Below are 230,686 nucleotides of genomic sequence, written 5' to 3'. Positions count from 1 at the left end.
GTTCAAACTTCCCATGACGTTCGATCAGGTGAAGGAGGCTTTTGGTGCGGTACCTAAAATTGTGGAACGCCGGAATTTTGAAACGGGCGAAATGGAAAATGTCAAGGTGGATCGGGATATTAATCCGGAGGATATTAAGCAGATCATGGTGAAGGAAGTTTGGTATTTCGATAAGCAATCTTCAACGCTGCAGGTTCGTATTATCGGGTTATGTCCTATCCAGGAATTCTTCCGTGACGATGACGTGAATCATGATCGCCCACTTCGCCGTAAGGTGTTTTGGATATATTACCCGGAAGTTCGCCCGCTGTTTGCAAAATATGAGGTGCTGAATCCAAATAATGACTCCAGAAGCCTCAGTTTCGACGATATTTTCCTGCTACGAAAGTTTGACAGCTATATTACCAAAGAATCCAATATTTACAACAATCGGGCAATCAGTCAATATGCCACAGGCCAGTATGCGACAAACGAATCGCGACGAATTAAAAATGAGATTTTCAACTTTGAACAGGATCTTTGGGAATATTAATTCCTGTATAAGATTGGTTGAACCCGGAGTGAAATCGGATTTGGCAAAACCAGGACGAAGTGTTTGGCCGGTCGTCTCAGTTTCCAAAAACGGGAAATCCTTATGTTCTTTATTTTCACCCCGGGATATCAATCTTGTCAAACACAAATCAAAAACCGGACAACCAAAATAGAGATAAAACGAAAAATCGGCGAATGGCAGTTATTGGCCGGTAAATGTCAATCCGGCCCCTATCGGCGAAAGCTGTGGTATGTCGCTTTTTCATCCTCCCTGATTTTCCTACCTTTGTGCATCTGTTTTTTAATTCTTAACCCGAATGGACAAGCTCGTCGTTTACAATACGCTTACGCGGAAGAAAGAATTGTTTAAACCCATTCATCCCGGAGCTGTGGGAATGTACGTTTGCGGGCCTACAGTTTACGGTGAAGCACACCTGGGGCACGCCCGGCCGGCTATCACGTTCGATATGCTTTTCAGGTACCTGAAACACGTGGGCTATAAGGTACGCTACGTGCGGAACATTACCGATGTAGGACACCTGGTTGACGATGCTGACGAAGGAGAGGATAAGATTGAACGCAAAGCGAAGGTCGAGCAATTGGAGCCCATGGAGGTGGTGCAGATTTATACCAACAGCTACCGCGGAAATATGGCCCGGCTGAATAACCTTCCACCGAGTATCGAACCAATGGCATCGGGGCATATCATTGAGCAGGTTGAGGCAGTCAAGAAGATTTTGAAAGCCGGGTATGGTTATGAAAGCAACGGCTCGGTTTATTTTGATGTAGAGAGATTCTCGAAAGGCCATCACTACGGCAAACTTTCCGGAAGAAAAGTGGAAGACCTTTATTCCAATACCCGGGAGCTGGACGGACAATCGGAGAAAAAATCTTCGATGGATTTTGCGTTGTGGAAAAAAGCAACGCCCGAACATATCATGCGCTGGCCTTCGCCCTGGAGCGACGGTTATCCGGGATGGCACATGGAGTGTACAGCCATGAGCACCAAATACCTGGGCGAACGGTTCGACATCCACGGGGGCGGAATGGATTTGCTGTTTCCCCACCATGAAGCGGAAATAGCACAAAGTATAGCCTGTACCGGACATGAATCGGTGAATTACTGGATGCACAATAACCTGATTACCATCAACGGTCAGAAGATGGGCAAGTCGCTGGGGAATTTTATTAAGCTCAACGAGTTGTTCGAAGGTAAGCACAGTTTGCTGGAGAAGGCCTACAGCCCAATGACGGTCCGTTTCTTCATCCTTCAGGCGCATTACCGCAGTCCGCTCGATTTCTCAAACGAAGCGCTGCAGGCGGCTGGAAAAGGGATGGAGCGTTTGATGAAAGCGGTTGAAATGCTGGAAAATCTGCCAACATCCGCTGAATCAACCGTTGATGTAGCCGCTTTGAAGGAAAAGTGCTACGAAGCGATGAACGATGATTTGAACAGCCCCATTCTGATTGCGCATTTGTTTGATGGCGTGAAGATGATTAATTCCATCAACGATGGGAAGGAAAAGATATCTGCCGGGGATTTGACCGCGCTTCAACAACTTTATCGCACCTTTGCATTCGACATTCTGGGCTTGCAGGCCGAAGAACAGGCCGGCTGCGGTAGCAACGACACGATGAACTCCGTAGTTGATTTACTGTTGGACCTTCGGATGGAGGCCAAGAAAAACAAAGACTGGGGAACCGCTGATAAAATTCGAAATGAATTGAGTGCCCTTGGATTTGAAATAAAAGACACCAAGGATGGATTTTCCTGGGAGTTGAAGAAATAGGACAACGTAATAGTTGATAACGAATAGGAGCCTGCGTTATTAAACGGGAGCTGTCCTGAAAAAAAACAAATGTGCGTCCCTCGTCCAATCCACAGGGAAGCCATACACAAATGTGCGTCCCTCATCCAACTCTCAGGGAAGGCGTGCACAAATGTGCGTGCCCCGTCCAACTCTCAGGGAAGGCGTGCACAAATGTGCGTGCCCCGTCCAATCCATTAGGGAAGCCTTTCACAAATGTGCATGAGCCGTCCAACTTTCAGGGAAGCCTTTCACAAATGTGCATGAGCCGTCCAACTTTCAGGGAAGCCTTTCACAAATGTGCGTGCCTCATCCAACTCTCAGGGAAGGCGTGCATAAATGTGAATGGGCCGTCCAAGTCCCAGGGAAGCCGTGATCAAATGTGCATGGGCTGTTCACCTTCCGGGGAAGAATAGAGTTTCCGGTTTTTTCAATGCCTTCTTCAAACTGTAGCGATGGTTTCCAGCCTAATTCTTTCTTCAGCTTTGATGAATCGATAGTGTACCGTAAATCGTGTCCGGCACGGTCTTTCACGTAAGTGATGAGCTGTTCCGATGTTCCGGGGCTTCGTTCCAATTTTTTGTCCATCACCTTGCATAAGGTACGGATGAGATTGATGTTTGTCCACTCGTTATTCCCGCCGATGTTGTAGGTAGCGCCTTGTTTTCCTTCGTGGAAAATGAGATCGATGGCCCGGGCATGGTCTTCTGCATAGTCATATGTTTTAAGGGATGCTAAGGGAAATAAATCAATCTACTGAATGTTTCGTACCTTTTTCTCCCAATTCCAGGCCGAAAGCAAGGTTTCACCCAGCGATTTTTCGGCCCTCCAGCCCAGAACTTTGTTTGCCTTTGTGGTGTCGGCATACGTTTGCTCGATGTCACCGGCGCGGCGGTCTACAATCTGGTAATTTAGGCCTACTCCCGTAACTTCAATGAAGGTTTTCACCAGTTCCAGTACCGAAGCCCCTTTTCCGGTTCCGATATTGAAAAACTCATAGTGAGCTTGATTTTTCTTATCCAGAAGGCGTCCGATAGCTACCACATGGGCTTTCGCTAAATCGACTACGTTGATGTAGTCACGGACAGCGGTCCCGTCGGGAGTGTTGTAATTATCGCCAAAAATACTCAGCTTTTCGCGCAAACCGGCAGCTGTCTGGGTAATGAAGGGAACGAGATTATTCGGTACACCACGGGGCAGTTCCCCGATAAGTGCCGACGGATGCGCACCGATTGGATTGAAATAACGCAAAGCAATGGCGTTGATTCCTTCCATGGCTTTCACGCTGTCGCGGATAATGTCTTCCGAAATGGCTTTGGTATTCCCGTAGGGCGATTCGGCTTCCTTCCGCGGGGTGTCCTCGGTTACCGGTAGTACATCGGGCTGGCCGTAAACAGTACACGATGAGGAAAAAACAAGATTCGGAACCTTGTGCCGGGGCATCATCTCCAGCAAATTCATCAGCGAGACCAGGTTATTTCTGTAGTATAGCAGTGGCTTTTCCACTGATTCACCTACGGCTTTACTGGCGGCAAAATGGATGATGGCCCCGATCTTGGGATACCTGGCAAAGAATGGTTCCAGTTTCTTGTAATCCTGCAGGTTAAATTCCTCAAATGCCGGACGGATACCGGATATCTTTTCGATGTTATCTACGACATCGGCGCTCGAATTCGATAAATCATCGATGATGACTACGTCGTACCCGGCTGCCTGAAGCTCAACAACGGTATGCGATCCAATGTAACCCGTTCCACCGGTTACCAGAATTTGCTTTTTCATGAATAGGGCCCTTTCGTTTTTGTCGAATTCCAAAAATAGGAATAATAGGATAAAATTTTGCCTTTCAGGAGGATCAGTTCTTTAAGGATTTTGTTTGACGGCTTTATTGTAAAGTATGGTTTGTCTTCACCTATTTTTTCGCTACATTTGATTGCTAAGAAATGCTAAAAGGGAAAATGGATATCAGCATCTATCTTATTGAACTGATTCGAATTCACGATTGTGTTATCGTTCCGGAACTGGGTGGTTTTATCTCGAATTACCAACCGGCCGGGATCGATTATAACCGAAATACGTTTGCTCCCCCGCGAAAAGAAATTGTTTTTAACAGCAAGTTAACCGGGAACGATGGTTTGCTGGTAAATCATATCTCTGAAAGCGATGGAATCGGGTATTTGGAAGCCCGGCAGATGATTGCCGAATTTGTTGACGAAGCATGGTCGAAGCTCGAAAATGGTGAGAAACTGGAATTCAGTTATATCGGTTCGTTGCATTACGACAGGCATGAGAAGCTGATTTTTGGGCCGGAGTTGACAGAGAACCTCTTGATTGGTTCTTATGGAATGGGAGATTTTCATTTTCCGAAAATCGAGCGTACCGATATCGTTCGGGCCACTTCCCGTTTCGAAGACAAGGAAACTGTGCGGGTGGTCTTCAATTCGCGGACAGCGAAAAAATTGCTTATCGGCGTTCCGCTGATGTTGGCACTGACCTTGATACCGCTCTCCGAGCACATGCAACGTGGAGATGTTCAGACAGGCGATCAGGCATCAACTACTTCCTCTGTTTTATCAGTGATTGACAGCACGCCGGCTGATACGTTTGTGGGGGCTGATAAAATCCCGGACGAACCGGTACCGGCCGAATCCAAAGCTAAGCCGAATACAGTTGGAGCATTGGCAGACAATCAGGCGGTTAACAAACCTGTTGTTACGGTCGGCAAGCCCGCTTCAAATGCTAATGCCACCCGGTTTTACCTGGTTGGCGGAAGTTTTAAGAGCGAGATGAACGCAAAGAAATACCAGGATGAATTGGTCCGTCAGGGGTACGATTCCCGGATCCTTAATCTGGACAACGGTTTCTATCGTGTTACCATTCAGTCGTACAACGACCGGGATGAAGCACTGGCGGTACTGGACAATCTGACCAGGGGCAATCCGAAATCGGGAATCTGGTTATTGGAAGAATAGAAAAATAATGACTATCCATATCGGGCTGGCATGACTGCCGGCCTTTTTTATGTCTGATCCCGGCTCAAAAAAAGCCATCCCGGTTGAACGGGATGGCAGAATGGGGGGAGTATCCGGCTTTTGGTGCTTCTGCAAAAAAGAGGAGCCGGTTTCGGGGTATGGTTTTGGTTATTTCAAGATGATTGTTTTGTTCGTCGTTTCGTTTCCGATTGTTAATCGGGCAAAGTAAATGCCGGAAGGATAACGGCTCAGATTAATCTGTTCATTCTGTTGACAGCCGTGGACCGGAATCTGTTGCTCCCAGATTTTGTTCCCGGTAGCCGAATAAATTTCCAACAGGACCAATTCACCTTCCATATCGTTAATAGAAAGATTTAACCCGCCCTTTGTCGGATTTGGGAAAAGTGTCCATGATTCATTCAGTGAAATAACATCGTCTGAACGGGTTACCAGGGTTTCGGCATCATAGGTAGTGGAAGTTTCTTCTGTGTTGCCTACATTATCGGTAGCCACACTGTAAAACTTGTAGACAGAGCCCGTTTCGCCACCAAACTCCGCCGAAACTTCTTTGGTGTGGACCAGCCATAGTACCGGGCCTTCCCCGTTCGCTTTTACGTAGATATCGTAGTATTCAATTCCGGCGGCGTTGTCTGTGCCACTCCAGGCAACGGTGAAGTTCGTCGGCCCCGTTTGGGCTTCCAGTTGTTGCACCTGACTTTCAGGAGGAATAACATCTACTGTATTTTGCCAGATATTGGTCTTAATGGGCTCATTCGCATCGAATACAATGGTGGCCTGATTTTCATAAACCGTTCCATTCGCAGCCGGGTCATGCACTCCTGCCGTGAAGGAGACAAATCCCTCTCCTTCGGGCGATGTGACGTTGGGTGGCAGAAATCCTACTGCCGGATCTTCGTGAATATCCATGGTTAACGGATCGAGCGAAGCAAATTGCCAGCTAATCACGCCGGTCAGCGTGTCGATTTTTCCGGTTACCCGAAGAAGCAAGTTCGCGTTAAGTTCAACATCGGATGAAAAGCGATAAGTTTCTTGTGTTGCGGGCGTAATAATCGTATCACCAAACCCGAAAGAGCCGAAGATGAAATCGCTGGCGCGGAAGCGTGTTAAATCGAGGGTGTCGGTAACCGTTACAATATGTGCCGGCGCCGAGGCTGTCGCTTTGTTCTCGAAGTAAATGGAATAGGGGAAACGCTGTGTTTCGGCGATGTATTTTTCTGCACCGGGGCCGTCCGGTCCAACGATCTCATTGGGGTCGAACGAAGACACGGCTGTTATCCCCCGATCCTTCTTCGATTGTTTCGCCAGTTTGCGACATTCCTGATCTTTCTGATAATTATCGTAAATATCAGCTCCAAACTGGAAGACTCCGATGGCCAGCTCGTAGGCTTTGGCAGCCGGAACAAAATCGACGGCACAACCGGCCACGGTTTTGGCGTAATTCCAAATCAAGCTTCCCCACGAAGGTTTCTCGTCGGCTTTCGGTTTGGAGAAATCCAACGGGTTCCAAATGTAAGTGGTCACAACATCTTTTACGCATCCGGCACCGGGAAGTGCACTGGCAGCGAGGTTCACTAAACCGTTGGTAACGGCCCCGGCCTGAGCACGTAGCAGGCAATCCTGAATTTCTTCATCCATGGGCGAGCCGAAGAATGGCCCGGAAACCCAGGCCAGAACCCGGATATCGGATGGCGATTTTAGCCTGATATGTACTTCATTACTGGAATTGGCCGGAATAATCGGCACATAAAACGGATAAACTTTGGCATGGAATTCCTCTCCCATTACCTGGGTTGTTTCATAGTATGGTTGGAGCAATTCCGCTGGTATTTCTTCCCCGTTACTCTCAGCGTAACCGTTAAAACTGATGGTAAAATCAATCAATTCGACTTCCGTTTCCCATGGAACAATAACGAAAAGCGGAACGCCCAGGGCATCCACATTACTGTCGTTGCCGTAACGAATGGTATAGGTTTGCCACATGTTGAAGAGAATGCGGCCACGTCCCTGTATTTCCACCCAAGGCGAGGCTTCTTCCCCTTCCACTACCGTGAAACCTTCGGGAATGGTAACGGTCCCCGAACCAGTCTGTACCACGACATCCCATTTCCCAACGGCTTTTTCATGCAAATCGAGTGTCCCGATAAGTATTCCGGGTTGATACAGACTGATTCCTTCGGCAAGAACTTCTTCGCCACCCATCGTAATTTTGAAAGTAGAATTATCGTTTAACCCGCCGCCATAAATTTTCACCGTGGCATAACCGGTGTTTCCGGCTACGTTGTCTTCAATTTTGGCAATTCCCCCGATGGTTACGGTTTTGGTTGCCGAAAAGGATGTTCCGTTATTCGAAGCCGTCAGGGTAACTTCGTATTCGCCGGGACCGGGATACTCGTGCGTTGGATTCGCTAAGACAGAGGTTTCGCCGTCTCCAAAATCCCAGGTGTATTGGGTGGCATTTTCTGATTCCTGATTGAAACTAACAGTTTGGATATTCTGATACGCTTCAAAATTAACTATGGGCGGCTGAGGCGGATTGGCTGTGAATTCGCCTGACGCCAGATTGAAACCGTCGGCACCATGACCGGTCAGGTCTTTCAAACTCTCATTGCAGTTGATATAAACCAGTAAACTGTCTTCCATTCCGGTTAACGAATGCACGGCGTTTTCAAGGATTTCATCCGTCGTCAGGCCTTTTCCCCAGATCCGGATTTCATCGAGTCCGAGATTTAACGCATTGCTGAGATAATAAGGGCCAAAAACGAAAACGCCCGGATCGGGTTCAATCTTCCCGGTAACGGTTTGACGGGCTACCTCTTTTCCGTCAACAAATAGTTTGTAATTGTTCAGCCCGGCACGGGCGTCGTAGCTATAGCCAATGTGGTGCCATTTATTATCGTACAAATCGATATATGCATCATTCACAAACGTTCCTTTGTCGGTAATCAGTGTTCCTCTCAGCCTGGGGTTATTGGTTGTGCCATAATCGCGCATCACTTCGATTTCGAACTGTTTGTTGTTGGAACCGGCATGGCTGTCGAGCTTTTCGAAGAGGAGGAAGCTCGAACTTCCTTCAGTGGTAATGTCAATCCGGGCCCAAAACTCGACCGTGATAGCAGAGTCGATCGCTACTTCCGGAGTTTCCGGAATTTCCAGGTAGGATGGATTATCTGCGCCCCTGGTGATTGAATAGGCACTGTTGGTTTCCGAAGGTGTGACAGCAGGAAATAACCGACCAAGAATCACCTGATTTTCTTCATCAGAGGTAACTCTTCCGTTTCCGAGGAATAATACGTTCCCCTCTTCATCTGTAAAGAAGTCGCGCAAATTCATTGCATACAAGTATGTTGAATAGGGATAGAGCATCTGACCGCCGTCAAATGTTTCACCTTTATCGTTGGAATAACGCGCGACTCCCGGTCCCCAGGCCGCCGTCACTTTATCAGTTGTAAGCGATAGCAATGGCAGGTCGCCTTTCGGGTAACTGTAATTGGCGCTGAGTGTTTTAACTGCAGAAAAGCTGTTGCCATTATCATGTGAGGATAACAGATACATGGAAGAAGCCTTATTGATGATGTAATCGGGAAACATGATGTAGATGTCTTCGCCGAGGGTTTTCGTCGTCATTCGCTTCGCGTAAATGGTTCCAGATACGTCATCGTCGCTTGCCAGGGAGACCGGCGTGGAAAAGGTATCGCCGTTATCGGTAGAGCGGGCATACCGCAAATGATGTTTCTCATCGGAATCGACCAGCGACCAAACGACTGAAATCGTTGAGCCGGATTTCCCGATGCGGGGAGCATTCCGGTCGGAAGAGGCTAGCGCACGATGGCGGCCATCGGTATATCCCTCTGCGGGAATGGAAAGCCCTTTTTCACTGAATGTGCTTCCCCCGTCATGCGAAACGGCCATTTTCACGATGCCTGAGTTAAAACCGTAATAGTAATGGGAATAGGAATAAAGTATATAGAGATCATTTCCATCGGCCAGAAAATCATCGATTCCCCAACTGTCCGGCGCCAAAAACGGATTGATTGTTATATCGGCACCGTCACTGGCTGAACGCAAAAGGTGAAATTGTGTCGCACCGTTATTGTTGTTGTGTGTGATAAACACATTGTATAAAACTCCGTTGGTGTATTGCACATAGGAATCATCAACGGAAAAGTACACATCACCTTCGTATACTGATTTCGGTGTATTGAATGTAGCGCCACCATCGGATGAAGAAACCAAATAAAGCACTGCCTTATCATCCACATTTCCAGCTTGTATCATGACGAATACTTTATTGCCATCTACAGCTAGCCGTTTGAAATGGTTGCTGGTGGCCATACCTTGCCATGACCCGGCATCGCTGGTAAAGAGTGTCTTCACTGCTTCCCAGGTTATCCCGCTGTCAGTAGACCTGCGGTAGTTCATGGTGTACGTATTATCCGTATTTCTGGTTATCCATATGGTGTGAACCGTTTCTCCTGAAACAGCCATTTCCGGAGCGTAAACCGGATTCCCTGATTCGTTTAAGCCGGTAAGACTAAAAGGAAGGTTTTGGGCAGTCGATCCCAGACTGATGGTTGCCAGCATGAATAACAGTGTGAAATGTTTCATACATGCCAGACTTTTTCGAGGCGTAGAGAGGAAAGACATATTAATAAGGTTTAGGTTACTAATTTGATTTTTGGTTAGGTATTTTTTCTTCATGAGAATGATTATGCTGTGCAGAGGACGAAAAGTGGGATACGCACAGAATTCATATGATTAGAAAGAAGAAGTACCAAACGAAAGTTACGACTAAAGTCGTCTTCGATAGTTTTCAGATTGTACAATCAGGTATTCAAATCGTAAAAAGTTTTCCGATAAGACTGACAGCGGAAGAAGGCTTTGGAGAAAATAGAAAAATCCTGGTAAGAGCCTTTTAGCTGCTATACCAGGATTTATGAAACGGATTTTATTGTTTTATTAATCTACTATATTATGGATTTATTCGTTTGAAGGTTTTCCAATCTTTCGAAGGTTGTCTGCTAAAAATTCTTTGCGAATGCGTTCCATCCTTTTTGCACGACCGGGAGATAGGTTTTTTTGTCAGGAAGGCCATTGGCAATTCCCCAGGCCATCCCACAAATTTGCGGAATGGCCGTTTGAATTATTCTTAACCCAGATGATTATCTGATTTCGCTACCGTTCTTAATGGCCCTGTCCGGTGAAACGAATGCCAGGGTTCCGTCCGGATTTTCGGCCATCAGAATCATGCCTTGTGACTCAATGCCACGGAGTTTTTTAGGAGCCAGGTTCACCAATATAGAAACCTGTTTGCCGATAACTTCTTCGGGCGTATAATATTCGGCAATGCCCGAAACCACGGTCCGTTTGTCAATTCCGGTATCAATTTTCAGCTTCAGCAGCTTTTTGGTTTTAGCCACTTTCTCTGCTTCGATGATGGTTCCAACACGGATATCCAGCTTGGCAAAATCGTCGAATTCGATGTTCTCTTTGACCGGTTTGGCTTTAGCAGTTTCCAGTTCGTTGGCTTTCTTTGTAGCCAGTAACTTGTCAATCTGCGCCTGGATGGTAGCGTCTTCAATTTTCTCGAAGAGTAGCTCCGGTTTATTTACTTTGTGGCCGGCAGCAACCAAATCAGTGCGCCCAAGGTTCGACCAATCGAGTTTCTCCAGATTCATGAAACTACGGAGCTTGTCCATGCTGAAGGGCAGGAACGGTTCAAAAACAATGGTGAGGTTGGCTGTTATCTGGAGGCAGACATTCATGATGGTTTTCACCCGCTCCGGATCGGTTTTCACCACTTTCCACGGCTCCATATCGGCGAGGTACTTATTTCCCAAACGGGCCATATCCATTGCACCTTTCAAGGCTTCCCGGAAACGGTAATTATCGAGCGATTTTTCCACGGCCTCTTTCAGTTTGCTGATGCTGGCCAGGGCTTCGCGGTCATATTCTGCCAGTTCGCCTGCTGCCGGAATTACACCATCGTAATATTTGTTGGTCAGCACCAGTGCCCGGTTAACGAAGTTGCCGAGGATGGCGACCAGTTCACTGTTGTTTCGTGTCTGGAAATCCTTCCAGGTGAAATCATTGTCTTTGGTTTCCGGGGCATTGGCAGTGAGTACATATTTCAGCACATCTTCCTTGCCGGGAAAATCTTCGAGATATTCGTGCAACCAAACGGCCCAGTTCCTTGAAGTCGAAATTTTATCGCCTTCGAGATTCAGGAATTCGTTGGCGGGAACATTATCGGGCAGAATATAACTTCCTTCAGCTTTCAGTATTGACGGGAAAATAATGCAGTGGAAAACAATATTGTCCTTACCGATGAAGTGGACCAGCCTGGTTTCCGGATCTTTCCAGTATTTTTCCCAATCGGGTGTCCACTCCTTAGTCGCCGAAATGTACCCGATAGGTGCATCGAACCAAACATAGAGCACTTTGCCTTCAGCACCATCCACCGGAACCGGAACGCCCCAACTCAGGTCGCGGGTAACGGCGCGGGGATTTAATCCACCATCTAACCACGATTTGCACTGCCCGTACACATTCGGCTTCCATTCCTTGTGTTGCTCCAGGATCCATTCACGTAACCACGGCTCATAACGGTCGAGTGGCAGGAACCAGTGTTTGGTCTTTTTTAAGATAGGTTTGTTTCCGCTCAGTACCGATTTCGGGTCGATGAGGTCAGTCGCATTGAGTGATGAACCGCAACTTTCGCACTGATCGCCGTAAGCTTTTTCGTAGCCACATTTTGGGCAGGTCCCGGTAATATATCGGTCGGCCAGAAATTGTTTGGCCTCTTCGTCGTAAAATTGCTCGGAAGTCTGCTCGATAAATTTGCCTTTATCATAAAGGGTTTTGAAAATCTCGGATGCAGTTTCATAATGCACTTTAGCGCTGGTGCGGGAATAAACATCAAAGGAGATGCCGAATTTGGCAAACGATTCTTTGATGATGGTATGATATTTATCGACGATATCCTGTGGGGTTACGCCTTCTTTTTTTGCTTTCAGGGTAATGGGAACGCCATGTTCATCCGATCCGCCGATAAATGCCACTTCCTCTCCTTTGAGACGAAGGTAACGGGCATAAATGTCGGCCGGAACATATACGCCGGCCAGGTGACCGATGTGAACCGGACCATTGGCATAGGGTAACGCCGAGGTGATAAGCGTTCGTTTGTATTGACTCATGTTGTATGAAATATCGTTGATGAATGATTTTTTCTGTTGAAGCACAAAGATAATCAATGCCTACGGAATGCAACGGGGTTTGTCAGGTAAATTCCGGCAACGAAAATTGGGATCGGCTTTTGCACAATACCTGAACTTTATCCGCGACTCTTTCGCTTTTATTTTCCTGGTGTAAATTTTCCCGGGAAATACATCAGCAATGCTTATCGGCTACTCTATTATTGCAGTTCTCACCGGGATTATTGCCGTTGAGATAAATGATGCTGTGAAAAGCCCGCAACTGAAAAACAACTATGCCGATCATGTAATTAAAGGGAAACGGACCAGGAGGCAAAATTCTGCAAAAAACGCGGGAGGCGCCGGAATAAAAAAAGCCGGTGGGGTACCGGCATTACTCATCTCATTACGTGTTGACAACTGAATTTTCTTCGCCAAAGGCATTAGGGGCATAGCCATCAGCTTCCTCATCATTAATCCAGACCGATTTATTGACCAGGTAGCGAAATTGGAAGGATTGGTTTTGCGATAATTCCAATGTCACAGTAAAATCACCTGATTTTAGTTTTTGCATCGGGGTAACATTTTCTTTCCAGTTGTTGAAATCTCCAACTACAGTTGCTTCATTGGCTTCAGGAGCCATCTCTTTCGGAATCCGGAATGTTACTTTACATACCGGCTTTGACTTTAACGTCTGTTTTTTGATACTCATTTAAAACGAGGTTTTGGTGAAACTTATCTTCCTGTTAATGCAGGGATTACAAATCTAAAGATAGAAGCAATATAGTTATGCCGGGTGTCTAATTTCGTTGAAATGCAATTGTTTATGAAATATTCACACTATAGAAACAATTTGGAAACAAATACCGGGACAGAGGGTATTCGGGAACTGTTTTGTGTGGATGCTTTCTTTTCTTAATTTCATAGTCTGGATAAAATATGGGCCAGTTAATTTCGGATTGGCCTGAATTAACTGGTTCTGAATAACAACAATTCAAATACGTTTTTATGATATACCCACCGTACCTCAAAGCCGGCGACAAAATCGCCATTGTTTCTCCTGCCGGGAAAGTAAATCCGGAAATCGTTAAGCATGGTTCAAAACGTCTCCGGGAAGAAGGTTTTGAGGTTGAAATCGGAGAGAATGCTTTTGCTCAATCGGGCGTCTTTGCCGGAACCGATGCCGAAAGAGCAGCCGATATGCAAAAGGTATTGGATGACGAATCGGTAAAAGCCATCATTTTTGCCCGGGGAGGTTACGGAAGTCTTCGAACACATCAACTGCTCGATTGGAGCAAATTTTTGCAACATCCGAAATGGATTGTCGGCTTTAGCGACATAACGGTGTTTCACGCTTTTCTTTACCTGAACGGTGTTGCTTCCGTCCATGGCGTAATGCCTGCATTTTTTGATCAGGACGGCGTTCCCTCCGAAAGTTTCCGGCTAACGATTGAATTATTGAAGGGGAAAATACCGTGGTTTAAAGAAGTAAATCATCCGTTAAATCGTGGTGGTGAAGCATTGGGTAAGTTGATCGGAGGAAACCTGTCAATTGTTTACAGCTTGCGCGGGACCCCGTTTGATTTATCGCCGGAAGGCAATATTCTGTTTATTGAGGATTTGAGTGAGTACCTCTATCACCTCGACCGGATGATGATGAACCTGAAAATATCGGGTGTTCTTGAGCAACTTAGTGGTTTGGTAGTCGGTCATTTTGCCGATATGAAAGATGGTGATACAGCCTACGGGAAAGAGCCTGCAGAGGTTATCCGGGAGGCGGTTGACGAATATCGTTACCCGGTGATGTTCGGTTTCCCGGCCGGCCATGTGATGCCGAATTATCCATTAATCATGGGAGCTCAAACACAGCTAATTGTTGGTGAAAAGGAGTCTCGTCTAAATTTTCAGCTATGACCCGTAAATCAAAGGAACTGGGTGAAAAAGGTGAACAGATAGCTGCTGATTATCTGAGCAGAAAAGGTTATCGGATTATCGAACGAAACTGGATTTTCGATCATAAAGAACTGGATATTATTGCGTACCACGGTGATGATTTGGTTTTTGTAGAAGTGAAAACCCGGACAGGATATCAATATGAACATCCCCTGGAGGCCATTTCAACAGGGAAAATCAGAAATCTGGTGGTGGCTGCAGATGCTTTTTTGCGTATGCGAAACCTGGATGTGGAAAGCCGGTTTGATGTGGTTACAGTTGTATTTTACGGTGAAAAGTTCGAGCTGCAACATTATCCTGGTGCCTTTATCCCTCCCGTAAATTAGGATCTATTCAGGTGCAGTGGTGTGCGTGTATCTCGTGTACATTTCCTCAATGAGGCCTGACATTTCCGCCGGGCGGAAGGGTTTTGGAAAGAACCCGTTCATCCCGGCTTCGGTACATTCGTCGGTGACACTGGAAAACACATCGGCCGTAAGTGCCAGAATCACAGTCCGGGGGGTTCGATTCTCCAAAACTTCGATTTGACGTATTTCCCGGGTAGCTTCCACCCCCGTCATTTTGGGCATTTGGATATCCATCAGAATAACATCGTAGGCATTATTGCGAAACAATTCTACCGCTTCTTCCCCGTCTTTCGCAACATCAACATGATAATTTTTTAATCCCAGCAGCGCCAGTTTTTGACTCATCAAATTATCTTCTGCCAGAAGGATTCTTTTCGTCATTTTGTTACGATTCCAGATGAAGTAGCTAAAATATAAAATTATATGAGGAACAAAAACTGTGACTCTTCATTAAAAAGGTATTTTTAACAACTTGTTATTATATTACTCTTTTAGATTCTTTTATATGAAGAAATTATTCTTTGTCCTGTTGGCAGGACTTTTTTATGCGGGCCATATAGTTGCCCAGGATGTCGATTCGTTTAAAGTCGTTAAAGAAAACGCGTATAGCCCGGTTAAAAATCAGCAACGCACGGGAACTTGCTGGAGTTATGCGACCACTTCGTTTCTGGAATCGGAATTGCTCCGGATGGGTAAAGGAGAATATGATTTGGCTGAAATGTATTTTGTGCGGAACGCGTATCCTGCAAAGGCAAAATATTTTGTCGAATTACACGGGAATGCCAATTTCGATGAAGGTGGACAGGCGCATGACGTGTTGGATGTGATGGAAAAAGACGGAGTCGTGCCGCAAAGTGTATATCCCGGAAATCTTTATCATCCCGGTCATGCCAACCATACCGAACTAAAGGCGATGATGAAGGGAATGTTGGAAGGTCTGGTTTCCGATAAAATGAATTCTGTTTCGATGGTTTGGCTGAATGCTTTGAATGGTGTGTTGGATGCATATATGGGAAAAGACCCGAAAAGTTTCCAGTATAATGGAAAAACATTTACACCGGGATCATTTATGCAATCGCTTGGATTGGACCCGAACCAGTATGTTGAGATTACTTCCTATATGCATCATCCGTTTTATACGCAGTTCAGTCTCGAAGTACCTGATAACTGGTCGCACGATTTGTACTACAATGTGCCCGAAGACTATATTATCAAGACGATCGATCACGCCATTATGCAAGGTTACACGGTTATTTGGGATGGTGATGTAAGCGATAAAGGCTTCTCGCACCGGAAAGGTCTTGCTGCATTGCCCGACAGTGTTTCTGTGAACCAGGAAGCTCGTCAGAAAGCTTTCCTTACCTGGAAAACCACCGACGATCATTTGATGCACATTGTTGGCATCGCAAAAGATGCCGATGGTAACAAATATTACATTACCAAAAACTCGTGGTCGGCCAAAAGCAATACGTATGGTGGTTTGCTTTATATGTCGGAGCGCTATGTGCGGTTGAATACCATTGCCATTACGGTGAACCGGAATAGTATTCCGCAGGAGGTCAGTGCGAAAATCTTTAAAAACAAATAAAATGGAATATGCTCTGAAAGGGACAGAATTCATTGAGCTGATTAAACTGCTCAAGATTCTTCGGATTGCCGAATCGGGAGGTCAGGCAAAACGAATGGTCGACGACGGAGAAGTGAAACGAAATGGGGAAGTCGAACATCGCAAACGGGCTAAAATCAGGGCCGGTGAGGTGATTGAGATTTTTGGAGAGTAGATTAAAATTACACAATAAAAAAAGGGATGCGGGAGCATCCCTTTTTGGGGAGGCCGGCAGGGGAACCGGCCTGTCAACAATATATGTGCTTTGGGTGGGAAAAGAGAAAACATTAAAAAAAATTGTTGATTCTCATTTCTGAAAGCTGGAACTAAGGTAAAAGGTGGGGCTCGATAAAAAAAAATTTTTTGACGAACGGTCGTTTTTTTTTGATGAATGTATCGATCTGGTATGTGAATGGAAAATTTTAAATAAAAAGAGCTTCTATTTATCAATAAATAAATATTTTTCTTAGCTTACCAAGTTATCAGGCTTGCTTTTTCCATTCACTTTTTAATAAACTGAAAACTTCCAGGTCGAAATACAACTCATCGTGTTTCTCACCTTGTCTTTCGATGCCTTCGAATGTAAAGCGGAGCCGTTTGGGTACGGCGCTGCTTCGGTTATTTCCCACAGCACATCGAATGGTGATGCGGTTCATTTGCAGTCGTTTGAATGCTAGTTTGATTAATTGTGTAGTTGATTGGGTGATAATACCTTTCCCTTCTTTACTTTTCAGCAGCCAATAGCCGATCTCTGTTTTCCTGTTCACTCGGTCGGTATTCATGTAACCAATCAAACCGGCGAATTCTTCATCATACCAGATGGTAAAGACTTCCTCTTTTTCATTTGGTTTTTTATCGACAATCGACAAGATGAACTCCTCTGTATCGTCCGGGCTTTTGGTAAAACTGACGAATGGGAGCCATTTACTCAGGTGTTCCCGATTATTATCAATAGCCTCAAAAACAATGTCGGCATGCTCTATTCCCAGACTTTCGAGGTAAAATCCCGGACGGATATTGATTCGGCTCATAGGATTCTGGTTTTCACATGATTAAAATTGTTGCTTTTCTAATCGTATCATATGGAACTTGCATTCATCGGCATCATCGTTTGTTGCTCCAATTGCCATGCTCGTCTCATGCAAATTAAAAAACCCGGACAAAACTGCCCGGGTTTGAAGCATAATATTATGCAATTAATTTATTGACGTACGGCTGCAATTCCCGGAAGGTCTTTTCCTTCGAGGTATTCGAGAAGCGCACCTCCTGCAGTTGAAATGTAAGAAACGCCATCGGCAATGCCGAATTTATTAACAGCTGCTACCGAATCACCACCACCGACGAGTGAGAAGGCTCCTTTTTGGGTCGCTTCAACAATCGCAGCTCCAATTGCTTTGGTACCTTTGGCGAATTTGTCCATTTCGAATACACCAACAGGACCGTTCCAAAGAATGGTTTTTGAATCGCGTATGACTTTGTTGAATTTTTCAATGGTTTTAGGACCGATATCCAGTCCCTGCCATCCATCTTCAATATTGTCGGCCGGGACCACCCTGGTGTTGGCCGTTTCGGCGAAAGCGTCAGCTTCCAGTACATCAACGGCGAAGTGTAGTTGAACGCCTTTGGCTTCTGCTTTTTTTATCAAATCTTTTGCCAAATCGAGGTATTCGTCCTCGCAAATGGAACTACCGATTTTACCACCCTGCGATTTCAGGAAAGTGTAAGTCATACCGCCGCCGATGATGAGGTGATCGACACGCCCGAGCAAGTTCTCGATGATGGTAATTTTGGATGAAACTTTGGAACCTCCCATAATAGCGGTGAAAGGACGTTGCGGTTCTTTCATCACTTTTTCAAGGCTGGCAACTTCGCTGTCAACCAGGAATCCGAACATTTTGTCATTCGGGAAATACTGGGCAATCACAGCGGTTGAGGCGTGTGCACGGTGGGCAGTACCAAAAGCGTCATTCACCCAGCAGTCGCCCATTTCAGCGAGCTTACGGGCAAATTCAGCATCACCTTTGGTTTCTTCACCGTGGAAACGGAGATTTTCCAAAATGAGTACTTCGCCTGGCTGAAGTGAGTCAGCTATCTTTTTGGTTTCCCCGCCAATGCAATCGGGAGCAATTTTTACGGTACGTCCGCCTAACAACTCGGAAAGGTGAGGTACAAGATGCTTGAGGGAGAATTTGTCTTCCGGCCCGTTTTTCGGGCGGCCGAGGTGGGACATAATTACCGGTGAACCGCCTTTTTCAATCACTTTTTTAATGGTAGGTAACGCGGCGCGCATCCTTGTATCATCAGTAATTTCGAACTTTTCGTTCAACGGCACATTGAAGTCGACGCGAATCAACGCCTTTTTGCCGGAAAAATCGTAAGTCTCTATTGTCTGCATGTTTCGCTGTGTTAAAAATTTAGCTGTCTCAAAGATAGGAAAATCATGCTATATAACATACCTAAATCCCGTTTTTTGCCGGAGCTATTTCCCTCTTTCTGCGTTAGAAGGGTTGCACAGTTTTTTCTACCTTTGAGGGAAATTGGAAGGGACCATTTAACTGAAAATTGCATGCAGTTTAAAGATATTATCGGACAGAAAGAGGTGAAGAAGCAACTGATACAAGAAGTTGCTGAAGATCGGATTCCGCATGCACAATTGTTAACCGGACCGGGCGGGAACGGAAAACTGGCGTTGGCTTATGCCTTTGGGCAATATTTGAACTGTACCAACCGGAAGGATGGCGATTCATGTGGAGAGTGCAGTTCGTGCCGAAAGTCCTCGAAACTAATTCACCCCGATTTGCATATGATTTACCCGGTGGTGAAAAGCGAAAAATTCAAGGAGCCAACCAGTACGGATTATATCGATAAGTGGCGTCCGTTTTTCATGGGAAATACCTACCCGGCAATTGATAAGTGGATGAACCTGATTGCTGATGAAAATAAGCAGGGCTCCATTTATGTGTACGAAGCCCGGGAAATTATCAGGAAATTGAATCAGAAAGCGTTTGAGAGCGGTTATAAAGTGGCCATTATTTGGTTGCCCGAACAGATGAATGCCGAGTGTGCCAATAAGCTGCTGAAAATGATAGAGGAACCACCGGACCGCACGGTTTTCCTCCTGGCGGCCGAAGATGAAGAACAAATCATCAGTACCATTCGTTCGCGTTGCCAGGTGATTCGTATTCCGCGTATTGGCGATCGTGATTTGGAAGCCGGGTTGGCAACTCATCCTTCTATTGGAGCACAGAATCCGGCTACCGTTGCCCGTTTGGCGAGGGGCAACTTCATTTATGCATTAGAGTTACTGGAAAACGATGAACTGCGAGCATTCAATCACGAAAATTTTATGCGGCTCATGCGCCTGGCCTATTCCCGGAAGGGAAATTCAGAATTGTTAAAATGGACCGATGAGATTGCGAGGATTGGCCGGGTAAAACAGAAAAGCTTTTTGCACTACTGTAGTGAATACCTCCGTGAAAATTTTGTACTCAATTTAAAGGAGCCTGAGTTGGTTTACATGGATGATAAGGAATCGGAGTTTTCGGCCCGTTTTGCTCCGTTTATTAACGAACGGAACGTGATTCCGTTATTTCAGGAGTTTGAAAAGGCCTACCGGGATATCAGTATGAACGGTAATGCACGCATCATTTTTTTGGATTTGGCCCTGCAGGTTGCTATCTTCCTGCGTTCGTGAAAGCGTGAACACCCAAAATCCGGCTTTGGCGGAAGCCGATCGCGGTTTCGTGTAAATCATTATTTTTGTAGAAATTAGTACAATCAAGCCTTCCCGAAAAGGTTGAGGGCTACTAAATATATATACCCGTATGAATTATCAGGAAAAACTGGCACGAGGGTGCCCTTCTTCCGGTGTTGGCGGTTCGAGCGCAAAGCTGGATGTTTATAATTGGTTAAAAGACGTTCCCAATATTCTCAACCCGGATGATATCGTTGAAGTCCGGTTTAAAAATACCCGAAAAGATTACTACCGAAATGTGAATGGCCTGAAGTTGAAAGAGGGCGAAGTAGTTGCTGTTGAGGCTAGTCCGGGACATGATGTCGGAGTGGTCTCACTGGTGGGGGATTTAGTTTTGAAGCAGATGAACCGTCACAAAGTTACTTATGTTGATGGCGAACTGCGCAAAGTCTACCGAAAAGCCAAACCGGTGGATATCCAGAAATGGGAAGAGGCAATGGCGCTGGAGCATGACACGATGCTGAAAGCCCGTAAAATTGCCGAAGATCTCCGTCTTGACATGAAGATTGGAGACGTGGAATATCAGGGCGATAAGACCAAAGCGATTTTCTATTACATCGCCGACGAGCGTGTGGATTTCCGACAGTTAATTAAAGTGTATGCCGAAACGTTCCGTACCCGGATTGAAATGCGCCAGATTGGAGCACGGCAGGAAGCCGGAAGGATTGGCGGAATAGGTTCATGCGGACGCGAACTTTGCTGCAGCTCGTGGATTACGAACTTCGTTTCGGTGACCACTAACGCTGCCCGCTATCAGGAAATCTCGCTAAATCCGCAAAAGCTGGCAGGACAGTGCGGTAAATTGAAATGCTGCCTGAACTATGAGCTCGATTGCTATATCGATGCACAAAAAGATTTTCCGCCGAATAATATTCCGTTGGAAACAGAAAAAGGAATTTACAATTTCCTGAAAGCTGATATCTTCAAAAGGATGTATTGGTATGCACCAGCTGATAATCAACCGGGTGGACAGGTTGCCGTTTCGGTGGACAAAGTGAAGGAGATTATCCGGCTGAATAAAGCGGGGGAAAAAGTTCCGCAACTGATGGCGGAACCGGTAGCCGTTGATAAAAATGAAGTACTCGATTATCATAAGGTCGTTGGTCAGGATAGCCTTGACAGGTTCGATACCCCTTCATCTTCTTCACGAAATCGCCGGAAAAAGAAGAGAAGGAAGCCGTCACCCCGAAGCAATAATCCATCATCAACTAATCAGAAACCTTCCGGCAATAGTCAACAAAATTATGGGAAACCGGGAAAACCGAGGAAACGTTAAATGGGGCGCCGGACTGATGCTTCTGGTTTGGTCCGGTATCCTTTATTCGTGCGGCGGTGGTGCTGTATACGATGAATATCACCAACTGAAAGGTTCGAAATGGAATAAGGATTCGGTATTGAATTTTACGGTCAATATTCCTGACTCCACCACGTTGTACGATATCTATTTTAATGTTCGGAACGAAGGTTCCTATCCGTATCAGAACCTGTGGCTGTTTATCAAAGTTACCCCGCCAGAAGGTGGTAAACTGATGCAGGATACCGTGGAACTGATGCTGGCAAACAAAGCCGGAAAATGGTATGGTTCGGGAATCGGAGATTTGTATGATAAAAAATATCCGTACAAACACCAGGTTTATTTCCCAAACCCGGGCGATTATACTTTCTCGGTGCGGCAGGGAATGAGAAGTAAAAATGGGATATTGAAAGGCATACACGACTTCGGTTTTCGCGTAGAACAAGTGAATTGACCATACAAAACAGAGAAGGGGCTGAACAGGCCCTTTCCTGTGAATAATATTTAAACAACGTAATCGTGGGGAAAAATAAGTTGTCGAAGTTTGCCGAGATGGAAACTTTCGGACACGTGGTGCAGGTTCCTTTCAGGGTACTGAATGAAGAAGGTTTCGATATGAAAGGCCAGTGGAATGAGCGTTTCTTTAAGAATGAAAATCCTATCGTTTTGGAGCTGGGATGTGGAAAAGGCGAATATACCGTCGGTTTGGCCCGCCGGTTTCCCCAATTCAACTTCATCGGGATCGATATTAAAGGCTCACGGATGTGGAAAGGCGCGAAAGAATCGTGGGAAGGCCAAATGAAAAATGTGGGCTTTTTACGAACCAATATCGAATTGCTGAACGCTTTTTTTGCTCCGGAAGAGATTGCGGAAATCTGGATTACTTTCCCCGATCCGCAGATGAAAAAAGTGCGGAAGCGGTTAACATCAACGCGTTTTATGCAATCGTACCGAAGCTTCCTGAAACCCGGCGGCATTGTTCACCTGAAAACGGACAGCAATTTTATGTACCAGTACACCCGGTCGATGATTGAAGAGAACCACCTTCCGGTGGACGTGGATACCGACGATTTGTATCAGTCCGGTCTGGGGAACGAAATTTTGGAGATCAGAACGTTCTACGAACAGCAGTGGCTCGACCGCGGGAAAACCATCAAATACCTTCGTTTTCACCTGAAAGAGGGAGAACTGAAAGAACCTGATGTGGAACCGGAGCCAGACGATTACCGCAGCTTTGGAAGAAACAAATGACGTCAGGCCGACGATTAATCGAACAACGTCTGTCATCATGTCCCACTTTAATGAAAATGTATACGATGTGGTCCGCCAAATTCCGGTAGGAAGGGTAACCAGTTATGGCGCCATTGCCCGGTTCCTGGGTTCTCCGCAATCGTCACGCATGGTTGGTTGGGCGATGAATAATGCGCACAATCAGCTGCCGTATGTTCCGGCGCACCGGGTGGTGAACCGTCAGGGATTGTTAACCGGTAAAGTGCATTTCGGTGGACCGGATGTGATGCAGGAATTGCTGGAAAGCGAAGGAATCAAAGTGGTTGACGACCAGATTATCGATTTTAAGAAGCACTTCTGGGACCCCATGAAAGAACTTCCGTTTGACGAAACTTTTCCCACGCCTTAAACGGACGATGTTCTCCTTATTTATAACTTTGTTTTTCAATTTTAAGAAAATACTTACGATATGGCTATTGTTCCCAAGCAGATTACCGATATTCTCCGGTCAGTAAAGTTCCCGGGTTCGGAAGAGAATGTGGTGGAGCTGGATATGGTTCAGGAGATCCGTATTGCCGGTACCCGAATTAGTTTTACCCTTGTTTTTCAACGCGACAACGATCCCGATATTCAAACCGTGGCACAGGCTTGCGCCAAAGCAATTGAAGATGAGTTGGGCATGGAAGTGGAAATCAGCATTACGCCCAAGGCCATCCACCGGATGCAGGCGCCGGTTCTTCCGGGAGTAAAGAATACCATTGCCATTGCCTCGGGTAAAGGAGGTGTTGGAAAATCAACCGTGGCGGTTAACCTGGCGGTAGCACTGGCGAAAAAAGGAGCGAAAGTAGGATTAATTGACGCCGATATTTTTGGCCCCTCGATACCTAAAATGTTCGATGAGGAGAATGCCCGTCCGACGATGACAAAAGTGGATGGGCGTGATTTGATTGTCCCGGTAGAAAAGTACGGTGTGAAAATACTTTCCATCGGGTTCTTCGTGAATATGGAAGATGCGCTCGTATGGCGCGGTCCGATGGCTTCCAACGCGTTGAAGCAGCTGTTGATTGAAGCTGATTGGGGAGAACTGGATTATCTGCTCATCGACTTGCCTCCGGGCACGAGTGATATTCACCTGACATTGGTACAAACAATTCCGGTAACGGCGTCGTTAATTGTCACCACTCCGCAGGAGGTGGCTTTGGCAGATGTGGTGAAAGGTGTGGCGATGTTCAAGAGCAAGTCGATAGATGTGCCGGTTTTGGGAATTGTCGAAAACATGTCGTGGTTTACACCGGCTGAACTTCCCGATAATAAATATTACATCTTCGGAAAAGATGGCGGTAAAGAGTTGGCAGAGCAGTTGGAGCTTCCTTTGCTGGGACAAATTCCGTTGGTAATGAGCATTCGCGAAGGCGGTGACAATGGTGTTCCGGCTGCCTCGAAGGAAAATTCGGTAACCGGCCAGGCTTTCCTCGACGTAGCGAATCAGGTGATTCACCGGTTGGAGCTTCGGAACAAGTTCTTCAAACCTTCACGGAAGGTGAAAACCGAAAGAAAATAACTGCAACATCAGTCAGCCAGGAGGGGACGAAAATTCGTTGCCCTCTTTTTTTGTTCCTGGTTACGCAGATGGCTGGCTTAATTATCTTTATATCTTTGTGGCAGGGTGACGTCTTTTCGTTACTTTATCACTTGTTTCAAAACTTGGTTTTCCATTGCTAAAGGAAAAATTATTGAAGCTGAATATCCGATATATCTTTATTCTGTTTGCTGTTAGTGGATTCACTCCGGGATGTTCGACTAGTAAGAATACGGTTGTGTCAAGAGCATACAATAACCTAACCTCGCACTACAATATCTATTTCAACGCGAAAGAGAGCGTGAAATCGGGATTGGACCAGGTAGACCAGGCAGTACAGAATGAATATACACACATCCTTCCGTTGTATAAAACCAGTGAGAAGGATGCAGTCGGTGCTGCCCGTTCGACGATGGACGTAGCCATTATGAAGTGCTCGAAGTTGATTACACAGCACTCCATCACAAAGAAACCCCGCCGAAGAAGTAACCGTTCCGAACGATACAAGGAATTTGCTTCTAAGAAGGAATTCAATAAATGGGTCGATGATACTTACCTGTTGATGGGACGGGCGTATTTTTATAAACACGACTTCTATCGGGCCATCGAGAATTTCTCTTATGTCATCCGTAATTTCAGTAAAGAACCTACCCGGTACGAAGCTTACCTTTGGTTAGCCCGGGCTTATAATGAAAACGGACAGTTTAGCAATGCCCGTGATATTTTTGACTTGCTGCAAGGCGATCCTAACTTTCCGAAAAAGCTGTTGAAGGATTTTGAGCTGGTGCAGACTGATTATTTCATGAAGCAGGCCGAATACAAACAGGCTGTCCCGCATCTGGAACCGGCATTGAACAACCGGTTTCCCCGGAAGAAGAAACTACGCTATAATTATATTCTTGCTCAGTTGTATGCCGAGACCGATCAGCAGGCCAATGCCGTGGCGTACTACCGGAAAGTAATTAAAATGCATCCGCCTTACGAGATGGCGTTTAACGCGCGTATTAACCGGGCCGAAGAATATACCGGTGCCGGAAGCGCTGCCGATTTGAAGAAGCAATTGCGCCGGATGCTCCGCGACGAAAAGAATGAAGAGTTTCGCGACCGTATATATTACGCCATGGGAAAAGTGGCGATGAAGGAAGGCATGAAGGCAGAAGCAATCGATGACTACCGGACATCGGCGGTATACAGCAAAGAAAATAATGATCAGCGGGCAGAAACATGCCTGGCCTTGGCACGTATTTATTTCGAAGATGAAAACTATGTGTCGTCGCAAAGTTATTACGACAGTGCATTGGTCGTGATTGACAATACTTATCCCGGATACGACGAGATTTCATCGCGGGCAGCCAGTTTGGGCCGGTTGGTAACGAACCTGAATACCATTACCCGCGAAGATAGTTTGCAACGGCTCGCTCAAATGACGACATCCGACCGAAATGCATTGATTGATAGCTGGGTTTCAAAAATTAACGAAGAGGAATCTCGCAAACAGGAGGAAGCCAGAAACCAGCAGCTGACACAAAATTATTACCGGTATAATCAAAGGAGGAATACCATTCAGGGCAGCAATGACGGCTCGTGGTATTTTTATAATCCAACTACAGTAGGCATCGGGAAAGCAGAATTCCGCCGTATTTGGGGAAAACGGAAACTGGAAGACAACTGGCGGAGACTGAACAAAGCCCAGCTTTCGGTAAGTGAAACGGATCAATTAGCCGAAGAAACGCAAAGCGATTCGACACAGGTTACTGTAAAGCGGATATCCGATCCGCGGCAGCGGGATTATTACCTGCAGGATGTTCCGTTGACCGATTCGTTGATGGCGGCTTCCAACGGCCGCTTGATGCTGGCATACTACAATGCAGCACGCATTTATCGTTCGGAATTCAACGACTATCAGCGTTCGGCTGAGCTGCTGGAACAATTGGAGCGGAAATTTCCGGGAGGAAGTCTGGAACTCATGTCGTGGTTTGATTTATACCAGATTTATAAAACGCAGGAGCAAACGGCAGATGCTGCCAAATATGAGCAACTTATCGTTGCAAAATATCCTAACTCGAAATATGCGAGATTCCTGAAAGACCCAAACTATTTTGTCACTCTGGAGGCGCAACGCGACAGCATGAACCGGATGTACAGCAAGGCATTCAATTTGTACCAGGAGCGGGATTTCAAAGGAGCAACACAAAAGGCGCGGCAGTTACTGAACATGCATCCCGATACGAATTTGGTGGCAAAAACCCGCTTTTTGGAAATTGTTTCGGAAGGGACCCAACAGGCCCGCAAATTATTTGCCGATAGCCTGAAGGCTTATATTGCTGCTAATCCACATGCCGGGACGTTGCCACTTGCCAACAAAATTTACGGACTTCTTCAGGACAGCACGCTCGCCGATTACCAAAAAATGCTGGCGGAAGGATACGTTCATCAGAATATTCAAAATCCCGAAGTAATGGACGAGGAGAACCAAAAGAACGATGAGTTCGGTGGTAAATTCTCGTACAAAGAAGATGTGTTCCATTATTTCGTCATTGTCTTCCCGCGACAGGCGAAAGTGGATGTAAACCGCTTGATTTTCGATATTGCCAACTACGATATTGACTATTATACGCAGCAGGATTTCGATATTGAGAAGGTGAACCTTAATGCGCGTTCGGAGATGGTTGTGGTGCGCAGTCTTCCCGATAAGGAACAAGGGCTTATCTATTTCCGTTCGATCATCAGGAAACGAAAAATATTTGAAACGCTCAGGGAGGTTGAGTATGTCAACTTTATTGCTTCGTCGCCTAACTACCGGACGTTGCTGGCTGACCATGATTACCATGAATACCTGAAGTTCTTCATGAAGAATTACAGCCGGTACATCAGCTCCGACTTCCCGCAGGATGAATTGGCCAACCCCGAAGAGCTGCTGGCAAAAGCCCGCAAACAGGAAGAGCCGGAAGAAAAAGGCCAGTTCGTAATGGTGAAACCAACGGTCGATCCGAATAGTTACCACCGCTCGGCTGATGAAGCGCACCGGTTTGTATTGATTCCCGAAAATGCACAGCAGAATTTGAAGCCTTTACAGAAATTGTTTGCAGCATTTGATTCGACCAACTATGCCGATTTAAATCCGACGGTCGTAAAAGGAACCGTTTCCGGGAAACCGGCATTGGAGGTCACCGGACTGACGGGTGAAGCTGTTGCCCGTGATTATTTCGGCGCCGTAGTGAAAACCCGCGGTTTGTTTGCTCCGTTGGATGGAGGTGATTACCGTAACTTCTACATTTCGGATACGAATTTGGCGTTGCTGGAAAAGAAAAAAGATATTGATGGTTACATGAATTTCTTCTCGAGGGCTTACTTAGGAAAAATACCACACCCGAAAGGGCCGGAAACTAAGCCCATAACGCCAACGGAAACCACCACTCCGGTAGCAAAACCAGCGCCTTTGTATAACGGCGCTTACAATACTCAGTTGGGGACCGATCACCGTTTTGTGCTGGTTTTCCCGTCAGAAGGTGTTGATTTGGCTGCAATGCAATCTGGTTTTGAGAAATTTAACCACAACAACTTTGGTTCGGATAATATAAAAGTACAGACCGAACCGCTTGACAGCAATCGCATGATGCTTGTTGTGAGTGGCCTGGGAGGAAAGGAAAGCGCGATGGTTTATTTCCGGAAGGTGATTGCCAGCCGCCCATTATTTACTCCCTTGGATAATAAGCAGTACCGGAACTTTGTGATTAGCGCTGCTAATGAGGAAATTCTGAAGGAAAAGAAAAATCTCACTCCTTATCTTGAGTTCTTTGGTCAGTTCTACCTGAAGAACTAGATAGTTTTTTTAAATTGCTGCTGCGGTAAGACAAAGACTTAATCCTGGATGAAAATATGAAGACGATCCGAATTCTCTGGGCCGACGATGAAATTGATTTGCTTAAGCCTCACCTCTTGTTCCTGGAAGGCAAAGGTTACAGCGTAACCGCTGTTGCCAACGGCGATGATGCCATCGAACAGGTCAACCGAATGAACTTTGATATCATTTTTCTTGACGAGAATATGCCCGGCCTCAGTGGTTTGGAAACGCTGGCTTCTATTAAAAATACTGCCCCGGGCATTCCTGTGGTAATGATCACGAAAAGCGAGGAAGAAGACATCATGGAGGAGGCCATTGGTGCCAAAATTGCCGATTACCTCATCAAGCCTGTCAATCCCAATCAGATTTTACTTTCCATTAAGAAGAATATCGATAAAACCGAACTGGTGACCCGGAAAACAACCTCGGCTTACCAGAGCGAGTTTGCCAGGCTGGGTATGCAGATTAACGATTCGCTGACCCACGAAGACTGGATGGAAGTGTACCGGAAGCTGGTTTTTTGGGAGCTGGAGCTGGAACAGTCGGACGATCACACCATGGACGAAGTGCTGCTGATGCAGAAGAGTGAAGCCAACAATGCTTTTTCCCGTTTTGTGAAAAAGAACTATATGGACTGGCTTACACAGCCAGCCGGCGAGCGTCCGTTAATATCTCCCGACCTTTTCCGTCATCGTGTTTTCCCGTTACTCGATCAGGGTGAGAGAGTTTTTGTGTTGCTGATCGACAATCTTCGATACGACCAGTGGCGTATTCTGCAGCAGATTGTCCGCGAGTATTACACCACTGATGAAGAGGAGTTGTACTTCAGCATTTTGCCTACCGCGACGATGTATGCGCGAAATGCGATCTTTTCAGGATTAATGCCGTCGGAAATTGCTAAGACGTATCCGGAATTGTGGTTGAATGAAGAGGAGGAAGGGATCAAAAACCAACACGAAGAGGAACTTTTCACACGTCAGATGGCACGTTTCGGGCGGACTGAGAAATTCAGTTTCGAGAAAATGACCAACCTGAAATCCGGACGGCGTGTACTCGAAAACCTCAGCAACATCATCGAAAATCCCCTTTCGGTGATGGTCATTAACTTTGTGGATATCATGTCACATGCGCGGACCGAAATGGATATGATTCGCGAACTGGCTAACGATGAGGCGGCCTACCGATCACTTACCGAATCGTGGTTCCGCCATTCGCCGTTGCTCGAGCTGCTGAAAGAGCTGTCTTCGAAAGATATCAAACTGGTCATTACAACTGACCACGGTACCATTCGGGTACACAATCCGCTGAAGGTGATAGGTGAGCGTTCGACGAACACGAACCTTCGTTACAAGCAGGGGCGCAACCTGAAATACAACCGCAAAGAGGTGTTCGAAATGACGAATCCGGCAGCGGGATTTTTACCGGCTTCCCATGTGAGTTCAACCTTTATTTTCGCCAGCGTAACGGATTTCTTTGCCTATCCGAACAACTACAACTATTACGTCAACTATTTTAAGGATACTTTCCAGCACGGCGGAATTTCGCTCGAGGAAATGCTGGTGCCTTTTATAACTCTTTCGCCAAAATAGGCAAAGGTCCGAAAGATTAGTTGTTTTGGTTCAAGGTAAAGTGGATTTCCTGAAATTCCACTTGAGATTGTTCCGCTTTTGCGATGAGTTTAATAATCCGGCCCTTCTTCTTTTTTTACCAGCGCTTTGGTCGACAACAATCCGCAGGCAGCGTAAATATCCTGTCCGCGCGAAGCACGAATAGTCGTCAGAATACCTTTGCTGTTGAGCAAATCCTTGAATGACTGCAATGTCTTCTCGTTGCTGCTTTTTAATGGTGTATCCGGAATCGGGTGAAACCGGATGAGGTTGATGCGGCATTTGATACCGTTCAGGAGGCGGGCCAGCTCTTTGGCGTGTGCCGGTGTATCATTCAGTCCGCCAAACATGATATACTCAAACGATACGCGACGTTGGCGGCCAAATTCCCAGTTCTTAATTTCGTCCAATACTTTTTTAACCGGGTAAGTGGTTTGAACCGGCATCAACTGTTTACGCTCTTCATCAAAAGGAGAATGCAGACTAACCGCTAAATGGGCATTGCTGGTTTCGAGGAATTTTTTCATCCCCGGAATAATACCGATGGTCGAAACGGTGATCCGCTTGGGACTTATCGCATAACCCCAGTCGGCTGTGAGGATTTCGATACTTTTGAGCACATTGTCGAGGTTGTCGAAGGGTTCGCCCATGCCCATGTACACAATATTGGTCACCTCGCCGGCTTCCTCGATGCTGCGAATCTGATTGACAATTTCACCGGCTGTCAGGTGTTCCTGGAAGCCTTGCTTTCCGGTCATGCAGAAGAGACAGCCCATTTTACAACCTACCTGCGATGATACACACACGGTTTTGCGGTCATCATCGGGAATCATCGCCGTTTCGATGAATTTTGCATGATCGGTAGGGAAAAGATATTTTTTCGTCCCGTCGATGCTGGCCTGTACTTTGGTCGGTCCGGTCAGCCCAAATTCGTAGTATTCTTTCAGCGCTTCCCTTCCCTTCGCCGACAGGTTGGTCATCTGGTCGATGGAACGAATCTCTTTCTTGTACAGCCAATCGGCCATCTGCTTTGCCGCGAATTTGGGCAAGCCAACCTGTGCTGCTACTGTTTTCAGTTCGTCCAGGGTTTTCCCGAATAATCTTTCCTTCTCCATGCTGCTCCTCTGTTTAGCCCAACGTTTCTGTTTCTCCGTTAGCTGCTGCAAAGATAGTCATTGTGAATCGCTTCGCGAACGATGCTGGTAAATTGCTCATTAAAGATAGATTTCGGCCACAATATTCCCGTAAGGAATGCCTTTCCGGATGAGTAAATCACGGGTTTCAACTACCATTTCCGGGCTTCCGCAGAGGTAGAATTTCTCGTCTTTTGGTAAATTATCCCTGCCTTCCAGAAAATGCGTGAGCCGACCGTGGTACACATCACCTCCTTTTTCCTGCGAACAGCAACGAATGTACTGGTCCTTCAGCTCGGGCAGAAATTCATTTTCGAAATAGAAATTCTGCAGGTAGCGACTGCCATGGACAACCGTTTTGTTTTTGCCTAAGCCCGATTTGAACATGCTGTAGAATGGAGCAATTCCGGTTCCGGATGCTATCCACCAGGCGGGTTCATCATCGCCGGTGAATTCGCCCATTGGTTCCGAAATGAGCATGGGATCGCCCGGTTGTAACTTGGCCAGGCGTGGCGTGAGCCAGCCTCCGCCTTTTACGTTGAACAGGATTTTCAGTTCGTCTTCTTTTTCGCCACTACAAATGCTGTACATGCGGGGCGGCTCGCCTTCCGGCAGACCGATTTTCACTACTTGTCCCGCTTTGAAATCATGCAGTCGGGGCAATGAGAGGACATAAACACCCGGTGCAATTTCGTCATTTTTCAGAAGGGCTACCTGGAATAGCTCGTCGTCGTATTTTATGTAATCAGTTGATTTTCCCATAAGGCATATTACGTTTGGTTGAATAAACATCTTTTTATCCGGTTGGTTCAGCCATCAGAAAAATCATCAGCTTCCCGAAAATGGCCTGATGCACTATATTTTGGATATGGTTCTCCGAATTTCCCTGTAAAAATTTCGGCAGTCGTACTAAAAAAAGTAATTTTACAACTTGAATCTCATGGAAATAACCATCGCACGATGATCCTGTCGGGAAAGGAAATTGAAAAGCAGCTGAACCGGAAGATCTTTATCGATCCTTTCCGGCCCGGGCAGTTAAATCCGAATAGTTACAATCTTCGTTTGCATAACCAACTGCTGGTGTACGATGAGGATGTGCTCGACATGAAGAGCCCGAACAAGGTGAGCGAGATGGAAATTCCACCGGAAGGCCTGACCCTGGGACCGGATAAACTTTATCTGGGGCGTACCCTGGAATATACCCGCACCGAGGACTATGTCCCGATGCTGGAAGGACGTTCATCAGTCGGACGACTGGGATTGTTTATTCATGTAACGGCCGGCTTCGGCGATGTGGGATTTAGTGGTTACTGGACATTGGAAATATTTTGTGTCCAGCCGGTTCGTATTTACGCAGGGGTGGAAATCTGCCAGATTTATTACCACACCATCGACGGGGAATTCGAACGCTACCAACGTGGAAAATATCAATTGAATCAGGGGATACAACCAAGTTTACTGTACAGGGATTTTGAGTGATGGGAAAGTGGCTTCGTAAAATTTTCATCTGGATTTTGAAAATTCCGGTGTATTTCTACCGGTATTTCATTTCGCCAATGACGCCGGCTTCCTGCCGCCATATTCCAACGTGTTCGGAGTATGCGATAAAGGCGCTGGAAATTCACGGGCCTATTAAAGGTTTATATTTGGGATCCCGCCGCATTCTGCATTGCCATCCCTGGGGGACACATGGTTTCGACCCGGTCCCGCCAAAAAAAATTAAAGTGAAACCCCTTAAACTGAAGTAGCATTTCTGCATGAAGAAAATTTTGATTTTACTGACCATTGTGTCACTCTTATTCGGTTCCTGTTCCAACCGTTCACACAAATCATCTGCGGATGCTCAGTCGGATTCTTCCGCTGTTTTTGTTAGCATCCTGCCAATAAAGTATTTTGCCAAAAAAATTATCGGCGACCGGTTTCCCGTTGAGGTAATGGTACCACCGGGCGCCAGTCCGGCTACCTATGCGCCCAATCCCCGGCAAATGCAGAAATTATCAAATGCGGCGGCTTACTTTGCTGTTGGTCATCTTGGGTTTGAAAATGCGTGGTTAAAGCGTATTCGCGAATCGAATCCCAACATGGAAGTGTTTTTCACCGATACCGGTATTGACCTGATTAAAGGCGATACGCTGCAGCATGGAGATCACGCCCATCACGAAGGAGTCGATCCCCATATCTGGACTTCGCCAAAGCAGGCCAAACAAATTGCCATCAACATTTTTGAAGGAATGGTGGCCATCGATCCGGGTAACCAGGAGTATTACTACCAAAATTTGCAGAAACTATTTGACGAAATTGCGCGTGTCGATCGCGAGGTGAGTTTGAAACTGAATCTCCTCAAAGGAAAGCGGTTCCTGATTTTCCACCCCTCGCTGGGCTATTTGGCGCGCGATTACGGACTGATTCAGGAATCCATCGAATTCGAAGGGAAGTCGCCGTCGCCAAAGCACATGGAGGAAATTGTGGAACAGGCGCGCAAACAACACATCAAGCTAATCCTGATTCAGAAACAGTTTGATAAAGCGGATGCCGAAACGATTGCAAAGGAAATTCACGCCGATGTGGTGCAAATCGACCCGCTGGATGAAGACTGGCCGAAAGAAACACTCTCTATCGCGGCCAAATTGTTCGACAGTCTTTGGTGAACCACTCCTGGGCAGGGTTGTTACTTCACTGTTTAATTGCTAATTTCATTTCTTACTGACGGAACAATTCCTCAGCGGTTGAAACGGAAACAAATATACATGGAAAGTCTCTTCGAAATACGCAATATGTCGGCAGGTTACGACAAGCAAATCGTGCTTAGCGATGTGAACCTGACTGTTTATCCCGAAGATTTTATCGGGGTGATTGGACCCAATGGTGGCGGAAAAACTACCCTGCTGAAAACATTGCTGGGGTTGTTGCCACCCATCAAGGGCGAAATCGTTTTTAACGAGTCGATGCGGGAGGGCGACCATCATCAGATTGGTTACCTGCCACAGGTGAACCGGATCGATAAGAAATTCCCCATCACCGTATTTGATGTAGTTCGGAGCGGGCTGATGTCGCGCAAGCGGTTAACAGGACGTTATTCCCGCGAGGAAAACGAACAGGCGACATATTTGCTGGAAGAGATGGGGATTTTTGCTTTGCGAAAAAAAGCAGTGGGCGAATTGTCGGGCGGACAATTGCAGCGGGTGTTGTTGTGTCGTGCGCTGGTGAACCGGCCCCGGTTGCTGATTCTCGACGAACCCAATACGTACGTGGATAACCAGTTTGAGCGCGAACTGTACGAACGGTTGCGTATCCTGAATAAGGATATGGCCATTTTGCTGGTCTCGCACGATGTGGGCACGATTACTCAGTACGTAAAAACCATAGCCTGTGTGAACCGTACGCTGCATTATCACCCATCGAATAAAATATCAACCGAACAACTGGCGGCATACGAATGTCCGATTCAGATTATCTCGCACGGACCAATACCGCACACCGTTCTCATGCAACACGATCACTAATGGAAAACCTGATCTCAATTTTTCACTTTGGATTTTTCCAGAATGCCTTTTGGGCGGCGCTCCTGGCAAGCATTACCTGTGGCCTGGTGGGAACTTATATTGTTTCGCGACGCATTGTTTTCATTAGTGGCGGTATTACACATGCCTCATTTGGCGGCATTGGGCTGGGGTATTTCCTGGGCATCAACCCAATTCTGGGCGCGCTGGTGTTTGGCGTGCTTTCGGCGCTGGGCATCGAGTTCTTTACCCGCAAAGCAGATGTGCGCGAAGATTCGGCCATTGCCATGTTATGGGCGTTCGGGATGGCCATCGGAATTATTTTCGTGTACCTCACGCCGGGTTACGCACCCAACCTGATGAGTTACCTTTTCGGGAATATCCTGACGGTTTCGCACGCCAACCTTCTTTTTATGGGACTCATAGCGCTGGTCGTAATTGGCTTTTTCATCACCTTCTTCCGGATGATTTTGTTTGTATCGTTCGACGAAGAGTTTGCCCTGACCAATAATGCGCCGGTGCGGTTGTTCAACCTGGTGCTGATTAGTTTGGTGGCGCTAACTATCGTGATGAATATTCGCGTAGTGGGAATCATCCTGGTGATGTCGCTACTGACCATTCCACAGGCCATTTCCAATATCTTCACCCGGGACTTCGGTACCATGATGATTCTGTCGGTGATATTTGCCTTTATCGGCTCCATGGGCGGACTACTTTTTTCCTATTCCTTCAATATCCCTTCCGGTGCAGCCATCATCTTTGCGCTGGTCATCCTGTTTGGTATCCTGAAACTCATCTCGGTGGGCCTGAAGCGGGTTCGTGAATAGACGTTTTTGTCAAAAATACACACGTATTTCTATCACTGACCCCCCGGGGAACAAAATCCGTCCGCGTTTTTTTCATGCCCTGGAGACCGGGATAAGGGTGCATCATGGCTAAATCCCAAATCAGTGTAACCTTCCGGCGAAGGCCGGATGAATATTCCTCTCCCCCAATTAATTTGGGGGTTGGCGTACCACAATTTCCCCCAACCCCGCAGCGGGTTGAATAATTTACTGAAAATCTTCGTAACTTATTTACCCAAAGAATTTTTTACTCTCACTAACTTTAAAACTTTACCAAATGGCCAGTTACCACCAAATCCTCTATCATGTTACATTCCGGACCAAGAATAACCAGAAAGTGCTTCATTACTCCGGAAACGATAAGTTATTACGGTACATATGGGGTATTTTGAAGAACAAGAAATGCAAACTTTATCGAATTAATGCGGTTTCGGATCATGTACATCTGGTCTGTTATCTTCATCCATCAGTAGCATTGGCCGACTTAGTCCGGGAAATAAAGGTTTCTACTTCGCTTTGGATAAAAAGAGAGAAACTCTATCCTCAATTTAAGGGCTGGGCTGAGGGATACGGAGCCTTTACCATATCCTTGAGGGAAAAGGACGCCACCATAAAATATGTGATGAATCAACAAGAGCATCATAAAAAAACGGATTTTCGGGAGGAATACGTCAAGCTTTTGAATGAGAACGGGGTTACGTTCGACGAGAAGTATCTATTTTAAGAATATTCAACTCCTTTGGAGTTGCTTTTTAGTAAAGGTCGCTGCTCCTCCGGTTCCACCGGAGGTGAAGAATGATTTTACCCTAACGGGAAACCAACGTACTAGATGCTGAGTGTAACCTTCCGGCGAAGGCCGGATGAATATTCCTCTCCCCCAATTAATTTGGGGGTTGGCGTACTGCAATTTTCCCCCAACCCCTATAGGCTGAATTAAATTACAAAAAAGGCTGCCTTTAAAAAGACAGCCTCTTCGATTATATTTTCCCGGTAGGGTACCAATTACTCGTCATTACCCTTGCCAAACATCATCGGTTCATCGGTGGCGCGGGCTTTTTTCTCCCATGCTTGCGGAATCACTTTCCAGTTGTTCGGATTCTTGGGCGTGTAGGTCCCCTGTTTCTCCAGCCATTTCATCATGTAAAAGCGCAAGTCCTTTTCGGTGGTGCTGATGCGCCGCGCATTCAGCTCGTTATGCAGAATGCCGGCGCCTTCTTCGAGGTGGCCGCCGCCGCCGTTTCCCCGGTAGGAATTCACGGCCACTTTATAAACTTGGTTTTTCCGGAAGGGCGTTCCATCCGACATGGAGATGATGTGCACGCGGTGACCTGCAGGTTTGCGCACGTCGACGGTGTACCTGATGCCGCCTGCCGAATCGAAATTGAAATACGGCCTGGCCAGCGAATACGTGTTGTTTCCTCTGTTCTCCATCAAATTTCCATCTTTATCCTTGCGGAATTTGATGAGGTGGTCATCCGGACTTTTTATTGTATTGAACCAGCCGGCATACGAATATTCGAGAAATCCTTTGATTTCCTTTCCGGAAAGTTTCATCGTGTAGAGGAGGTTCTCGTATTTGTATAGCCGGAACATGTCGCGGACGTACAGCTCGCCTTTTTTCAACTGCGTGTTGTAAATGGTAGGTGCCGAAAGGGAAATGTCAGCGCCGCTTTGTACCAGTTGCACGTGGTGAATGAGTCCCATAAAACTGGAGCTGCCGAAGAAGGCATCGCGGGTATCGATGCCGGCGGTGAGTTTGGCTACCGGCTGGTTCACCCACTTTTTTACCTCGTTTACAAACGGCTTAAAGTGCGCCATGTATTCCGGATCGGGCTGGTAGTTTTTGGAGTGCTTCACTTCCGAAGTGATTTCCTTCTTCCATGATTTACTGGAGCGGTCGTAGATCAGCTTCATTTTGGCGACCGGAAACTCCCGTGCATGAGCCTGAGGCCCCATGATGAGTACTTTCTTGCCGTCGGTATTGGTGACCCATTTATTCCATTCGCGGTGATCGTGACCGGCAAACACGATGTCGAAACCGGGAACCTGTTCTGCCACCAGTGCTGATGCATTTTCGTTTTTGTACGTCTTTGCGGTGGTGCCGCCATAGGTATAATCGACGCCCGAATGGAACAGGCCTATCATTACGTCGGGATGCTCTTTTTCCTGTATAATCTTCACCCATTTGCGGGCGGTTTCAATTATGTCGTGGAACTCCATCCCTTTCCAGATTTTCTCCGGAAGCCAGTACGGAATGTGCGGCGTAATCATTCCCAGTACGGCAATCTTCACGCCCTCTTTCTCTATGATGGTATAAGGTTGGAAATACGGTTTCCCGTTGTCGGTGCAGACGGCGTTAGCCGCCAGCCATGGCATGTGCATTTCGCTGTGCACCTTGTCGTACACGGCATGTCCGGCTTCGATGTCGTGGTTGCCCGGGGTGGCCGCGTCGTACTTCATAAAATTGTAGACCCGTGCCACGATGTTCGTGCTGTCGGGCTGCAGGAAATTCGAGAAGTAAACGTCGGGATCTCCCTGCAGAATGTCACCGTTATCGAGCAACACCACGTCCTGATCGGGTTTCGCCCGTTCGGCTTTCACGTAGGAATAAACCGATGCCAGGGAATGATTGGCTGTCGTATCGGTGAGGAAATTCCACGGGAAGAGAGAGCCGTGTACATCGCTGGTTTCGATGAATTCGAGATTAACGGTTTTCTCCTGGCAGGACGAAAGGAGAAGAGTGAGCGAAAGAATGAGCAGCAGAAACCTTCCGCGCGCAAGATGTTTCCAGTTCATATCTGAATTTTCGATGAATTTGAAATGTAAATATAGTAAAGGGTTGGAAAAGGGGAAATGTTTAGAGAGGGAGATAAGATAATGAAATATACAAAATTATATGATCGGGATTCTCAGTAAAAGTGTTTTCTCTGCTCAAGTAAATTTGAAATAGTGTACGGATCAACATGAATAATGTAGAAAACCATAGTTGGACTTATGTACTCAAATGCGAAAACTCAATGGTTATTAGCTAGTCATGGAAAAATGTGTATGGTATGAGAAATAAATAAAATTACTACTTTAGTCATAAGAAAGTAATAATTTTGTACACTTCATTTGTTATTGATTTTGTACGTTTGTCGTACTAGGTTACAGAACAACAATTAATTGACATTATGAATCCTAATGGTGGTTTTACCGGAATATTGAATACTGAACATGGTACGCTTAAGATTAAGCTGTCGCTGATTCGGTTTGAAGAGGATGGCGTAAATATAATTTACTGTCCGGCGGTAGAAGTATATGGATACGGGAACAATAACGAAGAAGCAGAAGCATCGTTTAGAGTCTCACTTGCCGAATTTTTTAATTATACCTTACATAAGGGGACATTCGAAAGTGAATTAAAGCGTATGGGATGGTATATCCCTAGACACAAGCGCCAGAAAATGATACCGCCATCTATGAGTTATTTGCTGGAGAATAACGAGAATTTCAACAGAATATTCAATGAGCATAACTACTCTAAAACTGATGAAATTATAGATCTCCCGATGGCTGTATAATTTTTGATGACTAAATCAATACGAAATATTCCATTACGATTATTCCGCGATTATTTAACTTATAAGGGCCTAAGAGTTATTCGAACCAAAGGTGGGCACGAAGTGTGGTCACGCAAGAATCTTCCAAGACCAATTGTTTTACAAACACATATTGATCCCATACCTCCTTTTATAATCAAAAGTAATTTACGCACTCTTGGTGTTGATGTAAATGATTTTTATGATTTTGTCAAAAACCATTAAGATTATTTTTTTAACAAAAAACCCGAAGCCAATGACTTCGGGTTTCTCTTTTGTAGCGGGAACTGGACTCGAACCAGTGACCTCCGGGTTATGAGCCCGACGAGCTACCAACTGCTCTATCCCGCAATGTAGGCGTTGAGTATGTTTCTCAAACGCGGTTGCAAATATAGATGAGTTTTTGCCTCCTTCCAAATAATTTTGTGAAAAAACATAGCTGCTTGCCGTACTTCCCGGTGTTGTATATTGACGATGAAGCGGTAACCGCGAATAAAAAATTTCTCCTTTTTCTTATTAACTTTGGCAACCAGAGAAAACAGGACCGAATGATTACGGAAAACCAGAAGAAGCGCCTTCGCTATAAAATGAAGAATCCCTTGCGGATGGTGGTCTTTAACGACCAGAACCTGCATACACTTGGGCAGTTCCGGTTTACACCTCAGTCGTTGTTTATGTTAGTTGCCTCGGTGGTGATTGTACTGATTGTGGGTGTTATTTTACTTATTGCTTTTACGCCGTTGCGGGAATACATCCCCGGTTATCCTACCGGCGAAATGCGTCAAACCATTGTGGAAAACGCCCTGATGGTTGATTCGCTGGAAAGCGAACTGGCTGTGCGCGATCGCTATTTCCGCGATATCCGCATGTTGCTGGCCGGCGAAACACCCCCGGATGAAACCACTTCGCCCGATACCATTGTCCGGCTCGACCAGGTTCATTTCAAAAAATACAACCACGACAGCCTCTTCCAGGAACAACTGTCGCGCGAGCAATTTAACCTCTCTCTGAATAATAACGCTCCCGCCCATACACGGGGCATTTCGGAGCTACTGTTCTTCCCTCCTGTCAACAACGGGGTTATCACCAATCACTTCGATGCGGCCGGTGGCCACTTCGGTGTCGATGTGGTGGCGAAAAAGAATACCCGTATTTCATCGGTGCTCGACGGAACAGTGGTATTTACCGGATGGACCATGCAAACCGGATATGTGCTTGAGGTTCAGCACGAGCATAATCTGGTGACATTCTACAAGCACAATTCGGAGTTGCTGAAAAAGGCCGGCGATAAGGTGAGAGCCGGCGAAGCCATTGCCATTATGGGAAATACCGGAATGGAAACAACCGGGCCTCATCTTCATTTTGAAATGTGGCAATCGGGTGTACCTTTGAACCCCGAAGATTACATCAATTTTTAGGCTAGACATCATGAAAAATATTGCCATACTGGGTTCAACGGGTTCCATCGGAACACAGGCGCTGGAGGTGATTGAGAAAAATCCCGGCCGGTTTACTGTGGAGGTACTGACGGCCAACAACAACACACAGTTGTTGATTGCGCAGGCACGTCTGTTCAGGCCCAATGTTGTGGTTATTGCCAACGAAGATAAATACGACGAAGTCCGCGATGCGCTGGCTTCGGAACCGATTAAAGTTTATGCCGGTGCCAGTGCCGTAGCGCAGGTGGTGTCGATGGGTTCTGTTGATGTGGTGCTGACGGCGATGGTGGGATACTCGGGCTTGTTACCGACCATCAACGCCATTAATGCCGGTAAAACCATTGCGCTGGCGAACAAGGAAACGATGGTGGTTGCCGGTGAGTTGATTATGCGGCTGGCCAACGAAAAGAAGGTGGATATCCTTCCGGTGGATTCGGAACACTCGGCCATTTTTCAATGCCTGGCCGGCGAGTTCATGAACCCCATCGAGAAAGTCATTCTCACCTGTTCGGGCGGTCCGTTCCACGGAAGGACAGCGAAAGAACTTCGGGTGGTTACACCGGAAGACGCGCTGAAGCACCCGAGCTGGGACATGGGCGCGAAAATTACCATCGATTCAGCCTCGTTGATGAACAAAGGCTTCGAAGTGATTGAAGCGAAATGGCTGTTTGGTTTAAAGCCGGAACAAATCGACGTGGTGGTGCATCCGCAGAGTATTGTTCATTCACTGGTCCAGTTTCAGGACGGTGCATTGAAAGCGCAGCTCGGCATGCCCGATATGCGGGTACCCATTCAGTATGCATTGGCGTATCCCGAAAGGTTAGCCAGCGATTTCCCGCGCTTCCGGTTCTCCGATTACCCTACGCTGACATTCGATTCACCCGAAACCGAAAATTTTCGTAATCTTGCACTTTCGTATGAGGCTTTGCATCAGGGTGGAAATATTGCCTGTTCGCTCAATGCATCCAATGAAATAGCCGTAAAAGCCTTCCTGGAAAGAAAAATCGCTTTTACCGAGATGGCTTGTATCAATGAGGCTGTTATGATGAAAACTCCGTTGGTTAATGAACCTTCGTACGAAGATTATGTTGAAACCGATCGGGAAGCTCGCGAAAGGGCCATCTTATTGGTTAATGAAAATAGTTAAAAACGATTCGATAAAGATACTATGGTTGTTTTGGTCAAGGCGGCTCAGCTTATCCTGAGCCTTTCAATTCTGGTTGTCCTTCACGAGTTTGGACACTTTGTTTTCGCCAAGCTCTTCAAGTGCCGGGTTGAAAAATTCTATCTCTTCTTCGATCCGTGGTTTTCGCTCTTTAAATTTAAGAAAGGCGAAACCGAGTACGGCGTCGGCTGGCTGCCGCTGGGCGGTTACGTGAAAATCTCGGGCATGATCGATGAGTCGATGGACAAAGAGCAGATGAAACAACCACCGCAGCCCTGGGAATTCCGGGCGAAACCGGCATGGCAGCGTCTCTTAATCATGATTGGCGGTGTGTTGTTTAATCTCATTTTTGCACTTTTCCTGTATGCAATGGTGCTCTTCACCTGGGGTGACCAATACCTGCCTACTGCCAGTGTGAAGTATGGAATAGTGACCAATGAAGCGGGCCGTGATATTGGCTTCCAAAACGGCGATAAAATTCTGAATGTAGATGGCAAAGAGGTCGCTGATTTCTCGAAAATCGTTCCAACCATTGTGCTCGAAAAGGCCAGTTATGTGAATGTGGAGCGAGACGGAAAAGATGTAAAAATTCCGATCACCCAGGAAGATATCGCCCGATTGCTGAAAACGAAAAATGTACTGGGGATTCGTATTCCTTTTTCTCTTGATGTGACCGGCTTTCAAAAAAACTCACCGGCACGCGATGCCGGTATGAATATCGGTGATAAGGTTTTGGCCATCAATGGTCAGCACTTTACTTTCAATGACCAGTTTGTTAAGGCACTTAAAGGTGCAAAGGGTAAAACGGTGGATGTGACCATCGAGCGAAACGGCGAAACCAAAACATTGCCGGTTGCAGTTGGCGACGACGGAATGATGGGGGTACAGTACAATATGGGCGGACTTCGGAATGAGTTCAAGTTCAAAACGCTTACCTATGGATTCTGGCAATCCATCCCGGCCGGTGTAACGAAAGGTTTCAACACCGTTGATAATTATCTAAAACAATTTAAACTGTTGTTTCAGCCCGAAACGAAAGCTTATGAATCGTTGGGCGGATTTATCGCTATTGGAAATATTTTCCCCAGCATTTGGGACTGGCAGTCCTTCTGGAACCTGACAGCTTTCTTGTCAATCATTCTGGCGGTAATGAATATTTTGCCCATTCCGGCGCTTGACGGGGGCCACGTGTTGTTCCTGCTTTATGAAATTATCTCGGGCCGGAAACCCAGCGATAAATTCCTGGAATATGCGCAGATTGCCGGGATGGTGATTCTTTTCGCGCTGCTGATTTTCGCGAATGGAAACGACATTATCAAATTATTTAAAGGGTAGCGTGTCATTTCCTGAGTGCGAAGAACATCCTGTGAAAAAAATTCTAAATTTGTAACCAAACCTTTAAAACATGACATTATGAACTTATTCGTGATAGCAGGGTTCATTGGCCCGCAGGAAATCATAATCATACTGGTCATTGTTCTGCTTCTGTTCGGAGGTAAGAAGATACCGGAATTGATGCGCGGCCTTGGGAAGGGCATGAAAGAGTTTAAAAACGCCACCAGTGATGAGGGCGAGACAGATGAAAAGTCGAAGAAAGAAGACAAATCAAAAGAAGACAAATCAAAAGAGACACTCAAAGAGTAGTCTGAAGAATATTCAGGCGGATACGATACAGAACCCTGGTTCAATTGAGCCGGGGTTTGTTCGTTGATATTCTTTAACTTTTTTTACTAGTGTAATTTTGTTAATTTCGAAATAACCAACGTATCATCTAGTAAGACAATTTTCGGTAACCAATGCAATTTAAACCTGGTTCATTATACACCGTCCCGGGAACGGGCGCCGAATTACAGTTTTGTTGAAAGGTTTTTTTATTTTTTATCGAAACGACAATAAATCTAAAATAGCGTATCATGAAGAAGATACTATTTCAACTGACGGTCGTCTTTGCCTTGGGAGCGATAGTTTCCTCCTGCTCGGGAGACAGTAATCCAGTAATGAAAAATGCTACCGGGAAACCGGGTGAAACAGTCGTAGTGATTCCCAAGAACTATTGGGAAGGAGCTGTTGGCGATACCATATTTCACTTCCTGGCCCAGCCTGTGGCTGGTTTGCCCAGGGATGAGCCAATGTTGAATGTGGTGCATATTCCGCCGGAAGCTTTTAATGAGATTTTCAAAACCAGCCGGAATATTCTGCTGACCAGAATTAACACATCGGTTAAGGAACCTTCTATCAAGATACAGCGAAATGTTTGGTCGAAACCGCAATTGATTGTTACAGTGCAGGCACCCGATGAAAAGAGTTTTGTTGACTTCTTTGCCAAAAGAGGAAATGATGTTGTTGGCATCTTTGTGAAAGGCGAGCGGGATCGGTTGATGAAAATGTATGCCGACCGGAAATTTAGAAATGAAGCGGTTGCCAGCCGGATGGAAAAAGAACATCATTTCACCATTAATGTGCCAAAAGGATTTGCGGTTTCGGTTGACACCACCAATTTTGTCTGGATCCGCTATGAAACCCCGAATATTAGTCAGGACGTAATTGCATACTGGTACCCGTATACATCTGATAGTACGTTTACCAAAAAGTATTTACTGGATAAGCGGGATTCGGTGTCGAAGAAAAATGTACCGGGCCCCGCTCCGGGTACTTATATGACTACTGAGCGGATGATACCAACCCTCTCCCGTGCCTTTAAATTGAATGGTAATTATACAGTCATGATAAGAGGTTTGTGGAAAGTTCATGGTGATTTTATGGGGGGGCCTTTTGTCAGCATCACAACACTCGACCCGATCCGTGGTCGTGTACTCACACTGGAAGGGTTTGTTTATGCACCCAGGGACGATAAGAGGGAACTGATGAGGCAGGTGGAGGCGATGATCTATTCGGTACGTTTTCCCGACCAGAAAAAGAATGATAGGATCAACCGGATGGCCGAGATGGGCAATGGGATTGGGGCAACGCCGGCTGATTCAGTTTCGACGAAATAACTCCTTCGAAAGGATAAAACAAGAAGAGGCGGAAATATTGAATTTCCCGCCTCTTCTTGTTTATGGTATCTGTATTAACGTTTCATTGTTATGCTGGCTGCAGTTCCGGAACAATTTCCGGTAACTTGGCATGTTCGTATCCTTGCGTACGCAGTTGCGGACGGAAACCAGCGTCGATAATCGACTGCTGAATTCCTTTGGCATTCATCTGGTACGATGCTCCTGCTGCAGAAACCACGTTTTCTTCAATCATGATGGAACCCATGTCGTTGGCCCCGGCGTGCAGACATAACTGTGCCGTGTCTCTTCCAACCGTTAGCCACGATGCCTGGATGTTGGTCACATTGTTCAGCATGATGCGCGAAATGGCAATCATCCGCACATATTCCATCGGCTCAATCGGAGAAACATCAATATTTTCATAGAGCTCAGTATCATCGAGCATTACTGGCCACGGGATGAAAGCGGTAAAACCGTCGCTGCCTTCCGGACGTTCTTCCTGAACTTCGCGAAGCTGGACCAGGTGCTCAATGCGCTCCCGGTTGGTTTCGATGGTTCCGAACATCATGGTGGCCGAAGTGACCATCTTTAATTTGTGGGCTTCACGCATCACATCGAGCCATTCCTGCGTATTGCACTTTCCGGGTGATAAAATCCGGCGAACACGGTCGGAAAGAATCTCGGCACCTGCTCCGGGCAGACTGTCCAATCCTGAATCCCGCAATTGAACGAGGGTATCGCGGAAACTCAAACGTGAGCGTTTGGCGATGTGCGCCACTTCAGGCGGTCCCAGCGAGTGTAGTTTCACTTCCGGATAAAGGCGTTTCAACTCACTGAACAGGTCGGTATAAAACTTGATACCATACCGAGGGTGCATTCCGCCCTGAAGCAACAACTGATTACCACCCTGTTTGAGCATTTCTTCAATCTTTTCGGAATACTCTTTAATAGTGGTAGTATACGTATCCTTATCGCCTATATCGCGACGGAAATTACAGAAATTACAGTGGGCCACACACACGTTGGTGGTATTCACATTACGGTCGATAATCCAGGTTACCACGTTGCCGGGCACTTTCTTCTTCCGCAATTCATTTGCTATATGCATTAACTCCGGTGTGGGGGCGTGCTCATACAGCAGCAGTCCTTCATCAATGGTCAACGCCTCAAAGTTTAAGGCTTTTTGGTATATTGATTCGAAATTCATGTAGTAATAATTTGGCGTAAAGGTACTAATTTTCAAATAAGATAATCGCTGATGTTTACGGCTATCCTTTCCAAAAGGATTCAACCTTTTTCGGGCAATAATGTTGCATCAGTAAATTAAATTCTTCCAAATGGAACTAAAAAGACAAAACGAATACCGCGGTAATAATCTGGTATACATACTAAAAGAGGCAACGGAGCTGGCTTCGCTTCCGCTTAGCGAAAAGGAGAAAAAATATGCCCAAAAAAGGCTGAAGGACAAATCGGAATTGATTTCCATTAACCGGATGGATGGCTGGATTTTTCTGGTAGCACCTAAGCAGGATAAAGGGGATGATGTTTTTTACGAACAATGCCGGAAAAAAGGAAATGAAATAGCGACAGTGACTTCAGGGGAAAAACTGGAAGAACTCGGCATATCGGGTACCGGAGTGCAGGCTGTTATAGCTGTCGCCGAAGGAGTGGCATTGAGCAGTTATCGGTTCCTGGATCATTTTACTGATAAAAAAGGGAAAGATAGTTCGCTAAAAAACTTGTTTCTGGTTTCCGAAAAATTGACTGATGCAGATGTGACGGAATTGGCTAACCTGGTGAAAAGTGTTTACAAAACGCGCGACCTGGTGAACGAGCCGCTTTCGCATATGAATGCGGAGCGATTGGCGGCATCTTTCCAGGAAATAGGTAAGGAAGCCGGAATAAAGGTGGAGGTTCTGCACAAACAGAAAATCGAATCACTGAAAATGGGCGGTCTGTTGGCTGTGAACAAAGGGAGTATCGACCCGCCTACTTTTACCATCATGGAATGGAAACCTGAAAATCCGGTGAATGAGAAGCCGATTGTTTTGGTTGGGAAAGGCGTGGTTTACGATACGGGAGGCCTGAGCCTCAAGCCGACGCCCAATTCGATGGATTACATGAAATCGGATATGGCTGGTGGAGCAGCTGTTGGAGGTGCAATTTATGCAGCCGCGCTGAACCGGTTGCCGTTGCATATCATTGCTCTGGTACCGGCTACCGATAACCGTCCGGACGGGAATGCCTACGTTCCCGGAGATGTGATTACCATGTACAGCGGTAAAACAGTAGAAGTGCTCAATACCGATGCAGAAGGTCGTCTGTTGCTGGCCGATGCGTTGACTTATGCGAAAAAATTTGATCCTGGATTGGTGATTGATGCCGCTACTTTGACGGGGGCAGCTGCAGTGGCGCTTGGCCAATACGGAGTTGCCGGCATGGGAACCGCCAAACCGGAAGTATTCCAAAAACTTCAAAAAGCGGGATATGAGGTTTACGAGCGTGTGGTTGAGTTCCCGTTCTGGGACGAGTACGGCGAACTGTTGAAATCGGATATCGCCGACTTGAAGAACCTGGGACCGCGTGAGGCCGGAATGATTACCGCCGGGAAATTCCTCGAAAACTTTGTCGGCTATCCCTGGATTCATCTTGATATTGCCGGAGCCGCATTCCTGATGCAGCCCGACAGTTATCGTGGAAAGGGAGCCACTGGTACCGGGGTGCGCCTGCTTTACCGTTTTCTGAAAAGCATGGTTGATTGATATGCTTTGAAACCTCTATAAAAACGCGGGCTGTTCAGGGATATACCGAAGAAAAGTTTAAATTTGACCAACCTTTCCCCTCTGGGGGATTGTTGAAAATCTAACATTTAGGCAAGACTATGAAGCAACATATTGTCAAGGTCGGTATTACGCACGGCGACATCAACGGAATTGGTTATGAGGTTATAATGAAGGCATTACTCGATAACCGTATCATGGAAAACTGTACTCCCATTGTTTACGGTTCGCCCAAGGTTGCTGCTTATCACCGAAAGGCTTTAGATATTAATAGCTTTAGTTTCAACCATATTAATAGCGCTGATGAAGCAGTGCCCAGGCGGCCCAATATCATTAACTGCATTGATGAGAATATCCGGGTGGAGCTCGGAAAATCAACTAAAATGGCTGGCGAAGCCAGCTACATGGCACTCGAAGCTGCCGTTAAGGATATTAAGGAAGGCAAAATCGATGTGCTGATTACAGCTCCTATCAACAAGGAGAACATCCAGTCTAACGTTTTTCATTTTCCGGGCCACACGCAATACCTGGCCGAAGAGTTCAGGGTGGACGATCACCTCATGCTGATGGTGAGCAACGACTTGAAGGTAGGTATTGTCACTGAACATATTCCGTTGTCGAAAGTAGCATCGACGATTACTACCGATATGATTCTTAGTAAACTTCGGGTGCTAAACCGGACGTTGATGGAAGACTTTACCTTGCACAAGCCTCGTATCGCTGTTTTGGCATTGAATCCGCACGCCGGCGATCATGGTTTGATTGGTGACGAAGAGGAGCGGGAGATCATCCCGGCGGTTAAAGCAGCTAATGATGAGGGAATTATTGCCATGGGCCCTTATCCGGCTGATGGATTCTTCGGTTCATCTGATTATAAAAAATTTGATGCGATTTTGGCGATGTACCACGATCAGGGATTGACCCCCTTCAAGCTGGCTTCGTTTGAATCGGGTGTGAATTTTACGGCAGGCTTGCCGATTGTCCGGACTTCTCCGGGACACGGAACGGCTTATAGTCTGGCAGGCGAAGGCGTTGCTTCAGAAGATTCGTTCCGGAATGCCATATACCTGGCCATTGACCTGTTCATGAACCGTGAGCAGTATAAAGAGTTTTCGAAAGATCCGTTGCAGGGCCAGGAGGTCGATCGAAGCGGGGGAGAGTGATTCCACCACTCCCCAATTCCATGAATTAACTTGAATGAACGCAAAGGATGTACGAATACATCAAGGGAAATATCATTGAACTAACGCCTGCTTCGGTCATTGTTGAGGCCGGAGGTATTGGGTACTTTATCAACATTTCACTAACGACCTATACCCGTTTGAACGGACGGGAAAATGTAACGGTTTTTCTTCAGCAGATTGTTCGCGAAGACGCCCATCTTCTTTATGGTTTTTCCGGCCGGGATGAGCGGGAACTCTTCAGGTTACTGATATCTGTAAACGGCATTGGTGCCAATACAGCTGTCATGATGCTTTCATCGTATCAACCGGAACAGCTGAGAGATGCCATTGCCACCGAAAATGTGAATGTTCTCAAAAGTATCAAAGGTATTGGAGCCAAAACGGCGCAACGGGTTATCATCGATTTGAAGGATAAAATCGGAAAATCATCAGAATCAGTGCATGTTTTCGATAAAGCAGACAATACCATCCGCGAAGAAGCGTTATCTGCTTTAGTGATGTTAGGTTTTAACAAGCGGGCCATCGAAAAAGCACTCGGCCGGATTTTTTCCGACAATCCGGGTATTTCTGTTGAAGAAACGATTAAAATTGCGCTGAAAAATCTTTGAGGGCTCCGTTTCCCTGTATTTTTGCGGATAAAATTTGTAGTAGCTGGTGTTGAGAAGGTACCGCAGATATGTGCTGGCTATTTCCATGCTGATTATCGTTGCTTCCATTATTGGTAACAGCGATGCCTCAGTTAGTGTGGGAAGAGCCGTAAGGTGGAATAATGCCGGTCCGGTTTACGAAGAAGGTGATACGCTTGCCGTAGATACCATTGGGAAATTACGCTATCCCTTTCGGGATAAAGGCCCCTTCGGAGATTCAGGACAACAGGATTCATCCGCCTTATATCTTCACGATCCGTCTAATATGAAAAAGGAGGTGAACTACGACCCTGAAACCGGCGACTACGTTTTTTACGACCGGATTGGTGACTTTAACTACCGTTTACCACGAACCATGTCGTTGGAAGAGTACCGTAGCTGGGATTTTCAGGAATCCATCAAGCGTTACTGGCGACAACGAATGGCGCAACAATCCTTCGAACAGCAATCGCAACTCATTCCTCAGCTCAAAGTCGGTGGCCAGTCTTTCAACAAAATATTTGGCTCCAATACGGTGAGTATCCGCCCGCAGGGTTATGTGGAGCTTAGCCTCGGTGTGCAAACCAACCGTATCGACAATCCTTCTATTCCCGAAAGGATGCGTAAAACCACAACATTCGACTTCAATGAGAAGGTGAACATGAATGTGGTGGGACAAATTGGAAGTAAACTGGACATGCGGGTAAACTACAATACCGAAGCGACTTTCGATTTCGAGAATAAAATGAAGCTTAATTATACCGGTGACGAGGATGAAATTGTGAAGAATGTGGAAGCCGGTAACGTATCCATGCCGTTGTCGGGCTCCCTGATTACCGGAGGAACCAACCTTTTTGGAATCAAAACTGATTTGCAGTTCGGCAAACTATCCGTTTCAACGATATTTTCACAACAGAAGGGAGAGACCAAAACCATCGAGACGGAAGGTGGAGCGCAGAAGACGAAGTTCCAGATTGATGTGACCGATTACGATGCTAACCGGCACTTTTTCCTGGGACAGTATTTTTACGATCACTACGATGCTGCACTGGCAAATTTGCCGGTCATCAATTCGGCCATCACCATCAACAAGGTGGAGGTGTGGGTGACTAATAAATCAAATGACTTCAAGGAATCCAGAAATATTTTGGCATTGACCGACCTTGGTGAGCGGGGGGCTAACCGTGAGAATCAATCCATCTCTGAATTTGGCGATACGCCAGGGCTTTCGTATCCGGAAAACGTGTATACGTTCAACGACGCCAACCAGATGTATAATTCCATGACTTCGACGTATTCCGGCTTCCGGGATATCGCCCAATTGACACAGGTGATAGCTCCATTGGCCGGTCGTGGATTTGTTGCCGGCCGCGATTATGAAAAGATTGAAAATGCTAGATTGCTTTCTCCTTCAGAATACACGGTCAACAAAAAGTTAGGATACATCTCGCTCAATTCGGCATTGAACGCAGATGAGGTGCTGGCTGTTGCATATCAGTATACCGCGAACGGAAAGACCTATCAGGTTGGTGAATTTTCGACCGATGGGATTGATGCTCCGCAAACGCTGGTGTTGAAACTATTAAAGGGGACCAATTTGAACCCCAAATTCAAGAATTGGGATTTGATGATGAAAAACGTCTATAATCTGGGCGCTTATCAACTTTCGCCGGATGATTTCAAATTTGACGTAGAGTTCCAGAATGATTCCTCGGGTACCAGCCTCAATTACCTGCCAACAGGCCCACTGAAAGAAAAAATCCTGCTGAAAGTGATGAACCTGGATAACCTGAATAAACAAAATGATCCATACCCGGATGGTCTGTTCGACTTTCTGGATGGCGTGACCATCGATGCTGCTACCGGACGCGTGTTTTTCCCGGTTGTTCAGCCGTTTGGTTCGAACCTGAAAAAGCAGTTGGGAAGCGATCAGACGGCAATTGACCGTTACGTTTTCCAAAGCCTGTACGACGAGACAAAAACGGTGGCCGAACAGGACGCCGGGAAAAATAAATATCAGCTGGCGGGAAGTTACAAAGGGACTGCCAGTAACGAAATTTCGCTCAACACCATCAATGTGGCGCGGGGCTCGGTGAAAGTGACCGCCGGAGGAAGAGAATTAACGGAAAACATCGATTATGTGGTCGATTACGCCCAGGGAAAAGTGAAGATTATCAACCAGGGTTTGCTTGAATCGGGAACGCCTATCTCGGTTTCTACCGAAAGCAGTGACTTGTTCAGCATGCAACGGAAAACCCTGCTGGGCACCCATATGAATTACGAGTTCAATAAGAACTTTAATATTGGAGGTACGGTGATGTACCTTCACGAAAAGCCGTTGACACAAAAAGTGAATTATGGCGAAGATCCAATCTCAAATATCATGTTGGGAATGAATGCTTCGTACAAAACCTCGTCGCAACTCGTTACCAATTTGGTGGACGCGCTGCCATTTCTGGATACAAAAGCCGAATCGAAAGTGGCGGTGGATGCAGAATTTGCGCAGTTGCTGCCCGGACACTCCAAGGTGATTTCGAACGAAGGTGCAGTGTATATCGATGATTTTGAGGGAACGAAAACCACCATCGACATGAAGACGCAGCATGCCTGGAGCTTTGCCAGTACGCCACAGGGCCAGGACATGTTTCCGGAAGGTGAACTGATTGACAATCTGGCTAATGGTTACAACCGGGCGAAACTGGCCTGGTACGTCATCGATCCGCTTTTGCAGCGGAACACGGCCACAACACCGGAACACCTGATTCGAAATAAAGACCAGCGTTCGAGTAACTATGTACGGGAAGTGTACCAGAGTGAAATTTATCCCGATAGACAAACTCCCGTGGGGCAGCCTACCAATATCCCGACATTGGATTTGGCATATTATCCTTCGGAGAAAGGTCCCTACAACTTCGATACGCACCCTTCGACTTATTCTGCAGGTGTGGCTTCGGATGGTTCCCTGAATCAGCCGGCAACGCGTTGGGGAGGTATTATGCGGCAAATTCAAACCAGTGATTTCGAAGCGGCGAATATTGAATACATCGAATTCTGGATGATGGATCCGTTTGCAGAAGATACGCTACAACAAAATCCCGGTGGCGATTTATACTTCGATTTGGGAAATGTGTCAGAGGACATTCTGCGGGACGGAAGAAAATCGTTTGAAAACGGGCTGCCGGCCGATGGCAATTACGCTGCAACATGCGATACGACTGCATGGGGACGGGTTTCCAGGCGGCAATCACTTGTGAAAGCGTTTGATAATAATCTACAGGCTCGCCGTTACCAGGATATCGGTTTGGATGGCTTGGATTCGAAGGATGAGGAGACGTTCTACAAAACGTATCTCGACCAGTTGAAGGGATTGTTGCCTCAGGATGCATTTGCCAAATATTATGCCGACCCGGCGAATGATAATTTCCACTATTTTCGCGGAAGCGATTACGATAATGAGGAACTGGGAATTCTTCAACGATACAAGGATTATAACAACCCCGATGGAAACTCTCCCACTTCCGATATGTCGCCGGAACCGTATAGTACGGCTGCAACTTCGATTCCTGATGTAGAAGACATCAACGATGATAACACGTTAAGTGAGAATGAATCTTATTTCCAGTATCATTTGAAGTTGGATCGTCAGGAACTGCAGGTAGGAAAAAACTTTATCGCCGACTCAAAAACAGCACGGGTAAAGCTGAAAAACGGTACAACTACGGAGATTACCTGGTACCAGTTCAAGATTCCGGTGAAACAACCGACCTCGACTATTGGTACTATCTCCGATTTTCGCTCTGTCCGGTTCATGCGGATGTTCCTGCGCGGGTGGCAGAAACCGGTTGTCCTGCGTTTTGCTACACTCAATCTGGTGCGTTCCGACTGGCGGATATACGAGAAAGATCTATCAGAAAACAACAGTGTTCCTTCCCCTGATACCAAATTTGAAATTTCGGCTGTTAATATCGAAGAGAATGCCAACCGGGAACCGGTGAACTACGTGCTTCCTCCTGGAATTAGCCGTGTGATTGACCCGGCCAACCCGCAAATCAGGCAACTGAATGAGCAGTCGATGGTGTTGCGAACGCTGGATTTGCCGACCGGAGATGCCCGCGCAGCTTATAAAAGTACAACGGTGGATATGAGGCGCTACAAAATGCTTAAAATGGAGGTGCATGCCGAAGCCATTGAAAACCATCCGCTGAGCGATGATGATTTGTCGCTCTTCATCCGTTTGGGCTCTGACTATCGGTATAATTATTACGAATATGAAATTCCGCTAAAACTGACACAGCCGGGTTACTATAATAATGATTCGGAAAACGACCGGTACATCGTCTGGCCCGAAGCCAATCGGATGTATATTCCACTGGAGCTGTTGCCCCGGTTGAAATTGGAACGAAACGCCAAGATGCGTGAGGCGGGTTCCCAGCTTTCGCTGAATGATGTGTTTGAAGAGATTCAGAGTGATGTGAATAATAACCAGAACATTATCAAGGTAAAAGGTAGTCCGAACCTCGGTGAGGTTACTTCCATCATGATTGGTATCCGAAATAAGGACGGCAGTGCGCACCCGGGGAATAAGTCCGTGGAGGTGTGGGTGGACGAACTTCGGTTAACCGATTTCGATGAAAAAGGTGGCTGGGCTGCATTGACACGTATTTCGGGTAATCTGGCTGATTTGGGGACCTACTCGTTTGCCGGAAGAACCAGTACGGCTGGCTTTGGAAGCATCGACTCGAAGATGCAGCAACGCAGCATGGAGGATAGCCACGAGTATGATGTTTCCACGAACCTTCAACTGGGAAAATTCTTTGGTGAGAAATCGGGCGTCCAGATACCGATGTATCTTGGTTTTTCAAAGGCTGTACAAACACCTGAATATTCGCCGCTCGATCCGGATGTGAAGTTAAAAGACGCGCTGGACGCTGCCGCCAATAAATCGGAACGGGATTCGATCAAACGTATTTCACAGGATTTTACGATTCGCAGAAGTATCAATTTCACGAACGTGCACATCGATAATCCGAATAAGAAAGGGACCCCAAAAATTTACGATATATCAAATTTAGCAGTGACCTATTCTTTCAATCAGTATTATCACCGCGACATCAATACCGAAAAAAATGAATCGCGAAATACTCGCCTGTTGTTTTCATACAATTACAACACGCGTCCGAAAGCCGTGGAGCCCTTCAAAAATGTGAAGTTGTTCCGTTCGCCATGGTTCTCATTGATTCGTGATTTCAATTTTTATTATTCGCCGGAGCAGATCTCTTTCCGTTCGGATATGAACCGGCGGTACAGCGAACTGCAGTACCGTAATATTACCAACCCCGATTTTATCATTCCTTCATCCTATGACAAGGATTTCGTTTGGGATCGTTATTACGACTTGCGTTACAGCCTTACCCGCAGCCTTAAGCTGGACATTTCGGCTCAGAATACGTCAAGAGTTGAGGAGCCTTTGGGAGCCAGGTTGAACAAGAACCAGGACGACTATGAGGCACGTCGCGATACAATTATTCAAAGTATTCTCGACGGAGGCCGCAATACACATTATCACCATACGGTGAATGCATCCTATACGTTGCCGATCAATAAAATACCGTTACTGAACTGGACTTCGGCCTCTGCTCGTTATCAATCTACATTTGACTGGGATACGGGACCGATTACCAACGGTGATTACCAGCTGGGTAATATCATCCAGAATTCTCGTTCGATGCAGTTTAACGGACAAGCAAACCTGGTTAACCTATACAATAAGGTCCCTTTCCTGCGAAAAGTGAATCAGAAATATTCCGGACGACGAAGAACCGGCGGCAGAAGGCCTTCGCCAATGCGGCCTACCGGTGGAAATGGGAAAGAAGTCCGGTTTGCCGATAAAGGTCTTAACCTGAAAGCTGGGAAAGCCCGCTCCATTTTCCATAAACTGGGGACAAAGGAGGTGCGGGTTACTGTTACTGATGCCACCGGAAAACCTATAAACGGGGATGTTAAGGTGGTGAATGAAAACAGGGTGACCTTTACTGCAGCTAAAGATTATAACAATGCCAGTGTTTTGGCCATCGGGACCCAGAAACCCTCCTCAAATATTGCATTGAAAGTGGCGGAATACACGTCGCGTTTTCTGATGATGGTTCGCGACCTGAATATTTCCTATACGCAGACTGAAGGTACGGTTTTGCCGGGTTACTTGCCGGGTACCAGCTACTTTGGATTGAATAATTATACTCCGGAAGGCAGTACGGCTAAATCGCTGGCTCCGGGTTGGCCTTTCGTACTAGGAAATCAAGACCCGAATTTCGCCTGGAAAGCAATTGAGAATGGCTGGATGACGACGGACTCGGCTCAAAGCAGCCCCTACCAAATGACCAGCAACAACACGTTGAGCTTAAGGGCAAAGCTCGAACCGATCCCGGGATTGAAAATTGATTTGATGGCTAACCGGAGTTACTCCGAAAATTCATCAGAGTTCTACTTGTACGATGCTCAGGACGGCTGGGGGGCATTCAATAAAAGCTACTATGGAAACTTCTCTATGTCGGTAATCACGCTTGGTTCAGCGTTTGATAAGTTGGGAACCAGTGGCGTGCAAAAATCTTCAGCATGGGATAAATTCCGTAAATATCGGCGTACTATTGCCAATCGGTTAGCCGCGCAACGTGTCCCGAATATGGATCAGGAATACGATCCAACGAAAATCGATCCGGAAACCGGTTTCCCCGATGGTTACGGGCCGACTGCAGCACAGGTGTTGATACCGTCTTTCTTTGCTGCTTATACAGGAACTGATCCGAATAAGGTGGCGCTTGATCCCTTCCCTTCGGTTAAGCACATGATGCCCAACTGGCGGGTACAATACAATGGAGCCGTTAACAGCATTCCCGGCCTGAAGAACTTGATGAAAACGCTGAGCATTTCGCATGCCTACCGCTCTTCCTACAATGTGGGCTCGTTTATTAGTAATATGAATTATCACAATGCTGGCGATGGTTTTAGCTATGTGCGCGACTTTCAGAATAACTTCCTGCCCCAAAATGATATTAATGCCATTAGTATTAATGAGTCGTTCAGTCCGCTGTTTAACCTGGATGTGACCTGGCAAAATAACCTGACCACTCGCGTCGAGTACCGAAAGTCACGGAACCTAACGTTGAGTTTGACAAACAACCAGTTGACGGAAGTGTACAATAACGAAATGAGTATTGGCCTTGGGTACCGGTTTGAAGATTTGAAGTTGTTTATCAAAACCAAGAATTCGCAAAAAACATTGAATAACGATTTGCAAATCAGGGCTGACTTTGGCTTGCGTAAGAATAAAACGGTCTTGCGGAAACTGGTGGAATCAGATAATCAGCTTACCGCAGGCCAGCAGGCGATGACCATCAAATTATCGGCTGATTACAACTTGAGTGATGCCTTTATTATGCGGTTATACTACGATCGCATTGTCAATAATCCATTTATTTCGCTCTCTTATCCTACGGCCAATTCCAATATCGGTGTAAGCTTCCGGTTTACTTTGTCGCAGTAGGTTTTCCGCTGAACCGGGACAATTTATTGCTCTGTTAATATGGTTTTCAGCGTTTTTAAACGGATGAGCCCGGTTCCAAAAGCCAACAATATTCCGCCTGCCAGCATGGTTAGATATCCATGTAACCAATTTTGCCAGCCTGAGCAGAAAACGCCCAATATAAATATGGCTATAGTGTAAAATAGTATCCTGAAAATAAGTTTGAAATCCGGTGGAAACCGGAAAAGATAATACACTAAAATCACCTGCGATAAAGCCATCGCTGATTGCGTAACCAAAGCGGCCCATGCCGCACCTACGGCCATTATTTTCGGAATCAGGAACAAGTTGAGACTGAGGTTCAGCATAACGCCCCCCCCGGCCAGAATATTGAGCTGTGTCAAAGTCCCTTTTGCTGTTAACAACGTTCCGAAAATATAGGTAGTGGCTATCGAAATGAAGGTAAACATCAACAAGCCGAGGATGAGCGGTGATTGTGACGTGTGGTGGTGATATAACACATCCATGATTTCGCCGCGGAAGAACCAGGAAGAGAAAGCCAGCAATATGGCCGGTGCGATGATCAGTAGAAATGAAAAACGTAACATCGGGCGAATGTCTTCTCGTTTTTTTAACATCCTGGAAAAGATAGGCAGCAACAGTCCGGCGAAAAGCACTCCGAAATTCGAAACAGCCTCCAGCAGGCGGTACGCCCGCGCATAAATTCCGGCTTCGGCTTTTCCTTCTGATACGGGGAGTAATCGTTCAATGAGGACCGAATCTAATCGTGTATATAACGACATCAGCAGAATCAGTATCGCGTACGGATAAGACTTCCGTAGAAAAATGATGAAAAAGGAACGATGGAAACTAAGTTTGATGTGGCCGGAATAGTGTTTAACCACTCCGAAAATGATGATAGAAGCCAGCAGATAGGAAAAAGTCTGAACGTAAACAAACCACTCAATTTGCATAGTATGGCCGGTTATATTGGTAAAAAGAATAATGCCGCAAAATAAAATCATTAATGTACGGTCGAGTACCGATAAGATGCTATCAGTCCGGAACAGATGAAGGGCTGTTAAATTGGAACGGAAGTAGAGGCTGAAGGATATGAAGATCTGGTTCAGAATCAGGAATACCAACAATGAAATTTGCTTGGCTGAATAGCCGATGATGAAGGCTACTATCATGGAAATAAAGGCATAGACAAGAGCCAGTATAATTTTCAGGCCCGAAACATTGGCCAGGTGTTTATTCAAAAGCTGTGTGTGCCGGGCAATGTTCCGGTTATTGTAATTGGTAATTCCCAGGTCGGGAATCATGTTAAGTAACAAGGTGAAATTAAGCAGGGAAAAATAGAATCCGTATGATTCGGCTCCTACCATGTTTTGCACCGTACGGTCTATCCCGAATATCCAGAATGGCTTAATCAGCAAATTCAGTACAATCAGCAGAATCAGGTTGGTGACGAATTTCTTTTGCAAGGTTAATGGTTTTGCGTTAATTCAAAATTAAGAAATTTTCTGTGCGAGGTTAGCTTAGGATAAATACCTTTGGTATTTAAGCAATTCTATTGAACGGAATATGAATATTGTTGTGAATACAAGGTTGCTGCTTCCCGGAAAACTGGAAGGAATCGGTCGGTTTACGCATGAAACCCTGCGTAGAATCACGGTTAGCCATCCGGAACACCGGTTTTTCTTCCTTTTTGATCGACCTTGTTCACGCGAGTTTATTTATAGTTCCAATGTTACGCCGGTTGTTCTTGGCCCTCAGGCTCGTCATCCGTTGCTTTGGTATTTGTGGTTCGAAGGCGTTGTTCCGCGAGCATTGAAGGAACTGAACGCTCATTTATTTTTATCGACTGATGGATTTGGTTCGCTACGAGCAACCGTTCCCCAGACATTGGTGATACACGATTTGAGTTTTGAGCACCGCCCTCAGGATTTGCGGTTATCTCATCGCTGGTTTCAGCAATATTTTGTTCCACGTTATGCGCGAAACGCCGAACGCCTGGTCACTGTATCCTCTTTTTCCCGCGACGATCTGGTTCGAAAATATCATATTCCGGAGGGGAAAATCAATATCGTTCCCAATGGTGTTAGTGAACAGTTTCATCCGTTACCAGGACCGGCTATCCGGAAAGTCAGGGAAAAATATGCCGGGAGCCGCCCTTATTTCCTTTTCGTGGGAGCTCTCCAACCACGCAAAAATATAGTAAACCTTTTACTTGCTTACGAACAATTTTGCCGGCAAACCGATGAGGAGGTCGATCTGCTGATTGTTGGAGGGGACATGCATAAAACCCGTGAAATTATAAAAACGCATCGCTCAATGAAATGCGGAAGTAAGGTGCATTTCACCGGTCGTGTACCTGATGTGGAATTGGTACAATTGATGGGAGCTGCATTGGCTTTGACATTTGTCCCTTTTTTCGAAGGCTTTGGCATCCCGGTCATCGAAGCAATGGCTGCCGGTATTCCGGTTATTTGTTCCAATTCATCATCATTGCCCGAAGTGGGGGGAGGGTCGGTTTGTTATGTCGCTCCTGAGTCTGTTGATGAAATAGCCGATGCGATGATAAAGATTTATACGGATAAGGATTATGCAGGAGTCTTGATATCGAGCGGGAAAGAACGCTCGGAAAGTTATACCTGGGAACGTTCTGCTAAATTATTATGGGAATCCATGATGAAAACAGTATGAACTCCTTTCTAAAACGGGGATTCATTATTTTTGAAATATGCTTGCATCGTTTTTACATGAGGGAATGGTTGAAGCGGGTTGTGATGAAGCAGGACGGGGCTGCCTGGCCGGACCAGTGTTTGCGGCGGCTGTTATCCTGCCTGCCGATTTTCGGAATGAGCTGCTCAATGATTCGAAACAGCTGACCGGGAGAAACCGGTACATACTTAGGGAAGTTATCCAAAAGGAAGCCCTTTCCTGGGCTGTTGGTTCCTACGATAATAAGGAAATTGACGAGGTCAATATTCTCAATGCCTCTATATTTTCAATGCACAGGGCACTTCACCAGTTGAAAGTCAAACCAGATTATATTTTGGTTGACGGTAACCGCTTCAAGCCCTACCAGGATATTCCATATACCTGCGTGGTAAAAGGCGATGGAAAGTTTTTGTCTATCGCCGCTGCTTCCATTTTGGCGAAAACCTACCGGGACGATTTTATGCTTGCTCTTCATAAAGAATACCCTTTTTATAAGTGGGGGCAAAATAAAGGATATCCGACCAAAGCTCATCGCGAAGCGATCAAACAACATGGTATCACTCCTTACCATCGCAAGTCATTCCGGTTAATTGATAACCAGCTTTCTCTTAAATTTTAGCAGGGGCTTTAAGTTCGTCAAATCTAACTAATTTGAAATGCACCTCAAATGCACGTCGCGTCATGTACGTGGTATTTTGTTTTGCAATGATAGCACAAACGGCACGCCGGGCGGATATTGTTCCTGTTTTCCCGGATGTCGCAGAAATTACGAATGGGTCCGGAGCGCTTTCGGCAGGCAGCCAGTTTTACCAACGGTTATATTCCATGGCTGGGAGTTGTTTTTTAAAATGTCGGTCATTCCGGTTGTTATGGCGGGAATTTTGGTTCCTTAAGCCGTACGGGAGGCCGTCATTTCGGCGTGTCCGGGCGCAATGACCGGTGAAATAATAACACTTGGCTGGATTGATTATTGCACTTTTCCGGGGCCGTGAAGTGAGGAAAATTACCGCTTAATGGGATACTGTTTGAAAAACAGCATGGAAAAGCTCTAAATAAAATTAAATTTGCGGGACAGAAAAATCAAAAATAAAGAGATGAAGAAAGGTATTATCGTCCTTATTGCTTTTATCGCTGTGTTTTCGGGTAGCGTAAAAGCCGATGAGGGAATGTGGCTGCCTGCTCTTGTTCAGAAGCTGAATATCGACAAGATGCACGCTATGGGGTGTGAGTTAACGGCAGATCAAATATACAGTGTTAATCATTCCAGTCTGAAAGATGCTGTTGTGACGCTGGATCATGGCTCCTGCACAGGTGAGCTGATTTCACCCGACGGGCTGCTGTTAACCAACCATCATTGTGGGTTTGACGAGATTCAGGCACACAGTACGGTGGATCATGACTACCTGAAAGATGGATTTTGGGCGAAGTCAAGGGATCAGGAACTTCCGAATCCGGGGAAAACGGTTTCATTCCTGATAAATATTACCGATGTGACGGCTAAAATTAACAGTGCCCTGACTCCTGATATGGACGAAAATGCGAGGGAAACCAAAGTGGAAGAGATTGCTTCCAAACTGGAAAAAGCTGCTTCGGACAGTACCGATTACCAGGCTCGTGTCCGCAGCTTTTTCGAGTCGAATAAATATTATCTGTTTGTTTACGAAACGTTCCGTGATATTCGTTTGGTTGGCGCTCCGCCGCAATCCATCGGTAAATTCGGTGGCGATACCGACAACTGGCAGTGGCCACGTCAGACAGGCGATTTCAGCATGTTCCGTGTGTATTGCGGCCCGGATGGTAAACCTGCTGACTATTCACCTAAAAATGTACCTTTTCATCCCAAACATTTCCTGCCTATTTCGTTGGAAGGTGTTCATAAAGGCGATTTTGCCATGATTATGGGATATCCGGGAAGAACTGAACGGTATAAAACTTCTTACGGAGTTGAGTTTGCGATGAATGTGACTAACGAGGTGCGTATGAAGGTGCGGTCGCAAAAATTGGCGATCATAAAAAAATACATGGAGACCGGTACGAAAGCACGTATTCAGTATGCTTCGAAATATGCCCGAAGCGCCAATTATTACAAATATTCCATTGGTCAGAATAAAGGCTTGGAGGCGTTGAATGTGATTAGTGATAAAAAGGCGCTGGAGAAACGATTCACCAACTGGGTGGATGAGGATTCTTCACGTGAGTCAAAATACGGAAAGGCCTTAAGTCTCATTAAAGATGCTTACCAGGATACCGATGATGAAGTTGCCGGTGCTTATATGCGCGAAGCTTTTCTGCGTGGTCCTGAAATCTTTACGTTAGCCATGCGGGCAAATGGCCTGTATGAGGTGATGAAAAGCCAGCCGGAGAACAAGGATGTTATTCGGGCCATGTCTGCCCGTATTCAAGGTCCGCTTGATGAATTCTTCAAGGATTACAATGCGTCAACCGACGAGAAGCTGGTGGCTGCCTTGTCGAAAATTTATGCTGATAATGTTGATCCAAAGTATTATCCGGCTTATATAAATACAATTAGAGATAAATACAGAGGCGATTACAGTAAGTTTGCTGAGAAGATGTTCAAGAAAACCATTTTCAGTAATGAGGAATCGTTGAAAGCGTTCCTGAATGATCCTTCACTGAAGGTTCTGAAAAAAGATCCGGCCTTTCAGGCCACCGAACAGATAATTGACGTGATGCGTGTTATCAACAGTGATAATATGACCACGGTTCCTGAACTGGAAAAAGGGCGCCGATTGTTTGTTGCCGGATTAATGAATATGGACAAAGGGCAGAAACTATATCCGGATGCCAATTCAACGATGCGCCTATCCTACGGTACCGTTGGTGGGTACCGTCCGCGTGACGGGGTGTGGTATAAATATTACACGACATTGGCCGGATATATCCAGAAAGATATTCCCGGCGATGACGAGTTCGACACACCACAGCGATTGAAAGATCTGTATTATGCCAAAGATTATGGACAGTATGCTGACAAAGATGGAACGCTGCATACCTGCTTCCTGACCAATAACGATATTACCGGTGGTAATTCCGGTAGCCCGGTGATTAATGCCAAAGGTGAATTGATCGGGGCTGCTTTCGATGGCAACTGGGAAGCAATGAGTGGAGATATCGCTTTCGAGCCCAAAATTCAGCGGACCATTTGTGTTGATATCCGCTTTGTTCTTTGGGTAATCGATAAGTATGCCGGTGCAACCAATCTGATTGATGAGATGACGATTGTTCGTTAACCAACGAATGCCCTAAAATACAAGTATGCGAAAGGACCGGTTGTATGCCGGTCTTTTCTTTATGCATACATTTGCTTTTATGACTGATGTGAAGAAACCGAATATTATTGTTTATACTGATGGCGCTTCCCGCGGAAATCCAGGGCCTGGCGGTTATGGCGTTATTCTGCAGTCGGGACGTCACCAGAAAGAATTATCCGAAGGCTTCCGGTTGACGACCAATAACCGAATGGAGTTGCTGGCAGTGATTGTGGCCCTGGAGGCGCTAAAGGTGGAAGGAAGCAAGGTGACCATCTACACCGATTCGAAATATGTGGCCGATGCGGTGGAAAAGGGTTGGGTTTTTTCCTGGGCAAAGAAACGGTTTAAAGGAAAGAAGAATCCCGATCTGTGGATCCGATTTCTGAATATTTACCCGAAGCACCAGGTGCGTTTTGTCTGGGTAAAAGGCCATGCCAATAATCCGGGAAACGAACGTTGCGACGAACTGGCTGTTGAGGCTGCGTTACAGCCAAATCTGAAGGAAGATGCAGGTTATCAGCCTGAAACGTAATTTTTGGGAAAACCTTGCCTCCATTTCTCAAAAGTAATTTACCTTTGCCCGCTGAAAAGTTATGAGATTATTATACGACATAGGAGTTCGGGGGTACAAGCTACTCATCAGGCTGGCATCGTTGCGCAGCGAAAAGGCCCGTAAGTGGTTGGATGGCCGTCGTAATATTTTCAGTCGGCTGAAAGAAGAATTACCGTCGGATAAACCCATCTATTGGTTCCATGTAGCTTCGTTAGGAGAATTTGAACAAGGAAGACCCGTGATTGAAGCGATCCGGAAAAAAGAGCCGGATGTGAAAATTTTGCTCACTTTTTTCTCGCCATCCGGGTACGAGGTCCGTAAGAATTACGAGTTTGCTGATTACGTTTATTATCTCCCACTTGATACTCCTTACAATGTCAAGCGATTTCTGGATATCGTAAATCCGGAGATGGCGTTTTTTGTGAAGTACGAATTCTGGTATCACTACCTCACTGCATTAAAAAAACGCGAAATTCCCACGTATATCTTTTCAGCTATTTTTCGCCCTTCTCAAATTTTCTTCAAGCCCTGGGGCCGCTGGTACCGGAAAGCATTACAAGCTTACAATCATATTTTTGTACAGAACCAGGAGTCGCTTAACTTGCTCAATAAATTCGGTTTTACCAATGTTTCCCTTTCGGGAGATACCCGGTTCGATCGGGTTGGTCAGATTGCCGATGCAGCGCCCCGTCTTGCGGTACTCGATGAGTTTGCGAACGGAAAGAAACTGGTAATTGCGGGAAGTACATGGAAAGCTGATGAAACTTTGCTCCTTGAATATATCAACTCGTCGGAACACCCGGTTAAATATGTCATCGCACCGCACGAGGTTTCCGATAAATCAATACAACGAATTACTGAGGCCCTCGATAAAAAGTACGTCCGGTTTTCGACGGCCGGAAACGGCGATTTGGAAGGGGCAGATGTTTTAATTTTAGATGGTTACGGATACCTGACTTCGGTTTACCGTTATGGAAACCTGGCTTATATTGGCGGTGGTTTTGGCAGTGGCATTCATAATATCCTCGAAGCGGCAACCTTTGGTATGCCGGTCGTTTTTGGCCCCAATTATGAAAAGTTTCAGGAAGCATTGGACTTGCTCCAGAAAAAAGCAGCTTTTTGTATTCATGATTATGACGAACTGAAGTCGGTGATGGATGAGTACCTGGACGACGACAAAAAATTGCAGGTTACTTCCGGTCTGGCCCGTGATTATGTTTCACAGAGCCGGGGTGCTTCGGATCTAATCGTACGGTATATTTTCAACTGATATTTCATCATTGTTTCATTGTTTATCCGGCATACAGAACTATTCCGGGAGGAAAATTTTCGCCTGTATTTTTTGAATAAATTTCCGTTTTTGATCAACTTTTAGTAGTTATTAAAAATGTAAGTAGCACATTTATAGAAAACAAACAGGTGTAAGTTGATAACTTTTACAGAAAATGGAAAGTAAAGTGTTCCATTCTTGCCACATGAAAAGTAAATTGCATATCGGATTAACAGCCTCGATTCGGGGCACCAAAAAATCCGACAGACAACCGAATTATAAAACCCAAATTTAGTTCACCATGGATTTGAAAGAAGTATCTTCAGGACATTCGGCTACGCAGTCAAAAGTATACTCGGCAGAGGACGCTTTTCAGGCGTCGTTGAAGTATTTTAAGGGAGATGATTTGGCAGCCCGCGTATGGGTGAATAAGTATGCCTTAAAGGATTCCTATGGAAATATTTTTGAATTAACCCCGGACGATATGCATCGTCGCTTAGCTAAAGAAATTGCGCGTATAGAAAACCGTTACCCTAATCCCCTTTCAGAAGAAGAAATTTATAGCCTGCTAAAAGATTTCAAATACATCGTTCCTCAAGGTGGCCCGATGACGGGTATTGGAAATGAATATCAGGTAGGATCGCTGTCAAATTGTTTCGTGGTAGGTAATAATGCCGACTCGTATGGTGGAATCATGATGGTTGACCAGGAACAGGTTCAGCTGATGAAACGCCGTGGAGGAGTCGGTCACGATTTGTCTCATATCAGGCCGGCTGGTTCACCGGTGAAAAACTCGGCCCTGACCTCTACCGGTATTGTACCGTTCATGGAGCGTTTTTCCAACTCCACCCGCGAAGTGGCTCAGGATGGCCGCCGTGGTGCACTGATGCTTTCGGTGTCGATTAAACACCCCGATTCCGAAAATTTCATCGATGCCAAGATGACGGAAGGCAAAGTGACGGGAGCCAATGTATCGGTGAAAATCGATGATGAGTTCATGCAATCGGTTCGTGAAAACAAACCTTATACGCAGCAATATCCTGTCGAAAGTAAGAATCCGTCGTTTACCCGCGATATTAATGCCGGTGATTTGTGGAAAAAAATTGTTCACAATGCCTGGAAATCGGCTGAGCCGGGAATTCTTTTCTGGGATACCGTGATTCGTGAGTCAGTTCCGGATTCGTATGCTGATTTGGGCTACAAGACTGTTTCCACCAATCCTTGTGGTGAAATTCCACTTTGCCCCTATGATAGTTGTCGGTTGTTGGCAATTAATCTGTTTTCATACGTCGAGAAACCATTTACCAAGAAGGCCAAATTCAATTTTGAACTCTTCCGTAAGCACGTTCGATTCGCACAACGCATTATGGATGATATCATCGATTTGGAGCTCGAAAAAATTGAAGCCATCACCGGCAAAGTAGAATCGGATAAGGAGGATGGCGAAATCAAACGGGTAGAATCCAATCTCTGGAAAAAGATTCGTGAAATGGCCATTAATGGCCGTCGTACCGGAATTGGCATCACTGCCGAAGGTGATATGCTGGCAGCATTGGGACTGGTTTACGGGACCGACAATGCCATCGATTTCTCGGTAGAGGTACATAAACTGGTAGCGTTGGAAGCTTATCGTGGCTCTGTATTGCTGGCGAAAGATCGTGGTGCATTCCCGATTTACGATCCCAATCGTGAAAAGGAGAATCCGTATATCAAACGTCTGGCAGAAACCGATCCGGAGTTGTATAACGATATGGTGAAATTTGGTCGTCGTAACATCGCTCTTCTTACCATTGCTCCTACCGGAACAACTAGTTTGATGACTCAAACTACTTCGGGTATCGAGCCTGTATTTATGCCGGTTTATAAACGCCGCCGGAAAGTTAATCCGAGCGATAAAGGCATTCGGATTGATTTCGTTGATGAAGTAGGCGATAGCTGGGAAGAATACATCGTTTTCCATCATAAATTCAAAGATTGGATGGAATTGAATGGATATGATATAAACAAAAAATATTCAGACGAAGAGCTTGATAAGATGGTGGAAAAATCACCTTATTACAAAGCCACGTCTAACGATGTGGATTGGGTGGCCAAGGTGAAAATGCAGGGCCAGATCCAAAAATGGGTCGACCATTCCATCTCGGTTACAATTAACCTCCCTTCAGATGTTGATGAGGAACTGGTGGGTGAACTTTATTTCACGGCCTGGGAGAGTGGCTGTAAAGGTGTTACCGTATACCGCGATGGCTCCCGTTCAGGTGTACTGATTTCGGCAAAAGATAAGACCGGGGGAAAAGGTGCTTTCCCGACAAAACGTCCGGAAGCGCTCGAAGCTGATGTGGTTCGTTTCCAGAACAGCAAAGACAAATGGATCGCTTTTATCGGACTTATTGACGAGCGGCCTTACGAAATCTTCACCGGGTTGGCTGATGACGAAGACGGAATTCTGCTTCCCCGTTCGGTTACCCGCGGAAGAATCATTAAGAGCCGTGACGAAAACGGTGTGGCCCGGTATGATTTTCAGTATATTAATAAACGTGGGTATAAAACAACCATTGAAGGACTTTCATACAAATTCAATCCGATATTCTGGAATTATGCTAAGTTGATTTCCAGTGTGTTGCGCCACGGAATGCCCATCCAGAAAGTGGTGGATTTGGTCACCAGCCTTCAGTTCGATATTGATACGATTAATACCTGGAAGAATGGTGTAGCCAGGGCATTGAAAAAATATATCCCCAATGGAACATCTGTTGATGGCGCAACCTGTGCTGGTTGCGGCTCTGAAAATGTAGTCTACCAGGAAGGTTGCCTGATTTGTAAAGATTGTGGCTCTTCGAAATGCGGTTAAACGCAAATGTTCATAAATGTAAAAAGAGGTTCCCTTTCGGAGAACCTCTTTTTTTAAGGTTATTGTAGCCGTATTCTTTCGGCTGGCGCACTTCCTGAATGTTCGAGGAAAACAACTGTAAAAGGAAATGCTGCTTTGTTATCCGTTAGAACGGGCGAAAATTTTAAAACAGGTAAAGCTGATGGGAATGTTATCAGGCTGCAACGTCCGAAAAGGCATCGTCCAGAATATCCGGATAGATGGTTCCAAATTGATCATAACACCAATCTCTTAATTCTTCCAATTCCTTTCCATTGCCATTCGTCCAGCCAATGCATTTCAGCAACTCTTTCTCGAAAAGCTCGTGACTGAAACTTACCTTCGGTAAGATTACTTTTGCGTATTCCATCATAGTCTATCAATTTTAAAAGAACGTGCTCAGAATTTTCATTCTCTTCCTCAATATACCAAATCAGATCCGAAAATCAGGTATGCAATAACAGCTTTTAATTTATTTTAACAATCTCATTTTTCGACTCAAAGCTGTTTTCCCGGGCATCTAATTTTCTTCCGGAAGACGAATAAAATCAACGAACTTTTTCACGTTCTGCGAAATAGGACCTTCGTTCGAAAGTGCCTTGATGAAGGCACTGCCCACAATGGCGCCATTACTATAACGGCACGAATTAACAAAAGTTGTGTTGTCCGAAATACCAAATCCGACCAGGCGGGGATTCTTCAGGTTCATCTCCTTGATCCGTTTAAAGTAGGATTCCTGCTGTTTGGTTACGCTCGACTTTGCACCCGTAGTCGATGATGAGGAAACCATATAGATAAATCCGCTGGAAAGATCATCGATTTTCCGGATACGCGCGTCGCTGGTTCGGGGTGTAATGAGGAAAATGTTCCGAAGGTTATTTTGCTCAAAAAAGTTTCGGTATTCGTTTTCGTACACTTCCAGCGGCAGGTCGGGCAAAATGATACCATCAACTCCAATTTCATTTGCCTTCCGGCAGAAATCTTCTACGCCGTATTGCAGCACATTATTAAAATAGCCCATCAGTACCAGGGGCAGTTTTACCTTCTGGCGAATATCTTTCAGCTGCCCGAAAAGTAATTTCATCGACATGCCATTTTTCAATGCCTTGTCCGAGCTTTTCTGAATAGTTGGTCCGTCGGCTACCGGATCAGAAAATGGAATTCCTATTTCTATCAGATCTGCCCCACTTTTCTCCAGTTCAACAATTATTTCTTCCGTATCCTGAAGATTGGGATAACCGGCCGTGAAATAAACCGATAATATGTTGTTTCGCTTCTCTTTGAAAAGCTGATTGATGCGATTTTCCATCTTGTTAATCTTTCGTTTCGATGTTCATCTAATGCTTTGCGTGAAAATGCTTCAGGTAAGTTTCCATATCCTTGTCGCCACGGCCCGAGATGTTCACAACCACTACTTCGCCGGAAGCAAATTTTAGTTTCTCCAAAGCGGCCAGTGCATGCGCTGATTCCAACGCAGGAATGATCCCTTCTTTCTCCGTTAGGTTGTATGCGGCTTCCAGTGTTTCTTCATCGGTTGCGCTCATAAATTTTGCGCGGCGGGTTTCATACAGGTTGGCGTGCATTGGCCCGATGCCCGGATAATCGAGCCCGGCAGAGATAGAATACGGCTCAGTCACTTGTCCGTCTTCTGTTTGCATCAGTAAACTTTTACTGCCGTGAAGTACACCGGTCTTGCCGAGTGCGGTAGTCGCGGCTGATTCGCCAGTATCAACTCCTTTCCCGGCTGCTTCCACAGCAATCAGTTTCACTTCTCCGTCATTCAGAAAGTGATAGAAAGCACCGGCTGCATTACTTCCTCCGCCCATACATGCGATGACAGCATTGGGCAGTTCATTGCCGGTTTTCTCTTTTAGTTGTTGCCGCATTTCCTGGCTGATGATAGCCTGGAAACGGGCGACCATGTCGGGATAGGGATGTGGGCCGACTACGGAACCGATAATGTAGTGCGTGTCTTCCGGATGATTGATCCAATCGCGGATGGCCTCGTTGGTCGCATCTTTCAATGTTTGGTTGCCGCTGTAAACCGGACGGACTTCTGCGCCAAGCATTTTCATCTTCTCTACGTTGGGTGCTTGCCGCGATACATCGAGGGCCCCCATATAAACAATGCATTGCAACCCTTCGCGGGCGCAGACTGTCGCGGTAGCCACACCGTGCTGACCGGCTCCGGTTTCAGCAATGATGCGATGTTTTCCTAACCGTTTTGCCAGTAAAATTTGACCAACGGTATTATTGATTTTATGCGAACCGGTATGGTTCAAATCTTCCCGTTTGAGATAAATTTGTGTGCCATATTGCTCCGATAACCGGTTCGAATAGTAAAGCGGTGAAGGCCTTCCGACGTAATCGCGGAGCAAGTCGGTATACTCCTTCCGGAATTCTTCACTATCGATAATTTCCAGGTAACGTTTTCGGAGCTCATCTACATTCGGATACATCATTTCCGGGATGAATGCCCCGCCAAACTGTCCGTAATAGCCATTCTGATCGACATGATAATTCATGATATCTGTTTTATTTCCTGTATTCGTTATAGATAATCGGGATAAGATTTATTTGAAGCCGTACTGTTCTCGCGGATGGTGGCGATGAACCGTTTGAGCGCTTCAATGTTTTTTAACGCCGGTTCAGTTTCAAAACCACTGTTCACATCCACCCCGTAAAGTTTTGGGTGCTGAAGATTGCTGATGATTTCGGCATCAGCGGAACTAATACCACCACTCAGGAAAAACGGTGTTTCTCCCTTATATGCATCCAGTAACTGCCAGTTGAATTTCTGACCGGTGCCACCCGGTTTTTCGCCTTTGGTGTCGAGCAGGAAGAAATCGCAGTTTCCGGCATATGGTTCCGTCACCGCAAAATCAAAGTCGTTGCCTATGCTAAAAACTTTAATGACGGGAATCCCCAGTTGTTTCAGCCGGGCGCTATATTCGGGCAGTTCATTGCCGTGGAGTTGGACAAGTTCGAGCTTATTGTTCCGGAACTGTTCGAGCAGTGATTCGAATGGCTCATCCACAAAAACACCCACTTTTTGAATAAAGGCCGGGACTAATTCGACGGCCTCGGGAGCGATCTGTTCGCTTACATACCGTTTTGATTTCGGGTAAAAAATAAAACCAATATAGTCAGGGCCAAGCTCTACCAACTGACGGATATTTTCCGTCTCCCGCATCCCGCATACTTTAATTTTCATCGTTTTAGTTGATTTATGAATTCCCGGCAGGCTTCTGCCGGATGTTCCTGTTTCATGAAATTCTCGCCCATTAAGAAACCGTGAAAACCGCTTTCGCGGAGATAATCTACGGTAGCCGGCCCGCTGATGCCACTTTCGGCAACTTTTACTGCTTCCGCGGGAAGTTTTGCCAACATCCGGATGGAATGTTCCAGGTCGACCGTGAAATCTTTCAGGTTTCGGTTGTTGACGCCAATCAAATCGACGCGCGGATCGACCTTTTGCAGTTCTTCCTCGGCGTGTAACTCAAGTAGCACTTCCAGTCCCAGTTTGTGTGCCAGTGTGGTAAAGCGCTCGATTTCTTCCTTTTGCAATACGGCAGCAATCAGCAGAATGAGGTCGGCTTTTGTGACACATGCCTCGTAAATCTGGTATTCGTCTACCATGAAATCTTTGCGCAGCATCGGTGTGTCCGGATTGGCTTCTCTTGCTTTCGCGAAGTCGTCCAGGCTTCCGCCGAAATAGGTTTTGTCTGTTAGCACCGAAATACCACTGGCTCCGGCTGTAGTGTAGCCTTTAGTGACAAACTCGGGGGAAACTTTATTATTGATGGTGCCTTTGGAGGGTGACTTACGCTTAAATTCCGCAATTATTCCTGAAGATTCCGGATTCAGTAGCCGTTCCTTTAGTGAGTTTGCTTTTCGGTTGGAAGGGATCTGTTTTTTCAGGTCTTCCAGGGAAACGTGTTTTTTCACCTCGGCAACTTCCTTTTTCCGGTTGGCTACTATTTCGTCAAGGACTGTCATTTCTGGATCTCCATCAATTGGGTAAATACTTTCAACGCCTTTTTCCCGGCAAGGGACGAACGGGCTTCCTCAATGCATTGCTCAATGCTTTTCTTTGGTTCAACACAATGCAGTGCCATCGCTGAGTTGGCGATGACAGCCGAATTTTGTGCTTCAGTGCCATTGCCGTTCAACACACTGGTGAAAATTTTTGCCGTGCCCGGAATATCACCGCTGCTGGCCAGTTCTTCAGGTTTTACTTTCGGTAAACCGATGTCTGAAGGACTCAATAGTCGGTCGACGTAATTGGTTTGCATCTTGAATTCGCCCGTAAGGGAAATTTCGTCGTAACCGTCGAGGCTGTGCAGTATACAAAAGTTCTTGTCTGATTTTTGGTATAAATAACTGTACATGCGGCCTATCTCCAGACTGAAAACGCCGACCATTTGGTTCTTCGGTTGACTGGGGTTCACCATCGGGCCCAGCATGTTGAAAAAGGTTTTGAGCCGGAGCGCGCGACGTACCGGCGCCACGTTTTTCATTGCCGGGTTAAACAGCGGAGCATGCAGAAAAGTGATTCCACAGCCGTCGAGTTCATTTCGCAGCCGGTCGGCATCGTTGCTAAAGCGGTAGCCCAGGTGTTCCATTACATTGGAAGAGCCACAGCTTGATGACGCACCATAGTTACCGTGTTTGGCTACTTTGGCCCCGGCTCCTGCGACCACAAAGGCCGATAAGGTGGAAATGTTGAACGTGTCTTTTCCATCTCCACCGGTCCCGCACAAATCGATGGTTTCAAAATCGGAGAAGTCAACCGGTATGCGTGTTACCAACAGTGCATTGCGAAAACCGTCCAGCTCTTCGATGCTGATGGTCCGCATGTTGAAGACGGTGATGAAAGCCGCAATTTCAGCATCGGTATATTTCCCTTCCGTGATTTCCAGAAGAATGGCTTCGGCCTGTTCACTGGTGAGTTTTTTATATTCGAACAGGTAATTGAGTATCTCTTTCATGCTTGTGTTTTTTGTCAGTGAGTTAATGGTTAATCCAGTTTTCCAGAATTTTCATTCCCATAGGTGTTAAGACCGATTCGGGGTGAAACTGCACGCCAACCATATCGTAAGTCTTATGCTGAAAGGCCATGATGCGGCCTTGCTCATCCTCGCACGTAATTTCCAATTCTTCAGGAAGATTTTCTCTTTCCACTATCCATGAGTGGTATCTTCCGGCATTGAAGTTCTCCGGGACACCGTTGAAAAGATACGATTGATTAATCTGGATAATTGGGGTTGACACACCGTGTAACACTTTGTCCATGTTTTTCATCCCGGCGCCAAAGCCTTCGGCAATAGCCTGATGTCCAAGACATACCCCGAGAAACGGTTTCTTTCCGGTATAGGTTTTAATGATTTCCGGCATCTGTCCAGCTTCTTCCGGAATTCCCGGGCCGGGAGAGAGGACGATTTTATCGTATTCATTCAACTCCGGCAGGTCAATTTCATCATTCCGCTTCACAATAACCGTTACTCCCTCAAATTTTCGGAGTGCGTGCACCAGGTTGTAGGTGAATGAATCGTAATTATCGATAACTAATATCTTCATCTTCTGACTTTTTCGGGATTATTGGATTTTATGGGCCTGCTGGATGGCTTTCTTCAAGGCAGCCAGTTTGTTACCCACTTCCTGCAACTCATTTTCTTCGTTCGATTCGGAGACAATGCCTGCACCAGCCTGGTAAAATAGGGTAGTATTTTTACTCAAAAACGAGCGAATCATGATGGCGTGGTTAAAATGGTTGTCGAAACCGATGTAACCTATGCATCCGCCGTAATAACCACGGTTTTGGTTTTCGTACTGGTCAATCAGTTCCATGGCACGGTATTTTGGTGCGCCGGATAAGGTTCCGGCCGGAAAGGAGTCGCCGTTGACCCGGAACGCATTGCTGTTTTCGGGAAGATAGCCTGACACCTTTGAGACGAGATGAATGACATGCGAGTAGTATTGAACTTCACGGAATTGTTCCACTTCCACATTTTCCGCATTACGACTTAAATCGTTACGGGCGAGGTCGACCAACATCACGTGTTCGGCATTCTCTTTCGGGTCGGCTGCCAGTTTTTTGGCCAGTTTCCGATCCTGCTCATCATCGCCTGTGCGCCGGAATGTGCCGGCAATGGGATTAATGGAAACTTTCCGCTCCTTGATTTGCAACTGCGCTTCAGGCGAGGAGCCGAAGATTTTGTAATCGCCGTAATCGAAATAGAACAGGTAGGGTGACGGATTGATGTTCCGCAAGGCACGGTACACGTTGAATTCGTCACCGTGGAAAGGTTGGTTATATTGCCGTGAAAGAACAATCTGGAAAACGTCGCCGCGGTGGCAATGTTCTTTACCGCGAGTGACCATTTCCTTGTATTCTTCGTCGGTGATATTGGATGTTTCGTCACCGTGTGTCCCGAAAGTAAAGGTGGCATAATTCCGGTTTGCCAGCAATCCTTCCAGTTCATCCAGCGATCCTTTTTCACCTTCCGGAAGATTTTCAATCAGTTGGACGCGATTCATGTGATGATTGATGGCGATGATGTACCGGTAAAATGAATAACGAATTTCCGGGATAGCGTATTCCGGTTTAACCGGATTCTTGAATTTGATGGTTTCGAAATACTGAACGCCATCGTAGCTGACATACCCAAACAATCCGTTGGCCGGAATATTGGGAAGGCCGTTGGTAGGACGGCACGATTGGAAGAAAGCATCCAGCTCGTCGGCTACCTGACCATGTTTTTCCACTGGCCGGATTTCATCCTGGCAGCCGGGATATGTTACCCGGATAGTATTTTGCTCGACCATGAATGTTGCCTCCGGCTTGATACAGATAAATGAATAGCTGTTCTCATTGCCATGGTAATCGGAACTTTCGAGCAGTAGTGTGTTGGGGTAAATGTCCCGTAATTTCAGGTAAATACTGACCGGTGTTACCGTGTCGGCAAGAATTTCTTTTACGTGTGGACTGAATTGGATGGTCTTCATGATATCTTATGATTATGTTTTAATTTCTCGTATAAAAAGAAAACGGCTTACCGTGATTCGATAAGCCGCTTTCTTCTGCATTACTACATACCAAGCTCACTCTCTTCACGGTTGTAAAAAGTTGCGGTGCCACCACCAACGCCAGGTATTATTGTTTGTATGCAGATTCATCGTTTTGTTTTTTTGGTAATAAAAAGGCTCACCTGTTGAGAAGGTAAGCCGTCATATTTTTAAATTCAATATAGCTTAGCCTTTTAAAAGAGGAAAGTGCCCCACCAAAGCCATATCGTTTGATTCAAATTCATTTTCTTCACGTTTACGTCGTAAAGGAAAAATAAAAATTCCAGATTGGCAATATTTTTTGGTTAAAATAAATACAAAATTTTTGTTAAGACGATCTATATCGTTATTTAAGCTGATTTTAGCAGCCGGGACAGAAAGCGTTCCACCATAGGAACGGTGGTCAGTGTTGGAATCTTTTCGTCTTCTACCGTTACTCCAAACTCCTTCTCAAAATAGTACGTCAATAAACGGTTATCCAATTCGTCGAGGAATAATTCTTCCTTGTTGTTGGCTACCATAATCCGTTTTTTTTGCAGTCCTACCCGACGTAAAATCTTATACAGTTTTATTTTTGTTGTCATGTCTCTCTTCTTAATTCATCATTGGTGCTTGTTACATCAAGATTCGAGCCAAAATTATATTGAATTTCTAAAAAATAGAAATTATCGTTTAAAAAGTCCATGATGGGAGTGTTTTATTCGCTTTAAGGAATCTTTTGACAATCTGGCAGTCAGGTTATTTTTTCACTGCTGGCACCAAAAGTACTCCCAGAAATCCATATAGTCCGGTCAGGAGAATAATTACCAACTCGGCGATAACCAACCTCTTTCTTCTAATAGCGAAGAAGATTACCAGATAAAGCAATAGAAAGAACAGATTACCGATGATAAAGAGTATGTTTTCAGGAAATTGTATCATAATTCGATGAAAATCGGAAGATACCGGTCCGGACTCAATTCTGAATGGAAACAGGATGTGGTTGACAATTTGTGCCCCACGGGGAAAATTGGGCGCTAGTTTTTCGTGAAATTCATTTTGAAGCACGTATTGACGGTTGCTCGCGTACGCGTAGACATCGTTGGGTTTACCGATAATGGCCAGGCGGGAATCGAGGTTACCTCTCAGGCTCAGTTTATCGGTTCTGGCATTGTAGTGTTTTACCGGCCAGTTTACCAGCTTGTAGGTGTCGGTTTGCAGAACAAAAACACGGTTATCGCTGGTAATGATGTAGCCATAAAACTCCCGGTTTCTAAAATCGGTACAATCAATGTAGAGGATGTGAACGTTTTTCGGCAACGGAATCTCCAGACAGTACGGCAATCCTTTTCCCATTTTTAAATGAAAGAGATGTTCCTTTTTGTCGACAATGAAATAACCCTGATCGTACTTTTTCCGAATGTTCGGAATGCCAGCGATCATCCTTGCCGGGAAAGTCATTCCCTTTTCCTTTAAAACTTTTGTGAATAGCTCACTCTTCCCGGGTTTAACGCCATTGGAAGCCGGATCGATAAATTCGATTCCTTTGTTGGTTATCCGGAAATAGTCGTCGGGTTTTTCGAGTGCGACACGGCCCGATTCTGACTCAAACAGCAGGTACAAGCCAGCTTGCGGAGCATCGATATCGGAGGGAGTTATCCGTGAGAAGAAATTGGCATTATTGATTTCGAATACGTCAACCGGTTTCCCGAAAAGGGAATCGGGCATCAGGCCGTCGGCCATCAACTGGCGAAAATGAAACAATGGCAGTTGCTGTTCGTACTGGCTCCGGTTAAAGGACTTTCCCCCCGAATCGTAGTAAAGCGTTTTTCCGTCTTCGGCTTTGCGTATCACAAATTGATGTGAGAAAGAACTGTACATGACGAACGGAACAGGGACATGTCGTTCAAAAGTTGTCAGAAAGAAATCTGGCAGAAAAGTGGACAATGTAAAGATTACCAGGAGGATGAGTATGTAGCGACTTACCTTAATCATTGATTAATCCCTTTCCTGAAGCGGTATGCGGTGTATAAATGGGTGAAAAAAGTCAATATCGTCATAACGGTAAGTAGTGGTAGCGCCGGACGATAGGCGCCGGTTGTGGCCGTTTGATAGAACAATGCGATGAAAGCGGAAGCGATGAGGATGAGGAAAAGCTTGCGGAGCACTGTCGATTCGAATATGACCATGACCGTTAAATGATAGGCAGTTATGCCACCAAGAAACCAGGGTGCAAGAGTGAAAAGGGCATCTGTTACCAGTTTCTTAGGCAGCACAAGTGTAATCCCTGTGAGTGCGATTAATAATTCCGATAGGAAAATAATCAGCAAGAACAGGCTGCCTGTTAGGGTGATTTGTAGTAATACCCGGTTTTCGTTAACCGGAAGATGGAACGTTAGCTTGATGCGTTTTTGCTGAATTTCGGGAATGAACTGTGCTAAAGCGATGGCTATCCCCGTAACGAGCGGTAGATATTTCATCCAGCGGTAAGGATTAAAGTTATTGAAAAGCAAGATGTCCCATAAGTTCGCGGCTCCCATCAGCTCAACCTGGTGGTGGATATCCAGTATCAATTTGGCAGCTGAAAAAAGGGAACCCACAAAGAATCCAATCAGAATCCAGCGTATTTTTATCCATTCCTTTATAAACAATGCTTTAAGCATCCTGAAGTTTTATCAATTAATATTTTCCGGTTAGGCCAATGAAAGCATCCTCCAGATTCATGTTTCCCCGTGAAAAATTTTCCGTTAAAATTCCATTTTTGTCCAAAAAGGCTTTCACTTCAATTTCCTCAGACCAGGTATAAAGCTCTACATAATACTGGTTCAGTTGTTCCACATTCACTGCCGGGGCATTACTCCAGTCCTCCACTTTTGTATTTGTTGTAAACGTAAACTTGCGAAAACACTGCATAAAATCGTTGAGTGGTTGTTGTGCCACTACCTGTTTGGCATCCAGAATCAATACATCGTCGATCAATTGCTCCATATCCTGAATAATATGCGAAGTGGTGAAAACGGTTTTATTTCCGGTCCGGGCATATTCAAGCAGATAATCAATAAATAGTCTGCGATAGCCGGGATCGAGGCCCATGCTGAAATCGTCCAAAATCAATAATTCCGGATCTTGTGCCAGAATGAGCCCTAGTGCCACCTGCGAACGCTGTCCGGTTGACATGGCCGAAATCTTTTGATTGGGAGCCACATCCAATTTCGCCATAAGCTCGTAGTAAGGCTCTTTTTTCCATCCGGGATAATAAGCAGAATAGTATCGCTCGATTTCGGCGATGGTCATGAAGCCATATTGAATGTGCCCTTCCACCAGATAACCGATTCGAGCCTTTGTACCAGGAGAAAGATGTTGCGAATCTTCGCCAAAAATGTAACACTGGCCTCCGGTCGGTTGAAGAAAACCATTCAAAATATTGATGGTCGTGGTTTTGCCGGTTCCGTTCTTCCCCAACAAACCCAAAATACTTCCGGCAGGCACGTTGAAATTCAGGTTTTCGAAAACCGGTTTCGCTCCGTAATGATGCGTCAGGTTTTTACACACAATGATATTCTCCATGCCGGTTGTATTAAAAATAGCTGCCCAAACCTATCTCTGCAAAACTGTTAGTTTCCTCCATTGCTGTGAATCTGTTTGCTCCGCCTGCTAAGCGAATATAAGCATTTGGCGCGGGTTTCCATCCAGGATACCAGGTGATTTGAGAGAAAAGGTTCACATTCCCGGCGGAAAGATAGCGGAAATTATGCTGAACAACCGGGACTGTTATTTCAGATGATTCCGGAATAAATACTGACGCCGGAGCAATATTTTGTGTGCTTCCCAAATCGGCTTCCCATGAAACGGTCAACTCGGTTTCAATTCTTCCTTTTTGTCCTGTAAAGAAGGAATGGCTTACCGAACCGTGTGCTGTCAGTTTTTCAAGATTTTGGTATCCGTACAAAATATTATTGGTTTTCCCGGACAGGAGATTGACATTGGCGTTGAAAATCCACCGCACCTGCATTTCCTTTTTCAACAATGCTTTCCAGTCGATTTGAGCATTCAGGAATTGTGTCGTTAAATCTGTTTGCGCGGTTTGGGCCATGAAATTTCTCCCATCGTCGTACTCCGCGGCGACACTGAAATACTGATTCCATTTTTCTCCCGGAAGGGTAAGCGATACCCAACCGTCAAACCGTTCCAGGGAATATTGCGCATCGGTTGCCGGATTGGATTCAACTCTTCCGGTTTCCGGATTCAGGCTATTGGCATACGGTGTCTCAATGGCTGATTCTTCCCATAATTTGTAGTCCAGCTTCCCATTCCATTGCGCTCCGGACGAAGTTTTATTCTGAAAGAAAATGGCCACGCCTTTCCCATTTGCATTATACCGGTAACTGTAACTGATATGGTTCAGCGGATGTCCGTACAGACTCAAACCATTGATGAAAAAGTAGTCGTAGCCAACGTTATTCTGGTAGGTCAGAAAATCGATATCCTCACGAGACCTTTGATACCATCCTTCGATCCCTAAATGCCAGTTGGCTGTCCGGTAAATTATTGATGGTGTGACTGTTATTTCAAAGGCATTATTCCCTGCTCGTGGATTTTGATCCTTCCCGCCGCTCTCTACCTGGAAAGCAGCCCCCAGTCCGGCCATCAAATGATTGCTGATCGGAGTCAGTCCATTAACCTCTAAGTGGTATTTGTCTTTCTTCCAGTTTCCGCCAATGGAATCAACCAATTGAAATGGATTTAGCGGATGCCGGGACAAACGATCATGCCACTGGATATTTTCCTCACGGCTGCGTTGGTAGTCGACTTTGCCGAAGAATCGGAACTGCTTGACCTGTTTGTAGCCGTAAGTTGAAAAGTTGAGGCCTTTATACTTGTCCGGTGTTCCGGTTTCCCGGAAGGGTTGACTGCGCATAGTTCCGGATAATTCAAGTCGGTTAAAGTCCGGGAGGGAGTCATTCAACAGTAGTGCGAAGGGCAAGTCTGTTCCCGGTTTCCCGGAAAAGAAAAGTGCCTGCTCCTCCATTTCTGTTTGAACCGGATTTTGTGCCACCCCGGTTAAGGAGAGGAGCATGAAACTCAACATGCAGAGGATAATATTTATGTTCAGGAGTTTTTTCATGCTAATTAAACGTGCCGGGTGTTGGAAATAGAATCACATCAAAATCTTCACTGGAATTATTCGTATCCGTCAGAATGATGCGTCCGTCCTGCTCCTGTTCAATCTTCCGCCGGCAACTTTGCAGGTTGAAATTTCCGTTGCAGTAAGTAAATCCGGCATCGATGGAATAAGGTATGCGGTGGTACGCGCCGGCATCAGCCGAAGCTAATGCTTCCACTCCGTCCAAGACCCATTCGGATGGAATGGACATCAAGGTCCTGCCTTTGGTGTCATTGGGACGGGGAACGAAATGTACTTCATCCTGATGATAATTGCGGTAAATAACGATGCCGGCTCCGTAACTATTGAAAATCCAATCAAAGGTCGATTGCATGCTGGCGAAGATTTCAGTCAGGTTTGGAACTTCGGCGAAATCAATGTCTTTTTGATTTTCCGGACGATATAGGAACGTTTCCCAATCGGCATGCGACAGGTCGATGCTGGTTGGATTTCCGTTCGGGTCATCGCGGTGATTCATTCCATCCTGGGCAATTACAATGCTTTTGCCTGGCTTCAATGGATGATCTTTTCCGGTTCCGGGAATCATCCTGACAAAGTCGAGGAAAACACTGTCCTGCACGCCGGCATATGGTGAGGGGGCAGCGGCTGTCGAATTGCCGCTGGCGCCGTAAACACTGGCAATGTAAAGGCTGTCGAGGTAGATGGTTTCATCGCTGTTGTTAAAGATTTCGACAAACTGATCGGACCAGTATGCTTTTCCATTGGGGGTCCGGGAACCGGTGTAATACAATTCTTTGATCACCAGTAGGCCGGCCAGATTTTCTTTCAGCGTTTTACTACCTAAATCTGTATTCCCGGTTACGGTAATATCGGCCTGATTGTAATTGAGTGAAACATAGCGGTTTTGCAAAATATCCCGGTCGGTGACTAATGAAGAACCCAACGAGCGTGCTTCGGCAGCGGGGTACTTCTTCCCTGCCCACAAGCGGTATTTTCCGGCGGTGACTCTGTGAAACGTACATTGGCCGTTGGCACCGGTCACACCTTCGCTTTCCAGTTGGTTGTCGATGTTGATCAACCGTACGGTTGTGTTTTCGGGTGAAGCACCGGAGTAGCTATCGGGCAATGACAACTGAACAGAAACGTCGTACAACTGTGGCTCAACGTTGAACTTGTCGTCGCGGCATCCGGTCAGTAAAGTCACTGTCCAAATCAAGAGGAGCCCTATGGTCTTCAGTCTTCTCATCTAAAAATGAAATGCCAGCTCTCCTCCAAAATAGAGTGCGGGATTTCGTTTTTCAATTTGTCCGGTGCGATGGTTCGCGTAGGCCGGATTGTGCATAAACATATTGTTGGCGAAGAAGGAGAAACGATAATTCTTCCCGATTTCTTTTGCCAGTTTCAGGTTGAGGTTCCACAAGGCGGGCCGGCTAACTTTTTCATTCGTCACCGGGTCAACACTCCGGATGAGAAACGGAAAACCGGTTGTTGCCCGTGCAGAAGTTAAGGGAATTGTATTGCCGTTTTCATCAATATAACCTACCGGGACAGAACCACGGAAAATTGATCCATATTTGTCAATCCAGGTGTTTTGCAGTGCAGCCGTTGCCACAAACCGAAGTACCGGAATGTGCTGGACAATGCGAAAAGTCGTCAGAAACAGCTCACGATTGGTCTTGTTCGACTCATACATGCCCATGTATCCGTTGGGATTGTTTGGAAAATTCCGGCTAATTTCGAGTATGTCCGGGGCATCACTCCAGGAAGTGTTGGCCGACCAGGCACCGCTCAGATTAAAGGAGGTACCCGTTTGAGTAATTTCGGGTGATTGAATCGCGAATTCTATTCCTTTCCGGTCGATGTTCAGCGAATTATTCGGTTTTAGATAAGCGCTCCGATAGGTTAATGTATCGACATTCACCTCATCGAGTTGAGGCTTCTCCCCGTTTCCCGGAAGGTAAAAGGAGGTATCGTAAACCGGGTAGGGAAATGCAGCCGGCACATCGGTAAATGAATAGGCATTCCTCGTTTTCTCATTGTAAAAGGTGACGTGGGCGCTCCATTTCCCTGCATTTAAGTCAACTCCAATTTCCGCTTTCCGGTTGGTCATGAACTTCAGTTGATTATTCGTTGCATCGAAAATGTGGGTGGTCATCAATGCGAGGCGTTCATCCGGATAAGTGGCCGAATAAAACATGTAACTGACAGCATCAAAATAGGCCGCTTCGGGATAGAGATAAACCAGGGAAGGAGCTTTGGCCGTAATTCCGTAACCTCCGCGAAGGCGTAAATATGGAAATAGTTGGTACGTCAGATTCGTTCTGGGCTGCCATTTTGTATCGAAACTGCTTTTAAACAATCCATTGGGCAGCACATTGTCGTACCTGATGCCGGCCTGCCACTGCACTGTTTTTCCGGCTAACGGAAAAGTGAAAGAATTTTCGGCAAAAAGCGAAAACTGATTCAATGCCGGAACATCGTTATAGGCTCTTGGTCGGTACGATGATGGTGGCGGATAACCTGCGTCGAATGTTTTTCCATTTCCGTGATTAACATCAGTTCGCCATTCGGTTCCGACAAAAAAGCGGTCGTGCACTTTTTCTCCGCTTACCGCGAAACGTTGAATGAGCGAAGCATAGAAATTTACCGGTTTGCCTTCGATGCGCGTGGCCGTGTAGTATTCAGCGGGAGCAAAGGGAACTTCAAATGTCCCTCCAACGAGGTTGGTTGGCAACGGTTGAGCTTCTCCTGAACGGAGTTGTTTATTGTAAGCATCCTGATTTCGCATGGCCAGTGATACCTGGTAAGCCAGCCTCTTCAGTATTTTTTCTCCGGATTTAATCTCACCTTTTGTACTTACACGGAATCCTTTGTCGCTGGCATATCGATTTTCCTCCAACGCGGCATCTTTGTCGCCCTTATCCCGATCTTTCGCGTAAAGCAAGGAAAGATTTACCTGGTTCCGCCAGTTATGATTGTTGCTGTGTATGTTCCAGTTGGCACTGGCCGTAGCCCGGTTGTAGGCCGGAACCGGAATGTGCAAATCCTGCTGTGAATGTGTGAGATCGAATCCGATATTAAGTGTTTGGTTGCTTTTACCCAATGCCAACCCTTTTCCCAGACTTGCTTCCTGTGTGGTCGGATCGAGGCGAACTTTTGCGCGAAACGGTGCTTTTCCCTGCATGGTTTCCACCCGAATAACACCTGAAGTTAGATTCCCGTATCGCACTGAAGGTATTCCGCGAATGACTTCGATCCGGCTGATTTGGTCAGCGGGAATGTCGCGTAAATCAATTCCACCACCACTTACGGTTGAAAAAAGTCCGTTTGCTCCGATTGTGGATGTGTTGCTTACCTGCATATTCGCATCGTTGGAGAGTGGTATTCCATTAACGATAATGGCTGTTCCAAACGCGTCAATTTTATTATCGGTAGATGAACCGGTTCCTCGTAATTGTGCTTGCCCGGCCGAATTGAGGTCGGGATTTTGTACCGGTCTCCCGGGAAGTAATTGCATGATATCGCCCAGGTTAGTAGCCTGGACCAGCTCGATGGCTTGCTGCCCTATCGTGGTGGCTGAAGTCAGGCTTTGTTCGTTTTCACTGGCTAAAACCTTTATTTCCCTGAGGCCAAGAGATTGGACATGTAAGTTGATATCCCGTTGAATGGGCTGACCGGGAGAAATATCTATTGCGAATGATTCCGGATGGTATCCGAGGTGGCGGATGTTGATTTCTGATTTCCCGGTAGGAACTTTTAGATGATAATTCCCCAGACTGTCTGTTAAACTCCAGTTCTGTGTTTCACTGCTGATTATGGATACATCTGATATCCCTTTTCCATCGGGCCCAATAATTTCGCCATACAATTCGCCTTCGTTTGTCTGCGCAAAAAGTATAGGAACACTGAGTATCCAGAAATAGATAAGTAAGAAGTATTTTTTGAAGTGAACTGTCATTTATGGTTAAAAACAAGGATGGTAGCAAATAAAATAATATTTATCGAAACATCGTGTTTTTAACAGCATGAAACCTGAAATCCGATGGAAAATCAGCGTTTATGGGAATCTTTATTTCTCAGTTAGGAAACTGAATGTCCTTAGTTAATAATCATAAAATTACTTCGCCTATCTCCGGATCAGCTTAAATGTTTTCGGATGACCGGAATTATCGCTTACCCGCCACAGGTATATTCCTGCCGGCTTATTGCCCGGCGAAACAGCCAGGTTATTTTACCGGAATGTACTTCTCTTTTCAGGATAGTGGCGCCGGTCCGGAAAAATTTGCGTCACGGATGGAGCGATTTGATCCTCTTGAACATCAGGTTAATTGTTCGTTCGTCATACCATGATGCAGGGTTATTCCCCCAGCCATCCATGTTTTGCCAGATATTGGCGGGCTTCATCACGTGTTTGCCAGAAATCCCCCCGCTTTTCCCAGTAGGTTTGTCCGCTTTTAACTTCTGCCGGGCAGTTTTTAGCCGGCGCCACCATGACCGATTCCAGAAAACGGAGTTTCAGTTCCCGGTCTGTTTTGCTAATAACACGCGCTTTGATTGGCCGGCCATAATAATGACCGTTAATCGGAGCGGTTACGACAGCGTACCCTTCCGTTCCTTCCTTTACCCAGCCTAATTTTCGCTGAAAGTCTCCCGCTGAAATTACGGTCGTATCGGGTGGGCCCGCCTTTGCTTTTTCCAGTGCCATTAGGTACTCACCTTCTGTTTGTGCTGCGTTTTTGTCAACCCGGTGGCAGGCGGGAAAAATTCCTAAGCCTGATAGTAATATGATTAAAATTGAAACTCTCATATTGATACCTGAACATATTTCAAAGGAAATAAAAATTGGTGAATTAACATTATGTATCTGTTTTTAGAAAAAATAACATTTAGATGCAGATTTGGAGTACGAAAAGACAACTTAATTCGTTTATACGGAGAAGATTTTGATTTATTTCGGGCATGGATGCAATATTAACACAACAACTTCACATCTGGACGCCATTAATTTATGTGATCCTCTTTGTAGGATTACTGATTGAAGGGGAAAGTATTCTGTTTGCAGCATTCTTTTTGGTGAATCAACAGGAGTTGCAACTGTTTTATACTATCGTGGTGGCTATTGCCGGTGTCCTGACGGGTGACTTACTCTGGTATTACGGAGGAAAGTTGCTGATGCGCGTACCATTCGTACAACGTCTGTCGGAGCGTATGCCCAAAACCATTGATCACTTTATCCGGCGAAAGCCGATACTAAGTATTGTAGGTTCTAAATTTTTATACGGAATGCACCGGCCCACTTTGTTGCGTCTGCATGCGGCCCGCATTAATGTGAAAACCTTTTTGCGTGCGGACATTCCGGGAACCATTATCTGGATTGCTGTTATCGGGATTGCTGGTTACCTGTTTTCGCAATCGGCTGATTTGCTCGATGACAAAATGAAATACTGGCAATTAGGAATGGTAGGCGGTTTGGTCATATTTACGGTATTAACTCATTTCGTTTCCAAGCTGGTTGTTAAATACATCACCGTGAGAAAAAAATGATCAATCGGTTTGGAAATTTAAGACATACAGAAAAGGCTGTCCATAACGGGCAGCCTTTCGTGTTTATATGGAATGGTGTTTTATTTCAACACGTTCAGCTCTTTTCCAATTTTGGTAAAAGCAGTAATGGCTTTGTCGAGATGCGCCCGATCGTGAGCTGCTGACAACTGAACGCGAATACGCGCTTCGCCTTTCGGGACAACCGGATAATAGAACCCGATGACATAAATGCCTTCGTCCAGTAATTTGGCAGCAAACTCCTGCGACAATTTGGCATCGTACAGCATTACAGCACAGATGGCTGATTTGCTGGGCTTGATATCAAAACCTGCTGCCTGCATTTTACCCATGAAGTATTCGGTATTTTCATGCAGTTTATCCTGTAGTTCGGTGGTTTCAGCCATCATATCGAACATCCGGATTCCCGCATTAACAACTACCGGCGGCAGCGAATTGGAGAACAGATACGGACGCGAACGTTGGCGCAGCAGCTCAATGATTTCTTTTTTCCCGGTAGTAAAACCACCAATGGCTCCGCCAAAGGCTTTACCCAATGTCCCGGTAATGATATCCACTTTCCCGCGAAGGTTGAACAACTCGGTAACGCCGCGACCGGTTTTGCCCACTACACCGGCCGAGTGGCATTCGTCGACCATCACCATGGCATCATATTTTTCGGCCAGTTTGTTGATTTTATCCATTGGAGCTACGTTGCCATCCATCGAAAATACACCGTCAGTAACGATGACACGGAAACGGGCCTTCTGAGCTGCTTTTAGCTGCTCTTCCAGATCCGCCATGTCGGCATTTTGGTAACGGAAGCGCTGTGCCTTACATAAACGCACGCCGTCGATGATGGAGGCATGGTTCAACGAATCAGAGATAATGGCATCCTCATCAGTGAGAAGCGGCTCAAATACTCCACCGTTGGCATCGAATGCAGCGGCGTAGAGGATGGTGTCCCCGGTACCGAAAAATTCGGCAATCTTCCGCTCCAGCACTTTGTGCAAATCGGTGGTGCCGCAGATAAACCGAACGGATGACATCCCAAAACCGTGACTGTCGAGCGCCTCTTTGGCCGCTTCGATCAACTGTGGGTGGTTTGACAGGCCGAGGTAATTGTTGGCACAAAAGTTCAGAACTTCTTTGCCATCTTCAAGGTGGATAACCGCACTCTGTGGTGAAACAATAATGCGCTCGCTTTTGTACAAGCCTGCTTCCCGGATGTTATCCAGTTCCTGTTGCAAGTGATCTTTTATTTTGCCGTACATAATATTATTGTATAAAATGTTTGTCGAGATGTTTAGGGGGATTATACTCCCTGTTTTGCCGGCCTTTGTGGTCAGTTTCAAGTTAAATACAAAAATAACGGAATATTTATGGTTTGAGGGATGATATTTGACAGGGAAGCAGGAATCGTTCCGGACTTCTTTGGGAAGGCTAAAGTTTACGATTCACTTTTTTTAACAAAAAATTGAAGCTCGCAGGCCAACTTTTAGTGTTCTGTTCCGTAAGGATAAGTTGGAAACTCAACAAAGATAGATTTATGGACAGACGTAAAGCTTTACAACAACTGGTAACTGGCAGCGCCACACTTTTTATGGTACCCACTGCCCTGGCAGCGTGCGGAAACAGCCAAAAGAAAAATACGGATACTTCAACCCTGACTGTGAACCTGAACGATGCAGCCAATGCACCGCTTAAGCAACAGGGCGGATTTGTGGTAACCGACAATACCATTATTATCAATACCGCTGCTGACGATATTATCGCTTTGTCGAGCATTTGCACCCATAAGGGTTGCACGGTGGGGTACGATAAAGCCAATAAAGACATTTTGTGTCCGTGTCACCACTCGGAGTTTGCTTCCGACGGAAGCGTACTTCAGGGACCGGCTACCAAACCACTTCCGAAATACAAAGTGACCCGCAATGGCGACACGCTGACCATCGATCGTTCATAAATTGCATCATATCCATTTTTTCTCTTTTTTTGTGCCCGGAATGCCGTAGCCTGTATTTTATTGTACCATATTTTTAAGAAGGTTTTAATTTTTCGTCTTGGTCATTTTCAGCATATTGCTACTGTATTTAATAAGTCTAAATAATGATTCATGGAAAGACGTAAAGCCCTTCAGCAAATGTTTTTAGCAACCGGAACGCTGATGGTCGTTCCTGCCGCATTGGCATCATGTTCCAAATCTTCCAGTGCAGGGGCTCCGTTAACAGGGGACCTCGTTATTGATTTGACCAATTCAAAGTACAGTCAGCTTACGCAGGGCGGCGGCTCGGTGATTGTTGGTAGCACCATTGTGGTGAACACGGGAAGCGACAAATTCATTGCGCTTTCGGCTATTTGTACTCATGCCGGTTGTCTGGTGGAGTATCAATCTTCGCAGAAAGATTTCTATTGCCCATGCCACGGTTCGGTATTCTCTGCCTCGGGAAGTGTAATGCGTGGGCCTGCTGGCAGTCCGCTCGCTTCTTACACGACTACTTATGATGCAACCGCCAAAACCGTTACGGTAAAAGGTGCCTGAAAAAAATTGTATAGTCCTCTCTTTCCCGTTTTTCCATTTGTTGGGGGAGCGGTTTTTTTTGCCTTATAATTTCCTGCCGGGAAGAGCAGGTATCGATTTTATATCATAGTTCCACCTGTGTTATCCCGCCTGAGACAATAAATTTCATGGCTTCGGCCGGATTGATGTCAATGGGATGAACGCTGGAGGTGGGAACCATGTATAACTCGCCTGAGAAGTTGTAAGAGTGGGGAAAATAGATGGCCACGAGTTCATGCCGGCCAATCTGTTCGAGTGTTTCCTGGGTGATGAAGCCCATTTTCCACAGTTCGTTCTCGCGGTTGATAAGCACCATGGCCGGTTTGTTGAATTTTTTTTCCTTTCCCACAAAGGCTGAAAAGAGATCGCGCAGCGACGAATAGATGACCCGAACCAGTGGCGCCCGGTCGAGCAGCTTGTCGATAAAACGGGCTAACGGCCGGGCGATGATGGTTTTTCCAAACGTTCCCAGGAGGGTGATAAACGCAAATATGATTAGGATACCTAATCCCGGCAGGTGTATTCCGAACCAGTTAATGAGGCTGGCACGTAGTATTCCGTCGATGAAATTGAATACGATGAAGATGACATAGATGGTGATGGCTAACGGCGCTATCAATAGCAGCCCTTGCAGGAACCAGGTTGTAATGCGTTTCATATGTTTCTTTTTTATAGTTTATTCGAATCAGGTGTTTTGATAGTTGTTTTAAACGATTCCAGTACCCGGATTTGCTCGGTTACGATTGCCCGGGTGATTCGCGGTAGCCAAACCGGAGTGTGTCCCCGCGGATGATGACCGGCAAACTGTCCGGTGAATTGCAACAGTACCTGCAGGTCGTGCCAGGCGCCCAACTTCTCGTCGAGCAACTCAAGCTTTTTTGTGGTTTCTTCCTCCCAAACGGGAGAATTATCGGCCAGTAACCGGTTGAGGTATATCAGCTTCTTAAGTTGTTTGCGCTGCCAATGCAAATTTTCGGTTATTTCGTTTTCGAGGTGAGCAGCTTTCGTCTTTTCCATCAGTTGTTGCATTTGCTGCAAAATGATTTCCCGTTGCTCTTCGGGAGGTATTTCATTTTGGTGTTGCTGTTCAAATGTGTCAATGTCAGGAATGGGAAGGTGTTCCAGTTTTTTTTCTTCTTCACGGTAGTGGTGCCATAAATGGTTTCGAAAACCGTTGGAGGATAGCCTGTATTTCCGGCAAATTTTGCGAAAACGATGAAGAGCCACCGTTAGATCGCGCAATTGGCTGGTTTGCTGATAATATTCCCGGAAGGGAACGAACAGGGATTTGCCCTGATAGCGTTCGGGGAACGCGAATTCGAGGAGCAGGCACCGTACCCGGATATCTTTGAGACGGAGCCTCAGTTGGTGCAACTCCTTTTCTTTTTTCCGCCGGGGAATCAGGTTTCGGAAAGCGGTTGGTTCGGTTTTGTTCAGTGTCGTCATGGCAAAACAGATTAACAATTAAAGTCCGGAATCGGTTGCAACAATCTGTTTCCCTTCGGTCGTTACCGGTTTATTGCCGGGCTTTTTCCGCAGCAGCGTTATCATATTTCTTATCTTTACCCCAACTTTTGAAAGAACGTGAAACTGAAAAATATACCATCATGAGTGATAGAAAAGTGAGGGTTCGTTTCGCCCCAAGTCCGACCGGACCGCTGCACATGGGCGGGGTGCGTACCGCGCTCTTCAATTACCTGTTTGCGAAAGGGCGCGGTGGCGATTTCCTGCTCCGCATCGAAGATACTGACCAAAACCGGTACGTGCCGGGCGCCGAGGAATACATCATGGAAAGCCTTGCCTGGTGCGGAATGCAGATCGATGAAGGTCCGCTCGAGGGCGGTCCGCACGGTCCATATCGGCAGAGCGGGCGCAAGGAGCTGTACCATCAGTATGCTGAACAGCTGGTGGCCAGTGGTAACGCTTATTATGCGTTCGATACGCCGGAAGAATTGGAGACTGCCCGCAGTGAAGCGGAAGCAAAGGGTAAAACTTTCACTTACAATGCTGCTACCCGTGGCAACATGAAGAACTCACTTTCGCTTCCGGAAGCAAAATGGGAAAAACTGATAGCCGACGGCGTTCCTGCGGTGATCCGTTTCCGGATGCCCGACAATGAACCGGTCACAGAGGATGACCTGATCCGTGGCCGTGTGACGTTCGAAACCTCGTTGCTCGACGATAAGGTGCTGTACAAAGCCGATGGCATGCCAACCTATCACTTGGCCAATGTGGTGGATGATCACCTGATGGAGATTACGCACGTGATTCGAGGTGAAGAGTGGTTATCGTCGATGCCATTGCACGTGCTGCTGTACCGTGCACTGGGCTGGAGCGATACCATGCCACGCTTTGCTCACCTGCCGCTTATTTTGAAACCGGTGGGAAAAGGTAAACTCTCGAAACGTGACGGTGATAAAATGGGATTCCCCGTTTTCCCGCTGGAGTGGAAAGATCCAAAATCGGGTGAAGTTTCACGTGGCTACCGCGAAGACGGTTATTTCCCGGAGGCATTCATCAATGTGCTGGCATTGCTGGGATGGAATCCGGGTACAGAGCAGGAGCTTTTCTCGATGGAGGAATTGATGAATGCCTTTTCTCTGGAGCGTGTAGGTAAATCGGGTTCCCGTTTCGATCCGGAAAAAACCAAGTGGTTCAACCATCAGTATCTGGTAACGAAGAGCGATGAAGAGCTGGCCGAATTATTCCTTCCGCTTTTGCGGGAAAAAGGAATTGATGCGGACCCGGACACGGCAGCCCGAATTTGCGGCATGGTAAAAGAGCGCTGCAACTTTGTACCGGAATTCTGGGAACAGAGTTATTTCTTTTTCGAGGCTCCAAAAGTGTATGACGCGAAAGTGGTGAAAAAGCGTTGGAAAGAAGGTGCGCCGGAGATGATGACGGAAATTGCAGATTTCCTGGAAACACTGGGGAAATGGAAAGCACCGGAAATCAAAGAACTGTTCTCCGCTTTCGTAAACGGAAAAGAGTGGGGATTTGGTGCGGTGATGAATGCTTTCCGGCTTTGCCTGGTAGGCGGAGGTTTCGGCCCTGACCTGTTCGAGATTTGCGAACTGATCGGCAAAGAAGAAACCATTCGACGGATTCGAAACGGAGTAACCCATATTAGTCGATAACGATAGTTACAGAATATTTTAAGTGAAGGCCATCTGGGAAATCAGGTGGCTTTCTTTGAGAATAGAGAATACTCAATATAAGTTTTGATAAACTGAAATTTAGATTATGTTTTATTGAAAATCAAGACTTTTTTGCTATTTCTTTGGCAGCACGTTCCCGAAACTGTATTTTCGTGGTAACGAGACGTTCGCTAATCATCTGTTATGGTTTATACAACACATCAGAAAAAACCGGTTACTGCCCGACCCTTTCTTAAGTGGGCTGGTGGAAAGAGGCAGCTTTTACCGGTCATTACAGATGCCTTGCCGAGGAACCTGGACCAGGATTCATTCGTCTACGTCGAGCCTTTTGTGGGAAGTGGTGCTGTACTCTTTCGCATGCTCCATCATTTTCCGAATATCGAAAAGGCTGTTATCAACGATGTCAATGAAGATTTAATTGATGCTTACCGAACGGTTCAGGAGGAACCGGATGCATTGATTGAGGCTCTTCAGCAACTGGAAAAAGAGTATTACGGTAATCCGGAAGACGAATTCCGACAGATGCATTATCAGATGGTTCGCGAACTGTTTAATGGGCGAAGTGCTTCGCGGGCGAAGCATACGGCCTATTTGATTTTTCTGAACCGGACCTGTTACAACGGACTGTACAGGGTAAATAAAGATAACCAGTTTAACGTCCCTTTCGGGAAGCACAAGAATCCGAAGATCTGCAACGAGGCGAATATCCGTTTGGTACACGAAGCGTTGCAGAAAGTGGAGATTCGGTTGGGAGACTTTGATGCACTGAGAGATCTGGTTACTCCCAAAGCTTTTTTCTATTTCGATCCACCTTACAAGCCCATTAGCTCAACGGCTTCGTTCAATGCTTACTCGCAAAATGGTTTTGGCGATGGCGACCAGGAACGACTGAAGGCTTTATGCGATAAATTACACAAAAATGGATCCCGGTGGATGCTTAGTAATTCCGATCCAAAAAACGAAAATCCGGAAAATCATTTCTTCGACGAATTGTATGGCGGCTACCACATCGAACGTGTGAAGGCACGACGGGCCATTAATTCCCGCGGAAGTCACCGGGGTGAAATCAGTGAGTTGCTGATTCGGAATTACGACTAAAATCCCTTTTCCAGCATCAGCTTATCTAGTTCGTTTGCCGATTTGCCTTTGCTGAAAGTTGCAGCCTGTTCCGGTGATTTATCCTCCATTAATATTTGATGAGTGCCCAGCCGCTTGATACGTTTCTTCAGGATTGCATGCTCCTTGTTTTCTTCCGCTATCATGCCGTAATAAATGACGGTTAGCCATTGCCCCACCTCGTTTGTCATTTCTCCGTATTGCAACGATAGCCGTTTGATGCGCCACAAAATCATCGGATCAATCATCTTCCCGGTAGGCGCATAAACCGATACAAAATCGTTGTATAATTTTTCCCTGCCAAAACGATTTCCGATGGTTTTCAGAATTATTTTTCGTCGCCGTAAATAGCCACCTGCTTTTCTCCATCGGATTTTACGAAACCGCGGAACATGCCCGGTGTGTTCGTCATCATCACAACATTTCCGTCTTTATCTACGCCAATCAAGCCGCCATCGCCACCTGCTTTGACCAGTTTATTGTTGATGACGTCATCGGCGGCGTCATGAAACGAAAGATGTTTGTATTCCATCAGGGCGGAAATGGTCCGGGCAATGGTGTACCGGATGAAAAATTCGCCGTGGCCGGTACAGGAAATCGCACAACTCAGGTTGCTGGCATAGGTGCCTGCCCCGATAATGGGCGAGTCGCCAATGCGGTGAAATTTTTTGTTGGTCATCCCACCGGTGGAAGTTCCGGCCGCCAGGTTGCCATACTGGTCGAGGGCGGCACAACCAACGGTTCCGAACTTGTTTTTGCCTTCTTTTGCGAGGTAACGTTGCAGTGCATCCCATCGCCTTTGTGTGAAGAAGTAACTGCTGTCGACAATGGTCAGTCCCTGCTGCCGGGCAAACTCCGATGCCCCGGAACCGTAAAGCATTACATGCCCTGATTTTTCCATCACTGTCCGCGCCAGCGTGATGGGATTTTTTACATCGCCAACTCCGGCCACAGCTCCGGCATTCATCGTTTTGCCATCCATGATAGAGGCATCCATTTCGTTCGTGCCGTAGTGGGAAAAAACGGCGCCTTTCCCGGCATTAAACAACGGGGAATCTTCCATTACCCTGATGGTCTGCTCTACGGCATCAATGGAGGTGCCTCCACGAGACAAAACTGCCAGTCCGGTATCAAGGGCTTGGCTGAGTTTATAGCGAAATTGTTTCTCCAGTTCCGGACTAAGATTTTCGCGGCTGATAACACCGGCACCTCCGTGAATTACCAAAACATATTTTGGCGGTTGAGCTTGTGCCGGCCCGGATAGAAAGCTTACGAAGAGGAGTAAGAAAAGAAAACCCGGGAGAAAGGCTGTTCGGTTCATTTTGCAGTTATTGGATTCGTTCTGATGAAGATAGGAAAAACCGCTGCCAAATGAAAAGCCTTCAAACAGGGAAAAAGAAAAAGGTTGCAACAGACTTTATTCCATCGCAGCCTTTGATACTATATTATTAATCAGTAAAGCCTTGAAAAGGCTTATTGCATGTACATCGACTCGCGCAATTCCTTGATGCGATCGTCGGAAATATAATCGTCGTAATCTATCAGTTTGTCGATGGTTCCGTTCGGAGTCAATTCGATGACACGGTTACAAACGGACTGTATGAACTCGTGGTCATGCGATGACATTAACACGATGCCGGGAAAACTAATCAAACCGTTGTTGAATGCCTGGATAGATTCCAGATCAAGGTGGTTGGTCGGGTTATCCAGCATCACCACATTGGGATGGCGCATCATCAAGCGTGAAATCATACAGCGCATCTTTTCACCTCCGGAAAGCACTTTTGAGTTTTTGAAAATCTCTTCGCCCGAAAAGAGCATCTTTCCGAGGAACGAGCGAAGGAAGCTGGCGTCTGTATTGTTGGTATATTGCGCTAACCAGTCAACCAGCGGCAAATCGTTTTTAAAGAAACGGTTATTATCCATCGGAAGGTAGCCGGTGGTTACGGTTACTCCCCATTCAAACTCACCGGAATCGGGCTTGTCATCTCCGTTCAGAATGTTGAAAAGAGCCGTCATCGAACGCGTATCACGCGAAAGGAAGACTACCTTCTCATCCTTCTCTATTGTGAAGTTAACGTTGTTGAAGAGTACTTCGCCGTCGATGCTTTTGCTTAGGTTTTTCACCGAAAGGATATTGTTACCCACTTCCCGCCCGGGTTGGAAAATAATTCCGGGGTAACGGCGGGTTGATGGCTGAATCTCTTCCACATTCAGCTTTTCCAGCATCTTTTTGCGGCTCGTGGTCTGTTTCGATTTGGCTACGTTGGCGCTGAAGCGGGAAATAAACTCCTGCAACTCCTTCTTCTTCTCCTCCATCTTCTTGTTCTGCTGGGCCATCTGGCGGGCAGCCAACTGACTCGAGTGGTACCAGAAGGAGTAGTTTCCACCGAACATGCGTATTTTTCCGAAATCGATATCTACCGTGTGGGTCGAAACACTGTCGAGGAAGTGACGGTCGTGCGAAACCAGAATCACTGTATTGTTGAAATTGGCCAGAAAGTTCTCCAGCCACATCACGGTTTCCAGGTCAAGGTCGTTGGTGGGCTCATCGAGAAGCAGGTTGTCGGGGTTACCAAACAATGCCTGGGCCAGCAATACACGAACCTTTTCTTTCTGTTCCAGATCGCCCATACGACGGTAATGCAGGCTTTCACGAATACCCAAACCACTGAGCAGTGCGGCCGCACCGCTTTCGGCATTCCACCCGTCCATCTCCGCGAATTTATCTTCCAATTCGGCGGCTTTCATCCCGTCTGCTTCCGAAAAATCAGACTTGGCATAAATAGCATCCTTCTCCTGCATTATGATCCACAACTCCCGGTAACCCATCATCACGGCGTCGAGCACGTTGTATTCATCATACGCGTGGTGGTCCTGGCTGAGCACTGACAATCGTTCGCCAGGCCCCATGGAAATAGAACCTCTGGTCGAATCCTGCTCTCCTGAAATCATTTTCAAAAAAGTAGATTTTCCGGCTCCGTTGGCTCCAATCACTCCGTAGCAGTTCCCGGGCGTAAACTTCATGTTCACATCCTGAAAAAGTATTCTTTTACCAAACTGAATGGCTAAATCTGAAACTGTAATCATTTTTATAAAAGGCTTTTGAGGCGGCAAATGTAGAAAAAAAACGATGCAGAACTGGTAATTAGGCGTTAAGAAAACGAAACGATTATATAAACTGACAGTAATTAAACCGATTGCTGAATCTTTAATCTAATGTAACGTGTAAATGAAAGCCGGGAAAATCTTTTTCAAATTCCGGCGCAAGTTTCTTTACCTTGAAGTGTCCAAAAGAAAAATCCGGACAACGATTAAACCCATTAATGGACGAAAAACAACTGGTCATTGATTTGCAGGCAGGCGACGAAAAGGCATTTCGTCACCTGGTCGGGAAGTACCAAAAACAGGTATTCCGGACGGCTATGGGATTTGTCCACGATGGTTCGGAAGCCGATGACATTACTCAGGAAGTTTTTGTCGATGTTTTTCGTTCTGTCCATGGATTCCGGAGGGAGGCAAGTCTTTCGACCTGGATTTACCGGATGACGGTCAACCGTTCGCTGAACTGGTTGCGGAGCCGCAAACGCAAAGGCTTCTTCCAGCGAATCGAGGCGTTCTTTCAGGATGATGCAGATTGGACCGGAGAACCGGAAGCTGATTGTTCTATCCACCCCGAAACGGTGATGGGAAATCGGGAAACTGCAGAAGCGTTAAAGCAGGCGCTCGACAGTTTGCCGGAGAACCAACGGACCGCTTTTGTGCTGTATCATTATGAAGGTTTAACTTACAAAGAAATTGCTTTTGTAATGAAGGTGTCGCTGGCTTCGGTTGAGTCGCTGATTCACCGGGCACGGAAAAATCTGCAAAAGAAGTTGATGAATTTTTACAAAAAATGAAGATCCCGGCGCAAGTTTCTTCGGGCCGCGGTGTCAAAACAGTAAACGAGGTGAAGATGATGAACGAACAACATATCACAGAACAACTTTGGGAGTTCCATTTGGGAAATCTTTCGGAAGAGGAGAACCAGCGGATTCAGCAGCACCTCGAAGTTTGTGAAGCTTGCCTCCGCGAATCGGGGGTGGTGAAGCAATCCATTCAGGAGATAGCTGTTGAACGTTCGCAGGAGGTGCCGCCTTTCCTTTATACACGGATCCAGGGTCGGTTGGAGCCGGTTACCAAACCTGCACCGGTTTGGAAACGTGCCCTGGTAACATCGTTGGGAACCATGTTGTTGCTGGTTGGCATTTGGGGTGGAGTGAAGATTGGTACGATGGATGTAAAACAAACCTCAGTCACTTCGGGCGAGAATCCAATGGGAAATCTGGCTATCAACGAAATGGTAAATGAGCCGATTGAGGGCTACCTGTTCGACTTTAATTGATTCAGTGATGAAAAAAACACAATTCCTGATATGGGCGGTGATTATCCTGTTTGCCATGAATGTAGCAACCATCGTGACGATTGTGGTGGGCCGCAGCCGGACCGTTACACCGGAAACGGCCAATGTTCAGAACCCTCCGGCCGATCCGGACGCTGTTCGGTTTCACTTTTTTGCACAGGAATTGGGATTGAGGGCCGACCAGATGGACGCGTTCCGGAATGCGAACCGAAATTTTAACCCGCGGGTCAGGCAACTTTCGATGCAAATGGCTGACATGCGACAGGAGATGGTCGATGAACTGGGTAAAGAGAATCCCGACAGGAAAAAGCTCGATTCTCTGGCCGCTGCCTTCGGAAATTTACACCGGGGACTGAAGGAACAAACCATTAATTACTATATGGAATTACGCTCGGTATGTACTCCAGAGCAACAACATCAACTGCATGTGCTGTTTCGTACCATGCTGGATCCCAATAACGATCTTCCCTTGCATCGTTACGGAAGAGGATGGCGGCACGGCAATGGACGGCGCGGTATGGGACGGCGAGGAGGTGGCCCCGACAATTAGTTATCAGGATTGATCATTGAAAAATACCCTGGGTTTCGAAGAAAGCTTCGAAGGCTCGAATGGGCAAAGTATGTGTTATAAATCAAGAATGTATCAACTTAAAAATCAAAAAATCATGAAGAATCAAATGTTTAAAGTCGTGTTAACGATTATGTTTGCCGGGTTACTGGCATTGGGAGCCAACGCTCAACCCCGTGGTAACGGTTATGGAAAAGGTCAGGGAAATGGCTATGGTTACCGGAATGCAGGTATTTGCCAGAATATTCCCGGATTGACACAGGAGCAGCAGGATAAAATTGCTGACTTGCAGAAAACGCATTGGAAACAAATGGACGAACTGCGCCTGAAACGGATGCGCGCTGCGACACTGAAGGAACGCGACCAGGTTGGTATCCAGATGGCTGAAGCTCGTGCTGCTCATCATGCCGATTTGATGGCATTACTGGACAAGGATCAACAGCAATGGGCCAACGATCACTTAGCTATGGGGTTCGGACGTGGACAGGGACGTGGCGCCGGCTGTGGCATGGGCTATGGACGAGGTCAAGGTTACGGTCGCGGCGGATGGTAAAATCCGGATACTTTAATCAACTGTCATATTAATTTAAGTGAAGCCAGGCCCGGGGAAATTTCTCCGGGCTTTTGTTGTTTCGATTGGGTGGCAGAATTCTCTGGTTGCCCAAATTGCTGATAACAATAGCTCTCTGTTTCGTTGCGGCGAATTGAAAATTTCAAAGAAGTCAGGAAAGGTTGCATCAGAGCGAATTCCCCTATCTTTACCGGCATGGTGAATGTAGTATGTGCGATTATTCAGGACGAAGATAAATTTCGGGCTTGCCGGCGCAAACAAGGTAAGACCAGGGCGGAAAATGGGAATTTCCGGGCGGGAAGATAAAGACAGGTGAATCCCCGGGAGATGCAATAAAACGCGCATTGCTGGAAGAATTGTCGCTGAATGTTGTGGTCAATGGAGTGTTGGGGCCCCATGGGTCATCACTATCCGAACATTTTAGTGGAAAAATTCAACGAATGGGGTATTGACATTGTCGCCCGCGAAGTTGTACCTTGAATCTAATTATTATGGATAGTTAAATTCTATCTTTTTCCTTATTTTTTAGGCAGGAAGTGGTCTTTGTCAGGTTGCTTTTACCGCATAATTCCTATCTTTAAAATTCACCATAACATTATGGTCATAAATTTTATGGGTATTGAAGTTAGAAATAAAGAAATAAGCTGGCTATCATTCAACGAGCGCCTTTTACAGGAAGCATCGAAGAGAAATGTGCCGGTTATCGAACGTATCAAGTTTTTGGGCATTTACTCCAACAACCTGGATGAGTTTTTTCGCGTTCGGGTTGCTATTCTCCGGCGTTTGGCGATGATGGGACGGACCACCATGGTTGAAGGTGCCGATCCGAGGGAAGTGCTGGATGAGATAGAAAGGATTGTGGTCGACCAAGGGAAACGGTTTGAGCAGATCTATAAAGGCATCCTGAAGGAACTGGCCAAGGATTACATCTACCTGGTGAATGAGCAGGAGATGTCGGAGAGCCAGGGAAAGTTTGTGCGCGATTACTTTTTGAGGGTTGTTCGTCCACGGATTATGCCAATTATTCTGAAGAAGAGCCTGCCGCTGCCCATGCTGAGCGACGATGCTATATACATGGCGGTTGAACTGACCGGGAAGGATAAAACTACTTATGCCCTTATCGAGGTGCCGTCGGACGTGCTGCCACGTTTTGTTATCATTCCATCGGAAGTTCCGCGGGGCACATACATTATCCTGTTGGAAGATATTATCCGGTATGAGCTGAAGGATCTCTTTTACATGTTCGAGTTTGACGAAATTGGTTCATACATCGTTAAGCTAACACGCGATGCCGAGCTGGATATCAATGATGATGTGGCGGAGAGTTATGTGAAAACAGTAGAAAAGAGCCTCGAGAAACGCGGACAGAGTGAACCTACCCGTTTTGTTTACGATAAAAAACTTCCCCGGGACTTTCTGAGAATCCTGTTGAAGAAGCTGAACTTTACAAAGGACGATACCATTATTGGCGGAGGACGGATTCACAACTTTAAGGATTTCATGAATTTCCCAAAGGTGGGACCAAAAGAACTCCAGTATCAACCGATTTCACCAGTGAGGCACAAGCGCGTCCTTCCGGGAAAAACCTATCTGGAGAGTATTTCTGAAAAGGATCTCCTGTTTCATTTTCCTTACCAATCGTTTATCCATTTTATCGATCTTCTGCGGGAAGCTTCGATTGATCCGAAAGTTACCGAGATAAAACTCACGGTTTACCGGGTCGCACCCGATTCGAGTGTTATGAATGCGCTCATTAATGCCGCCCGGAATGGGAAACAGGTAACGGTTGTGCTGGAACTCCGGGCCCGGTTTAATGAACAGGACAACATTGAATGGGGAAACTTGCTGGACAAGGAGAATGTAAAAGTTATTTTTGGCGTACCGGGCCTGAAAGTGCACTCTAAAATATGTATTATCAACCGGAAGGAACATGGTGGGGATAAGCTATTTGCCTGTGTGGGAACCGGTAACTTTCATGAGGATACGGCCAGGGTGTTCAGCGATCATTTGTTGTGTACCGCCGACCCGCGAATTACCCGCGAAGTGAATTATGTGTTCGACTTTTTCGAGCGGAACTACAAATTGAATCGGTTTCGGCATCTCATGGTTTCGCCGTTTAATATGCGAAGCCGCATTATCCGCATGATTAATCAGGAAATACGCAATAAGCTCGAAGGTAAAGAGGCAAAGTTCTATTTTAAGTGTAACAACCTGGTCGACCCGGTGATTATTCGGAAAATTCACGACGCGGCGCGCGCCGGCGTTGAAGTTCGATTAAATGTGCGGGGCATGTTTTCCTTGTTGCCAACGCCGCCCGACCAGAAATATACCATTCCCTGCATCGGGCTTATCGACCGCTTCCTGGAACATTCCCGCGTATACTATTTTCACAATAATGGTCACGAGCGCCTGTTCATTTCTTCGTCCGATTTGATGTCGCGAAACCTCGACCGGCGCGTCGAAGTAGGAGCCCCAATTTATGACGAGGATTTGCGTGCCGAGATTAAAAAGATGCTGGAACTGCAGTGGCAGGATAATGAGGCTGCCCGGGTATTGGATAATGATCTGGCGAATCAACTCAGGAGAACCGATAAAGAAACTCCGTTCAAGTCACAAATGGAGTTTTACCGTTTTATCAGGCAGCAGCATGGAGATTACGAAGAAGGCATTTAGGAAGTTGACGCACGGGAAGAAAATTGAGACCTATAAATCGGAAACTTGTAAAAAAAGATGAACCATATGATGCCCCATAAAAAGATGGAGAAGATCATCAGTGGCAGAAATCTTCGTTTTCGTTCATAATTTTAAATCGTTCCATGCGGCGAATTTGTTTAGTGGGCATCGTTACAACAATTAATTTTATTCTCAATTTCGAAAAAGACAAACCAAATGTGGCAGTTGGATGTTGTCTTTGGGGATTGAAACTTTTACTTATGGATTTCTCTGAATATTATGAGGCTATTGGATTGGTGGCTTCGGTGTTGGTGGCGATTAGCCTGATGATGTCTTCGCTTGTTAAGCTGCGGTGGTTAAATCTCTTTGGTTCTATTATATTTTCGGTATACGGTATTTTAATTCATTCCATATCGGTAGCCGGAGTTAATATCTTTATTGTTGGTGTTAACCTGGTTCATCTTTACGGGATTTACCGGAAGAAGGAAGCGTTCCGTGTAGCTTTTGTCCACTCCGGGGAGAATGATTATCTGACCGATTTTCTGGAGTATTACCATGATGATATTAAGCAGTTTTTTCCGCGTTTTAACTTCGATATCAAAGAGGAATACCTAATTATGTTTGTCCACCGCGACCTGAATATGGCCGGGCTGATCCTTCTGGAAATTAAGGATGCCGATACGCTACATATTGTCCTCGATTATGTGGTGCCACGCTACCGCGATTACAAGGTGGCCGATTATATCTTCAGAAGAAACATGGGCCGTTTCCGGTATATGGGATACAATATGCTCTATTCCGAAGTTCAAAACACGGCGCATAATAACTACCTCGAAAAGATTGGCTTTATTCGCGAAGGTGACCAGTATGTATTTAGGATTAAATAATCAGGTTATTTTTTCGTAGAAATACGAACAGCGTTCATCCTTTAAATCAAAAGTGACAATTTCCTTGTCGGGATGATTTTGATAGAGACAGAGTAAGCCGTAATCTCCTGCACAAAAAAAACTGTGTATCGACATAATGCTTAGCCATAGAATAACAGCTGACAAATTTTGCCAGAGACTCCACAACGCTCCTGCGGCAGTAACCAGGTTGATCACAATGAAGGGAGCAAGTGCCACAAACCGGAATTGCTTTTCTTGAATCACTTCGCGGTCGGCCTGTACGTAAAAAATGAAACGCCAGAAGTTGGCCCCAAATGAAATATTTCTTACTCCGGTTATCAGAAAAGCCAACGCATGGAGCAGTTCATGCAATACCACCAAAACGGTAAACGAGATAAGTACCGCTAAAGAGAACCATTCGAGTTCCTTTTTTGAGCCTTTAAAGAAAGATACAATGCAGTAGGCCAGTAATCCGGCTAACACTGCACCCATTATTGTTTGGTATATCATATACCGTTTGGCCAATCCCGAGCCACCTGAGAACTGGTCCAGCAAAAAAGCTTTTATGTTGTCATGGGAAATTTTGGCTACTAATTTATAGCCCGGGCCGTGTTGAATCTGTTCAGGAGTTAGTCCCATTTATATTTGTCTTTTTGCTGGTAATTACCTTCAGACAAGATATAAAAAAACCCGCTGGAATGCAGCGGGGTAAAAACCAAAAATTGCCTCTTCCTCTTCGTGCGAGGCAACTTGAACTTTAATCAACCGATACAAAGATACACCTTTCGTAATATTTATTTTGCAAATAGTAAATTAGAATGAGCGAATGGGTATTATGAATGATTGAATCATGTGCTTGAAAGGATGAATCATGATTTGACAATAGTATTGATGTATCGATTAAAATATGGTAAATTTCTTATAATCAATTAACAGAAAATTTTTTTCACATGAAAAGAGATGTGTTATTGTTACTTGTCCGCCATCGGGAAGATACGGCTAAACGTGTCTGATTAAACCATTCTTTCAGGATAAATCTACCGTTTTCATTCTTTTCAAATGATTGATTACAAAGTGCAAATCGGCGTAAGTTACTTCTTCGCCGGCCAGGTGTTTTATTTCTGTAAGTGATCGTGTGTTGTTACGCTCAATGAGTGGGGCAATTGTATTTACCTTTTCTTCCGGGACCAATTCAGTGATTTCCAATTCGCCGTGTTGAATAAAATAGCCGAGGTGTCTTTCGATAGTCCCTTGCGTCAGGCCTCGTGTTTCGCTGATCGTGGGAATATCCATTCCTTGCCGGTACAAGTCGAATGTAATTTGTTTGGTATTCTCTTTTTGGTTGCCAACTGTTGGTTGTCCGTTGTCTTTCCTTTGCGGGATATTATTTCGGTGACAGTATCCCTTGACCACTTCGAGTATGTCTTCGCCGTGTTGGGTGAGTTTTTTCTTGCCGATACCATGAATGGAACCGAGCTGTTTTATGGTCGTTGGTAATTCGTTGGCAATTAAGCGTAATGATTTCTGTGATACGATTGAGTAGAGGGCAACGCCGGATTCATTGGACAGTTGATACCGCCAGGCTTTTAGCTGTTGGTAGAGTTTAGGATGAGTAACGTCCGTATCAGTCAAGGCTTTTTCTTTTGAACGGATCTTTTCCGGTTCCTCGAGGTGGACCAAAGCTCTCGACCGGAGATATTTTTCCAGTTCAAATCCTTTGGCAACCGAAGTGAGAAAGATCTTCTTATGAGTGATGAATTCAGTGATTTTATCGGATAATTCATCTAATGATTTTAGAACAGCGGTATTGTCCGATTCATAGTACAATGAACCGACGACGGGTTGCCAGTCATTTTCCAGGTAATTCTTAAAATATTTGCTGGCTTTAACTATCCGTTCATTGAAAAATACATCGGTTTCAGGGTACTTATTTTCCTGGAAAAGGCGCTCACATTGCTTCATGAATTTCACGGAAACGTCCTTTAGATGAAGCAAATGAGGCTTTAACAATTCCGGTAGTTTAGCTTTTAGGTTCCCTTGAACACTCCCTTCGTTTTCGTTGAGTAGTTTGAGAAGTTGGCTGATTAATTTTTCGATCGTCCTGAAATCAAAAAGCTCATTCAACAGCATTAGCTGATAAGCTCTTTTCGATCGCGTGAACTCTTGTCCATCGGGCTCATGTGCCGCTACGTTATTATTGAAATGTTGAACTGTGGGGTCGCAAATAACGGCATCAGTTGATAGCGGTGTGCTCAGCCTTAGTCCCTCCAGTGATTTGCAACGACTGAGTGCCACGTAGGTTTGCCCATGCGCGAATGCTGCATGCGCGTCGATAACAGCTTTTTCAAAGGTGAGTCCCTGGCTCTTGTGAATGGTAATGGCCCAGGCAAGTTTCAGCGGATACTGAATGAATTTCCCAATTTCCTTTTCTTCAATATTTTTCGTTTCCGGATGAATTGTATACTGGATGTTTCGCCACTCTTCCTTTTGTACATCAACCCGTTCATCTTCTTCCGGAAATAATACCTCGATGTGCTCTTTATTGAGTTCGGTTACTACTCCAATTTTGCCATTGTAATACTGTTTCCGAAACGAGCTGTCATTTTTCAGGAACATAACCTGTGCGCCTTCCTTTAGTTGTAGTTTGGCTGGCGCCGGGAAATTGTATGGTGCAAAATCTCCTTGTACTTCGGCGTCGTACGAGTAAAGCTTTGAATTAAGTTTTGCCAGCTTTTGGCGGTTGATGTTTTCGGCCCCGGCATTGTGTGTCGTGAGAATAATGTACCCGTCGTTGTCTCCGTTCAGATAGGAAGGATGATATTGCTTATTCAGCTTTTTCAACGATGCAGGCGTTAGTTTGTCATCTCTGATTTCGTTGAGTACACGGATAAAATCTTCGTCGCGCTGGCGGAAGATTGTTTTTAGTTCGATATTAACCGGTTTTGATTTGGCCAAAGCATAACTGCTGAAGAAATAGAATGTATCATAGTAGGGCTTCAACAATTCCCATTCTTCCTTTTTTACTACCGGCGGTAATTGCTGAAGGTCACCAATCAGTAATAGTTGTACTCCTCCAAACGGTAGTTCCGGGCGTCTGTACCTGCGAAGAACGTCATCGATTCCGTCCAGTATATCGGCTCTTACCATGCTGATTTCATCGATAACCAATAAATCGAGCGACCTGATAATATTGATTTTGGTTTTGCTGAAACGATAAAGTCGTTCATTTGAATTTGGTTGACTTGCGGCCCCGGTCACCCGTTTTGTCAGAATCGGTCCAAAAGGAAGTTGAAAAAATGAATGAATAGTTACCCCGCCGGCATTGATGGCTGCTACACCGGTTGGCGCGATAACAATCATGCGCTTTACCGGATTTGATTTTAGGTTTTGTAAAAACGTTGTTTTTCCGGTTCCCGCTTTACCCGTCAGGAAAACATTTCGGTTCGTAAACCAGACGAATTTTCGGGCCAGATCAATTTCAGGATTCTGAATCATTGGGGGTGTAATTTGACATTTGGATAGTTAAGTTACAAAAAAATGGCGAGGTTACCAGATGTTATTAAAAGTTGGAAAGCAGGTTTTTGTATGGTGTCAATCAGTTGTCTTTCGTGCTGAATATTTGTAACTTACTTAGGTTTGAAATGAATCGGTTATAAAAAATGGAGGACTCATTATGTCGGATAGTGTTTATAAAATTATTGAACTGGTTGGTACCAGCAAGGAATCATGGGAAAAAGCAGCCATGAATGCAGTTGAGCGTGCTTCAAAATCGTTGCGCGACTTGCGTATTGCAGAAGTTTCGCAATTGGATATGCAGATAAACGACGGCAAGGTAGAAGCCTACCGGGTGAAAGTAAAAGTATCCTTCAAATTTGAAAGTTGATAATAATGCAAAAAGATGTTTCGGTTTTTTCCCGGCAAGAGTAGCTGAGCCGGAAAAACAAAAGAGGGTGTCCGAAAACGGATTCCCTCTTTTTTCGTCAAAATTCCGATTATTTCAGTTTTTTGGCTACTTCCACTTCGGTAAATGCTTCAACAAAGTCACCTACTTTAATGTCGTCGTAACCATTAATGTTCAGTCCGCATTCATAACCACGGGCTACCTCCTTCACATCGTCCTTGAAGCGTTTCAGTGAACCAAGTTCGCCGGTGAAAACAACGATGCCGTCCCTGATGATGCGAATCTGTGCGTTGCGGGTAATCTTTCCGTCGCGAACGATACAACCGGCGATAGTACCCACTTTGGTAATCTTGAAAGTTTCCATGATTTCGGCTGTTCCCTGGATTTCCTCCTTGATTTCGGGAGCAAGCATTCCTTCCATTGCCGATTTGAGTTCGTTAATCGCATCGTAGATGATGGAGTAAAGGCGAATATCGATTTCCTCTTTCTCCGCAATTCGACGTGCGTTGAGCGATGGGCGTACCTGGAATCCAATAATAATGGCATTGGACGCGGTTGCCAGCATCACATCCGATTCGGTAATTTGTCCCACAGCTTTGTGGATAACATTCACCTGAATCTCTTGTGTCGACAATTTGATCAACGAGTCGGAGAGTGCTTCGATGGAACCGTCTACGTCACCTTTCACAATAACATTGAGTTCCTGGAAATTTCCGATAGCAATACGGCGGCCAATTTCGTCAAGTGTAATATGTTTTTGTGTCCGAAGTCCCTGTTCACGCTGCAACTGTTCACGTTTGTTGGCAATTTGATGGGCTTCTTTTTCACTTTCCATGATGTTGAACTTGTCGCCGGCCTGCGGAGCACCATTCAAACCAAGGATTAATGCCGGTTCTGATGGGCCGACCTCTTCAATTCGTTGGTTACGCTCGTTAAACATTGCTTTGACGTGTCCAAAATATTGCCCTGCCAGTATTACGTCTCCTACCCGAAGTGTACCGGCTTGAATTAAAAGCGTGGCTACATAACCCCGACCTTTATCCAGCGATGATTCGATCACGGATCCGACAGCACGTTTATTGGGATTGGCCTGAAGTTCAAGCATCTCAGCTTCCAGCAACACTTTTTCCATCAGTTCTGCTATTCCGTTGCCGTTCTTGGCAGAAATATCCTGAGACTGATATTTACCGCCCCATTCTTCGATGAGGTAGTTCATGTTGGCCAATTCTTCCTTAATCCGTTCCGGATTGGCCCCTGGCTTGTCAATCTTGTTGATGGCAAATATAATGGGCACACCGGCAGCTGCGGCGTGATTGATCGCTTCAACGGTTTGCGGCATTACGTTGTCATCAGCAGCGATGATAATGATGGCGATATCGGTAATCTGGGCACCACGGGCACGCATAGCCGTAAAGGCTTCGTGGCCTGGAGTATCCAGGAAGGTGATTTTTCGCTTATCTTCGAGAGTTACGTTATACGCACCAATGTGCTGTGTAATCCCTCCGGCCTCACCGGCAATTACATTGGTTTTGCGAATGTGGTCAAGCAAGGAGGTTTTACCATGGTCAACGTGTCCCATGACCGTAACAATCGGTGGACGGGCTTGCATTTCCTCCTCGATGTCCTCTTCTTCCATAATTGCTTCCTGCACCTCTACCGAAATGAATTCAACTTTGTAACCAAATTCATCGGCAACAAGCGCCATCGTTTCCGCATCAAGACGCTGGTTGATGGAAACAAACAGGCCAAGGTTCATACAGGTTTCAATGATCTTGGTCACGGGCACATCAATCATGCTGGAAAGTTCGTTTACCGAAACGAATTCCGTTACCTTGATTACATTCTTATCCTGTTCAGCTTTGGCCATTTCCTCAGCCATTTTCTCACTGACGGCATGGCGTTTTTCACGACGGTATTTCGAACCTTTCGATTTCTGCCCTTTGGAAGTCAGCCGGGCAAGCGTTTCCTTGATTTGCTTCTGAACATCTTCTTCGCTAACTTCTTTCTTCGGTGCCGGCTTTTTCCGGTTCGTTTTTTTCTTCCAATCACCCCGTTTGGCACCATCTTTTTGATGCTGTGGATGTTGTTGCCGGGGTTGATTATCCTTTTTATTGTTGTTTACCGAAACGCGTTCTTTTTGATCCTTCGGAATCCTTTTGCGTTTTTTCTTTCGGTTTTGCCGTTCTTCTTCTTTTTTATTCTTATTGTTCCCCGGCTTGCGTTTATCTGCTACAGGAAGATCAATTTTGCCGACTACGGTCGGGCCGGAAAGTTTCTTTCTTTCCAGTTTGAATATTTCGTCTCCGTTTTTGGTATTTTTTTCTTGAGTTTGCTTTTTCTCACCAACTTTACCCTTCGGTTTCTTCTGAGTTTGCTGCTCTCCGGAGGCCGGTTTTTGTTGCTTTTTCGGAGTTTCTTTTGTTTGTTTTGGGCCAGGCTTCATGGAATCGAGATCGACTTTACCAACGACTTTAACTTTGTCCTCTGCTTTTAGTGAAGCAGATTCCTTTTTTGCTGATTTTTCAGCTTCAGGGGGTGTCCCGGCCTCGGTTTTTTCTGGTTTCCCTGGCTCTTTTTTCTCCTGTTGGGGAGTTTTTGGGGACTTATCTTGTTCTTTTTTCTTTTCAGGAGAAGGCGCCGGCCCTTCTTTTTTCTCCGGAGCATTCGTTTTTGGGGTTTCCGGTATTTCTTCTTTCGAAGTCTTTTCCTCTTCTTTCGGGGCTTTTGGGCCCAGATTTTCCAAATTTACGTGTCCAACAACTTTAACTTTTGGCTTTTCTTCTTTTTTCTCGGGTGCAGGAGGTGTAGGTACTTGGGATTGTTTCGGTTTCGGAGTTTCTTTCGAAGGTTTCTTTTTCTCTTCGGTGCGGTGGGCTGAGCTACTGTGGTCGGCAATACGGATGGAGTCATCCTGAAAATCTTCGTCTTCCGTTTCATTTTTCTCCTCCTGATGCACGTCATCAAGTGAAACGGATTCTTTCTTCGATCTTGTTTGACGTAAGTTCACCTTGTCGGCTTCGATACGTGCCTCATGATCTTTACGGAACTGCTTTTCCAGCATTTCCTGGGTCTTGTCATCAATCTTGGTGTTCGGATTGGATGATATCTCGACCCCTTGCTTTTGCAAATAATCAACCAGGGTAAAAATACCTACGTTTAATTCGCGTGCAATTTTACTTAATCTAGTACCTTTATTTCCTACAACCATATTTAGCCAAAGAGTTAATAATCAAATTGTTTGTTCCGGTTACCCCGAATCTCTGTACGGCAGATTGCTTACTGCTGACATGATTTATTCAAATTCGGCCCTGAAGATACGGAGAACCTCGTCAATGGTTTCCTCTTCGAGATCGGTTCTTTTGATTAGCTCCTCACGCGAAAGGCCCAACACATTCCTGGCTGTGTCGCAACCAATGGCCTTCAGTTCGTCAAGGATCCAATCTTCAATTTCATCCGAGAATTCTTCGAGGTTAACATCCTCGTCATCTTCTTCCACCTGATCGCGGTAAACATCAATTTCATAGCCGGTCAACTGACTGGCCAGGCGTATATTTAATCCGCCTTTTCCAATTGCCAGCGATACTTCTTCGGGTTTCAGATATACCTCGGCACGTTTTCCCTCTTCATTAATTTTAATGGAGGAAATTTTTGCCGGGTTCAATGCCCGTTGAATGAATAGCTGCAAATTACCGGTATAATTAATTACATCAATATTCTCATTGCGTAACTCACGAACGATGCCATGTATGCGGGAACCTTTCATTCCAACACATGCACCTACCGGGTCAACGCGCTCGTCGTACGATTCTACAGCAACTTTCGCCCTTTCGCCCGGAACCCTGACAATCTTCTTGATGGTAATCAAACCATCGAATATCTCAGGAACTTCCAGTTCGAAAAGTCTTTCGAGGAATACCGGCGATGTTCGTGACAGAATAATCTGCGGATTGTTATTTTTCATTTCAACCCTTACGACTACTGCACGAATGGTATCTCCCTTCCGGAAAAAGTCTGAAGGGATCTGTTCGGCTTTCGGAAGCAACAACTCGTTGCCTTCGTCGTCGAGTACCAGGATTTCCCTTTTCCAAATTTGGTAAACTTCTCCGGTAACAATATCACCTACTTTTGATTTATAGATGGTGTAAATATTATCTTTTTCAAGCTCCAATATCCTCGCTGCCAGATTTTGACGAAGGTTAAGAATTGCCCGTCGGCCAAAATGAATCAACTTCACTTCATCAGACACTTCTTCCCCGACTTCATAGTCCGCGTCAATTTTTTTCGCTTCGGATAACGAAATCTGAAGATTGGGATCGGTTAAATCCGCATCTTCCACAACCTCGCGGTTCCGCCAGATTTCAAAGTCTCCTTTATCAGGATTGATGATTACGTCGAAATTTTCATCTGTGCCAAACTGTTTCTGCAGTACACTGCGAAAAACATCTTCCAGCACACTCATCATGGTGGCCTTGTCGATGTTTTTTAATTCCTTAAACTCCGAGAAGGTGTCAATCAAGTTCAGATTGTCCATTTCTTTATATCTTTTATTTAAAAGAAATAACGCTTTTTGCTGTTCTTATCTTATCGAACGAAAATTGAAGGGGCTCTGTTACAGTTACCTTCTTCTTTTTTCCTTCGACTCGCTCACGCCGGCTTTCTTCCAGTATTATGCCGTTTTCACCGGCTTCTTTTAATATGCCGGTGTGTTTATCACCGTCATGGGTTGCTATTTCAATTTCGCGTCCAACATTTTTCTGGTACTGACGAAGCACCTTGAAGGGTTGGGTTAAACCGGGTGATGACACTTCCAATTCAAAGTCTTCAGCGTCCCGGTCAAGGTTGTGCTCAACCTGACGACTAAATGCAATACACTGATCGATGCTCAGTCCGTTGTCACTGTCCAGCAGAACAGATATAGCGTTGCCGGATGAAACCTGTATGTCGACAATGAAGATGTCGTCAGTTAGCTTCTCCTCAATCAGGCCCTGAATTAGTTTTTTGTTAATCATCTTTTAACCCTAATAAAATAGGGGACACACTGTCCCCTAATCCTTCGATTATTCTTCGCGGCAAAAATAATATAATTGTATGATATATCAAAACAAACCTATTTTTGTTTCAGCTATTTTAGTTTTGGGTTTTAGGGCGTTGCCGGCTTTTTTCCTCCCCTTCCGAAAACATTTTGTATTTTGCAGAAGTTTAAAATATCCTAAAAGGAAGTCATTTGAAGCCGCTTAAACGAACAATTGTCAACGATCCGGTGTGGGGGTTTATCGAGTGGGATTCGCCCTTGTTGTTGGATTTGATAAGCCATCCCTATGTGCAGCGTCTTCGTCGTATTAAACAGCTGGGGCTCTCCAGTCTGGTTTATCCCGGCGCTAATCATACCCGTTTCGAACACGTCATAGGGGCAACGCATTTGGTGCGTTCTGCGCTGGATGTTTTAAAAACCAAAGGTCACCAAATTACCGATGAAGAAACAACCGGCGTGCTGGCTGCCATTTTGCTGCATGATGTCGGACATGGTCCCTTCTCTCATGCACTGGAAGAGAGTATGGTGAAGGGGATTTCGCATGAAGTTATTTCGAAGCTTTTTATGCACCAACTGAACCGGGAATTCGATGGTCGGCTTGATTTGGCTATTCAGATATTTGCCGGTGAATACCATAAGAAGTTTTTACACCAGTTGGTCAGTAGTCAGCTCGACATGGATCGACTTGACTATCTTAAACGGGACAGCTTTTATTCGGGCGTTTCAGAAGGAATTGTGTCATCCGACCGGATTATTAAAATGCTTAATATCCGGAATGATGAACTGGTGGTTGAGTCGAAGGGAATTTATTCCATCGAGAAATTTTTAATTGCCCGTAGGTTGATGTATTGGCAGGTGTACATGCATAAAACGGTCCTCTCCGCCGAACATATGATGATTAGTTTGCTTAGAAGGGCACATGAGTTAGCTTCAGGAGGTGACACTGTTTTTGCCCCGCCGGCACTGGAGGTATTTCTTAGCGGGGGTGTTAGCCGGGATCAATTTGAGTCGGGAGATCCGCAAACGGTGAAATCGGCACTTCAATTGTTTGCTGAACTGGATGATACCGACATTTTGAGCTCTATTAAAGAATGGGCCCGCCATCCGGATGTAATTCTTTCAACGCTTTCGAGAGATATAATTAACCGGAATCTTTTTAAAATAATACTAAGCAGTCATCCGGTTACCGAAAAAAGGAAAGAGGAATTGCGTAGCCGGGTTATGGAAACTTTTTTGGTCACTGCATCTGAAGCTGATTACTTTGTTATTTCGGGAATGGCGGCGAATAATGCCTACAAGCCAAGCGTAGAGCAGATTAATGTTTTATTTAAAAACGGAAAAATTAAAGATATTAAAGATGCTTCTGATATCAACTTGTCGGGATTGTCGGCAACAGTACGCAAATATTTTGTCTGTTATCCACGTGAAATAATTTCGAAGTAATATTAATTAACTATTTTTGCACGAAATTTAAAAAAACAGCACATGGAGTTTTCAGCCAACGACATTGCCGGTTTGTTGGGCGGAGAGGTAGAAGGAGATGGTAGTGTAAAAGTAAATAATGTTTCAAAAATTGACCAGGGAATTCCCGGGACACTTGCTTTTCTCTCTAATCCGGCTTACACAAAATATATATATACAACCAAAGCATCGGTAGTGCTGGTTAATCGCGATTTTAAACCGGAAAATGAACTTCCCTGTACTCTTATCCGTGTGGATGATGCGTACGCTTCCATTGCCAAATTGTTGAATTATTATGAGCAGTCGAAGCCTAAAAAAGTTGGCATCGAACAACCTTCCTATATAAGTGAATCGGCATCTATCGGCGAACAGGCGTATGTCGGTGCTTTTGCCTATGTGGGCGAAAACGCCATTGTTGGTAAAAATGTAAAAATTTACCCTAATGTGTATATTGGCGATGGAGCTACCATTGGCGATGATACCATTCTTTATGCAGGAGTGAAAATTTATGCCGGCTGTAACGTTGGTAAAAACTGTATCCTGCACGCAGGCGTAGTTATCGGTTCTGATGGATTTGGATTTGCGCCTGCGGCTGACGGCAGTTACGATAAAATTGCCCAGGTAGGGAATGTGGAGGTCAAGGATGGTGTGGAGATTGGAGCGAATACCACCATCGATTGTGCCACGATGGGTTCAACGGTCATCAACGAAGGTGTAAAAATAGACAACCTGGTGCAGATTGCCCATAACGTGGAGGTTGGTAAGAATACTGTAATCGTGGCCCAGGTAGGCGTTGCGGGCTCGGCCAAGATTGGAGAAAATTGCATGCTTGGAGGACAGGTAGGTATTGTCGGACATATTAGAATTGGTAATAATGTTAAAATTGGTGCCCAATCAGGAATTGGTAACAATGTTAAGGATAACTCAACGCTTTGGGGAACACCAGCCTTCGGGTATCGCGATTTTATGAAATCATATGCCGTATTTAAAAACCTTCCCCAATTGCGTTCTGATGTGGTTGAATTGCGACGGAAAATGAAAGATCAAGAAGGAACTGGTGAATGATTTTTATTGAAGTAATTGATTCAGACGGTTATTTATTTATTTTTGGGCGTTCTGAAAATTAATGGGAGGGGATAAATCTCCCGAATTTTGGCAATTGCCTAACCGGGTTGAACCAAATTTCTCGGAAAATGAGTGTGAAACAAAAGACCATTAAGAAGCCTGTTTCGGTTACAGGAAAAGGGCTCCATACAGGAGTGGAAGTTACGATGACTTTTAAACCTGCACCCGAAGATCATGGCTTCAGATTTCAACGGATAGATGTAGAGGGACAACCGGTTATTCATGCCGATGTATCGAAAGTAAAAGGTACTTCACGTGGAACCGTTCTTCAGGAAGGCGAAGTACGGATTCGTACCATTGAGCATACCATGGCTGCCTTACTGGGAATGGATATTGACAATGTATTGATAGAGGTAAATGGTCCGGAGGTTCCCATTTTGGATGGCAGTTCGGCTCTCATTGTGACTGCATTGAAAGAAGCCGGCCTGGTTGAACAGGAAGCCCGTCGTGATTATTTCGAAATCAAGCAAAAAATTGTTTATCGTAACGAAGAACAAGGAATCGAGTTAATTGCGCTTCCGGATGATGAGTTTGCTGTGGATGTGATGATTTCCTATGATTCAGTTGTTCTTGGAAATCAGTTTGCCACCCTCGGTTCGTTAAATGATTTTGAAAAGCATGTGGCTCCGTGTCGCACATTTGTTTTTGTGCGTGAGTTGGAAATGTTGTTGAAAAATAACCTGGTGAAAGGGGGCGACCTCGACAATGCGATTGTCATTATGGATCAGCAGATGCAGCAGAATGAGTTGGATCGTATTGCTGATTTGTTTCATCATGAGCATGTTCAGGTGGACAAGATTGGCGTATTAAATAATGTCGATCTTCATTTTGAGAATGAGTGTGCACGCCATAAGTTGCTCGACGTGATTGGTGATTTGGCACTGATAGGGAAACGGATTAAAGGCCGCATCATTGCACGTCGCCCCGGGCATATGGCCAATACGGAGTTTGCCCGTATTCTTCAGAAAGAATGTAAGCGTCAGACAGCACTGAATTCGGCCCCGGAATATGATCACAACGCGACCCCTCTATACGATATTAACAAGATCAAAACGATGTTGCCACACCGATCTCCATTTCTTTTGGTTGACAAAATTATGGATAAGGGAGACGATTTCATTATCGGAGTAAAGAACGTAACCATGGACGAACCGTTTTTTAGCGGGCATTTCCCAGATGAACCGGTTATGCCCGGCGTTCTGATGGTTGAAGCCATGGCACAGTGTGGTGGCGTTTTTGTTATCAGCTCGCTGCCTTCCGATGGAGATTATTCCACTTATTTTATGAAACTTGACAACATTAAGTTCAGAAAGAAAGTAGTGCCAGGTGATACGTTGATATTTAAGCTAAAGCTGGTTAGTCCTATTCGTCGTGGAATTGCCAATATGATTGGTTACGCTTTTGTGGGCGACACCATTGTTTGTGAAGGCGAATTTATGGCACAAATTGTTAAAAACTAAGATGATTATGAAACGACAACCGGCGGTGTTGTCTCAAATTTTATAGTAATGAAACAACCTTTAGCGTACGTTCATCCCGAAGCTCAGATTGCTGAAAATGTAGTTATCGAGCCCTTTACAACTGTTGATAAGGACGTGGTGATTGGCGAAGGTTCCCATATTGGACCTAATGTTACCATTTTTCCGGGTACCCGGATCGGTAAAAATTGTAAAATATCTCCCGGAGCGGTTATCGGTGGTGAACCACAGGACCTGAAGTTTCAGGGAGAATACACTACCGTGGAAATTGGTGATAACACAACCATTCGTGAGTATGTAACTATTAGTAAAGGTACTGCGGCTAAGGGTAAAACGGTGGTGGGAAGTAACTCCTTAATTATGGCTTATGTCCATATTGCCCACGATTGTGTAGTGGGTGATAACGTTATCCTGGTAAATTATACCGGTCTGGCAGGGGAAGTTTTTGTTGACGATTTTGCTATTCTTGGCGGCTACACCGCCGTGCATCAGTTCTGTCATATTGGTCCGCACGTTATGCTTTCCGGTGGTTCGCTGGTGCGGAAGGATGTTCCTCCATACATCAAGGCTGGCCGTGAGCCGCTTTCCTATGTCGGTGTAAATTCTATCGGACTTCGTCGCCGTGGATACACGAACGAAAAAATCCGTGAGATACAGGAAATTTACCGACTGATTTATCAAAAAGGATACAATAATACACAGGCACTGGAAGTAATCGAAGCTGAGCTTCCTGCTTCCCGTGAACGCGATGATATCCTGCTGTTTGTGAAAGATTCGAAAAGAGGAATTATCAAAGGGTACTTCCCCGATTGATGATATAATATTGAAAAAAGAAAACCGTCCCAGCAATGAGGCGGTTTTTTTATGACTTGAATTTTTAACTTATTCCTGATCCTTAAGCGGGTTCCAACCTTGCGCTATGAGTGGGATTTCCTGGCCACTGCCTGCTGTAACCAGGTGGGTCCCTTCCGATTTTTCCGTGATATGGCCAATAACGGTAATGTCCGGATGATTTCGGATTTTATCGTATTCGCCAACAGGAATGGTAAACAGCAATTCGTAATCTTCACCACCGTTCAAGGCCGCTACCAACGGGTTAATATTTAACTCTTCGGCCATTTGCTTGGTCTGGTCATCCATCGGGATGCGATCTTCGAACAATTTGCAGCCAGTTCCCGATTCTTCGCAAATGTGCATGATTTCGGATGATAATCCGTCCGAAATATCAATCATCGCCGTGGGGTGAATTTTTTGATCATTAAAAACTTTCAGCATGTCGCGACGGGCTTCCGGTTTCAATTGTCTTTCCAGAATATAGTCGTGTCCTTCCAGTTGTGGCTGCATTTTTGGGTTTACCTTGAAGACTTCATTCTCCCTTTCCAGTAGTTGTAGCCCCATGTAGGCACCGCCTAAATCACCACTGACGCAGAGGAGGTCGGCCGGTTTGGCACCGCTGCGGAAAACCACGTCTTCCTCTTCAACTTCACCAAGTGCCGTAATGGAAAGTACCAATCCTGTCATCGACGAGGTCGTATCGCCACCAACCAAATCCACTCCGTAATTGTCGCAGGCCAACCGGATACCACCATACAATTCATCAATTGCCTCGATTGAAAACTTTGAAGACAATGCTATGCTCACGGTAATTTGCTTCGGAATGGCATTCATGGCGTAAACATCACTCAGGTTTACCACGACCGCTTTGTAGCCCAGATGTTTTAAGGGCACGTACATCAGGTTGAAGTGAACTCCTTCCGTCAGCATGTCGGTGGTCACCACCGTTTTTTTGTTATTAAAATCTAAAACTGCACAATCGTCGCCAACCCCTTTAAGGGTACTTTTGTTGTGTATGGTAAGATGAGATGTAAGCCTGTTAATCAGGCCAAACTCTCCGAGTTCGGAAAGTTGGTGAATTGTTCCTTTTTTTTCTGTCATAGAATAAAAGACCTCAAGGTGTTTTTTAGTAGAAATCAGGCTTCAAAAATAGCTTACATTTTATATCTTTGCAACAATTTAAAAGCGGTCTATTTAAAATGGGTTAACGGTGCGAGGAGCGCATAATGAAGGGTCAGGCCGGCTTTAACCAAATATATGAAGTTATGGAGGATCAAAATAAATTACTTGATAAAGTAACGAAGAGCGAATATCAATTCGGTTTTGTGACTGATATTGATTCAGATACACTGGTAAAAGGGTTGAGTGAAGATGTCGTCCGTTGGATTTCGGCCAAGAAGAATGAGCCGCAATTTATGCTTGATTTCCGCCTGAAGGCATACCGCAAATGGCTGGAAATGGAAATGCCGGACTGGGCCTACCTGAAAATTCCGGAAATCGATTACCAGGACATTATCTATTATTCGGCCCCCAAAAAGAAAAAAGAACTTGAAAGTCTTGATGAGGTGGATCCCGAATTGCTGAGTACTTTCGAGAAGCTTGGTATTCCGCTGGAAGAGCAGAAATTGCTTGCTGGCGTTGCCGTGGATGCAGTAATGGATAGCGTGTCGGTAAAGACGACCTTTAAGGAAACACTAGCCGAAAAGGGGATCATTTTCAGTTCATTCAGCGAAGCCGTTCAGGAACATCCAGATTTGGTACAGAAATACCTCGGAATGGCGGTTCCGTCAACCGATAACTACTTTGCAGCACTGAATGCGGCTGTTTTCTCTGACGGTTCATTTGTATACATCCCGAAAGGTGTTCGCTGTCCAATGGAGCTTTCCACTTATTTCCGTATCAACGCTGCCAATACCGGTCAGTTCGAACGCACACTCATCGTGGCTGATGACGAGAGTTATGTTTCGTACCTCGAAGGTTGTACTGCTCCGATGCGTGACGAGAATCAGTTGCACGCAGCGGTTGTGGAAATCATTGCACTCGACCGTTCCGAGGTAAAATATTCTACCGTGCAAAACTGGTATCCGGGTGATAAAAACGGCAAAGGAGGAATTTACAACTTCGTGACCAAACGTGGTTTGTGTAAAGGTGAATCGTCCAAAATTTTCTGGAACCAGGTGGAAACCGGTTCGGCCATTACCTGGAAATATCCGAGTTGTATTTTGTTAGGTGACAATTCGGTTGCTGAATTTAATTCGGTTGCTGTAACCAACAATTATCAGCAGGCTGATACCGGAACCAAAATGGTGCACATTGGTAAAAACACCAAGAGTACCATTGTTTCGAAAGGTATTTCGGCCGGAAAGAGTGATAATTCATACCGTGGTTTGGTCCGGGTAGCGCCAAAAGCGGAAAATGCCCGTAACTTCTCGCAGTGTGATTCCTTGTTGCTTGGCGATACCTGTGGAGCTCATACCTTCCCGTACATCGAAGTTTCAAATAGCTCATCTGTGGTTGAGCACGAAGCTACCACATCCAAAATTGGTGAAGACCAGATTTTCTATTGTAACCAGCGCGGAATTACGACACAGGATGCGGTTGGAATGATTGTAAATGGTTATGCCCGTGAAGTAATCAATAAATTGCCCATGGAATTTGCAGTAGAAGCTCAAAAACTGCTGCAAATTAGCCTCGAAGGTAGTGTGGGATAAATAGGATAAATACGTAAGATAAGTTCAAAAAATATGTTAATAGTAAAAGACTTACACGCTAAAGTCGAAGGTAAAGAGATATTGAAGGGTATTAACCTGGAGGTAAATCCCGGAGAGGTTCATGCCATTATGGGACCTAATGGTTCAGGGAAAAGTACACTGGCGAATGTGTTGGCTGGTCACGATAATTATGAAGTAACCAAAGGCGGAGTTTCTTTCTTCGGAAAAAACCTGCTCGATATGGATGCAGATGTCCGCTCCAAAGAAGGTCTGTTCCTCAGCTTCCAGTATCCGGTAGAAATTCCGGGTGTTAGCATGGTGAATTTCCTGAAAACAGCTTTGAACGAGCATCGGAAGTACCAGGGGAAAGATGAGCTGAAAGCCGGCGATTTTCTCAAACTAATGAAAGAAAAGAAAGAGCTTGTCGAAATCGATTCACAGCTGACCAATCGTTCGGTAAACGAGGGCTTTTCGGGCGGTGAGAAAAAGAAGAATGAGATTTTCCAAATGGCCATGCTCGAACCGAAACTGGCCATCCTGGATGAAACGGATTCGGGATTGGATATCGATGCTCTTCGTATCGTTGCGCATGGTGTGAATGCACTGAAAAAGCCTGATAATGCAACCATTGTGGTAACGCACTACCAGCGTTTGCTCGATTATATTGTCCCCGATTTTGTTCATGTTTTGTATAACGGCCGTATTGTGAAGTCAGCCGGAAAAGAACTGGCTTTTGAACTGGAAGAGAAAGGTTACGAGTGGATCAAAAAAGAGGTGGGAGTGTAAGATGACGGAGGCGAAAAGAAATACAGAAATCAATCAGCGGCTCGCCAACCTTTTTGAATCGAATGCCCACCTCCTGGAAGATGGAGCAGCCGGTTTTATGAATGCTGCACGCAAGCCGGCAATCGAAGCATTCCGGAAACAGGGAATTCCCGATTTTAAGACGGAGAACTACAAGTATACCAATCTCGCGAAGATTTTTGCCGGCGAGAATCACAGGCGTGTTTTTACTTATCAGGACAACAACGTCAACCTGCGCGAGCTTTTTCAATGTGACGTTCCTGAGCTGGACACCAACCTGGTGATGTTGACGAATGGCTGGTACTATTCCGGAAATGAACAGCTGGTCGATCTACCGAAAGGTGTTATTGTTACCAGCCTTCGCAAGGCAGCTGTTGATTATCCCGAATTGGTTGAGAAATATTACGGCAAGATGGCGGATCCGGAAAAGGACCCGTTAACCGCATTAAATACGGCTTTTGCCCAGGATGGAGTTTTTATTTATGTGCCGCGAAGTGTTGTAGTGGAGAAGCCTATCCAAATCATTGAACTGATGAGAGGGGAAGAAGACACCTATGCGACACAGCGTAATCTGGTCATTGCCGAAGAGAACAGTCAGGTGAAAGTGATTTTCTGCGATCATACCCTTGACCCTCAGGATTACATGGTGAATAACCTGACGGAAGCGCACGTTGGTGAAAATGCGGTCGTCGATTTTTACAATCTGCAAAACCAGCATAACAAAGCGGTGAACCTGACCGGTTTGTATATCCGTCAGGAGCGTAATTCCAATGTGTTGACGAATACCTTGTCGCTGCATGGCGGAATTGTTCGTAACAACCTGAACGTTCTTATCGACGGTGAACATGCCGAGGCTAATCTTTACGGTTTGGCATTGACGGACAAAAGCCAGCATGTTGATAATTTCACTTTCGTGGAACACGCGCACCCTGATTGCCAGAGCAACCAGCTTTTCAAAAATGTATTGGATGATAAATCCACTGGCGGATTTACAGGCCGGATTCACGTAGGACGTGGAGCCCACGGAACACTGGCTTACCAGCGAAACAATAACGTGTTGTTGACCGGCACAGCGAAAATGAGCACCAAGCCACAGTTGGTTATCGATAACGACGATGTGAAATGTTCGCACGGAGCAACCGTTGGCCGGATTGATGAAGAAGCGTTATTCTATCTGAAATCACGTGGTATCGCTGAGCGGGAAGCCCGCCTGATGCTAATGTATGCTTTTGCACATGAAGTGCTTCAGGAAGTTCGGGTTGATAAACTGGGCGAACGGATTGACGAATTGGTAAACAAGCGTTTGCGCGGTGAAGTGTCGAAATGTCACTCCTGCGTCATGGATTGTGAGAGCTGATTCGGTTTAGCTTTAGCTGAAGAATTTTCTGGCTTTTCACGGTAGTGGAAAACCAACAGGCATAAGCCGGGAGTTACAGTTTTTTAACTTAATTCCCGGTTCTATATTTTATCTTTCGTACTATGAGTCTCGATTTCCGGAAAATAAGAAAGGATTTTCCCATCCTGGATCAACAGGTTCACGGAAAACCGCTGGTATATCTCGATAATGCTGCTACTACACAAAAGCCGCGGGTAGTCCTGGATAAGGTGGAAGAGTTTTACCTGAAAACCAATGCGAATATTCATCGCGGCGCGCACTTCATGGCGAACGAAACAACGGAAGCTTTTGAAGAAGCGCGTGAAACGGTGCGGCAGTATGTCAATGCCGGCGATCGGGGCGAAATTATTTTCACGCATGGTACCACGGAATCAATCAACCTGGTAGCTTTTTCTTTCGGAGAAGCATTTGTTTGGGAGGGTGACGAGATTGTGGTTTCCGAGCTGGAGCACCATGCGAACATTGTCCCCTGGCAATTGCTTTGCGAGCGGAAAAAAGCGACACTAAAGGTATTGCCATTCGATGAAAATGGCGTTCTGAAGATTGATGAGCTGGATGGATTGCTGAATGAACGCACCCGACTGGTGGCAATGAGCCATGTGTCGAACACGCTGGGAACCATCAATCCAATCGATAAGATTGTGGAAATCGCGCACAAACGTAATATTCCGGTTTTGCTCGATGGCGCGCAAGGAATTGCCCACTACCCGCCGGATCTACAAAAGCTTGATTGTGACTTTTATGTCTTTTCCGGGCATAAAATTTACGGCCCTACCGGGATTGGTGTTCTTTACGGCAAACGGAAGTGGCTGGATCAGATGCCTCCATTTATGGGCGGCGGTGAAATGATTTCGGAAGTGAAATTCTCCGGAACTACATTTAATGAGTTGCCCTATAAGTTCGAACCCGGAACGCCTAATTACATCGGGGCTATTGCACTCGGTACTGCTGTAGGGTACATGCAATCGCTCGGGGTTGACAATCTGGCGGCCCGCGAACAGGAATTACTGAACCTGGCAACAGAAAAACTGAAGTCAATAAAAGGGGTGCGGATTTTCGGAGAGGCTGAAAATAAGGTAGGTGTGATTTCATTTGAGATTGAAGGAATTCATCCGTTCGATTTGGGTACGCTCCTTGATCAGCTGGGCATAGCAGTCCGCACCGGGCGCATGTGTACCGATCCAATTATGGATCATTTTGGTGTACCCGGGATGACACGGGCTTCGTTTGCATTTTATAATTCGGAAAAAGAGGTTGAGGCTTTGTATAATGCCCTGATCCGTATCAAGGGAATGTTTTGATTTTTATCGTAAGTTTGCTCCCTTGATTTTGATTTAAAGCAATTTTTAGTTATGACTATTGAAGAGATACAGCAGGAAATCATTGAAGAGTTTTCGGTATTCGAAGATTGGATGGACAAGTACGCCTACCTGATTGAACTCGGGAATGACCTGAAACCCATTGATGCGAAATATAAGATTGATGATAACCTGATTAGGGGATGTCAGTCACGTGTGTGGCTTCATCCTGAGAAAGATGGTGATAAGATTCTGTTTGAGGCGGAAAGTGATGCGATTATTGTGAAAGGATTAGTTGCACTGTTGCTGCGCGTTCTCTCTAATCGCTCGCCGAAGGAGATTATCGATGCCGATTTGCACTTTATTGATGATATCGGATTGAAACATCATTTGTCTCCTACACGTTCAAACGGACTACTGGCCATGGTGAAGCAAATGAAACTTTATGCTTTGGCTTACGAAAAACTTTCACAACAGGAGGGTTAAGAAATGGATGAAAGAATTGACAAAATAATCGCTGGCCTGAAAGAGGTTTACGACCCGGAAATCCCGGTAAATGTATACGATTTGGGAATGGTTTACAGTGTGGATGTTGATGAACACAACACTGCGAATGTGCTGATGACGCTGACGGCTCCCAACTGCCCTGCTGCCGATATGATTGTTTCGGATGTGGAATACATGACGAAAAAAGTGGATGGCGTCGAAGATTGCAACGTGGAGATCACATTTGACCCTCCATGGGACAAGTCGATGATGTCGGAAGAGGCGCGACTCGAACTCGGCTTCATGTAAAATATTCAACCATCACATATCGTGGTGGTTTTTTGTAAGCAATAATACTTGTTCCCGGAATAAGATGAGTACCAAAGGGGCTACTTACAGCGAGCGCATAAAAGCAGAGGCGAAACGTCTCGGTTTTACCGATTGCGGCATTGCTGCGGTAAAGTATCTTGGAGAGGAAGAGCCTCGCTTGCTGAAATGGTTGGCGAAGGGTATGAACGGGCAGATGGGCTACATGGAACGGAATGTAGAGAAACGTCTCGATCCGGGAAAACTGGTGGAAGGCGCCCGTTCCGTTGTATCTGTTATCCTCAATTATTATCCTGCCGAAAAACAAAAGGCCAAAGATGCGCCGGTCATCTCGAAATATGCCTACGGAACGGACTACCATTTCGTCATTAAAGACAAATTGAAAAGTCTGCTTCGTTTCATTCAGGAAGAAATTGCTCCATGTTCCGGACGACCATTTATCGATTCGGCGCCAGTTCTTGATCGGGCCTGGGCCCGACATGCCGGACTGGGCTGGATCGGGAAAAATTCCCATCTCATATCGCCCAAACATGGTTCCTTCTTTTTTATCGGGGAGCTCATCATCGATTTGGAACTCGATTACGACCAACCAGCTGATACTGATTTTTGCGGTTCCTGCACACGCTGCATTGATGCCTGCCCAACCAAAGCAATTGTTGCCCCCCACACTATTGATGCCCGAAAATGCATCTCTTATTTGACGATCGAAAACCGGGAAGAAATTCCGGAACCATTCAAAGGTCAGTTGCAAAACCGGATGTATGGGTGCGACATCTGCCAGGATGTTTGCCCGTGGAATCGCAATCCTTCACCCCACAATGTTGAAGCCTTTACCCCGAAACCTGAATTGCTGGAAATGACCCGGGCAGACTGGAAAGATTTAGACAGAGGGGGTTTCAATCAACTTTTCAGAAAATCGGCAGTAAAAAGGGCCGGCTTTAAAGGTCTTCGCCGCAATATCGATTTTTTAGATTAATTAAGTTTTACTCCTGCGAAACTTTTTGCAAATTTAGTTAATCAAAGATGAACCCTTGTGCCAGTGAAGTTTTCGGAATACAAATGGGAATCGTTCGACGGATTAGAATACTATGCCGTCAGTTGGGCTCCAGATATTTACCCGAAGGCAGTGTTGGCATTGGTTCATGGACATGGCGAACATTGCCGGCGGTACGATCATTGGCTGAGCCGTTTTCCGGAGAAGGGCCTTGCCGCTGTGGCTTTTGATTATCGTGGTCATGGTCGCTCCGGGGGGAAACGCGGAGTCCTTCGTTATTATGCCGATTTTTTGCAGGATGTAGAGCTGTTGTTGAGAAAAACCCGGGAGTTATTTCCCGGTATTCCTGTTATCCTGTTCGGGCACAGCATGGGTGGAAATATGGTTTTGAGCTACTGTCTTCGCAGGGCCGCTATTCCACAACTTGCGATTATCACTTCGCCCTGGATAATGCTGCGCAAAAAGCCAAGGCCAGTAATGACTGCAGCTGCTTGTCTTGCTAATCGGCTGACGCCACGCCTTACTTTTAAGACCGGCTTAAAATCAAAGGATTTTTCGGAAGATAAGCCAGGCAGTGAGCCCAGGGGTAAAGATGATTTACTGCACAACCGTATTTCTGTTCGGCTTTTCTGCGAAGTGAAGCGAGAGGGTGAATGGTTACTCGAAAATGCTTACCGGTTAAATATTCCGGTTTTATTGATGCAGGGACTGGATGATCCTATCATGGACAGTAACGCGGGTTTGAAGCTATTCGATAATGCGGCTGAAAAGATAACCTACCGGGGATGGCATGGCGCCCGGCACCAGTTACACGAGTTTGATGATGAAGGGGAGGTGTTGAGATTTATTTTTAACTGGATAGAACAAAATATATGAGCCAATTCAGGATCAAAATAGCAATGCCGGAGTATGAGAAGAAACTCGATTACCGTGAACGGATTGTCCTGTTGGGGTCTTGTTTTGCTGAGAATATAGGTGAAAAGCTAACCAGCCGGTGTTTTCCTGTCGATGTAAATCCGTTTGGCATTTTGTACAATCCCATGTCTGTGGCGAACAGCCTGGATATGCTGATAGCGAATAAGCAATTCGGAGAAGAGGATATCTTTTTTGCTAATGGACGATGGAACAGCTATCATCATCACAGTCGTTTTTCACATCAAGACAAGAAAATCTGCCTCGGGCAAATTAACAAACGCGTAACAAATGGTGCTGAACAACTTCGTGAAGCCAGTTTTCTTTTCATCACTTTTGGCACGACCTGGGTATACGAAAGCATTGATAATAAGGAAGTTGTATCGAATTGTCACAAGCAGCCGGCAAAACAGTTTCGGAGATACCGGTTGAGTGCCGATGATGCCGTTGCCCGGTGGGAGGCCTTGTTGATAAGGGTATGGGACATGAACCCCGGTTTGCAGATTATATTTACAGTGAGTCCGGTTCGCCATTGGAAAGATGGGGCCCACGAAAACCAAATCAGTAAATCGGTGTTATTTCTAATAATTGAAGGTTTATTGGAGAGATTCGAAAAAGATCGGATTGCCTACTTCCCGTCATATGAAATTGTGATGGATGAGCTTCGCGGCTACCGGTTTTACGCCCCCGATATGATTCATCTGAACGAGACGGCTGTCGATTACATCTGGGAACAGTTTTCTCAAGTGCTGATTACAAAGGATAGCCGCGACATTATGAAAAATGTTGAAAAGTTACGGCTTGCAACCGAACATCGTCCCTTCAATGAACATGGTGAATCATACCGCTTATTCCTTGACAATCAGTTAACACAGGCTGAAAAATTGATGAAACAATACCCGTTCCTTAACATTCAGGATATTTTGGAGTATTTCCTTCGAAAACTAAAGGAATAACTTTTTTTAAAGGTGCCAATTGGTTAAATTTTCCTTGTATTTTAAATTCATTCTAATTGCAATTTTTAGGAAATTAATCGTCGAAGCGCATTAAAATTAATTCTGCACCTATGAGCTATCTAAAATTTGATAAACAGCAGTTAGTCAATCTGGAGTATTCGCTGCAGCGCGAATTCTTACGTACGAACCGGGCTGGTAGTTATTCGTCATCTACGCTTTCCGGATGTAATACCCGCAAGTATCATGGCTTGCTCATTACCCAGCTGAACGAGTTGGACGGAGGCAAACATGTCCTCCTGTCGTCCCTGGATGAGACGGTCATTCAACATGATGCAGAATTTAACCTGGGGATTCACAAGTTTCCAGGTGATCATTATGAGCCCCGTGGACATAAATATCTCAGAGATATTGAATTTGATAAAATATCCAAATTGACTTACCGGGTTGGAGGAGTGATTCTTTCACGCGAGCGCTTACTGGTTGAGAAGGAAGAACAGTTGTTGATTCGATATACACTGGAAGACGCGCACAGCCCGACAACGCTTCGGTTCAAACCTTTTCTGGCTTTTCGGAATATACACACACTAAGTAAATCCAACATGTTCGCCAACACACGTTTTGTTTCGATAGAAAACGGAATCAAGATGCGCTTATACGAGGGGTATCCTTTTCTGCATATGCAGTTCTCCAAGGAGGTTGATTTTGTCCCGTTTCCTGACTGGTACTACAACATCGAATACATGAAGGAACAAAAACGCGGTTACGAATTTCAGGAAGACCTATTTGTTCCCGGGTATTTTGAGCTCCCGATAAAAAAGGGAGAATCCATTGTCTTCTCGGCATCGACGTCGGAAGAAAAGCCAAGCGGATTTAAACGCCGTTTTACCAACGAAACAAAAAAGAGAACGCCTCGTGATTCGTTTTCGAACTCGTTGCTTAACTCGGCCCAGCAGTTTCTCTGCGTCCGAAATGATGGTGAGGATATTATTGCCGGGTATCCCTGGTACGAGTCGGTACCAAGGCAAACCTTCCTGGCCATCAACGGTGTTCTCTTGCGCCAGGGAAATATGAAGACGTATGAGTCGATCCTTAAGACACAGTTGAAGAGGCTGAAGGATGGTTTATTTCCTAAATATTTTGGGGCAAATGCCAGCGATTATGATGCGGCCGATGCGCCTTTGCTTTTTTTTACAAGTGTGCAGGAATTGGATGATTATGTAGAGAAAAAGGAGCTATGGGAAAAGTATGGCCCGGCAATGAAAAGTATTCTGGGTCATTACCGGAAAGGCACACGGTTCAACATTCACATGCAGGAGAATGGTTTGATTTATGCCAAAGCTGAAAATGTTGCTCTGACCTGGATGGATGCCTATGTGGATGGAAAACCTGTTACCCCGCGGGGAGGTTTAGCTGTTGAGATCAATGCGCTTTGGTTCAATGCCGTTTCGTATGCGCTTGAATTAGCCGATACTGCCGGGGACAAAGCCTTTGTTGAGGAATGGAAGAATCTGCCGGAAAAAATTGCTGAATCTTTTGTCAATACATTTTGGTGCGATGAGGAAGAGTATCTGGCAGACTATGTGGACGGCGATTATAGAGACTGGTCAGTCAGGCCAAATATGCTTTTTGCCGCTTATCTCCCTTATTCTCCGATGTCGCGTGAACAAAAGAAAGCAATTGTCAGTAGGGTGAGAAATGAATTACTTACGCCCATGGGGCTTCGTTCATTGTCGCCAAAAAACCAGGAATACCGGGGAATTTGTGACGGAGATCTGATGACCCGCTCCCTGTCCATGCATCAGGGGGCAGTCTATCCGTTTTTAATCGGCCCGTTTATCAAAGCATACATCGGAATTCATAAGCTGGGGGGAATGTCGTTTGTGAAAAATATTATGGAATCCTTTGAAGAAGAAATGACAGAACATTGCATTGGCACACTTTCCGAGATGTATGACGGAAATCCTCCGCATGGAGCCCGGGGAGCAATCTCCCAGGCATGGAACGTGGGCTCCATTTTGTCGGCCATTGCTTTTATCGAGAACTATGGAGAGTAAAGTCAGTTATGAAACCCCTTAAATCGCAGAGCTGAATGAAAGTATTAATGTTTGGATGGGAATTCCCTCCCCATATCAGTGGCGGACTCGGAACAGCTAGTTATGGACTCACCAAAGGATTGGCCCATTATGATGATGTGAATGTTCTTTTTGTTGTACCCAAAGCATATGGCGACGAGGATCGCTCGGCTGTGAATGGAATTATCGGTGCCGGAGATATACCTATTACCCGTAAGCAGGTTAGTTTTGAAAATCTGCAGAAAAAGGTTGAATATTTTGAAGTCGACTCTTCGTTAATTCCCTATGTCGGGGAGGAAGAATTTTACCGGCTTACACAACAGAAAGTCAATTCGGGCTCTCGTTTTATCCAAACCGATTCAGAAGGACGTTTGCCTTTTACAGGAAAATACGGCGCCGATTTATTACAGGAAATTGCCCGTTATGCTATCGTGGCCGATGTGATCGCGCGGGAGAACGAATTTGACTTGATTCATGCTCATGACTGGTTGGCCTATCCGGCCGGTATAGCAGCCAAGGAGGCCAGTGGTAAGCCTTTGGTAATACACGTACATGCTACCGATTTCGATCGCTCAGGAGGTAGTGTCAATCCTAATGTTTATGCCATTGAACGGAAAGGGATGGAAGCAGCTGACAAGGTAATTACCGTAAGTAACCTTACCCGGAATATCGTCATTGAAAAATATGGAATCGACCCAGCCAAAGTTGTGACCGTTTACAATGCAGTTGAACCGGTTGAGCACAAACCAAGGCTGGGCGTTAATAAGGGAGTTGATGAAAAAATTGTGACCTTTCTTGGGCGTATCACCATGCAGAAGGGACCTGAATACTTTATCGAGGCAGCTCACCAGGTATTGCGGCGAATGGACAATGTCCGGTTTGTGATGGCCGGTAGTGGTGATATGATGACCAAAATGGTGAAGCGTGCAGCACAACTTGGTATAACCGACCGGTTTCATTTTACCGGGTTCCTCAAGGGAGACGATGTATTTGATATGTTCCGCTTTAGCGATGTATATGTGATGCCATCAGTATCCGAGCCGTTTGGGATTTCACCGCTCGAAGCGATGATGTCCGATGTCCCGGTAATTATTTCCAAACAATCGGGAGTCGCCGAAATCCTTACACACGCTATCAAGGTCGATTTCTGGGACATCAATGCGATGGCCGATGCCATATATTCAATATTACAATATCCGGCTTTACCAAAAATGTTTAAAAAGTACGGTCGGATTGAAGTGGATCACCTGCAATGGCGCCATTCTGCGGCCCATGTTCGGCAGGTTTATTTATCCGCTTTAGGTCAGTCAAACAACAACAGTAACGCGTAAAAAGTTAGCCATATGAAATCCGTTTGCTTGTATTTTCAGATTCACCAGCCATTTCGTTACCGGAAATACCGCTTCTTCGACATTGGTAACGACCACTATTATTATGATGATTATGCCAATGAAACCATTCTGAGGAAGGTGGCAAACAATTGTTATTTGCCGGCTAACAAAGTGTTGCTTGAACAGTTGAAAAAGCATAAAGGTAAGTTCAAGGTGGCTTTGTCCATTTCCGGTATTGCCCTGGAGCAGTTCGAATTGTATGCGCCTGAGGTATTACTCTCCTTTCAGGAACTGGCCGAAACCGGTTATGTGGAGTTCTTATCCGAAACTTACTCCCACTCACTCGTGTCTCTGTTCGACGGCGAATTGTTTGAAAAACAGGTGAAGGATCATGACGATAAAATTGAGGCTTACTTCGGTCAGCGTCCGGCTGTTTTCCGGAATACCGAAATGATTTATTCCGATGAAATCGGTGATAAGGTGTACAAAATGGGTTTCAAAGCCATGTTGACGGAGGGAGCGAAACATGTGCTGGGATGGAAAAGTCCCAATTTCCTCTATTGTAATGCCATTAATCCCCGGCTGAAAGTATTGATGAGGAACTACAACCTCAGTGACGATATTTCTTTCCGTTTTTCCAATAAAGAATGGAACGAATATCCCCTGACCGCTGAGAAATTCCTCAATTGGATGACTGATCTTGATAAAAAAGAGGAGATGCTTAATCTTTTCATGGATTATGAAACGTTTGGAGAGCATCAAACTGCGGATTCCGGAATTTTAAAATTTCTGAAAAGCCTTCCGGAGGTTATATTGAAGAATGGCTCTTTCACGTTTGATACTCCATCGGAAATAATTGAAAAATACCAGCCAATTTCTGCCGTACATGTTCCGCATTCCATTTCCTGGGCTGATGAGGAACGCGATCTTTCGGCTTGGCTGGGAAACGAATTGCAGGAAGAAGCTTTCGGGAAATTATATGATTTGAAAGATCGAATGTTGCGTTGTACTGATCAGGTTATGATTAAGGATTGGAACTATCTGCAAATTAGCGACCATTTTTACTACATGTGCACGAAGTTCTTTTCTGACGGGGAGGTGCATAAGTATTTCAATCCTTACGCTACTCCTTACGAAGCATTCATCAACTATATGAATGTATTGAGTGATTTTAGAATCCGGCTCAATGCGCTTGTTCCCGAATCGGATATTGATCGCGAAATCTCCGCACTGAAGGAGGTGATTGATGAGAAGGATGATCGGTTAAGAAAAGCCGAAGAGGAAGTGAAAAATCTGAAAAACAAACTCAAAGAAGCCAAAGGGGCTACGCTCCCAAAAGTTGAAAAGAAGAAAAAAATAACGAAAACAACGGGCAAGACAAAGACTAAAAATAAATCGACAAAATAGAAACCTGCATCAGACCAGACTCTCTATTCAAACTGATGTTCTAGTAATTTAACGTGCAGGTAATTTGTAATGCCTAAATTGCGCGCAATTTATCGAGTGAACGTAGTTGACCCATTATTTAACCGAACTCTTGCAACTGGAGAGTTAAATGCATACCAATATCATGGAAAGACAAGGAGTAAGATTTATAAAACTACCTGAAAACACTGAACCAACCTGGAAAAGAATAATCGTTGAGTCGAATGTCCCGGAAATATTAAACCCGCTAAAGGAAATTTCAAGAAATCTTTGGTGGAGTTGGAACGATGACGCGCGGAAACTTTTCGAGGAGATTGACCCGGAAATCTGGGGACAAACAGCACATAACCCTATATTGCTCCTGGAGGAAACAAGCCTGGAGCGTTTCAGTGAACTGGAAGCCGACGAGGCATTTATTTTGCGCATGCACGAAGTAGAGGCCCAATTACATCAATACCTGAAAGAAAGGAAGAAATTACTGGGACCGAAAGTTGCCTACTTCAGTATGGAGTATGGCCTCCATGCCAGCCTGAAAATTTATTCCGGGGGTTTGGGAATTCTGGCAGGTGATTACCTGAAAGAAGCCAGTGACTCGAAGGTGGATATGACAGCCGTTGGCCTGCTTTATCGTTTCGGTTATTTTAAGCAAACCATTTCGGGCACCGGCGAGCAGGAGGCTCATTACGAGGCAGAACTTTTTTCGCACATTCCGGTGCAGCCGGTAATGGATGAAAACGGCAACTGGGTAACCGTTACCGTTGATATGCCTGGCCGTACCGTTTTGGTACAGGTGTGGGTTGTTCTGGTGGGTGCCGTGAAACTGTACCTTTTGGACACGGATTTGGAAGCCAATCAGGAACAGGATAGGTTCATTACCCATCACCTTTACGGAGGCGATAACGAGAATCGTTTAAAACAGGAGATGGTCCTTGGTTTAGGTGGTATCCGGGCACTGGAAAAAATGGGTATTTCCGCCGAAATCTATCACCTAAACGAAGGTCATGCTGCGTTTATCGGTCTGGAAAGAATGTGGAATATTCAGCAAAAGGCAAACCTGACCTTTGCCGAAGCCAAAGAGGTGGTTCGTTCGTCAAACCTGTTCACAACGCATACACCGGTTCCGGCAGGGCATGATTCTTTCCACGATGATTTGTTCCGTGCCTATATGGAGAAATTCACTACCCGTTTGGATATTTCGTGGGATGAATTTAAAATGTTGGGTAAGACCAATCTGCATGAAGATCATTTCAATATGAGTTTTTTGGCGGCAAACCTATCAGAGCGAATCAATGGTGTGAGCCGTTTGCACGGGAAAGTGAGCCAGGAACTGCTGGTAAAATTGTATAAAGGGTTTCTTCCGGAAGAATTGGAAAATATTGGTTATGTAACTAACGGGGTGCATTATCCATCCTGGGTCGCACCGGAATGGAGACAAATTCATGAGAAATTCCTGAAGGAGGAACTTCCCGAAGACATTCATGATTACGACGAGGCAATTGAAGTGCATGCCTGGAAGAATATATACAAGGTGGAAGATGGTGTTATTTGGAACACGAAGTCGAAATTGCGTGCCCGGTTAATCGATTATATCAAAGAAAGGTTTAGCGATATCCACATTCAGCGTAACGAAAACCCCAAATTTATTGCTGAAGCTTTGTCTAAGCTGAATCCGAACGCGCTGACTATCGGTTTTGCCCGGCGTTTTGCTACCTACAAACGGGCGCATCTTATCTTCCGGAACCTCGAGCGGCTCAATAAGATTGTGAATAACCCGGAAAGACCGGTCCAATTCATCTTTGCCGGTAAGGCTCACCCGGCCGATAAAGCCGGTCAGGATTTGATCAGGTATATCATGGAAATTTCCAAACGGCCGGAGTTTGTTGGGAAGATTTTATTTATCCCGAATTATAACATGAACCTCGCCAAGATTATGGTGCAGGGCTGTGATGTCTGGATGAACACTCCGACCCGAACGTTGGAAGCTTCGGGTACGTCGGGAGAGAAAGGTGTGATGAACGGAACGTTACATTTCTCTGTTCTTGATGGCTGGTGGGTCGAAGGTTATAAAAAGGATGCCGGATGGGCACTTACGGAAGAACGCTCGTTCGACATTCAGGACTTGCAGGATGAGTTGGATGCTGAAAGCATTTACAGTACGCTCGAAAACGAAATCGTCCCGGCTTATTATTATCGGAACGAAAAAGGTGTACCGGTTCTTTGGGTCGATTTCATCAAGAACACGTTTGCAGAAATAGCCCCCTATTTTACTACACGCCGGATGATGCGTGATTATTTCGACCGCTTTTATATCAAACAGGCTGAGCGCTCAAAGGGTATTGTTGCGGAAGATTATCGGCGTACACGTGATATGGCACAGTGGAAAGCAAAGGTGTCGGGTGTGTGGAACGATATCGAGGTGGTAAACGTGCAACTGGCCGACGGTATTTCGAATTCCTATAAAATGGGACAGAATTATCCGTTGAAGGTTGTCCTTGATTTAAAAGGGTTGACACCCGATGAAATTGGTGTAGAAATGATTGTCGTTTCATCTGATGAACCGGCAGAGTTGATGCAGAAGCAGGAATTTACGCCGGTGAAAACGGAAAATGGAATGACGCATTATCAGCTGGATCTCAATCTGAAACAGTCGGGAACTTTCAATTATGGTTTGCGCGTTTATCCGAAGAACGAGAACCTGGCGCACCGTCAGGATTTTTGCTACCTGAAATGGATTTAATTTCGATTTTGATGATAAAAAAGAAAGGCCTCCTCAATTTTGGGGGCCTTTCTTTCTTACCCGCGTTTATATTGGCTCAATGCCTTCTTTTTTCAGCAATTCAAGGCTTAGCTGACTGAGTTTATACTTTTGAATTTTTCCGCTGGCCGTCATCGGGTAATCATCGACAAAAAAGACATACCTGGGGATTTTGTACCGGGAAATTTGCCCGCGGCAATAGTCCCTGACATCCTCTGCCGTTAACGAGGCATCCTGCTTCAACTTAATGAAAGCGCCGATTTGTTCGCCATATTTCGGACTGGGAACTCCGGCCACTTCTACCGACTGAATTTCCGGCATTTCATACAGGAAATTTTCAATTTCGCGAGGATAAATATTTTCTCCGCCACGAATAACCACGTCCTTTATCCGGCCGGTTACCCGGAAATATCCTTCTTCGTCACGTACGCCCAAATCGCCCGAGTGCAGCCAGCCATCTTCATCGATAGCTTCGGCGGTGGCTTCCGGATTTTTGTAATATCCCTTCATCACGTTATAACCTTTACAGCAAAGTTCTCCCGGCTCTCCCGGTTTCAATTCTTCGCCGGTTTCGGGATTCACCACCTTCACTTCGACAAAAGGATACGCTTTACCAACCGTTGTCGATCGGATTTCCGGCGGGTCGGTTGTCCGGGTGGCCGTCATCCCCGGTGACGATTCCGTGAGGCCATAAACAATAACGATTTCCTTCATGTTCATCTTGTCCATTACCTGGTTCATCGTTTCGGTGGGGCACGGAGCTCCTGCCATAATACCGGTGCGAAGTGATGACAGATCGAACATATCAAACATCGGATGATGGAGTTCGGCGATGAACATGGTCGGTACACCGTCAAGGGCCGTACAACGCTCTTTGTGCACCGAAGCCAGTACCATCAGCGGGTCGAAGTCTTCTACCATCACCATGGTGGCCCCGTGCGAAACAACGGCGCACACGGCCAGTACGGAACCAAAGCAATGAAAGAGAGGTACACAGACACATAACCGGTCGTTCTGCGTGCAATTCATGCATTCGCCTGTGCTGTAGCCGTTGTTCAGGATATTGTGATGCGACAACATCACTCCTTTCGGGAAACCCGTTGTTCCTGATGTGTATTGCATGTTCACCACATCATGCGGCGTAACCAATTTTTGGGTTGAGCTCAGCAGGCCGTCATCAAGCTGGCTTCCCAGCAAAATTAACTCTGCTGTATTGTACATCCCACGGTGTTTCTCGGGACCGATGAATATAATGTTTTTGAGGAAAGGAAATTTCTCACTTTCCATATATCCCCGTTCGCACGACTTCAGTTCCGGCACCAGCTCATTCACCATTTTTACATAGTCGCTGTCTCGGAAGCCATTGATGATACAGAGTGTTTGTAAATCGGAGTTCTTCACGAGATACTCCAGTTCGTGCAACTTGTAATTGGTATTAATGGTCACCAGTATGACGCCTATTTTTGCTGTAGCAAACATGAAAGTCATCCAGTCGGGAACATTGTTCGCCCAGATCCCCAGCTTGTCGCCCGGTACCAATCCAATGTACAGAAGTCCTTTGGCCAGGTTGTTTACCCGTTCGTCAAATTCCCGGTAGGTGAAACGCAGGTTGCGATCGGGGTAAACCATGAATTCGTGATCGGGCGTTTTTATCGCCCAATGCTCCAATTGGTCGCCTAACGTAATATCAAGTAATTTCATGAGAAGCCCTTTTTAATAAGGTGCATAAACAACGGCAAGAATGGTAGCCGGCTTATCGGCGTTGGTATGTAGGTTATGCTCCACCACCGAATCGTAATAAATACTGTCGCCAACTGCCAGTGTGTGGCTTTCTTTCCCGTATGTAACTTCAATTTCTCCTTCGAGAACGTATATAAACTCCTCACCTTCGTGCGACGACAGAAGATAATCTTTTCGATCTGAAGGTTTAATTTGAACGATAAGGGGTTCCATATGACGATCCGATTTTTCGCTGGCCAGCGAATGAAAATCAAGATTCACCCGTGCGTCACTGTTTTTGTTCGAGAAACTGGCGCTGGGTTTGCTAACCCCCTTGCGGGATATAACCGGTCCCAGCTGTTCAGAGTCGTCGAGGAAAGTTCCCAATCGAACGCCTAATACCCGCGATATTTTGATGAGATGCCCAAGCGAGGGTATCACGGCATCCTCTTCAAGTTTTGTTAAAATCGGTACTGTAAACTGACAACGGTCGGCCAGTTCTTCCCTTGAAATTTCTTTCAACTGACGAATGTTGCTGATGCGTTCACCAACACTTTTCCCTTTGGTCATATGATATTGATTTTTGGTTCCGGAAGTAAGCCGAATTAACAGGTCGTGTTCTGTCTATTATTAGTTAAGACAGCTTAATTTAGCGTTGAAAGTTAAAGGAATTTTGTGGTAGATTGACGTTATTTTTATTGATAAAGGGCTTAAACCTGTTTATTTATATTGATTTTAATCAGGTTATGTTCAGCCTGTTGAAGTTGAATTGCCTGCTATTCCCAGTTTAAGAGGTGCTTATAAGGTACCGGTTGTTTCTGTTTTGGATGTTCTGAATTACCCGTGATTTTAGTATCTTAAGGTGTGATTTTCCTCTCCTATGAATGACGATCGACTATATCAAATTGGCATTTCCTTAATTCCCCTGGTGGGATGCATTACGGCTCGAAACCTGGTGGCTTATACCGGCGGCAGCCGGGAGGTTTTTCGTACGCCGGAAAAAGAGTTGCGCGAAATACCGGGGATCGGTACTGTTTTAGCGCGTAACATAGCAAACGCCGACGTGTTGAAACGGGCCGAGAAGGAATTGGAATTCATCGAAAAACATCAAATCCAACCACTCTTCTATCTTGATAAGGAGTATCCCGAACGATTAAAGGCTTGCGTCGATGCGCCGGTGATGTTGTATGTGAAAGGTAGGCCCGATTTGAACATGGCCAAAATAATTAGTGTGGTCGGTACCCGAAGCGCAACCGATTATGGTTACCAGATGGTTGACGAATTGCTGAGCGAATTGGGTAGCCACAGTTACCCGGTTATGGTGGTGAGCGGCTTGGCGTATGGCATCGATATCCGGGCACACCGGTCGGCACTGAAGAATGGATTGCCTACGGTTGGCGTATTGGCTCATGGTCTCGATAAGCTTTACCCACCGCTGCATTCGGGTACCGCGCGGGAAATGGTTGCCGGTAACGGTGGCCTGGTTACCGATTTTATCAGTGGATCGCCTATCGACCGGAAGCATTTTATTCGCCGTAACCGGATTATTGCCGGATTGGCCGATGCGACCATTGTGGTGGAGTCGGCGCACAAAGGAGGGGCCCTGGTTACCGCGGAAATTGCCAATTCGTATAACCGCGATGTTTTTGCTTTTCCCGGTAGGAAAGGCGATGCGTTTTCCGAAGGATGCAACTTCCTTATCAAATCGAACCGGGCAGCCCTGATCGAATCAGTAAAGGATTTGGAATACATCATGAACTGGGAGCGTGGGAAAAGCAAACCCGATGCGCTTCAGCCCCGTTTGTTTTCCGATTTCTCGGAAGATGAAAAAATCGTGATAACCATTTTGGAAGAAGAAGGCCCGCTGGCAATCGACTTGATTTGCATCAAAAGCGGATTGCCCATGAATAAAGTTTCTCCGCTATTGCTCAACCTGGAATTTACCGGCGTGGTAAAAGGACTTCCCGGAAAGGTTTTTAAGTTGATTTGAATCCATTTGCCGGTTTGTGCTGGCTACAAATTGTAGCAGCTTCCCGCGTTGTGTCGGGAACGAACCACGATATGCGACAACGTCTCTTGTTGTGACGGGAATAAATCGCGAAATGTGCCAGCGTCTTTCGTTGTGACGAGGAACCTTCGCAAAACGCAATCGTCGGGATTTACCCCGTATGGTAATGTCATCAAATCGTCACTTCTGATAATGCCCAAACAATCTAATGACGCAATTCGTTGGGAAAGTGTATTTTTGCACGCAAATGAATATCGGCAAAATGAAAACGTTTCAGGAATTAGGTATAGGAAAATCACTATTGAAGGCACTGGATGAGATTGGATTTGAGGTACCGACCCCAATTCAGGAAAAGGCTATTCCGGCCATTAAATCAGGGCAGGATGTGTTAGGCATTGCGCAAACCGGGACCGGGAAGACAGCGGCCTACCTGATTCCTTTATTCATGAAGCTGGTAAAGGCGGAGGGTGATGCTCCCCGTGCGGTTATTCTGGTTCCTACGCGCGAATTATCGGTGCAGGTGGGAGAGGATATCGAAGAGTTAACTACCTATTCCAATCTCAGGCATGCGGCTGTTTATGGCGGCGTAGGCTGGACCAAACATGCGGCTTTGGTGGAACCGGGAATCGATATCCTGGTGGCGACACCCGGACGGTTATGGGACTTGTACAGGAGGGGTGTACTCTCGTTAAAAAAGGTGAAAACGCTGGTGATTGATGAAGCCGACCGGATGCTGGACATGGGATTTATGAGGCAGATAAACCAATTATTCGAAGTCATTCCGCCTAAGCGGCAAAACCTGCTTTTCTCGGCAACTTTTTCAGGTAAAGTGGAGAAAATGAGTGATGAATTTCTCGATTTTCCGGTCCGTGTTGAGGTGGCCCCTTCGGCTACGCCTGCCGAAAAAGTGGAACAGTACTTTTATAATGTTCCCAATTACCGGAGTAAGCTGAACCTGATTCAATATCTATTAAAGAATGAAGAGCAGTTTGACCGGGTACTGATTTTCTGCCGGACGAAGGAGAATGCCGAAGGTGTTTACAAAGTCATCAAGCGGAAGGCGGAGGGCGAAGTCCGTATTCTGCATTCCAACAAGGGGCAGATGTCACGAATTAATGCGATTAATGCGTTCAAAAAAGGAGAAGTGCGTGTGCTTATTTCTACCGATGTGTCAGCCCGCGGGATTGACGTGTCGCGCATTAGTCATGTCATCAACTTCGATTTGCCACCCGCCGACGAAGATTACGTACACCGGATTGGACGGACCGCCCGGGCCAGTTATGAAGGTGTAGCTATTTCGTTGGTGAATCCGGCAGAAATATACCATCTCGAACGGATTGAGAAATTAATCCGTATGAAAATTCCGGGGAAAAGTGTGCCGGAGGAAGTGGAACTTGTCGAATCGACGAGACGTGAGGAACAGGAACAGGCCCGGGAAATTGACCGGATGAAGAAGCTGTCTGACCCGACTTATAACGGAGCTTTTCACGAGAAAAGGCAGCATTTTAAAAAGAACTCTTTTTCCTTCAATGCCAAGAGTAAGCACTTGCGTGAGAAGAAAAAATCGAGCCGGAAGTAAATTCCTTTTTCGGTAGAGTGTTAAGAAAAAAGATGTTCCAGCAGGATTTTGAAACCGATAGCCAGCAGAACAATCCCTCCGAGTAGTTCCATTCGTTTCCCAAAGCGGTTACCCACATCTTTTCCGATGCGGATTCCCAGCATAGAGAAAAAGAAGGTGACAGCCCCGATGATAACTGCTCCCCAAAGCAGATCGCCTGGTGAAGCTAATGCGTAAGAGAAGCCGACAATCATCGCATCGATACTGGTAGCGATGGAAAGCGTTAATATATTTTGCCACGAATAAACATTGGCCATTCCGTGGGTATTCTCCTTATCCAGACTTTCGAATATCATTCTTCCGCCCAGATAGGAAAGAAGTGCAAAGGCAATCCAGTGATCGAAATGCTCTACAAATACCTTTATCTTGGAACCCAGGAACCATCCGAGCAAGGGAAGTAATCCCTGAAAGAAAGCTAAGGACAAGGCTATTTTAACTGCATGCTGGAAAGAGATTTTTCGCTCGGCCAGCCCGCAGCTAATGGCGACAGTAAATGAGTCCATCGAAAGGCCCAGAGCGAGAATGGAAACAGTCAACAAATCCATTAAAATGATTTTGGACGAAGATAGAAAAAGAGCCGGAATCGGGCAAAAGCCACAAAAAAAAGAAAGCCGCCCGAAAAATCCGGACGGCCTGTTCAAAACCAATAAGAGGTTGTTAAATCTCGTTTGATGTATTGTTTACATCATTCCGGGCATACCGCCGCCCATTCCGCCTGCTGGCATTGGAGGATTTTCCTCTTTCTCGTCAACGAGAACACACTCGGTGGTGAGGAACATACCTGCAATTGATGCAGCATTTTCAAGTGCGATGCGGGTTACTTTGGCCGGGTCGATAACGCCTGATTCAAACAGGTTCTGGTATTCGCCGATACGGGCATTGTAACCGAAGTCATCATTGCCTTCCATTACCTTATTAACGATAACGGCACCTTCCAGTCCTGCATTAGCTACAATCTGGCGCATAGGCTCTTCGATGGCGCGTTTAACGATTTCGATACCAGTGGTTTCGTCTTCGTTGTCACCTTCGAGATTTTCCAGTACACTGATAGCTCGGATGTAGGCAACACCACCTCCGGGTACGATTCCTTCTTCAATCGCTGCACGGGTCGCACTCAGTGCATCGTCAACACGGTCTTTCTTTTCTTTCATTTCGATTTCGGAAGGGGCACCGACATACAATACCGCAACACCGCCGGATAGTTTAGCCAAACGTTCCTGCAGTTTTTCGCGGTCGTAATCGGAAGTAGTCGATTCGATTTGATTTTTAATCTGAGCTACGCGGGCAGCAATATTGGAACTTTCGCCTGAACCGTTAACAATAGTCGTGTTCTCTTTGTCGACGGTAATTTTTTCGGCCTGGCCCAACATTTCGAGGGTGGTGTCTTCCAGTTTCATACCTTTTTCTTCGGTAATCACGGTCCCACCGGTCAGGATGGCAATATCTTCCAACATTTCCTTACGGCGATCGCCAAATCCAGGCGCTTTTACGGCGCATACTTTCAATCCGGCACGCAGACGGTTCACGACCAGGGTAGCCAGTGCTTCACCATCGATGTCTTCCGAGATAATAATCAACGGACGGCCTGATTGGTGAGTTGCTTCCAGGATTGGGACCAGATCTTTCATGGTAGAGATCTTCTTGTCGTGGATCAGGATGAACGGATTTTCCAGCTCAGCTGACATCTTCTCGGTATCCGTTACAAAGTAGGGCGAAATGTATCCACGGTCGAACTGCATACCCTCCACTACTTCAACGTAGGTTTCAGTACCTTTGGCTTCTTCTACCGTGATAACGCCTTCCTTGTGTACTTTTTCCATTGCCTGGGCAATCAGTTTGCCAATTTCGAGATCGTTATTAGCCGAAATGCGGGCTACCTGCTCGATTTTGCTATAGTCGTCACCAACCGTTTTTGACTGCGCACCGATGCTTTCAACTACTTTGGTAACTGCTTTGTCGATACCGCGTTTCAAATCCATCGGATTGGCGCCGGCAGTCACGTTTTTCAAACCAACGGTGATGATGGATTGTGCCAGTACTGTAGCAGTGGTTGTTCCATCACCGGCATCGTCACCTGTTTTGGAAGCCACTTCTTTAAGGAGCTGTGCGCCTATGTTAGCGTATGGTTCCGACAATTCAATTTCTTTGGCAACGGTTACACCGTCTTTGGTTACCTGCGGTGCACCAAATTTTTTGTCAATAATAACGTTGCGTCCTTTGGGACCAAGCGTTACCTTCACGGCATCGGCAAGCTGATCGACGCCTTTTTTCAGCAACTCGCGTGCTTCAATTTCAAATTTGATCTCTTTAGCCATGTTACTTTTTCATTTTAATTTTGTACAATTGGTCTTTTCACTATGCGATGTAAAGAACATCTGACTGAGAAATCAACAGGTAGTTTTCGTTATCAATCTGAAGTTCCGTACCGGAGTATTTACCATAGAATACGGTATCCCCAACTTTTACCTCCATGGGTTCGTCTTTTTTAGCATTGCCCACCTTCACAACGGTTCCCGCTTGTGGTTTTTCTTTGGCTGAGTCGGGGATGATAATCCCTCCGGCGGTTTTCTCTATGGCTTCCAGCGGCTGTACCAAAACTTTGCCGGGAAGAATTCTACCTTTCAGTTCTGTCATCTTGCATTGTATTTTTTGTTAGACATTAGTTATTTCATTGACACCCGCTATCTATCACATTACGTGCCAAAGGTTGTGCTGACAAGGAAAGGCCGCTTTTCAGGACAAAAAATCATCCGGATACGAACGGCTGGAGGAAAGGAATTTGTTAATAGTTATATAATCAGGAAGATACAGTTTTTCCCTGATTGTCAGTTAAGGCTGACAAGCTGACATTTTTTTACGGGTGCCGACTGGCAATTGGCAGACATAAAAAAAAGAGGGTGTCCGAAAATGGATTCCCTCTTTTTTTTATTATAAATCAGACGATTAACCTTCTAATATTTTTGCCATATGATTGATATTTAGTATATTAAGGCATGAAAAGAATCAACTTCAAGCCTTATAATCAGGGACAGTCTGAACTCTTTCCTTCCCGTCTGGATGAGTTCATTCCGGAAAATGCCCCGGTTCGTGTCGTCAGTCAGCTAGTGGACGAACTAGACATTGATGATATTGTCAAGAGTTACAAAGTCAGAGGTTGCAGTGGTTATCATCCACGGATGCTTATTAAAGTATTGTTTTACAGTTATCTCACCAATGTGTTTTCCTGCCGAAAAATGGAGAGTGCTTTAACAGAAAGCATTGCTTATATGTGGCTTAGCGGGAAACAATTTCCCAAACATACTTGCATCAATGACTTCCGAAGCAAACGTTTAAAGAAGCATATTCATCAGCTGTTCACACAGGTTGTGGTCATGTTGGTTGAATTAGAGTATATCAGCCTGGAGGTACAGTATGTTGATGGTACCAAAATCGAAAGCGTGGCCAATCGCTATAGTTTTGTATGGCGGAAATCAGTGGTTCGGCATAAGACCAACCTGGAGAAGAAAATAGCTAACATACTGGAACAAATAGAACAAGGCATTGCAGATGATAATCAAAGCCAGGATGGTGAGCCCCGACCGTTTGATTCAGATGAACTAAAAAAGCGGATAGCCCGAATCAATCAATCGGATAAAGCACAGGACAAAACAACCAGGAAGCTGGTTAAGGAACTGGAAAAGAAGCATCTTCCCAAACTGGAGGAATATGAACAGAAGCTCTCGGATATAGGCCCAAACAGAAACTCATGTTCGAAAACCGATAAGCAAGCCACCTTCATGCGTATGAAAGAAGATCACATGAAAAACGGACAATTAAAACCGGCCTACAATGTTCAGATCAGTACCGAAAACCAGTTTATTACCCATTATGGCATCTATCAAAACCCTGGGGATACACGCACATTTATTGATTATCTGACAGGCTTTCGAAGTCGTTATAATAAACAGTCAAAAGAAGTTGTAGCCGACAGCGGATACGGTAGCGAAGAAAACTATGAATACCTGGAAAAGGAGCAAATTCAACACTACGTGAAGTTTAACTATTTTCATGCAGAACAAAAGAAAGTATTTAAATCCAATCCGTACAGGGTAGAGAATCTCCGCTACTGCGCAGATGGAGATTACTTTTTGTGTCCGATGGAACAGGAAATGAATTTTGTTGCTGAATATAAAAAAACCAATACGCAAGGCTACGTAAGTACGCTAAGGCAATACAGAGCCGGTAACTGTGATGGCTGTCCTGTCAGGAGCAGCTGTTTTAAAGGAGAAGGCAACCGCAGCATCGACGTTAACTTTAAACTAAGGGCTTATAAGCAAAAGGCCAGGGAAAACCTTACCAGTGAAAAAGGGCTGGAACACCGAAGCAGGCGTCCCGTTGAGCCGGAGGCAGTTTTCGGTCAAATCAAATTTAACAAGGGTTTTAACCGGTTTAAGCTAAAAGGAATTGAAGGAGTTGGATTGGAATTTGCCTTAATCGCGATTGCCCTGAACATTAGCAAGATGGCTAAGAAGCTTAAACAACAAGCCTTTGAAGCTCCGTTTTCGACTATAAATCGGCTGGAATCTCTTATAAAAGCCTTCAGAAGCAATTTGCATCCCAAGTACCTACTCTCTGTAAATCCATGCTGATAAAAAGAAAAACTCAGACTGAAATGCAAAAAAAGAGAGTGTCATTTTCGGACACCCTCTTTCAATGCTATCAGGGTAATATTATTTACCGTTGTTTTGTTGTGTTGCGTTGTTTGAATCCTGCTGCTGAGGCGCTGCTTGCGGGAATGTCGGCAATTCGGTCGGGTCTGCTGCATTTTCAATCTGCTTTTCAATGGCAGAACGTTGCTCTACTCCATGACGGGGAATAAACGCTGACGCAGAGATTGACAGAATAAAAAGAGCCCCAGCAAGGTACCAGGTTGCTTTCTCGAGGAAATCGGTGGTTTTACGAACACCCATTACCTGATTTGAGCCTGAGAATGTTGAGGTAAGACCTCCACCTTTTGAGTTCTGGACCAATACGATTAAAATCATAAGGATACAGACTATAAATATTAAAACGGTTATCAGTGTATACATATCTGGTTATCTATTTAGCAGTTTCCTGACTTCTTCAATTTGCCGACCAAAGTAAACACTTTTTTCGGGATATTTCAAACTTAATTTTTGAAATGCTTTGATGGCTTTTTCGTAGTATCCCTGCTTTACATATACATGTGCAAGGGTTTCTGTCATAAACTCATCTGTTTCTTCCGCACTCTGTTCCGAAATATCTTCATGCTGTACATCATCTTTCTTTACCGGGGCAAGTTTCGGTCCTGTTTCCAGGAATTTGTCAATCAGATTATCTTTTGACCTGCCTTTCTCGGGTTTTTCTTCTTGTGTTTGGTTTTTCTTCTTCGCGTTAAGATTGATGGATTTACTAAGCTCCGATAATCCCTCAATGCTTTTAACGTCGTCGTCAAGCTGATAAAAGGACGGTTCCATCACATCAAAGTCCAATAGGTCGAAAGACTTTTGCGGACGCTTCAGCGGGGTACCATCCTCTTCTCCTGTATCCGCTATATCTTCCACCGTTGAATCTTTTATTCGATGTGTATTTGTTGACTCATCTGCCAATTCGATGAAGCCCTCCTCTTCTGTGTATTTGTCGGTGATTTCCGCCTCAGGTGAAGTTGGCATATGAGGTATTTCCTCTGTAGCTTTTTCTCTCACCTCTGCTTGCTGACGGGCTTTCGGATGCAACAGGAAATATAACATCGACCGATCAGTTACACTGGCGGCCGCTACTTTTAACTGGTTGGTGAAGCGAAAGCTTTTTTCGTTGAGCAAATTGCGGGCATAGAGCATATGAGCCGTCTGGAAAAACGGGAATTCATCCAGTATTTCCTTCAGTTCGTCCAGCGACTTCTCATTTAACTGAGTCGGGTCGTCAAGGTATCGCATCATTTGCTCTCTGTTCATCGACATAGTTATTGTTTTACCAGTTTGCTACCGAGCGGTTGAAGATGTCATCAACGAGTTGTGCGGTAATGTCGCCCGCCGCCTGATCTTCCACATCGCTCAGATTTTTTGTGCTATCCCAGTCAAAGAAAGCCGAGAAAGTGGAATTGAAATCCTGGTCGTGATCTTTGTTGTTGATAAATTTCACTTTCACTGTCACGGTTAACCGGTTTTGGGATGCAACGTCACGGCCATCGTTGCTTTGTTGAATCGATAATGGCCGAATATCGTAGCCGGTAATTTCTCCGCTGAATTCCAAATCTCCCTGATCATTTCTCAGCGTTAGCCCGGTTTCGTTCACAAATTTATCCTTTAAGGCTTCCGTAAAGGTGTTACTCAAAGTTGGATTAACCACCCTGGCCCTGTTGGGGAAGTACTCAATATAAACGGTTTTCACATCCGGTGCAATAGAAGCCCCGGTGAATGAATAATTTATACGGCATCCTGTTACCAATAAAATGGAAACAAGTAGCGTTGTCAACAGGAATTTTCCTGAATGCTTTGGCATATTCGTCATTAGCTGATGTTGTATTCTTTAATTTTTCGGTAGAGGGTTCGTTCCGATATGCCCAGATCGGCAGCGGCCAGCTTCCTTTTTCCGTTATGTTTTTCCAATGCTTTTTGAATCAGTTCAATCTCTTTCTCTTCCAATGATAACGATTCTTCCACAAACTCTTCTGTATCCTCTATCTGGTGGTGTTCATTGTTTGACGGGGCGGATGGTACTGGCGGGCCATAATTATCCGGTTCCGATTTAATCAAATCACCATCGGCACTTTGGTAGAGCTTCCGGATAATTTGTGCATTGTCCTCGTGTATATGAGGATTATGACCATCTTCCAATAAATCGTGTACGAGTTTCTTCAAGTCGGTTACGTCCCGTTTCATTTCGAAAAGGATTTTGTACAAAATTTCTCGTTCCGAGTGAAAGGTTTTTTCATCGACTGACGAATAGATGGCAGGAAGCGAACCTCCATTATCATCGGGGATATAATTCCTTAAATTATTGGCGTCAATCTGGCGCTCCTTTTCGATGATAGAGATTTGTTCGGTGATATTTTTCAACTGCCTCACGTTTCCCGGCCACCGGTAACTGAGTAAAACACGTTGTGCATCTTCAGCCAGCCTTATCGGAGGCATGTGGTAACGTTCGGCAAAGTCGAGCGCAAATTTACGGAACAGTAACAGGGCATCTTCTCCCCTGTCGCGCAGGGAAAGTAGGTGAATAGGAACCGTATTCAACCGATAGTACAAGTCTTCTCTGAATTTTCCTTCCCGGATAGCTGTTGGGAGGTCAATATTGGTCGCTGCAACAACGCGAACATCTGTTTTGATCACCTTGGACGAACCAACCCGGATAAACTCGCCTGCCTCGAGTACCCTGAGCAAACGAACCTGTGTCGAGAGTGGCAGTTCGCCAATTTCGTCAAGAAAAATCGTCCCACCGTCGGCCACTTCAAAATATCCTTTTCTGTCGGACAAGGCTCCTGTAAATGCTCCTTTTTCGTGACCAAAAAGTTCCGAATCAATAGTGCCTTCCGGTATGGCGCCACAGTTTACTGCAATATATTTTCCGTGTTTACGATGCGAATAATTATGTATTATCTGCGGGAAGGCCTCTTTACCGACACCGCTCTCTCCGGATATCAGAACCGATAAGTCGGTGGGAGCCACCTGCACAGCAACTTCAATGGCACGGTTTAAGCCCGTCGCATTGCCAATTATCCCGAAACGTTGTTTTATTTCCTGAATATCCATTTTCCCGTTTTATATTGATTACAAATTTATAATTAATCCTCAAAATATCGGAACGATAGCGAAGGTTACTTGTTCTACCTGGAGGGAGGAAATTTACTTTACCTTAACTTGCGGAAAAATACAAGAGCTAATTTTTATCTTTAACTTTGATCAACTAACGAAATCATTTAGTGCAGGTCATAAAATGGACAATCTTAATCAGAAAAAAATAGTTGGAATTATTCCGTCTCGTTATGCATCAAGCCGGTTTCCAGGGAAGCCCCTGGCGGATATTGCAGGAAAATCGATGGTTCAACGAGTTTATGAAACAGCGGCTGCTGTTTTTGATAATGTGTGGGTGGCAACTGACGATCAGCGTATCTATGATGCAGTTAACGCATTTGGCGGAAATGCTGTGATGACTTCAGAAGAGCATTCCAGCGGAACTGACCGCTGTTCGGAAGCAGTAAGAAAGGTAAGCGAATCAACTGGCGAGAGGTTTGATGTTGTAGTCAATATTCAGGGCGATGAGCCGTTTATAAAACCTAGCCAGCTAAAGAAAATTGCAGCTTTATTTGATGATGAAGATACGCAGATTGGCACGTTGGTTCAGCCGATCACTAAAAGTGAAGATATTTTCAACCCGAATATTCCGAAAGTTGTGCTTGCCCAAAACGGCGATGCTATTTATTTCAGCCGTTCTCCGATTCCTTACGCCCAAAATGTTGAAAAGGAAAAGTGGATTAACCATCATACCTTTTTTGGACATATAGGACTGTATGCATACCGCACCGAAGTGCTTCATGCTTTGACCCGGCTAAATGAGGGGCGGTTGGAGAAAATGGAATCGCTGGAACAGCTTCGTTGGTTGGAGAATAGCTATCACATCCGGACCGATGAAACAAACTACGATAGTTTCGGTATCGATACACCGGAAGATTTGGAAAAAGTGATGGCTGAAGGAATTGAAAAATACTTAGTGTAGTTCTTTTCAGTAAAATGAATATAAAATTATCATGATGGGAAAAATCCCGATTGTACAAAACGATCCCTGGCTGGAGCCTTTTGAGGGCGCGTTTATCGAGTGGAAAAATCTTTCTGAAATAAAGGAGAAAGAATTAACCGGCGGCAAATCATTGACTGATTTTGCCGAGGGGCATCACTACTTCGGGTTATTTCTTGATGAGAAAGGTTGGGTACTGAGGGAATGGGCACCCAATGCTACCCGCATTTTTCTAACCGGCACATTTAATGATTGGAAAGAATTGCCCGAATTTGAGTTGCAATCAATCGGAAATGGAAACTGGGAGCTTAGAATGTCATCGGACGCGTTGCAGCATGGTGATTTATTTGCGCTATCGGTTTACTGGGAAGGGGGACAAGGAAAACGAATTCCGGCCTGGACCCGACGAGTTGTTCAGGATCCGGATTCATTGATATTCAATGCGCAAGTTTGGATGCCCGAGCATCCTTATGAATGGAAAAATAGATTTTCCGGATTAACTGAAGCTCCGTTGGTTTATGAATCGCACGTGGGAATGGCGGGTGAAGAGCCCAGGATACATACGTATGAAGAATTTCGAAAAACCATGCTTCCCCGCATAAAAAAAGCCGGATATAATACCATTCAGCTGATGGCTATACCGGAGCATCCGTATTATGGAAGCTTTGGTTACCATGTGTCCGGTTTTTTTTCGCCCTCTTCGCGCTTCGGAACCCCCGATGAACTGAAAGCCTTAATCGACGAGGCTCATGGAATGGGAATGGCGGTTGTTATGGATTTGGTTCATTCGCATGCGGTAAAAAACGAGGTGGAAGGTTTGGGGCGCTTTGATGGTACCCGATACCAGTTTTTCCACGAAGGCGGAAGGGGGGAGCATCCTGCCTGGGATTCGTACTGCTTTAACTACGGTAAGCCCGAGGTACTTCATTTTCTGTTCTCGAATATCAAATACTGGTTGGATGAATTCCAGTTCGATGGTTTCCGGTTCGATGGCGTAACCAGCATGCTTTACCTTGATCATGGGCTGGAGAAAGCCTTTTCTGGTTACAGTGATTACTTTACTCCGAATTTGGATTACGAGGCAATTGTTTATTTCAAGTTGGCTAATAAGCTTATTCATCAAATTAAACCCAATGCCATCAGTATTGCCGAAGAAGTGAGTGGAATGCCGGGCTTGGCTTCGCCTCAGGAGGACGGAGGCTTTGGCTTTGATTTCAGGATGGCGATGGGTGTTCCCGATTTTTGGATCAAAGTTATTAAGGAGCGGAAGGACGAAGATTGGGATGTCGGTCAGATTTTCTACGAACTAACAGCTCACCGCCAGGATGAGAAAGTAGTCAGCTACGCTGAAAGCCATGATCAGGCGTTGGTCGGAGATAAAACCATTATCTTCCGATTGATTGACAAGGAGATGTATTTCAGCATGCGAAAAGACCAGCCAAACTTGACGGTCGAACGTGGAATTGCGCTTCATAAAATGATTCGGTTGGCTACGGCTTCGTGTGCCGGAGGTGCATATCTTAATTTCATGGGAAATGAGTTTGGCCATCCTGAATGGATCGACTTTCCCCGTGAGGGAAACGGCTGGTCATATCAGCATGCCAGAAGAATCTGGAGCATAGCCGAGAATCCGGAATTACGTTATCACTGGTTGCTGGATTTCGACCGGGACATGATTAATATACTCAGGGAAGAACGGTTGCTCGAATTGCCCGAGGTGAGATGGATTACCGACAATAAGGCTGATCAGGTATTGGCCTACCAGCGAGGCGATCTGCTGTTTGTCTTTAACTTCAATCCCCATAAATCGTTTGAAGGCTACGGAATACAGATGGAACCATCAAAATTCAAGGTGATTCTCAGCACCGATGCCCACCCTTATGGAGGCCAGAACCGTATTGATCAGGATTTAATTTACTACACATTGCCGGTTTCGAAATTAAGTACGAATCATTATCTGCGGTTATATCTTCCGGCCCGGACAGCTGTTGTACTAAAAAAGGAATCTTACAAGCGGGTCAGATAGATTGCGTGCTGATTCAAACAATGTAAGGAGAACTCTGTTTTTCAAGTAGAATAAACATCAAAATAAGTTTTATGGCTTCAGAAATTAAAACCATTAAAGTTACGTTTACGAAAGATGGACCGATTATGATTGATGGACCTGTGATCATGGAAGGCCAGTACGGAAACAGAACGACGGAGACGAAAACGATATTTCTTTGCCGTTGCGGAGGTTCTTCCAATAAGCCATTCTGCGATGGCACACATAAAAAAATTGACTTCAAAGGTTAATACTTGCTTGATGTTTAGACTATCACCGACAGGATGACATTGTAAAAGGGGCCTTTGAGGTAATCGATATGTCCGATCCCTCTCATCCATCTATCTCTTCGCAGTTGACATATGGAAATGTTGAGTTTAATGCGCTTTGCGTTGATGATGAAACGTATTCCGATCCGGACGCTGGCACGGTAACCCGTTGTTGGCTGGCTTGCGATGATCATAAAGATGGTGCGGTTCTTCGGGAGCTTTATCTCGAAGCCAATGGAGATATATATGGGCCCAGGGGGAAAAACCATACCATCCAACGAGATAAGGTATTGGATGCCCCTTCTTCCAATGGAGTGTTCCGTCATGGCGATTATCTCTATTTTGCTACGGGCGGTGAAGAAAAAACCATCACGGATAGTAAAGGCGAAACAATTACTCTGAATACGGGAATTACCAAAATTGCCTTGAGTGATTTTTCAACTGCGGCAAGGATTCGGTTCTCTTATGCAAAATATGCTGAATATGCTGAAAATATTGATAAAGTAGTCGCTTTTGAAGGTGTGGCTGACGCTAAACTGCACTTGCTTTCTCCCGATCTTTTTTCAGATGATGTAGTGAATATTGGGGATTACTATTATCCGGGGAATTCCAATAATCCCGGTACCTCAGATAATCATACAGCTCCTGCATTCCAGGGAAAATCAACCATTACGGTAGATGGAAACCTCGTATATGTTTCGTTAGGAGCGGTAGGTTTAAAGGTTTTCGATTTAACGTTGGAACAAACCGACCCGGCTCCTGTTTACCAGTATTTACTGACCGATCAGAATTTGGGTAATGTGAATGCGGTAACGCTTTTCAATGGCAATATCATGATTGCCAACGGTGCTGATGGCTTGGTTGTTGCCAGTATTCCGGCACAGGGTACAGATTTGGAAATCTTAGGAAGTTACAATCCTGTAGGTTCTGTGAATTATGTTGCTGCAACGGATAGCTACATTATTCTTGCAGCAGGGACCGGCGGTCTGTATATCCTCAAGAAAATCTGATAGAAAGTTGGTCAAAAGAAGATTACATGTTAACAGATAGAAGCGATCATTTTGCGGTAGCTTTTTTTCATCATTCTTTTTTTCGTGGAATCAATTGATTGAGCTCTTCGATGATTTGTTTTCTCTCTTTTCGTTTAACACCGGAAAGGCTAACAGGCGGATATACCGCAACTCCCTGTCGGGTCCTGACAGTTAATACCAGATCGGTCTTAATTCCACCCAAATGCTTTTCAGCCTCGGCTTTCATCAAATTCGTTACCGGAAGTTCGATGGATTGAAACAAACGGCTAATGGCAAAGACCGAGAAATACCGGATGATAATTTTCTCTTTTTCATCGAAAATGCGGATATATTGGAGGTTCAGCGCGGCGATAAATAGAAAGGCTGCAACAAAAACCGTGGCGCCTATAGCGACCCAGTTAAAGAGTTGAAGCAGAAGTAAAGCGGCTAAACCTACCAGAATAATCACTCCACCAAGCAGGATTCTCTTCCTCAACTTGTCGGCATATTTCCGGTTACTGTATATCATCTTTGTGTGTATTTTAATGAAGAAGTACGCAATTTGAAAGTCAAAATAGCAAATAGTTTTAACTTTGTCCGGCAAACATCCGAAAAATGAACAATTCCCCATCATATCATGCAGCATTGACCGTGACCGATGATGTTGTAACTGCTCTTTCTCAATTGATTTCTGGTTATCCCGAAGATAAGGTTTTTCTGGTGAGTGAGTCAAATACTACCCGTTTTTGTCTTCCTGTTTTGCAGGATGTGAAAGGGTGGGAAAGGGTGAAGAAGACTGAAATTCCGGCTGGTGAAGAAAATAAGAAGTTGTCTTCGGTCGAAAAAATTTGGTTATTCCTTAGCCAGAATGGTGCCGATAGAAAATCACTTGTGATCAATGTCGGCGGTGGAATGTTGACCGACCTGGGAAGTTTTGCTGCATCGACGTATAAGCGGGGAATGGATTTCGTGAATGTTCCTACTACGCTGTTATCGCAGGTTGATGCATCGGTTGGTGGCAAAACTGGTTTCAATTTTAATGGTTTCAAGAACGAAATCGGGGTGATTAATCAACCCAGGAATGTCTTCATTGATACACGGTTTTTAAAAACGATTGACCGTCAGAATTTCGTATCCGGATTTGCCGAGATGGTCAAGCACGGATTAATTTATTCAGCCGACCATTTGAATGAAGTCCGGAATTATGACCTGGATTTGCTCAATTATGATGCTTTAGCCGGGTTAATTGCCCGTTCGGTAGCTATCAAAGATTATTTTGTAAATAAGGACCCAACGGAAAAAAATATTCGAAAAGCGCTGAATTTTGGCCATACCATCGGTCATGCTTTCGAGAGTTATGCCATGACTTCCGGGAAACCGATATTGCATGGCTATGCCGTTGCTTACGGGATGATGGCCGAGTTGTATTTGTCCTATAAAATTGCAGGGCTGTCAAAACAATCTCTTGAAGAACTTTCCTATTGGTTATTGAGCATTTATGGGAAATTTGAGATAACATCTGACGACTACGGTGCGCTAATCAGCCTGATGAGTCATGATAAAAAGAACGAAGGCAAACGGATTAATTTTACCCTGCTTTCCAAAGTTGGGAAAGTTGCGATAGATCAGGATTGCAGCCGTGAGCTGATTATTGAATCATTGGAGTTTTACCAAAAACTTTCCCTTTAATATTTTTACATCATGATATATCGGATAACCAGGCCCAGTGGCAGGTTGGAAGGGGAAATCTCGTTACCTGCTTCAAAAAGCATCAGTAACCGGGTGTTGATTATTAATGCGCTCAGTTACTCTCCATATACAATTGATAACCTGTCAGACAGCGATGATACCCGCGTAATGGAATCCGTTCTAAGCGCTTCCAGCAATGAGTTTGATATCGGTTATGCCGGCACAGCCATGCGTTTTCTGACTGCTTTCCTTTCGAAGATAATGGGACAATGGACCATAACCGGCTCAGAACGCATGAAGCAGCGGCCGATTGGTATTTTGGTTGATGCACTCCGGAAGTTGGGTGCTGTGATAGATTACGTTGAAGAAGAAGGTTATCCTCCTTTGCGAATCACCGGAACGGCGTTGAAAGGTGGCGTGCTGGAACTTGATGGCAGTGTGAGCAGTCAGTACATATCAGCATTGCTGATGATTGCTCCCTCTGTACAAAATGGCCTGACACTAAGGCTTAAAAATAGAATCACTTCCCGTCCATATATTGAATTGACCTTAAAACTGATGAAGAAGTTTGGTGTCCGTTCTGCCTGGAAGGGCAATGAGATTCGCATCGAAGAACAAGCATACAACCCTGTTCCATTTTCGGTTGAAGCTGATTGGTCCGGAGCGTCCTATTGGTACCAAATGGCTGCCATGGCCGAAGATTTCGATATTTTGCTGAAAGGGCTGCGGCTACAAAGTTTGCAGGGCGATGCAATTTTGGCCAAATGGTTCGACCAGTATTTCGGCGTGCAATCGAAACAGGAAGGCAATGATGTGCGGATAACCCGAAAAAAAACTCATGAACTGAAACGACTTGATTTAAATTTTGTGGAAAATCCGGATGTCGCTCAAACCTTTGCTGTGTTGTGTGTGGCAAAGCGGATCCCTTTTCACTTTACCGGTTTGCATACCCTGAAAATTAAAGAGACTGATAGGGTTGCAGCGTTGCAGAATGAGTGCGCTAAACTGGGTGCAAAATTGCCTGAACCACAGCACGGCGAATTTGCCTGGAGCGGGGCGTTGAACGAGCATATTGATGCAAGTCAGGCTATCATCGAAACATACCACGACCATCGTATGGCTTTGGCCTTTGCTCCAGCCGCTTTGGTTTATGGTACCATGAAAATTGCCGATCCGATGGTGGTGACCAAATCTTATCCAGCGTTTTATGAAGATCTGAAAAAAGTTGGTTTCACCGTTCAGGAACTGCCTGATTAATTCATTAGCCGAAAATTATTTTGCTCTTAGCGGATGGCCCGGAAGTAATACGGTTTCAGCAATCGCTCCTTTTCTAGCCTGATTATGTATTCTCATCGAATTAATGTTTAGTCGCGAATGAATTGGATTGGTTGGTAAAATAGTAAATTGTTTTCTCCATAAAATCTATTTGAAAATGGTGTTGGGAGCCTTTTTCTATCGTTTCGATAAAAAGAACTCCTTAACAAGCGTTGAACATTCGGTTTCCAGTATTCCGCCCAGTAAAGTTGTTTTGGGATGCATTGCTTTTTCTGCGTATCTCCGAAAACCTTTTTTTTCGTCTTCAGTACCATAAACAATGCGCCCGATTTGTGACCAGCCCAGCGCTCCGGCACACATAACGCAAGGCTCCAGGGTTACGTAGAGCGTGCAATCGTTTAAATATTTTCCTCCTAACATGTTTGCGGCAGCTGTAATGGCTTGCATTTCCGCATGAGCGGTAACATCGTTCAATGTTTCGGTCAGGTTATGTGCCTGTGCTACGATTCGGTTTTGGCAAACAACTACAGCGCCGACAGGAATCTCTCCCATGTCAAAAGCCTTATGTGCTTCGTTGAGCGCTTGTTTCATGAAATACTCATCGGAAAAAGGTTGCAGCATATTGTATGTTTTGGTTTTAAAGGTAATCCCGATTTGATATACGTGCCAACACAATTACGAAAATTAATTCTGCGGATGCACCTAAACCAGTGATTGATTGCTTCCTGTTTTCTTTATAACTTTTGTACTTTTGCATTCAAATTTATAAAAGAATAATTGATGTACAGAAGCCATAATTGCGGTGAATTACGTATCAACCATGCCGGAAGTGAAGTAACGTTGTCGGGATGGGTGCAGAGGGTCCGCAACCTCGGTGCAATGACTTTTGTTGACCTCCGTGACCGGTACGGTATTACGCAGCTGGTCGCCGATGAAACTGCTCCGTCTGAAATTAAGGATGCTGTCAACCACTTGGGCCGTGAATTTGTCATCCAGATTGTCGGTGTTGTCAGGGAACGGGCGAGCAAGAACAGTAAAATTCCTACCGGAGAGGTTGAGGTAGAGCTTAAGAAAGTCACCATTCTGAATCAATCGGTTGTTCCACCTTTTACCATCACTGAAAATACCGATGGTGGTGATGAAATCAGGATGAAACATCGCTACCTGGATTTGCGGCGCGAAAATGTCCGGAAGAATCTTGAGCTGCGTGCAAAGATGGCGCATTATGTACGTAATTATCTTAACGACCAGGATTTTATCGAAACGGAAACGCCTGTTTTAATTAAGTCGACCCCAGAAGGCGCTCGCGATTTCGTGGTCCCTTCACGGATGAACCCAGGTGAATTTTACGCGCTTCCGCAATCTCCTCAAACGTTTAAACAGTTGTTGATGGTTGCCGGGTTTGATCGCTACTACCAAATTGTAAAATGTTTTCGTGACGAAGATCTTCGGGCTGACCGGCAGCCGGAATTTACCCAAATTGACTGTGAGATGTCGTTCGTAGAACAGGAGGACGTTTTAAATATGTTCGAAGGCCTGACAAGGCATCTTTTTAGAGAACTGAAAGGCTTTGATCCGGGCGAATTTCCGCGTATGCCTTACGAAGAGGCGATGGACAAATACGGCTCTGATAAGCCGGATATTCGTTTTGATATGAAAATTCAGGACTTGACCGAAACGGTTAAGGGAAACGGGTTTAAGGTTTTTGATGGGGCTGAATATATTGGTGGGATCTGTGCGTCCGGGGCCGCTTCCTACTCGCGTAAGCAATTGGATGCGTTAACCGATTTCGTTAAACGTCCACAGGTTGGTGCAAAAGGGCTCGTTTATGTGAAATATAATGAAGACGGTTCATTTAAATCGTCGGTCGATAAGTTCTACAGTGCTGAAGATTTGAAGAAGTGGGCCGATGCTTTTGGTGCCGTTCCTGGTGATCTTTTACTTGTTTTATCGGGAAATAAAGGGGCGACACAAATAGCTACCGGAATTCTTCGGCTGGAAATGGGTAAGCAATTAGGGCTTGTTAAGGCAGCTGATTTCCGTCCTTTGTGGGTCGTCGATTTCCCGTTGTTGGAGTGGGATGAAGATTCACATCGGTTTTTTGCCATGCACCATCCGTTTACTGCTCCAAAACCTGATGAAATTGATTTGCTGGATACAGATCCGGGTAAGATTCACGCGAATGCTTACGATTTGGTTATTAACGGTGTGGAAATTGGTGGCGGTTCGGTACGAATTTTTAATAGTGAGCTTCAGGCGAAGATGTTTAGGACCCTCGGTTTTACAAAAGAAGAAGCTGAGAAGCAGTTTGGTTTCCTGATGAATGCATTTAAATATGGTGCACCACCACATGCTGGCATAGCGTTTGGGTTCGATCGGCTTGTTTCACTTTTCGCCGGCCTTGATAGTATTCGGGATGTAATTGCTTTCCCGAAAAACAACGCAGGAAGAGATGTAATGATTGACAGCCCGGCGACAATCGCTGACGCACAGCTTGACGAACTGTTTCTGAAAGTTATACCCACAGATAATAAATAAAGTAGTTATCGAATTCCATCATACGAAACGGTCGTTATGTTGCAGAGCGGCCGTTTTTTATGTTGCAAATCAAATTTTGATACATAAAAAAAGCGGTCTGAAACTCAGACCGCTTTTTTCTATTTAGTATACATCTTAATTTTTCTCAGTTCGTTTTCTGGCTGAGTAATTGATGTGAAGAGCATTGACTCTCCTCAATTCCTGCTTCACGTCTGAAACGATACCCATCTTGGTATATTGATCTACCTTAAGGGAAGTAATCATCAACGGAACTTCGTTCTCGTCGTGTGCTTCCCTTTCAGAGATAATAAAATCCTGGATGTCTCCAACATTGGAAAATGCATCGTTCAGCTGAATACGTGGCTCGCTACCTAAAGTTGCCTGGTATTGCTTTTGAGGAGGCCCGATGTAGATATAGCTCACCAACGATTTTTTTTCCAGTTTGCTCAACTCTGTTGCCTGTGGTAACTTTACTTGTACCTTCATGGTTACCTCACGCATCGTGGTCGATACCATGATGAAGAACAGAAGCATAAATACGATGTCAGGCAAAGCTGCTGTCGAAATCGGTGGAGTTTCTTTCTTGTCGTCTTTTCTGAATTTTGACATTCTGTATCCTCCTAATTATTTTTTACCAACTTTTTTGGGCTCAGCTTCTGAAATTCGTGAAGGGTAAATCTCCTGAATTGCTTTTTGCTGATCTCTATCAAGATCTTTATAGGATTTTCCCCATTTCTGTTGTGCCAGCTGTTCCCGTAAATCGTTGATAGCGCCTACCAATTCATTCTGGACCGCGATATAGGTACCGTAGGTGGTACCAATGTCGTTCTGCAGCGAGATGACACCCTTAGTCACTTCATACGGTCCAAAGAAGGGAACATCTTTCACTTCTTTTTCCGGTAGTGTTGGATCGTTATTCGGGTTTGCCATAAACTCTTCCGCTTTCTGACGAAGGTCGCGGATACGCATTGGCTTGCCTTGCACCAACAACTGATCATTCTTGTTCACCAACACAACAAAGACGTTACGTTCTTTAATTTGTGGTTGCTGGCTTAAGTCCTGATTCGGCGGTGGTGGCGGTGGCAACTTACGTTCGAGCCCAGAATCAACATCCATGGTAGTTGTTACCAGGAAGAAGAGAAGCAGCATGAAGGCAATGTCAGCCAAAGATGCAGCATTATATTCTGGTAATTTTCTAGGCATGTTTATTAAATTTCATGTTCAGTTATGATGAAAAAGTTTCCTCTTCATTCTGATTAATCTTATTTCCAGGATTTGGACAATCCCGAGTAAATTACAGACAGGATAGCTCCACCGAACAAAATGTAAGTGGCATAAAGCAGGGTGTCTGTAAATAGGGCTATTTCGGGAGTTAATGTTCCTTTGTTAACCATCGCCTGAGCTCCGTAGAATGTAGGAATTTCAGAAGATGAAAGTAAACGGGCAATAATAAATATTACCACAACTGCCCCGATAGCCATTAAACTTTTCTTCGCCCTTTCACCTGATTGGAACATTTCGTAGATGGCGAAACCAACTGCAACAACGGCAGCGATTCCAAAGAGCACGTAAGCCCAGCGAAGGTTAAGATTTATCAGTGAGTCCATTTGCGGCGTGTCAATCTTATCGAACAATAGCCCGATAAACAGAGCTGACAGCGCTAACATGACCCACAGAATAATAGTCAGTATTCTTGTTGCTTTTCTACTCATGGGTACGAATTAATTTTGTAATTACTTCTTCAGGTTGTGTTTTACCAGCATATCAAGCAGAGAGATGGAAGCATCTTCCATGCTGTTGATGATGCTATCAATTTTCGCAACACAGTAGTTGTAGAAAATCTGAAGGATGATAGCAACGATAAGACCTGTTACGGTCGTAATAAGTGCAACCTTAATACCACCAGCAACCAGAGAAGGAGAAATGTCACCAGCTACTTCGATAGCATCGAATGCTGAAATCATACCGATTACAGTTCCCATGAAACCAAGCATCGGGGCCAGTGCGATGAACAGTGCAATCCAGCTAAGTCCTTTTTCCAGCAGACCAGATTGTACACCACCGTATGATACGATTGATTTCTCAACTACGTCGATTCCTTCGTCGAAACGATCAAGGCCCTGATAGAAGATAGAAGCAACAGGTCCGCGGGTATTGCGGCACACCTCTTTCGCAGCTTCGATGCCTCCGCTATTCAAAGCGTCTTCTACATTTGCCAGCAGTTTTTTGGTGTTGGTAGTGGCGAGGTTCAGGTAAAGAATCCTTTCAATAGACAACGCAAGACCAAGAATCAGGGCGATAAGTACGAATGCCATGAAGCCCGGACCTCCCTGAATGAAATATTGCTTAAGCATGCTGTGAAGAGACCTGCCTGATTCTGCTTTGGCAGCCGCTTGTTCAATAGGATCAGCGGTCATTTCAGAGTCCTGAGCCTGCGATACGGAATCAGTAGCCGCTTGTTCAGTAGCTGCCTGCGCTGTGTCCTGCTCTTGTGCGAAAGCAACCACCGATGCGCCAAAACTAAGCATCCCGAAAACTGCAATTAACGCAAATAGTTTTTTCATAATTGGTTTTGAATTTTGATTAATAAATTGTTCTTACTATTAATTTCTATTTACGATTTATTGTTCTACAATAAATTTCCAACAAATAAAATCAAATACTTCTTTCGTTCTTCAATTCACCCAATGTTTTCTCTTTCCAAATGAAACTTTTTTGGCTGAAAAAGATTCCGGATTGGTTTAAAATTCAGGCACGCAAATTACAAAAAAAAGTTGAAAAAAAACAACTCACTCTGTAATTTCCCCACTCAGGCTCCGTTGTAAATGAGTCTTCACTTCTTCTGTCCTGAGGCCTTGACCTAGAAGGAACATCAACTTGGTGATAGCAGCCTCTACAGTGATGTCCTTTCCGCTGATGACGCCGGCATTTAAAAGCTCGTAACTGGTCATGTATTGCCCCATTTGGACACGGCCACCGGAGCACTGCGTCACATTCAGAAAAATGACGCCCTGCTTGATAGCTTTCCTGATTGCGTTTAAGAGCCAGCGGTGGGTAGGAACGTTGCCCGAACCGTACGATTCGAGTACAACTCCCTTTAATCCCGGAAGGTTGAGCGAATGTTCAAAATACTGTCTGTTCATCCCCGGGAACATTCTTAAAATGATGACGTTGTTGCTGATGTTGGTGTTGACTTTCAGTATTCCTTTGTTATTCGAATAGTTGATGCGATCGTAACTGTACACAATATCAACTCCGGCACGGGCCAGTATTGGGTAGTTGTGAGACATAAAAGCGCTAAATTTTTCCGAATCTTCTTTTGTTGTACGGTTTCCCCGGAATAACCTTGAATTAAAATAGATGCATACTTCCGGAACAATGGCGCGGCCGTTTCGGATGGCTGCGGCCAGTTCGACAGCGGTTACCAGGTTTTCTTTCCCATCAGTGCGCATGACGCCAATGGGCAACTGGGAGCCTGTTAGGATGACGGGCTTGTCCAGGTTTTCGAACATGAAGCTTAATGCTGAAGCAGTATAAGCCATGGTATCGGTACCATGAAGAATAACAAAACCGTTGTATTTTTGGTAATTCTGACGGATCGTCCGGGCAATTCTGCCCCAGATGGCGGGGTGCATATTGGAGGAGTCGATTGGAGGATTAAAAGCGGTGGCCGATACATTGATCCCCAGCTTGGACAACTCCGGAATCTCATTTTGAATGTGGGTAAATTTCATCGGTGCCAACGTATGGGTTTCGGGGTCTTCCCTCATCCCAATGGTACCACCGGTATAAATAATAAGAATTGAAGGCATTTCGCTGTTTTTCACACCTAAATGTTTTTATCATCAATCATTGAATTGATGAAAATTTGGTTTGAAGTACAATAATATTTATTGTGTAATCCTAATCCCGACACGGTAATTGTGCCCGGTTTCTCAGTTTACGTAGATGAAATTGCCCTCAAAATTAGAAATATTGGAACGAAGCGTGGTTAGATTCCAAACATTTCTTCAGCATTTTTTGTCGTAATTTCTGCGATTTCCTCGGGAGTAGTGTTGTGCAGTTCGGCAACCTTGGCAGCTACTTGTATGATGTGTGCACTTTCGTTGCGTTTTCCTCTGAATGGCACGGGTGCGAGGTAGGGCGAATCGGTTTCGAGGAGCAGGTGTTTGGGATCAATCTGGGCGATTACCTTGTCAACACCGGCATTTTTAAACGTGACGGTTCCATTCACTCCGAGTTTAAATCCCCAGTTAATGATTTGTTCCGCTTGTTTTAGTGTTCCGGTGAAACTGTGGAAGACGCCTCTCAGATTTTCGTCGGCAGCCTTTCCTACTTCTTCAAACACCTCTCCAAACGAATCTCTAACGTGGATAACCACCGGTAGTTTTCGCTCTTTTGCCCATTGAAGCTGTACACGAAATACTTCGGTTTGTTCTTCTACGAAAGTCTGATCCCAGAAGAGATCAAGCCCGATTTCACCAATGCCGAAAAACTGGTGCCTGTCGAGCCAGAAGCGAACAATTTCCAGTTCATTTCGGAAATCTTCCTTAACCGAAGTGGGATGCAATCCAATCAGCGGATAGCACACATTGGGGTACGACGCTGACAGATCCAGCATGGGTTTGATGGATGAACTGTCGATGTTGGGGAGAACTATTTTTTTAATTCCGGATGTTGTGGCACGGTTTACAACTTCCGTCCGATCGATATTAAACTCAGGCGAATAAATATGTGAATGGGTATCAACAAACATTTCTCGAAATTTGGTCAAAAATAGCAAAAGCTGACTCACCAACCCATTAACAGAATGTTATCTGAATCCTAAGAGCAATTTACATTGGGCCCAATTACGCTTGTTTTATGCGAAAAGAGCCACCTCCCCAAAGGAAAACGGCTCTTTCTGCTTTTTTGGATGAGTGCTTATACAAGCCCCTGTGCCAACATGGCGTCGGCTACTTTAACAAAGCCTCCGACGTTGGCGCCCTTGACATAATTTATCTTACTTTCGTTACGTCCGTGAATTTTACATGTTTCATGGATTTCCCGCATAATAAGGTGTAAGCGTTGATCTACTTCTTCGCGTGTCCAGTTGTAGCGCATGCTGTTCTGTGACATTTCCAGGCCGGAAACGGCAACGCCACCAGCGTTTACTGCTTTACCAGGAGCATAGGTTATCTCTTTGGTCAGCAACTCTGCAGCGTCAGCTGTACAACCCATGTTTGAAACTTCGCCTACGAGGAAACAACCGTTTTTGATTAACAATCTGGCATCTTCTTCGTCCAGTTCATTTTCAGTGGCGCATGGCATAGCAATATCAACAGGCTGTTCCCATGGTTTCTTGCCAGCGAAGAACTGAGCTCCAAATTCTTTTGCATACGGTTCAACAATGTCGTTGTTGGTAGCACGCAGTTCGAGCAGATAATCTACTTTTTCACCATCGATTCCGGTTGGATCGTAAATGTATCCGTCGGGACCGGAAATGGTCACCACTTTGCCGCCCAGTTCGTTGATTTTGCTGATGGCTCCCCAGGCGACGTTTCCAAAGCCAGATACAGAGAAGGTATGGCCTTTGATTTCTTTGCCCATTTCAGTCAGCATGTGCTGAACGAAATATACGGCGCCGTAACCGGTTGCTTCGGGACGAATGAGTGAACCTCCCCAACCTAAACCTTTGCCAGTCAATACCCCGGTGAACTCGTTCCGGATACGTTTGTATTGTCCGAAAAGATAACCGATTTCGCGGCCACCTACGCCGATATCACCTGCCGGTACATCGGTATGCGGGCCAATGTGACGGCTCAGCTCGGTCATGAACGACTGACAGAAACGCATGATTTCGTTGTCGCTGCGTCCTTTGGCGCTGAAGTCGGAACCTCCTTTACCGCCTCCCATGGGAAGGGTGGTCAGACTGTTTTTAAAGGTTTGTTCAAACCCTAAAAACTTCAGGATACTTAAATTAACACTGGGGTGGAAACGCAATCCACCTTTATATGGACCAAGTGCACTGTTGAACTCTACGCGGTAGCCGCGATTGATCTCAACTTCGCCCCGGTCATTCATCCAGGGAACCCTGAACATGACGACTCTCTCGGGCTCCACCATGCGTTCAAGAATGCGTGCTTGTTTGTAGCGGGGATTTGAATCGTAAACCTCCCAAACAGATTCAACAACTTCCTGAACGGCTTGATGGAATTCCTTCTCGCCAACGGTGCGGGCCTTTAAGGCCTCCATGAATTGTTCTATACCGGTATTCATGATAACATATTTTTGTAAAAACCCCATAAATTCCGTCTGTGTGTTGGTACAATGCCTACAGGCAGTTATATCCTGACGGTTTCAATTTGTTAGAGCCAAAGGTAGAGAAAACATTTTCTCATCTTCGCAATAATTATTCAAAAAAGAAGAATAAGGCGAACGGTGTAAGTGACAATAAATCAGTATGTAAAACGTTTTTTAGAGTATGTTTAATAGCACAAAGAACCGGAAGTTTGACTTATGTCAGAATTTTGAAAGTGGATATTTAGGATTAGGAATAAAAGCGGGTATTCTTCAAATCCATTACAAATCCCAGCGTTTCGGAATCGATACCGGCCGGATCATAGATATATCCGCTCCAGAATCTTCTCTTTCATGTACTGAGGATGAGCCATCAGGTTAGGGGCGAGCGCTTCAACGACCTCATGAACGGCTTGGTAAATTCTACCTCATGTGGATCTTTCCTGCTTAAATTGGACATGAATTCATCTACCAATTTAGTTGGCGACGTGAGTGTGGCGGTTTTTATTTAATATATCGTTGTAAATTAGACATTTTGAGATACAAACTGCCCATCGTCAGTCTTCGATTTATTTTAAATGCAACGAAAAGTTATTTGTATGATTTTTAGGAAGCGTTCCGGCAGTCAAAAAATAAAGTCTTAATTTCGCACTTTAGTTGAAAAAAGAATTTAATAGTCTCAATAAAGATGGATTACAACTTCAGGGAGATTGAACAAAGCTGGCAGAATTACTGGGCCGGGCATAAAACTTTCAAAACAGGGGAAGATTATTCGAAACCGAAATTTTATTGCCTCGATATGTTTCCTTATCCTTCGGGAGCTGGATTACATGTCGGCCATCCGGAAGGATATACGGCGACTGATATTATTTGCCGTTACAAAAGGGCAAACGGATTTAATGTGCTTCATCCGATGGGGTGGGATGCATTCGGGCTCCCTGCAGAACAATATGCTATTCAAACCGGGACTCATCCGGCAATTACGACAAAAAAGAATTGCAATAATTTCCGTCGTCAGATTCAGTCGCTGGGATTGAGTTACGACTGGGATCGGGAAATTAATACCACAGACCCGGCTTATTACAAGTGGACACAGTGGATCTTTACCCGTTTATATAATACCTGGTTCGACGAAAATGAGCAGAAGGGACGCCCGATTGATGAATTGCCGGTTCCTTCGGAGATAGAAGCGGAAGGAAAAGAAGCAGTTCGTGAATATGTCAAAAGCAAACGTTTGGCTTACTACGATAATGCCCAGGTTTGGTATTGTCGTCATTGCAAAACGGTTTGTGCGAACGAAGAAGTGTTGAATGACGGTTCGCACGAAAAGTGCGGTACAAAAGAGGTTGAACGTCGTTTTCTGAAACAGTGGATGCTTCGTATCCCGCATTATGCTGAACGTTTGTTGACGGGACTGGATAATCTGGATTGGCCCGAAGGTGTGAAGGATATGCAGCGGAACTGGATTGGAAGATCGACCGGTGCTGAAGTAGACTTTCTGCTCGATGGTGTTGATGAAATAATCCGGGTGTACACAACCCGCCCTGATACGTTGTTTGGGGCCACTTATATGGTAATTGCTCCGGAGCACGAATTGGTGGAAGTTATTACAACTCCGGAACATAAAGATTCAGTAAACGATTATGTGCGTTCGGCTACATTGAAAAGTGATTTGGACCGTACCGATTTGGCGAAAGACAAAACCGGCGTATTTACTGGCCGGTATGCCATTAACCCCCTTACGGGAGAAAAAATTCCGGTATGGGTAGCCGACTATGTATTGATGGGGTATGGAACTGGCGCTATTATGGCAGTTCCGGCGCACGATATGCGTGACTTTGAGTTTGCCAAAACATTCGGATTAAATATTGTATGCATCCTCGATCCGAAAGATGCTGGACCGGAATTGCGTGAAAAAGTATTGAAGGGTGATGCCTGCTGGACGGAAGACGGAGCTTATATCAACTCTGCCAACGAAAGCGTAGGGCTTGACATCAACGGCATGAGCAAAGAAGACGGCCTTAAAACCGTTATCGAATGGCTCGAGTCGGAAGGCCTCGGTAAAGCTACCGTGAATTATAAAATTCGTGATTGGTTGTTCAGTCGTCAGCGTTTCTGGGGTGAGCCATTCCCTGTCATTCATTGGGAAGATGGCGAAGTGTCCGTTTTACCCGATGACGATCTGCCCCTGATTCTTCCCGATGTGGAAAAATATCAACCGGTAGAAACGGGTGAGTCGCCATTGGCCAATGCCGGCGATTGGCTTTACGTAACGGATGAAAATGGCCGTAAGGGGCGTCGCGAAACGAATACGATGCCTCAATGGGCCGGTTCGTGCTGGTATTACCTGCGTTACATCGATCCGAAAAACGATGAAGCACCCTTTGACAAAGTGAAAGAGAATTACTGGATGCCGGTTGATTTGTATGTAGGAGGTGCTGAACATGCGGTACTTCACTTGCTGTACAGTCGTTTCTGGCACAAGGTACTGTTCGATTTGGGTGTGGTTTCCACCGATGAACCATATCTGAAGCTGTATAACCAGGGAATGATTCTGGCTTTTGCTTATGAAACAGTTTCCGGCTCTAAAGTGCCTTCCGATTTGGTCGAAGATCGTGATGGCAGGTATTTTCATACCGAAACCGGCGAAGAGTTGAAGCAGATTGTGGCCAAAATGTCCAAATCGCTTAAAAACGTCATCAACCCGGACGACGTGGTGGAACAGTATGGAGCCGATTCGTTACGCCTCTACGAAATGTTTATGGGACCGCTTGATGCAACCAAACCCTGGACCGACACCGGTGTGAAGGGAGTTTATAACTTCTTGCGGAGGGTATTTACTTTCTTCTCAAATCTGGATATTGTCAGTGAAAAAGAAGACTCGAAAGAGACCCTCAAACTTTTGCATCAGACCATCCGGAAGGTAGGCGACGATGTAGAGGATTTGAAGTTCAATACGGCCATTTCACAAATGATGGTGTTTACCAACCATTGCTATAAGGCTGGTAAAGTATCTCGTTCTACCGCCGAAACGTTTATGCAGGTGCTGGCTCCTTTTGCTCCGCACCTTGCCGAAGAGCTTTGGAGCCTTTATGGTCACAATGCAAGTATCACACTGGCAGAATGGCCCGAAGTCAGGGAAGAATTCCTGGTGGAAAATACCTTTGAGTACCCGGTATCCTTTAACGGAAAATTGCGTTTTAAACTGGAACTTCCGTTAGATATGCCAAAGGATGATGTTGAAAAAACGGTACTTGAACATGAGGGGGCACAGCGGTGGACCGACGGAAAAACCATCGTGAAATTGATTTACGTACCGGGTAGGATTATTAACGTGGTTGTTAAGTAATTGTAAAGGATAAAATCTTCGCCAAAAGCATGGAAAAATCATGATTTCCGTGCTTTTTTTTATTCTACTTTTGCGCAAATTTTTATCGGGATGAGTGGAAAAGTAATGAGTAAAGTTCAGGATTATGCAATTATCGTACCCGGATTATTTATTTATGCTTTTGGGGTGACTGCCTTTTTGATTCCTGCCAAGATTATTGGGGGTGGAATTACGGGGGTAGCTACGGTTGTATATTTAACGTCCGGAATTGAAACAGGGTATACGTACTTTGTTATTAATATTTTTTTGGTTCTGGCTGCCATTAAAATACTGGGAACAAGCTTTGGACTAAAGACTATCTTTAGTATGTCGGTTATGGCAGTGTTTTTGAATGTATTGCAATCAGTATTTACCAAACCATTGATTGACGATTTGTTTTTATCTGCCGTCCTTGGTGGTATTCTCGGCGGAGTTGGGCTTGGAATCGTCTTTAACCGCGGAGGGAGTACCGGTGGTACGGATATCATTGCCATGATTATTAATAAGTACCGGAATGTGAGCCCGGGACGTGTTATTATGTTTTGCGACGTGATTATCATTGCTTCCTCATTCTTCGTTTTGAAGTCGGTTGAAGGGATGGTGTATGGTTATGTTTCGATGTGGGTAGTGTCATATACTGTCGATTCAGTCCTGAACGGAGCCAAGCAGTCGGTCCAGATGTTTATCTTCTCCGAACGCTATGACGATATTGCTGATTATATTGTGCATCAGGCAAATCGAGGTTTAACTGTTTTCGATGGAACGGGTTGGTATACCCGGAAAAATGTAAAAGTAATTATGACGGTTGTGCGGAAAAGAGAAGCTTCGCCAATTTATAAACAAATAAAACAAATTGATCCTGATGCATTTATATCCCAAAACTCAGTAATGGGTGTATTTGGTAACGGATTTGATCAAATCAAATATTAATTTTGTCTGTGTTGTGATTATAATCATATATTAAATCAGGGAAGGTAGAGGCAAATGAAAAAATGGATTCCGGGGATTATTTTGGTCGTTTGGGTAATAGTAGTGGTAGGATTTTTCATCATCCGGAAGAATAGTAAGTCGTATCAGGACGATATCCCGAAAAGGCAAGCGGTCGACACGGTAGCCAGGGTTTTACAGCCACCTGTTTTACGATTTAGACTGCCGGTTGATTCTTTCGTTGTTGAAAATAAAAAAGTACGACGGAATCAGAATCTTTCTGATATCCTGGTTAAGTATGGTGTGTCTTATCAGGCTATTGATCAGCTTGCCAGGAATGCAAAACATGTTTTTGATGTGCGGAGAATAAAGGCGGGAAGTGCTTATTCCATGTTTTTAGCTCACGATTCCCTGCATACTCCCCGTTATTTTGTTTACGAAGATACGCCTGTTGATTATTATACATTTCAGCTCACCGACGATTCCTTGCATGTTACGGCACGCCAAAAACCTGTTATAACAAAACGTAAGGTGGCATTTGGCCAAATTAGTTCTTCATTGTGGAATGCGATGACGGATAACAATCTGAATCCGGTTTTAGCAATTGATCTTTCTGACATTTATGCCTGGTCCATTGATTTTTTCGGGGTTCAGAAGGGAGACTGGTTCCAAATTATATACGATGAGAACTATGTCGACGGAAATTCCATCGGCATTGGGACGATTTATGCTGCCCGTTTTAATACTATGGGCGAAGATTATTACGCTTTCAATTTCGACCAGGATGGCCGGACCGATTATTTTGATGAAGATGGAAAAAGTCTGCGTAAGGCGTTTTTGAAGGCTCCGCTAAAGTATTCGCACATCAGCTCCCGTTTTACCAATAGCCGGTATCACCCGATTCTTCGTATCAGAAGGCCACACCATGGTGTCGACTATGCAGCGCCTACCGGAACACCGGTTCATTCCATTGGTGACGGGGTGGTTACCCGCAGAGGCTACCAGGCACGTGGTGGAGGTAACTATTTATACATAAAGCACAATTCGGTTTACACTACTTCCTATATGCACCTTTCACGGTTTGCAAAAGGCATGCATCCCGGGGTGCGCGTAAAACAGGGTCAGTTAGTTGGTTATGTGGGAATGACAGGATTAGCTACCGGTCCACACCTCGATTTCAGGGTATATAAAAATGGGGCCGCGGTTGATCCGTTGAAGGTGAAGGCACCGCCGGTTGAACCGGTAAAAAAAGAGAACCTGGTGCGCTATGAGGAGCATCGTGATTCGCTAATGGATGAGTTAATGACCATCCCGATACCGGGGCCGGAACCGGAACAAATTCCTGTGGCCGATGTCATTCACAGCACTCCTGTGACGTTGCAATAGCAGCTTTCGAATTTTTGGTACGGATTTTCCAGTTACGCTGATTATTTCATTAAAAAATTTTCAATCACCTTCGGGAAGTGTTGATATTCCAATTGATGGATGCGTTCAGCCAGCGTGTTTGGCGTATCATCAGGTAGGACCGGACATTTCTCCTGATGTAAGATTTCTCCGTGATCGTAAACCTCATCGACCAGGTGGATGGTGATGCCACTCTCTTTCTCCCTATTCGTGATAACCGCTTCGTGTACTTTGTCACCGTACATTCCTTTACCGCCGTATGCTGGTAATAAGGCAGGATGAATATTAATAATCGGAAAGGCATGGATCAGGTTGGTTGGCACCAGCCAAAGAAAACCAGCCAATACAATTAAATCAATATTTCGGCTTTTGAGAAGATTTAGAAATTCTTCCGATTGATAAAACCCTTCCCTGGTGAATACGCCGTTGTCAATACCATATTTTGCTGCTCTTTCAAGCACATAGGCATCTGCACGGTTGCTCCAGACAGAGTCAACCCGGATCGTGGAATGATTCTGAAAATGCTGTATTATGTTTTGTGCATTTGTCCCTGAACCTGATGCAAGTATAGCTATGTTTTTCATAATTAGTGTTTTATGTCCTATCTGAAAGTTGACTATTCGACCAGCAAATTCGAAAATAACTTCCCAATGTTGTTTGTTACTGACGAAAAGCTATATTCTGGGACAAATATTTGGAAAATAATTGGGTTTCTTTATTACTTTGCATCCGTTGATTTGAAAAAAAATCAGCGATTAAATTTATTCATAAGTATTAACGTTAAAATTTAGAAATTATGTCTGACGTTTCGGCTAAAGTTAAATCGATCATTGTAGACAAACTTGGTGTTGATGAAAGCGAGGTAACTAACGAAGCTTCCTTCACCAATGACTTGGGTGCTGATTCGCTCGATACTGTAGAGCTGATTATGGAATTCGAGAAAGAATTCAATATTGCCATCCCTGATGATCAAGCTGAAAAAATCGGTACTGTAGGGGAGGCTGTTGCTTACATCGAAGAGAATGGAAAGTAATTATTATTTAATAAAGGGCTTAAAAACTTACCATGGAATTGAAACGAGTTGTTGTTACCGGCTTAGGTACGATCAACCCGCTCGGTAAGAACATCCAGGAATTCTGGGAAGGCCTGAGTAATGGGGTCAGCGGTGCCGGCCCCATTACTCATTTTGATGCCTCCAAATTCAAAACGCAGTTTGCCTGCGAATTAAAGGATTTCGACCCGAATGATTACCTCGAACGCAAAGAGGTACGCAAACATGACATGTATGCGCAGTTTGCTTATATTGCTGCGAATCAGGCTGTTCGTCATTCAGGGATCGACCTGGAAAAAACCGACAGGGATCGGGTAGGTGTAATTTGGGGTGCCGGTATTGGTGGTCTCGATACTTTCTATCAGGAAGTTACTGCCTTTAATGCGAATACGGAAAATCCGAGATTTACGCCCTTTTTTATTCCTAAAATGATTGCCAACATGGCCAGTGGTAATATTGCCATGAAATATGGATTTCGGGGACCCAGCATAACCACCGTTACTGCTTGTGCTTCGGCAACCCACGCATTAATTGATGCAGCAAGTTATATCAGGCTTGGTAAAGCCGATATGTTCGTAGCGGGTGGTTCCGAATCAGCAATCAACCCGGCTGGTGTTGGTGGTTTCAATGCCATGCGTGCCATTTCAACGCGTAATGATGATCCGAAAACGGCATCGCGGCCTTTTGATAAAGACCGCGATGGATTTGTGATGGGTGAAGGTGCGGGAGCACTTATCCTTGAAGAATACGAACATGCTGTTCGCCGCGGAGCAACCATTTATGCTGAATTGGTTGGAGCTGGCATGTCGACCGACGCATACCACATGACTGCACCCGATCCGGAAGGAGGCGGAGCCGCTTTGGTCATGGAACGTGCACTGGAAGATGCCGGTCTGAAACCTGAAGATATCGATTACATTAACGTACACGGTACTTCTACCGGACTGGGAGATGTTGCCGAGTCGAAAGCAATCCTGAAGGTATTTGGTGAGCATGCTTACAAGGTGAGTGTGAGTTCAACCAAATCGATGACAGGTCACTTGCTGGGAGCGGCTGGTGCAGTTGAAAGTATTGCCTCTATTATGGCGATGCAAAACAGTATTGTGCCTCCTACTATTAATCAATTTGAACTGGATCCCGAAGTGGATCCGAAAATTGATTTTACTTTTAATCATGCAAAAGAACGTCAAATTAATTTTGCGCTTAGCAATACATTTGGATTTGGCGGACATAATGCGACTGTAATCTTCAAAAAATTATCATAAACACGTGATAAAGGCTTTGAAGCAAAGGATAAAACTCTTTTCCTCTCCGGGGAAAGAGTTTTATTTGTTTTTGAAATCATTGCTGGGATTTTACCCGGGGACCCTGCATTTTTACGATATTGCATTTATTCACAAGTCCGCTTCAACAGTCGATTCTCATGGCTATCCGGTTAATAACGAACGCCTCGAATATCTCGGCGATGCCATACTCGGTGCAGTCGTCGCGGATTATCTTTATAATCGTTTCCCTCACAAAGACGAGGGATTTCTCACACAATTGCGTTCCCGGATGGTGAACCGGAGCTTTCTTACCAAACTAACATTTAAAACAGGGCTGAACCGTTTTGTACAGTCGAATACGAACTCAGCTAACGAAACCAGTCACATCTACGGTGACGCCTTTGAGGCGCTCATCGGAGCTGTCTATCTCGACAAAGGTTATGAGCAGACGAAGAAATTCATTGTTAAGCGCATCCTGACGGTTTATGTTGATATCCACAAACTGGAAAAGAAGGATACCAACTATAAGAGCCAGTTGATTGAGTGGGGACAGAAGAATAAAAAAGAGGTGAACTTTAAAACACAGGATAATCCGGGTACCACTGGAGATATACCTCCTTTCGTCTCCCAGGTGCTTGTTGAAGGTGAATTATTCGGAGAGGGCGATGGATATTCCAAAAAAGAATCGCAGCAACAGGCTGCGAAAGTGGCATTGATGAAGATTCAGGATTAAAAAAAATTCCCGGCAAAATACTGGAAAAGAAAAAGGCGGGGAAGTACCCGCCTTTTTAACCAAAACCTAAATTCACCTTGTGAAAAAACTCAGTTAACCCCAAAAATTAAAAACCTATTAACCACGTTTTATGTTACAAACATAGTTTTTTTATTTTAAAATGCAATCGGGAGTATGTTAAAACGAGTTAAAAATTGATAATGCATCATACCATTTTAACGATCTATTTTCCCTTTACCCATCTCGGTTCGAATGTTAAAGCAGGATGCATCTGATTGCTAATCAATCTAAGATATTGTTAAATATTGTTAAGGCCTGGTTAGCTGGTGCCCTAAGTAAGTTATCTTTGTGTCCATGAGCAGAAAGGTGATCTACTTCCTAAGCCTGACAATGGCAATTGCTGTTGTCGCATTAATCTGGCTTCAGACAATGGCTATTAAGCGTACATCACAGCTCAAGGAGGAACACTTTAACCTGTTGGTCAACCGTGCACTGGAAGATGTTGTAGAAAAATTGGAGAACGAGGAAATGAATCTCTTTCTCTTTGGCGAAGACGATGCTTCTACCCCGGGAGGTTCTGGTTTCTTCCCTAATTCGGGTGCGCTTAAGCCACTTAACGAAAAGGTTGCTAAGGGCGAATTGAGCCTTTCGTTTAATATATCTGGTTCTGCGGCGTATCGAAGCGGTGTAAAGACGGAAACGAAGATTTTTTTTGGTGACTCTAATCAGGTACATGTGCAACATCGCAGCATGGGTTCCATTCAATTTATGGATAACTCCGGGCAGAATAACAGCATGATGCAAAACAAATTCCAGCAAAGCTCTGCTCGTCAGGAACGTTTGATTCGATCGATGGAATTTAATTTAAACCGCTCAAGCATTCCTGTCAATAAACGTATCGATCCGGATTATCTAAAACATCTGCTCAATACCGAACTCCGCAACAGTGGAATTACACTCGATTATCAGTATGCTGTTGAGTCGCAGATAAGCGGTAAATCAACGGTGTTGATGGGAAGTGACGGATTCGATCCGGGTCAGCCGACCAAGTACCGGAAACTGCTGTTTCAAAACGATATTAATGTAAAGCCTAATTTTTTGACGGTTTATTTCCCTGAGCAAAACGGATTTCTAATACAATCGACAGGTTTCCTGGTTATTCCGTCTATCTTATTGACATTCATTATTATTGGAATTTTTGCCCTGACATTGCATATTATTCTGAGACAAAAGAAGGTTTCATCGATTAAGAATGACTTTATCAATAATATGACGCACGAACTGAAGACTCCGATTTCTACTATTTCGCTTGCGTCGCAAATGCTAAAAGATACTTCAGTAGCCCATACGCCAAAAACGATTGAACATGTCTCTGGTGTAATTTTTGACGAAAGTAAAAGACTGAGTTATCAGGTAGAAAAGGTTTTACAGATGGCCGTATTCAACGAAGGGCGACTGAAACTCAAAATGACGGAAATAAACCTGAATGATGTGGCTGGCAGTGTGGCCTCCAACTTTCAAATCAGGGTGACCTCGCAACAAGGTGTGTTGCATACAAAGTTTGCTGCCGAAAAACCAATCATAAAAGGTGATGAGGTGCATATTACCAATGTCCTCTTCAATTTGCTGGATAATGCCGTGAAATACAGCACGGAAAATCCGGAAATTGAATTCACCACCGAAAACAAAAATGGTTGGGTAGTGGTTGCAGTAAAAGATAAAGGAATAGGAATTCCACGTGAACATCAGAAACAAATTTTTGAGAGATTCTATCGTGTTCCTACAGGAAATGTTCATAATGTAAAAGGCTTTGGCCTTGGATTGTCGTATGTGAAGCGTATTATCGACGTCCATAATGGCCAGATCAAGGTGGACAGTGCTCTTGGCAAAGGAACCCGTTTCAGGATCTATCTGCCCGTTAAAGTACAATAGATTATGGAAAAAAAGACTAGAATTCTCTTGGCTGAGGATGACGAAAACCTGGGGCTGTTACTCAAGGAGTACCTCATTGCCAAAGGTTTCGACACAGAGCTTTATCCCGACGGCGAAGCAGCCTATCAGGGATTTATGAAAAGCCAGTTCAACCTCTGTATCCTCGATGTGATGATGCCCAAGAAAGACGGCTTTTCGCTGGCGAGAGATGTCCGTATGGTAAACACCGATATTCCGGTGATCTTCCTTACGGCGAAAAACATGAAAGAGGATGTGCTGGAAGGTTTTAAACTAGGTGCCGATGATTATCTCACCAAGCCTTTTAGCATGGAGGAATTGATTTTCCGCATCGAGGCGATCCTCCGTCGAACCGAAGGAGAAGGGCAGGAAGGAAACCAGGAGGTTTTCAAATTAGGAAAGTACACCTTCGATTCGCAGAAGCAAACCCTTACCGATGGTAAAGAAATGCAGAAGTTGACGACGAAGGAGAGTGAACTGTTGCGTTTGCTTTGTGTGAATGTCAACAAGGTGCTGGAGCGTAACTTTGCGTTGAAAACTATTTGGGTAGACGATAATTATTTCAATGCCCGTAGCATGGACGTATATATTACCAAACTACGTAAGCATTTGAAGAACGATCCGGATGTCGAAATTATTAATGTTCATGGTAAGGGGTACAAACTGATTGTGTAAAATAATAGTTTGTGCAAAAACTGTAATCAACCAAAAGCCCGGTTTCTGATGAAAGAAGCCGGGCTTTGTTGTAAATTAATCGAGTTTCAGAACGGCAAGGAAGGCTTTCTGTGGTACTTCCACATTACCGACCTGCTTCATCCGCTTCTTCCCTTTCTTTTGCTTTTCCAACAGTTTTCGCTTACGCGAAATATCGCCGCCATAACATTTGGCGGTTACATCCTTGCGTACGGCCTTAACTGTTTCCCTGGCGATAATTTTGGCGCCAATGGCGGCCTGGATGGCTACATCAAACTGTTGACGAGGAATTAGTTCTTTCAGCTTTTCGCAAATGCGCCGCCCAAAATTGTATGCATTGTCGAAGTGGATAAGCGTTGATAAAGCATCTACCGGTTCACCGTTGAGCAAAATATCCAGTTTCACCAGCCTGGCTGATTGGTAGCCGATAATGTGATAATCGAATGAAGCATATCCCTTCGAAATGCTTTTCAACTTATCGTAAAAGTCAAAAACGATTTCCCCCAAAGGCATATCGAAAGTCATTTCGGCCCGGTCGGCGGTCAGGTAATCCTGTTTTTTCAGAATCCCACGCTTTTCCAGACAGAGGGTCATGATCGGACCGATGAAATCGGACTTGCAAATAATTTGTGCCCGGATAAAAGGCTCTTCAATATCTTCAACCAAGGTTGCCTCAGGCATCCCGGATGGATTATAAACTTCCAATTCTTCCCCGCTTTTGGTGTAAATCCGGTACGATACATTGGGTACCGTGGTAATCACATTCATGTCGAATTCCCGGTCGAGGCGTTCCTGTACAATTTCCATATGAAGAAGGCCCAGGAATCCGCATCGGAAACCAAATCCCAACGCTGCTGACGATTCCGGTTGAAATGTGAGCGATGCATCGTTTAACTGCAGCTTTTCCATGGCAGCACGCAGATCCTCGTAGTCATCAGTATCAATCGGGTAAATGCCGGCAAAAACCATCGGTTTCACTTCCTCAAATCCCTCAATGGCTTTTTCACACGGATTCTTCACATGGGTAATGGTATCACCTACTTTTACTTCACGTGCTGTTTTTATTCCCGATATGATGTAGCCTACATCACCGGCACTTAGCTCTTTGCGCGGGTCCATCTTCAGCTTCAGTACCCCGATTTCATCAGCCTGATACTGTTTGCCGGTGGCCACAAACTTCACCAGATCATTGGTGTGAATGGTCCCATTGTTCACCTTGAAATAGGCAATAACCCCGCGGAAGGAGTTGAAAACCGAGTCGAAAATCAGGCACTGAAGTGGAGCATCCGGCTCGCCTACCGGCGCTGGAACATCTTTTACAATACGATTAAGGATTTCGGCAACGCCTTCTCCTGTTTTTCCTGAAGCGCGGATAATATCTTCCTGCTTGCATCCGAGCAAATCGACAATCTGATCTTCCACTACTTCCGGCATCGCATTCGGCAGGTCCATCTTGTTCATCACCGGAATGATTTCCAGATCGTGCTCCAATGCGAGGTACAGGTTCGAGATGGTTTGTGCCTGAATTCCCTGGGTAGAATCAATAATCAGCAAGGCTCCTTCGCAGGCGGCGATGGAACGTGAAACTTCGTAAGAGAAGTCAACGTGCCCGGGAGTATCAATCAGGTTGAGGATGTATTTTTGTCCGTCCTGCAGATAATTCATCTGGATGGCATGGCTCTTAATGGTAATTCCCCTTTCCTTCTCCAAATCCATGTCATCGAGCACTTGCTGTTTCATATCCCGATGGCTGACCGTTTCAGTCATTTCCAGGAGACGATCGGCTAATGTGCTTTTACCGTGGTCAATGTGGGCAATAATACAAAAGTTCCTGATGTTATTCATGGGCAAATTATATCTTATGTCCTGATTTTCTTATTGTAAAAGTACATTTCAACGTTTCGCAAAGATATTCAAATTTTGATAACGAGCGGGAAAAATTCAGCGCCATTACTGAATGGTTATTTGCCGGAGATATGCTATCTTTCAGGGCTTTCATCTGCTTGATCTTCTTCTGAAAAGAATGGGTTCAACAATGATCCTAAAACTCCGTGATGTTTTCGGGCCAGGCGTATCATCTAAATTTATTGATTATGCAGTCGTGCAATAATTGTGATGCCTGATAATATTTTAACTTTGAACCGCCAAATCCGGAACCGTTGAAATGGTTTTTGTGTTCCGGACGAATTATAGAGAAATGAAGCAAGACAATATTCTGACCGTCGTCGTCCCCGTTTATAACGAGGAAAGCAATATGGACCGGCTGGAAAAAGAACTTTCTGCATTTGTGGAAACTTCGTCCGTGCCGTCGTGCATATTATTTGTCAACGATGGTTCAACCGATGCCAGTCAGCAAAAGCTGGAAGCAATGTGTGGACGGCACGAGGCGTTCTCATTTATTCAGTTCCGTCAAAACTGCGGACTTAGCGCGGCAATCAAAGCCGGTATCAATCAGGCGGAAACACCGTTGGTCGGTTATATCGATGCCGATTTGCAAACCACACCGGAAGACTTTAACAAACTACTGCCATTTGCCAACGATTATGCCCTGGTAACCGGAATACGCGTTAACCGGAAAGACAGCTTTGTGAAGAAACTGTCGTCGAAGCTGGCTAATAGTATCCGCCGTTCCATTACGCACGACGGCGCTTCTGATACCGGCTGCCCGCTGAAAATTATGCAAACGCCGGTTGCCCGGAAGATTCCGTTTTTCGGTGGAATGCACCGTTTTCTGCCGGCATTGATTCAGCTGGAAGGGGGAAGCGTGAAAGAAGTACCGGTCCGTCATTTTCCGAGGGTTGCCGGCGAGTCGAAATTTCATTTGTGGAACCGCCTGGGAGGCCCCTTGAAAGATCTGTTTGCCTACCGCTGGATGAAAAACCGTTACATCCGTTACGAAATTAAGAAGCGCGGTTGATGGGAGATAATTTTTTGATATATGGCGTAGGTTTTCTCGCCCAGATACTTTTCTCCGGACGGATGATAATTCAATGGTTTCGCTCCGAAAAAGCGGGCAAACCGTTGTCTCCTACCATTTTCTGGCAGCTAAGCCTTTTTGCTTCCATGTTGCTGTTTGTCTACGGGGTGCTGCGAAAAGATTTTGCGATAGTGCTTGGTCAGTTGCTGGTCTATTTTATTTATATCCGGAATTTGCAATTGAAGAACCGGTGGAGAACTATCCCATTGATTCTGAGATGGATATTTTATATCTTGCCGGCATTCAGCCTGGGGTATCTTTTTTCCGGGGCACCGAATAACATCCATGAAATACTGGGAAACGAAAATGTGTCATTCGGACTCTTGATTTGGGGGAGCGCCGGACAACTGATTTTTACTTTCCGGTTTGTTTACCAGTGGATTGACTCAGAAAGGCAGAACGAGTCGGTATTATCCAATACTTTCTGGATTATCAGTCTGGCGGGTTCGTTGATGATATTCAGCTATGCCATTTTTCGCCTCGACCCGGTTTTGTTCCTGGGGCAGTTGACCGGAGCATTTGTCTATTCTCGTAATTTATTGCTGGGATTGAACCATCCCGGATTTTTAAGTCCTGTCATCAGGAAAATAGCCGCACGATTAAAGAAACGATCATGAGCAGAGAGAACCGTCAACTTTTAGCATTGCTGGTGATTACCTTTTTCGCCTTCATGATTCATAACGGCGTTCTGGATGCCAACATCATGGAGGCCCGGAATCTGGTAACAGCCCGCGAAATTTTGCAACACCATAACTGGCTGGCGCCAACTATGAATGGTGAATTGCGATTGGAAAAACCGCCTTTGCCAACCTGGATTGCCGCCATTATGATGCAGCTTTTCGGGCAGGACAGCCTGGCAATTTTGCGTATTCCCGCCGCCCTTTCGGCGATGTTGCTGGTGTTTTTCCTTTTCAAATTAACAAAAGAACTGACACGCGACGAGTACCTTCCTTTGCTGGCTGGTGGAACGGTTGCAACCAGTTTTTACATATTTTTCATGGCCCGGACGATAACCTGGGACATTTTCTGTCACAGTTTTATGCTGGGTGCCATTTGGATGCTTTACCGCGGCTGGAACCGGAAGGGACAGGCCTGGAAAGAGTTTACATGGGCCGGTGTGTTGATGGGGCTATCGTTCCTGAGTAAAGGTCCGGTTTCGTTCTTCGCTTTGCTGTTGCCGTTCCTCATCGCATTTTTTGTTAGTTATGGCTTCAGTGGGGTGAAGTTGCAATGGAAGCCATTAATGATAGCGTTGGGCATTTTGCTGGCTTTCAGCACGTGGTGGCCTTTGTATATCTATTTTCAGCATCCCGAATTTTCTGCCTACGTGGCAGAAAAAGAATCGGCTGCATGGATGAACCGCAGTGTGCATCCGTGGTACCATTACTGGAGTTTCCCGGTGCAATCAGGAATATGGGCATTACCGGCTGCGGCTGCCGTGATTATTCCGTATGCACGGAAAAAAATCGGGCAGTTTGGAAATTACAAGTTTCTGGCCCTGTGGGTTTGGGCAGCAGTGATCCTGCTCTCTTCATTTCCCGAAAAGAAAGAGCGCTACCTGATGCCTGTTCTGATTCCTTTGGCGCTGATAACAGCCTACTATTTCCGTTACCTGATACACGCTTTCAAGGAGAAGGAGTACACGAAGGCCGATAGTATATTGTATTCCATTCAGGGTTACCTTGTTGGAGTGGTGTGCTTCGTACTACCATTGGCCGTAATGTATCATAATTACCAGTTTCATGATGGCTTGTCAATTGGATTGCAGATAATCATATTGCTTGTTTTCTGGGCTATTGGTGGATATATTGTGAAGAGTACCTACCGGAAAAAAGCCTTCCGGCTGTGGAGTGGAACGGTTGTGATGACGCTCGCTTTTTGTTTGCTGGTGATTCCCTCGGCGCGCAATTTCTTTCAAAAGAACCCGGACTACCGGTCATATAACGATCTGCGCCACATGGAGAAAGTGCGGAACATGCCTTTTTATTTCAATGGTCCAGTGCCCGGAAAATTTATTCAGGTGGTCTGGAGTAGCGGGCATTTGATTCAATACTGGGATACTTCAAACGCGACAGGAACTCCGGTTGCTACGCCATTGGTGGTAATGACACACGAGCCTCCGCAGGAGGTTTTCAACGAAAGTTTCCGGGACAAGTACGATTTTGAGGAGTTGGGACACTACGATCTCGACATGAAGAAAAAAGATGGGATTAAAATATTTTCGAATTATGTAACCATCGTTCGGATGAAACAAAAAATGCCGTAATGCAAACTGTTTTAGTGACCGGATGTGCCGGATTTATCGGTTCACATCTCAGTGAAAGCCTTTTGAGTAAAGGATTTAGGGTTCTTGGAATTGATAATTTTGATCCCTTTTACAAACGTTCGATAAAAGGGCGGAACCTGGCCCATTTCCTGGGGCATCCCTCTTTTTCATTTGCTGAATTGGATCTTGCCGAAAAGGATAAGCTGGCTACTTTTTTATCCGGTAAGAAAATTGATCTGATTGTTCATCTGGCTGGGAAAGCTGGTGTACGTCCGTCGATTGATGATCCGGCGGGATACACTCGGGCCAATATTACGGCGACACAAAATATCCTGGATATCATGAAGGAGAAAGGTATCCGGAAAATGGCATTTGCCTCATCGTCGTCGGTTTACGGAAATTGTCCGGAGATTCCTTTCCGGGAAGATATGGACGTTTCTCATCCCGTTTCGCCGTATGCTTTTACCAAGAAGAGTTGTGAGCTAATCAATTATACCTACCATTATCTCTATCAGTTGGATATTCTGAATATGCGCTTCTTTACCGTATTTGGTCCGCGACAGCGCCCCGATTTGGCTATCTACAAGTTTACCCGCTTGCTCCGGAACAACGAGCCCATTCCTATGTTTGGTGATGGAGGGACAGCGCGCGATTACACGTTTGTGACCGATACGGTTGCCGGTATCGAGTCGGCAATTGATTATTTGCTGGAACATGAGAATGTTTACGATACGGTGAATCTGGGGAATAACCAGCCGGTGCTGTTGCGCGATATGATTCAGACGATCGCTGACGAAGCAGGTGTCGAACCCGTCGTCAACCAATTGCCAATGCAGGATGGAGACGTAAATATTACGTATGCCGATATCTCCAGGGCAAAACAGTTGTTGGGCTACCAGCCAAAAACGCCTTTCCGGGAAGGGATTAAACAATTCCTCGCCTGGTATGATGAGGTTCATCCTGACTAATTTAGAAAGTAACCAACTTTAGTTTTCTCGGATTTTTTTGGCCTGAATGGCTTAGCTTTGATGCTTTATATCAATTTTGGCTAAGGAGGGAGGGGGCCATCACACCGAATTGACCTGGCACATCAAACTGCCGCCGGAGATGACGCTCGATGAGGCGCATCACATTTGTTCTGTCATTGAAGAATCAATTGAAAAAGAACTGGGCATCATGACGACGATCCATCCGGAAGCCCTCCCCATGCCGAACGACGATTAATCGTGCCTATAATTCTGCTGTTTCCGGTTGAAATGAAGGTTGAAAACGACAACTTCCGGACTGTTCCCGATTCGAACAGGTGGTCCCCATGAACCAAATCCTGAAGATACATAGATGTTGGTTTTGTCTTTTTTCAGAAATCCCCAGCTGTCCTCGAATATGGCCTCAGTAATGTAATTGAGCGGCCACATTTGTCCGTCGTGAGTATGTCCCGACAGGTGTAAATCAACTCCGGCTTTCGCGACTTCTCCCAGATTGAACGGTTGGTGGTTCATCACAATCACCGGGCTATTCATATCAACATTCTCAAGTAATCCCGGCAATTCTTTTCGTCCGCCATCACGGTTGCGTGCTGATAAATCATCCCGGCCGACAATTTGAACACCATTTGGAAGGGTAACAATCTGGTCACGCAGTACATTAATGTTAATACTTTCCAGGTAGGGTAATGTTTCTGTTATTCCGCCAATGTATTCATGGTTTCCCGGAATAGCGTACATACCCATGGGTGGTTTTGTTTCCTGTAGGTGCCGCCCAAGTTTCTTCCGCAAAACAGGAGCGATATCACCATCTACCATATCGCCACAAAGCAACACTAAATCGGGTTGTTGCTGATTGATGATGTCAACCAGTTTTTGTTCGCGCCGCTCGCCAATCAATGCCCCCAGGTGAATGTCGGAAGCCATCAATATCTTCATGTCCGGGGCGCCGCTAACGTTTTTCGGTAGGCTAATCGAAATCTGTTTCACCCTTGTGTGCAACGCATTCAGGTGCCCGAAGAAAACCACGATGGCAACCAGCGAAAAAACAGTGATACCGGTCCAGAGTCCGAGGTTTTCCGGGTTGCTTTTCAATACAGATGGAACAATGTGAAAGAATTTGTCCAGCAGGCGAATAATGTCGATAAATAGTGTGGCGATAAAAAGGTAAAGCATGAATGAGAGCCAGAATGCACCAATGCGGTAAACCCATTCGCCGGCTAAACTTGAATGCGTGTGCTCCAGAATTTCGCCAACGATGAAAGTGGAGGCGATAACCCAGAAAAGTACCTTATATATGGATTTGAAATTTCCTGTCGACTGGAAGGCCATTAAGCCATGAACGTAGATATAATAGTTGACCAGAAAATAAACCAAAATGACGGTTCCGAAGAAAATGGCAAACTGCATGTTTCGCATATGTAATGTGGTATATCGTTCAATGAAAGATTTTCGGCAGAATGTTTTATGTTTTAATGCCGTAATGGAATTAACGAAATTAACCTTTTTTTGTTGATGATAAGCCGATTGTTTCCTGTTTACGCTTTTTCAATCTAGCTGCCGGCATCATGCTTGTTTCCTCTCATTTTGTTTATATTTGTCAGGCAAGCGGAAACCCGTGCCCGGATATGAAGAAATACATTTTACCCTTACTGGTGGCATTCATGGCAATAGTGGCTTCGTGCAGCGAGGCGGACAGGTGTTACGACTCTACCGACACCTATCTCATCGCACGATTCATCGCCAGCGATTCTACCACCATTGATTCGCTGTTGATTTGGGGCGTCGCCAAAAACGACACCGGTTGGGTGCGCGATACGCTGCCTTCCGTATCCAGGCGTTATCCATTACCACTTTCCCTTGAAAACGATTCCACTGCGTTTGTATTGTTCGTGAATGGAGGAGCTGACACGCTGTTTATTTATCATACGATGCAAATGAAAATGGTATCAGAGGCGTGCGGCTTTGCACCCTATTACGAACTGAAAGGTTTCTCATATACCTCCCGAATCGACTCGGTGAATATTTCGGACCCCGCGGTGGGCCCAACATCTATTGAAAAGCCCAATAATGAGCAAAATATTACTGTATATTTCAATTTGCCTGCTAGCACTCAGTAGCCCGCTGAATGCGCTGGCCCAGGAGAAACTGAATGCGGATGTGTGGCGTTACGAAGGTCCCCGCATTGGGGTTGATTTGTCGCGGTTTGTTTCCACTTATCTGCAATCAGCTGATCGTTGGGGCTGGGAGTTACAGGGCGATATTCCGGTTAAAGGTTATTGGTTTCCTACGGTCGAAGTAGGAATGATGGGACTGAACGACCGGCAGGATAATTTCCACTATCAGGCAAATGGCGTTTATGGCCGGTTGGGAACCGACTTCAATATTTTGCGTTATAGGAGCCTCGATGATGGTGATTTGGTTTTTATAGGTTTGCGCTATGGATACAGCCGTTTTACCCAACAGGCCGATAATATTGATTATTCCAATTTCTGGGGCAATTACACAACTTCTATCCCGAAAAGGAATATGAATGCGCATTGGGGAGAATTTGTATTCGGAATGAAAGGCGAGATTTTTAAAAACTTCTTTTTGGGCTGGTCATTGAGGGTTAAGTTCATGGCCAGCGAGACGAAAGATCCGAACATGTCGCCTTATATCGTGCCCGGATTTGGGAAAACCAATGTGGACATTCCCATGGACTTTTCGTATGGTATTTATTACCGGATCCCATTGCACCGGACGAAGAAAATGCCTAAAGCCCCTAAAATGGAAGGTGCCAAGCATATTGATGAGTCAACTACTCCTGACAGTCAGAATAATAACCAGCAAAATGGTAACGGGATTGGAAATCTTCGGGGTGGACAGCCTCAGGGATTTTAGTTCGACTTACCTTCCGGTTTGAATCCCGTAATAACCTGGCTACGCAATAGCTGGTGGTTAATGTTCCCCGTCAATATCCGGTATGGTATGCACTTTAATTTCGAGCCATTCGAACCAAAGCAATCCCAGGGGTGAACGGTGAGTTGTATTCTCCCTTTGAATGTGAGCTTTTCGTGCTGTTTCCGCGAAATTAGACCAGTGGCATCTTCATACGATAGCATCGTACGATTCATCAATTGGTTGGTGCGATTACAGATCCAAAAGGTCTTTAATTTTTTTCTGAATGTCGGTGTTCTCCATAATTCCGGTGAACCGCTCAGCTCCCGGTCCAAACGCATACACCGGCACCATAATTCCCGTGTGCTCTCCAGTAGTAAATTTGCCGGTCACTTGGCCACTTGCCATGTTGCCTTCGTTGATGGACATGCCGCCTGTTTCGTGATCGGCTGTCACGATAATCAGGGTTTCGCCGTCGCGGGCCGCATAATCAAGCGCTGCACCGATTGCCTGGTCGAAGTCGAGCATTTCCTCCACTACATAAGGTGTCTTGTTGGCATGACCGCCCCAGTCGATCTGGCTTCCTTCAACCATGATGAAATAGCCTTTCTTGTTTTTGGCCAGGATATTCAAGGCTGTTTTAGTCGATTGGACAAGCATGTCACCGCGTTCGGGTTCAGCCGGATTGTGAATGGGAGCAGTCAGCCCGGCCAGTTTTCCGGAAGTAACTTCGGTAATATCATCCATGTTGTAGAGGACCTGATAGCCTTCTTTTCTCAGCTCTTCACTCAGGTCCCGCCCATCTTTACGTTTTTCGAAATGGTCAACGCCACCGCCGATAAAGACATCGATGCCGCTGTTAATGAAATCGGCTGCAATGGCTTCGTACATGTTGCGCGATGGCTGGTGGGCAATAAACGATGCCGGAGTGGCGTGCGTAATGGCTGAGGTCGATACCAGCCCGGTTTCCAGTCCTTTCTTTTCAGCCAGTTCGAGGATGTTGACAATCGGCTGTTTTAGCGGATTTACGCCAATTGCCCCGTTGTATGTTTTTTCGCCACAAGCCAGCGCAGTTCCACCTGCTGCCGAATCGGTAATGTAATTATCGGAAGAGTAAGTTTTGGAAAAACCGATGTTTGTAAAATTCTCCAGATAGAGGTGCCCGCCGTTAGCTGTTAATCCGGCATATACCTGTGCGAGCCCCATGCCGTCGCCAATCATTAAAATTACATTCTTCGGACGTTTCTTCCGGGTGCTCTGCTGGTAATGTTTTACGGGATAAAAGTCACCGCCGGTATATGTCTGCTGCAATTTCCGGTTGGCCGGATCCATGTATTCGTCCTGCGCGTAACCGGCAAAAGCAAAACCGCCAATAATAATACCGATCAGGAAGGCATGACGGACATTTCTCATCAGAAAGTTTCTCATTACTTTATGTTTCAGTATGGTTTCAAATTGATTGGGATATCAGGGTACTAAATTAAAGTTTCTGTGGGAAGCTTGATAAGGCTTTTTCGTAAATAAAAAGCTAAATATTTATTGAGCATTCATGACAAAAAAAAGCACACCGAAGCGTGCTATCCTCATTGGGGCGGGTACGAAAAATTAGGGATTATCTCTCGTCAATATCTTGAGGCCTCCGGCTCCGTTGGCCACAAAAATGTAATCGTCAACGGCTCTCACAAAATTGGCTGAGCCATCGTAATTGTAATTTCCGTATACTTTGAATGTGTTTTTGTCGAGCACATAAACGCCCCCGGCGCCATTGGCCACATAAATCAATCCGTGATCAACATCCACGCCGTTTGTATCCCCGTCTTGCGGATTGAAACTTTTAATCGCCGTGCCCGATCCATCGCTCACATCATACACCATCAGTCCCGAAGATCCTTCGCAAACATAAGCGAAACCATCTTTGAGACGAACAACCGATTTACCGTTTTCCGGTTTAATTTCCCCAACCGGGATGGTTCGGACCGGATTTAAGCCGTCATTTTCGTTGAATACAGACAGCAATCCAACAGATCCTCCCTGCAAACCAACGATGGTGTTCCCGTCGCTGTCAAAATATTTGGCGGTAAGTGCATCCCGGGTGTTGATGATGGAACCGTTGTCGGCATTAGCCGTAATAAACTGTCCACCGGTATTTCCTGTTGCCAGGTAAAGATTTCCGTTACCGGCCAGGTGTACACAATCGCCCGAATAGCTTGGAAGGGTATAAAAGGTTGGCAAAGAATTGGGTAACTCACCATTTTTTAAATCGATAATGGTGAAGGTTGCGGCTGTTGCAACATGTGCCTTGTCCGGGTCTTGTCCACCGGTGGCATATAATTTATTGCCATCCACTTCCAGGTGATTGAAATCGACGTTTTCGGTCCAATACTGACTGACGATGGTCGGGGCCGATGGATCGGTAATATCATATACCTCGATGAGGCCACCAAATTCCGCTCCGTGCAGGTGGTAGGAAACGTAAGCGAAGTCTCCCTGTATATCCACGCTTGTCGCACTCAGGGTGTTTCCCCGGCTATCGATAGGAGCTTTTACGTTTGCAACCAGTGTAAAAGAATTTGCCGGATTGGTACCGTATTGCGGAACACATCCCGTAGCCGGGAAATAGACCGACTTGAAAGTAACCCGTGAACCCAACAAGTCCGGATCAGAACGGGTAATGTCCGTGTCGTAGCGAATATCGATTTTCCCGGTAATCCGGGCTCCCCGGTTCGATTGAAACGAATTCCGGATAACGATTCCGGCATAATTGCCACTGGTGCCGTCAATTTTTCCGTTAAGGGAAATAGTACCCGCATCGGTTACGGAATGTGACCCCAGCATCAAAATGCTGCCTCCGTTAACCGTTAATTGATCATCGATTTTTAGGAATCCGGTGGAATAGGTTAGTCCGTTAGACTGCATCCTGGCGGCTTCGAAATGACACGCGTTGTTGAGGTTAGCGCCACTATTCAGATTAAATGTTCCGGCCGTAATGAACGTTCCCATGTTATCGATCAAGCCATTGTTGTTTAAATCTCCGGATAACGAGATTTTTCCGGTGTTGACCACATGGGCGGAACTATTGTTATTCATCGTATCGAACGATATGATACCGTGATTTTCCAGGATACCATCCAGATTAATGTTCCTGTCGACATTCCACTCTCCGTAATTAACCAGTTTTAATCCGGGGTTGATGTTTACATATTTCCCCGTAAAAACACCCGTTGGATTGATAACAATGGTTCCTGCCCCGCTTACCGCCGTTCCGGCTAAATTACCGGCTACAACCAACCGTCCGCCATCATTTACCGTAATGTTTCCCGAATATGTCAGTCCCTTCGGTAAAAGGACTGTTTGCCCGGAATACACGGTATACGCCGCATTGCTGGCTTGAATGATAATTTTGTCGAAAACAGTATTATAGATATCGACTGCCGATGTATAGCTGTAGTTTTCCGGTGATTCTGCTGATTTCAGTAAACCACTTTCTGAGAGACTAATTCGCTCATTGATATAGGTAATCCTGTCAGTATTTTCTTTGGAAATTTGTTCTGCACTTGCCGTAAAATCGGTTTTTATCGAATTATCTTTCACACATCCGGCCAGTAGTAGCAATAAGCTGCTTACTAAAACCAAAATTCTGTTCCTTCCCATTTTCAACCCCTTTTATTAGTTTCTCCCTGATTCTCTTTTAGAAAAGGTGAACCAAGAGACTTTTTTTAAAACGAAAGAAGGCGTTATTTATTACTTTCTGACAGGACAAAAGTGTTGGCCAAATGGTAGTGTAATCCGTCCGCTGATTGTTCAACCTCAATAACTCCGATGGTTATGAGGTTTATTAAGATTCGTTCTGCCTTCCATCGGGAAACAGAAATTGCCCGGGCAACGCGTCCCGGATTTAATTTTTCGTGCACAGATAGATAGTGCAATAGTTTTTGTTCCTCTTCGGTGTACCGGATAAAAACGCCATGCGACTTTTGTTTTTTCTTCCATACTTCGAGCAAAATCCGGTTGGCCAGGATGTTCTGATCTTCAAATCTTACATAGGCCAGCCACCTGTGGTTTTCGTCTTTGGCGTAATGTGGCTTGTTTGGGCTTGGGGGTATATCGATTTGCAGAACCGTTTTTCCGTCAGTATGCCATTGGCAGGTTTCAAACGGAATTTCGGGTTTGCTGTATAATTTGGCAGCAGCCTCAATCATGTAGTACTCCTCATCGGTCTGTACGCCGGCGATGTTGCCGTTGTCCTTTACCCCAATCAGCAACCTGCCACCATCGGTATTGGCGAAAGCAACCAGCGAGCGGGCTATCTTTCGCGAAACGTTAATACAAAATTTGAAATCCTGCTGCTGGTGTTCCCCCTCCCGTATCATCCTGAATAATTTCGTGTTCACCATGGCCGAATTTTTTGGGTTGATGGCAAGTTATTATTTTTCTGTATAAACTCCACGGCCATTAAGGATTTTACAAACCTGCATGCCGTCCCCGGGGTGCATCCCGGATTCATGACATTGCCGCCGTCGCGGGGTCCCTAAACGCTTTATCACGCTGACAGGCCTGCCGACGCTGTCAGCTGAGGGAAAACAGGCTGAAGGCCTGGGATTCCGAAGCTGGGGGCAACGCCCCACGACGTTTGTCGGGACAGGCCCTAGAGAAAGGCCCCGAACAACGAGGGAAGCCTGAAGGGCTTCCACTATCCCGTTGGGGGGAGGATAACGTGCCCCAGCCCTACAGGCTGGAGGTTTACCTGTTGCGCCCGCTCCTTGGGGCGATGCCCCAAGCTATGGAATTAGGGCCTTACAGGCCCGGGTATTTGTTACACTTCTACTGTAAAAAGAAATATTACTTGATGGAAAACAAATAATATTTAATATATGACTAATAAAACCAGCTAAATAATAAATAACTACAAAATAAAATAAAATAAAACAATAACTATAATTATATTTGATTAAAAATAAGAAACTAAAATCATGTAAGTATAAAATGTATTGATATTTAAATAAATTAAATTGCGATAATAATATAATACTATTCGGTGGGTATCTAACGCTGTGTGATGATTAACTAACGCTGTGTTGTGGATAGCCAATGCTGTATGGAGGATATCTATGATTGTGTGATAATTAACCAACATTGTATGGTATATATCCTAATATTTATTAGAAAAATATAATAAATTTTTTTAACTTTAAGTAGCCGATGAACTTTGTGAAGCTTCGGAAAATATCACCATAAAATATTTGGTCATGAATAACGAATTGAAACTGCCTTTTCACATCGGGAATGCCATCCGGGAGCAGATAACCGAACGGCAACTCACGGTTCCGCAGTTTGCCCGCAGGCTGGGGGTTTCGGAACAGATGGCACATTACATCCTGAATTCGAAGGATGTTAAGATAGGCCGGTTATGGCAAGTATCGGAGGCGCTGGGCTTTAATTTCTTTACCCTGATTGCCAAGGCACGGGCCATCGAAAACCCGGAACGGGAGGAGACCACCCTTTTAAAGCAGGAAATAGAGGATTTGAACCAGCAAATCCACGACCTGGAAACCAGGATTGAGACGCTCCGCGAGAGTTTACGGCTTGTCGGAGGAAGAGCCTGAAGCCCAATTGGCTTCATCGCTTCTCCAAACCTTTTTAATACAACCTGATTTATGAAACGAGCATGTTTTAAGCTAAACAAAAACACGGAAGAACAAAATGCGAGTTCCATCCGATCTGTAAAAATCAATTTTGTTCGGATGAAAAATTTATTGACGATTCTGCTGCTGTGGCTGACGGCCTGCAGCGCCGGGCCGTCGGGCAATACGTACCCGGTCCGCCTCAATTCGGTCGGGTTTCTTCCGGCGAAAGCCAAAATGGCCACCATCATTCAGCGCTGTACAAATTTCGAAGTGAAACGGTTGGCCGACGACTCCACGGTTTTCAGGGGGAAAGTCACGGGCCCGTTCCATCAGAAGGATGTCAACCAAAATGCCTGGCTGGCCGATTTTTCGGCTTTCGCCGATACCGGAAGTTTCTATTTGGATGTGCCCGGCGTTGGACGTTCCGTAACCTTCCGCATCAGCGATGATGTATTCAGGCTTCCTTACGTAACAACCATGCGGGCCTTCTATCTGTGGCGTTGCGGCACTGCCGTGGAAGGCGATTTCAACGGACAACATTACGCCCACGCTGCTTGTCACCTCGATGATGGTTACAGCGATTATCTTGATAAGAAAGATGTCGTCCGGGACGGTACCGGCGGCTGGCACGATGCCGGCGACTATGGGAAATACACGGTGAACGCCGGTATCACATTAGGCAACTTGTTTTTGGCCTGGGAACAGTTCAGTCCGGCCTTTGAAAACGTGAAGCTTGATCTTCCCCAAACGGCACCGGGTTATCCCGGCTACCTGGAGGAATTGAAATGGGAAACCGACTGGCTGCTGAAGATGCCATACCCTGATGGTTCGGGCCGGGTGTCGCATAAACTGACGCGCACGAACTTTGCCGGTTTTATCATGCCCGACGATGATAAAGGGAAACGCTATTTTACCGAATGGAGTTCGGCAGCTACCGCCGGTTTTGCTGCCGTAATGGCCATGGCTGCCCGCAACTTTCAGCCGTATGATTCAGCGTATGCGGAAAAATGTTTGACGGCTGCGAAGAACAGCTATGCATTTCTGAAAGAACATCCGGAGATGAAACCATTTGAGCAGGGCGATTTCAAAACTGGCGCTTACAAAGTAGCGAGCGATAAAAGCGAACGGTTATGGGCCGCAGCCGAGTTGTGGGAAACAACGGGCGCCCCGGCTTACCTGGCAGACTTCGAATCGGCGGTGCCAGCCATTCATCCGCCACTCATCGACAGCGACTGGGATTGGGGCAACGTGAAAAACCTCGCCATGTTTACCTATGTGTTATCCCAAAGAGAAGGGCGAAACCCTCAGTTGCTGACAAGTATTCGGCAGGCTATTCTGGCGAATGCCGATTCGCTGGTAGAAAAAGGGAAACAGGATATTTACGGGCGGCCATTGGGCAGTCGTTATTATTGGGGCTGCAACGGTACAGTCGCTCGCCAGGCTGTCAACCTGCAGGTGGCTAATGCCATTTCACCGAAGCCGGCTTACACCAATACGGTCGTTGCTATTGTTGACCATTTGCTGGGGCGCAATGTGTATGACCGGTCTTATATTACCGGAATCGGTTTCCGGCCTCCCATGCATCCGCATGACCGGCGCAGTGCCGCTGACGATGTTGTACCACCCTGGCCGGGCTACCTGGTTGGTGGCGGACGAACAGCAACTGGTTGGCAGGACAAACAGTCGGACTATACCACCAACGAGATTGCCATCAACTGGCAGGCTGCGTTGGTATATGCTTTAGCCGGCCTGGTGGATTAGTAACGAAAAACAGTATTCGGAATGATGAAAAAACATATTGTGGTGGCCTCGCATAACCCGGTGAAGATTGAGGCCGTGAAGCGGGGCTTTGAAAGGCTTTTCCCGGGAACGGAAATAATGATTGAAGGCGTGAGTGTTGATTCGGGTGTACCCGGCCAACCCATGAGCGACGAAGAAACCCGGGCCGGGGCGCATAACCGTGCCGCCAATGCACGGGAGAAAGTTCCCAACGCCGATTTCTGGTTTGGCGTGGAAGGCGGCATCGGGCGGCACAACGACGGGATGCACTCCTTTGCCTGGATTGCTGCCTGCTCCGACGTCCGGTTTGGCGAGTCGCGCACCACTACCTTTCAGCTTCCGCCCGAAGTGGTGAAACTAGTGGAAGAAGGCCTGGAACTGGGCGATGCCGATGACCGCGTGTTTGGGCGGACCAACTCAAAGCAGGAGAACGGCGCGGTGGGATTATTGACCCATAATGCGATTACCCGCACGTTGCTTTATGAGCAGGCCGTTTGCCTGGCATTGATTCCGTTTGTCCGGCCGGAGCTTTTCCCCGGAGAATGAGATAAGATAAAAGGGGCTTCCGGAAAGTCTCACTACAAAATTTAAAACTTACAGATTGTAACTGGGTCTTCCGTTTTACCCCTCCAAGAGGGTGTCCGAAAAGTTGAATTGGAAAAGTGTTTACTTTCAAATTGAAAGCAATCTTGGATTTACCCCTCCTCCCGATGGACATCGGGACTCCCTAAAGGTGAGGCTTAAAGTCCCCTTTAAGGGGATTTAGGGGTGAAATTCTGAGGCTAATTTCAATCTGATAGTTTTATATATGTTTGATGCCCTTTTCGGACACCCTCTTTTTATTTTGTTCTGTCTGATGATTTATTCCTGATTCTGTAATTCTTCCCAGTACTCCACCGCACGGCGGGTGTGGGGAATCACGATGGTGCCGCCCACCAGGTTGGCTACCGAGAAAATTTCGAACAACTCATCGGTGGTAACACCTTGTTCGTGGCATTTCCCGAGGTGGTATTTCACGCAATCGTCGCAACGCAGCACCATCGAGCTCACCAGTCCGAGCATCTCCTTGGTTTTGGTCGACAGTGCACCTTCCATGTAGGTATTGGTGTCGAGGTTGTAGATGCGTTTCATCACCTTGTTGTCGGCCGAGAGAATTTTCTCGTTCATCCGGGCACGGTATTCCCGGAATTCGTCAATCAGTTCACTCATATTAGCTTATTCAGTTGGTTGTTCAACTTTTTCCACTACTTCGCCAATCAGCGTGGTTTGTGTGCTGCTGTTTACTTTCACGCGAACATAGTCGCCAAATTCCAAATCGCCTTTCGGGAATACCACCATCTTGTTTTGTGAGCTGCGGCCAAAATATTGCTCGTCGCTCTTCTTCGAAACACCTTCGACCAGCACTTCCACCACTTTGCCAATGTCCCGGCGGTTGTTCTCCTGCGAAATGCGGCTTTGCAAGGCAATCACCTCTTCCAAACGGCGCGATTTTACGTCATCCGGTACGTCGTCCTCGTAATGTTCGTGCGCATAAGTTCCCGGACGGACCGAGTATTTGAACATGAATGCCGAGTCGAACCGAACTTCTTCCATCAGCGAAATAGTTTCCTTATGATCCTCTTCCGTTTCGCTGCAGAAGCCGGTAATCACGTCAGTAGATAAACCACAGTTGGGGATAATCTCGTTGATGGCTTTGATGCGATCGAGGTACCATTCGCGGGTGTACTTCCGGTTCATTTTTTCGAGTACCTGGGAGCTTCCCGATTGGAACGGCAGGTGGATAAATTTGCAGATGTTCGGATATTTTGCAATCACCTCCAGCAGTTTGTTCGACATGTCTTTGGGATGCGAAGTGGTAAAGCGTACCCGGATTTTCGGATCGACTTTGGCCACCATTTCCATCAGGTCGGCAAACTTCACGGGGCGGGAGCCTTGTTCGCGCCAGCGATACGAATCCACATTCTGTCCCAGCAGCGTCACTTCTTTGTAGCCCTTGTTAACCAGGTCCTGTACTTCGTTGATGATATCCTTCGGGTCGCGGCTTCTTTCCCGGCCACGGGTATACGGTACGATACAGAAAGTACAGAAGTTGTTGCATCCCCGGGTGATGGATACAAAACCGGATATTTTATTGTTCCCGATACGTTTCGGGATAATGGAATCGTATGTTTCGTTTGTGGTCAAATCGACATTGATGGCTTCTTCGCCCCGGTTTACTTTATCGAACAGGTAGGGAAGATCGCGGTACGCATCGGGACCGGCCACCAAATCTATTTTTTTCTTTTCGAGCAATTGATCACCAATTCGTTCAGCCATACAGCCAATCAGCCCCACCACTTTTTCGGGCGATTTCTTTTTATGGCTCTGGAACAGATCCAAGCGTGCGTGTATGCGTTGCTCGGCATTGTCGCGAATCGAACAGGTATTAATTAATATGGCATCGGCGTCCTGATGATCTTCGGTCAAGTCATATCCCTTCTCTCCCAATACGGCTGCCACCACTTCGCTGTCTGCCACGTTCATCTGGCAACCGTACGTCTCAATATATAATTTCTTGTTTGCCATTACGGTAAAATCAAATGAGAAAATTAGTTCGGCAAATTTACCATCATATTTTGAATTTGGACAATAAGGGTTTGTCTAAATAAGACTTAATTGTCCTTTCCTAAATGTTTTTCTGTACAAAATGGGATTTTCTTATCTTTACGGCTCCGAGAATTTAATGTTGCAAATTCAAAAGTAAGGTATATGTCAGGACACAGTAAATGGTCGACAATTAAGCGGAAAAAGGGCGCACTTGATGCGAAGCGCGGAAAAATATTTACCCGCCTGATAAAGGAGATATCGGTAGCCGTGAAGGATGGTGGTCCCGACCCGGACGGTAATCCCCGTTTGCGTTTGGCCATTCAAAATGCCAAAGGGGAAAACATGCCCAAAGACAATATCGAAAGGGCGATTAAAAAAGCTGCCGGTGCCGATGCCGACAGTTATGCAGAGGTAACGTTTGAAGGGTATGGTTCGCATGGTATTGCTGTCTTTGTTGAATGTCTGACGGATAATAACAACCGGTCGGTTTCGAACGTACGCTCCATTTTTAATAAATATGGCGGAAGTCTGGGGACGAATGGTTCGCTGAGTTTCCTTTTCGACCGGAAGGGTATTTTCCGCATTCCCGCCGAAAATATAAAACTTGAGGAAGTAGAGCTTGATTTGATTGACTCAGGCGTAGAGGAAATTGAGCAGGAAGACGGCTTTGTTATTCTGACTTCGGCCATGGAAGATTTCGGTAACCTGAATAAAAAACTGGAGGATTTAAACATTGAGGCAGCCAGTGCCGATTTGCAGCGAATACCCAATGACACAAAGGAGTTGGATGTAGAGTCGGCCCAGAAGGTGCTGAAGTTAATTGAGGCGCTGGAAGACGATGATGACGTTCAGAACGTTTACCACAATCTGGAAATGACCGACGAACTGCAGGAAGCGCTTGAATCAGAATAATAATTAAAGATTTGACAATGGCCGGAACTTCCCGGCCATTTCTTTTTCCGTTATATTTGCATCCTTAAAGAAAAACAGTTCATGAGGAGGATACTTTCAACTTTCGTTGTCCTTTTGCTCTTTTGGGGTAATGTGTTGGCACAGAAGCCGGCGCCGGTCAACGGATACGGTCAGCTTCCGGCTGACGATACCACCGGAATCTGGACAGAGCTCAATGTTCACCAGAATCCGAAAACAGAAAAACTGCTTGAGCGTCAAATCCAGCTCGATAAGAACCGTCAAACCACGCCAGGGTATCGGGTACAGATTTATTTTGGTTCGGGAAGTTCGGCCAAAATTAAAGCCATGAAGGTGAAGACTGATTTTCTCTCGGCGTACCCGGAAGTAAAAGCCTACATCATATATCAGTCACCCGATTTTAAGGTTCGGGTTGGCGATTTTCGCACACGGAGCGAAGCGCTTCGGTTACAAAAAAAGATTGCCCGGGATTATCCCAATGCGTTTATTGTACCCGACGGAATTCAGTTCCCGGACCTTTTCAGCAATTCAAGTTCAGAAAATTAAAATGCAGATTAAGCTGAGATGAGCGAGCTAATAAAACATGAGTGTGGGATAGCGATGATAAGGCTTCGCAAACCGCTGGAATATTACAAGTTAAAATACGGAACCTGGCAGTACGGTTTGAATAAGCTTTACCTGTTGATGGAGAAGCAACACAACCGCGGACAAGACGGGGCAGGCGTTGTAGGCGTGAAAATTGACATGGCAGCGGGGCAGGATTATATTCATCGCCACCGTTCGGTGGATGCTAATCCGATTAAAGATGTGTTTGATAATATATTTGGCGAGTTTAACCATGCCAAAACAAATTTTCCAAACACATATCACGATCCCGCCTGGGCTAAAAACAACCTTCCGTTTGTCAGTGAGCTTTACCTGGGACACTTGCGGTACGGTACGTTTGGCCGCAACAGTGTAGAGTTTACCCATCCGGTGATGCGGCAAAATAACTGGCGTTCGCGAAACCTGGTGCTGGCCGGTAACTTCAACCTGACGAACGTCGATGAGTTATTTGACCTGCTGGTAGGTTTGGGGCAACATCCCAAAGCGTATACCGACACCGTGACCGTTCTGGAGAAAGTGGGGCATTTCCTGGATGAGGAGAATGAAATGCTTTTCCGCAGATATAAAAACGAAGGTTACTCCAATAAAGAGATTTCCCCGCTCATTGAGCGGAACCTGGATCTGAGACAAACATTGGAGCGCTCCAGCCGCGATTGGGACGGCGGCTATGCCATTGGCGGAATTATCGGTCACGGAGATGCTTTTGTGTTGCGTGATCCATGGGGAATCCGGCCGGCTTACTACTATGCCGACGATGAAATTGTGGTGGTTGCTTCCGAGCGTCCGGTTATTCAAACCGTGATGAACGTTTCCTGGAAAAGTGTTCAGGAAGTGAAACCCGGAGGAGCCCTGATCGTGAGGAGGGACGGAACCTTGTCGGAAGAGATGGTCCGTGTTCCGCAAGAGCGGAAATCATGTTCATTCGAGCGGATTTATTTTTCCCGTGGTTCGGATCGCGATATCTACCTCGAGCGAAAAAAGCTGGGGCATCTCCTTGCTCCGACCATTATGAAGGCTGTAGACAACGACCTGGAGAATACTGTTTTTTCGTACATCCCAAATACGGCAGAGACGGCATTTTCCGGAATGATGGAAGGTATCCGTGACCTACTGCTGGAGTGGAAGAAAGACAAAATTCATGCGTTGGGCGGGAATATGACGGAGGAAGCCATTTCAGAAATCATTTCCGTTGAGCCCCGTATCGAGAAGGTTGCCATCAAGGACGTGAAAATGCGCACGTTCATCACGGATGATTCCAGTCGTGATGATTTGGTTGGCCACGTGTATGATGTTACCTACGGTGTAGTCAGGAATGGAAAAGATACGCTGGTGGTTATCGACGATTCTATTGTTCGGGGTACTACGCTCAAGCGAAGTATTCTGCGCATTCTCGACCGGCTTCATCCCAAACGGATTATTATCATCTCATCGGCACCGCAGATTCGTTATCCCGATTGTTACGGAATTGATATGGCCGAGCTTGGAAAGTTCATTGCTTTTTCAGCAGCCATTGCTTTGTTGAAAGAAACGGGCAAGGGGCATGTGATTGATGAGGCATACAAGAATTGTAAAGAGCAGCAACATTTGCCGAAAGAGGAGATTGTGAACTACGTGAAGGAGATTTATCGGCCCTTTACCAATGAGGAGATTTCGGATAAAATCGCCCAGTTGCTGAAGCCGGTAGATTGCAATGCCGAGGTGGATATCGTTTACCAGACAGTAGACAACCTACACAAAGCGTGCCCGAACGATTTGGGTGATTGGTATTTCACGGGTGATTATCCCACTCCTGGTGGAAACAAGGTGGTGAATACCTCGTTTATTAATTATATCGAAGGAATTAAAGGCCGGGCTTATTGAGCTAACCCTGACTTTTTACAGAATATAAAAGAAGGATGTCGTTTCGGCATCCTTCTTTTTTTGTTCGCATGGGTGTTATTAAAATTCGATAGGTACGGCAAAGTTAACCGGAACAGCTTTTCCCCGTTGTTTGCCGGGACTCCATTTGTCCATCCCTTTTACGATTTCGATAGCTTTTTCATCAAGATATTTTGAACCACTGGCTTTGGTAATTTTTACCTGGCCCACCGAACCATCCGGTTGAACGACAAAATTAACATAAGCCTTGCCTTTTAGCGTTTTACCTTCAGCCTTCGCTTCTTGGATTATTTCTTTCTTTTGGTCATCGATATATCTCGCCAATGCTGGCTGTCCTCCCGGATATTGCGGCATATCTTCAACGATGACGAATACCTTTTTGTCCTTATTATCTGCTTGCTTTGACGATGCAGGTGGCGGTGGTGGAGCGGGCATTTCTTTTTTGGCCGGTGAAAGTTCCGTACTGATTCCCACAACGCCTTTCTTCATCTTCAATTTGATATTGTCTTCGTTCGGTGTTATCTTTTTGACGACTGTTTGGTAGCCTACAAAAGAAATAACCAACTCGCATCCCTGTTCGGGAACTTCAAGTGAAAAATTTCCATTCTCATCTACTACGGTACCTTTGGTAGTATGGCGGATTAGGACTGTTGCTCCTGTCATTGGTTCTCCTTTTTCATTGACAACGGTTCCATGAATCGTTTTAGTTGCCTCAGCTTTTACGGCTTGTTCTGATTCAGGTTGAACTTTATTCGTTACAGGTGCTGCTGCCTGGTATTTTGGTTCGGCGAATGCGACCAGCATGAAAGCTAAAACGGGGATTCCCCAAGCCATGCGGAACAGCTTCTTTCTCGATGTTTTTTGTCTTTTCATCATGTTTAAACGGGTTGGGCCAAGGGCAAAATTCAGATTGTTGGTTATTCCAATGACCTGCATGCCCATTAGCTGATTAACTAATAGTGCCTGGTACCTGACTGGTGAGTGGCCCCGGGATATCACACCTTGATCGGCCAGGTATTCGTGATTTTGTTTGATTGCCAGTTCAATGAACCAAATGAATGGATTGAACCAGAAAATGACTGTCAACAGTTCTATAATGAGCAGGTCGATCCAATGACGCTCGCGAATGTGCACTTGTTCGTGAGAAAGTATTTCATTGATTTCTTCCTGTTTAAGGTATTTCGGATTGATTAATATATGGTTGAAGAATGAAAATGGCAGGGCGTATTTGTCATTTTCATGAATGTAGTAGCCATCCTGCATTTTGGGTTCTGACGAATAGATGACCCGAAGTGGTTTCCATGTTTGAATCAGTAATCGCAAGGCAAAAAGTGCCGCTCCGGTCAGATAAGCAAACAGTAAAACCGTCGACCAGTTAGTGCCTGTTTGCCCCGCAGTTTGATTGCCTTCCGTGGCAACCTGATGGTTGAGAACTCCGGTTAACGTAGTCAGATTGAAATTGGTAATCGGTTGTAAGCTTACCGTATAGTGAAATGGAAAAGCAGCAACAATCAATGCCATCAATACTGAGGCTAACAGATAAACCCGGTTCGCCTTAAAATGGGTCGATTGCCTAAGTAACAGCCAGTATAATAGGAAAAAAAGGCTGAAGCCAATGGAGGCATGTAGCAGAAAGTCAAACCAGTTTTCCATTATGAATCTGTATTAGAGTGGTCTTTTTTCAATTCTTCTTCGGCCTGCTTCATAATCGATTCCAGATCTGCAATGTCCAATTGGTTTTCGCGGGCGAAAAAGGTGGCCATTTTCGGAAATGAACCACTGAAGTAGTTTTTCAGCAGCGATGTAAATTGAAGCTTCGTGTATTCTGCTTTGCTGATGGCAGGAATGAACAGATTGGTGTTTCCAATTTTCCGCTTCTTAACAAAGCCTTTTTTCTCCAAAACCGTCAGAACAGTAGCGACTGTTGTATAAGCTGGTTTGGGCTCATCAAATTGTTCAACAACATCTTTTACCACAGTTTCCTTCAGTTGCCATACAATTTGCATAACCTGTTCTTCGGCGTTTGTCAGTTGTTTTATTTCCATTTGAATACACTTTTACTTTATTGTCTACTACAAATATAGTAGGTAAATTTTGATTTCCTACTATTTGCATAGAAAAACTACTAGAAAAATAGTAGCAGGGGATATGGGAGTGTGTAAGTAGCTTTATAGTATGCAGATGTGAGGAAAAAATTAAGCCTCCCGAAAATTCCGGAAGGCTTTGTATATGATAATCTGAATTAATTTCTCTACTGAAATCTCACCTTGGGATCTTCACCTTTGTCAACCAGTTCTTCCAGGTAGGTCGAAACGTGGCGGTCTATTTTAGTATCATACATGTCGTTAATATTGATCATGATCCCCGTCTCCTCCACTTCACCGAAATGGTCATTGATGACTGTGCCAAAGGTCCGCATCGATGGCGAAATATTCATATAGGCATTGATGAGCGGTGGAATATTTTCACCGTAGTTACGCACTTCCTGCGATAAGATTTTGTATGCCTCCTGGTACTCTTTGCCCTCAAAAAGTGCATTTAGCTTTTCAATGTTCCGGTATGTTGGCATGGGATTCTTGGGGCGCACTAATTCGTCCGGATCGCTGAAATAGGTTTCGAAGAAATGAAGGATCAGGTTCCGCGCTTCGGTATTGAAGTGCGTGTACATCGTCACTTTCCCGAAGAAATAATTGATCTCCGGATGATCTACAGTTAATGCGCCGAGTCCGTCCCACAGGTTATCAAGGGCAAAGAGTCCTTTGGCCCCTGCTTTGCTCGACTGATATTCGGGTTGTACAAACGAACGGCCCAACTCGATGACATGCGGAAGGTACTCATCAATGAATTTCCCGGAGAAACGGAAAAGACGCGCTGTCGCCAGTTGTACTTCGCCGTTTTCGTCACGCGGCAGGCCGGCACAATGAATATACCGGTAACCGCCCAAAATTTCTTTTCTGATGGGATTCCATACAATCAATTGCTTGTAAGGATTATTTTCGCAGGTATCGTAATCGTCAATGTCAATTTCTTTACCGGTACCGCCACCCGCATTTCTGAAAGTCAGCTCTCTCAATCTACCTATCTCCTTCATCGTATTCGGAGCTTCGTGATAGGTAAAAATGTAAATCTCATTCCCGGCTTTGTTCGTCTTGCGTTGGAATTTATCCTCGGTAAGTTCCGATTCAATTAGCTCCCGTGGAACGGGAGGAATGATTTCCTTCATGTTTCGAACATTTGATTTAAGGTTTCAAAAATAAGAAATAAAAGACAGGTTATGTGTAAAGTATACTTATTTCTGAGCATTTGGTGCCATATCGTAAACCCTTCCTTTAACCCATGCCGCCCATGCATTCTGCGACTTTTCTTGTGTGAAGGCCTGCCATGGGATCGGTTTGCCGAATGTGATACTTATTTCTTTTCTCTTTTGTTTGAACGTTTCGTCAGGCAAAAAAAACATTTCAATATTGAATTTCAAACCGATAAACTTGCGGAAATTCGCCAATCGGTAAAAAAAACGGGAATTTCTTCCGGAAATATGGACCGGAATAACATCTCGCTGGTATTGTATCGATTTTTGTATGAAGTGTTTGTGCCAGTTTAAATCCACAATCTTTCTATTTATTCTTCTGGAAGCCAATCCGGATGGAAAAATGAGAATTTGGTTGTCGGATTCATAGGCTTCCTGTATGAGATTTGCCGCATTTCGCTGACTGCCATGTTTGTTAATCGGAACAAAGACCGGAGCCAGCGGCGGTATCTTTGTCAATTCGTCCCTTACCAGGAATTTTGATGGCCCCATTTGATGGGTAACCTGGCTGAGAAGCAGTATTCCATCGAACCCGCCCAGTGGATGGTTCGAAGCGAAGATGTATCGGCCTTTGTCCGGAAGGTTCTCAGTGCCATGAAAATTGAACTTAATCTCAAAATCGCGAATTACTGCATCGGCGAAAGCCACTCCGGTCAGATGTCCATAGTTCCGGATAAGCTGATTTACCTCATCAATATGCAGTTTGTTATTCAGGTAGCGGTATAAAAATCCCGGAATCCGTGATGCCAGTTTGGCACTTTTTTCCGCGATAAGCTCTTTTAGTACAATCGGTTTTAACTTTTGAACCGGATCTCTTTGCTCCATAGAAATTATGATTCAACTGTGGCGAAATTTACTAAAAAATTGATGGTGTGACGAAATGGAGAATAATTTAAAGCTACGGGCAGCCCGATTTGTACCACGAAGTGTATCTTTGAATTCCATAGACAGGGCAATTCCTTCCGAATTAAAGATTTCAACAAATCCCGGGTAGTTGTCAACGTAGTTATGAACACTTATACTAACAGTTTGTTGACAAAATTGCTAAGTGTCTCAATGTGTCACACTTTGTCAGATAGTGTAAAAAAGATACCTTTACGTGAATAATGTAGGTAAATTGAGCCATGATCTCTTTCACCAGCGTATATCCTGTTAATGTTGACGGTAAAGGCCGTGTCGTGCTTCCGGCTCCTTTCAAAAAGGAGATGGGGGATGCGCTGGAAGTGGTGTATGTAGTGGAGAAAGATATTTATGATAAATGCCTGAATGTTTACCCGCTCTCTGCATGGCACCGGAAAGTAGATAAACTTCGCCAGCGGGCGAACATGGACGATCCGCTCCACAGCAAAATGCTTTCCCGCTATTTCGAAGAGGTGGTGAAAGTGAATATGGCTGATAATGGGCGGCTCAATATTCCCAACGAACTGCTGGATTATGCCGGGATAGGTAAGGAGGCCATTTTTGCCGGTCAGGGCGAGCGTATGCGGTTGTGGAAACCTGCAAGGCATGAGGCATCAAGGATTTCCGACGAAGATTTTGTGCGGCTTTACAAAGAGTTGCTTGGTGGTCCGGCCGATAGTTTCTGATTCTTCAAATTGCTGAGTGATGAGTGAATATCATGTACCTGTGTTGTTAGATGCAAGTGTGGACGGTTTGGAACTGAAACCGGGAGGCATATACGTCGATGTAACTTTCGGTGGCGGGGGGCACTCACGCAAAATTCTGGAAAAACTGGAAGGTGGCAAATTGCTGGCTTTCGATCAGGATGAGGATGCCCGACGGAATCTTATAGACGATGAGCGCCTGATATTCGTTCAGCATAATTTCCGGTTCCTAAAAAATTTCCTTCGTTATCATGGGATTGAAAAAGTAGATGGGATATTAGCCGACTTAGGCGTTTCATCACACGAATTTGACGAAGCCGAACGAGGATTTTCTTTTCGCTTTGAAGGAAAGCTTGACATGCGGATGAATCAGACAGCTGAGAAGAATGCGTCATCAATTGTGAATGAATACGAAGAAAAAGGACTCATTCGGATTTTCAGAACGTACGGAGAGGTGAAAAATGCGCGGAGACTGGCTTCGTTGTTGGTTGATGCCCGCGGTCAGGAACCAATAAATACCATCGCCCAATTCCTTAAGGTGATAGAGCCTTGCGTCCCAACAAAAATCGAAAAGAAGTATCTGGCGCAGGTTTTTCAGGCCCTTCGAATTGAGGTAAACCGGGAGATGGACGTGTTGAAGGATTTTCTGGAAACTATTCCTGAAGTATTGGGCCCTGGCGGTCGATTCGTTGCCATCACCTATCATTCGCTGGAAGATAGGATGGTGAAAAATTTTGTGAAGAGTGGCAAGGTCGAGGGAACAATTGAGAAGGATTTGTATGGAAATTACGAAGTGCCGATGAAAGCAGTGAACCGGAAGCCAATTGTTCCGGACGAAAACGAAATTAACGAGAATCCGAGGGCGCGAAGTGCCAAGTTGCGGATTGCAGAACGAATATAAATATGCCGGAGAAAAACAACCGAAAGAGATACCGGATTTCGTTACGAACCATTTTAAATGGTCGGATTCTGGAGAGTGACTGGCTGCGGAGGAACCGGTTGTTGATTTTTATCGTGGTGGTCATGTTAATGGTCAACATTTCTATTCGGTATAAATCGGAAAAAACGATCAGGCACATTACGGCCCTGCAGGATTCACTCAAAGAGCTACGCTCCGAATCGGTGTCAGTGGCAGCCGAACTGATGAAGATGAGCCGGCCTTCTGAAGTGATGGATCGAATAGGGAAAAGTAACCTGGGGCTCGAGGTATCGAAGCAACCTCCCCGAAGATTATATGTAGATAAAGATTAATGGTTGATGGAAATCCGGAAGACCATACTAAACCGATTTAGCCTGTTTTACGTGGCGGCGATACTTTTTGCCCTCCTTTTGATGGGCAATATTTTTAGCATTCAGCAGGATAAGGGCTGGGATCAGAAAGGTCAACGGCTCAACGTAAAAGAGGTGACGATACCAGCCCGGCGTGGTGATATCTGTGCCGACGACGGAAGGCCTCTGGCTACATCGGTCCCTTATTATGAGTTGCGGATGGATTTAGGGGCGCCAGGGGTAAAGGAGATCTTTAACGCGAAAGTTGATTCATTGGCCTGGTGCCTGGCGCACTTTTTTAAGGATAAATCGGAAAGGGCTTACCGGGATGAGTTGCGTTCAGCCTATCGCCAGGGAGCACGCTACCATTTAATTAACCCACGCAAAGTGAATTACCTGGAGCTCAAAAAAATTGAGGGATTCCCGATTTTCCGGCGGGGGCGAAACCGGGGCGGTTTGATTGCCGACCGGGAAAATATGCGGGTATATCCTTTCGGGAATATGGCCACACGTACGTTAGGCCGGATGAGTAGCACGATCTATGGTGGCACACATGGGAGCGTGGGTTATTATGGCCTCGAAGAAGCGTATGAAAGCTACCTCAAAGGTGAAGATGGCCTGGCCCTGAAACGAAATATGTCAGGACGATGGTTGTATGCAAGTGAGGAAGAACCAAAGGATGGTTACAACCTGATTACGACTATTGATGTCAATTTTCAGGATATGCTGATGCATGCTTTGAAGAAAGAGATGGCGGAGAGCAAAGCTAAATACGGAACAGCGGTGTTAATGGACGTGAACACCGGCGATATTAAGGCGATTGCCAACTATGGCCGGAACGGAGATGGTGATTTGACTGAGGGTTACCAGAATTATGCCATCGGAAACTCCGGAAATGCTGAGCCAGGTTCAACCTTTAAGCTGGTGTCGTTGATGGCAGCACTGGAAGATGGAAAAGTGGATACGTCTACTATAGTTGACACCGGTAATGGTGTATGGAAGTACAAAGACCGTACGGTTTACGACAGCGACTGGCGACATGGCGGACACGGAAAGATTAACATGAAGCAGGTGTTCGAGTATTCGTCCAATGTTGGGGTTGCCAAAATAATTACCAAGGCTTATGCCGGACACGAAAAAGATTTTGTTGATAGGATATACAGCTTTGGTTTGAATCACCCGGTCGATTTGGGCATCAGAGGTGAAGCAAAACCGTTTATCAAGTATCCGGGAGGCGGGAATGGCTGGTCGGGCGTAACACTGGCCTGGATGTCGTTCGGATACGAGCTGAAATTGACGCCTTTACAGATGCTGGCCTTTTATAATGCGGTCGCTAATAACGGACGTATGGTGGAACCACGACTGGTGAAAGCGATTGAGCGAAATGGACGGGTTGTGAAGGAATTCAAAACGAAGGTGATGAACCCGAAAATTTGTTCTTCCGAAACGCTCAGTAAAGTTCATGACATGTTGAGGGGAGTGGTGAAATACGGAACAGCTAAATCGTTAAATACCCCCAACTACGAGATAGCCGGAAAAACCGGCACGGCCCAGGTCGCTAATCAAAGTGAAGGATATTACCATGCCTCGGGACGAATTTACCAGGCTTCTTTTGTCGGTTATTTCCCGGCCGATAAGCCGCGTTATTCGTGTATCGTCGTTATCAATGGTCCGAAGGGAGCTTATTATGGTGGTTCTGTCGCAGGCCCGGTTTTCCGGGCAATATCAGACAATGTGTATGCGAGCGATTTGCGGATGTACGATGATATGGGGGTTTCGGCTTTCGCCGGAAAACAGGATTATCCAGGAGAGGTCTCGGGTAAGCGGAAAGATTTGGAGGAAGTACTGGACGATGCCGATTTACTGAACGGTTGGTTTCACGGTAGTAGCGAATGGGCTGTAATGGATACCACCAACAATGATGTGGAACTGGATCCGCTTCAGGTCGTTCCGGGTGAAATGCCCAAGGTAACCGGAATGGGCGCATCGGATGCTGTTTACCTATTGGAAAACAGAGGCCTGCGTGTTTCTATAACCGGCAGGGGAAAAGTGGCCGCTCAATCGATAATGGCAGGCGCCAAATACCGCACCGGTCAATCAGTGGTTTTAAGATTAAGAGAGTAAATGAAGAATTTAAACGAAATATTATCGGGATTAAGCGGACTGGAAGTGAAGGGTTCTACGGATATCCCGGTCACAGGAATCGCTTTTGATTCACGTAAAGTGCAGCCGGGATTTTTGTTTGTTGCCGTTCCCGGAACGCAGGTCGACGGCCACCAGTTTATTAATAATGCCATAAACGACGGGGCAGTGGCCATTGTTTGTGAGCGGATGCCGGAGAATCCGAATCCGGGTGTGGCATGGGTTCAGTGCAGAAATTCGGCCCTGATACTGGGTGAAGTTGCTTCCCGGTTTTACGGGGAGCCTTCGGCACAAATGAAGGTGGTAGGCGTAACCGGCACGAACGGGAAAACTACCATTGCTACATTGCTCTATCAGCTGTTCAGGATGCTTGGTTATAAAACCGGTTTGCTTTCGACCATTTGCAACTATGTGGACGATAAAAAGCGGCCTTCCACACATACCACACCCGATCCGGTTCAGATTCATGAATTGATGGCGGAAATGGTAGAGGCTGGCTGCAATTATTGTTTTATGGAAGTCAGTTCGCATGCCATTCATCAGCAACGGATTGCCGGCATTCAGTTCGATGGTGGAATTTTTACGAACCTGACGCATGATCATCTCGATTATCATAAAACATTCATCGAATACCGCAACGCCAAGAAGTTGTTTTTCGATGGATTGGGCAGAGAGTCTTTTGCCCTGACGAATGTTGACGATAAAAACGGTAGGGTGATGCTTCAAAATACCGCAGCTCAAAAGTTGACATACTCCATGCGTTCGTTGGCTGATTTCCGGGTAAAAGTGCTGGAAAGTCACTTCGACGGTATGTTGTTGAATGTGAATGGAACGGAAGTGTGGTCGCATTTTATCGGAAACTTCAACGCCATGAATTTGCTGGCGGTTTACGGCACGGCTATTTCGCTTGGTGCGGAAAAAGTGGAAGTGTTGCGGCAAATGAGCCTGCTGAAACCGGTGGATGGCCGATTTGAAATTATTCGTTCTCCTCTGGGCGTTTTCGCCATTGTCGATTATGCACACACGCCCGATGCACTGAAGAATGTGCTTTCATCGATCAACGAAATTCGTACCCGAAACGAAACGCTTTTCACGGTAGTGGGAGCCGGTGGCGATCGTGATAAAACCAAGCGCCCGGAAATGGCCCACGAAGCCGCGTCGGCAAGCGATCGTGTCGTGTTAACGGCTGATAATCCGCGCTCGGAAGATCCGGAGGAAATTATTGCGGATATGATGAAGGGCCTGGAAGCGCACCAACGAAATAAAGTGCTGGCGATTTCGAACCGGGGAGAGGCAATTCGAGCGGCCGCCATGATGGCCCGGCCTGGCGATATTATTCTGGTGGCCGGGAAAGGTCACGAAACATACCAGGAAATTAAAGGTGTAAAACATCATTTCGATGATCGCGAAGTTATTCGGGAAATATTCGGTGTAACCGGACAAAACTAATTTGATATGCTCTATTACCTGTTTAAATATCTTGAATCGCTGAATGTTCCCGGTGCGGGGATGTTCGAATACCTTTCGTTCCGGTCGGCACTGGCAATCATCACAGCATTGCTGTTTTCCACTTTCGTGGGAAAGAAAATCATTCGCATTTTGCAACGCCAGCAAATTGGCGAGGAGATTCGTGATTTGGGTTTGGAAGGACAATTGCAGAAGCGGGGAACACCGACAATGGGCGGAATTATTATTCTGGCCTCGTTACTGGTTCCAACGCTCTTGTTCGCAAAACTCGACAACGTTTATATTCTTCTGATGATCATCACTACGGTGTGGCTGGGATTCATCGGATTTGTTGATGATTACATCAAGGTTTTCCTGAAAAATAAAAAGGGACTGGCGGGTAAGTTCAAAATTCTGGGACAGGTTTCTCTGGGATTAATTGTCGCAGCCACGCTTTATTTCAGCAAAGATGTCGTGATTCGTGAAAGGGTAACGAATCCTGATGGACAAGTAAAGACGGAAATATTGGTGAACATCATGACCGGGGAGCAGGAAGTTCGCCAGGTAACCCGCGATGTGAAATCGACTAAAACCACCATTCCGTTTGTGAAAAATCATGAATTCAATTATAAATGGCTGGTTTGGTTCATGGGCAAGAAAGCTTCCGAGTGGGGCTGGCTTGTTTACGCCATCGTTATCATTTTCATTATTACGGCGGTGTCGAACGGGGCTAACCTGACTGATGGATTGGATGGCCTGGCGACGGGAACTTCCGCCATCAGCGGGACAACGCTGGGTGTGTTCGCCTACCTCAGTGGTAACCTGATATACGCCGATTATCTGAATATTATGTATATCCCGCAGGTAGGTGAACTGACGGTCTTCATGGCAGCTTTTATCGGTGCAGCTGTCGGATTTCTTTGGTACAACTCTTTTCCCGCCCAGGTTTTCATGGGCGATACCGGAAGTTTGGCCATGGGAGGCATTTTGGCTGTATTTGCCATCATCGTCCGGAAGGAAATTCTTATTCCGCTTTTATGTGGTGTCTTTTTGGTCGAAAACCTGTCAGTGATGATCCAGGTGGCCTATTTCAAGTATACGAAACGAAAATACGGTGAAGGGCGCCGGGTATTCCTGATGTCGCCGCTTCATCATCATTACCAGAAAAAAGGTATTCCTGAAGCCAAAATCGTTACGCGGTTTTGGATTATCGGGATTTTACTGGCCGTATTAACGGTTGCAACATTGAAAATGCGTTAATCATGACCTGGGAAAAACTGGTCATATTGGGCGCAGGCGAGAGTGGAATCGGTTCTGCTATTCTCGGCCAGAAAAAGGGTTTTGACGTATTCGTTTCGGATAGCGGGACGATTAAAAATAAATACAAAAGCGTTCTTTACGAGAATGGAATCCGGTGGGAGGAAAAGCAGCATACCGAGGCTGAAATCCTGGCGGCTGATTTGGTGATGAAAAGTCCGGGTATTCCCGAAAAGGTCCCATTGGTGCAAGAACTGATGGAGAAGGGAGTCCCGGTTATTTCAGAAATCGAATTTGCCGGAAGGTACACGGATGCAAAAACCATTTGCATTACCGGAAGCAACGGAAAAACCACCACTACCCTGCTCATTTACGACATGATGAAACGGGCTGGACTGAATGTGGGCGTTGCCGGTAACATGGGAAAGAGTTTTGCCTGGCAAGTGGCGGAAGAGAATTTCGATCTTTTTGTGATTGAACTTTCCAGCTTCCAGCTTGACGGAATGTCTGAATTCAGGGCCGATGTGGCGATTTTACTGAACATCACCCCCGATCACCTGGATCGTTATGATTATGAAATGCAGAACTATGTCGATTCGAAGTTCCGCATTTTGCAGAATCAGCGGGCGGAAGATTATTTCATCTATTGTGCCGATGACGAGATCATCGCTTCCGAGATTGAAAAACGGGAGATCGATGCACAGATGATCCCGTTTTCCATAAAAAACAAACTGGCCTTTGGGGCCTGGATTGAAAATAACGAACTAAAAGTTAGCATTAATCATAATTCATTCGCAATGTCCATATTCGATTTGGCTTTACAAGGAAAACACAACACGTACAACTCCATGGCGGCAGGTTTGTCGGGAGTCGTTTTCCGGTTACGAAAAGAGAAGATTCGCCAGTGCCTCACCGACTTTCAGGGAGTGGAACACCGGCTCGAACGCTTCATCAGGGTGCACGGTATCGAATTCATCAACGATTCGAAGGCCACCAATATCAATTCTACCTGGTATGCGCTGGAAAGCATGAGCACACAGGTGGTATGGATTGTTGGTGGTGTAGATAAAGGCAACGACTATTCGATGTTGTACGATTTGGTCAAAGCCAAGGTGAAAGCCATTGTTTGCCTCGGGAAAGATAACCGGAAAATTATTGAGGCATTCGACGGCATTGTGAAAGATATCATCGACACCGATAATATGGAAGAAGCGGTTCGGAATGCATATTTCCTTGCCGGTGAGGGCGATAGTGTATTGCTGTCTCCGGCTTGTGCCAGCTTCGACTTGTTTCAGAATTATGAAGAACGCGGCCAGATGTTTAAGCAGGCCGTACGAAACCTTTAACCGGATTGTAAGATGGGATTTGGCGTTTACCGGAAATATTTCAAAGGCGATAACATCATCTGGTTGGTGCTGGTGGCACTTTCCATTGCTTCTATGCTGGTCATCTACAGCTCAACCGGAGCACTGGCTTTTCGTGTGGCAGGCGGTAATACCGCTCACTACCTGATTCGCCAAACCATGATGCATTTGTTGGGATTTGGAATCATCTTGATTATGGTAAATGTTATTCCCGTTAAATTTTATAACCGGACTGCGAATTTAGGTATGCTGACAGCGTTCTTTTTCATCATTATGGGTTTGGTTTTTGGGCGGGCCAGTGGTGGAACGGGACGTACACTGCCGCTTGGGTTTATTTCTTTTCAGCCGGCCGAATTAGCAAAAGTGGCGTTGGTTATTTGGGTTGCCCGCATATTGGCGAATAACCAAACGAGTAAGGACAGCTTGAAAAAAGCGTTTGGCAAAACATTGCTTGGGGCAGCCGCTATTTGTGCCCCAATTGCTATCGCAGATTTTTCGACTGCCGGTTTGCTTTTTACCACGGTGGTCATCATGATGTTTGTCGGACGGGTGCCGTTAAAGTACATGATGTTACTAGCCATGGCCGGAGTAGCGTTGGTAGCAATACTGTATTTCATAGCGCCGCATCTTCCCGATGGCGGTCGTCCCGGTCGTATCAAAACGGTGCGCGCCCGAATCGAACGCTATATACATGGCGATAAACGTTCCGAGAAAGGATTGACACAGGCCGACTTTGCGACGATTGCCATTCACCGGGGAGGATTTGGCGGGGTAGGTACCGGGAATAGTACCGTAAGTAACTTCATGAGTGCAGCGTACAACGACTTTGTTTATTCCATTATTATCGAGGAATATGGGATGGTTGGCGGAGGCATCATCTTGTTATTCTACATCATGTTGCTAACCCGGGGAGGAATCTTGCTGAAGAAGAGTAACCGGACATTCCCGGCTTTTTTGGCTACCGGAATAACGGTGTTGCTGTTTATGCAGGCTATGATCAATATGGGTGTATCGGTGGGGATTTTGCCCGTAACCGGACAACCGTTGCCATGGATAAGCTGGGGAGGAACATCCCAACTGTTTACGGCGATTGCTTTTGGACTATTGTTGAGCGTAAGCTCTCAAAATAATAAGGAACGCAGAGAAGAAATTGAACACAAATTCCGGTCGACGGAAGAATTGCCCGATGAAGATGTGCAGCTGAGAGAAGAGACGGCGTAAGTATTTCTTATCGGAAAGAAGTTTTAAGAAACGGAAGGAAATGAAAACATACAAATTCATTATTAGCGGAGGCGGAACCGGGGGACATATTTTTCCGGCTATTTCCATTGCGGACGGACTGAAAGAACGTTATCCTGATTGTCAGATTTTGTTTGTAGGGGCAGAACACAAGATGGAAATGGAGAAGGTTCCGGCAGTGGGGTATGCTATCGAAGGTTTGCCAGTGGCAGGTTTTCACCGGGGGGAAATCTGGCGTAACCTGTCGTTCCCATTCAAGCTGCTCCGTTCGATGATGAAGGCCCGTAAAATTGTCACTTCTTTTCGCCCCGATTGCGTGATTGGCGTGGGAGGTTATGCTAGTGGCCCGGTGCTGCGGGTGGCAACCAATAAGGGGCTGCCGACGGTTATCCAGGAGCAGAACTCTTTTGCGGGTGTAACGAATAAAATTCTGGCGCGCAAGGTCGATAAGATTTGCGTAGCTTACGATAAAATGGAGCGGTTCTTTCCTGCCGAAAAGATTGTTTTCACGGGAAACCCGATTCGAAGCAACCTGGTGGAAGGACAAAAGAATGTGAGGGAAGCGGCTGAATTTTTTCGGGTTGACGAAAGCAAACCAGTCCTGCTGATTGTCGGTGGAAGCCTGGGGGCCCGTTCCATCAACGATAGTTTGCTGGCCCGGTTTGATGCATTGAAAGATTCCGGTATCCAGGTCATCTGGCAGACCGGAAAATTCTATTATAAATCCATCAGCGAAAAAATGGAAGGGAAAATTCCCGGCCATATTCACCTGATGGAATTTATTCCGCGAATGGACCTTGCTTATGCAGTGGCTGATTTGGTCATCTCACGGGCTGGCGCGGGAACGATTTCTGAACTTTGTTTGGTGGGCAAGCCCTCTATTTTGGTCCCGTCGCCTAACGTGGCAGAGGATCATCAGACAAGAAACGCCATGGCGTTGGTAGAAAAAGACGCGGCTGTATTGGTAAATGACAGCGAAGCAAAGGAGACGCTGGTTCCGGAGGCATTGAAGTTAATTGCTGACAAGCCTGAACTGGAAAAACTTGCGGTAAATAGCACCAAAATGGCTTTGCCCAATGCAACCCGCGATATAGTAGGGGTTATTGCTGAATTGCTCGAAAAGAAGAAATCATGAACCTGGGAAAGGCACATAGGGTTTATCTGCTGGGTATTGGCGGTATCGGGATGAGCGCCATCGCCCGTTATTTCCGTTTTCACGGGATGCGTGTTGAAGGCTACGACCGCACCGAAACAGAGCTGACCCGTGAGTTGGAAGAGGAGGGAATTTACGTACACTACGAGGCCGACTTGAAATATGTACCGCCGTTTAACGATTTAGATAACACGCTGGCCATCTATACACCAGCCATCCCGGAATCGAACATCGAGTTGCAATTCTTCCGGAAGACCGGGACTGCGATGTACAAGCGTTCGCAGATACTGGGTATTATCGCTGCCGAAAGCCAGTGCGTAGCAGTAAGCGGAACGCATGGCAAAACTTCGGTGACGACGATGACTGCTCATCTGTTGCATCAATCGTCGGTTGGTTGTACGTCGTTTATGGGAGGAATTTCGAGGAATTACCATACCAACCTGATTCTTCCTGTAAAGGAAACCAATGTGGTGGTAGTTGAAGCAGATGAATTTGATCGTTCATTTTTACGGTTGTTCCCGCAAAGGGCAGTGATTACTTCAATTGATCCGGATCACCTCGACATTTACGGCGATTTTTCGCATTTGCTCGATGCATTCAAAAGTTTCGTCGGGCAGGTGAACAAAGGAGGTGAAGTATTGTACAAAAAAGGACTGCCTGTTGAAGCCAGCTGGAATGAAGAAGTGCGTTTTTATACTTATTCCATTAAAGGGAAAGCGGATTTTTATGGTACAAATATCCGGGTGGAAGAGGGAGCTTACCATTTTGATTTGACAACACCTTTCGGTGAATTTCCCGATTTGCGGCTGGCTTACCCGGGACTGATGAATGTGGAGAACGCGGTTGCGGCATGCGGATTGGCTTTGCTTTCCGGTGTTACCGGCGATGAGATTCGAAAAGCCCTGGCCGGCTATCAGGGGGTTGTCCGTCGTTTCGATATCCGGTTTCGCGGAAAAGAGACGGTTTACATTGATGATTATGCACACCACCCGAAAGAATTGGAGGCGACTATTCATTCAGCTCAGGATATGTTTGCCAATAGGAAGGTGACCGGAATTTTTCAGCCGCATCTTTATTCCCGGACGCGGGATTTGGCGGAAGAGTTTGCTGCGAGTTTAAGTCTGCTGGACGAATTGATTTTGTTGGATATTTATCCGGCACGGGAAGAACCAATTCCGGGTGTCGATTCCCGATTGATATTGGAGAAAGTAACGATAAAAGATAAACAGCTTTGCCACAAAGAGGATTTACCCCATGTTGTTGAAAACCTTAAAACAGGCGTATTGCTGACGCTGGGGGCCGGCGATATTGATCAATGGGTAGAACCGATTGTGGAAATACTGAGAAGAAAAGAAGATGTTTAAGACGTTTCTGCATATCATCCTTTGGGGCGCTGCCATTGCGCTCATCCTGTTTTCGCTGGGATTTTCAGCTCGGCAATACAGGCAGACGCGATGTGTCGGGCTGGTGGTCAATGTGAGTGACTCAGCACAATACCGATTCATCGATAATGATGATGTGGAGAGATGGATTGAAAAGAAATACAACGGCGTATTTGGTAAACGGCTCGACTCCATCAACACCAGGGCCATCGAAGCAGGTTTGGAGAAGTTACAAGCCATTGGCCACGCGCAGGTTTATACGACACTGGCAAGCCGTACCGGACGAGATAAAGGCGGTTCGCTGGTCGTACGTATTGAACAGCGGAAGCCCATTTTTAGAGTTTTTACCAGTGGGCTGGATTATTATATGGACAACGAAGGAAACGTAATGAATTGGACACCGAAGTATACGGCGCGGGTTATTCTGGTAGGCGGTTCGGTTTCCCGGAAGTTTGCCAGGGAAACGTTGGTTCCCCTGGTGTCTTACATCGGTTCGGATGATTTTCTAAAGGCACAGATCGACCAGATTTATGTAGATGATGATGGTGATCTGACCATGATTCCCCGGATTGGTGACCAGCGAATTGAATTTGGGAAAGCAGATGGTTACCAAATTAAGTTCCGGAATCTGAAAGCGCTATACACCGAAGGTTTTCGACATGGGGGATGGTCGAAATACAAATGCATTAACCTTAAATACAGAAATCAGATAGTTTGCACAAAAAAATAACTTCCTATGAGTTCAATGAAAGAAATGACCGCTGCAGTAGATATAGGTACTGTGAAAACGACTGCCATCATTGGTCGCTATACCATTGATCGGAAACTGGAGGTCGTTGGCTATGGAAGTACGGATACGCGCGGCGTCAGGAATGGTGTTGTCGTGAATATTGAAGAAGCCGGAAAATCAATACGGGAAGCAGTGGAAGTAGCATGCCGTGGATTGAAATTGAAAGTTCGCAGCATTTATGCCGGTTTGTCGGGACAGAAAATCCGTACCCGTTCGGCCAGCGGCTACCGGATGATTGATATGGATGGCGAGGTGACCCGTGAGTTGGTTGCTTCGTTGTACGAAGAAGTTGGCCGGTACTCTTTGCAACCCGGAGAGAAGATTTTTCATGTGGTCCCACAGGAATTCATCGTCGATGGAGAGATGGGCATCCAACAGCCTGTAGGCATGGCTGGAAATCGTATCGATGCCATGTTTAACCTGATTTTGGCGCCCGATTCGTACCGGGTTAATCTTCGGCGAAGTGCGGAAAAAGCCGGCTTTGAGTTGGCAGGTGTGTTTGTCAATCCTTTTGTGCAGGGAGAGGCATATCTCACCGAAGACGAGAAAGAAGCCGGGGTGGTATTGGTCGACTTTGGCGCCGGAACTACAGGTATTTCAGTCTACTATGAAAACCGGCTGCGATTGGCTGCTGAACTTCCCTTTGGTGGTTCGGTGGTTACCCGTGATATTAAAGAAGGGTGCAACATCATTGCAAGACATGCAGAGTTATTAAAGGTGCAGTTTGGTCGCGCATTGGCGGAATTGGCTCCTGATAATAAAGTGGTGCAGATTCCCGAATCGGACGGCTGGCCAGCCAAAGAGGTAAGTTTCAAAAATCTGTCTTACATCATTCAGGCCCGTATGGAAGAGATTCTGGAAGGTATCAGTTTTCAGATTGAATCGACCGGGTTGATGCATAAACTGGGCGCTGGCATTGTGATTACCGGCGGTGGTGCCGAAATGGCTGAACTGGAAAAGCTGATTAGTTATAAAACGGGCTTGGACGTTCGTTTCGGCCGTCCGGTTATCCCGATGAAGGAGTTGTTGTTTGCCGAACAGGTGAATGGCCCTGAAGCAGCCAATATTCTCGGATTGCTGGTAAAAGGACTGAAAAAGCGCGAAGGAATGCGCAATACGGATACTATGGTGGTCCGTGAAAATGAAGAAGGGGAAAGGCCTCAAGAGCCCCGTCAGAAGGATAGGCCGAATGGAAACGGATTTAAAGGCGTATTCAACAATCTGTTTGAGAAAGCCCGGGATGGTCTCGGAAACCTGATCTCGGATGAAGATATGGAAATGAATTAGACTACGATGTAAACCAACCAAAAGTTATACGGTATGTCATCAGAAGAAGATTTGCTCAATTTTGGTTTCAGGCATAACCAGGATTCCATTATCAAGGTCATTGGCGTTGGAGGCGGCGGTGGAAACGCATTGAACTACATGTACCGGAATGGGATTACCGGCGTCGATTTCATCATTTGTAACACCGATGCCCAGGCCCTGGAGAATAGCCCGGTCCCTGTTAAGGTACAGTTGGGCGTTTCACTAACCGAGGGTCGTGGCGCCGGCAATAAGCCGGAACAAGGCGAACAAGCTGCCATCGAAAACCTGGCGGACATCCGGAGGGTGCTGGCCAACAATACCCGGATGGTGTTCATCACGGCTGGAATGGGTGGAGGAACCGGCACTGGTGCTGCGCCTGTGATTGCTCAATTGGCCCGTGAAATGGATATTCTAACCATTGCTGTTGTGACGCTTCCTTCGGAAAAAGAAGGTAAGCGGCGTTTCGATCAGGCGATGGTCGGTGTGGGCAAGCTAAAGAAGTTCGTTGATAGCTTATTGGTTATCAGTAACGAAAATCTGCATAAGATTTATGGTGATTTACCGGCGTCAAAAGCATTTGCTCAGGCCGACAATATTTTGGCAACTGCTGTAAAAGGGTGTGCGGAAATTATTACGCTCCATGGTAATATTAATATTGACTTTGCCGATGTGAATACCGTAATGCAGTTGAGTGGCGTATTTATTATGGGATCGGGTATTGCCGATGGGGAAGATCGGGCCATGCGTGCCGTTAAGGAAGCATTGATTTCGCCGCTTTTGGATAGCAATGACATTTATGGAACGGAAAATATACTGCTGAATATTACGTCAGGGGAAGAGGAAATCAGGATGGGTGAAATTGGTCAGATTATCGATTACCTGCAGGATGCGGCTGGTGATGACGCTAATATTATATGGGGAAACGGACGTGACGAAAAGCTTGGGCCAAAAATTTGTGTGACGCTGATTGCTACCGGTTTTAAGACCAATCCCAACAGGATATTTAATCCCGAACCGGAAAAGACCAGGGTTTCGTTACAGGATGAAAAAACCGAATCGGTGAAGAGTGAGTTAAAACTTCCATTTTACGAGGAAAAGCGCGTTGAACGGGAGAGGGAGTTTTATAAGCCGGCAGGCAGGAAGAAGAATTATCTTGACGAAGATGACCTTCAGGTGGAACATGAATACCAGAATGAGGAGACGACTTCTTACCAAAATAAAAGCCGGCATAAAAAGAGTGAGGAGAAGAGACACCGAAGCAAAAAGGACAAGGAAGAAGTAACTTCTGAGCCCATTACCAACTGGTTTGTCAAACAGTTCAATACCTTCTTCAGTGATAACGACATGGAGATGGATGAATAACAAATACTAGGTAGAATTAAATTAAAGATCGAGATATGGCCGAACTGATGAATTTTGAATTACCGGAGAAGCAGAATTGCATCATTAAGGTAATCGGTGTTGGAGGAGGCGGTGGAAATGCGGTCAACCACATGTTCCGTCAGGGGATAAAAGATGTAGATTTTGCAGTTTGCAATACCGATGCGCAGGCGCTGATTAATAGTCCGGTGCCTACTCAGGTACAATTAGGGGCTTCGTTGACAGAGGGGCGCGGAGCCGGGAATAAACCGGATGTTGGGCGTGATGCAGCCCGTGAAAATATACAAGAGGTAGAAGAAATTCTTTCTCATGGAACGAAAATGGTTTTCATTACGGCCGGAATGGGAGGCGGTACCGGAACCGGGGCTGCTCCTGTTATTGCCGAAGCAGCCCGAAAACTGAATCTATTAACGGTGGGAATTGTGACGATTCCTTTCCGGAATGAGGGAAGAAGGCGTATTGAGCAAGCCATCAAAGGAATCCGTGAGATGGAAGGCAATGTGGATTCGTTGCTGATCATCAATAACGAACGTATCCGTGAGATGTACGGTGATTTTCCTATTTCCAAAGCCTTTTCGAAGGCCGATGATGTGCTGGCTATTGCAGCGAAAGGAATTGCCGAGATTATCACGTATCACGGGTTCATCAACGTGGACTTTGAAGATGTGAAAACGGTGATGAAAGAGTCTGGCGTAGCGGTGATGGGTTCTTACCGGGCAACTGGCGACGAAAGGGCTTTAAGAGCCGTAGAGGGCGCCTTAAACTCGCCGTTACTGAACAATAATGATATTCGTGGCGCCCGGAATATCCTGGTGAATATTACTTCCGGGGAAAAGCATGAAGTGACCATGGATGAAATGAATCTCATCAACGAATATGTGCAGGAAAAAGCTGGTAACTCCGCTGATTTGATTTACGGAGTAGCAATTGACCCATCGCTCGAAGATTCCATTTCGGTTACGGTTATTGCCACCGGTTTTAAAACGAGTTCGATTCCGGAGCTCCGAACGGATAAGAAAGAGCCTGCCGAGAAGGTTTCTTTGCGGGATGAAAAGGAAAAAATGCCCTACAATATTTCCGGGCAGGTGGGCATGTCCGACGATGATATGGGGGTAAGAAAATCGGGCGCTCCCGTTTTTGAAGGTGAGCCGGAAGATGAATTTGAACCATTGTATGGACCGGTACCGAAGGAGAAGCATTCAGGGGGCAACCCTACAGAAGAGCAGAGAAAACAGGTTATGCAGGTCGATTTTTCAACCCTTTCGGATGAAGAGGTTGAGAAAATCAGCAATGAGCCGGCTTATGTACGTCGCATGTTGCGCTTAGAAAACGGGAAGAAAAAGAAAGCTTCTGAAATATCCCGTTTTTCGCTTTCTGATGACAAAGATGAAGGGCCTAAACTTCGGCGGAATAACTCGTTTTTACACGACAAAGCCGATTAATTAACGTACCAATACCATAAAATCATGAGTTTGTTTGATCAAATCAATGCCGATATAAAGTCGGCTATGCTTGCCCGCGATAAGGCGAAGCTGGAAGCTTTACGGAATATTAAAAAAGTGCTGATAGAAGCGAAAACCGCTAAAGGCGGTCCGAAAGAACTTCCGGACGACGTTGCTTTGAAAGCCATTGCCAGGTTAGCGAAGCTGGGAAGGGATTCTGCAGACATTTATAAGGAGCAGGGCCGACAGGATTTGTATGATCAGGAAATGGGGCAAGTGAAAGTATTTGAAACGTATCTTCCATCAAAAATGAACGATGGGGAATTGACGGATGCGGTGAAAGCGGTTATTGCTGAAGTTGGCGCAGAATCGATGAAAGATATGGGAAAAGTAATGGGAGCTGCCAATGCGAAATTGGCCGGACGGGCTGATGGAAAGGACATTGCGGCGAAGGTGAAAAGTCTGCTTTCCTGATGATTATTGTCACCCGTTTTCTATTTTATTAGCTATACCTTTCTTTTTCTCTGGCAATCGTAGTTTCGCAGCTGTTTTATAGCCAGAGGTCATAAAAAAAAGAAGACCCCGCAAATTATTATTGAGGGGCTTTCTTTTGTGTCTATATTTTCCGCTAATACCGGGAAGTTTCATTAATAGAATTTCGAACGATTGTCAACAATGTCGGCCTCTTTCTTCAATGTCTCGAAGGCCTGTGTGTTGGCGCGATAACTCAGGCTCATCATCATCTGAACCTTGTCTCCGGCCACATCGGTATCAGCGCCTTCTTTAACATTGGTTACTTCAACCATATACACGCCATTGTTACCTTTTACCGGTGTCGAAACGTCGTGTAATCCAAGCGTTGTTGCAGTACCGATGACGGCAGGCTCAACACCGGCCCCCGGAATAGAGTATGAGTTGAAAGTAAGGTTCCGGGCTTGTTTTTCGTCCACATTCAGAGCGGCAGCCAATGCAACCAAATTGGATTTTCCTTCCATTTCCTTAGCCAGGTAATTACCTTTTTGCTCTTTTCTTACGGCCAATTCAACGCGGTCTTTCACAGCGGAGAATGGAGCAATTCCTTTTTCCTGGATACCGGTAAGAACGGCAATCACGAAGTTGTCACCCAGGTCAAAAATCGGAGTTCCTTCATAGCTTACAATCAGTTTCCCTACTTCGGAATTGCTAAAGGCTGAACGAACCAGAATACGAGCATCCTTAAGGCCCTTGATGTTTTGCTGATCTTCTTTGATGGTAGCATATCGCTTATCGAGCCCTTCCGAGGCAACGGCTTTGTTGAATGCTTCCTGTGTTTGATTCTCGCCTGCAAATTTCGAAGCTATCGAGTAAACACTCTGGTAAGTCTGGCTGCTCGGTTCAACTTTACGGCTGATGATAGCCAACTGTACATTTGGAGCAGTTTTTCCGCGTTTTGTTACCTGAAGCAGGTGGATGCCATACTGCGTTTTTACTTCGCTTATTTCATTCACTTTGCTGGAGAAAGCAGCATCGTTAAATGCCTTCACCATTGTTCCACGACGGAACCAGCCAAGGTCTCCACCATTGTTGGCAGACCCTGGATCCTGTGAATATTTTTCTGCCAGTGTAGCGAAATTGCCGCCTTTTTCGATAACAGTCTTCAAGCTGTCAGCCAATGATTGTGCCTTTTGTGCATCGGCCTGGCTGGTAACGCGAATCAGGATATGACGTGCTCTAACGGAATCGGGAAGGTTCTCGAACTTCTCAATTTTTGCTAGTTTCCAGCTATCGCCGTCTTTGTAAGGGCCATAGATATCACCCACTTTTTCGCTGAAAGCGAAATCACCCAGTTCGGGCGACAGCTCATCTTTCTTGTAGAAGGAATCATCGAATGGTACATCGGAGTTAACATTTACAAATGCCACATCATCGTTGGCATTGGCAAAATCCGATTTGATGTTCTCAATCCATTTGTGAGCGCTTTGCTTATCTGAAGCTGATGGTACTACCGGAAAAACAACATATTCGATCCGGCGTGTAGCATCCTGTTGATACAATTTCTGATGATTGTTGTAATATCTTTGCATTTCAGCATCCGAAACAGGTACAGCGCTATCGGGTACTGAAGCATATGTTTGGGCAACATAGTTAATGTCCACCTTATGGTTTTTGTGGGCTACGTCTTGTTTGGCTTCAGCGGTGGTTATATAAAGTCCTTTGGCGACCAAATCGTTGTATTTGGTGTATTTACGCTGAGACACGATTTGTTTTTCCATGAACAACCAGTATGCTTTCTGCTGACTGGTTCCGTTTGTTTCCAAGTGTTTCAGAAACTGAAGGATAGCCGACCGGTTAACCTGGCCCGTTTGTGGGTCGCGGAACAACTGTTGGATAATAGGACTAATGTTGTTTCCCTGAACCATATCGAAAAGTTCATCGGAACTCACGCCAATTCCCAGATCCTTGTAAATATCGCTCATGACGTAATTGCGAACCATGTTTTGCCAGGTTTGCTCTCTGAGCTGTTCCAGCATTTTCTGATCAACGGAATTAGTGCCCGAATTCATTTTATAAATCTCGGTCAGTTCGTCAAGTTTCTGCTGGAACTCTTTGTAATCAATACTTTTTCCGGCAATCTCAGCAATTTCCATTTGTTTTCCCCGCAAAAGCGAACTTCCGGAACGAAGCATATCGCCCAGAATGAACGCCAACAGGGCCAACCCAATAATTACTGCAACCAGAACACCAGCCTGGTTCCTAATTTTCTGTAATGTTGCCATTAATGTTCAGGTTATTTATTAAAATCTTTTGTTTAATTCTTTGGGCTACGAAGATAATAATTTTAGAGTACCCATCACTTTTGATGGAATCAAAATTACGTGTTATTCAATATTTTCAGTTCAATGAGTTCAATTCGCGTCTTTGATCCTCTCAGTACCTTAAATTGGAATTTTCCTATGTCGATAATGGTGTTCATCGTTGGGATACTGCCATACCGATGTAAAATGAATCCGGCAATGGTTTCGTAGTTGTCGTCAACAGGGAGCCCCAGGAAATACTTTTCGTTGATTTGGTCGATTTTCATCCGGCCCGAAAATATGTAATGTTTGTCATCAATTTTGCGTTCCACCAGTTCAACGGTGTCGTGCTCATCTTCAATTTCACCGAATATTTCTTCCAGAATATCTTCCGTGGTAACAATACCTGCCGTTCCTCCAAATTCGTCGACTACTACTGCCAGGCTCTTATGCTCGTGCAGAAACTTAGTCAACAACTTGCTGGCTTCCATTGTCTCCGGGACAAAAATCACTTTTCTCAGTAATGTCGTTATGTTGTTGGGATTATGGAAAAGATCGGATGAATGGACATAACCAATGATGTCATCAATGCTGTCTTTGAAAACGATGATTTTTGAGAAACCTGTCTCTATGAAACGTTGGCGAAGTTCATTCATTGGTGTATTCACGTCAATGGCTTCAATTTCGGGTCGTGGGACCAAGCACTCCCTTAATTTAACCTTCGAAAAATCGAGTGCATTTTTGAACAGCTTGATCTCATTTTCTACTGTTTCCGAGACTTCACCCGCTGGACGTTCGCTTTCGCCGATGAATTTATTCAGATCGATGCGGCCGAAAACCAGTTGTTCCTGTTCCTGTGCAATTTCTGTTTTGAATATCTTTCTTAATAAAAGCCTGGAAATTCCCATTGTCAGCCAGGTGATAGGATAGAAGAGGATATAAAATATTCCTACCGGTATGGCAAATATATTCAGCGCCAGGTTCGGTTTTAACCGGAACAGCGTTTTGGGTAGAAATTCGGCAACAAACAGGATGAGCAAGGTTGACAGAAGTGTCTGTGTAATTAGCGACAAGGTATCATTGGTGACGATCGGAGTTACAATCGGGTCAAGCAATTTGGCGAAGGCGATACCGTAAACAACTAATGCCAGGTTGTTTCCCAGTAACATAGTGGCAATGTAATGGCCCGGTTTTCTTGTGTATAGGGTGAGGAATTTGCTATTTAAAAAGTTCTTGTTCTTCTCTAATTCAAGTCGGAGTTTGTCGGAAGATACGAATGCCATTTCCATCCCGGAGAAAAAGGCGGAGGCAGCAAGTGTTCCCAATATGATTAGAAAGATATTCATGTTTAGCAGGTAGGGCGATTATTTTTCGTCGTTTACGTAAAGTGTTCCTTTCGGTTGAAGAATTTTCCAGTTTTTCAGATTTTCATCCGATTCCAGCCCAATCCCGGTAATAATCTGGTCGCTTCTGATGATTCGAACATATTTATCTGAGAAGATACGTTTTTCTTTTCTCAGCCAGGTCAGTTTTTCGGTTTTTAGTGTATCTCCATCGGCATTCACCGCTACCACGTTACCAATGGCCAGCCATTTTTTCTGGTTCGTGAACCGCTTGCCGTAATTGGCTGAAATACCGGATATAATCTTCTCGTTCTTGTCAAATTCAACAATGTGAAAACCGTCAGGAAATTCGGTATACGGGGCCTTTTTATTTTCATACTCAAGCAAACGGGGAGTTGTCAGCCGATAACGCACTATACCAGAGTCGGTAAAAGTCGTTTCGAAATCAGTGGCGTCAACTGTTGGTAATTCCTCCTGCTCGATGAGTTTGGAAGGTAGGTTTGCTTCGACTTCGACTTTAGACTGACAAGACAAAAGAAGCATTGCTGCTCCTAATGATAGGGCAGCAATGCTCGACTTAATCAGTATTTTAATTTTAAATGCCGTAGTATTAACGGAATTGTATTTTTGTTGTTTCATTAATCCAGCCTCCTACCCTGTAAGTATCTCCGGCATTGTATCCCTGGAAGAAAGCGTTTTCCTTATTGGGGAAATATTTTTTGTAAATGTTGATGTTCTTATTGGCTTCTTCTGCAACCGAAGGATCTACCGCCTTGGCTTTTTTGAAATAATCAACGGCTAAAACAAACACCATTGACTTATCGAAATCATTGTCGCCAAAGGTTTTAGCAGATGCGGCATAAATGCTACCTATCAGCAGGTAAAGTTTACCATTTTTGGGTTGCAGTTTAATTGCTTCGCGGGCGTCTCCGCGTGCTGACTGATAACGATTTTGGCTCAGTTCAACAGTTCCCAGTTCGTACAAGTCAAGTGCTTTTTGTGTGGGATCTTTTTCCAGCGAAATAGCCTCATTGTAATATTTAATGGCTTTGTCAAAATCTTTCAATTTGATGTACAGACGGGCCATTGAGAAGGCTGATTGTGCTGACGGCTCCAGTTGATACAATTTGTCGGCTGCATCAGCATAAAGCTTGCTGTCGGTACAGTTATCTCTGTTCAGTAGATACAGCATTTTGCGCAGCATTTCAACATCGTTTGGATTGTTTTTGAATTTCGGCGTGTACAGCTTAATTAAGCTTTCGCAATCGGCTGCACCTGAATTCTCAAAAATAGTGTTGATGGCATCAGCAGCCTGCTTGTAGGCTTTGTCATTCGAATCCTTAGCCAAATTAGCATTGGCGATGGCCAGTGTTTTATCGTAACTCTCCATTACTTTATCCGACTCGAATTCACCTGTCTTGAACAAAACACTGGTACCTTGCATCAACTGAACAAGAACAGCAGCTTCTGTTTTATTTCCCTGTAGTTCCATCGACTGCTCTAACCAACTGTAACCGGTCTTGTATATTTCTTTTAGTTGATCGTCGGTAAGCTGATCAGGATGTACCAATTTGTACTTCAGATATGTAGTGGCTTTGCGTCCTAACACGAATCCTTTGTTATCGAAGTATTTCATTCGTTTGTCGTAAATCGACATCAATTTGTCAAGCAATGCAGGTTTTTCTGCATCAGTTGCTTTATCAAGCATCGCTTCATACATCTTGATCCCTACAATATAGACATTGACAGATGATTTAGGATACTTATTATATATATGTTCCCATGGCTTAAGTGCCGATTTGTAATCGTTCATCTGGTAGAACTGGTCATACAATGAGTAGTAAGTCATGTAGTCTTTGTTCTGTGCCTTAATAAGCTCCGATTGTGAACGCAGATCCACTCCTGGCTCTTCGGCTTCTTTAGTCAAATCAGGCTTTTTGCCGATGTACATGTTGATAACATTCTTGTTGTTACCTTCAATGTCCAGTTTTTCTTCTCCGCCGGCATACGTGAATTTCAGGTATTTTGATCTATCACTGATCTCCAGTTTGTACTTACCGTCGAAGCTAGTGAAAAACTGATCGTGTGACCGGTTTGCTGTAACAGTAACACCTGCAGCAGGTTTTCCATCAATATATACAGTACCGGTAACCACTCGCTGTGCCATTGCGCCAGCGATTCCGACCGTGTAGGTCAGGATGAGTACTAAAGCTGTTCTGATAATCGTCTTCATATCCATACCAATATGTGTGTAATTGTTAATCGAATTTACGTTTTATGAACCACCGTTCGTTAAGCATGATATGCAAGGTGAGTTTTACATAATCTTCTTCCAGCAAGTTATTGCTCGTTGTCCCGATTCTTCCTAATTCAGCTGAAAGGTTCAGGGTAGAACGGGAACGGCTCAGTGGTAACCCTACACCAAAGGTCATGCCATAACCGCTAATCTCTGTTCCGTTGAGGTAAAGATAGGAATTCTCGTAAAACATACCCATGCGATAGAACGCTCGATTCCAGTAACTTCGGATGGAGTTCCGGTTCGGGTTAAATTCAATACCTGCGGCGTATCGATCTCTATTGGTCAAATACGTTGGTGTTTGTCCGAATAAAGTGGAATTTGACCACGATTGGTGAAAATAATCGGCACCCAATGTGATCCTATTTTTAATGACGTAGGAAACTCCGGCTCCGTATGATACCGGTAATTTAGTTTGTTGGGAACGGTCTTCAACATGGGTAAGCGTGTCGGTGATTTGATTCATCGTTCCACGGAAAAGTGCTTTTTCCTGATGAAGGGTATATTTTGAACTGTACTTTTGAGAAGGTTCAAAAGTACCCCCAACTACCCATGTATTATTATTTTTTGTTTTGAAGTAATATTGCAATCCCAGATTGAAACCGAAATCCTGAACCCTCAGGCTCTTGGTTTCGTAATAATCATACATATTGGGATCGGTGGGATAATCCAGGTAAATGTTATCGCTTAATGTACCAAACATGTACCATGCGTTAATTCCCACCGAAAAGTTCGGAACAATGTTGAAACCGTTTCCCCAGAATACACGGGTGAGTGTTCCTTTACCGTTAAAATTAGTGGCTATTGCATTCCCTTCCACTTCGGATGTTAAATTTACCTGGTAACCCTTATCGGCGTACGGTGTAACTCCCCATGCAGTTGCCCACCATCTTGTAATTGGAAATGAGATGGCCAGATTATTTAGGTTGGTATTGTTGTCACCGTTACTGCTGGTTGCCGATTTGAATTCGGTATGACGTGAACTGAGCCCAAAGTCCATCAGAAAAGTCATACTATCGACGGCAGTGTAAGAAGCAGGGTTGGCTGTATTAATCTGGTCGGGAAAACGTGTTCCAATTCCAATTCCACCCATAGCAGCAGAACGTCCCTGCCCGTAATCACGCAGTTTTCCCAATCCGTACCTTGAATACGGAGAGCTGGTGTTATTATTTTGTTGTGCCCAAGCGGCAGCAGAGGTTACAAATACAATAACAACCGTAGCTACTATTTTAATAGTTTTTGACATTATATTCGAGGATTCGGTTCAACCCCAGCAGGGTAATTTGAAATTTTACAAAGATGGAACTTTTTAACTTTTTATCAAAGAATTTAGCATCGCCCCCAGTGACAATAATTGTTAATTCCGGCCACTTTGATTTCATCCTGTCAATTACGCTCTCTACTTCTGACAAAATACCTGCTAATACTCCACTTTGAATGCCTTCTTCGGTGGTTGTGCCAATGTCGGGCCAATTATCGTCCGGAGTAAGTAATGGAAGTCGTCCGGTGAATTGATGAAGTGCACGGAACCGGGTCCTGAGGCCCGGTGAGATATTACCGCCCATAAAGCCTTTTTCCTTGTCAACAATATCGTAGGTGATAGCAGTTCCCGCATCAATAATAAGGAGATCCTTCCCGGGGAATAAGCAGGTTGCACCTACTGCTGCTGCTAAACGGTCGATACCGAGTGTCGCTTTCGAACGGTAATTGTTTTTAATGGGAACAGGGGTAGTTGTTGAAAGTTCCAAAAAATAAGAGAACCCCTTTCGCAGGAGTTGGAAGCGTGTTGAATCATGTTTGGTCACCGCCGAAAGAATAGCCTTATCCAATTCAGGGTACTGTTTTTTCAAACGCAGGATAATTTCCTGATCGAAATCCTCCAGTTGTACTGAATTTACCAGCCGGTTCTGATCGAAAACGGCCAGTTTCGTGAGACTATTTCCTATGTCGATTACCAGGTTCAACAGGATGTTTATTTTTGGGGTACGTCTATATTCATGCTAATGTCCAGGGCTTTCACGCTATGGGTTAAAGCTCCAATGGAAATAAAATCAACACCGGAGGCGGCCACGTCCTTCACCCGTTCAAGTGTCATGTTTCCTGATGCTTCAACTTTTGCCCGGCCCTTAATTAGCTCCACTCCACGCTTCATGGTTTCGTTATCCATATTGTCCAGCATGATGATGTCGGCGCCGGCTGCGATGGCTTCTTCCACTTCGTTGAGGTTGGTGGTCTCCACCTCAATTTTTACACCGGCTGCAGTGGTGGGCCTGATGGCTTTAACAGCTTCGGTAATTCCGCCGGCCACTTTAATATGGTTGTCTTTAATCATCACCATGTCGTACAAGCCTATCCGGTGATTGGTGCCACCGCCCATTTTCACGGCATATTTATCGAGTAACCTGAGGCCGGGTACTGTTTTCCGGGTGTCCAAAATTTCCGTTTTATATCCCCGGATGGCTTTCACATATCTGGATGTTTCGGTAGCGATTCCGCTCATGCGCTGTAGAAAGTTCAAAGCAAGTCGTTCTCCGGTTAATAAAGCACGAAATGAACCTTTTACCTGAACAAGTACATCGCCTTTGTTGACAAAACTGCCGTCCTCAATATATGTAGTCCACTCAATGTTGGTATTTAGTTTGCAAAATACCTTTTCGGCAACCGGAAGCCCGGCAACCACGCCATCTGCTTTGGCCGTCATCGTGGCGGTAGTTTGCATCTCTCCAGGTATCACTGCGTTCGTGGTAATATCACCGTCAGCGATATCCTCCTTTAGTGCATATTCGATGATGGGATCGATAACGTCAAAATTCAGTGTACTCATTTCACTTTGTTATTCTTACGGGTTCGTATTGAATTTCTTTTCCTAATTGCTGGATTATATGTTTTGTCTGTTCAGCGCTTTCTTCCGGGTGATCTTCACGAATGTGGCCGCCTCTGCTTTCTTTTCTGACCAGTGCCGACTGGATGATTAACCGGCAAATATCTATCAGGTTCTTAATTTTATGATGGTTGTAATCATTCGAAGGCGCGTTGTATTTCAACGATTTTTTATTGACCTCTTCAAATGCTGAGATTAAGCCTTCGTGATTACGTAAAATACCAACGTGCGAATTCATTAAATCCGCCAGCTCATTTTTCACCGAAAGGAACTCTTCATCCGTTTCCTTGTTCAGGAATATGGGAGCCGGTGTATTATCTGTTTTTTTGGGTTCCTGCAAATTTCTTCGTGCTTTCTCAATAGCTCTCTTTCCATAGACGAGACATTCGAGAAGAGAGTTGCTTGCCAACCGGTTTGCCCCCATTACTCCAGTCGAAGCTACCTCGCCACAGGCATATAAACCGGGCATGTTGGTTTGTCCCCACAAATCGGTACGGATACCGCCAACCATGTAATGTGCTGCCGGAGCCACCGGGATCAAATCCTCTGTCATATCGATTTCCAGCCGACTGAGGTGCGCATCGATGGATTGGAACCTGCCACGGATGTATTTTGCATCGAGGTGCTTAAGGCTCAGGTAAACATAGGATGCGTCTGTTTTTTTCATCTGCCGGAAAATGGCGGCTGCGACTACATCGCGGGGAGCCAGTTCTGCCAGCGGATGAATGCCTTCCATGAAGCGTTCGCCATTTACATCGAGTAACCGGGCACCTTCGCCACGAACAGCTTCACTGACTAAGAAGGCATCTTCTCCCGGAAGGGATAACGCCGAAGGATGGAACTGGATAAATTCCATATCGGCCATTTGTACGCCGGCGCGCCAGGCTAGTGCAACTCCGTCTCCGGTGGCAGTATGGGGATTGGTTGAACGGGTGTAGAGGCGGGATAATCCGCCGGTGGCCATAACTGTGGCTCTTCCCTTGAAGAGGATGTTTTCTCCACTCACAAATTGTAGGGCCTGAACGCCGTAACAATGGCCGTCGTCGACCAAAATGCGGACAGCTACCGTGTACTCAAATGTTGTGATATTCTTCTTCCCGAGTACTTTTTTTAGCATGAAGCTGGTCATCAGTTTACCGGTCGCATCGCCACCGGCATGCAGTATCCGGCGATGAGTGTGACCGCCCTCCAGCCCCAGAAACAACTCGCCGTTCTCATTCCTGTCGAACTCCATTCCACAGGAAATGATCTCCTGAATGCACTGTTGTCCTTCCCTGACCAAAATGTCAACGGCATCGTGGTCACAAAGTCCTCTTCCAGCGGTGAGGGTGTCTTGAAAGTGATTTTCCGGGCGGTCATCTTTATCAATGGCTACGGCAATTCCCCCCTGGGCATGGTATGAGTTGCTCACATCCAGCTCTGATTTAGAGATTAAAGCAACAGTTCCATGGTCGGCGGCATGATAAGCCGCAACTAATCCGGCCAGTCCACTGCCAATAATAATAAAATCAAAATCAAGGCTCTTCATGCAATTGCTTTAAGGTCATCCAAATCGATGCCCGACAAAAATAACATTTCTGAAACAGTTTTAAACCTCTGGCTGTCTTTTGTGTCCAATGTGGGTGTAAAAAACTAAACCACTTCTTTTATTGAACCGTTAAGACGGGCGTAGTGTTTGGTTTTCGAAAGCTTTTTTGTTATTGTCAGTAACTGAAAACGGCCAGACAATACTGATGTATGAGTGCCGAATTGGCTGCTTATTTTGCTGAATATTTATAAAGAAGAGGCAGCTTTCCGGGGACCGGTATACTGATGAGAAAACCAAGCAGGGAATTGGTAGTTTGGTTACTTTCGGTTTTCTGAAAAAGATGCAACAAATAAAATGGACGAGAAAAGCAAACCCGACTGACATTGGCCGGGTTTGTTTTTTTTACGTTTGATTTATCAGCCTGGCGTATACCACAGGTGGTTGCCGGCTTTCATCAATTCGGGTTTCAACTAATTCGGGGAACCGGGAAATGAACTTGGACAATTTGCCATACTTAATGCCTTTCTCCCTCAGCGCTCCTCCGATTTCTGCCAAATTTGCCCAACCATCTTCGTTTGTGCAGGCAGTTATGGCTTCTGTTAAAGCTTTTTCGTTTTCGGCGTTTTCCATGTTTTATGATATTAAATCCGACTAATTACACGTAGCGTGACGAATGATTAATATTGATAGAATAGCATAAAACGCTGTAGTAAAGGTAATGTATTTTTTAGAAAAAGAAATACCTATTCATCTGTTATTATAAAGCCACTTCCGTGAATGTTTTTGATCTGGATGGACGGTTCATCCTTTAGGTATTTTCTTAGTTTTGTGATGAGTACATCCATGCTTCGGGTAGTGGGATTCACTAAAACCCATTAATATGAAAAGGAAATTGATGTTTTTACCCACAGGATCAGCTGTGATTTTGATTCTTTCTGCGTTCACTTTTAGCGTGTCTGCCTCAGAAGAAAGAGGTTACCCGTCATGTAACCACATCGGTCACCCCTTTCCTTTTCATAACCTATAAATCGATCAATGCAGATTAAGCTGGCATATCCGGTAAAGTAAAACCTTCGCGGTAAGTGTGTTTAATCAATTCATTGGCAAATGCTTTTGCATTCATCGGATCCGTCCAGACTCTGTTAAATGTCGGGTCTCCATCTTTAATCGAGAAATTGTCTTCGATACAAATCCTGAGATTTTCTTCGTCCGTAATATTGGTGAACTGCATGTTGGCACCGTCCCATTCCAGTTCCTTGTTCAGTCCCTGTAAACGGACTGCCAAAACACCCATTACCACCATTTCGTTGAATGGTCCGGCTTCGCTGAACGGCGAGGCAGGTTGAACCCGGTTTTCCGGACTTTCTTTGCAGGCGCGTATCCAATCCTGTTCGTGGCCACCTAGCATGGCATTTTCAATCCTGCGAAGCGTTTTGGGAACATTTGGAGTCCTTCCTGAAAGCAACCACGGGTCTTTTCCGTAGCAACCACAAATCAGCTTGTCTTTGGTTCCATGAAAAATCACACCACCGCCGGCATCATTCATGTTTTTGCCAGCTGGCCAGCCTTCCGGTTTTTTGGGTTGAAGGCCACCGTCGTACCAGGTAACTTCCACTTCCGGAAGTTTCATTTTTACACCTTTTTGTTTTTCTCTTTTTGGGAAGGTCAGGTTGACCATCTGCGCATTCGGTGCACAATCAGTCAACAACAGTGTGGAACTTCCCTGTGCTTTTGTCGGATAACCAAGTTTGAGACCTACAAATACAGGGTGCAGGACATGACAGGCCATATCGCCTAATGCACCGGTTCCGAAATCCCACCATCCGCGCCAGTTCCATGGCGTGTAAATGGAATTATATCCGCGGAAGGCAGCCGGCCCGATAAAGAGATCCCAATCCAGTGTGTCCGGAACAGGCATTACTTCTTTCGGACGGTTCAGTCCCTGTGGCCAAATCGGACGGTCGGTGAAAGCCTCCACTTTCGTGACATCGCCAATTTCTCCGTTCCATAGCCATTCGCTGGCCTGCCGTACGCCTTCGCCTGACGAACCCTGGTTTCCCATTTGGGTCGCTACCCGGTATTTATCGGCCAGTTTGGTTAGCAGGCGGGACTCGTAAACTGAATGTGTCAATGGTTTTTGCACATAAACATGTTTGCCAAGTGTCATGGCGTGCGCTGCAGCGGCAGCATGTGAATGATCCGCAGTGGCAACCAGAACGGCATCGAACTGATCACTCATTTCATCGTACATCTTGCGCCAGTCCTTGTAGCGCTTGGCGTCAGGAAAATAATCAAAGACGCGTTTGCTGTATCCCCAATCCACATCACAGAGAGCTACAATGTTCTCTGTTTCCATGTTTTTCAGGTTGGCAAACCCCATTCCGCCAATTCCTACAGCAGCAATGTTCAGTTTATCGCTTGGTGCTTTGTGTCCAAGCCCTGCGATGGTGTTCGAGGGAAGGATGGTGATCCCTGCCGCAGCGGCAGCGGATGTTCCCAGGAATCTCCGACGGGAGACATTATTCTTTCGATCCATAAATCTGGTCAATTAATTGATTATAACTAGGATTTCTAAATTTATTTTTATTTACCCGTATCTACAAAAATTTTATATTGTATTTGATACAAAAAAGAGCGGTTACCTCATTTTAGAGGCAACCGCTTCTATAAAAATGGATCTATTGCTTATTTAAATTTGTTGCCATCCTTCGCGATAATGGTGACGAATCCACTCTTCTGCCGCTTTTTTTGCATTCATGGTGTCGTACTTGGTGTCAAATTTCGGATCACCATCAACTACTTCGAATTTATCAGAAGTCACTACTCTAATTTCATCGTTATCGCCAATGTTGGTGAACTGCATGTTAGCACCATCCCATAACAGACGACGTTTCAGGTCCTGCAAGCGGACCGCCAGTACTCCCATGACAACCATTTCGTTAAGCGGACCGGAATAATCGAAATTAGACGAAGCTTCCATGCGGTTGCTCTTGTCTTCCTTACAGGCACGGATCCAGTCTTGTTCATGACCACCTTCCATGGCTTCGGGGATACGACGAAGCGTTTCTGCCGGGCGTTTGAAGTCTTCCATCTTCCTGGTAGGAAGCAATTGCGGATTGCGCGCGTATGTACCACACATGATTTTTCCTTTCGAACCAACAAAGATGACGCCTCCACCCCAGTCGCCCATCATTTCACCGTCAACCAGCTCTTCCGGACGTTCGGGGAGTAAACCGCCGTCGTACCAGGTTACTTTCACTGCTGGCATGGCCACTTTGGGCAGGTTATCCCTTTCGGGGAACCAATAAGTTACTTTTTGTGCTTCGGGAGCCGATTCCGTGTTAATCTGAGTAGAACTACCTTCTACGGCAGTAGGATATTTTAACTTGAGTGCCTTGAACGCGGGATCGAGAATATGGCAGGCCATATCGCCTAATGCGCCGGTTCCGAAATCCCACCATCCGCGCCAGTTCCACGGTGTGTAAATAGGGTTATACGGACGGTAAGCTGCCGGGCCGAGGAAGAGATCCCAGTCTAGGGTTCTGGGTACGCGGACTTT

Annotated in this window: 195 protein-coding genes, 1 tRNA gene and 1 pseudogene (2 of these 197 running past the window's edge); 114 read left to right on the top strand and 83 right to left on the bottom strand. The window is 45.5% G+C overall.

Going from position 1 to position 230,686, the window contains the following annotated elements:
- Both gldN and cysS read left to right on the top strand, forming a co-directional pair.
- Positions 1–532 carry the 3' portion of a gliding motility protein GldN gene (gene gldN, locus GJU82_RS12885; RefSeq protein WP_153632515.1) on the top strand. The gene continues 320 nt to the left of window position 1, outside the view, so only the last 532 of its 852 coding nucleotides appear in the window; the start codon falls outside the window, past its left edge; its stop codon occupies positions 530–532.
- Between the two features lie 316 nt (positions 533–848).
- Complete coding sequence (gene cysS, locus GJU82_RS12880) at positions 849–2,321, top strand: cysteine--tRNA ligase (RefSeq protein ID WP_153632514.1); 1,473 nt, start codon at positions 849–851, stop codon at positions 2,319–2,321.
- A 327-nt stretch (positions 2,322–2,648) separates the two neighbouring features.
- Here cysS and GJU82_RS12875 read toward each other — a convergent pair whose 3' ends face one another.
- Positions 2,649–3,092, bottom strand: coding sequence for a GDP-mannose 4,6-dehydratase (locus tag GJU82_RS12875; RefSeq protein ID WP_153632513.1), 444 nt, complete (start codon positions 3,090–3,092; stop codon positions 2,649–2,651).
- On the bottom strand, positions 3,093–4,121 hold the full coding sequence (gene galE, locus GJU82_RS12870; protein WP_153632512.1) for a UDP-glucose 4-epimerase GalE: 1,029 nt from the start codon (positions 4,119–4,121) through the stop codon (positions 3,093–3,095). It lies immediately after the preceding gene.
- Between the two features lie 161 nt (positions 4,122–4,282).
- On the opposite strand from galE, the gene GJU82_RS12865 reads away from it, so the two are divergent.
- Positions 4,283–5,311, top strand: a complete 1,029-nt coding sequence (locus GJU82_RS12865; protein WP_153632511.1) for an SPOR domain-containing protein — start codon at positions 4,283–4,285, stop codon at positions 5,309–5,311.
- 168 nt (positions 5,312–5,479) lie between these two features.
- Here GJU82_RS12865 and GJU82_RS17780 read toward each other — a convergent pair whose 3' ends face one another.
- The gene (locus GJU82_RS17780; protein ID WP_194831052.1) at positions 5,480–9,937 is read right to left on the bottom strand and encodes a PKD domain-containing protein; all 4,458 of its coding nucleotides are present in this window, start codon (positions 9,935–9,937) and stop codon (positions 5,480–5,482) included.
- Positions 9,938–10,491: 554 nt separating this feature from the next.
- On the bottom strand, positions 10,492–12,525 hold the full coding sequence (metG, locus tag GJU82_RS12850; protein ID WP_153632508.1) for a methionine--tRNA ligase: 2,034 nt from the start codon (positions 12,523–12,525) through the stop codon (positions 10,492–10,494).
- Between the two features lie 199 nt (positions 12,526–12,724).
- Here metG and GJU82_RS12845 point away from each other — a divergent pair, with 199 nt between their 5' ends.
- On the top strand, positions 12,725–12,946 hold the full coding sequence (locus GJU82_RS12845; RefSeq protein WP_153632507.1) for a hypothetical protein: 222 nt from the start codon (positions 12,725–12,727) through the stop codon (positions 12,944–12,946).
- Here the strand turns inward: GJU82_RS12845 and GJU82_RS12840 are convergent.
- On the bottom strand, positions 12,929–13,234 hold the full coding sequence (locus GJU82_RS12840) for an isoamylase early set domain-containing protein (protein ID WP_153632506.1): 306 nt from the start codon (positions 13,232–13,234) through the stop codon (positions 12,929–12,931). The two genes, GJU82_RS12845 and GJU82_RS12840, sit on opposite strands and share 18 nt — an antisense overlap.
- Positions 13,235–13,530: 296 nt before the next feature.
- Between GJU82_RS12840 and GJU82_RS12835 the strand changes: the two genes are divergently transcribed.
- Both GJU82_RS12835 and GJU82_RS12830 read left to right on the top strand, forming a co-directional pair.
- Positions 13,531–14,436, top strand: coding sequence for an LD-carboxypeptidase (locus tag GJU82_RS12835; protein WP_153632505.1), 906 nt, complete (start codon positions 13,531–13,533; stop codon positions 14,434–14,436).
- Complete coding sequence (locus GJU82_RS12830; RefSeq protein WP_153632504.1) at positions 14,433–14,801, top strand: YraN family protein; 369 nt, start codon at positions 14,433–14,435, stop codon at positions 14,799–14,801. Before GJU82_RS12835 ends, GJU82_RS12830 begins: the two co-directional genes overlap by 4 nt.
- A 3-nt stretch (positions 14,802–14,804) precedes the next feature.
- Here the strand turns inward: GJU82_RS12830 and GJU82_RS12825 are convergent, their stop codons facing one another.
- Complete coding sequence (locus tag GJU82_RS12825) at positions 14,805–15,203, bottom strand: response regulator (protein ID WP_153632503.1); 399 nt, start codon at positions 15,201–15,203, stop codon at positions 14,805–14,807.
- A gap of 124 nt (positions 15,204–15,327) precedes the next feature.
- Between GJU82_RS12825 and GJU82_RS12820 the strand changes: the two genes are divergently transcribed.
- Together GJU82_RS12820 and GJU82_RS12815 are read left to right on the top strand one after the other, a co-directional pair.
- On the top strand, positions 15,328–16,410 hold the full coding sequence (locus GJU82_RS12820) for a C1 family peptidase (protein WP_153632502.1): 1,083 nt from the start codon (positions 15,328–15,330) through the stop codon (positions 16,408–16,410).
- A 1-nt stretch (position 16,411) separates the two neighbouring features.
- Complete coding sequence (locus GJU82_RS12815; protein WP_153632501.1) at positions 16,412–16,603, top strand: RNA-binding S4 domain-containing protein; 192 nt, start codon at positions 16,412–16,414, stop codon at positions 16,601–16,603.
- 307 nt (positions 16,604–16,910) lie between these two features.
- Here GJU82_RS12815 and GJU82_RS12810 read toward each other — a convergent pair whose 3' ends face one another.
- Together GJU82_RS12810 and pgk are read right to left on the bottom strand one after the other, a co-directional pair.
- Complete coding sequence (locus GJU82_RS12810) at positions 16,911–17,459, bottom strand: GNAT family N-acetyltransferase (protein WP_153632500.1); 549 nt, start codon at positions 17,457–17,459, stop codon at positions 16,911–16,913.
- Between the two features lie 170 nt (positions 17,460–17,629).
- Positions 17,630–18,823 carry a phosphoglycerate kinase gene (gene pgk, locus GJU82_RS12805; RefSeq protein ID WP_153632499.1) on the bottom strand — a complete coding sequence of 398 codons (1,194 nt, stop codon included), beginning with the start codon at positions 18,821–18,823 and terminating at the stop codon, positions 17,630–17,632.
- A 171-nt stretch (positions 18,824–18,994) separates the two neighbouring features.
- On the opposite strand from pgk, the gene GJU82_RS12800 reads away from it, so the two are divergent.
- From GJU82_RS12800 to GJU82_RS12765, 8 genes are all read left to right on the top strand, one after another.
- Positions 18,995–20,122, top strand: coding sequence for an ATP-binding protein (locus GJU82_RS12800; protein WP_194831051.1), 1,128 nt, complete (start codon positions 18,995–18,997; stop codon positions 20,120–20,122).
- A 130-nt stretch (positions 20,123–20,252) separates the two neighbouring features.
- Positions 20,253–21,458 (top strand): regulatory iron-sulfur-containing complex subunit RicT, encoded by a 1,206-nt coding sequence (locus GJU82_RS12795; protein WP_153632497.1) that lies wholly within the window; start codon positions 20,253–20,255, stop codon positions 21,456–21,458.
- Positions 21,427–21,930, top strand: coding sequence for a gliding motility lipoprotein GldH (locus GJU82_RS12790; RefSeq protein WP_153632496.1), 504 nt, complete (start codon positions 21,427–21,429; stop codon positions 21,928–21,930). The genes GJU82_RS12795 and GJU82_RS12790 overlap by 32 nt, the downstream gene beginning before the upstream one ends.
- Positions 21,931–21,995: 65 nt before the next feature.
- Entirely contained in the window at positions 21,996–22,727 is a 732-nt protein-coding gene (gene trmB / locus GJU82_RS12785; RefSeq protein ID WP_153632495.1) for a tRNA (guanosine(46)-N7)-methyltransferase TrmB, read from the top strand.
- Between the two features lie 37 nt (positions 22,728–22,764).
- A complete protein-coding gene (locus tag GJU82_RS12780) occupies positions 22,765–23,115 on the top strand; it encodes an MGMT family protein (protein ID WP_153632494.1) in 351 nt (116 codons plus the stop codon).
- A gap of 60 nt (positions 23,116–23,175) precedes the next feature.
- On the top strand, positions 23,176–24,267 hold the full coding sequence (locus GJU82_RS12775) for an Mrp/NBP35 family ATP-binding protein (protein WP_153632493.1): 1,092 nt from the start codon (positions 23,176–23,178) through the stop codon (positions 24,265–24,267).
- 172 nt (positions 24,268–24,439) lie between these two features.
- Positions 24,440–28,108, top strand: coding sequence for a tetratricopeptide repeat protein (locus tag GJU82_RS12770; protein ID WP_153632492.1), 3,669 nt, complete (start codon positions 24,440–24,442; stop codon positions 28,106–28,108).
- A 56-nt stretch (positions 28,109–28,164) separates the two neighbouring features.
- Positions 28,165–29,718 carry a PglZ domain-containing protein gene (locus tag GJU82_RS12765; RefSeq protein WP_153632491.1) on the top strand — a complete coding sequence of 518 codons (1,554 nt, stop codon included), beginning with the start codon at positions 28,165–28,167 and terminating at the stop codon, positions 29,716–29,718.
- A gap of 89 nt (positions 29,719–29,807) precedes the next feature.
- On the opposite strand, the gene rlmN is transcribed toward GJU82_RS12765, so the two are convergent.
- Both rlmN and GJU82_RS12755 read right to left on the bottom strand, forming a co-directional pair.
- Positions 29,808–30,851, bottom strand: coding sequence for a 23S rRNA (adenine(2503)-C(2))-methyltransferase RlmN (gene rlmN / locus GJU82_RS12760; RefSeq protein WP_153632490.1), 1,044 nt, complete (start codon positions 30,849–30,851; stop codon positions 29,808–29,810).
- Positions 30,852–30,950: 99 nt separating this feature from the next.
- Entirely contained in the window at positions 30,951–31,631 is a 681-nt protein-coding gene (locus tag GJU82_RS12755) for a ferredoxin--NADP reductase (protein WP_153632489.1), read from the bottom strand.
- Between the two features lie 18 nt (positions 31,632–31,649).
- On the opposite strand from GJU82_RS12755, the gene dcd reads away from it, so the two are divergent.
- From dcd to tnpA, 6 genes are all read left to right on the top strand, one after another.
- Positions 31,650–32,348 carry a dCTP deaminase gene (gene dcd, locus GJU82_RS12750; protein WP_228488696.1) on the top strand — a complete coding sequence of 233 codons (699 nt, stop codon included), beginning with the start codon at positions 31,650–31,652 and terminating at the stop codon, positions 32,346–32,348.
- Positions 32,348–32,617, top strand: coding sequence for a membrane protein insertion efficiency factor YidD (gene yidD / locus GJU82_RS12745; protein WP_153632487.1), 270 nt, complete (start codon positions 32,348–32,350; stop codon positions 32,615–32,617). Before dcd ends, yidD begins: the two co-directional genes overlap by 1 nt.
- A gap of 9 nt (positions 32,618–32,626) precedes the next feature.
- Positions 32,627–33,517: a metal ABC transporter solute-binding protein, Zn/Mn family gene (locus GJU82_RS12740; protein WP_153632486.1), complete on the top strand. Its 891-nt coding sequence runs from the start codon at positions 32,627–32,629 to the stop codon at positions 33,515–33,517.
- A 99-nt stretch (positions 33,518–33,616) separates the two neighbouring features.
- Positions 33,617–34,372: a metal ABC transporter ATP-binding protein gene (locus tag GJU82_RS12735; protein WP_153632485.1), complete on the top strand. Its 756-nt coding sequence runs from the start codon at positions 33,617–33,619 to the stop codon at positions 34,370–34,372.
- On the top strand, positions 34,372–35,196 hold the full coding sequence (locus tag GJU82_RS12730) for a metal ABC transporter permease (protein ID WP_228488695.1): 825 nt from the start codon (positions 34,372–34,374) through the stop codon (positions 35,194–35,196). Before GJU82_RS12735 ends, GJU82_RS12730 begins: the two co-directional genes overlap by 1 nt.
- 295 nt (positions 35,197–35,491) lie before the next feature.
- Entirely contained in the window at positions 35,492–35,938 is a 447-nt protein-coding gene (gene tnpA, locus GJU82_RS12725) for an IS200/IS605 family transposase (RefSeq protein WP_153632484.1), read from the top strand.
- Positions 35,939–36,216: 278 nt separating this feature from the next.
- Here tnpA and GJU82_RS12720 read toward each other — a convergent pair whose 3' ends face one another.
- Positions 36,217–38,010, bottom strand: coding sequence for a bifunctional UDP-sugar hydrolase/5'-nucleotidase (locus tag GJU82_RS12720; protein ID WP_153632483.1), 1,794 nt, complete (start codon positions 38,008–38,010; stop codon positions 36,217–36,219).
- 377 nt (positions 38,011–38,387) lie between these two features.
- Here GJU82_RS12720 and GJU82_RS12715 point away from each other — a divergent pair, with 377 nt between their 5' ends.
- Positions 38,388–38,777, top strand: coding sequence for a hypothetical protein (locus GJU82_RS12715; RefSeq protein ID WP_153632482.1), 390 nt, complete (start codon positions 38,388–38,390; stop codon positions 38,775–38,777).
- Between the two features lie 296 nt (positions 38,778–39,073).
- Here GJU82_RS12715 and GJU82_RS12710 read toward each other — a convergent pair.
- Positions 39,074–39,146: transfer RNA gene (locus GJU82_RS12710), tRNA-Met, on the bottom strand.
- A gap of 197 nt (positions 39,147–39,343) precedes the next feature.
- On the opposite strand from GJU82_RS12710, the gene GJU82_RS12705 reads away from it, so the two are divergent.
- From GJU82_RS12705 to GJU82_RS12685, 5 genes are all read left to right on the top strand, one after another.
- Positions 39,344–40,213, top strand: a complete 870-nt coding sequence (locus GJU82_RS12705) for a M23 family metallopeptidase (protein ID WP_194831050.1) — start codon at positions 39,344–39,346, stop codon at positions 40,211–40,213.
- A 10-nt stretch (positions 40,214–40,223) separates the two neighbouring features.
- Positions 40,224–41,381, top strand: a complete 1,158-nt coding sequence (locus GJU82_RS12700) for a 1-deoxy-D-xylulose-5-phosphate reductoisomerase (protein WP_153632480.1) — start codon at positions 40,224–40,226, stop codon at positions 41,379–41,381.
- A 21-nt stretch (positions 41,382–41,402) separates the two neighbouring features.
- The gene (gene rseP / locus GJU82_RS12695; protein WP_153632479.1) at positions 41,403–42,734 is read left to right on the top strand and encodes an RIP metalloprotease RseP; all 1,332 of its coding nucleotides are present in this window, start codon (positions 41,403–41,405) and stop codon (positions 42,732–42,734) included.
- A gap of 78 nt (positions 42,735–42,812) precedes the next feature.
- On the top strand, positions 42,813–43,043 hold the full coding sequence (gene tatA / locus GJU82_RS12690) for a twin-arginine translocase TatA/TatE family subunit (RefSeq protein WP_194831049.1): 231 nt from the start codon (positions 42,813–42,815) through the stop codon (positions 43,041–43,043).
- Positions 43,044–43,312: 269 nt separating this feature from the next.
- Positions 43,313–44,395, top strand: a complete 1,083-nt coding sequence (locus tag GJU82_RS12685) for a DUF4837 family protein (protein WP_153632478.1) — start codon at positions 43,313–43,315, stop codon at positions 44,393–44,395.
- Positions 44,396–44,483: 88 nt separating this feature from the next.
- Here the strand turns inward: GJU82_RS12685 and mqnC are convergent, their stop codons facing one another.
- A complete protein-coding gene (mqnC, locus tag GJU82_RS12680) occupies positions 44,484–45,602 on the bottom strand; it encodes a cyclic dehypoxanthinyl futalosine synthase (RefSeq protein ID WP_153632477.1) in 1,119 nt (372 codons plus the stop codon).
- A gap of 130 nt (positions 45,603–45,732) precedes the next feature.
- Between mqnC and GJU82_RS12675 the strand changes: the two genes are divergently transcribed.
- The 4 genes from GJU82_RS12675 (at position 45,733) to sprA (ending at position 56,525) form a co-directional block, all read left to right on the top strand.
- On the top strand, positions 45,733–47,157 hold the full coding sequence (locus GJU82_RS12675) for a M17 family metallopeptidase (RefSeq protein ID WP_153632476.1): 1,425 nt from the start codon (positions 45,733–45,735) through the stop codon (positions 47,155–47,157).
- Positions 47,158–47,276: 119 nt separating this feature from the next.
- Positions 47,277–48,338 (top strand): 4-hydroxythreonine-4-phosphate dehydrogenase PdxA, encoded by a 1,062-nt coding sequence (pdxA, locus tag GJU82_RS12670; RefSeq protein ID WP_153632475.1) that lies wholly within the window; start codon positions 47,277–47,279, stop codon positions 48,336–48,338.
- 47 nt (positions 48,339–48,385) lie between these two features.
- Positions 48,386–48,967 carry a Holliday junction branch migration protein RuvA gene (gene ruvA, locus GJU82_RS12665; protein WP_153632474.1) on the top strand — a complete coding sequence of 194 codons (582 nt, stop codon included), beginning with the start codon at positions 48,386–48,388 and terminating at the stop codon, positions 48,965–48,967.
- Between the two features lie 46 nt (positions 48,968–49,013).
- Positions 49,014–56,525 (top strand): cell surface protein SprA, encoded by a 7,512-nt coding sequence (sprA, locus tag GJU82_RS12660; protein WP_153632473.1) that lies wholly within the window; start codon positions 49,014–49,016, stop codon positions 56,523–56,525.
- A 23-nt stretch (positions 56,526–56,548) separates the two neighbouring features.
- On the opposite strand, the gene GJU82_RS12655 is transcribed toward sprA, so the two are convergent.
- Positions 56,549–57,991 carry an oligosaccharide flippase family protein gene (locus GJU82_RS12655; RefSeq protein ID WP_153632472.1) on the bottom strand — a complete coding sequence of 481 codons (1,443 nt, stop codon included), beginning with the start codon at positions 57,989–57,991 and terminating at the stop codon, positions 56,549–56,551.
- Between the two features lie 100 nt (positions 57,992–58,091).
- On the opposite strand from GJU82_RS12655, the gene GJU82_RS12650 reads away from it, so the two are divergent.
- The 6 genes from GJU82_RS12650 to GJU82_RS12625 all read left to right on the top strand — a co-directional run bounded on the left by GJU82_RS12650 (position 58,092) and on the right by GJU82_RS12625 (position 67,177).
- Positions 58,092–59,213, top strand: a complete 1,122-nt coding sequence (locus GJU82_RS12650) for a glycosyltransferase family 1 protein (protein ID WP_153632471.1) — start codon at positions 58,092–58,094, stop codon at positions 59,211–59,213.
- A 37-nt stretch (positions 59,214–59,250) separates the two neighbouring features.
- Entirely contained in the window at positions 59,251–59,850 is a 600-nt protein-coding gene (locus GJU82_RS12645) for a ribonuclease HII (protein ID WP_153632470.1), read from the top strand.
- A 475-nt stretch (positions 59,851–60,325) separates the two neighbouring features.
- Positions 60,326–62,482, top strand: coding sequence for a S46 family peptidase (locus GJU82_RS12640; protein WP_153632469.1), 2,157 nt, complete (start codon positions 60,326–60,328; stop codon positions 62,480–62,482).
- Between the two features lie 25 nt (positions 62,483–62,507).
- Positions 62,508–63,035, top strand: a complete 528-nt coding sequence (rnhA, locus tag GJU82_RS12635) for a ribonuclease HI (RefSeq protein WP_228488694.1) — start codon at positions 62,508–62,510, stop codon at positions 63,033–63,035.
- 61 nt (positions 63,036–63,096) lie between these two features.
- Positions 63,097–64,326: a 3-deoxy-D-manno-octulosonic acid transferase gene (locus GJU82_RS12630; protein ID WP_153632468.1), complete on the top strand. Its 1,230-nt coding sequence runs from the start codon at positions 63,097–63,099 to the stop codon at positions 64,324–64,326.
- Between the two features lie 301 nt (positions 64,327–64,627).
- Entirely contained in the window at positions 64,628–67,177 is a 2,550-nt protein-coding gene (locus GJU82_RS12625; RefSeq protein ID WP_153632467.1) for an adenosylcobalamin-dependent ribonucleoside-diphosphate reductase, read from the top strand.
- A 193-nt stretch (positions 67,178–67,370) separates the two neighbouring features.
- Here GJU82_RS12625 and GJU82_RS12620 read toward each other — a convergent pair whose 3' ends face one another.
- From GJU82_RS12620 to GJU82_RS12545, 16 genes are all read right to left on the bottom strand, one after another.
- Positions 67,371–67,568, bottom strand: coding sequence for a hypothetical protein (locus GJU82_RS12620; RefSeq protein WP_153632466.1), 198 nt, complete (start codon positions 67,566–67,568; stop codon positions 67,371–67,373).
- A 147-nt stretch (positions 67,569–67,715) separates the two neighbouring features.
- On the bottom strand, positions 67,716–68,504 hold the full coding sequence (gene trpA, locus GJU82_RS12615) for a tryptophan synthase subunit alpha (protein WP_153632465.1): 789 nt from the start codon (positions 68,502–68,504) through the stop codon (positions 67,716–67,718).
- Positions 68,505–68,532: 28 nt separating this feature from the next.
- Complete coding sequence (trpB, locus tag GJU82_RS12610) at positions 68,533–69,720, bottom strand: tryptophan synthase subunit beta (RefSeq protein ID WP_153632464.1); 1,188 nt, start codon at positions 69,718–69,720, stop codon at positions 68,533–68,535.
- 26 nt (positions 69,721–69,746) lie between these two features.
- Complete coding sequence (locus tag GJU82_RS12605) at positions 69,747–70,409, bottom strand: phosphoribosylanthranilate isomerase (RefSeq protein ID WP_153632463.1); 663 nt, start codon at positions 70,407–70,409, stop codon at positions 69,747–69,749.
- A complete protein-coding gene (gene trpC / locus GJU82_RS12600) occupies positions 70,406–71,194 on the bottom strand; it encodes an indole-3-glycerol phosphate synthase TrpC (protein WP_153632462.1) in 789 nt (262 codons plus the stop codon). Before trpC ends, GJU82_RS12605 begins: the two co-directional genes overlap by 4 nt.
- The gene (gene trpD / locus GJU82_RS12595; RefSeq protein WP_153632461.1) at positions 71,191–72,186 is read right to left on the bottom strand and encodes an anthranilate phosphoribosyltransferase; all 996 of its coding nucleotides are present in this window, start codon (positions 72,184–72,186) and stop codon (positions 71,191–71,193) included. The genes trpC and trpD overlap by 4 nt, the downstream gene beginning before the upstream one ends.
- A gap of 22 nt (positions 72,187–72,208) precedes the next feature.
- Positions 72,209–72,775, bottom strand: a complete 567-nt coding sequence (locus tag GJU82_RS12590; protein ID WP_153632460.1) for an aminodeoxychorismate/anthranilate synthase component II — start codon at positions 72,773–72,775, stop codon at positions 72,209–72,211.
- 18 nt (positions 72,776–72,793) lie between these two features.
- A complete protein-coding gene (locus tag GJU82_RS12585) occupies positions 72,794–74,203 on the bottom strand; it encodes an anthranilate synthase component I family protein (RefSeq protein ID WP_153632459.1) in 1,410 nt (469 codons plus the stop codon).
- Positions 74,204–74,613: 410 nt separating this feature from the next.
- Positions 74,614–74,847 (bottom strand): hypothetical protein, encoded by a 234-nt coding sequence (locus tag GJU82_RS12580; RefSeq protein ID WP_153632458.1) that lies wholly within the window; start codon positions 74,845–74,847, stop codon positions 74,614–74,616.
- 154 nt (positions 74,848–75,001) lie between these two features.
- On the bottom strand, positions 75,002–76,237 hold the full coding sequence (locus GJU82_RS12575; protein ID WP_153632457.1) for a DUF4857 domain-containing protein: 1,236 nt from the start codon (positions 76,235–76,237) through the stop codon (positions 75,002–75,004).
- Positions 76,234–76,905, bottom strand: coding sequence for a hypothetical protein (locus tag GJU82_RS12570; protein ID WP_153632456.1), 672 nt, complete (start codon positions 76,903–76,905; stop codon positions 76,234–76,236). Before GJU82_RS12570 ends, GJU82_RS12575 begins: the two co-directional genes overlap by 4 nt.
- Before the next feature lie 16 nt (positions 76,906–76,921).
- Positions 76,922–77,809: an ABC transporter ATP-binding protein gene (locus GJU82_RS12565; protein WP_153632455.1), complete on the bottom strand. Its 888-nt coding sequence runs from the start codon at positions 77,807–77,809 to the stop codon at positions 76,922–76,924.
- A 10-nt stretch (positions 77,810–77,819) separates the two neighbouring features.
- Positions 77,820–79,367: a DUF6850 family outer membrane beta-barrel protein gene (locus GJU82_RS12560; protein ID WP_153632454.1), complete on the bottom strand. Its 1,548-nt coding sequence runs from the start codon at positions 79,365–79,367 to the stop codon at positions 77,820–77,822.
- Position 79,368: 1 nt separating this feature from the next.
- Entirely contained in the window at positions 79,369–80,613 is a 1,245-nt protein-coding gene (locus GJU82_RS12555) for a DUF4876 domain-containing protein (protein WP_153632453.1), read from the bottom strand.
- Positions 80,614–83,325 carry a TonB-dependent receptor domain-containing protein gene (locus GJU82_RS12550; RefSeq protein ID WP_153632452.1) on the bottom strand — a complete coding sequence of 904 codons (2,712 nt, stop codon included), beginning with the start codon at positions 83,323–83,325 and terminating at the stop codon, positions 80,614–80,616.
- Between the two features lie 399 nt (positions 83,326–83,724).
- Positions 83,725–84,174 (bottom strand): hypothetical protein, encoded by a 450-nt coding sequence (locus tag GJU82_RS12545; RefSeq protein WP_153632451.1) that lies wholly within the window; start codon positions 84,172–84,174, stop codon positions 83,725–83,727.
- Positions 84,175–84,326: 152 nt separating this feature from the next.
- Here GJU82_RS12545 and GJU82_RS12540 point away from each other — a divergent pair, with 152 nt between their 5' ends.
- Positions 84,327–84,911, top strand: coding sequence for a DedA family protein (locus GJU82_RS12540; RefSeq protein WP_153632450.1), 585 nt, complete (start codon positions 84,327–84,329; stop codon positions 84,909–84,911).
- Between the two features lie 80 nt (positions 84,912–84,991).
- Here GJU82_RS12540 and kbl read toward each other — a convergent pair whose 3' ends face one another.
- Positions 84,992–86,182 carry a glycine C-acetyltransferase gene (kbl, locus tag GJU82_RS12535; protein ID WP_153632449.1) on the bottom strand — a complete coding sequence of 397 codons (1,191 nt, stop codon included), beginning with the start codon at positions 86,180–86,182 and terminating at the stop codon, positions 84,992–84,994.
- 275 nt (positions 86,183–86,457) lie between these two features.
- Here kbl and GJU82_RS12530 point away from each other — a divergent pair, with 275 nt between their 5' ends.
- Positions 86,458–86,874, top strand: coding sequence for a ubiquinol-cytochrome c reductase iron-sulfur subunit (locus tag GJU82_RS12530; RefSeq protein WP_153632448.1), 417 nt, complete (start codon positions 86,458–86,460; stop codon positions 86,872–86,874).
- A 150-nt stretch (positions 86,875–87,024) separates the two neighbouring features.
- Positions 87,025–87,450 carry a ubiquinol-cytochrome c reductase iron-sulfur subunit gene (locus tag GJU82_RS12525; protein WP_153632447.1) on the top strand — a complete coding sequence of 142 codons (426 nt, stop codon included), beginning with the start codon at positions 87,025–87,027 and terminating at the stop codon, positions 87,448–87,450.
- 103 nt (positions 87,451–87,553) lie between these two features.
- Here the strand turns inward: GJU82_RS12525 and GJU82_RS12520 are convergent, their stop codons facing one another.
- Complete coding sequence (locus GJU82_RS12520) at positions 87,554–88,126, bottom strand: DUF502 domain-containing protein (protein WP_153632446.1); 573 nt, start codon at positions 88,124–88,126, stop codon at positions 87,554–87,556.
- Between the two features lie 11 nt (positions 88,127–88,137).
- Entirely contained in the window at positions 88,138–88,914 is a 777-nt protein-coding gene (locus GJU82_RS12515; protein ID WP_153632445.1) for a CHAD domain-containing protein, read from the bottom strand.
- Positions 88,915–89,075: 161 nt separating this feature from the next.
- Here GJU82_RS12515 and gltX point away from each other — a divergent pair, with 161 nt between their 5' ends.
- On the top strand, positions 89,076–90,605 hold the full coding sequence (gene gltX, locus GJU82_RS12510) for a glutamate--tRNA ligase (protein WP_153632444.1): 1,530 nt from the start codon (positions 89,076–89,078) through the stop codon (positions 90,603–90,605).
- Positions 90,606–90,809: 204 nt separating this feature from the next.
- Positions 90,810–91,724, top strand: a complete 915-nt coding sequence (locus GJU82_RS12505) for a DNA adenine methylase (protein WP_153632443.1) — start codon at positions 90,810–90,812, stop codon at positions 91,722–91,724.
- Here GJU82_RS12505 and GJU82_RS12500 read toward each other — a convergent pair.
- The 3 genes from GJU82_RS12500 to GJU82_RS12490 all read right to left on the bottom strand — a co-directional run bounded on the left by GJU82_RS12500 (position 91,721) and on the right by GJU82_RS12490 (position 94,832).
- The gene (locus GJU82_RS12500) at positions 91,721–92,059 is read right to left on the bottom strand and encodes a hypothetical protein (protein WP_373921461.1); all 339 of its coding nucleotides are present in this window, start codon (positions 92,057–92,059) and stop codon (positions 91,721–91,723) included. The genes GJU82_RS12505 and GJU82_RS12500 overlap by 4 nt on opposite strands.
- A gap of 11 nt (positions 92,060–92,070) precedes the next feature.
- A complete protein-coding gene (locus GJU82_RS12495) occupies positions 92,071–93,063 on the bottom strand; it encodes an isoaspartyl peptidase/L-asparaginase family protein (protein ID WP_153632441.1) in 993 nt (330 codons plus the stop codon).
- A 152-nt stretch (positions 93,064–93,215) separates the two neighbouring features.
- Entirely contained in the window at positions 93,216–94,832 is a 1,617-nt protein-coding gene (locus GJU82_RS12490) for an ABC-F family ATP-binding cassette domain-containing protein (protein ID WP_153632440.1), read from the bottom strand.
- Between the two features lie 236 nt (positions 94,833–95,068).
- On the opposite strand from GJU82_RS12490, the gene GJU82_RS12485 reads away from it, so the two are divergent.
- The 7 genes and pseudogenes from GJU82_RS12485 (at position 95,069) to GJU82_RS12455 (ending at position 100,843) form a co-directional block, all read left to right on the top strand.
- Entirely contained in the window at positions 95,069–95,641 is a 573-nt protein-coding gene (locus tag GJU82_RS12485; protein ID WP_153632439.1) for an RNA polymerase sigma factor, read from the top strand.
- Positions 95,638–96,126: an anti-sigma factor gene (locus tag GJU82_RS12480; protein WP_153632438.1), complete on the top strand. Its 489-nt coding sequence runs from the start codon at positions 95,638–95,640 to the stop codon at positions 96,124–96,126. The genes GJU82_RS12485 and GJU82_RS12480 overlap by 4 nt, the downstream gene beginning before the upstream one ends.
- A 7-nt stretch (positions 96,127–96,133) precedes the next feature.
- The gene (locus tag GJU82_RS12475) at positions 96,134–96,694 is read left to right on the top strand and encodes a Spy/CpxP family protein refolding chaperone (protein WP_194831048.1); all 561 of its coding nucleotides are present in this window, start codon (positions 96,134–96,136) and stop codon (positions 96,692–96,694) included.
- Between the two features lie 115 nt (positions 96,695–96,809).
- Positions 96,810–97,265, top strand: coding sequence for a hypothetical protein (locus GJU82_RS17530; RefSeq protein WP_228488693.1), 456 nt, complete (start codon positions 96,810–96,812; stop codon positions 97,263–97,265).
- Positions 97,266–97,567: 302 nt separating this feature from the next.
- A pseudogene (locus GJU82_RS17980) lies at positions 97,568–97,735 on the top strand (NUDIX domain-containing protein); the annotation flags it as partial.
- 160 nt (positions 97,736–97,895) lie between these two features.
- Positions 97,896–99,956 carry a polyphosphate kinase 1 gene (gene ppk1 / locus GJU82_RS12460; protein ID WP_153632436.1) on the top strand — a complete coding sequence of 687 codons (2,061 nt, stop codon included), beginning with the start codon at positions 97,896–97,898 and terminating at the stop codon, positions 99,954–99,956.
- A 143-nt stretch (positions 99,957–100,099) separates the two neighbouring features.
- Complete coding sequence (locus tag GJU82_RS12455) at positions 100,100–100,843, top strand: YgjV family protein (protein WP_153632435.1); 744 nt, start codon at positions 100,100–100,102, stop codon at positions 100,841–100,843.
- Here the strand turns inward: GJU82_RS12455 and GJU82_RS12450 are convergent, their stop codons facing one another.
- Both GJU82_RS12450 and GJU82_RS17775 read right to left on the bottom strand, forming a co-directional pair.
- Positions 100,844–101,482: a DUF3267 domain-containing protein gene (locus GJU82_RS12450; RefSeq protein ID WP_153632434.1), complete on the bottom strand. Its 639-nt coding sequence runs from the start codon at positions 101,480–101,482 to the stop codon at positions 100,844–100,846.
- Between the two features lie 387 nt (positions 101,483–101,869).
- The gene (locus tag GJU82_RS17775) at positions 101,870–104,338 is read right to left on the bottom strand and encodes a helix-turn-helix domain-containing protein (RefSeq protein WP_153632433.1); all 2,469 of its coding nucleotides are present in this window, start codon (positions 104,336–104,338) and stop codon (positions 101,870–101,872) included.
- 178 nt (positions 104,339–104,516) lie between these two features.
- Here GJU82_RS17775 and GJU82_RS12440 point away from each other — a divergent pair, with 178 nt between their 5' ends.
- Positions 104,517–104,726: a dodecin family protein gene (locus GJU82_RS12440; RefSeq protein ID WP_153632432.1), complete on the top strand. Its 210-nt coding sequence runs from the start codon at positions 104,517–104,519 to the stop codon at positions 104,724–104,726.
- A 109-nt stretch (positions 104,727–104,835) separates the two neighbouring features.
- Here GJU82_RS12440 and infB read toward each other — a convergent pair whose 3' ends face one another.
- The 3 genes from infB to rimP all read right to left on the bottom strand — a co-directional run bounded on the left by infB (position 104,836) and on the right by rimP (position 109,753).
- Complete coding sequence (infB, locus tag GJU82_RS12435; protein WP_153632431.1) at positions 104,836–107,952, bottom strand: translation initiation factor IF-2; 3,117 nt, start codon at positions 107,950–107,952, stop codon at positions 104,836–104,838.
- An 84-nt stretch (positions 107,953–108,036) separates the two neighbouring features.
- Positions 108,037–109,275 (bottom strand): transcription termination factor NusA, encoded by a 1,239-nt coding sequence (gene nusA, locus GJU82_RS12430; protein WP_153632430.1) that lies wholly within the window; start codon positions 109,273–109,275, stop codon positions 108,037–108,039.
- Between the two features lie 13 nt (positions 109,276–109,288).
- Positions 109,289–109,753, bottom strand: a complete 465-nt coding sequence (gene rimP, locus GJU82_RS12425) for a ribosome assembly cofactor RimP (RefSeq protein WP_153632429.1) — start codon at positions 109,751–109,753, stop codon at positions 109,289–109,291.
- 215 nt (positions 109,754–109,968) lie between these two features.
- Here rimP and GJU82_RS12420 point away from each other — a divergent pair, with 215 nt between their 5' ends.
- The 4 genes from GJU82_RS12420 to lpxA all read left to right on the top strand — a co-directional run bounded on the left by GJU82_RS12420 (position 109,969) and on the right by lpxA (position 114,653).
- Positions 109,969–111,219 carry an HD domain-containing protein gene (locus GJU82_RS12420; RefSeq protein WP_153632428.1) on the top strand — a complete coding sequence of 417 codons (1,251 nt, stop codon included), beginning with the start codon at positions 109,969–109,971 and terminating at the stop codon, positions 111,217–111,219.
- 42 nt (positions 111,220–111,261) lie between these two features.
- Positions 111,262–112,302 carry a UDP-3-O-(3-hydroxymyristoyl)glucosamine N-acyltransferase gene (gene lpxD / locus GJU82_RS12415; RefSeq protein WP_153632427.1) on the top strand — a complete coding sequence of 347 codons (1,041 nt, stop codon included), beginning with the start codon at positions 111,262–111,264 and terminating at the stop codon, positions 112,300–112,302.
- Between the two features lie 128 nt (positions 112,303–112,430).
- A complete protein-coding gene (locus GJU82_RS12410; RefSeq protein ID WP_153632426.1) occupies positions 112,431–113,822 on the top strand; it encodes a bifunctional UDP-3-O-[3-hydroxymyristoyl] N-acetylglucosamine deacetylase/3-hydroxyacyl-ACP dehydratase in 1,392 nt (463 codons plus the stop codon).
- Positions 113,823–113,870: 48 nt separating this feature from the next.
- Positions 113,871–114,653 carry an acyl-ACP--UDP-N-acetylglucosamine O-acyltransferase gene (gene lpxA / locus GJU82_RS12405; protein WP_153632425.1) on the top strand — a complete coding sequence of 261 codons (783 nt, stop codon included), beginning with the start codon at positions 113,871–113,873 and terminating at the stop codon, positions 114,651–114,653.
- 69 nt (positions 114,654–114,722) lie between these two features.
- On the opposite strand, the gene thiL is transcribed toward lpxA, so the two are convergent.
- On the bottom strand, positions 114,723–115,775 hold the full coding sequence (gene thiL, locus GJU82_RS12400; RefSeq protein WP_153632424.1) for a thiamine-phosphate kinase: 1,053 nt from the start codon (positions 115,773–115,775) through the stop codon (positions 114,723–114,725).
- A 164-nt stretch (positions 115,776–115,939) separates the two neighbouring features.
- Between thiL and sufB the strand changes: the two genes are divergently transcribed.
- The 13 genes from sufB (at position 115,940) to glgP (ending at position 132,123) form a co-directional block, all read left to right on the top strand.
- Positions 115,940–117,385: a Fe-S cluster assembly protein SufB gene (gene sufB, locus GJU82_RS12395; RefSeq protein ID WP_153632423.1), complete on the top strand. Its 1,446-nt coding sequence runs from the start codon at positions 115,940–115,942 to the stop codon at positions 117,383–117,385.
- A 33-nt stretch (positions 117,386–117,418) separates the two neighbouring features.
- Positions 117,419–118,171, top strand: coding sequence for a Fe-S cluster assembly ATPase SufC (gene sufC, locus GJU82_RS12390; protein ID WP_153632422.1), 753 nt, complete (start codon positions 117,419–117,421; stop codon positions 118,169–118,171).
- A gap of 1 nt (position 118,172) precedes the next feature.
- Positions 118,173–119,546, top strand: coding sequence for a Fe-S cluster assembly protein SufD (sufD, locus tag GJU82_RS12385; protein ID WP_153632421.1), 1,374 nt, complete (start codon positions 118,173–118,175; stop codon positions 119,544–119,546).
- Between the two features lie 122 nt (positions 119,547–119,668).
- Entirely contained in the window at positions 119,669–120,886 is a 1,218-nt protein-coding gene (locus GJU82_RS12380; RefSeq protein ID WP_153632420.1) for an aminotransferase class V-fold PLP-dependent enzyme, read from the top strand.
- 51 nt (positions 120,887–120,937) lie between these two features.
- Positions 120,938–121,369 (top strand): SufE family protein, encoded by a 432-nt coding sequence (locus GJU82_RS12375; protein WP_153632419.1) that lies wholly within the window; start codon positions 120,938–120,940, stop codon positions 121,367–121,369.
- Between the two features lie 3 nt (positions 121,370–121,372).
- A complete protein-coding gene (locus tag GJU82_RS12370) occupies positions 121,373–121,678 on the top strand; it encodes an iron-sulfur cluster assembly protein (protein ID WP_153632418.1) in 306 nt (101 codons plus the stop codon).
- Positions 121,679–121,742: 64 nt separating this feature from the next.
- The gene (queG, locus tag GJU82_RS12365; protein WP_153632417.1) at positions 121,743–122,672 is read left to right on the top strand and encodes a tRNA epoxyqueuosine(34) reductase QueG; all 930 of its coding nucleotides are present in this window, start codon (positions 121,743–121,745) and stop codon (positions 122,670–122,672) included.
- 57 nt (positions 122,673–122,729) lie between these two features.
- A complete protein-coding gene (locus tag GJU82_RS12360) occupies positions 122,730–123,566 on the top strand; it encodes an alpha/beta hydrolase (RefSeq protein WP_153632416.1) in 837 nt (278 codons plus the stop codon).
- Entirely contained in the window at positions 123,563–124,558 is a 996-nt protein-coding gene (locus tag GJU82_RS12355) for a GSCFA domain-containing protein (RefSeq protein ID WP_153632415.1), read from the top strand. The genes GJU82_RS12360 and GJU82_RS12355 overlap by 4 nt, the downstream gene beginning before the upstream one ends.
- A gap of 110 nt (positions 124,559–124,668) precedes the next feature.
- On the top strand, positions 124,669–126,612 hold the full coding sequence (locus tag GJU82_RS12350; protein ID WP_153632414.1) for an amylo-alpha-1,6-glucosidase: 1,944 nt from the start codon (positions 124,669–124,671) through the stop codon (positions 126,610–126,612).
- 35 nt (positions 126,613–126,647) lie between these two features.
- Positions 126,648–127,961: a glycosyltransferase gene (locus tag GJU82_RS12345; RefSeq protein ID WP_153632413.1), complete on the top strand. Its 1,314-nt coding sequence runs from the start codon at positions 126,648–126,650 to the stop codon at positions 127,959–127,961.
- 12 nt (positions 127,962–127,973) lie between these two features.
- Positions 127,974–129,368 (top strand): glycoside hydrolase family 57 protein, encoded by a 1,395-nt coding sequence (locus GJU82_RS12340; protein ID WP_153632412.1) that lies wholly within the window; start codon positions 127,974–127,976, stop codon positions 129,366–129,368.
- Positions 129,369–129,531: 163 nt separating this feature from the next.
- Complete coding sequence (glgP, locus tag GJU82_RS12335) at positions 129,532–132,123, top strand: alpha-glucan family phosphorylase (RefSeq protein ID WP_194831047.1); 2,592 nt, start codon at positions 129,532–129,534, stop codon at positions 132,121–132,123.
- A 66-nt stretch (positions 132,124–132,189) separates the two neighbouring features.
- On the opposite strand, the gene GJU82_RS12330 is transcribed toward glgP, so the two are convergent.
- Complete coding sequence (locus GJU82_RS12330; RefSeq protein WP_153632410.1) at positions 132,190–133,842, bottom strand: AMP-binding protein; 1,653 nt, start codon at positions 133,840–133,842, stop codon at positions 132,190–132,192.
- Between the two features lie 12 nt (positions 133,843–133,854).
- Positions 133,855–134,430 (bottom strand): helix-turn-helix domain-containing protein, encoded by a 576-nt coding sequence (locus GJU82_RS12325; protein ID WP_153632409.1) that lies wholly within the window; start codon positions 134,428–134,430, stop codon positions 133,855–133,857.
- Between the two features lie 310 nt (positions 134,431–134,740).
- Here GJU82_RS12325 and dprA point away from each other — a divergent pair, with 310 nt between their 5' ends.
- The gene (dprA, locus tag GJU82_RS12320; RefSeq protein ID WP_153632408.1) at positions 134,741–135,850 is read left to right on the top strand and encodes a DNA-processing protein DprA; all 1,110 of its coding nucleotides are present in this window, start codon (positions 134,741–134,743) and stop codon (positions 135,848–135,850) included.
- Between the two features lie 280 nt (positions 135,851–136,130).
- Positions 136,131–137,447, top strand: a complete 1,317-nt coding sequence (locus GJU82_RS12315; protein WP_228488692.1) for a DEAD/DEAH box helicase — start codon at positions 136,131–136,133, stop codon at positions 137,445–137,447.
- 20 nt (positions 137,448–137,467) lie between these two features.
- Here GJU82_RS12315 and GJU82_RS12310 read toward each other — a convergent pair whose 3' ends face one another.
- From GJU82_RS12310 to groES, 3 genes are all read right to left on the bottom strand, one after another.
- Entirely contained in the window at positions 137,468–138,031 is a 564-nt protein-coding gene (locus GJU82_RS12310) for a manganese efflux pump MntP family protein (protein WP_153632407.1), read from the bottom strand.
- A gap of 135 nt (positions 138,032–138,166) precedes the next feature.
- Complete coding sequence (gene groL / locus GJU82_RS12305) at positions 138,167–139,801, bottom strand: chaperonin GroEL (RefSeq protein WP_153632406.1); 1,635 nt, start codon at positions 139,799–139,801, stop codon at positions 138,167–138,169.
- Between the two features lie 40 nt (positions 139,802–139,841).
- Complete coding sequence (gene groES / locus GJU82_RS12300; protein ID WP_153632405.1) at positions 139,842–140,120, bottom strand: co-chaperone GroES; 279 nt, start codon at positions 140,118–140,120, stop codon at positions 139,842–139,844.
- Between the two features lie 359 nt (positions 140,121–140,479).
- Between groES and GJU82_RS12295 the strand changes: the two genes are divergently transcribed.
- A complete protein-coding gene (locus tag GJU82_RS12295; protein ID WP_153632404.1) occupies positions 140,480–142,114 on the top strand; it encodes an IS1182 family transposase in 1,635 nt (544 codons plus the stop codon).
- Positions 142,115–142,195: 81 nt separating this feature from the next.
- Here the strand turns inward: GJU82_RS12295 and secG are convergent, their stop codons facing one another.
- From secG to GJU82_RS12275, 4 genes are read right to left on the bottom strand one after another with little or no spacing between them, the layout of a single operon-like run.
- Entirely contained in the window at positions 142,196–142,555 is a 360-nt protein-coding gene (secG, locus tag GJU82_RS12290; protein WP_153632403.1) for a preprotein translocase subunit SecG, read from the bottom strand.
- Between the two features lie 6 nt (positions 142,556–142,561).
- A complete protein-coding gene (locus GJU82_RS12285; RefSeq protein ID WP_153632402.1) occupies positions 142,562–143,446 on the bottom strand; it encodes a hypothetical protein in 885 nt (294 codons plus the stop codon).
- Positions 143,447–143,456: 10 nt separating this feature from the next.
- Positions 143,457–143,996: an LptE family protein gene (locus tag GJU82_RS12280; RefSeq protein ID WP_153632401.1), complete on the bottom strand. Its 540-nt coding sequence runs from the start codon at positions 143,994–143,996 to the stop codon at positions 143,457–143,459.
- Complete coding sequence (locus GJU82_RS12275; RefSeq protein ID WP_153632400.1) at positions 143,996–145,237, bottom strand: sigma-54-dependent Fis family transcriptional regulator; 1,242 nt, start codon at positions 145,235–145,237, stop codon at positions 143,996–143,998. Before GJU82_RS12275 ends, GJU82_RS12280 begins: the two co-directional genes overlap by 1 nt.
- Before the next feature lie 184 nt (positions 145,238–145,421).
- On the opposite strand from GJU82_RS12275, the gene kdsB reads away from it, so the two are divergent.
- The 4 genes from kdsB to GJU82_RS12255 all read left to right on the top strand — a co-directional run bounded on the left by kdsB (position 145,422) and on the right by GJU82_RS12255 (position 149,542).
- Positions 145,422–146,201 carry a 3-deoxy-manno-octulosonate cytidylyltransferase gene (gene kdsB / locus GJU82_RS12270; protein ID WP_153632399.1) on the top strand — a complete coding sequence of 260 codons (780 nt, stop codon included), beginning with the start codon at positions 145,422–145,424 and terminating at the stop codon, positions 146,199–146,201.
- Positions 146,202–146,232: 31 nt separating this feature from the next.
- Positions 146,233–148,245, top strand: a complete 2,013-nt coding sequence (locus GJU82_RS12265) for an alpha amylase C-terminal domain-containing protein (RefSeq protein WP_153632398.1) — start codon at positions 146,233–146,235, stop codon at positions 148,243–148,245.
- Between the two features lie 71 nt (positions 148,246–148,316).
- Positions 148,317–148,514 carry a CDGSH iron-sulfur domain-containing protein gene (locus tag GJU82_RS12260; RefSeq protein ID WP_153632397.1) on the top strand — a complete coding sequence of 66 codons (198 nt, stop codon included), beginning with the start codon at positions 148,317–148,319 and terminating at the stop codon, positions 148,512–148,514.
- 68 nt (positions 148,515–148,582) lie between these two features.
- Complete coding sequence (locus GJU82_RS12255) at positions 148,583–149,542, top strand: hypothetical protein (protein WP_153632396.1); 960 nt, start codon at positions 148,583–148,585, stop codon at positions 149,540–149,542.
- 70 nt (positions 149,543–149,612) lie between these two features.
- On the opposite strand, the gene GJU82_RS12250 is transcribed toward GJU82_RS12255, so the two are convergent.
- Entirely contained in the window at positions 149,613–150,071 is a 459-nt protein-coding gene (locus tag GJU82_RS12250; RefSeq protein ID WP_153632395.1) for a hypothetical protein, read from the bottom strand.
- An 86-nt stretch (positions 150,072–150,157) separates the two neighbouring features.
- On the opposite strand from GJU82_RS12250, the gene aroB reads away from it, so the two are divergent.
- Both aroB and GJU82_RS12240 read left to right on the top strand, forming a co-directional pair.
- Entirely contained in the window at positions 150,158–151,231 is a 1,074-nt protein-coding gene (aroB, locus tag GJU82_RS12245) for a 3-dehydroquinate synthase (RefSeq protein WP_153632394.1), read from the top strand.
- Between the two features lie 12 nt (positions 151,232–151,243).
- Positions 151,244–152,488, top strand: coding sequence for a 3-phosphoshikimate 1-carboxyvinyltransferase (locus GJU82_RS12240; RefSeq protein WP_153632393.1), 1,245 nt, complete (start codon positions 151,244–151,246; stop codon positions 152,486–152,488).
- Positions 152,489–152,683: 195 nt separating this feature from the next.
- Here the strand turns inward: GJU82_RS12240 and GJU82_RS12230 are convergent, their stop codons facing one another.
- Entirely contained in the window at positions 152,684–153,127 is a 444-nt protein-coding gene (locus tag GJU82_RS12230) for a nucleoside deaminase (RefSeq protein ID WP_153632392.1), read from the bottom strand.
- 159 nt (positions 153,128–153,286) lie between these two features.
- Here GJU82_RS12230 and aspS point away from each other — a divergent pair, with 159 nt between their 5' ends.
- The gene (gene aspS / locus GJU82_RS12225; RefSeq protein WP_153632391.1) at positions 153,287–155,044 is read left to right on the top strand and encodes an aspartate--tRNA ligase; all 1,758 of its coding nucleotides are present in this window, start codon (positions 153,287–153,289) and stop codon (positions 155,042–155,044) included.
- Positions 155,045–155,179: 135 nt separating this feature from the next.
- On the opposite strand, the gene GJU82_RS12220 is transcribed toward aspS, so the two are convergent.
- The 7 genes from GJU82_RS12220 to gdhA form a co-directional block, all read right to left on the bottom strand.
- Positions 155,180–155,653 (bottom strand): biopolymer transporter ExbD, encoded by a 474-nt coding sequence (locus GJU82_RS12220; RefSeq protein ID WP_153632390.1) that lies wholly within the window; start codon positions 155,651–155,653, stop codon positions 155,180–155,182.
- Between the two features lie 15 nt (positions 155,654–155,668).
- Positions 155,669–156,247 (bottom strand): biopolymer transporter ExbD, encoded by a 579-nt coding sequence (locus tag GJU82_RS12215; protein WP_153632389.1) that lies wholly within the window; start codon positions 156,245–156,247, stop codon positions 155,669–155,671.
- A gap of 59 nt (positions 156,248–156,306) precedes the next feature.
- Positions 156,307–156,756, bottom strand: a complete 450-nt coding sequence (locus tag GJU82_RS12210) for a hypothetical protein (RefSeq protein ID WP_153632388.1) — start codon at positions 156,754–156,756, stop codon at positions 156,307–156,309.
- A 21-nt stretch (positions 156,757–156,777) separates the two neighbouring features.
- Positions 156,778–157,608: a MotA/TolQ/ExbB proton channel family protein gene (locus tag GJU82_RS12205; RefSeq protein WP_153632387.1), complete on the bottom strand. Its 831-nt coding sequence runs from the start codon at positions 157,606–157,608 to the stop codon at positions 156,778–156,780.
- A gap of 225 nt (positions 157,609–157,833) precedes the next feature.
- On the bottom strand, positions 157,834–158,856 hold the full coding sequence (locus GJU82_RS12200; RefSeq protein WP_194831046.1) for an asparaginase: 1,023 nt from the start codon (positions 158,854–158,856) through the stop codon (positions 157,834–157,836).
- Positions 158,857–159,035: 179 nt separating this feature from the next.
- Positions 159,036–159,800, bottom strand: a complete 765-nt coding sequence (locus tag GJU82_RS12195) for a TatD family hydrolase (protein ID WP_153632385.1) — start codon at positions 159,798–159,800, stop codon at positions 159,036–159,038.
- A 167-nt stretch (positions 159,801–159,967) separates the two neighbouring features.
- A complete protein-coding gene (gene gdhA, locus GJU82_RS12190) occupies positions 159,968–161,302 on the bottom strand; it encodes an NADP-specific glutamate dehydrogenase (RefSeq protein WP_153632384.1) in 1,335 nt (444 codons plus the stop codon).
- Positions 161,303–162,011: 709 nt separating this feature from the next.
- On the opposite strand from gdhA, the gene leuS reads away from it, so the two are divergent.
- The 3 genes from leuS to GJU82_RS12175 all read left to right on the top strand — a co-directional run bounded on the left by leuS (position 162,012) and on the right by GJU82_RS12175 (position 167,003).
- Positions 162,012–164,672: a leucine--tRNA ligase gene (leuS, locus tag GJU82_RS12185; protein ID WP_153632383.1), complete on the top strand. Its 2,661-nt coding sequence runs from the start codon at positions 162,012–162,014 to the stop codon at positions 164,670–164,672.
- Between the two features lie 90 nt (positions 164,673–164,762).
- Complete coding sequence (locus GJU82_RS12180; RefSeq protein ID WP_153632382.1) at positions 164,763–165,620, top strand: YitT family protein; 858 nt, start codon at positions 164,763–164,765, stop codon at positions 165,618–165,620.
- Between the two features lie 54 nt (positions 165,621–165,674).
- Entirely contained in the window at positions 165,675–167,003 is a 1,329-nt protein-coding gene (locus GJU82_RS12175) for a peptidoglycan DD-metalloendopeptidase family protein (protein WP_153632381.1), read from the top strand.
- Between the two features lie 41 nt (positions 167,004–167,044).
- On the opposite strand, the gene purN is transcribed toward GJU82_RS12175, so the two are convergent.
- Complete coding sequence (purN, locus tag GJU82_RS12170; RefSeq protein WP_153632380.1) at positions 167,045–167,605, bottom strand: phosphoribosylglycinamide formyltransferase; 561 nt, start codon at positions 167,603–167,605, stop codon at positions 167,045–167,047.
- A 212-nt stretch (positions 167,606–167,817) separates the two neighbouring features.
- Here purN and GJU82_RS12165 point away from each other — a divergent pair, with 212 nt between their 5' ends.
- The 5 genes from GJU82_RS12165 to GJU82_RS12145 all read left to right on the top strand — a co-directional run bounded on the left by GJU82_RS12165 (position 167,818) and on the right by GJU82_RS12145 (position 172,695).
- Complete coding sequence (locus tag GJU82_RS12165) at positions 167,818–168,054, top strand: acyl carrier protein (RefSeq protein ID WP_025862964.1); 237 nt, start codon at positions 167,818–167,820, stop codon at positions 168,052–168,054.
- A gap of 32 nt (positions 168,055–168,086) precedes the next feature.
- Positions 168,087–169,337: a beta-ketoacyl-ACP synthase II gene (fabF, locus tag GJU82_RS12160; RefSeq protein ID WP_153632379.1), complete on the top strand. Its 1,251-nt coding sequence runs from the start codon at positions 168,087–168,089 to the stop codon at positions 169,335–169,337.
- A gap of 16 nt (positions 169,338–169,353) precedes the next feature.
- The gene (gene rnc, locus GJU82_RS12155; protein WP_194831045.1) at positions 169,354–170,070 is read left to right on the top strand and encodes a ribonuclease III; all 717 of its coding nucleotides are present in this window, start codon (positions 169,354–169,356) and stop codon (positions 170,068–170,070) included.
- Between the two features lie 354 nt (positions 170,071–170,424).
- Positions 170,425–172,002, top strand: coding sequence for a sensor histidine kinase KdpD (locus GJU82_RS12150; protein WP_153632377.1), 1,578 nt, complete (start codon positions 170,425–170,427; stop codon positions 172,000–172,002).
- Positions 172,003–172,005: 3 nt separating this feature from the next.
- A complete protein-coding gene (locus tag GJU82_RS12145) occupies positions 172,006–172,695 on the top strand; it encodes a response regulator transcription factor (RefSeq protein WP_153632376.1) in 690 nt (229 codons plus the stop codon).
- A 75-nt stretch (positions 172,696–172,770) separates the two neighbouring features.
- On the opposite strand, the gene lepA is transcribed toward GJU82_RS12145, so the two are convergent.
- A complete protein-coding gene (gene lepA / locus GJU82_RS12140; protein WP_153632375.1) occupies positions 172,771–174,558 on the bottom strand; it encodes a translation elongation factor 4 in 1,788 nt (595 codons plus the stop codon).
- A gap of 352 nt (positions 174,559–174,910) precedes the next feature.
- Here lepA and GJU82_RS12135 point away from each other — a divergent pair, with 352 nt between their 5' ends.
- The 5 genes from GJU82_RS12135 (at position 174,911) to GJU82_RS12115 (ending at position 179,180) form a co-directional block, all read left to right on the top strand.
- Positions 174,911–175,630, top strand: coding sequence for a glycosyltransferase (locus GJU82_RS12135; protein ID WP_153632374.1), 720 nt, complete (start codon positions 174,911–174,913; stop codon positions 175,628–175,630).
- A complete protein-coding gene (locus GJU82_RS12130) occupies positions 175,630–176,307 on the top strand; it encodes a lipid-A-disaccharide synthase N-terminal domain-containing protein (protein ID WP_153632373.1) in 678 nt (225 codons plus the stop codon). The genes GJU82_RS12135 and GJU82_RS12130 overlap by 1 nt, the downstream gene beginning before the upstream one ends.
- Positions 176,304–177,956, top strand: a complete 1,653-nt coding sequence (locus GJU82_RS12125) for a glycosyltransferase family 39 protein (protein WP_153632372.1) — start codon at positions 176,304–176,306, stop codon at positions 177,954–177,956. The genes GJU82_RS12130 and GJU82_RS12125 overlap by 4 nt, the downstream gene beginning before the upstream one ends.
- Positions 177,956–178,924, top strand: a complete 969-nt coding sequence (locus GJU82_RS12120) for a GDP-mannose 4,6-dehydratase (protein ID WP_153632371.1) — start codon at positions 177,956–177,958, stop codon at positions 178,922–178,924. The genes GJU82_RS12125 and GJU82_RS12120 overlap by 1 nt, the downstream gene beginning before the upstream one ends.
- 76 nt (positions 178,925–179,000) lie before the next feature.
- Positions 179,001–179,180: a cation transporter dimerization domain-containing protein gene (locus tag GJU82_RS12115; RefSeq protein ID WP_194831044.1), complete on the top strand. Its 180-nt coding sequence runs from the start codon at positions 179,001–179,003 to the stop codon at positions 179,178–179,180.
- Here GJU82_RS12115 and GJU82_RS12110 read toward each other — a convergent pair.
- Entirely contained in the window at positions 179,177–180,358 is a 1,182-nt protein-coding gene (locus tag GJU82_RS12110; RefSeq protein ID WP_153632369.1) for a metallophosphoesterase, read from the bottom strand. The genes GJU82_RS12115 and GJU82_RS12110 overlap by 4 nt on opposite strands.
- Positions 180,359–180,507: 149 nt before the next feature.
- On the opposite strand from GJU82_RS12110, the gene GJU82_RS12105 reads away from it, so the two are divergent.
- Both GJU82_RS12105 and GJU82_RS12100 read left to right on the top strand, forming a co-directional pair.
- A complete protein-coding gene (locus GJU82_RS12105) occupies positions 180,508–181,059 on the top strand; it encodes a DUF6452 family protein (RefSeq protein ID WP_153632368.1) in 552 nt (183 codons plus the stop codon).
- Positions 181,010–181,822: a DUF6048 family protein gene (locus GJU82_RS12100; protein WP_153632367.1), complete on the top strand. Its 813-nt coding sequence runs from the start codon at positions 181,010–181,012 to the stop codon at positions 181,820–181,822. Before GJU82_RS12105 ends, GJU82_RS12100 begins: the two co-directional genes overlap by 50 nt.
- Before the next feature lie 249 nt (positions 181,823–182,071).
- On the opposite strand, the gene GJU82_RS12095 is transcribed toward GJU82_RS12100, so the two are convergent.
- The 3 genes from GJU82_RS12095 to GJU82_RS12085 all read right to left on the bottom strand — a co-directional run bounded on the left by GJU82_RS12095 (position 182,072) and on the right by GJU82_RS12085 (position 186,213).
- Positions 182,072–183,247, bottom strand: coding sequence for an alkaline phosphatase (locus tag GJU82_RS12095; protein WP_228488691.1), 1,176 nt, complete (start codon positions 183,245–183,247; stop codon positions 182,072–182,074).
- Between the two features lie 177 nt (positions 183,248–183,424).
- Positions 183,425–185,470, bottom strand: coding sequence for a hypothetical protein (locus GJU82_RS12090; protein ID WP_153632366.1), 2,046 nt, complete (start codon positions 185,468–185,470; stop codon positions 183,425–183,427).
- 83 nt (positions 185,471–185,553) lie between these two features.
- On the bottom strand, positions 185,554–186,213 hold the full coding sequence (locus GJU82_RS12085) for a helix-turn-helix domain-containing protein (protein ID WP_153632365.1): 660 nt from the start codon (positions 186,211–186,213) through the stop codon (positions 185,554–185,556).
- Between the two features lie 852 nt (positions 186,214–187,065).
- Between GJU82_RS12085 and GJU82_RS12080 the strand changes: the two genes are divergently transcribed.
- The 3 genes from GJU82_RS12080 to yjjX all read left to right on the top strand — a co-directional run bounded on the left by GJU82_RS12080 (position 187,066) and on the right by yjjX (position 189,768).
- Positions 187,066–187,422, top strand: a complete 357-nt coding sequence (locus GJU82_RS12080) for a hypothetical protein (RefSeq protein ID WP_153632364.1) — start codon at positions 187,066–187,068, stop codon at positions 187,420–187,422.
- Between the two features lie 138 nt (positions 187,423–187,560).
- Complete coding sequence (locus tag GJU82_RS12075; protein WP_153632363.1) at positions 187,561–189,204, top strand: glycoside hydrolase family 9 protein; 1,644 nt, start codon at positions 187,561–187,563, stop codon at positions 189,202–189,204.
- 21 nt (positions 189,205–189,225) lie between these two features.
- Positions 189,226–189,768, top strand: coding sequence for an inosine/xanthosine triphosphatase (gene yjjX, locus GJU82_RS12070; protein WP_228488690.1), 543 nt, complete (start codon positions 189,226–189,228; stop codon positions 189,766–189,768).
- A gap of 315 nt (positions 189,769–190,083) precedes the next feature.
- Here yjjX and GJU82_RS12065 read toward each other — a convergent pair whose 3' ends face one another.
- Positions 190,084–190,431, bottom strand: a complete 348-nt coding sequence (locus tag GJU82_RS12065; protein ID WP_153632362.1) for a carboxymuconolactone decarboxylase family protein — start codon at positions 190,429–190,431, stop codon at positions 190,084–190,086.
- A gap of 6 nt (positions 190,432–190,437) precedes the next feature.
- Positions 190,438–191,787, bottom strand: a complete 1,350-nt coding sequence (gene miaB / locus GJU82_RS12060; RefSeq protein WP_153632361.1) for a tRNA (N6-isopentenyl adenosine(37)-C2)-methylthiotransferase MiaB — start codon at positions 191,785–191,787, stop codon at positions 190,438–190,440.
- Between the two features lie 183 nt (positions 191,788–191,970).
- Between miaB and GJU82_RS12055 the strand changes: the two genes are divergently transcribed.
- From GJU82_RS12055 to GJU82_RS12045, 3 genes are all read left to right on the top strand, one after another.
- Positions 191,971–192,720: a YebC/PmpR family DNA-binding transcriptional regulator gene (locus tag GJU82_RS12055; protein ID WP_153632360.1), complete on the top strand. Its 750-nt coding sequence runs from the start codon at positions 191,971–191,973 to the stop codon at positions 192,718–192,720.
- Positions 192,721–192,801: 81 nt separating this feature from the next.
- Positions 192,802–193,284 carry an SPOR domain-containing protein gene (locus tag GJU82_RS12050; protein WP_153632359.1) on the top strand — a complete coding sequence of 161 codons (483 nt, stop codon included), beginning with the start codon at positions 192,802–192,804 and terminating at the stop codon, positions 193,282–193,284.
- 18 nt (positions 193,285–193,302) lie between these two features.
- The gene (locus tag GJU82_RS12045; RefSeq protein ID WP_153632358.1) at positions 193,303–195,204 is read left to right on the top strand and encodes an amidophosphoribosyltransferase; all 1,902 of its coding nucleotides are present in this window, start codon (positions 193,303–193,305) and stop codon (positions 195,202–195,204) included.
- 78 nt (positions 195,205–195,282) lie between these two features.
- On the opposite strand, the gene GJU82_RS12040 is transcribed toward GJU82_RS12045, so the two are convergent.
- From GJU82_RS12040 to GJU82_RS12025, 4 genes are all read right to left on the bottom strand, one after another.
- Positions 195,283–196,875 carry a M56 family metallopeptidase gene (locus GJU82_RS12040; RefSeq protein ID WP_153632357.1) on the bottom strand — a complete coding sequence of 531 codons (1,593 nt, stop codon included), beginning with the start codon at positions 196,873–196,875 and terminating at the stop codon, positions 195,283–195,285.
- Positions 196,875–197,267 (bottom strand): BlaI/MecI/CopY family transcriptional regulator, encoded by a 393-nt coding sequence (locus tag GJU82_RS12035; protein WP_153632356.1) that lies wholly within the window; start codon positions 197,265–197,267, stop codon positions 196,875–196,877. The genes GJU82_RS12040 and GJU82_RS12035 overlap by 1 nt, the downstream gene beginning before the upstream one ends.
- Before the next feature lie 206 nt (positions 197,268–197,473).
- The gene (locus GJU82_RS12030; RefSeq protein WP_153632355.1) at positions 197,474–198,445 is read right to left on the bottom strand and encodes a GNAT family N-acetyltransferase; all 972 of its coding nucleotides are present in this window, start codon (positions 198,443–198,445) and stop codon (positions 197,474–197,476) included.
- A gap of 66 nt (positions 198,446–198,511) precedes the next feature.
- Positions 198,512–199,354 carry a 1-acyl-sn-glycerol-3-phosphate acyltransferase gene (locus tag GJU82_RS12025; protein WP_153632354.1) on the bottom strand — a complete coding sequence of 281 codons (843 nt, stop codon included), beginning with the start codon at positions 199,352–199,354 and terminating at the stop codon, positions 198,512–198,514.
- A 299-nt stretch (positions 199,355–199,653) separates the two neighbouring features.
- Between GJU82_RS12025 and GJU82_RS12020 the strand changes: the two genes are divergently transcribed.
- From GJU82_RS12020 to GJU82_RS11950, 15 genes are read left to right on the top strand one after another with little or no spacing between them, the layout of a single operon-like run.
- Positions 199,654–200,115: a division/cell wall cluster transcriptional repressor MraZ gene (locus GJU82_RS12020; protein WP_153632353.1), complete on the top strand. Its 462-nt coding sequence runs from the start codon at positions 199,654–199,656 to the stop codon at positions 200,113–200,115.
- 19 nt (positions 200,116–200,134) lie between these two features.
- The gene (rsmH, locus tag GJU82_RS12015) at positions 200,135–201,034 is read left to right on the top strand and encodes a 16S rRNA (cytosine(1402)-N(4))-methyltransferase RsmH (protein ID WP_153632352.1); all 900 of its coding nucleotides are present in this window, start codon (positions 200,135–200,137) and stop codon (positions 201,032–201,034) included.
- 2 nt (positions 201,035–201,036) lie between these two features.
- Positions 201,037–201,384 (top strand): FtsL-like putative cell division protein, encoded by a 348-nt coding sequence (locus GJU82_RS12010; protein ID WP_153632351.1) that lies wholly within the window; start codon positions 201,037–201,039, stop codon positions 201,382–201,384.
- 6 nt (positions 201,385–201,390) lie between these two features.
- Positions 201,391–203,526, top strand: coding sequence for a penicillin-binding protein (locus tag GJU82_RS12005; RefSeq protein WP_153632350.1), 2,136 nt, complete (start codon positions 201,391–201,393; stop codon positions 203,524–203,526).
- Positions 203,527–204,993, top strand: coding sequence for a UDP-N-acetylmuramoyl-L-alanyl-D-glutamate--2,6-diaminopimelate ligase (locus tag GJU82_RS12000; protein WP_153632349.1), 1,467 nt, complete (start codon positions 203,527–203,529; stop codon positions 204,991–204,993). It abuts the gene before it with no gap.
- 6 nt (positions 204,994–204,999) lie between these two features.
- Positions 205,000–206,250, top strand: coding sequence for a phospho-N-acetylmuramoyl-pentapeptide-transferase (gene mraY / locus GJU82_RS11995; RefSeq protein ID WP_153632348.1), 1,251 nt, complete (start codon positions 205,000–205,002; stop codon positions 206,248–206,250).
- A 2-nt stretch (positions 206,251–206,252) separates the two neighbouring features.
- Positions 206,253–207,593, top strand: coding sequence for a UDP-N-acetylmuramoyl-L-alanine--D-glutamate ligase (gene murD / locus GJU82_RS11990; protein ID WP_153632347.1), 1,341 nt, complete (start codon positions 206,253–206,255; stop codon positions 207,591–207,593).
- Positions 207,594–207,605: 12 nt separating this feature from the next.
- Positions 207,606–208,832, top strand: coding sequence for an FtsW/RodA/SpoVE family cell cycle protein (locus tag GJU82_RS11985; protein WP_153632346.1), 1,227 nt, complete (start codon positions 207,606–207,608; stop codon positions 208,830–208,832).
- Between the two features lie 40 nt (positions 208,833–208,872).
- Positions 208,873–209,985 carry an undecaprenyldiphospho-muramoylpentapeptide beta-N-acetylglucosaminyltransferase gene (gene murG, locus GJU82_RS11980; RefSeq protein WP_153632345.1) on the top strand — a complete coding sequence of 371 codons (1,113 nt, stop codon included), beginning with the start codon at positions 208,873–208,875 and terminating at the stop codon, positions 209,983–209,985.
- Positions 209,982–211,367 carry a UDP-N-acetylmuramate--L-alanine ligase gene (gene murC / locus GJU82_RS11975; protein ID WP_153632344.1) on the top strand — a complete coding sequence of 462 codons (1,386 nt, stop codon included), beginning with the start codon at positions 209,982–209,984 and terminating at the stop codon, positions 211,365–211,367. Before murG ends, murC begins: the two co-directional genes overlap by 4 nt.
- Positions 211,360–212,115, top strand: coding sequence for a cell division protein FtsQ/DivIB (locus tag GJU82_RS11970; RefSeq protein WP_153632343.1), 756 nt, complete (start codon positions 211,360–211,362; stop codon positions 212,113–212,115). The genes murC and GJU82_RS11970 overlap by 8 nt, the downstream gene beginning before the upstream one ends.
- A 6-nt stretch (positions 212,116–212,121) precedes the next feature.
- On the top strand, positions 212,122–213,462 hold the full coding sequence (gene ftsA, locus GJU82_RS11965) for a cell division protein FtsA (RefSeq protein WP_153632342.1): 1,341 nt from the start codon (positions 212,122–212,124) through the stop codon (positions 213,460–213,462).
- A 33-nt stretch (positions 213,463–213,495) separates the two neighbouring features.
- Complete coding sequence (gene ftsZ, locus GJU82_RS11960; protein WP_153632341.1) at positions 213,496–214,845, top strand: cell division protein FtsZ; 1,350 nt, start codon at positions 213,496–213,498, stop codon at positions 214,843–214,845.
- A 35-nt stretch (positions 214,846–214,880) separates the two neighbouring features.
- Entirely contained in the window at positions 214,881–216,305 is a 1,425-nt protein-coding gene (ftsZ, locus tag GJU82_RS11955) for a cell division protein FtsZ (protein ID WP_228488689.1), read from the top strand.
- Between the two features lie 24 nt (positions 216,306–216,329).
- Complete coding sequence (locus tag GJU82_RS11950; RefSeq protein ID WP_153632340.1) at positions 216,330–216,779, top strand: GatB/YqeY domain-containing protein; 450 nt, start codon at positions 216,330–216,332, stop codon at positions 216,777–216,779.
- A 173-nt stretch (positions 216,780–216,952) separates the two neighbouring features.
- Here GJU82_RS11950 and GJU82_RS11945 read toward each other — a convergent pair whose 3' ends face one another.
- From GJU82_RS11945 to GJU82_RS11890, 11 genes are all read right to left on the bottom strand, one after another.
- Positions 216,953–219,061, bottom strand: a complete 2,109-nt coding sequence (locus tag GJU82_RS11945) for a SurA N-terminal domain-containing protein (protein ID WP_153632339.1) — start codon at positions 219,059–219,061, stop codon at positions 216,953–216,955.
- 95 nt (positions 219,062–219,156) lie between these two features.
- Positions 219,157–220,425, bottom strand: coding sequence for a hemolysin family protein (locus GJU82_RS11940; protein ID WP_153632338.1), 1,269 nt, complete (start codon positions 220,423–220,425; stop codon positions 219,157–219,159).
- Positions 220,426–220,443: 18 nt separating this feature from the next.
- Positions 220,444–221,061 (bottom strand): LPS export ABC transporter periplasmic protein LptC, encoded by a 618-nt coding sequence (lptC, locus tag GJU82_RS11935; RefSeq protein ID WP_153632337.1) that lies wholly within the window; start codon positions 221,059–221,061, stop codon positions 220,444–220,446.
- Positions 221,033–222,655 carry a lipopolysaccharide assembly protein LapB gene (locus tag GJU82_RS11930; RefSeq protein WP_194831043.1) on the bottom strand — a complete coding sequence of 541 codons (1,623 nt, stop codon included), beginning with the start codon at positions 222,653–222,655 and terminating at the stop codon, positions 221,033–221,035. The genes lptC and GJU82_RS11930 overlap by 29 nt, the downstream gene beginning before the upstream one ends.
- 25 nt (positions 222,656–222,680) lie before the next feature.
- Entirely contained in the window at positions 222,681–223,964 is a 1,284-nt protein-coding gene (locus GJU82_RS11925) for a hypothetical protein (RefSeq protein WP_153632335.1), read from the bottom strand.
- The gene (locus GJU82_RS11920) at positions 223,948–224,682 is read right to left on the bottom strand and encodes a type III pantothenate kinase (protein WP_194831042.1); all 735 of its coding nucleotides are present in this window, start codon (positions 224,680–224,682) and stop codon (positions 223,948–223,950) included. Before GJU82_RS11920 ends, GJU82_RS11925 begins: the two co-directional genes overlap by 17 nt.
- Positions 224,683–224,690: 8 nt before the next feature.
- Positions 224,691–225,542, bottom strand: a complete 852-nt coding sequence (nadC, locus tag GJU82_RS11915) for a carboxylating nicotinate-nucleotide diphosphorylase (protein WP_153632333.1) — start codon at positions 225,540–225,542, stop codon at positions 224,691–224,693.
- A gap of 1 nt (position 225,543) precedes the next feature.
- Positions 225,544–227,127 (bottom strand): L-aspartate oxidase, encoded by a 1,584-nt coding sequence (nadB, locus tag GJU82_RS11910; RefSeq protein WP_153632332.1) that lies wholly within the window; start codon positions 227,125–227,127, stop codon positions 225,544–225,546.
- 402 nt (positions 227,128–227,529) lie between these two features.
- Positions 227,530–227,757 carry an OST-HTH/LOTUS domain-containing protein gene (locus GJU82_RS11905; protein WP_153632331.1) on the bottom strand — a complete coding sequence of 76 codons (228 nt, stop codon included), beginning with the start codon at positions 227,755–227,757 and terminating at the stop codon, positions 227,530–227,532.
- A 412-nt stretch (positions 227,758–228,169) separates the two neighbouring features.
- Positions 228,170–229,663: a Gfo/Idh/MocA family protein gene (locus GJU82_RS11895; protein WP_153632330.1), complete on the bottom strand. Its 1,494-nt coding sequence runs from the start codon at positions 229,661–229,663 to the stop codon at positions 228,170–228,172.
- Positions 229,664–229,816: 153 nt separating this feature from the next.
- On the bottom strand, positions 229,817–230,686 hold the 3' portion of the coding sequence (locus GJU82_RS11890; protein ID WP_153632329.1) for a Gfo/Idh/MocA family protein. The gene runs 624 nt beyond the window's last position; 870 of the gene's 1,494 nt are visible here — the last part of the coding sequence; the start codon falls outside the window, past its right edge; its stop codon occupies positions 229,817–229,819.

Origin of the sequence: Prolixibacter sp. SD074, from assembly GCF_009617895.1 — a bacterium.
Classification (GTDB): domain Bacteria; phylum Bacteroidota; class Bacteroidia; order Bacteroidales; family Prolixibacteraceae; genus Prolixibacter.
The sequence above is the reverse complement of the archived record's forward strand: the minus strand, read 5'-3'. Positions and strand labels throughout refer to the sequence as shown.

Coding starts and splice junctions, on each gene's coding strand:
- GJU82_RS12605 (WP_153632463.1), bottom strand. CDS start 70,409: ATGAAAATTAAAGTATGCGGGATGCGGGAGACGGAAAATATCCGTCAG.
- GJU82_RS12685 (WP_153632478.1), top strand. CDS start 43,313: ATGAAGAAGATACTATTTCAACTGACGGTCGTCTTTGCCTTGGGAGCG.
- GJU82_RS12330 (WP_153632410.1), bottom strand. CDS start 133,842: ATGAAATTACTTGATATTACGTTAGGCGACCAATTGGAGCATTGGGCG.
- rimP (WP_153632429.1), bottom strand. CDS start 109,753: ATGATTAACAAAAAACTAATTCAGGGCCTGATTGAGGAGAAGCTAACT.
- leuS (WP_153632383.1), top strand. CDS start 162,012: ATGGATTACAACTTCAGGGAGATTGAACAAAGCTGGCAGAATTACTGG.
- secG (WP_153632403.1), bottom strand. CDS start 142,555: ATGTATACACTGATAACCGTTTTAATATTTATAGTCTGTATCCTTATG.
- GJU82_RS12085 (WP_153632365.1), bottom strand. CDS start 186,213: ATGGTGAACACGAAATTATTCAGGATGATACGGGAGGGGGAACACCAG.
- GJU82_RS12450 (WP_153632434.1), bottom strand. CDS start 101,482: ATGGGACTAACTCCTGAACAGATTCAACACGGCCCGGGCTATAAATTA.
- GJU82_RS12180 (WP_153632382.1), top strand. CDS start 164,763: ATGAGTGGAAAAGTAATGAGTAAAGTTCAGGATTATGCAATTATCGTA.
- ftsZ (WP_228488689.1), top strand. CDS start 214,881: ATGGCCGAACTGATGAATTTTGAATTACCGGAGAAGCAGAATTGCATC.
- GJU82_RS12105 (WP_153632368.1), top strand. CDS start 180,508: ATGCTTGTTTCCTCTCATTTTGTTTATATTTGTCAGGCAAGCGGAAAC.
- GJU82_RS12790 (WP_153632496.1), top strand. CDS start 21,427: ATGGGAAACCGGGAAAACCGAGGAAACGTTAAATGGGGCGCCGGACTG.
- rsmH (WP_153632352.1), top strand. CDS start 200,135: ATGAGTGAATATCATGTACCTGTGTTGTTAGATGCAAGTGTGGACGGT.
- GJU82_RS12205 (WP_153632387.1), bottom strand. CDS start 157,608: ATGAAAAAACTATTTGCGTTAATTGCAGTTTTCGGGATGCTTAGTTTT.
- GJU82_RS12585 (WP_153632459.1), bottom strand. CDS start 74,203: ATGAAGACCATCCAATTCAGTCCACACGTAAAAGAAATTCTTGCCGAC.
- GJU82_RS12210 (WP_153632388.1), bottom strand. CDS start 156,756: ATGAGTAGAAAAGCAACAAGAATACTGACTATTATTCTGTGGGTCATG.
- GJU82_RS12295 (WP_153632404.1), top strand. CDS start 140,480: ATGAAAAGAATCAACTTCAAGCCTTATAATCAGGGACAGTCTGAACTC.
- GJU82_RS11895 (WP_153632330.1), bottom strand. CDS start 229,663: ATGGATCGAAAGAATAATGTCTCCCGTCGGAGATTCCTGGGAACATCC.
- GJU82_RS12065 (WP_153632362.1), bottom strand. CDS start 190,431: ATGAGTGAACTGATTGACGAATTCCGGGAATACCGTGCCCGGATGAAC.
- GJU82_RS12580 (WP_153632458.1), bottom strand. CDS start 74,847: ATGACAACAAAAATAAAACTGTATAAGATTTTACGTCGGGTAGGACTG.
- purN (WP_153632380.1), bottom strand. CDS start 167,605: ATGAAAAACATAGCTATACTTGCATCAGGTTCAGGGACAAATGCACAA.
- GJU82_RS12820 (WP_153632502.1), top strand. CDS start 15,328: ATGAAGAAATTATTCTTTGTCCTGTTGGCAGGACTTTTTTATGCGGGC.
- ppk1 (WP_153632436.1), top strand. CDS start 97,896: ATGGGTATTGAAGTTAGAAATAAAGAAATAAGCTGGCTATCATTCAAC.
- GJU82_RS12830 (WP_153632504.1), top strand. CDS start 14,433: ATGACCCGTAAATCAAAGGAACTGGGTGAAAAAGGTGAACAGATAGCT.
- GJU82_RS12145 (WP_153632376.1), top strand. CDS start 172,006: ATGGAAAAAAAGACTAGAATTCTCTTGGCTGAGGATGACGAAAACCTG.
- GJU82_RS12100 (WP_153632367.1), top strand. CDS start 181,010: ATGAGCAAAATATTACTGTATATTTCAATTTGCCTGCTAGCACTCAGT.
- GJU82_RS12260 (WP_153632397.1), top strand. CDS start 148,317: ATGGCTTCAGAAATTAAAACCATTAAAGTTACGTTTACGAAAGATGGA.
- GJU82_RS12310 (WP_153632407.1), bottom strand. CDS start 138,031: ATGGATTTGTTGACTGTTTCCATTCTCGCTCTGGGCCTTTCGATGGAC.
- GJU82_RS12455 (WP_153632435.1), top strand. CDS start 100,100: ATGCGGCGAATTTGTTTAGTGGGCATCGTTACAACAATTAATTTTATT.
- GJU82_RS12730 (WP_228488695.1), top strand. CDS start 34,372: ATGGAAAACCTGATCTCAATTTTTCACTTTGGATTTTTCCAGAATGCC.
- GJU82_RS12040 (WP_153632357.1), bottom strand. CDS start 196,875: ATGGAAAACTGGTTTGACTTTCTGCTACATGCCTCCATTGGCTTCAGC.
- GJU82_RS11950 (WP_153632340.1), top strand. CDS start 216,330: ATGAGTTTGTTTGATCAAATCAATGCCGATATAAAGTCGGCTATGCTT.
- tnpA (WP_153632484.1), top strand. CDS start 35,492: ATGGCCAGTTACCACCAAATCCTCTATCATGTTACATTCCGGACCAAG.
- mraY (WP_153632348.1), top strand. CDS start 205,000: ATGCTCTATTACCTGTTTAAATATCTTGAATCGCTGAATGTTCCCGGT.
- pgk (WP_153632499.1), bottom strand. CDS start 18,823: ATGCAGACAATAGAGACTTACGATTTTTCCGGCAAAAAGGCGTTGATT.
- murG (WP_153632345.1), top strand. CDS start 208,873: ATGAAAACATACAAATTCATTATTAGCGGAGGCGGAACCGGGGGACAT.
- GJU82_RS12825 (WP_153632503.1), bottom strand. CDS start 15,203: ATGACGAAAAGAATCCTTCTGGCAGAAGATAATTTGATGAGTCAAAAA.
- lepA (WP_153632375.1), bottom strand. CDS start 174,558: ATGAATAACATCAGGAACTTTTGTATTATTGCCCACATTGACCACGGT.
- GJU82_RS12505 (WP_153632443.1), top strand. CDS start 90,810: ATGGTTTATACAACACATCAGAAAAAACCGGTTACTGCCCGACCCTTT.
- GJU82_RS12765 (WP_153632491.1), top strand. CDS start 28,165: ATGAAGACGATCCGAATTCTCTGGGCCGACGATGAAATTGATTTGCTT.
- GJU82_RS12075 (WP_153632363.1), top strand. CDS start 187,561: ATGAAAAATTTATTGACGATTCTGCTGCTGTGGCTGACGGCCTGCAGC.
- GJU82_RS12495 (WP_153632441.1), bottom strand. CDS start 93,063: ATGAACCGAACAGCCTTTCTCCCGGGTTTTCTTTTCTTACTCCTCTTC.
- GJU82_RS12350 (WP_153632414.1), top strand. CDS start 124,669: ATGAGCTATCTAAAATTTGATAAACAGCAGTTAGTCAATCTGGAGTAT.
- GJU82_RS11925 (WP_153632335.1), bottom strand. CDS start 223,964: ATGTCAAAAACTATTAAAATAGTAGCTACGGTTGTTATTGTATTTGTA.
- aroB (WP_153632394.1), top strand. CDS start 150,158: ATGAACAATTCCCCATCATATCATGCAGCATTGACCGTGACCGATGAT.
- trpD (WP_153632461.1), bottom strand. CDS start 72,186: ATGAAAGAGATACTCAATTACCTGTTCGAATATAAAAAACTCACCAGT.
- GJU82_RS12175 (WP_153632381.1), top strand. CDS start 165,675: ATGAAAAAATGGATTCCGGGGATTATTTTGGTCGTTTGGGTAATAGTA.
- gdhA (WP_153632384.1), bottom strand. CDS start 161,302: ATGAATACCGGTATAGAACAATTCATGGAGGCCTTAAAGGCCCGCACC.
- GJU82_RS12220 (WP_153632390.1), bottom strand. CDS start 155,653: ATGTCAAAATTCAGAAAAGACGACAAGAAAGAAACTCCACCGATTTCG.
- GJU82_RS12555 (WP_153632453.1), bottom strand. CDS start 80,613: ATGAGAAGACTGAAGACCATAGGGCTCCTCTTGATTTGGACAGTGACT.
- GJU82_RS12755 (WP_153632489.1), bottom strand. CDS start 31,631: ATGGGAAAATCAACTGATTACATAAAATACGACGACGAGCTATTCCAG.
- miaB (WP_153632361.1), bottom strand. CDS start 191,787: ATGGCAAACAAGAAATTATATATTGAGACGTACGGTTGCCAGATGAAC.
- GJU82_RS12280 (WP_153632401.1), bottom strand. CDS start 143,996: ATGACGAATATGCCAAAGCATTCAGGAAAATTCCTGTTGACAACGCTA.
- GJU82_RS12485 (WP_153632439.1), top strand. CDS start 95,069: ATGGACGAAAAACAACTGGTCATTGATTTGCAGGCAGGCGACGAAAAG.
- groL (WP_153632406.1), bottom strand. CDS start 139,801: ATGGCTAAAGAGATCAAATTTGAAATTGAAGCACGCGAGTTGCTGAAA.
- GJU82_RS12675 (WP_153632476.1), top strand. CDS start 45,733: ATGGAACTAAAAAGACAAAACGAATACCGCGGTAATAATCTGGTATAC.
- GJU82_RS12645 (WP_153632470.1), top strand. CDS start 59,251: ATGCTTGCATCGTTTTTACATGAGGGAATGGTTGAAGCGGGTTGTGAT.
- GJU82_RS12200 (WP_194831046.1), bottom strand. CDS start 158,856: ATGCCTTCAATTCTTATTATTTATACCGGTGGTACCATTGGGATGAGG.
- GJU82_RS12325 (WP_153632409.1), bottom strand. CDS start 134,430: ATGACCAAAGGGAAAAGTGTTGGTGAACGCATCAGCAACATTCGTCAG.
- GJU82_RS12795 (WP_153632497.1), top strand. CDS start 20,253: ATGAATTATCAGGAAAAACTGGCACGAGGGTGCCCTTCTTCCGGTGTT.
- GJU82_RS12055 (WP_153632360.1), top strand. CDS start 191,971: ATGTCAGGACACAGTAAATGGTCGACAATTAAGCGGAAAAAGGGCGCA.
- GJU82_RS12800 (WP_194831051.1), top strand. CDS start 18,995: ATGCAGTTTAAAGATATTATCGGACAGAAAGAGGTGAAGAAGCAACTG.
- GJU82_RS11940 (WP_153632338.1), bottom strand. CDS start 220,425: ATGAATATCTTTCTAATCATATTGGGAACACTTGCTGCCTCCGCCTTT.
- GJU82_RS12735 (WP_153632485.1), top strand. CDS start 33,617: ATGGAAAGTCTCTTCGAAATACGCAATATGTCGGCAGGTTACGACAAG.
- yidD (WP_153632487.1), top strand. CDS start 32,348: ATGGGAAAGTGGCTTCGTAAAATTTTCATCTGGATTTTGAAAATTCCG.
- trpA (WP_153632465.1), bottom strand. CDS start 68,504: ATGGAAAATCGCATCAATCAGCTTTTCAAAGAGAAGCGAAACAACATA.
- gltX (WP_153632444.1), top strand. CDS start 89,076: ATGAGTGATAGAAAAGTGAGGGTTCGTTTCGCCCCAAGTCCGACCGGA.
- GJU82_RS12355 (WP_153632415.1), top strand. CDS start 123,563: ATGAGCCAATTCAGGATCAAAATAGCAATGCCGGAGTATGAGAAGAAA.
- GJU82_RS12135 (WP_153632374.1), top strand. CDS start 174,911: ATGAAGCAAGACAATATTCTGACCGTCGTCGTCCCCGTTTATAACGAG.
- pdxA (WP_153632475.1), top strand. CDS start 47,277: ATGAAGCAACATATTGTCAAGGTCGGTATTACGCACGGCGACATCAAC.
- glgP (WP_194831047.1), top strand. CDS start 129,532: ATGGAAAGACAAGGAGTAAGATTTATAAAACTACCTGAAAACACTGAA.
- GJU82_RS12740 (WP_153632486.1), top strand. CDS start 32,627: ATGAAGAAAATTTTGATTTTACTGACCATTGTGTCACTCTTATTCGGT.
- GJU82_RS11945 (WP_153632339.1), bottom strand. CDS start 219,061: ATGGCAACATTACAGAAAATTAGGAACCAGGCTGGTGTTCTGGTTGCA.
- GJU82_RS12650 (WP_153632471.1), top strand. CDS start 58,092: ATGAATATTGTTGTGAATACAAGGTTGCTGCTTCCCGGAAAACTGGAA.
- GJU82_RS12255 (WP_153632396.1), top strand. CDS start 148,583: ATGTCCGATCCCTCTCATCCATCTATCTCTTCGCAGTTGACATATGGA.
- GJU82_RS12150 (WP_153632377.1), top strand. CDS start 170,425: ATGAGCAGAAAGGTGATCTACTTCCTAAGCCTGACAATGGCAATTGCT.
- GJU82_RS11930 (WP_194831043.1), bottom strand. CDS start 222,655: ATGAAGACGATTATCAGAACAGCTTTAGTACTCATCCTGACCTACACG.
- trpB (WP_153632464.1), bottom strand. CDS start 69,720: ATGAATTATCATGTCGATCAGAATGGCTATTACGGACAGTTTGGCGGG.
- GJU82_RS12480 (WP_153632438.1), top strand. CDS start 95,638: ATGAAGATCCCGGCGCAAGTTTCTTCGGGCCGCGGTGTCAAAACAGTA.
- GJU82_RS12815 (WP_153632501.1), top strand. CDS start 16,412: ATGGAATATGCTCTGAAAGGGACAGAATTCATTGAGCTGATTAAACTG.
- lpxD (WP_153632427.1), top strand. CDS start 111,262: ATGGAGTTTTCAGCCAACGACATTGCCGGTTTGTTGGGCGGAGAGGTA.
- GJU82_RS12620 (WP_153632466.1), bottom strand. CDS start 67,568: ATGATGGAATACGCAAAAGTAATCTTACCGAAGGTAAGTTTCAGTCAC.
- GJU82_RS12840 (WP_153632506.1), bottom strand. CDS start 13,234: ATGAGTATCAAAAAACAGACGTTAAAGTCAAAGCCGGTATGTAAAGTA.
- galE (WP_153632512.1), bottom strand. CDS start 4,121: ATGAAAAAGCAAATTCTGGTAACCGGTGGAACGGGTTACATTGGATCG.
- yjjX (WP_228488690.1), top strand. CDS start 189,226: ATGATGAAAAAACATATTGTGGTGGCCTCGCATAACCCGGTGAAGATT.
- sufB (WP_153632423.1), top strand. CDS start 115,940: ATGGAGGATCAAAATAAATTACTTGATAAAGTAACGAAGAGCGAATAT.
- lpxA (WP_153632425.1), top strand. CDS start 113,871: ATGAAACAACCTTTAGCGTACGTTCATCCCGAAGCTCAGATTGCTGAA.
- cysS (WP_153632514.1), top strand. CDS start 849: ATGGACAAGCTCGTCGTTTACAATACGCTTACGCGGAAGAAAGAATTG.
- mqnC (WP_153632477.1), bottom strand. CDS start 45,602: ATGAATTTCGAATCAATATACCAAAAAGCCTTAAACTTTGAGGCGTTG.
- GJU82_RS11970 (WP_153632343.1), top strand. CDS start 211,360: ATGTTTAAGACGTTTCTGCATATCATCCTTTGGGGCGCTGCCATTGCG.
- GJU82_RS12640 (WP_153632469.1), top strand. CDS start 60,326: ATGAAGAAAGGTATTATCGTCCTTATTGCTTTTATCGCTGTGTTTTCG.
- GJU82_RS12705 (WP_194831050.1), top strand. CDS start 39,344: ATGATTACGGAAAACCAGAAGAAGCGCCTTCGCTATAAAATGAAGAAT.
- GJU82_RS12865 (WP_153632511.1), top strand. CDS start 4,283: ATGCTAAAAGGGAAAATGGATATCAGCATCTATCTTATTGAACTGATT.
- GJU82_RS12570 (WP_153632456.1), bottom strand. CDS start 76,905: ATGCTTAAAGCATTGTTTATAAAGGAATGGATAAAAATACGCTGGATT.
- GJU82_RS12810 (WP_153632500.1), bottom strand. CDS start 17,459: ATGAGCCGAATCAATATCCGTCCGGGATTTTACCTCGAAAGTCTGGGA.
- GJU82_RS12630 (WP_153632468.1), top strand. CDS start 63,097: ATGAGATTATTATACGACATAGGAGTTCGGGGGTACAAGCTACTCATC.
- GJU82_RS12005 (WP_153632350.1), top strand. CDS start 201,391: ATGGAAATCCGGAAGACCATACTAAACCGATTTAGCCTGTTTTACGTG.
- GJU82_RS12775 (WP_153632493.1), top strand. CDS start 23,176: ATGGCTATTGTTCCCAAGCAGATTACCGATATTCTCCGGTCAGTAAAG.
- GJU82_RS12475 (WP_194831048.1), top strand. CDS start 96,134: ATGAAAAAAACACAATTCCTGATATGGGCGGTGATTATCCTGTTTGCC.
- GJU82_RS12835 (WP_153632505.1), top strand. CDS start 13,531: ATGATATACCCACCGTACCTCAAAGCCGGCGACAAAATCGCCATTGTT.
- groES (WP_153632405.1), bottom strand. CDS start 140,120: ATGACAGAACTGAAAGGTAGAATTCTTCCCGGCAAAGTTTTGGTACAG.
- GJU82_RS12700 (WP_153632480.1), top strand. CDS start 40,224: ATGAAAAATATTGCCATACTGGGTTCAACGGGTTCCATCGGAACACAG.
- GJU82_RS17775 (WP_153632433.1), bottom strand. CDS start 104,338: ATGATTCAGAATCCTGAAATTGATCTGGCCCGAAAATTCGTCTGGTTT.
- GJU82_RS12315 (WP_228488692.1), top strand. CDS start 136,131: ATGAAAACGTTTCAGGAATTAGGTATAGGAAAATCACTATTGAAGGCA.
- nusA (WP_153632430.1), bottom strand. CDS start 109,275: ATGGACAATCTGAACTTGATTGACACCTTCTCGGAGTTTAAGGAATTA.
- GJU82_RS12515 (WP_153632445.1), bottom strand. CDS start 88,914: ATGACGACACTGAACAAAACCGAACCAACCGCTTTCCGAAACCTGATT.
- GJU82_RS12590 (WP_153632460.1), bottom strand. CDS start 72,775: ATGAAGATATTAGTTATCGATAATTACGATTCATTCACCTACAACCTG.
- metG (WP_153632508.1), bottom strand. CDS start 12,525: ATGAGTCAATACAAACGAACGCTTATCACCTCGGCGTTACCCTATGCC.
- GJU82_RS12715 (WP_153632482.1), top strand. CDS start 38,388: ATGAATCCTAATGGTGGTTTTACCGGAATATTGAATACTGAACATGGT.
- GJU82_RS12195 (WP_153632385.1), bottom strand. CDS start 159,800: ATGTTTGTTGATACCCATTCACATATTTATTCGCCTGAGTTTAATATC.
- GJU82_RS12120 (WP_153632371.1), top strand. CDS start 177,956: ATGCAAACTGTTTTAGTGACCGGATGTGCCGGATTTATCGGTTCACAT.
- GJU82_RS12215 (WP_153632389.1), bottom strand. CDS start 156,247: ATGCCTAGAAAATTACCAGAATATAATGCTGCATCTTTGGCTGACATT.
- nadB (WP_153632332.1), bottom strand. CDS start 227,127: ATGAAGAGCCTTGATTTTGATTTTATTATTATTGGCAGTGGACTGGCC.
- kbl (WP_153632449.1), bottom strand. CDS start 86,182: ATGTACGGCAAAATAAAAGATCACTTGCAACAGGAACTGGATAACATC.
- sufC (WP_153632422.1), top strand. CDS start 117,419: ATGTTAATAGTAAAAGACTTACACGCTAAAGTCGAAGGTAAAGAGATA.
- GJU82_RS12130 (WP_153632373.1), top strand. CDS start 175,630: ATGGGAGATAATTTTTTGATATATGGCGTAGGTTTTCTCGCCCAGATA.
- GJU82_RS12275 (WP_153632400.1), bottom strand. CDS start 145,237: ATGGATATTCAGGAAATAAAACAACGTTTCGGGATAATTGGCAATGCG.
- GJU82_RS12265 (WP_153632398.1), top strand. CDS start 146,233: ATGATGGGAAAAATCCCGATTGTACAAAACGATCCCTGGCTGGAGCCT.
- lptC (WP_153632337.1), bottom strand. CDS start 221,061: ATGAAACAACAAAAATACAATTCCGTTAATACTACGGCATTTAAAATT.
- queG (WP_153632417.1), top strand. CDS start 121,743: ATGAGTACCAAAGGGGCTACTTACAGCGAGCGCATAAAAGCAGAGGCG.
- GJU82_RS12240 (WP_153632393.1), top strand. CDS start 151,244: ATGATATATCGGATAACCAGGCCCAGTGGCAGGTTGGAAGGGGAAATC.
- GJU82_RS12440 (WP_153632432.1), top strand. CDS start 104,517: ATGTCGGATAGTGTTTATAAAATTATTGAACTGGTTGGTACCAGCAAG.
- GJU82_RS12050 (WP_153632359.1), top strand. CDS start 192,802: ATGAGGAGGATACTTTCAACTTTCGTTGTCCTTTTGCTCTTTTGGGGT.
- nadC (WP_153632333.1), bottom strand. CDS start 225,542: ATGAGTACACTGAATTTTGACGTTATCGATCCCATCATCGAATATGCA.
- GJU82_RS12035 (WP_153632356.1), bottom strand. CDS start 197,267: ATGGAAATAAAACAACTGACAAACGCCGAAGAACAGGTTATGCAAATT.
- GJU82_RS17780 (WP_194831052.1), bottom strand. CDS start 9,937: ATGAAACATTTCACACTGTTATTCATGCTGGCAACCATCAGTCTGGGA.
- GJU82_RS12345 (WP_153632413.1), top strand. CDS start 126,648: ATGAAAGTATTAATGTTTGGATGGGAATTCCCTCCCCATATCAGTGGC.
- GJU82_RS12370 (WP_153632418.1), top strand. CDS start 121,373: ATGGATGAAAGAATTGACAAAATAATCGCTGGCCTGAAAGAGGTTTAC.
- GJU82_RS12375 (WP_153632419.1), top strand. CDS start 120,938: ATGACTATTGAAGAGATACAGCAGGAAATCATTGAAGAGTTTTCGGTA.
- rnhA (WP_228488694.1), top strand. CDS start 62,508: ATGCGAAAGGACCGGTTGTATGCCGGTCTTTTCTTTATGCATACATTT.
- infB (WP_153632431.1), bottom strand. CDS start 107,952: ATGGTTGTAGGAAATAAAGGTACTAGATTAAGTAAAATTGCACGCGAA.
- GJU82_RS12410 (WP_153632426.1), top strand. CDS start 112,431: ATGAGTGTGAAACAAAAGACCATTAAGAAGCCTGTTTCGGTTACAGGA.
- GJU82_RS12165 (WP_025862964.1), top strand. CDS start 167,818: ATGTCTGACGTTTCGGCTAAAGTTAAATCGATCATTGTAGACAAACTT.
- GJU82_RS12020 (WP_153632353.1), top strand. CDS start 199,654: ATGATCTCTTTCACCAGCGTATATCCTGTTAATGTTGACGGTAAAGGC.
- ftsA (WP_153632342.1), top strand. CDS start 212,122: ATGAGTTCAATGAAAGAAATGACCGCTGCAGTAGATATAGGTACTGTG.
- ruvA (WP_153632474.1), top strand. CDS start 48,386: ATGTACGAATACATCAAGGGAAATATCATTGAACTAACGCCTGCTTCG.
- GJU82_RS12045 (WP_153632358.1), top strand. CDS start 193,303: ATGAGCGAGCTAATAAAACATGAGTGTGGGATAGCGATGATAAGGCTT.
- trpC (WP_153632462.1), bottom strand. CDS start 71,194: ATGACAGTCCTTGACGAAATAGTAGCCAACCGGAAAAAGGAAGTTGCC.
- GJU82_RS12090 (WP_153632366.1), bottom strand. CDS start 185,470: ATGGGAAGGAACAGAATTTTGGTTTTAGTAAGCAGCTTATTGCTACTA.
- kdsB (WP_153632399.1), top strand. CDS start 145,422: ATGGACAATCTTAATCAGAAAAAAATAGTTGGAATTATTCCGTCTCGT.
- aspS (WP_153632391.1), top strand. CDS start 153,287: ATGTACAGAAGCCATAATTGCGGTGAATTACGTATCAACCATGCCGGA.
- thiL (WP_153632424.1), bottom strand. CDS start 115,775: ATGACAGAAAAAAAAGGAACAATTCACCAACTTTCCGAACTCGGAGAG.
- GJU82_RS12550 (WP_153632452.1), bottom strand. CDS start 83,325: ATGACAGTTCACTTCAAAAAATACTTCTTACTTATCTATTTCTGGATA.
- rlmN (WP_153632490.1), bottom strand. CDS start 30,851: ATGGAGAAGGAAAGATTATTCGGGAAAACCCTGGACGAACTGAAAACA.
- GJU82_RS12000 (WP_153632349.1), top strand. CDS start 203,527: ATGAAGAATTTAAACGAAATATTATCGGGATTAAGCGGACTGGAAGTG.
- GJU82_RS12285 (WP_153632402.1), bottom strand. CDS start 143,446: ATGTCGATGAACAGAGAGCAAATGATGCGATACCTTGACGACCCGACT.
- GJU82_RS12030 (WP_153632355.1), bottom strand. CDS start 198,445: ATGAAGGAAATCATTCCTCCCGTTCCACGGGAGCTAATTGAATCGGAA.
- GJU82_RS12575 (WP_153632457.1), bottom strand. CDS start 76,237: ATGATTAAGGTAAGTCGCTACATACTCATCCTCCTGGTAATCTTTACA.
- GJU82_RS12490 (WP_153632440.1), bottom strand. CDS start 94,832: ATGATTACAGTTTCAGATTTAGCCATTCAGTTTGGTAAAAGAATACTT.
- GJU82_RS12095 (WP_228488691.1), bottom strand. CDS start 183,247: ATGAGAAACTTTCTGATGAGAAATGTCCGTCATGCCTTCCTGATCGGT.
- GJU82_RS12250 (WP_153632395.1), bottom strand. CDS start 150,071: ATGATATACAGTAACCGGAAATATGCCGACAAGTTGAGGAAGAGAATC.
- GJU82_RS12380 (WP_153632420.1), top strand. CDS start 119,669: ATGAGTCTCGATTTCCGGAAAATAAGAAAGGATTTTCCCATCCTGGAT.
- GJU82_RS12025 (WP_153632354.1), bottom strand. CDS start 199,354: ATGGAGCAAAGAGATCCGGTTCAAAAGTTAAAACCGATTGTACTAAAA.
- GJU82_RS12540 (WP_153632450.1), top strand. CDS start 84,327: ATGGATGCAATATTAACACAACAACTTCACATCTGGACGCCATTAATT.
- GJU82_RS12125 (WP_153632372.1), top strand. CDS start 176,304: ATGAGCAGAGAGAACCGTCAACTTTTAGCATTGCTGGTGATTACCTTT.
- GJU82_RS12340 (WP_153632412.1), top strand. CDS start 127,974: ATGAAATCCGTTTGCTTGTATTTTCAGATTCACCAGCCATTTCGTTAC.
- GJU82_RS12080 (WP_153632364.1), top strand. CDS start 187,066: ATGAATAACGAATTGAAACTGCCTTTTCACATCGGGAATGCCATCCGG.
- rseP (WP_153632479.1), top strand. CDS start 41,403: ATGGTTGTTTTGGTCAAGGCGGCTCAGCTTATCCTGAGCCTTTCAATT.
- GJU82_RS12230 (WP_153632392.1), bottom strand. CDS start 153,127: ATGCTGCAACCTTTTTCCGATGAGTATTTCATGAAACAAGCGCTCAAC.
- murD (WP_153632347.1), top strand. CDS start 206,253: ATGACCTGGGAAAAACTGGTCATATTGGGCGCAGGCGAGAGTGGAATC.
- GJU82_RS12010 (WP_153632351.1), top strand. CDS start 201,037: ATGCCGGAGAAAAACAACCGAAAGAGATACCGGATTTCGTTACGAACC.
- GJU82_RS11905 (WP_153632331.1), bottom strand. CDS start 227,757: ATGGAAAACGCCGAAAACGAAAAAGCTTTAACAGAAGCCATAACTGCC.
- GJU82_RS11985 (WP_153632346.1), top strand. CDS start 207,606: ATGGGATTTGGCGTTTACCGGAAATATTTCAAAGGCGATAACATCATC.
- GJU82_RS12520 (WP_153632446.1), bottom strand. CDS start 88,126: ATGAAACGCATTACAACCTGGTTCCTGCAAGGGCTGCTATTGATAGCG.
- dprA (WP_153632408.1), top strand. CDS start 134,741: ATGAATGACGATCGACTATATCAAATTGGCATTTCCTTAATTCCCCTG.
- fabF (WP_153632379.1), top strand. CDS start 168,087: ATGGAATTGAAACGAGTTGTTGTTACCGGCTTAGGTACGATCAACCCG.
- GJU82_RS12720 (WP_153632483.1), bottom strand. CDS start 38,010: ATGAACTGGAAACATCTTGCGCGCGGAAGGTTTCTGCTGCTCATTCTT.
- GJU82_RS12845 (WP_153632507.1), top strand. CDS start 12,725: ATGCTTATCGGCTACTCTATTATTGCAGTTCTCACCGGGATTATTGCC.
- tatA (WP_194831049.1), top strand. CDS start 42,813: ATGAACTTATTCGTGATAGCAGGGTTCATTGGCCCGCAGGAAATCATA.
- GJU82_RS17530 (WP_228488693.1), top strand. CDS start 96,810: ATGAAGAATCAAATGTTTAAAGTCGTGTTAACGATTATGTTTGCCGGG.
- GJU82_RS12110 (WP_153632369.1), bottom strand. CDS start 180,358: ATGCGAAACATGCAGTTTGCCATTTTCTTCGGAACCGTCATTTTGGTT.
- GJU82_RS12560 (WP_153632454.1), bottom strand. CDS start 79,367: ATGAAAAAACTCCTGAACATAAATATTATCCTCTGCATGTTGAGTTTC.
- GJU82_RS12625 (WP_153632467.1), top strand. CDS start 64,628: ATGGATTTGAAAGAAGTATCTTCAGGACATTCGGCTACGCAGTCAAAA.
- GJU82_RS12545 (WP_153632451.1), bottom strand. CDS start 84,174: ATGAGAGTTTCAATTTTAATCATATTACTATCAGGCTTAGGAATTTTT.
- sufD (WP_153632421.1), top strand. CDS start 118,173: ATGACGGAGGCGAAAAGAAATACAGAAATCAATCAGCGGCTCGCCAAC.
- ftsZ (WP_153632341.1), top strand. CDS start 213,496: ATGTCATCAGAAGAAGATTTGCTCAATTTTGGTTTCAGGCATAACCAG.
- GJU82_RS12530 (WP_153632448.1), top strand. CDS start 86,458: ATGGACAGACGTAAAGCTTTACAACAACTGGTAACTGGCAGCGCCACA.
- GJU82_RS12525 (WP_153632447.1), top strand. CDS start 87,025: ATGGAAAGACGTAAAGCCCTTCAGCAAATGTTTTTAGCAACCGGAACG.
- GJU82_RS12780 (WP_153632494.1), top strand. CDS start 22,765: ATGTCCCACTTTAATGAAAATGTATACGATGTGGTCCGCCAAATTCCG.
- GJU82_RS12565 (WP_153632455.1), bottom strand. CDS start 77,809: ATGGAGAATATCATTGTGTGTAAAAACCTGACGCATCATTACGGAGCG.
- murC (WP_153632344.1), top strand. CDS start 209,982: ATGAACCTGGGAAAGGCACATAGGGTTTATCTGCTGGGTATTGGCGGT.